Origin of the sequence: Cochlodiniinecator piscidefendens (assembly GCF_011326755.1) — a bacterium.
Lineage (GTDB): Bacteria > Pseudomonadota > Alphaproteobacteria > Rhodobacterales > Rhodobacteraceae > Cochlodiniinecator > Cochlodiniinecator piscidefendens.
In genome coordinates this window covers 574,248-803,477 of the sequence record NZ_JAAOIE010000002.1, presented here as the reverse complement: position 1 = coordinate 803,477, position 229,230 = coordinate 574,248, and the positions used below count along the sequence as shown (strand labels likewise).

Annotated in this window: 225 protein-coding genes, 1 other RNA gene and 1 riboswitch (2 of these 227 running past the window's edge); of the genes, 124 read left to right on the top strand and 102 right to left on the bottom strand. The window is 50.9% G+C overall.

Features of this window, described 5'->3' with window-relative positions:
- The 9 genes from lpdA to sucC all read right to left on the bottom strand — a co-directional run.
- Window positions 1–1,271: the 5' portion of a dihydrolipoyl dehydrogenase gene (gene lpdA, locus G9C99_RS08655; protein WP_166417053.1), read on the bottom strand. The gene continues 118 nt to the left of window position 1, outside the view; 1,271 of the gene's 1,389 nt are visible here — the first part of the coding sequence; it begins with the start codon at window positions 1,269–1,271; its stop codon lies beyond the left edge, outside the window.
- A gap of 82 nt (window positions 1,272–1,353) precedes the next feature.
- Window positions 1,354–1,857: a hypothetical protein gene (locus G9C99_RS08650; RefSeq protein ID WP_166417052.1), complete on the bottom strand. Its 504-nt coding sequence runs from the start codon at window positions 1,855–1,857 to the stop codon at window positions 1,354–1,356.
- 79 nt (window positions 1,858–1,936) lie between these two features.
- Complete coding sequence (odhB, locus tag G9C99_RS08645) at window positions 1,937–3,463, bottom strand: 2-oxoglutarate dehydrogenase complex dihydrolipoyllysine-residue succinyltransferase (protein WP_166417051.1); 1,527 nt, start codon at window positions 3,461–3,463, stop codon at window positions 1,937–1,939.
- A 5-nt stretch (window positions 3,464–3,468) separates the two neighbouring features.
- Complete coding sequence (locus G9C99_RS08640; RefSeq protein ID WP_166417050.1) at window positions 3,469–6,426, bottom strand: 2-oxoglutarate dehydrogenase E1 component; 2,958 nt, start codon at window positions 6,424–6,426, stop codon at window positions 3,469–3,471.
- 29 nt (window positions 6,427–6,455) lie between these two features.
- A complete protein-coding gene (locus tag G9C99_RS08635) occupies window positions 6,456–7,076 on the bottom strand; it encodes a hypothetical protein (protein ID WP_166417048.1) in 621 nt (206 codons plus the stop codon).
- A complete protein-coding gene (locus tag G9C99_RS08630) occupies window positions 7,076–7,831 on the bottom strand; it encodes a hypothetical protein (RefSeq protein ID WP_166417047.1) in 756 nt (251 codons plus the stop codon). The genes G9C99_RS08635 and G9C99_RS08630 overlap by 1 nt, the downstream gene beginning before the upstream one ends.
- Before the next feature lie 5 nt (window positions 7,832–7,836).
- Window positions 7,837–8,718, bottom strand: coding sequence for a succinate--CoA ligase subunit alpha (sucD, locus tag G9C99_RS08625; RefSeq protein WP_166417046.1), 882 nt, complete (start codon window positions 8,716–8,718; stop codon window positions 7,837–7,839).
- 56 nt (window positions 8,719–8,774) lie between these two features.
- Window positions 8,775–9,314, bottom strand: coding sequence for a hypothetical protein (locus G9C99_RS08620; protein WP_166417045.1), 540 nt, complete (start codon window positions 9,312–9,314; stop codon window positions 8,775–8,777).
- A complete protein-coding gene (gene sucC / locus G9C99_RS08615) occupies window positions 9,311–10,504 on the bottom strand; it encodes an ADP-forming succinate--CoA ligase subunit beta (RefSeq protein ID WP_166417043.1) in 1,194 nt (397 codons plus the stop codon). Before sucC ends, G9C99_RS08620 begins: the two co-directional genes overlap by 4 nt.
- Window positions 10,505–10,725: 221 nt before the next feature.
- Between sucC and G9C99_RS08610 the strand changes: the two genes are divergently transcribed.
- The gene (locus G9C99_RS08610; protein ID WP_166417042.1) at window positions 10,726–11,760 is read left to right on the top strand and encodes a glycosyltransferase family 2 protein; all 1,035 of its coding nucleotides are present in this window, start codon (window positions 10,726–10,728) and stop codon (window positions 11,758–11,760) included.
- A gap of 48 nt (window positions 11,761–11,808) precedes the next feature.
- On the opposite strand, the gene mdh is transcribed toward G9C99_RS08610, so the two are convergent.
- On the bottom strand, window positions 11,809–12,771 hold the full coding sequence (gene mdh / locus G9C99_RS08605; RefSeq protein WP_166417131.1) for a malate dehydrogenase: 963 nt from the start codon (window positions 12,769–12,771) through the stop codon (window positions 11,809–11,811).
- A 155-nt stretch (window positions 12,772–12,926) separates the two neighbouring features.
- Here mdh and G9C99_RS08600 point away from each other — a divergent pair, with 155 nt between their 5' ends.
- On the top strand, window positions 12,927–13,682 hold the full coding sequence (locus tag G9C99_RS08600) for a sulfite exporter TauE/SafE family protein (protein WP_166417040.1): 756 nt from the start codon (window positions 12,927–12,929) through the stop codon (window positions 13,680–13,682).
- Here G9C99_RS08600 and G9C99_RS08595 read toward each other — a convergent pair.
- Window positions 13,679–13,996, bottom strand: a complete 318-nt coding sequence (locus G9C99_RS08595) for a hypothetical protein (protein ID WP_166417038.1) — start codon at window positions 13,994–13,996, stop codon at window positions 13,679–13,681. The two genes, G9C99_RS08600 and G9C99_RS08595, sit on opposite strands and share 4 nt — an antisense overlap.
- Window positions 13,997–14,188: 192 nt before the next feature.
- On the opposite strand from G9C99_RS08595, the gene G9C99_RS08590 reads away from it, so the two are divergent.
- From G9C99_RS08590 to G9C99_RS08550, 9 genes are all read left to right on the top strand, one after another.
- On the top strand, window positions 14,189–15,046 hold the full coding sequence (locus tag G9C99_RS08590; protein ID WP_166417037.1) for an HpcH/HpaI aldolase/citrate lyase family protein: 858 nt from the start codon (window positions 14,189–14,191) through the stop codon (window positions 15,044–15,046).
- 7 nt (window positions 15,047–15,053) lie between these two features.
- On the top strand, window positions 15,054–15,611 hold the full coding sequence (locus G9C99_RS08585; RefSeq protein ID WP_166417036.1) for an NnrU family protein: 558 nt from the start codon (window positions 15,054–15,056) through the stop codon (window positions 15,609–15,611).
- Complete coding sequence (locus G9C99_RS08580) at window positions 15,608–15,811, top strand: DUF1737 domain-containing protein (protein ID WP_166417034.1); 204 nt, start codon at window positions 15,608–15,610, stop codon at window positions 15,809–15,811. The genes G9C99_RS08585 and G9C99_RS08580 overlap by 4 nt, the downstream gene beginning before the upstream one ends.
- Window positions 15,811–16,839 carry a MaoC family dehydratase gene (locus G9C99_RS08575; RefSeq protein ID WP_166417033.1) on the top strand — a complete coding sequence of 343 codons (1,029 nt, stop codon included), beginning with the start codon at window positions 15,811–15,813 and terminating at the stop codon, window positions 16,837–16,839. The genes G9C99_RS08580 and G9C99_RS08575 overlap by 1 nt, the downstream gene beginning before the upstream one ends.
- A gap of 230 nt (window positions 16,840–17,069) precedes the next feature.
- On the top strand, window positions 17,070–17,453 hold the full coding sequence (gene sdhC, locus G9C99_RS08570; RefSeq protein ID WP_166417032.1) for a succinate dehydrogenase, cytochrome b556 subunit: 384 nt from the start codon (window positions 17,070–17,072) through the stop codon (window positions 17,451–17,453).
- Window positions 17,454–17,463: 10 nt separating this feature from the next.
- Window positions 17,464–17,835 (top strand): succinate dehydrogenase, hydrophobic membrane anchor protein, encoded by a 372-nt coding sequence (gene sdhD, locus G9C99_RS08565; protein WP_166417031.1) that lies wholly within the window; start codon window positions 17,464–17,466, stop codon window positions 17,833–17,835.
- 12 nt (window positions 17,836–17,847) lie between these two features.
- A complete protein-coding gene (gene sdhA / locus G9C99_RS08560) occupies window positions 17,848–19,653 on the top strand; it encodes a succinate dehydrogenase flavoprotein subunit (RefSeq protein WP_166417030.1) in 1,806 nt (601 codons plus the stop codon).
- Window positions 19,653–19,973 (top strand): hypothetical protein, encoded by a 321-nt coding sequence (locus G9C99_RS08555; RefSeq protein ID WP_166417029.1) that lies wholly within the window; start codon window positions 19,653–19,655, stop codon window positions 19,971–19,973. Before sdhA ends, G9C99_RS08555 begins: the two co-directional genes overlap by 1 nt.
- Before the next feature lie 9 nt (window positions 19,974–19,982).
- A complete protein-coding gene (locus tag G9C99_RS08550; RefSeq protein ID WP_166417028.1) occupies window positions 19,983–20,762 on the top strand; it encodes a succinate dehydrogenase iron-sulfur subunit in 780 nt (259 codons plus the stop codon).
- A 283-nt stretch (window positions 20,763–21,045) separates the two neighbouring features.
- On the opposite strand, the gene deoD is transcribed toward G9C99_RS08550, so the two are convergent.
- Both deoD and G9C99_RS08540 read right to left on the bottom strand, forming a co-directional pair.
- Complete coding sequence (deoD, locus tag G9C99_RS08545) at window positions 21,046–21,750, bottom strand: purine-nucleoside phosphorylase (protein ID WP_166417026.1); 705 nt, start codon at window positions 21,748–21,750, stop codon at window positions 21,046–21,048.
- 74 nt (window positions 21,751–21,824) lie between these two features.
- A complete protein-coding gene (locus G9C99_RS08540; protein WP_166417024.1) occupies window positions 21,825–23,804 on the bottom strand; it encodes a protein meaA in 1,980 nt (659 codons plus the stop codon).
- 191 nt (window positions 23,805–23,995) lie between these two features.
- Between G9C99_RS08540 and G9C99_RS08535 the strand changes: the two genes are divergently transcribed.
- The 6 genes from G9C99_RS08535 to G9C99_RS08510 all read left to right on the top strand — a co-directional run bounded on the left by G9C99_RS08535 (window position 23,996) and on the right by G9C99_RS08510 (window position 30,193).
- Window positions 23,996–25,375 (top strand): 1-acyl-sn-glycerol-3-phosphate acyltransferase, encoded by a 1,380-nt coding sequence (locus tag G9C99_RS08535; protein WP_166417022.1) that lies wholly within the window; start codon window positions 23,996–23,998, stop codon window positions 25,373–25,375.
- A gap of 130 nt (window positions 25,376–25,505) precedes the next feature.
- Window positions 25,506–26,798 carry a crotonyl-CoA carboxylase/reductase gene (gene ccrA, locus G9C99_RS08530; RefSeq protein WP_166417020.1) on the top strand — a complete coding sequence of 431 codons (1,293 nt, stop codon included), beginning with the start codon at window positions 25,506–25,508 and terminating at the stop codon, window positions 26,796–26,798.
- Window positions 26,799–27,013: 215 nt separating this feature from the next.
- Window positions 27,014–27,232: a hypothetical protein gene (locus G9C99_RS08525; protein ID WP_166416315.1), complete on the top strand. Its 219-nt coding sequence runs from the start codon at window positions 27,014–27,016 to the stop codon at window positions 27,230–27,232.
- Window positions 27,174–27,887: a helix-turn-helix transcriptional regulator gene (locus tag G9C99_RS08520; RefSeq protein WP_166417019.1), complete on the top strand. Its 714-nt coding sequence runs from the start codon at window positions 27,174–27,176 to the stop codon at window positions 27,885–27,887. The genes G9C99_RS08525 and G9C99_RS08520 overlap by 59 nt, the downstream gene beginning before the upstream one ends.
- A gap of 93 nt (window positions 27,888–27,980) precedes the next feature.
- Window positions 27,981–28,613: an acyl-homoserine-lactone synthase gene (locus G9C99_RS08515; RefSeq protein WP_166417017.1), complete on the top strand. Its 633-nt coding sequence runs from the start codon at window positions 27,981–27,983 to the stop codon at window positions 28,611–28,613.
- Window positions 28,614–28,654: 41 nt separating this feature from the next.
- On the top strand, window positions 28,655–30,193 hold the full coding sequence (locus G9C99_RS08510; protein ID WP_166417016.1) for an ATP-dependent DNA helicase: 1,539 nt from the start codon (window positions 28,655–28,657) through the stop codon (window positions 30,191–30,193).
- Between the two features lie 35 nt (window positions 30,194–30,228).
- Here the strand turns inward: G9C99_RS08510 and G9C99_RS08505 are convergent, their stop codons facing one another.
- The 11 genes from G9C99_RS08505 to G9C99_RS08455 form a co-directional block, all read right to left on the bottom strand.
- Entirely contained in the window at window positions 30,229–30,993 is a 765-nt protein-coding gene (locus G9C99_RS08505) for a TIGR02186 family protein (RefSeq protein ID WP_166417014.1), read from the bottom strand.
- Complete coding sequence (locus G9C99_RS08500; protein WP_166417130.1) at window positions 30,993–31,910, bottom strand: sulfite exporter TauE/SafE family protein; 918 nt, start codon at window positions 31,908–31,910, stop codon at window positions 30,993–30,995. The genes G9C99_RS08505 and G9C99_RS08500 overlap by 1 nt, the downstream gene beginning before the upstream one ends.
- Window positions 31,911–31,997: 87 nt before the next feature.
- Window positions 31,998–32,966, bottom strand: a complete 969-nt coding sequence (locus G9C99_RS08495; RefSeq protein WP_166417012.1) for an ABC transporter permease — start codon at window positions 32,964–32,966, stop codon at window positions 31,998–32,000.
- A 2-nt stretch (window positions 32,967–32,968) separates the two neighbouring features.
- Complete coding sequence (locus tag G9C99_RS08490) at window positions 32,969–34,057, bottom strand: ABC transporter permease (RefSeq protein WP_166417011.1); 1,089 nt, start codon at window positions 34,055–34,057, stop codon at window positions 32,969–32,971.
- Window positions 34,057–35,622: an ABC transporter ATP-binding protein gene (locus G9C99_RS08485; protein ID WP_166417009.1), complete on the bottom strand. Its 1,566-nt coding sequence runs from the start codon at window positions 35,620–35,622 to the stop codon at window positions 34,057–34,059. Before G9C99_RS08485 ends, G9C99_RS08490 begins: the two co-directional genes overlap by 1 nt.
- A 9-nt stretch (window positions 35,623–35,631) precedes the next feature.
- Window positions 35,632–36,621, bottom strand: coding sequence for a BMP family lipoprotein (locus G9C99_RS08480; protein ID WP_166417008.1), 990 nt, complete (start codon window positions 36,619–36,621; stop codon window positions 35,632–35,634).
- A gap of 154 nt (window positions 36,622–36,775) precedes the next feature.
- Window positions 36,776–37,189: a GNAT family N-acetyltransferase gene (locus G9C99_RS08475; RefSeq protein WP_166417007.1), complete on the bottom strand. Its 414-nt coding sequence runs from the start codon at window positions 37,187–37,189 to the stop codon at window positions 36,776–36,778.
- Window positions 37,186–37,794 (bottom strand): tRNA (adenosine(37)-N6)-threonylcarbamoyltransferase complex dimerization subunit type 1 TsaB, encoded by a 609-nt coding sequence (tsaB, locus tag G9C99_RS08470; protein ID WP_407926012.1) that lies wholly within the window; start codon window positions 37,792–37,794, stop codon window positions 37,186–37,188. Before tsaB ends, G9C99_RS08475 begins: the two co-directional genes overlap by 4 nt.
- A gap of 4 nt (window positions 37,795–37,798) precedes the next feature.
- Window positions 37,799–38,362 (bottom strand): NifU family protein, encoded by a 564-nt coding sequence (locus tag G9C99_RS08465; RefSeq protein ID WP_166417005.1) that lies wholly within the window; start codon window positions 38,360–38,362, stop codon window positions 37,799–37,801.
- 69 nt (window positions 38,363–38,431) lie between these two features.
- Complete coding sequence (locus G9C99_RS08460; protein WP_166417004.1) at window positions 38,432–38,977, bottom strand: TetR/AcrR family transcriptional regulator; 546 nt, start codon at window positions 38,975–38,977, stop codon at window positions 38,432–38,434.
- Window positions 38,978–39,075: 98 nt separating this feature from the next.
- Complete coding sequence (locus G9C99_RS08455) at window positions 39,076–39,531, bottom strand: universal stress protein (RefSeq protein WP_166417003.1); 456 nt, start codon at window positions 39,529–39,531, stop codon at window positions 39,076–39,078.
- A 249-nt stretch (window positions 39,532–39,780) separates the two neighbouring features.
- Here G9C99_RS08455 and G9C99_RS08450 point away from each other — a divergent pair, with 249 nt between their 5' ends.
- Window positions 39,781–40,818, top strand: coding sequence for a fatty acid desaturase (locus G9C99_RS08450; protein WP_166417002.1), 1,038 nt, complete (start codon window positions 39,781–39,783; stop codon window positions 40,816–40,818).
- 95 nt (window positions 40,819–40,913) lie between these two features.
- Here the strand turns inward: G9C99_RS08450 and trpS are convergent, their stop codons facing one another.
- Window positions 40,914–41,936, bottom strand: coding sequence for a tryptophan--tRNA ligase (trpS, locus tag G9C99_RS08445; RefSeq protein ID WP_166417001.1), 1,023 nt, complete (start codon window positions 41,934–41,936; stop codon window positions 40,914–40,916).
- Window positions 41,937–42,015: 79 nt separating this feature from the next.
- Between trpS and G9C99_RS08440 the strand changes: the two genes are divergently transcribed.
- Window positions 42,016–42,699 (top strand): rhomboid family intramembrane serine protease, encoded by a 684-nt coding sequence (locus G9C99_RS08440; protein WP_166417000.1) that lies wholly within the window; start codon window positions 42,016–42,018, stop codon window positions 42,697–42,699.
- Window positions 42,700–42,712: 13 nt separating this feature from the next.
- Here G9C99_RS08440 and murJ read toward each other — a convergent pair whose 3' ends face one another.
- Genes murJ through G9C99_RS08425 form a run of 3 tightly spaced genes read right to left on the bottom strand, consistent with a single transcriptional unit; the run spans window position 42,713 to window position 48,193 of the window.
- A complete protein-coding gene (murJ, locus tag G9C99_RS08435; RefSeq protein ID WP_166416999.1) occupies window positions 42,713–44,245 on the bottom strand; it encodes a murein biosynthesis integral membrane protein MurJ in 1,533 nt (510 codons plus the stop codon).
- Window positions 44,242–46,977 carry a [protein-PII] uridylyltransferase gene (locus G9C99_RS08430; RefSeq protein WP_407926011.1) on the bottom strand — a complete coding sequence of 912 codons (2,736 nt, stop codon included), beginning with the start codon at window positions 46,975–46,977 and terminating at the stop codon, window positions 44,242–44,244. The genes murJ and G9C99_RS08430 overlap by 4 nt, the downstream gene beginning before the upstream one ends.
- A 40-nt stretch (window positions 46,978–47,017) precedes the next feature.
- Window positions 47,018–48,193, bottom strand: a complete 1,176-nt coding sequence (locus G9C99_RS08425; protein WP_166416998.1) for a penicillin-binding protein activator — start codon at window positions 48,191–48,193, stop codon at window positions 47,018–47,020.
- A 108-nt stretch (window positions 48,194–48,301) separates the two neighbouring features.
- Between G9C99_RS08425 and rsmI the strand changes: the two genes are divergently transcribed.
- From rsmI to G9C99_RS08405, 4 genes are all read left to right on the top strand, one after another.
- Window positions 48,302–49,156 (top strand): 16S rRNA (cytidine(1402)-2'-O)-methyltransferase, encoded by an 855-nt coding sequence (gene rsmI / locus G9C99_RS08420; RefSeq protein ID WP_166416997.1) that lies wholly within the window; start codon window positions 48,302–48,304, stop codon window positions 49,154–49,156.
- Entirely contained in the window at window positions 49,153–49,509 is a 357-nt protein-coding gene (locus tag G9C99_RS08415; RefSeq protein WP_166416996.1) for a YraN family protein, read from the top strand. Before rsmI ends, G9C99_RS08415 begins: the two co-directional genes overlap by 4 nt.
- A 64-nt stretch (window positions 49,510–49,573) precedes the next feature.
- Window positions 49,574–50,521 (top strand): glutathione synthase, encoded by a 948-nt coding sequence (gshB, locus tag G9C99_RS08410; RefSeq protein WP_166417128.1) that lies wholly within the window; start codon window positions 49,574–49,576, stop codon window positions 50,519–50,521.
- Entirely contained in the window at window positions 50,518–51,417 is a 900-nt protein-coding gene (locus G9C99_RS08405) for an alpha/beta hydrolase (protein WP_166416995.1), read from the top strand. Before gshB ends, G9C99_RS08405 begins: the two co-directional genes overlap by 4 nt.
- Here the strand turns inward: G9C99_RS08405 and G9C99_RS08400 are convergent.
- Genes G9C99_RS08400 through cobU form a run of 4 tightly spaced genes read right to left on the bottom strand, consistent with a single transcriptional unit; the run spans window position 51,383 to window position 54,961 of the window.
- The gene (locus tag G9C99_RS08400; RefSeq protein ID WP_166416994.1) at window positions 51,383–52,897 is read right to left on the bottom strand and encodes a YifB family Mg chelatase-like AAA ATPase; all 1,515 of its coding nucleotides are present in this window, start codon (window positions 52,895–52,897) and stop codon (window positions 51,383–51,385) included. The genes G9C99_RS08405 and G9C99_RS08400 overlap by 35 nt on opposite strands.
- A gap of 48 nt (window positions 52,898–52,945) precedes the next feature.
- A complete protein-coding gene (locus tag G9C99_RS08395) occupies window positions 52,946–53,815 on the bottom strand; it encodes a glutathione S-transferase (protein WP_166416993.1) in 870 nt (289 codons plus the stop codon).
- Window positions 53,816–53,873: 58 nt separating this feature from the next.
- Window positions 53,874–54,443, bottom strand: coding sequence for a histidine phosphatase family protein (locus tag G9C99_RS08390; protein ID WP_166416992.1), 570 nt, complete (start codon window positions 54,441–54,443; stop codon window positions 53,874–53,876).
- Complete coding sequence (cobU, locus tag G9C99_RS08385; protein WP_166416991.1) at window positions 54,440–54,961, bottom strand: bifunctional adenosylcobinamide kinase/adenosylcobinamide-phosphate guanylyltransferase; 522 nt, start codon at window positions 54,959–54,961, stop codon at window positions 54,440–54,442. Before cobU ends, G9C99_RS08390 begins: the two co-directional genes overlap by 4 nt.
- A gap of 124 nt (window positions 54,962–55,085) precedes the next feature.
- On the opposite strand from cobU, the gene coaBC reads away from it, so the two are divergent.
- The 6 genes from coaBC to G9C99_RS08355 are packed head-to-tail and all read left to right on the top strand — an operon-like array spanning window position 55,086 to window position 61,575.
- Window positions 55,086–56,282 carry a bifunctional phosphopantothenoylcysteine decarboxylase/phosphopantothenate--cysteine ligase CoaBC gene (gene coaBC, locus G9C99_RS08380; RefSeq protein WP_166416990.1) on the top strand — a complete coding sequence of 399 codons (1,197 nt, stop codon included), beginning with the start codon at window positions 55,086–55,088 and terminating at the stop codon, window positions 56,280–56,282.
- Window positions 56,279–56,743, top strand: a complete 465-nt coding sequence (gene dut, locus G9C99_RS08375; protein WP_166416989.1) for a dUTP diphosphatase — start codon at window positions 56,279–56,281, stop codon at window positions 56,741–56,743. The genes coaBC and dut overlap by 4 nt, the downstream gene beginning before the upstream one ends.
- Entirely contained in the window at window positions 56,743–57,807 is a 1,065-nt protein-coding gene (locus tag G9C99_RS08370) for a HesA/MoeB/ThiF family protein (RefSeq protein WP_166416988.1), read from the top strand. Before dut ends, G9C99_RS08370 begins: the two co-directional genes overlap by 1 nt.
- A gap of 36 nt (window positions 57,808–57,843) precedes the next feature.
- Complete coding sequence (locus G9C99_RS08365; RefSeq protein WP_166416987.1) at window positions 57,844–58,638, top strand: transporter substrate-binding domain-containing protein; 795 nt, start codon at window positions 57,844–57,846, stop codon at window positions 58,636–58,638.
- A gap of 60 nt (window positions 58,639–58,698) precedes the next feature.
- Window positions 58,699–59,493, top strand: a complete 795-nt coding sequence (locus G9C99_RS08360) for an amino acid ABC transporter permease (protein ID WP_166416986.1) — start codon at window positions 58,699–58,701, stop codon at window positions 59,491–59,493.
- Window positions 59,494–59,547: 54 nt separating this feature from the next.
- Window positions 59,548–61,575 (top strand): M3 family metallopeptidase, encoded by a 2,028-nt coding sequence (locus G9C99_RS08355; RefSeq protein ID WP_166416985.1) that lies wholly within the window; start codon window positions 59,548–59,550, stop codon window positions 61,573–61,575.
- Between the two features lie 69 nt (window positions 61,576–61,644).
- Here the strand turns inward: G9C99_RS08355 and G9C99_RS08350 are convergent, their stop codons facing one another.
- Window positions 61,645–62,139, bottom strand: coding sequence for an SH3 domain-containing protein (locus G9C99_RS08350; RefSeq protein WP_166416984.1), 495 nt, complete (start codon window positions 62,137–62,139; stop codon window positions 61,645–61,647).
- A gap of 140 nt (window positions 62,140–62,279) precedes the next feature.
- On the opposite strand from G9C99_RS08350, the gene G9C99_RS08345 reads away from it, so the two are divergent.
- The gene (locus G9C99_RS08345; RefSeq protein WP_166416983.1) at window positions 62,280–63,266 is read left to right on the top strand and encodes a 2-hydroxyacid dehydrogenase; all 987 of its coding nucleotides are present in this window, start codon (window positions 62,280–62,282) and stop codon (window positions 63,264–63,266) included.
- On the opposite strand, the gene G9C99_RS08340 is transcribed toward G9C99_RS08345, so the two are convergent.
- The 3 genes from G9C99_RS08340 to panC form a co-directional block, all read right to left on the bottom strand.
- Window positions 63,261–63,911 (bottom strand): lipase family protein, encoded by a 651-nt coding sequence (locus G9C99_RS08340; protein ID WP_166416982.1) that lies wholly within the window; start codon window positions 63,909–63,911, stop codon window positions 63,261–63,263. The two genes, G9C99_RS08345 and G9C99_RS08340, sit on opposite strands and share 6 nt — an antisense overlap.
- Window positions 63,912–64,062: 151 nt before the next feature.
- Window positions 64,063–64,872 (bottom strand): 3-methyl-2-oxobutanoate hydroxymethyltransferase, encoded by an 810-nt coding sequence (gene panB, locus G9C99_RS08335; protein WP_166416981.1) that lies wholly within the window; start codon window positions 64,870–64,872, stop codon window positions 64,063–64,065.
- On the bottom strand, window positions 64,869–65,714 hold the full coding sequence (panC, locus tag G9C99_RS08330; protein WP_166416980.1) for a pantoate--beta-alanine ligase: 846 nt from the start codon (window positions 65,712–65,714) through the stop codon (window positions 64,869–64,871). The genes panB and panC overlap by 4 nt, the downstream gene beginning before the upstream one ends.
- Window positions 65,715–65,911: 197 nt before the next feature.
- On the opposite strand from panC, the gene G9C99_RS08325 reads away from it, so the two are divergent.
- Window positions 65,912–68,419, top strand: coding sequence for a GcvT family protein (locus tag G9C99_RS08325; protein WP_166416979.1), 2,508 nt, complete (start codon window positions 65,912–65,914; stop codon window positions 68,417–68,419).
- Between the two features lie 119 nt (window positions 68,420–68,538).
- Here the strand turns inward: G9C99_RS08325 and G9C99_RS08320 are convergent, their stop codons facing one another.
- The 3 genes from G9C99_RS08320 to G9C99_RS08310 form a co-directional block, all read right to left on the bottom strand.
- On the bottom strand, window positions 68,539–69,156 hold the full coding sequence (locus G9C99_RS08320; protein WP_166416978.1) for a DUF937 domain-containing protein: 618 nt from the start codon (window positions 69,154–69,156) through the stop codon (window positions 68,539–68,541).
- A gap of 116 nt (window positions 69,157–69,272) precedes the next feature.
- Window positions 69,273–70,349 (bottom strand): NAD(P)/FAD-dependent oxidoreductase, encoded by a 1,077-nt coding sequence (locus G9C99_RS08315; RefSeq protein ID WP_166416977.1) that lies wholly within the window; start codon window positions 70,347–70,349, stop codon window positions 69,273–69,275.
- Window positions 70,349–71,281 carry an aldo/keto reductase gene (locus G9C99_RS08310; RefSeq protein WP_166416976.1) on the bottom strand — a complete coding sequence of 311 codons (933 nt, stop codon included), beginning with the start codon at window positions 71,279–71,281 and terminating at the stop codon, window positions 70,349–70,351. Before G9C99_RS08310 ends, G9C99_RS08315 begins: the two co-directional genes overlap by 1 nt.
- A 217-nt stretch (window positions 71,282–71,498) precedes the next feature.
- Between G9C99_RS08310 and G9C99_RS08305 the strand changes: the two genes are divergently transcribed.
- On the top strand, window positions 71,499–71,819 hold the full coding sequence (locus tag G9C99_RS08305; RefSeq protein ID WP_166416975.1) for a hypothetical protein: 321 nt from the start codon (window positions 71,499–71,501) through the stop codon (window positions 71,817–71,819).
- Window positions 71,820–72,122: 303 nt separating this feature from the next.
- On the top strand, window positions 72,123–72,440 hold the full coding sequence (locus tag G9C99_RS08300; protein WP_166416974.1) for a hypothetical protein: 318 nt from the start codon (window positions 72,123–72,125) through the stop codon (window positions 72,438–72,440).
- A 72-nt stretch (window positions 72,441–72,512) separates the two neighbouring features.
- Here G9C99_RS08300 and G9C99_RS08295 read toward each other — a convergent pair whose 3' ends face one another.
- From G9C99_RS08295 to xdhA, 8 genes are read right to left on the bottom strand one after another with little or no spacing between them, the layout of a single operon-like run.
- Window positions 72,513–73,589, bottom strand: a complete 1,077-nt coding sequence (locus G9C99_RS08295; protein ID WP_166416973.1) for a BMP family ABC transporter substrate-binding protein — start codon at window positions 73,587–73,589, stop codon at window positions 72,513–72,515.
- A gap of 1 nt (window position 73,590) precedes the next feature.
- Entirely contained in the window at window positions 73,591–74,346 is a 756-nt protein-coding gene (locus tag G9C99_RS08290; protein ID WP_166416972.1) for an ion transporter, read from the bottom strand.
- A 9-nt stretch (window positions 74,347–74,355) separates the two neighbouring features.
- Window positions 74,356–75,288: an ABC transporter permease gene (locus G9C99_RS08285; RefSeq protein ID WP_166416971.1), complete on the bottom strand. Its 933-nt coding sequence runs from the start codon at window positions 75,286–75,288 to the stop codon at window positions 74,356–74,358.
- On the bottom strand, window positions 75,288–76,370 hold the full coding sequence (locus G9C99_RS08280) for an ABC transporter permease (protein WP_166416970.1): 1,083 nt from the start codon (window positions 76,368–76,370) through the stop codon (window positions 75,288–75,290). Before G9C99_RS08280 ends, G9C99_RS08285 begins: the two co-directional genes overlap by 1 nt.
- Complete coding sequence (locus G9C99_RS08275; protein ID WP_166416969.1) at window positions 76,357–77,889, bottom strand: ABC transporter ATP-binding protein; 1,533 nt, start codon at window positions 77,887–77,889, stop codon at window positions 76,357–76,359. The genes G9C99_RS08280 and G9C99_RS08275 overlap by 14 nt, the downstream gene beginning before the upstream one ends.
- A complete protein-coding gene (xdhC, locus tag G9C99_RS08270; protein ID WP_166416968.1) occupies window positions 77,886–78,830 on the bottom strand; it encodes a xanthine dehydrogenase accessory protein XdhC in 945 nt (314 codons plus the stop codon). The genes G9C99_RS08275 and xdhC overlap by 4 nt, the downstream gene beginning before the upstream one ends.
- Window positions 78,827–81,127, bottom strand: coding sequence for a xanthine dehydrogenase molybdopterin binding subunit (gene xdhB, locus G9C99_RS08265; RefSeq protein ID WP_166416967.1), 2,301 nt, complete (start codon window positions 81,125–81,127; stop codon window positions 78,827–78,829). Before xdhB ends, xdhC begins: the two co-directional genes overlap by 4 nt.
- A complete protein-coding gene (xdhA, locus tag G9C99_RS08260; protein WP_166416966.1) occupies window positions 81,124–82,503 on the bottom strand; it encodes a xanthine dehydrogenase small subunit in 1,380 nt (459 codons plus the stop codon). The genes xdhB and xdhA overlap by 4 nt, the downstream gene beginning before the upstream one ends.
- A 267-nt stretch (window positions 82,504–82,770) precedes the next feature.
- Here xdhA and G9C99_RS08255 point away from each other — a divergent pair, with 267 nt between their 5' ends.
- The 3 genes from G9C99_RS08255 to G9C99_RS08245 all read left to right on the top strand — a co-directional run bounded on the left by G9C99_RS08255 (window position 82,771) and on the right by G9C99_RS08245 (window position 87,918).
- Window positions 82,771–83,265: a hypothetical protein gene (locus tag G9C99_RS08255; RefSeq protein WP_166416965.1), complete on the top strand. Its 495-nt coding sequence runs from the start codon at window positions 82,771–82,773 to the stop codon at window positions 83,263–83,265.
- Between the two features lie 105 nt (window positions 83,266–83,370).
- Window positions 83,371–86,889 (top strand): DNA polymerase III subunit alpha, encoded by a 3,519-nt coding sequence (gene dnaE, locus G9C99_RS08250; RefSeq protein ID WP_166416964.1) that lies wholly within the window; start codon window positions 83,371–83,373, stop codon window positions 86,887–86,889.
- The gene (locus G9C99_RS08245; RefSeq protein WP_166416963.1) at window positions 86,890–87,918 is read left to right on the top strand and encodes a hypothetical protein; all 1,029 of its coding nucleotides are present in this window, start codon (window positions 86,890–86,892) and stop codon (window positions 87,916–87,918) included.
- Between the two features lie 2 nt (window positions 87,919–87,920).
- On the opposite strand, the gene G9C99_RS08240 is transcribed toward G9C99_RS08245, so the two are convergent.
- On the bottom strand, window positions 87,921–88,127 hold the full coding sequence (locus G9C99_RS08240; protein WP_166416962.1) for a SlyX family protein: 207 nt from the start codon (window positions 88,125–88,127) through the stop codon (window positions 87,921–87,923).
- A gap of 160 nt (window positions 88,128–88,287) precedes the next feature.
- On the opposite strand from G9C99_RS08240, the gene hisS reads away from it, so the two are divergent.
- From hisS to G9C99_RS08215, 5 genes are all read left to right on the top strand, one after another.
- Window positions 88,288–89,781 carry a histidine--tRNA ligase gene (hisS, locus tag G9C99_RS08235; RefSeq protein ID WP_166416961.1) on the top strand — a complete coding sequence of 498 codons (1,494 nt, stop codon included), beginning with the start codon at window positions 88,288–88,290 and terminating at the stop codon, window positions 89,779–89,781.
- Window positions 89,782–89,784: 3 nt separating this feature from the next.
- Window positions 89,785–90,891 (top strand): ATP phosphoribosyltransferase regulatory subunit, encoded by a 1,107-nt coding sequence (locus tag G9C99_RS08230; RefSeq protein ID WP_166416960.1) that lies wholly within the window; start codon window positions 89,785–89,787, stop codon window positions 90,889–90,891.
- Window positions 90,888–91,586, top strand: coding sequence for an ATP phosphoribosyltransferase (gene hisG, locus G9C99_RS08225; RefSeq protein ID WP_166416959.1), 699 nt, complete (start codon window positions 90,888–90,890; stop codon window positions 91,584–91,586). The genes G9C99_RS08230 and hisG overlap by 4 nt, the downstream gene beginning before the upstream one ends.
- A gap of 198 nt (window positions 91,587–91,784) precedes the next feature.
- Entirely contained in the window at window positions 91,785–93,842 is a 2,058-nt protein-coding gene (locus G9C99_RS08220) for a calcium-binding protein (RefSeq protein WP_166416958.1), read from the top strand.
- A 268-nt stretch (window positions 93,843–94,110) separates the two neighbouring features.
- Complete coding sequence (locus G9C99_RS08215) at window positions 94,111–95,070, top strand: DUF2806 domain-containing protein (RefSeq protein WP_166416957.1); 960 nt, start codon at window positions 94,111–94,113, stop codon at window positions 95,068–95,070.
- 16 nt (window positions 95,071–95,086) lie between these two features.
- On the opposite strand, the gene G9C99_RS08210 is transcribed toward G9C99_RS08215, so the two are convergent.
- On the bottom strand, window positions 95,087–95,518 hold the full coding sequence (locus tag G9C99_RS08210) for a DUF1489 family protein (RefSeq protein WP_166416956.1): 432 nt from the start codon (window positions 95,516–95,518) through the stop codon (window positions 95,087–95,089).
- 126 nt (window positions 95,519–95,644) lie between these two features.
- Between G9C99_RS08210 and G9C99_RS08205 the strand changes: the two genes are divergently transcribed.
- The 8 genes from G9C99_RS08205 to G9C99_RS08170 all read left to right on the top strand — a co-directional run bounded on the left by G9C99_RS08205 (window position 95,645) and on the right by G9C99_RS08170 (window position 106,057).
- Window positions 95,645–97,909, top strand: coding sequence for an adenosylcobalamin-dependent ribonucleoside-diphosphate reductase (locus G9C99_RS08205; RefSeq protein WP_166416955.1), 2,265 nt, complete (start codon window positions 95,645–95,647; stop codon window positions 97,907–97,909).
- A gap of 313 nt (window positions 97,910–98,222) precedes the next feature.
- Window positions 98,223–99,323 (top strand): AAA family ATPase, encoded by a 1,101-nt coding sequence (locus G9C99_RS08200; protein WP_166416954.1) that lies wholly within the window; start codon window positions 98,223–98,225, stop codon window positions 99,321–99,323.
- Between the two features lie 9 nt (window positions 99,324–99,332).
- Entirely contained in the window at window positions 99,333–100,223 is an 891-nt protein-coding gene (locus G9C99_RS08195; RefSeq protein WP_166416953.1) for a metallophosphoesterase, read from the top strand.
- A 28-nt stretch (window positions 100,224–100,251) separates the two neighbouring features.
- Window positions 100,252–100,617 carry an antitoxin Xre/MbcA/ParS toxin-binding domain-containing protein gene (locus G9C99_RS08190; protein ID WP_166416952.1) on the top strand — a complete coding sequence of 122 codons (366 nt, stop codon included), beginning with the start codon at window positions 100,252–100,254 and terminating at the stop codon, window positions 100,615–100,617.
- A gap of 337 nt (window positions 100,618–100,954) precedes the next feature.
- Entirely contained in the window at window positions 100,955–101,719 is a 765-nt protein-coding gene (locus G9C99_RS08185) for a hypothetical protein (RefSeq protein ID WP_166416951.1), read from the top strand.
- Window positions 101,719–102,198: a Panacea domain-containing protein gene (locus G9C99_RS08180; protein WP_166416950.1), complete on the top strand. Its 480-nt coding sequence runs from the start codon at window positions 101,719–101,721 to the stop codon at window positions 102,196–102,198. The genes G9C99_RS08185 and G9C99_RS08180 overlap by 1 nt, the downstream gene beginning before the upstream one ends.
- A gap of 423 nt (window positions 102,199–102,621) precedes the next feature.
- Window positions 102,622–103,014 carry a hypothetical protein gene (locus G9C99_RS08175; protein ID WP_166416949.1) on the top strand — a complete coding sequence of 131 codons (393 nt, stop codon included), beginning with the start codon at window positions 102,622–102,624 and terminating at the stop codon, window positions 103,012–103,014.
- Between the two features lie 94 nt (window positions 103,015–103,108).
- Window positions 103,109–106,057, top strand: coding sequence for an AAA domain-containing protein (locus G9C99_RS08170; RefSeq protein ID WP_166416948.1), 2,949 nt, complete (start codon window positions 103,109–103,111; stop codon window positions 106,055–106,057).
- 137 nt (window positions 106,058–106,194) lie between these two features.
- Here G9C99_RS08170 and G9C99_RS08165 read toward each other — a convergent pair whose 3' ends face one another.
- The gene (locus tag G9C99_RS08165; protein WP_166416947.1) at window positions 106,195–107,322 is read right to left on the bottom strand and encodes a GIY-YIG nuclease family protein; all 1,128 of its coding nucleotides are present in this window, start codon (window positions 107,320–107,322) and stop codon (window positions 106,195–106,197) included.
- A gap of 120 nt (window positions 107,323–107,442) precedes the next feature.
- Here G9C99_RS08165 and G9C99_RS18695 point away from each other — a divergent pair, with 120 nt between their 5' ends.
- A complete protein-coding gene (locus G9C99_RS18695; RefSeq protein WP_166416946.1) occupies window positions 107,443–107,760 on the top strand; it encodes a hypothetical protein in 318 nt (105 codons plus the stop codon).
- 210 nt (window positions 107,761–107,970) lie between these two features.
- On the opposite strand, the gene G9C99_RS08155 is transcribed toward G9C99_RS18695, so the two are convergent.
- Entirely contained in the window at window positions 107,971–108,885 is a 915-nt protein-coding gene (locus G9C99_RS08155; protein WP_166416945.1) for a LysR family transcriptional regulator, read from the bottom strand.
- 107 nt (window positions 108,886–108,992) lie between these two features.
- Between G9C99_RS08155 and G9C99_RS08150 the strand changes: the two genes are divergently transcribed.
- The 3 genes from G9C99_RS08150 to G9C99_RS08140 are packed head-to-tail and all read left to right on the top strand — an operon-like array spanning window position 108,993 to window position 111,471.
- The gene (locus tag G9C99_RS08150) at window positions 108,993–109,616 is read left to right on the top strand and encodes an HD domain-containing protein (protein ID WP_166416944.1); all 624 of its coding nucleotides are present in this window, start codon (window positions 108,993–108,995) and stop codon (window positions 109,614–109,616) included.
- 17 nt (window positions 109,617–109,633) lie between these two features.
- A complete protein-coding gene (locus G9C99_RS08145) occupies window positions 109,634–110,635 on the top strand; it encodes a sterol desaturase family protein (RefSeq protein ID WP_166416943.1) in 1,002 nt (333 codons plus the stop codon).
- Window positions 110,636–110,646: 11 nt separating this feature from the next.
- The gene (locus tag G9C99_RS08140) at window positions 110,647–111,471 is read left to right on the top strand and encodes a 3-methyl-2-oxobutanoate hydroxymethyltransferase (RefSeq protein WP_166416942.1); all 825 of its coding nucleotides are present in this window, start codon (window positions 110,647–110,649) and stop codon (window positions 111,469–111,471) included.
- Between the two features lie 73 nt (window positions 111,472–111,544).
- On the opposite strand, the gene G9C99_RS08135 is transcribed toward G9C99_RS08140, so the two are convergent.
- The 3 genes from G9C99_RS08135 to G9C99_RS08125 form a co-directional block, all read right to left on the bottom strand.
- Window positions 111,545–111,988, bottom strand: a complete 444-nt coding sequence (locus tag G9C99_RS08135; RefSeq protein ID WP_166416941.1) for an NUDIX hydrolase — start codon at window positions 111,986–111,988, stop codon at window positions 111,545–111,547.
- Complete coding sequence (locus tag G9C99_RS08130; protein ID WP_166416940.1) at window positions 111,985–113,181, bottom strand: multidrug effflux MFS transporter; 1,197 nt, start codon at window positions 113,179–113,181, stop codon at window positions 111,985–111,987. The genes G9C99_RS08135 and G9C99_RS08130 overlap by 4 nt, the downstream gene beginning before the upstream one ends.
- Window positions 113,182–113,419: 238 nt before the next feature.
- Window positions 113,420–114,754, bottom strand: coding sequence for an aminotransferase-like domain-containing protein (locus G9C99_RS08125; RefSeq protein ID WP_166416939.1), 1,335 nt, complete (start codon window positions 114,752–114,754; stop codon window positions 113,420–113,422).
- An 88-nt stretch (window positions 114,755–114,842) separates the two neighbouring features.
- Here G9C99_RS08125 and G9C99_RS08120 point away from each other — a divergent pair, with 88 nt between their 5' ends.
- The 7 genes from G9C99_RS08120 (at window position 114,843) to G9C99_RS08090 (ending at window position 122,213) form a co-directional block, all read left to right on the top strand.
- The gene (locus G9C99_RS08120; protein ID WP_166416938.1) at window positions 114,843–115,982 is read left to right on the top strand and encodes an MFS transporter; all 1,140 of its coding nucleotides are present in this window, start codon (window positions 114,843–114,845) and stop codon (window positions 115,980–115,982) included.
- 41 nt (window positions 115,983–116,023) lie between these two features.
- A riboswitch (cobalamin riboswitch) is annotated at window positions 116,024–116,243 on the top strand.
- 103 nt (window positions 116,244–116,346) lie between these two features.
- Window positions 116,347–116,751: a DUF1636 family protein gene (locus tag G9C99_RS08115; RefSeq protein WP_166416937.1), complete on the top strand. Its 405-nt coding sequence runs from the start codon at window positions 116,347–116,349 to the stop codon at window positions 116,749–116,751.
- Complete coding sequence (locus tag G9C99_RS08110) at window positions 116,748–117,530, top strand: ABC transporter ATP-binding protein (RefSeq protein WP_166416936.1); 783 nt, start codon at window positions 116,748–116,750, stop codon at window positions 117,528–117,530. The genes G9C99_RS08115 and G9C99_RS08110 overlap by 4 nt, the downstream gene beginning before the upstream one ends.
- Before the next feature lie 12 nt (window positions 117,531–117,542).
- Window positions 117,543–118,490 (top strand): ABC transporter substrate-binding protein, encoded by a 948-nt coding sequence (locus G9C99_RS08105; RefSeq protein ID WP_166416935.1) that lies wholly within the window; start codon window positions 117,543–117,545, stop codon window positions 118,488–118,490.
- 1 nt (window position 118,491) lies between these two features.
- Window positions 118,492–119,532, top strand: coding sequence for a FecCD family ABC transporter permease (locus G9C99_RS08100; RefSeq protein ID WP_166416934.1), 1,041 nt, complete (start codon window positions 118,492–118,494; stop codon window positions 119,530–119,532).
- A 97-nt stretch (window positions 119,533–119,629) separates the two neighbouring features.
- Complete coding sequence (locus G9C99_RS08095) at window positions 119,630–121,258, top strand: FumA C-terminus/TtdB family hydratase beta subunit (RefSeq protein WP_166416933.1); 1,629 nt, start codon at window positions 119,630–119,632, stop codon at window positions 121,256–121,258.
- Window positions 121,259–121,274: 16 nt separating this feature from the next.
- Window positions 121,275–122,213: a LysR family transcriptional regulator gene (locus G9C99_RS08090; protein WP_166416932.1), complete on the top strand. Its 939-nt coding sequence runs from the start codon at window positions 121,275–121,277 to the stop codon at window positions 122,211–122,213.
- Window positions 122,214–122,215: 2 nt separating this feature from the next.
- Here the strand turns inward: G9C99_RS08090 and G9C99_RS08085 are convergent, their stop codons facing one another.
- The 7 genes from G9C99_RS08085 to G9C99_RS08055 all read right to left on the bottom strand — a co-directional run bounded on the left by G9C99_RS08085 (window position 122,216) and on the right by G9C99_RS08055 (window position 129,958).
- A complete protein-coding gene (locus G9C99_RS08085; RefSeq protein WP_166416931.1) occupies window positions 122,216–123,061 on the bottom strand; it encodes an HpcH/HpaI aldolase/citrate lyase family protein in 846 nt (281 codons plus the stop codon).
- Window positions 123,058–124,224 (bottom strand): CaiB/BaiF CoA transferase family protein, encoded by a 1,167-nt coding sequence (locus G9C99_RS08080; protein ID WP_166416930.1) that lies wholly within the window; start codon window positions 124,222–124,224, stop codon window positions 123,058–123,060. The genes G9C99_RS08085 and G9C99_RS08080 overlap by 4 nt, the downstream gene beginning before the upstream one ends.
- On the bottom strand, window positions 124,217–125,473 hold the full coding sequence (locus G9C99_RS08075) for a methylaspartate ammonia-lyase (RefSeq protein ID WP_166416929.1): 1,257 nt from the start codon (window positions 125,471–125,473) through the stop codon (window positions 124,217–124,219). The genes G9C99_RS08080 and G9C99_RS08075 overlap by 8 nt, the downstream gene beginning before the upstream one ends.
- Before the next feature lie 12 nt (window positions 125,474–125,485).
- Window positions 125,486–126,949 carry a methylaspartate mutase subunit E gene (locus tag G9C99_RS08070; protein WP_166416928.1) on the bottom strand — a complete coding sequence of 488 codons (1,464 nt, stop codon included), beginning with the start codon at window positions 126,947–126,949 and terminating at the stop codon, window positions 125,486–125,488.
- A gap of 75 nt (window positions 126,950–127,024) precedes the next feature.
- Window positions 127,025–127,519, bottom strand: coding sequence for a methylaspartate mutase subunit S (gene glmS / locus G9C99_RS08065; protein WP_166416927.1), 495 nt, complete (start codon window positions 127,517–127,519; stop codon window positions 127,025–127,027).
- Window positions 127,520–127,696: 177 nt separating this feature from the next.
- The gene (locus tag G9C99_RS08060) at window positions 127,697–128,956 is read right to left on the bottom strand and encodes a glycerate kinase type-2 family protein (protein ID WP_166416926.1); all 1,260 of its coding nucleotides are present in this window, start codon (window positions 128,954–128,956) and stop codon (window positions 127,697–127,699) included.
- Window positions 128,957–129,070: 114 nt separating this feature from the next.
- Window positions 129,071–129,958 carry a LysR substrate-binding domain-containing protein gene (locus tag G9C99_RS08055; protein WP_166416925.1) on the bottom strand — a complete coding sequence of 296 codons (888 nt, stop codon included), beginning with the start codon at window positions 129,956–129,958 and terminating at the stop codon, window positions 129,071–129,073.
- Between the two features lie 108 nt (window positions 129,959–130,066).
- Here G9C99_RS08055 and G9C99_RS08050 point away from each other — a divergent pair, with 108 nt between their 5' ends.
- Genes G9C99_RS08050 through tcuB form a run of 9 tightly spaced genes read left to right on the top strand, consistent with a single transcriptional unit; the run spans window position 130,067 to window position 144,730 of the window.
- Entirely contained in the window at window positions 130,067–131,611 is a 1,545-nt protein-coding gene (locus G9C99_RS08050) for a trimethylamine methyltransferase family protein (protein WP_166416924.1), read from the top strand.
- On the top strand, window positions 131,611–133,086 hold the full coding sequence (locus G9C99_RS08045) for an aldehyde dehydrogenase family protein (protein WP_166416923.1): 1,476 nt from the start codon (window positions 131,611–131,613) through the stop codon (window positions 133,084–133,086). The genes G9C99_RS08050 and G9C99_RS08045 overlap by 1 nt, the downstream gene beginning before the upstream one ends.
- Window positions 133,083–134,378, top strand: coding sequence for an aspartate aminotransferase family protein (locus G9C99_RS08040; protein WP_166416922.1), 1,296 nt, complete (start codon window positions 133,083–133,085; stop codon window positions 134,376–134,378). The genes G9C99_RS08045 and G9C99_RS08040 overlap by 4 nt, the downstream gene beginning before the upstream one ends.
- Window positions 134,375–136,795, top strand: a complete 2,421-nt coding sequence (locus G9C99_RS08035; protein ID WP_166416921.1) for a GcvT family protein — start codon at window positions 134,375–134,377, stop codon at window positions 136,793–136,795. Before G9C99_RS08040 ends, G9C99_RS08035 begins: the two co-directional genes overlap by 4 nt.
- Window positions 136,796–136,798: 3 nt before the next feature.
- Window positions 136,799–139,204, top strand: coding sequence for an FAD-dependent oxidoreductase (locus G9C99_RS08030; RefSeq protein WP_166416920.1), 2,406 nt, complete (start codon window positions 136,799–136,801; stop codon window positions 139,202–139,204).
- A gap of 38 nt (window positions 139,205–139,242) precedes the next feature.
- Window positions 139,243–140,601 (top strand): amidase, encoded by a 1,359-nt coding sequence (locus tag G9C99_RS08025; protein WP_166416919.1) that lies wholly within the window; start codon window positions 139,243–139,245, stop codon window positions 140,599–140,601.
- A gap of 2 nt (window positions 140,602–140,603) precedes the next feature.
- Window positions 140,604–142,274 carry a thiamine pyrophosphate-binding protein gene (locus G9C99_RS08020; protein ID WP_166416918.1) on the top strand — a complete coding sequence of 557 codons (1,671 nt, stop codon included), beginning with the start codon at window positions 140,604–140,606 and terminating at the stop codon, window positions 142,272–142,274.
- Window positions 142,267–143,646, top strand: coding sequence for an FAD-dependent tricarballylate dehydrogenase TcuA (gene tcuA, locus G9C99_RS08015; RefSeq protein ID WP_166416917.1), 1,380 nt, complete (start codon window positions 142,267–142,269; stop codon window positions 143,644–143,646). The genes G9C99_RS08020 and tcuA overlap by 8 nt, the downstream gene beginning before the upstream one ends.
- Window positions 143,636–144,730 carry a tricarballylate utilization 4Fe-4S protein TcuB gene (gene tcuB, locus G9C99_RS08010; RefSeq protein ID WP_166416916.1) on the top strand — a complete coding sequence of 365 codons (1,095 nt, stop codon included), beginning with the start codon at window positions 143,636–143,638 and terminating at the stop codon, window positions 144,728–144,730. The genes tcuA and tcuB overlap by 11 nt, the downstream gene beginning before the upstream one ends.
- A gap of 1 nt (window position 144,731) precedes the next feature.
- Here tcuB and G9C99_RS08005 read toward each other — a convergent pair whose 3' ends face one another.
- The 6 genes from G9C99_RS08005 to G9C99_RS07980 are packed head-to-tail and all read right to left on the bottom strand — an operon-like array spanning window position 144,732 to window position 149,530.
- Window positions 144,732–145,577 carry a cell envelope integrity protein TolA gene (locus G9C99_RS08005; RefSeq protein ID WP_166416915.1) on the bottom strand — a complete coding sequence of 282 codons (846 nt, stop codon included), beginning with the start codon at window positions 145,575–145,577 and terminating at the stop codon, window positions 144,732–144,734.
- Window positions 145,574–145,951 (bottom strand): ExbD/TolR family protein, encoded by a 378-nt coding sequence (locus G9C99_RS08000; protein WP_166416914.1) that lies wholly within the window; start codon window positions 145,949–145,951, stop codon window positions 145,574–145,576. Before G9C99_RS08000 ends, G9C99_RS08005 begins: the two co-directional genes overlap by 4 nt.
- On the bottom strand, window positions 145,948–146,331 hold the full coding sequence (locus G9C99_RS07995) for a biopolymer transporter ExbD (RefSeq protein WP_166416913.1): 384 nt from the start codon (window positions 146,329–146,331) through the stop codon (window positions 145,948–145,950). The genes G9C99_RS08000 and G9C99_RS07995 overlap by 4 nt, the downstream gene beginning before the upstream one ends.
- Window positions 146,321–146,962 carry a MotA/TolQ/ExbB proton channel family protein gene (locus G9C99_RS07990; protein ID WP_166416912.1) on the bottom strand — a complete coding sequence of 214 codons (642 nt, stop codon included), beginning with the start codon at window positions 146,960–146,962 and terminating at the stop codon, window positions 146,321–146,323. Before G9C99_RS07990 ends, G9C99_RS07995 begins: the two co-directional genes overlap by 11 nt.
- Complete coding sequence (locus G9C99_RS07985; RefSeq protein WP_231704009.1) at window positions 146,962–147,417, bottom strand: hypothetical protein; 456 nt, start codon at window positions 147,415–147,417, stop codon at window positions 146,962–146,964. Before G9C99_RS07985 ends, G9C99_RS07990 begins: the two co-directional genes overlap by 1 nt.
- A gap of 13 nt (window positions 147,418–147,430) precedes the next feature.
- The gene (locus G9C99_RS07980) at window positions 147,431–149,530 is read right to left on the bottom strand and encodes a TonB-dependent receptor domain-containing protein (protein WP_166416911.1); all 2,100 of its coding nucleotides are present in this window, start codon (window positions 149,528–149,530) and stop codon (window positions 147,431–147,433) included.
- Between the two features lie 208 nt (window positions 149,531–149,738).
- Here G9C99_RS07980 and G9C99_RS07975 point away from each other — a divergent pair, with 208 nt between their 5' ends.
- Genes G9C99_RS07975 through G9C99_RS07960 form a run of 4 tightly spaced genes read left to right on the top strand, consistent with a single transcriptional unit; the run spans window position 149,739 to window position 153,526 of the window.
- Window positions 149,739–150,788, top strand: coding sequence for a hemin-degrading factor (locus G9C99_RS07975; RefSeq protein ID WP_166416910.1), 1,050 nt, complete (start codon window positions 149,739–149,741; stop codon window positions 150,786–150,788).
- Window positions 150,785–151,651, top strand: coding sequence for a heme/hemin ABC transporter substrate-binding protein (locus G9C99_RS07970; protein WP_166416909.1), 867 nt, complete (start codon window positions 150,785–150,787; stop codon window positions 151,649–151,651). Before G9C99_RS07975 ends, G9C99_RS07970 begins: the two co-directional genes overlap by 4 nt.
- A 3-nt stretch (window positions 151,652–151,654) precedes the next feature.
- Window positions 151,655–152,737: a FecCD family ABC transporter permease gene (locus G9C99_RS07965; protein WP_166416908.1), complete on the top strand. Its 1,083-nt coding sequence runs from the start codon at window positions 151,655–151,657 to the stop codon at window positions 152,735–152,737.
- A 6-nt stretch (window positions 152,738–152,743) separates the two neighbouring features.
- Window positions 152,744–153,526: a heme ABC transporter ATP-binding protein gene (locus G9C99_RS07960; protein WP_166416907.1), complete on the top strand. Its 783-nt coding sequence runs from the start codon at window positions 152,744–152,746 to the stop codon at window positions 153,524–153,526.
- A 46-nt stretch (window positions 153,527–153,572) separates the two neighbouring features.
- Here the strand turns inward: G9C99_RS07960 and G9C99_RS07955 are convergent, their stop codons facing one another.
- On the bottom strand, window positions 153,573–154,193 hold the full coding sequence (locus G9C99_RS07955; RefSeq protein ID WP_166416906.1) for a TIGR02466 family protein: 621 nt from the start codon (window positions 154,191–154,193) through the stop codon (window positions 153,573–153,575).
- Window positions 154,194–154,261: 68 nt separating this feature from the next.
- Window positions 154,262–155,722, bottom strand: a complete 1,461-nt coding sequence (locus tag G9C99_RS07950) for a DEAD/DEAH box helicase (RefSeq protein WP_231704008.1) — start codon at window positions 155,720–155,722, stop codon at window positions 154,262–154,264.
- Between the two features lie 251 nt (window positions 155,723–155,973).
- Between G9C99_RS07950 and G9C99_RS07945 the strand changes: the two genes are divergently transcribed.
- The gene (locus tag G9C99_RS07945) at window positions 155,974–156,996 is read left to right on the top strand and encodes an aspartate-semialdehyde dehydrogenase (protein ID WP_166416905.1); all 1,023 of its coding nucleotides are present in this window, start codon (window positions 155,974–155,976) and stop codon (window positions 156,994–156,996) included.
- A 295-nt stretch (window positions 156,997–157,291) separates the two neighbouring features.
- Here the strand turns inward: G9C99_RS07945 and G9C99_RS07940 are convergent, their stop codons facing one another.
- Both G9C99_RS07940 and G9C99_RS07935 read right to left on the bottom strand, forming a co-directional pair.
- The gene (locus tag G9C99_RS07940; RefSeq protein ID WP_166416904.1) at window positions 157,292–158,587 is read right to left on the bottom strand and encodes an NAD(P)/FAD-dependent oxidoreductase; all 1,296 of its coding nucleotides are present in this window, start codon (window positions 158,585–158,587) and stop codon (window positions 157,292–157,294) included.
- Between the two features lie 9 nt (window positions 158,588–158,596).
- On the bottom strand, window positions 158,597–159,247 hold the full coding sequence (locus G9C99_RS07935) for a carbonic anhydrase (RefSeq protein WP_166416903.1): 651 nt from the start codon (window positions 159,245–159,247) through the stop codon (window positions 158,597–158,599).
- Window positions 159,248–159,392: 145 nt separating this feature from the next.
- Here G9C99_RS07935 and G9C99_RS07930 point away from each other — a divergent pair, with 145 nt between their 5' ends.
- The 3 genes from G9C99_RS07930 (at window position 159,393) to G9C99_RS07920 (ending at window position 162,065) form a co-directional block, all read left to right on the top strand.
- Entirely contained in the window at window positions 159,393–159,770 is a 378-nt protein-coding gene (locus G9C99_RS07930; RefSeq protein ID WP_166416902.1) for a hypothetical protein, read from the top strand.
- A gap of 67 nt (window positions 159,771–159,837) precedes the next feature.
- Window positions 159,838–161,223, top strand: coding sequence for a leucyl aminopeptidase family protein (locus G9C99_RS07925; RefSeq protein ID WP_166417125.1), 1,386 nt, complete (start codon window positions 159,838–159,840; stop codon window positions 161,221–161,223).
- Window positions 161,220–162,065, top strand: coding sequence for a C40 family peptidase (locus tag G9C99_RS07920; RefSeq protein WP_166416901.1), 846 nt, complete (start codon window positions 161,220–161,222; stop codon window positions 162,063–162,065). The genes G9C99_RS07925 and G9C99_RS07920 overlap by 4 nt, the downstream gene beginning before the upstream one ends.
- Here G9C99_RS07920 and G9C99_RS07915 read toward each other — a convergent pair whose 3' ends face one another.
- From G9C99_RS07915 to G9C99_RS07900, 4 genes are all read right to left on the bottom strand, one after another.
- Entirely contained in the window at window positions 162,066–162,413 is a 348-nt protein-coding gene (locus G9C99_RS07915) for a DUF2794 domain-containing protein (protein WP_166416900.1), read from the bottom strand.
- Between the two features lie 225 nt (window positions 162,414–162,638).
- Window positions 162,639–162,959, bottom strand: a complete 321-nt coding sequence (locus G9C99_RS07910; RefSeq protein ID WP_166416899.1) for an I78 family peptidase inhibitor — start codon at window positions 162,957–162,959, stop codon at window positions 162,639–162,641.
- A 61-nt stretch (window positions 162,960–163,020) separates the two neighbouring features.
- Complete coding sequence (locus G9C99_RS07905) at window positions 163,021–163,665, bottom strand: TetR/AcrR family transcriptional regulator (protein ID WP_166416898.1); 645 nt, start codon at window positions 163,663–163,665, stop codon at window positions 163,021–163,023.
- 108 nt (window positions 163,666–163,773) lie between these two features.
- Complete coding sequence (locus tag G9C99_RS07900) at window positions 163,774–163,947, bottom strand: hypothetical protein (protein WP_166416897.1); 174 nt, start codon at window positions 163,945–163,947, stop codon at window positions 163,774–163,776.
- Between the two features lie 145 nt (window positions 163,948–164,092).
- Here G9C99_RS07900 and mbfA point away from each other — a divergent pair, with 145 nt between their 5' ends.
- From mbfA to G9C99_RS07845, 11 genes are all read left to right on the top strand, one after another.
- Window positions 164,093–165,067 (top strand): iron exporter MbfA, encoded by a 975-nt coding sequence (mbfA, locus tag G9C99_RS07895; protein ID WP_166416896.1) that lies wholly within the window; start codon window positions 164,093–164,095, stop codon window positions 165,065–165,067.
- Between the two features lie 32 nt (window positions 165,068–165,099).
- The gene (locus G9C99_RS07890) at window positions 165,100–166,026 is read left to right on the top strand and encodes an AEC family transporter (RefSeq protein ID WP_166416895.1); all 927 of its coding nucleotides are present in this window, start codon (window positions 165,100–165,102) and stop codon (window positions 166,024–166,026) included.
- Between the two features lie 4 nt (window positions 166,027–166,030).
- On the top strand, window positions 166,031–166,732 hold the full coding sequence (locus G9C99_RS07885) for a nitroreductase family protein (RefSeq protein WP_166416894.1): 702 nt from the start codon (window positions 166,031–166,033) through the stop codon (window positions 166,730–166,732).
- Window positions 166,733–166,852: 120 nt separating this feature from the next.
- Window positions 166,853–167,341: an acyloxyacyl hydrolase gene (locus G9C99_RS07880; protein ID WP_166416893.1), complete on the top strand. Its 489-nt coding sequence runs from the start codon at window positions 166,853–166,855 to the stop codon at window positions 167,339–167,341.
- A 190-nt stretch (window positions 167,342–167,531) separates the two neighbouring features.
- Window positions 167,532–168,365 carry an S-formylglutathione hydrolase gene (gene fghA / locus G9C99_RS07875; RefSeq protein ID WP_166416892.1) on the top strand — a complete coding sequence of 278 codons (834 nt, stop codon included), beginning with the start codon at window positions 167,532–167,534 and terminating at the stop codon, window positions 168,363–168,365.
- A 3-nt stretch (window positions 168,366–168,368) separates the two neighbouring features.
- Window positions 168,369–169,820, top strand: coding sequence for a Si-specific NAD(P)(+) transhydrogenase (sthA, locus tag G9C99_RS07870; RefSeq protein ID WP_166416891.1), 1,452 nt, complete (start codon window positions 168,369–168,371; stop codon window positions 169,818–169,820).
- Window positions 169,817–170,272, top strand: a complete 456-nt coding sequence (locus tag G9C99_RS07865) for a YaiI/YqxD family protein (RefSeq protein ID WP_166416890.1) — start codon at window positions 169,817–169,819, stop codon at window positions 170,270–170,272. The genes sthA and G9C99_RS07865 overlap by 4 nt, the downstream gene beginning before the upstream one ends.
- 65 nt (window positions 170,273–170,337) lie before the next feature.
- Window positions 170,338–171,306, top strand: a complete 969-nt coding sequence (locus tag G9C99_RS07860; RefSeq protein ID WP_166416889.1) for a DMT family transporter — start codon at window positions 170,338–170,340, stop codon at window positions 171,304–171,306.
- A 7-nt stretch (window positions 171,307–171,313) separates the two neighbouring features.
- Window positions 171,314–171,940, top strand: a complete 627-nt coding sequence (locus G9C99_RS07855) for an HAD family hydrolase (protein ID WP_166416888.1) — start codon at window positions 171,314–171,316, stop codon at window positions 171,938–171,940.
- Window positions 171,937–172,860, top strand: a complete 924-nt coding sequence (locus G9C99_RS07850; protein ID WP_166416887.1) for an ornithine cyclodeaminase family protein — start codon at window positions 171,937–171,939, stop codon at window positions 172,858–172,860. Before G9C99_RS07855 ends, G9C99_RS07850 begins: the two co-directional genes overlap by 4 nt.
- Before the next feature lie 4 nt (window positions 172,861–172,864).
- Window positions 172,865–173,806 carry an alpha/beta fold hydrolase gene (locus tag G9C99_RS07845; protein WP_205859835.1) on the top strand — a complete coding sequence of 314 codons (942 nt, stop codon included), beginning with the start codon at window positions 172,865–172,867 and terminating at the stop codon, window positions 173,804–173,806.
- A gap of 73 nt (window positions 173,807–173,879) precedes the next feature.
- Here G9C99_RS07845 and G9C99_RS07840 read toward each other — a convergent pair whose 3' ends face one another.
- Entirely contained in the window at window positions 173,880–174,251 is a 372-nt protein-coding gene (locus G9C99_RS07840; protein WP_166416885.1) for a VOC family protein, read from the bottom strand.
- Window positions 174,252–174,301: 50 nt separating this feature from the next.
- On the opposite strand from G9C99_RS07840, the gene G9C99_RS07835 reads away from it, so the two are divergent.
- A complete protein-coding gene (locus G9C99_RS07835; RefSeq protein ID WP_331459982.1) occupies window positions 174,302–174,832 on the top strand; it encodes a winged helix-turn-helix transcriptional regulator in 531 nt (176 codons plus the stop codon).
- Window positions 174,833–174,882: 50 nt separating this feature from the next.
- On the opposite strand, the gene G9C99_RS07830 is transcribed toward G9C99_RS07835, so the two are convergent.
- Both G9C99_RS07830 and G9C99_RS07825 read right to left on the bottom strand, forming a co-directional pair.
- On the bottom strand, window positions 174,883–175,521 hold the full coding sequence (locus tag G9C99_RS07830) for a MarC family protein (protein ID WP_166416883.1): 639 nt from the start codon (window positions 175,519–175,521) through the stop codon (window positions 174,883–174,885).
- Between the two features lie 117 nt (window positions 175,522–175,638).
- On the bottom strand, window positions 175,639–176,892 hold the full coding sequence (locus G9C99_RS07825; RefSeq protein WP_166416882.1) for an MFS transporter: 1,254 nt from the start codon (window positions 176,890–176,892) through the stop codon (window positions 175,639–175,641).
- 114 nt (window positions 176,893–177,006) lie between these two features.
- Between G9C99_RS07825 and zapE the strand changes: the two genes are divergently transcribed.
- The 3 genes from zapE (at window position 177,007) to G9C99_RS18580 (ending at window position 180,683) form a co-directional block, all read left to right on the top strand.
- On the top strand, window positions 177,007–178,083 hold the full coding sequence (zapE, locus tag G9C99_RS07820; protein WP_166416881.1) for a cell division protein ZapE: 1,077 nt from the start codon (window positions 177,007–177,009) through the stop codon (window positions 178,081–178,083).
- 13 nt (window positions 178,084–178,096) lie between these two features.
- Entirely contained in the window at window positions 178,097–179,107 is a 1,011-nt protein-coding gene (locus tag G9C99_RS07815; RefSeq protein ID WP_166416880.1) for a P1 family peptidase, read from the top strand.
- A gap of 526 nt (window positions 179,108–179,633) precedes the next feature.
- Window positions 179,634–180,683: a Hint domain-containing protein gene (locus G9C99_RS18580; protein WP_166416879.1), complete on the top strand. Its 1,050-nt coding sequence runs from the start codon at window positions 179,634–179,636 to the stop codon at window positions 180,681–180,683.
- 56 nt (window positions 180,684–180,739) lie between these two features.
- Here the strand turns inward: G9C99_RS18580 and G9C99_RS07805 are convergent, their stop codons facing one another.
- On the bottom strand, window positions 180,740–181,558 hold the full coding sequence (locus tag G9C99_RS07805) for a protein-disulfide reductase DsbD domain-containing protein (RefSeq protein ID WP_166416878.1): 819 nt from the start codon (window positions 181,556–181,558) through the stop codon (window positions 180,740–180,742).
- Between the two features lie 112 nt (window positions 181,559–181,670).
- Here G9C99_RS07805 and G9C99_RS07800 point away from each other — a divergent pair, with 112 nt between their 5' ends.
- Window positions 181,671–182,246, top strand: coding sequence for a YqgE/AlgH family protein (locus G9C99_RS07800; RefSeq protein ID WP_166416877.1), 576 nt, complete (start codon window positions 181,671–181,673; stop codon window positions 182,244–182,246).
- A gap of 1 nt (window position 182,247) precedes the next feature.
- Here G9C99_RS07800 and G9C99_RS07795 read toward each other — a convergent pair whose 3' ends face one another.
- Complete coding sequence (locus G9C99_RS07795) at window positions 182,248–182,712, bottom strand: Lrp/AsnC family transcriptional regulator (RefSeq protein ID WP_166416876.1); 465 nt, start codon at window positions 182,710–182,712, stop codon at window positions 182,248–182,250.
- 120 nt (window positions 182,713–182,832) lie between these two features.
- Here G9C99_RS07795 and phhA point away from each other — a divergent pair, with 120 nt between their 5' ends.
- Together phhA and G9C99_RS07785 are read left to right on the top strand one after the other, a co-directional pair.
- Window positions 182,833–183,627 carry a phenylalanine 4-monooxygenase gene (phhA, locus tag G9C99_RS07790; RefSeq protein ID WP_166416875.1) on the top strand — a complete coding sequence of 265 codons (795 nt, stop codon included), beginning with the start codon at window positions 182,833–182,835 and terminating at the stop codon, window positions 183,625–183,627.
- On the top strand, window positions 183,627–183,935 hold the full coding sequence (locus G9C99_RS07785) for a 4a-hydroxytetrahydrobiopterin dehydratase (protein ID WP_166416874.1): 309 nt from the start codon (window positions 183,627–183,629) through the stop codon (window positions 183,933–183,935). The genes phhA and G9C99_RS07785 overlap by 1 nt, the downstream gene beginning before the upstream one ends.
- 93 nt (window positions 183,936–184,028) lie before the next feature.
- Here G9C99_RS07785 and G9C99_RS07780 read toward each other — a convergent pair whose 3' ends face one another.
- Window positions 184,029–185,489 (bottom strand): aldehyde dehydrogenase family protein, encoded by a 1,461-nt coding sequence (locus tag G9C99_RS07780; RefSeq protein WP_166416873.1) that lies wholly within the window; start codon window positions 185,487–185,489, stop codon window positions 184,029–184,031.
- A 195-nt stretch (window positions 185,490–185,684) separates the two neighbouring features.
- On the opposite strand from G9C99_RS07780, the gene G9C99_RS07775 reads away from it, so the two are divergent.
- The 4 genes from G9C99_RS07775 (at window position 185,685) to G9C99_RS07760 (ending at window position 188,891) form a co-directional block, all read left to right on the top strand.
- A complete protein-coding gene (locus tag G9C99_RS07775; RefSeq protein ID WP_166416872.1) occupies window positions 185,685–186,278 on the top strand; it encodes a dimethylsulfonioproprionate lyase family protein in 594 nt (197 codons plus the stop codon).
- Window positions 186,275–186,853 carry a dimethylsulfonioproprionate lyase family protein gene (locus G9C99_RS07770; RefSeq protein ID WP_166416871.1) on the top strand — a complete coding sequence of 193 codons (579 nt, stop codon included), beginning with the start codon at window positions 186,275–186,277 and terminating at the stop codon, window positions 186,851–186,853. The genes G9C99_RS07775 and G9C99_RS07770 overlap by 4 nt, the downstream gene beginning before the upstream one ends.
- Window positions 186,854–186,943: 90 nt before the next feature.
- Window positions 186,944–187,903: a transaldolase gene (gene tal, locus G9C99_RS07765; protein WP_166416870.1), complete on the top strand. Its 960-nt coding sequence runs from the start codon at window positions 186,944–186,946 to the stop codon at window positions 187,901–187,903.
- 163 nt (window positions 187,904–188,066) lie between these two features.
- On the top strand, window positions 188,067–188,891 hold the full coding sequence (locus G9C99_RS07760) for a bifunctional allantoicase/(S)-ureidoglycine aminohydrolase (protein ID WP_166416869.1): 825 nt from the start codon (window positions 188,067–188,069) through the stop codon (window positions 188,889–188,891).
- A gap of 16 nt (window positions 188,892–188,907) precedes the next feature.
- Here the strand turns inward: G9C99_RS07760 and G9C99_RS07755 are convergent, their stop codons facing one another.
- On the bottom strand, window positions 188,908–189,720 hold the full coding sequence (locus G9C99_RS07755) for a zinc-ribbon domain-containing protein (RefSeq protein WP_166416868.1): 813 nt from the start codon (window positions 189,718–189,720) through the stop codon (window positions 188,908–188,910).
- A gap of 163 nt (window positions 189,721–189,883) precedes the next feature.
- On the opposite strand from G9C99_RS07755, the gene G9C99_RS07750 reads away from it, so the two are divergent.
- From G9C99_RS07750 to G9C99_RS07735, 4 genes are read left to right on the top strand one after another with little or no spacing between them, the layout of a single operon-like run.
- Window positions 189,884–190,561, top strand: coding sequence for a cell division ATP-binding protein FtsE (locus G9C99_RS07750; RefSeq protein WP_166416867.1), 678 nt, complete (start codon window positions 189,884–189,886; stop codon window positions 190,559–190,561).
- 2 nt (window positions 190,562–190,563) lie between these two features.
- Window positions 190,564–191,472 carry a cell division protein FtsX gene (locus tag G9C99_RS07745; RefSeq protein ID WP_166417124.1) on the top strand — a complete coding sequence of 303 codons (909 nt, stop codon included), beginning with the start codon at window positions 190,564–190,566 and terminating at the stop codon, window positions 191,470–191,472.
- Window positions 191,472–192,209 (top strand): lysophospholipid acyltransferase family protein, encoded by a 738-nt coding sequence (locus G9C99_RS07740; RefSeq protein WP_166416866.1) that lies wholly within the window; start codon window positions 191,472–191,474, stop codon window positions 192,207–192,209. Before G9C99_RS07745 ends, G9C99_RS07740 begins: the two co-directional genes overlap by 1 nt.
- Before the next feature lie 19 nt (window positions 192,210–192,228).
- Complete coding sequence (locus G9C99_RS07735; RefSeq protein ID WP_166416865.1) at window positions 192,229–192,834, top strand: pyridoxamine 5'-phosphate oxidase family protein; 606 nt, start codon at window positions 192,229–192,231, stop codon at window positions 192,832–192,834.
- 63 nt (window positions 192,835–192,897) lie between these two features.
- Here the strand turns inward: G9C99_RS07735 and G9C99_RS07730 are convergent, their stop codons facing one another.
- Window positions 192,898–193,860: an acetyl-CoA carboxylase carboxyltransferase subunit alpha gene (locus G9C99_RS07730; RefSeq protein WP_166416864.1), complete on the bottom strand. Its 963-nt coding sequence runs from the start codon at window positions 193,858–193,860 to the stop codon at window positions 192,898–192,900.
- Window positions 193,861–194,021: 161 nt separating this feature from the next.
- On the opposite strand from G9C99_RS07730, the gene G9C99_RS07725 reads away from it, so the two are divergent.
- Window positions 194,022–194,855: an AraC family transcriptional regulator gene (locus tag G9C99_RS07725; protein ID WP_166416863.1), complete on the top strand. Its 834-nt coding sequence runs from the start codon at window positions 194,022–194,024 to the stop codon at window positions 194,853–194,855.
- Between the two features lie 93 nt (window positions 194,856–194,948).
- Here G9C99_RS07725 and G9C99_RS07720 read toward each other — a convergent pair whose 3' ends face one another.
- Together G9C99_RS07720 and G9C99_RS07715 are read right to left on the bottom strand one after the other, a co-directional pair.
- Window positions 194,949–195,566: a hypothetical protein gene (locus G9C99_RS07720; protein WP_166416862.1), complete on the bottom strand. Its 618-nt coding sequence runs from the start codon at window positions 195,564–195,566 to the stop codon at window positions 194,949–194,951.
- A gap of 99 nt (window positions 195,567–195,665) precedes the next feature.
- A complete protein-coding gene (locus G9C99_RS07715) occupies window positions 195,666–196,622 on the bottom strand; it encodes an L-malyl-CoA/beta-methylmalyl-CoA lyase (protein ID WP_166416861.1) in 957 nt (318 codons plus the stop codon).
- A 335-nt stretch (window positions 196,623–196,957) separates the two neighbouring features.
- Here G9C99_RS07715 and dgcN point away from each other — a divergent pair, with 335 nt between their 5' ends.
- The 4 genes from dgcN to G9C99_RS07695 all read left to right on the top strand — a co-directional run bounded on the left by dgcN (window position 196,958) and on the right by G9C99_RS07695 (window position 201,223).
- Window positions 196,958–197,959 (top strand): N-acetyltransferase DgcN, encoded by a 1,002-nt coding sequence (gene dgcN, locus G9C99_RS07710; protein WP_166416860.1) that lies wholly within the window; start codon window positions 196,958–196,960, stop codon window positions 197,957–197,959.
- 88 nt (window positions 197,960–198,047) lie between these two features.
- The gene (gene dgcA / locus G9C99_RS07705; RefSeq protein WP_166416859.1) at window positions 198,048–199,013 is read left to right on the top strand and encodes an N-acetyl-D-Glu racemase DgcA; all 966 of its coding nucleotides are present in this window, start codon (window positions 198,048–198,050) and stop codon (window positions 199,011–199,013) included.
- A gap of 10 nt (window positions 199,014–199,023) precedes the next feature.
- Window positions 199,024–199,875 (top strand): D-amino-acid transaminase, encoded by an 852-nt coding sequence (locus G9C99_RS07700; protein ID WP_166416858.1) that lies wholly within the window; start codon window positions 199,024–199,026, stop codon window positions 199,873–199,875.
- A gap of 157 nt (window positions 199,876–200,032) precedes the next feature.
- Window positions 200,033–201,223 (top strand): CaiB/BaiF CoA transferase family protein, encoded by a 1,191-nt coding sequence (locus tag G9C99_RS07695; protein WP_166416857.1) that lies wholly within the window; start codon window positions 200,033–200,035, stop codon window positions 201,221–201,223.
- Between the two features lie 40 nt (window positions 201,224–201,263).
- Here the strand turns inward: G9C99_RS07695 and G9C99_RS07690 are convergent, their stop codons facing one another.
- The 3 genes from G9C99_RS07690 to G9C99_RS07680 are packed head-to-tail and all read right to left on the bottom strand — an operon-like array spanning window position 201,264 to window position 202,708.
- Window positions 201,264–201,575, bottom strand: coding sequence for a DUF1244 domain-containing protein (locus G9C99_RS07690; protein WP_166416856.1), 312 nt, complete (start codon window positions 201,573–201,575; stop codon window positions 201,264–201,266).
- A gap of 12 nt (window positions 201,576–201,587) precedes the next feature.
- The gene (locus G9C99_RS07685) at window positions 201,588–201,932 is read right to left on the bottom strand and encodes a 5-carboxymethyl-2-hydroxymuconate Delta-isomerase (protein ID WP_166416855.1); all 345 of its coding nucleotides are present in this window, start codon (window positions 201,930–201,932) and stop codon (window positions 201,588–201,590) included.
- Window positions 201,933–201,943: 11 nt separating this feature from the next.
- A complete protein-coding gene (locus tag G9C99_RS07680; protein WP_166416854.1) occupies window positions 201,944–202,708 on the bottom strand; it encodes an N-formylglutamate amidohydrolase in 765 nt (254 codons plus the stop codon).
- A gap of 134 nt (window positions 202,709–202,842) precedes the next feature.
- Between G9C99_RS07680 and pyk the strand changes: the two genes are divergently transcribed.
- The 8 genes from pyk to G9C99_RS07640 all read left to right on the top strand — a co-directional run bounded on the left by pyk (window position 202,843) and on the right by G9C99_RS07640 (window position 209,878).
- Entirely contained in the window at window positions 202,843–204,288 is a 1,446-nt protein-coding gene (gene pyk, locus G9C99_RS07675) for a pyruvate kinase (RefSeq protein ID WP_166416853.1), read from the top strand.
- 29 nt (window positions 204,289–204,317) lie between these two features.
- Window positions 204,318–204,542, top strand: a complete 225-nt coding sequence (locus G9C99_RS07670; protein WP_166416852.1) for a hypothetical protein — start codon at window positions 204,318–204,320, stop codon at window positions 204,540–204,542.
- A 112-nt stretch (window positions 204,543–204,654) separates the two neighbouring features.
- Entirely contained in the window at window positions 204,655–204,855 is a 201-nt protein-coding gene (gene rpmI / locus G9C99_RS07665) for a 50S ribosomal protein L35 (RefSeq protein WP_166416851.1), read from the top strand.
- A gap of 12 nt (window positions 204,856–204,867) precedes the next feature.
- Complete coding sequence (rplT, locus tag G9C99_RS07660; RefSeq protein ID WP_166416850.1) at window positions 204,868–205,230, top strand: 50S ribosomal protein L20; 363 nt, start codon at window positions 204,868–204,870, stop codon at window positions 205,228–205,230.
- A gap of 195 nt (window positions 205,231–205,425) precedes the next feature.
- Entirely contained in the window at window positions 205,426–206,499 is a 1,074-nt protein-coding gene (gene pheS, locus G9C99_RS07655) for a phenylalanine--tRNA ligase subunit alpha (protein ID WP_166416849.1), read from the top strand.
- A complete protein-coding gene (locus tag G9C99_RS07650; protein WP_166416848.1) occupies window positions 206,496–206,942 on the top strand; it encodes an ASCH domain-containing protein in 447 nt (148 codons plus the stop codon). Before pheS ends, G9C99_RS07650 begins: the two co-directional genes overlap by 4 nt.
- Window positions 206,942–209,341 carry a phenylalanine--tRNA ligase subunit beta gene (pheT, locus tag G9C99_RS07645; RefSeq protein WP_166416847.1) on the top strand — a complete coding sequence of 800 codons (2,400 nt, stop codon included), beginning with the start codon at window positions 206,942–206,944 and terminating at the stop codon, window positions 209,339–209,341. Before G9C99_RS07650 ends, pheT begins: the two co-directional genes overlap by 1 nt.
- Before the next feature lie 90 nt (window positions 209,342–209,431).
- Window positions 209,432–209,878 carry a YtoQ family protein gene (locus G9C99_RS07640; RefSeq protein ID WP_166416846.1) on the top strand — a complete coding sequence of 149 codons (447 nt, stop codon included), beginning with the start codon at window positions 209,432–209,434 and terminating at the stop codon, window positions 209,876–209,878.
- Here G9C99_RS07640 and G9C99_RS07635 read toward each other — a convergent pair.
- Together G9C99_RS07635 and G9C99_RS07630 are read right to left on the bottom strand one after the other, a co-directional pair.
- Window positions 209,871–210,905: a Hint domain-containing protein gene (locus G9C99_RS07635; RefSeq protein WP_166416845.1), complete on the bottom strand. Its 1,035-nt coding sequence runs from the start codon at window positions 210,903–210,905 to the stop codon at window positions 209,871–209,873. The genes G9C99_RS07640 and G9C99_RS07635 overlap by 8 nt on opposite strands.
- Before the next feature lie 124 nt (window positions 210,906–211,029).
- Entirely contained in the window at window positions 211,030–211,731 is a 702-nt protein-coding gene (locus G9C99_RS07630; protein ID WP_166416844.1) for a glutathione S-transferase N-terminal domain-containing protein, read from the bottom strand.
- 137 nt (window positions 211,732–211,868) lie between these two features.
- Between G9C99_RS07630 and mscL the strand changes: the two genes are divergently transcribed.
- Window positions 211,869–212,303, top strand: coding sequence for a large conductance mechanosensitive channel protein MscL (mscL, locus tag G9C99_RS07625; protein ID WP_166416843.1), 435 nt, complete (start codon window positions 211,869–211,871; stop codon window positions 212,301–212,303).
- Between the two features lie 53 nt (window positions 212,304–212,356).
- Here the strand turns inward: mscL and ald are convergent, their stop codons facing one another.
- Window positions 212,357–213,475, bottom strand: coding sequence for an alanine dehydrogenase (ald, locus tag G9C99_RS07620; RefSeq protein WP_166416842.1), 1,119 nt, complete (start codon window positions 213,473–213,475; stop codon window positions 212,357–212,359).
- A 136-nt stretch (window positions 213,476–213,611) separates the two neighbouring features.
- Here ald and G9C99_RS07615 point away from each other — a divergent pair, with 136 nt between their 5' ends.
- On the top strand, window positions 213,612–214,070 hold the full coding sequence (locus G9C99_RS07615) for an Lrp/AsnC family transcriptional regulator (RefSeq protein ID WP_166417123.1): 459 nt from the start codon (window positions 213,612–213,614) through the stop codon (window positions 214,068–214,070).
- Here the strand turns inward: G9C99_RS07615 and G9C99_RS07610 are convergent.
- On the bottom strand, window positions 214,067–214,906 hold the full coding sequence (locus G9C99_RS07610) for a DMT family transporter (RefSeq protein ID WP_166416841.1): 840 nt from the start codon (window positions 214,904–214,906) through the stop codon (window positions 214,067–214,069). The two genes, G9C99_RS07615 and G9C99_RS07610, sit on opposite strands and share 4 nt — an antisense overlap.
- Window positions 214,907–215,043: 137 nt before the next feature.
- Window positions 215,044–215,250, bottom strand: coding sequence for a 30S ribosomal protein S21 (gene rpsU / locus G9C99_RS07605; protein ID WP_166416840.1), 207 nt, complete (start codon window positions 215,248–215,250; stop codon window positions 215,044–215,046).
- Between the two features lie 111 nt (window positions 215,251–215,361).
- On the opposite strand from rpsU, the gene G9C99_RS07600 reads away from it, so the two are divergent.
- The 3 genes from G9C99_RS07600 to G9C99_RS07590 all read left to right on the top strand — a co-directional run bounded on the left by G9C99_RS07600 (window position 215,362) and on the right by G9C99_RS07590 (window position 219,145).
- Window positions 215,362–216,054 (top strand): COQ9 family protein, encoded by a 693-nt coding sequence (locus G9C99_RS07600; RefSeq protein WP_166416839.1) that lies wholly within the window; start codon window positions 215,362–215,364, stop codon window positions 216,052–216,054.
- Window positions 216,055–216,059: 5 nt separating this feature from the next.
- Entirely contained in the window at window positions 216,060–217,040 is a 981-nt protein-coding gene (locus tag G9C99_RS07595) for an NAD(P)H-quinone oxidoreductase (protein ID WP_166417122.1), read from the top strand.
- 95 nt (window positions 217,041–217,135) lie between these two features.
- Window positions 217,136–219,145 carry a hydantoinase/oxoprolinase N-terminal domain-containing protein gene (locus G9C99_RS07590; RefSeq protein ID WP_166416838.1) on the top strand — a complete coding sequence of 670 codons (2,010 nt, stop codon included), beginning with the start codon at window positions 217,136–217,138 and terminating at the stop codon, window positions 219,143–219,145.
- A gap of 132 nt (window positions 219,146–219,277) precedes the next feature.
- On the opposite strand, the gene G9C99_RS07585 is transcribed toward G9C99_RS07590, so the two are convergent.
- Window positions 219,278–219,931 carry a ribonuclease T2 family protein gene (locus G9C99_RS07585; RefSeq protein ID WP_166416837.1) on the bottom strand — a complete coding sequence of 218 codons (654 nt, stop codon included), beginning with the start codon at window positions 219,929–219,931 and terminating at the stop codon, window positions 219,278–219,280.
- Window positions 219,932–220,052: 121 nt separating this feature from the next.
- On the opposite strand from G9C99_RS07585, the gene G9C99_RS07580 reads away from it, so the two are divergent.
- The gene (locus G9C99_RS07580) at window positions 220,053–220,796 is read left to right on the top strand and encodes a DUF1013 domain-containing protein (RefSeq protein ID WP_166416836.1); all 744 of its coding nucleotides are present in this window, start codon (window positions 220,053–220,055) and stop codon (window positions 220,794–220,796) included.
- A 71-nt stretch (window positions 220,797–220,867) separates the two neighbouring features.
- Here the strand turns inward: G9C99_RS07580 and recR are convergent, their stop codons facing one another.
- From recR to G9C99_RS07560, 4 genes are all read right to left on the bottom strand, one after another.
- Window positions 220,868–221,467 (bottom strand): recombination mediator RecR, encoded by a 600-nt coding sequence (recR, locus tag G9C99_RS07575; protein ID WP_166416835.1) that lies wholly within the window; start codon window positions 221,465–221,467, stop codon window positions 220,868–220,870.
- Window positions 221,468–221,470: 3 nt separating this feature from the next.
- Window positions 221,471–221,815 carry a YbaB/EbfC family nucleoid-associated protein gene (locus G9C99_RS07570; protein WP_166416834.1) on the bottom strand — a complete coding sequence of 115 codons (345 nt, stop codon included), beginning with the start codon at window positions 221,813–221,815 and terminating at the stop codon, window positions 221,471–221,473.
- 62 nt (window positions 221,816–221,877) lie between these two features.
- Complete coding sequence (locus tag G9C99_RS07565) at window positions 221,878–222,402, bottom strand: GNAT family N-acetyltransferase (RefSeq protein WP_166416833.1); 525 nt, start codon at window positions 222,400–222,402, stop codon at window positions 221,878–221,880.
- The gene (locus tag G9C99_RS07560) at window positions 222,389–224,155 is read right to left on the bottom strand and encodes a DNA polymerase III subunit gamma/tau (protein ID WP_166416832.1); all 1,767 of its coding nucleotides are present in this window, start codon (window positions 224,153–224,155) and stop codon (window positions 222,389–222,391) included. The genes G9C99_RS07565 and G9C99_RS07560 overlap by 14 nt, the downstream gene beginning before the upstream one ends.
- Window positions 224,156–224,360: 205 nt before the next feature.
- On the opposite strand from G9C99_RS07560, the gene G9C99_RS07555 reads away from it, so the two are divergent.
- On the top strand, window positions 224,361–225,878 hold the full coding sequence (locus G9C99_RS07555; protein WP_168713264.1) for an ankyrin repeat domain-containing protein: 1,518 nt from the start codon (window positions 224,361–224,363) through the stop codon (window positions 225,876–225,878).
- A complete protein-coding gene (locus tag G9C99_RS07550; RefSeq protein WP_166416831.1) occupies window positions 225,875–226,360 on the top strand; it encodes a phosphatase domain-containing putative toxin in 486 nt (161 codons plus the stop codon). Before G9C99_RS07555 ends, G9C99_RS07550 begins: the two co-directional genes overlap by 4 nt.
- A gap of 139 nt (window positions 226,361–226,499) precedes the next feature.
- Here the strand turns inward: G9C99_RS07550 and G9C99_RS07545 are convergent, their stop codons facing one another.
- The 4 genes from G9C99_RS07545 to G9C99_RS07530 all read right to left on the bottom strand — a co-directional run.
- Window positions 226,500–227,078 carry a hypothetical protein gene (locus G9C99_RS07545; protein ID WP_166416830.1) on the bottom strand — a complete coding sequence of 193 codons (579 nt, stop codon included), beginning with the start codon at window positions 227,076–227,078 and terminating at the stop codon, window positions 226,500–226,502.
- A 221-nt stretch (window positions 227,079–227,299) separates the two neighbouring features.
- Window positions 227,300–227,398: signal recognition particle sRNA small type (gene ffs, locus G9C99_RS07540), an RNA gene on the bottom strand.
- Between the two features lie 50 nt (window positions 227,399–227,448).
- Complete coding sequence (locus tag G9C99_RS07535; protein ID WP_166416829.1) at window positions 227,449–227,787, bottom strand: hypothetical protein; 339 nt, start codon at window positions 227,785–227,787, stop codon at window positions 227,449–227,451.
- 79 nt (window positions 227,788–227,866) lie between these two features.
- Window positions 227,867–229,230 carry the 3' portion of a bifunctional 2',3'-cyclic-nucleotide 2'-phosphodiesterase/3'-nucleotidase gene (locus tag G9C99_RS07530; RefSeq protein ID WP_166416828.1) on the bottom strand. The gene runs 541 nt beyond the window's last position, so 1,364 of the gene's 1,905 nt are visible here — the last part of the coding sequence; the start codon falls outside the window, past its right edge — the gene reads right to left on this strand; its stop codon occupies window positions 227,867–227,869.

Genomic DNA, 229,230 nt, shown 5'->3' with positions numbered 1-229,230 from the left:
GCGACGCAGATTTCGTGGATCATTTCACCTGCTTGCGGGCCTAAGATATGCGCGCCAAGAATGCGATCCGTTTCCGCATCAACCAATATTTTCACAAAGCCTTCGCCCGCGAACATCGCTTTTGCACGGCCATTACCCATAAAGGAAAATTTGCCAACCTTGTAGGCGTGACCCGCATCTTTCAGTTGCTCTTCGGTTTGACCTACCGCAGCAACTTCGGGGTTTGTGTAAACGACACCAGGAATAACATTGTAATTCACATGGCCTTTTTTGCCTGCGATGACTTCGGCAACTGCCATGCCTTCGTCTTCTGCTTTGTGAGCGAGCATGGGGCCATCAATCGCGTCGCCAATCGCGTAGATACCATCAATATTTGTTGCCCAATGGTCATTGGTTGCCACCTGACCCCGCGGCGAGAGTGTGACACCCAATGCATCTAGACCCAGCCCATCGGTGAATGGACGACGGCCCGTCGCGACAAGAACAACATCGGCTTCGATCATGTCCTCTTTGTCGTTTTTTCGTAGCTTGTAGTGCACCTTGGCTTTGGTTTTCAATTTCTCAACAGATTGCACTGCGGCACCCATCACGAATTTTAGCCCCTGCTTTTTCAATGTGCGTTGGAACGTTTTGGCGATTTCACCGTCCATACCGGGCGTCACCTGATCCAGGAACTCAACCACTGTCACTTCTGATCCGAGACGCGCGTATACTGACCCCATTTCAAGGCCGATTACACCGGCGCCAATCACCACCATTTTGCGTGGCACTTTTGGTAGATCAAGTGCACCGGTCGAGGTCATGATCATTTCCTCATCCACCTCTATGCCCGGAAGAGAAGAAGCCTCAGAGCCGGTGGCAATCACGATGTTTTTGGCAGTGTGAACCTCATCGCCTACCTTTACTTGGCCAGCAGCAGGGATGGAGCCCCAGCCTTTGATCCAATCGACTTTGTTCTTCTTAAACAGAAATTCAATGCCTTTGGTGTTTTGGCCAATCACATCTTCTTTGTAGGCCTTCATCTGATCCCAGTCGACGGAGGGTGATTTACCTTTTAGGCCCATTTTTGCAAAATTGTGTTCGGCTTCGTGAAGCGAATGTGAAGCATGAAGCAGGGCTTTCGACGGAATACACCCAACATTCAAGCAGGTCCCACCGAGCGCGTCACGTCCTTCGACACATGCTGTTTTAAGCCCAAGCTGCGCGCAGCGAATGGCGCAAACATAGCCACCTGGTCCACCGCCGATGATGATGACGTCATAGTCTGCCATGGGTATCTCCTTGATTAGGGTTGTGTATGGGCAGTGGAAAGTTGTTAGTTTCCTCGCCCATACAAATTTTAGGTCGTTGTGTTCATTCTATTTCAAACTGAACTGCGACGTTCTGATATCCATATATATCGAGATTGGCGTCGCGGCGGCTCATTTGAGTTGAGGCAGAAATACCGGATACGATCACCCCGATCAGCCCAGCACCTGCGCCTGCAGCATTTGCATTTGCTTGAATTTCTGCGGTGGTTTGGTTGATGGCTCTCATTACCACGAGTTTTTCTTGCCCTTGGTAGGTACAAGTGATTGACCCTGATGGCGTACGTCCGCCCATGTCTGGGGTCATAACAACAGCTGGTGTTGTGAAAGATGCGCTAAAGCCCGGCGCAGAAAAACGACATGGAATTCCAGAAACCTCCCGACGCTGCCCTTCCTCTCTTACATAAGTGCGCGCTGTGAAATCAGTGATGCCCTTTTCGTTCAATGCTTGGGTTGCGCTAAATTGAACAGGGGCTTGTGTAATTTCTGTGCCTGCGCAGCCTGCAAGTATTAATATTGAGGCCAGCAAAGTGGTGAAGGTAGGTTTCATTGGTAGTTCCTTGAAACTGAATTTGTACATATACTTTTACCCGCTCACAAAAGAGTGATTGAGCGGGAGAAGTATTCGATTACAAATCCATAAGCAACCTACGCGGGTCTTCTAGGGCTTCTTTTACCCGCACAAGGAAGGTAACAGCCCCTTTGCCGTCAACGATACGGTGGTCATATGACAATGCGAGATACATCATCGGGCGGATCACCACTTGGCCATTGATCGCCATTGGGCGGTCTTGGATTTTGTGCATGCCCAGAATACCCGATTGTGGTGGGTTCAAGATGGGCGAAGACATCAATGATCCGTAAACGCCGCCATTGGAAATGGTGAAGGATCCACCTTGCATCTCTTCCATGCTGAGTTTACCGTCGCGCGCGCGCGCGCCTTTTTCCGCAATGGCTTTCTCAATACCAGCAAAAGACATCGCATCTGCATCACGAATGACAGGAACAACTAGGCCTGTTGGTGTGCCCGCAGCAATACCCATGTGGACGTAGTTTTTGTAAACAACATCGGTGCCGTCGATTTCGGCGTTCACCTCAGGGACCTCTTTCAAGGCGTGGATACAGGCTTTGGTAAAGAACGACATAAAGCCGAGCTTCACGCCATGCTTTTTCAAAAATAGATCTTTGTACTCGTTTCGCAGGGCCATCACTTCGGTCATGTCGACCTCATTGTAGGTGGTCAACATGGCCGCGGTGTTTTGGCTCTCTTTTAAACGACGGGCAATCGTCTGACGCAGACGCGTCATCTTTACGCGTTCTTCACGACTTGCGTCTCCGGCAGCGACCGGCGCACGTGGGGCGGCGGCGGCAGGTGCTGGGGTTGAGGCGCCGCTTGTCGTAACGGCAGCTGTGCCTGCGGCGATTGCTTTTTGTACGTCTTCTTTCATCACGCGACCATCACGACCAGTGCCGGCTACAGAACCAGCAGTCAGACCGGCTTCAGCCATCAATTTGTTGGCTGAGGGGGCGTTTTCAACGTCTTTTCCGTCTTGGAAAATAACAACGTCTGAGTTGTTCGAGTCGTTGCTATTAGGAACTGCAACGCTCGCGCCCCCACTAGAGGAAATAACAGCCAATTTGGCAGCCGCTTCAACGGTTGCACCCTCAGCTGCGATAATTTCTGTCAACACACCCGCCGCTGGAGCGGGAACTTCGACAGAAACCTTATCGGTTTCCAATTCACACAACATCTCGTCTTGGGCAACGGTGTCACCGACGGCCTTGAACCAACTGGCGACGGTGGCCTCAGTTACGGATTCACCCAAGGTCGGAACCATAACATCGACCGATCCGCCTGTTTCGGCGGGTGTTTCAGCTACAGGGGATGCAGCGGCGGCAGGTGCCGTCGCACTTGCTGCGCCTTCGGCTATGGTGGCCAAAAGGGCTGAAACACCAACAGTGTCGCCCTCAGATGCGACGATTTCGCCTAAGGTCCCCGCAACAGGGGAAGGGACTTCTACCGTTACTTTGTCAGTTTCGAGTTCGCACAGCATTTCATCCACAGCGACGGCGTCGCCCGGCTTTTTGAACCATGTTGCGACGGTGGCTTCTGTGACGCTCTCGCCCAGCGTTGGGACACGTACTTCGGTGCTCATGATAATTACCCTTTGATGGTCAGCGCGTCATCAACGAGCGCTTTTTGTTGTGCTTTGTGTTGGGAAGCGAGGCCCGTAGCGGGCGACGCAGAGGCAGGACGCCCGGCATAAATTGGTCGACTGGAGGCATGTCCCGAAATGCGCGACAAGACCCATTCGATATTGGGTTCGATAAAGGTCCAGGCCCCTTGGTTTTTTGGTTCTTCTTGGCACCAAACGATTTCAGCATTTTTGAAGCGGCTAAGCTCGTTCACCAAGGACATGGCAGGAACCGGATAGTATTGTTCCACGCGCATCAGATAGACATCATCGATGCCCCGATTGTCGCGTTCTTCAAGCAAATCGTAGTACACTTTGCCAGAACACATAACGACACGTTTGATTTTGTCATCGCCCTGCAATGAGGTATCTGAATTCCCCTTTTGTGCGTCATCCCACAAAATGCGGTGGAACGATGAACCATCGGTGAAGTCTTCTTTCGTAGATACCGCCATTTTATGACGCAGCAGTGATTTTGGTGTCATCATGATCAGCGGTTTACGGAAAGACCGATGCAGCTGGCGACGTAGAATGTGGAAATAGTTGGCTGGTGTCGTGCAGTTCGCAACAATCCAGTTGTCGCCGCCGCACATTTGCAAGAACCGTTCTAGTCGCGCAGATGAGTGTTCTGGCCCTTGGCCTTCGAACCCATGAGGCAGCAATACAGTCAGGCCTGACATCCGCAGCCATTTGCTTTCGCCAGAGCTGATGAATTGGTCAAACATGATTTGCGCACCATTTGCGAAGTCGCCAAACTGCGCTTCCCACAAGGTCAGTGCATTCGGTTCAGCCAAGGTGTAGCCATATTCAAAACCCAAAACTGCATATTCCGACAGCATTGAATCGATCACTTCGTATTTGGATTGACCCGCCTTGATGTGGTTTAGCGGGTAATACCGTTCTTCGGTGTCTTGGTTTACAAGGCCAGAATGGCGATGCGAAAACGTCCCGCGTGTGGCGTCTTGGCCTGATAGGCGTACTGGAAACCCTTCGGTTAAGAGCGAGCCAAAAGCCAAGGCTTCGCCGGTTGCCCAATCAATGCCACTGCCTTCGCCCAGTGCTTTTTGCTTAGCGTCAAGCATACGGCCGACGGTTTTATGCAGTGGATATCCGTCTGGAACATGCGTGAGCGCACTTGCAACCTGATCGAAGGTGTCGGGTGAAATGGCGGTTTGACCACGTTGATAATCTTCGTCCTTGCGATCAAGGTGGGACCACCGACCATCAAGCCAATCGGCTTTGTTTGGCTTATAGTCTTTTCCAGCTTCGAACTCTTCGTTCATACGTGCTTGGAAAGCCGCTTTCATATCCTCGATTTCGCCTTCGGGGATCAGGCCATCGCGCACCAAACGCTCTGTATAAAGCTGCAGTGTGGTTTTTTGCTTTTTGATGGTTTTATACATGAGCGGGTTGGTGAACATCGGTTCATCCCCCTCATTGTGCCCAAAGCGGCGATAGCAGAAGATATCCAAAACCACATCTTTGTGGAATTTCTGACGGAATTCCGTCGCCACACGGGCGGCGTGAACCACGGCCTCAGGATCATCGCCATTCACATGGAAAATAGGGGCTTCAACCATCAAGGCAATGTCAGTGGGGTAGGGGGACGATCGGCTGAAGTGGGGCGCTGTGGTAAACCCGATTTGGTTGTTCACAACGATATGCATCGTGCCACCGGTTTTATGACCCACGAGACCTGATAGACCAAAACATTCTGCAACGACGCCCTGGCCAGCAAAGGCCGCATCCCCATGCAGCAAAATTGGCATCACTTGCGTGCGCTCTGTGTCACCCAATTGTTCTTGCTTGGCGCGTACTTTACCAATCACAACAGGATTAACCGCCTCTAGGTGCGACGGGTTCGCGGTAAGCGACAAGTGAACGGAGTTCCCTGCAAATTCGCGATCTGATGACGCGCCAAGGTGATACTTTACATCTCCGGAACCATCGACATCTTCGGGCTTAAAGCTGCCGCCTTGGAATTCGTTGAAAATTGCGCGGTAGGGTTTTTGCATCACGTTCGCCAGTACAGACAAACGGCCCCGGTGTGGCATGCCAATAATGATATCGCGCACACCAAGCGCACCACCGCGTTTGATGATTTGTTCCATTGCTGGGATCAGGCTTTCGCCACCATCAAGACCAAAGCGTTTGGTGCCCATGTATTTAACATGCAGGAATTTCTCGAACCCTTCAGCCTCAACCAGCCTATTTAAAATCGCTTTACGTCCTTCGCGGGTAAATGCGATCTCTTTGCCGTATCCTTCGATCCGTTCTTTGAGCCATGATGATTCAGCTGGATTGGAAATATGCATGTACTGAAGCGCGAACGTACCGCAGTAGGTGCGGTTCACGATGTCGACGATTTGGCGCATTGACGCAACCTGAAGACCAAGCACGTTATCAATGAAAATTGGGCGATCCATGTCTGCTTCGGCAAAGCCGTAGGTTTTTGGATCAAGCTCAGGCCGAATGGTTTCATCACGCATTTTGAGCGGATCAAGATCAGCGGCGAGGTGGCCGCGAATCCGATAAGCGCGGATCAACATTAGTGCGCGAATACTGTCTAACACGGCGCGTTTGATTTGCTCATCCGAAACTTCGACGCCTTTTTCAGCGGCTTTGGCTTTGATTTTGTCGCCCGCGCCTTTCGCCTCTTCCGGGGCCCATTGACCATCGAGCGCTTGGGTCAAATCATCGTTGGGTTCAGGGGGCCAGTCCATCCGTGCCCAAGAGGGGCCAGCGGCTTCGCGTTTTACGTCAATTTCGCCATCGCCGAGGGACGCAAAAAAGACCTGCCAAGCCTCGTCAACTGCGTTGGGGTCATTGGCGTATCGCGCGTAAAGCTGTTCCAAATATTCAGCGTTATGACCTTGCATAAAGCTGGAGGCGTGGAGTTGGTCGTTGTTATGTTGGTCGGTCATGGCGATCCCTTTGGTGGGCGAAGCAATGGTTATTGAACAGGTGAGCGATCAAGGCGGGCAGCAAATGGCAAAGGACCTGCACGTTCATCAGCGGCGATAAAGGCATAGGTTTCGATGCGGGTATAATCGGAGCCACCTGCTTCGACAGTTTGGGTCCGGGCCGCAGTCACGGTACCGTCTGCAGCAGGGAAGTCCCCAACCGCATTGATACGATCGGTAAGAGCGTCATCTTCGGGTCCGGCCCATATACAGGAAATGTTGGCGTCATCGGCAAGCACCATAGCAACCTGATCGTCAAACGTGAAAATTGGGCCAAGTGTTGAATTTCCCAATGACGCGTAAAAGGCATTTACATAGTCGCTGGTCAGGCTGAGGCGCTGCTGGGGTGTTGATGCGGATTCCAAAAACCACATCTGAGAAGCAACAAGATTTCTGAGCGGTTCGGCGGCATCTACTTTGTCAATTTTGGTCCATCCCGCTTCTGGCAAACCGGCACGTATCGACGCGCCGGTCGCTGAAATGGGTATGCAGAGGTCCATCAAACTGTCTATTCCAGCAACGTCTTGCGCAGAAACGGGCAGCGTGAAAATGCTACACAGGATGGCTGAAGATATCGAAAACAATTGGCCGCATGAGCTTTGATCGGTCATTAAAAGCCTCGCGTTGTTATAACGATTTGAAGTGGAAGGATATCTTGTTCATCGGCGAATTCTGGGTGCAATCTGATGACAATAAGTTCGGTATGAGGGGTGAGTGGATTACCAAACTGGGTTGCATATATATCCCTTTGATCAAGAGATACCCAAGGTGTTTCAGGTGTGATTGTAAGGGCGTCGTAAACGGCACTGTGATTAGGGGCGGTGAGGTTGCATGCATGCAATTCGGAGCCAATGATGGAGAAGGACGTTAGGGTGACCGGTACTCTGTGTGCAGCCCAGTAGGCAGGCGCGGGTCTCCACACATCTAGAACATTGTCACGCTCTTTGTGCTCATTTGAAAAGTTGAGCTCGTGCTCAAGGTCTTCCAACGCATACTGACGAAGTCTAGATAATTGGGTAGCATTATACATGTCTTGAGCACGCACCAAATATCGGGTCGGAGCCCAAAATGGGCTGCGCCCGCTCAAGAACATTGCATTGCTGAATTCAGAAAACTCTGCGGGCTCTATCGCTTCGATTCCTAAACCTTCCATAGTCCTTTGTAACTCAAAGGGATCATATTCATTTGTACCAAATATTAGCGATGCCAATGTTTTGGTTGTCTCAAAGAAAGACGGCGGACGCATTTCTTCAAAACAAGTTTCGATGATGGCCGCTGCGGCCTCGGCTTGTTCTGTTTCGACCTCAGAAGCGTGAACTTCTGAGGTGAACAGGAAGATAAGACAAAGGCAGTTTCGTAAGCGCATTTGGTTTAACCGATTGCTTTCAACACAGCTTCGCCGAGGCTTGCAGGGGATTCCGCAACTACGATGCCGGCTGATTTCATGGCTTCGATTTTGTCTTCTGCGCCGCCTTTGCCACCAGCAACAATCGCGCCAGCGTGGCCCATGCGGCGTCCCGGAGGGGCGGTGCGGCCAGCGATAAAGCCTGCAACAGGTTTCCAGCGACCTTTTTTCTTTTCATCGGCGAGGAACTGCGCGGCTTCTTCTTCGGCGGAACCACCGATTTCACCAATCATGATGATGCTTTCGGTTTCATCGTCAGCCAAGAACCACTCCAGCACGTCGATATGTTCAGTGCCTTTGATCGGGTCGCCGCCGATGCCAACGCAGGTAGATTGCCCAAGACCAACATCCGTTGTTTGTTTCACTGCCTCATAGGTTAGCGTACCGGAACGAGAGACAACACCCACGGTGCCGCGTTTGTGAATGTGACCGGGCATAATGCCGATTTTGCAGGCGTCAGGGGTGATCACGCCGGGGCAGTTGGGGCCGATCAATTTGGATTTTGAACCGTCCAAGGCGCGCTGCACACGCATCATGTCGAGCACCGGAATACCCTCAGTGATACAAACGATCAGTTCCATTTCGGCATCGATTGCCTCTAGGATAGAATCCGCTGCAAAGGGCGGCGGGACATAGATGACAGACGCGTTGGCCTCGGTCACGTGTTTGGCTTCGTGAACGGAGTTGAACACAGGCAGGTTCAGATGGGACATCCCACCTTTGCCCGGTGTGACACCGCCAACCATTTTAGTGCCATACGCGATGGCTTGTTCAGAGTGAAAGGTACCCTGTGAGCCCGTAAAGCCCTGACAGATTACCTTGGTGTTTTCGTCGATGAGGACCGCCATTTGGAGTTCTCCATGTGAATTGGGTGAATGGGTTCGCGAATTAAACAGCGCGCTCCCTAATATCGTTCTATGACTACTGTGCTGCTTGTTCCTGTGGCGCTGGACGTCTCAATGCGCCCCGTGAGCCGCACATTTGTCGTTCCATTTGACCAGCGGGATGAACCGATTGGGCTATAGCCAAGCTCTATCAAGGACGCTTCAGCACCTTGCATAAACTCTCGACCTGTGTATCCAAACAACGACACGTTGCATGGATCATCTTGGTCCATTTTGGGAGAGGCAAAGAGGTTGAAAGCGCTCCGCTTTCCCCAAGATGTGTTGAAAAGGTCGCGGATTTCGACGTAGCCAGCAGCAACCAGCATTTGCCCGACAACTTCATCGTTTCCTTCGTGCGCTGCACAAATTCTTGCAACTGTCCGGCCTTCGTCACGAAAAAAGTTTACGGCATTGAGGCCGCCGCCAATTGCAGGTTCGCTATCTACAATCCGGACCGATCCGTCTGCTTGCTGCGATAAAGTCACTTCATTTGTGTTACATGCCGCCAAAGCCGCTGTGAGGCCGACAGCAGCGATGGATTTAACGATACCGCGCATCATCCTTTAACCGCCTTCACGATCTTTTCTGCACCGTCTTTGAGGTTGTCAGCGGCGATCACATCAAGCCCGGAAGTATTGATGATTTCTTTGCCTGCCTCAACATTGGTGCCTTCAAGGCGCACAACGAGCGGAACTTTTAGGCCGACCTCTTTCACGGCAGCGACGACGCCCTCTGCGATCACATCACAACGCATGATACCGCCGAAGATGTTCACGAGGATGCCTTTGACTTTGGCATCTGAGGTGATAATTTTGAACGCTTCGGTTACTTTTTCTTTGGTCGCACCGCCACCAACATCAAGGAAGTTCGCAGGCTCTGCACCGTAAAGTTTGATGATGTCCATCGTGGCCATCGCCAGACCTGCACCATTCACCATACATCCGATTTCGCCATCAAGTGTAATGTAGTTGAGGTCGTATTTGCTGGCTTCCAGCTCATTCGGGTCCTCTTCAGTTTCGTCGCGCAGTTCCGCAATATCTGCATGGCGATACAGCGCGTTGCCGTCAAAGCTGACCTTGGCATCCAGAACTTTGAGATCACCGCTGTCGGTTACGATCAGAGGGTTGATTTCCAGCATCTCCATGTCTTTTTCCATGAAGGCAGTGTAAAGCAGGCCCATCAGTTTAACGCATTGTTTGACCTGTTGACCTGTCAGCCCCAAAGCAAACGCAATACGGCGGCCGTGGAAGGCCTGATAGCCTGACGCCGGATCAACAGAGAAAGATAGGATTTTTTCAGGGGTGGCCGCAGCCACTTCTTCGATATCCATCCCGCCTTCGGTCGAGCAAACGAAAGACACGCGGCTTGTTTGGCGATCGACCAACAGCGCGAGGTACATTTCGGTTTCAATGCCTGAACCGTCTTCGATGTAGATGCGGTTTACTTGCTTACCAGCCGGGCCAGTCTGGTGCGTGACCAATGTGCGGCCGAGCATTTTCTTGGCTTCTTCGGCGGCTTCTTCCACAGATTTAGTGAGACGAACGCCGCCTTTGTCACCTGCATCTGCTTCTTTGAAAGATCCTTTGCCGCGTCCGCCTGCATGAATTTGGGCTTTGACAACCCACAATGGGCCATCCATCTCACCCGCAGCGGTTTTTGCGTCTTCTGCTTTCAATACGACGCGACCATCGGAAACTGGTGCGCCGTAGCTGCGAAGAAGTGCCTTCGCTTGGTATTCATGAATGTTCATGAAGCTGTCCCATGTTGCTACTGTTCTAGGGTAGTAAAGACGACAGGAATCGTTAAAGAAATGCTTTTTTCTGAAAAAAGGACGTTATTTTGTGAATTTTGCATATTTGTGATCACACGATTATTTGTTGTGATCACAAAATCCTTCGGTGACGCCAATAAATCCGCTTGGAAAAGATTCGCACCCTGTTACTTTACCCAGAATTTGAGAGGAAAAGATGAATGAAAGCTGAACGCTTGCGCTGGGGAATTGTTGCGACGATCAGCGAACCAAAGCCTTTGGTTTTGGCATTTATGGCCCATCATCTAGCTATGGGCGCGGAAGAAATTCATGTGTATTTGGATGATGTCGACGATCCGGTAGCGCCTATTTTGGAACGTGTCCCACAAATTAAGGTGACGGTGTGCGATGCGGCATATTGGGCAGAGGTCTTTGGAAAACGGCCGTCGCGTCAAACACGCAGGCAAACGATCAATGCGACTCGCGCTTACGAAAATTGTTCCGTGGATTGGCTGTTTCACTTGGATGCAGATGAATTTTTGCATTTGGAATGGTCTTTGGAAAAACAGGTGAAATCGCTTCAGAACCAACAATTGTGGATAAAGTTTTTAAATGTTGAGCGTGCTTTCGTAGCAAAGGATGACATCGGCAGTATTTTTGACGGCGTGTTTAAATTTCCTCCAGATCCTGAAAATCCTGACGTAGAATATGATACTTTGTTTGAACATCCACTGCGCGAAGGGGCGTTTTCCGGCCACAAAGCAGGAAAGGCGATGTGTAAGACCGGGCATGAAATGTCAGTGGGGTTGCACGCCCCTCGGATTGGTCCGATGACCAGTCGCAATATTCCACCGTTTCGCCATGCGGGGTGTGGCATTATCCTGCATTTTGACGGGTTGTCCCCGCTGCACTGGGCGGCCAAACTTTTGCGATACGCGGCAGCCGGAACAGCTGATGCTAAGCAAATGGTTGGTGGAAAACGCTTAGCGCAGGTCGCTTTGGTGGCGGATTTGTACGATGATTTGGATGCCCTGCGTGCGTTACATGATGAGGTGAATGCCATTTCGCAGGAAAATGTTGAGTTTTTACGGACGAGGGGGCATTTGGCCGATGTTCGCCTTAATCCTGCGTCGGCGATCGCAACATGGTTTCCAGATGAAGTTGTGGATTTGTCGGTCGAGGCATTCGACGCACTATTGATGCCACGCGTGAAAGAATATCAATATCTGATCAGTCAAATGGACGATTGGGTATAAAAAAAGGCCGGGAAACCCCGGCCTTCATGTGCTTTTGATGCAGTTCGCTTAGGCAAGCGTTGCGTCGATGCCTTTGCAAGCATCAACCAAACCTTTGACCGCATCAACCGATTTATCAAACATTTCTTGCTCTGCAGCATTTAGTTTGATGTCTACAATACGTTCAATGCCGCCGGCACCGATGATGGTCGGAACGCCAACATACATTCCTTCCAGACCCAGCGCGCCGTCAACATATGCTGCACATGGCAGTAGGCGTTTTTGATCTTTGAGGTATGCTTCAGCCATCTCGATTGCTGAGGTCGCAGGCGCGTAATACGCAGAACCTGTTTTCAGTAGACCAACGATTTCAGCGCCGCCATCACGGGTGCGTTGAATGATGGAATCCATTTTTTCTTGTGTTGTCCAACCCATTTCAACAAGGTCTGGCAGAGGAATGCCGCCAACGGTTGAATACCGCTCAAGCGGAACCATTGTGTCGCCGTGACCGCCCAAAACAAAGGCTGTTACGTCGCGCATGGAAACGTTGAATTCTTCGGACAAGAAATGACGGTAACGTGCCGAGTCGAGTACACCAGCCATGCCGCAAACTTTGTTGTGAGGTAGGCCAGAGAATTCGCGTAATGCCCATACCATTGCGTCAAGCGGGTTGGTGATGCAGATCACAAATGCGTCTGGTGCGTTGGCAGCGATGCCTTCGCCGACGGATTTCATGACTTTCAGGTTAATACCCAGCAAATCGTCACGGCTCATGCCGGGTTTACGTGGAACGCCGGCGGTTACGATGATAACATCTGATCCAGCGATATCGGCGTAATCTGTTGCGCCTGACATGGCTGCATCAAAACCCTCAGACGGGCCAGATTGGGCGATATCAAGTGCTTTACCTTGTGGTACGCCGTCTGCGATATCGAAAAGAACAACGTCGCCTAATTCCTTCATTGCAGCAAGATGAGCGAGCGTGCCGCCGATCTGCCCGGAACCGATAAGTGCGATTTTGGGTCTGGCCATGGTTAGGTCCTCATGCTTTAAATTCGCAACTGGGGTAGCCATTTGCGACGTATTGCGCAAGCCTGCCGCGATGCGGCAATCGGCCATATCGCGTAAAAATGACATGGGAACGGTTCGCTTCATGCTTGATTTATGTCGTTTTTAAGGGGTTTTCAGTGATTGAATTTAGCATAACCTTTTTTGCCTTAGCAGTCCCTGCCGTCATTTTTGCCGGGCTTTCCAAAGGTGGATTTGGCTCTGGGGCAGCCTTTGCTGCGACTCCACTGTTGGCGCTGATTCTCGATCCGGGCGCAGCAATCGGGCTCATGTTGCCTTTGCTGATGCTTATGGATGTCACGGCGTTGCGCCCGTATTGGCGGCAATGGGATAATGAAAGCGCATTGGCGCTTATTGTTGGCTCGGTGCCGGGCATTCTTATTGGAACGTTACTATATTCGTTCGCGGACCCGGACGTATTCCGTTTTTTGATCGGTGTAATCGCTGTGGGTTTTGTTGGGTTTCAGGGTGTTAAAGCGTTAGGGTGGATACGAAAATCTGAACGCTTGTTGCCGCGATCTGCAGGATGGATTGCAGGGGCTGTCGCTGGGTTTACCAGTTTTATCAGCCATGCTGGCGGGCCACCTGCTGCCGTTTATCTTTTGTCGCGTGGTTTAACAAAAACCGGATTTCAAGCGACAACGGTTATTGTTTTTTGGGCGATCAACCTTTTGAAATTTATACCTTATGCCGCACTTGGTATTTTTTCTTACCATACATTTTTGGCTGGCCTAATATTGGCTCCGGTTGCAGTGTTTGGCGTTTGGTTAGGCGTGAAGTGTCACCGCGCGTTACCTGAACGTTTATTCTTCGCCTTAACGTATGTATTTTTGATCATTACTGGAGCCAAGTTGATTTATGATTCGTTAACTTAAGCATCATGTGTTTCTTCGGGTAAAACCTCTGCCAATGTTTCAAAGGCTTGCCCAGCTGCGATCATACATGTCATGCCATTCGGCAGCGTCACAGTGATGGTCCAAGTTCCTGTCTCTGTAGAGGCAAATACCTCAATAACTGCGTTGTTTCGGCCCAATCCAATGGATTGACGGGTTTCACCATAGTTATCGGCAAGCCGTTCAAGAATCACATTGCGCGGCGCACAATTGCGTGGATCTTGGGCAAAGGCCTGTTGGGTGGCGATAAAGATTGCGCCAACTGCAAAGGTCAGCATGAGAATTTGTTTTTTCATCGATTTGCTCCTTTTGTTTAACGTTGCCCGAATTAATTTTGCATCGGTTTCTGTGGATAAGTTTGCGCCTTTGATGCAAAAAACCGGTTAATTGACCGTTCGACAGTGATTTTCGCTGCGTTGCGGCATTTTTTGACTTGCCATTTGGTGCGTTGATGTGCTCCCTTGCGCAACAATATTACGGAGACAAAAATGACATCTCATGCGCGCCCCTTTCGATCTGTGCTCTACATTCCGGCATCAAAAGAACGTGCGCTTGAAAAAGCAAAAGCCCTGCCGGTAGACGCGATCATTTTCGATCTTGAGGATGCAGTCGCGGTCGAAGAAAAGGAAAATGCCCGTAATCTTCTTAGCGCAACGCTGTTGTGCGGTAGTTATGGCGGGCGCGCACGTATTGTTCGGATAAATGGGCTGGATACGCCATGGGGTAAGGGCGACGCCGAGGCCGCAAGACAAATGAAACCTGATGCAGTTTTGCTTCCTAAGGTGAATTCGTCTGCGGATATTGATGCGTTGGTAGAAATTACCGGGAAATTAGATGTCTGGGCAATGATCGAAACCCCGATGGGAATTTTGAATGCCTCTGAAATAGCGGCACATCCGCGGGTTAAAGGTTTTGTAATCGGGACCAATGATTTAGCAAAGGAGCTGACCACACGGTATACGCCAGATCGCCAACCATTGTTGATGTCTCTGCAGTTATGCCTTTTGGCTGCACGGGCGCACGATGTGGTTGCGATTGACGGTGTCTATAATGCCTTCAAAGACGACGCAGGTTTATTGGCCGAGTGCGAGCAGGGTCGGGATATGGGGTTTGACGGCAAAACGCTTATCCATCCGGCACAACTGGCAACAGCGAATGCAGCATTCGCGCCTTCAGACGAAGAATTGGAGCTCGCTCGGAGGCAAATTGTGGCCTTTGAAACGGCACGCGCGAATGGAGAGGGTGTTGCGGTTGTGGATGGCAAAATCGTTGAGAATCTGCATATTGTGACCGCGCGGCAAACTTTGGCTAAGTCAGAGGCGATTGCCGCACTCGCAACCGAATGAGGCAGCAATGACATTTCTTATACTAGGTGTGATCCTGTGGATCAGCGCGCATTTCTTGAAACGCTTGGCGCCGAACGTACGTCATGGATTGGGGGACAAAGGGCGCAGCGTGATTGCAATAATCATTTTGCTCGGCTTGGCGTTGATGGTCATAGGCTATCGGGCCGCTGATTTCATTCCGGTGTATCAACCGTTGCCGGGTATGGGGCATGCTAACAACACTCTAATGATCGTGGCACTGTTCTTGATGGGGGCAGGGAGCACGAAGGGTATTACTGCCTCTAAGATACGGCATCCAATGCTGATGGCGGCCATCGTGTGGTCAATTGCTCACCTTCTAGTCAATGGAGACCTTGCTTCGTTGATCCTTTTTGGTGGCATTGGCGCTTGGGCATTTACGCAAATGCTGATGATCAATCGGGCCGAAGGACCTTGGCAGGCTCCCGCCGCGGGTCCCTTCAAGAAAGATATGAAAGCCGTCGTGATCGCCTTGGTGTTATATATCGTGATCGCCTTTGTTCACGTCTGGCTAGGACACAATCCGTTTTTGGGGACATATGGATGAAAGTTTACCGATTTCTAAGCGAAGATGACACATCGGCATTTTGCCACAAAGTCACTGAGGCTCTCAGCAAAGGTTGGGAACTGTATGGTGATCCAACTTACGCATTCGATGGTGCAAACGGTGTCATGCGCTGTGGGCAGGCTGTCGTGAAAGAAACAGATGCCGAGTATAGTTCGGATATGAAATTGGGGGCGCAGTAATGGCTAAAACCAATGCGGGGCATTTCTTTGAAGATTATTTCATTGGGCAAGTCATTCGTCACGCTGTGCCGCGCACAATTTCGGGGGGCGAGCGGGCGTTGTATCACGCGATGTATCCGGCCCGTCATGCGCTTTACTCATCAGATGAATTTGCACGCACATCTGGTCTATCGGCGTCCCCTATTGATGATTTGGCTGCGTTTCATGTTGTTTTCGGTAAAACTGTTCCCGACATTTCGTTGAATGCCGTGGCTAACCTTGGGTATGCCGAAGGACGCTGGCATTTGCCGGTTTATCCGGGCGATACTTTGCGTTCAGAATCCGAAGTGATTGGTCTGAAGCAAAACTCAAATGGCAAAACAGGTGTTGTTTGGGTTCGATCACGCGGCGTCAATCAGTGCGATGAAACAGTAATGGATTTTGTGCGCTGGGTTATGGTGCGCAAACGTGATCTAGAGGTATCTGCCCCTGAAACTGTTGTTCCTGAATTGTCCAAAGCTGTTGCCATTGAAGATTTGGTTATTCCGAATGGGTTGGATTTTACGAACTACGATTTCGAACTTGCCGGTGAGGCCCATCGGTGGGGGGACTACGAAGTTGGAGAACAAATTGATCACGTGGATGGTGTTACCATCGAACAAGCTGAGCATATGATCGCGACGAGGTTGTGGCAGAATACGGCTAAGGTGCATTTTGACGCGACCAATCGTCCAGATGGTAAGCGGCTGATTTATGGCGGGCATGTCATTTCGATGGCTCGTACCTTGTCGTTTAACGGGCTTGCGAATGCTCAGATGATCGTTGGGTTAAATGGTGGAGCGCACGCCAACCCCTGCTTTGCTGGGGACACCGTTCGGGCTTGGTCTGAGGTATTAGACAAAGCTGATACGAATGCCCCTGGAGTTGGCGCAATTCGATTACGTCTGGTTGCAACCAAAGGCTCTGCATTTGCCCTGAAAGGGGACGATGGGAAATATCTATCCGATGTTCTTTTGGATTTGGATTACTGGGCTTTGATGCCGAAATAGTCCCTCAGCGACTCATTTTCAGTATTTGACGTAATTCCGCGTCAAATATTTACAGCTCGTTAATTTGTGATCACGCACTTGTGCCATGTGATCACAAATTTGAAAAAATCGACATGCTGCGCCAAAAAAGCGCATTATCACATGGTTCTGGGTCGTGACTTATTAGGTTTTTTCAGTATTCATACTAAAAACGCGATCCAAAGGCAGACCTAATCGAAAAGGGGTACCCCATGGCTGACGTGAATCGGGGCAATCGTCCGCTGTCACCTCACCTAACAATCTACCGTAAACAATATACCTCCGTGACCTCTATTTTGGCACGGCTTACAGGTATCTCGCTCTTAGGGGCGGTGTTGTTGGTGGTGTGGTGGTTGCTGGCGGCGGCATCTGGTCCAGATTACTTTGACTGTGTGAATGGGTTGCTGACATCTTGGTTCGGCGATTTGGTTCTGACAGCTGCCCTGTGGGCCGTCTGGTATCACTTCTGTTCTGGTTTGCGTCACCTCTATTGGGACACTGGCCGCGGGTTCGAGTTGGAAACAGCGCAAAAACTCGCTTGGGGTGTTATTATTGGGTCTGTCGTTCTGACAGTCCTCACCGTGATCATTCTGTAAGGGGCATAACATGGCATTTCTCACAGATCGCAAACGCGCCGTTGGCTTAGGAGCCTCTAAAACTGGAACTGAGAGCTTTTGGAGACAAACCATCAGCGCTGTTGCCTTGGCGATATTGGTTCCTTTGTTTATCTTCACCTTTGGATGCATTCTGGGTTCATCTTATGAAGAAGTGCTCGCCTATTATGCGCGCCCATTTCCAGCAATCATTGCTGCGCTGACCCTCGTTGTGTCGATGGTTCATTTCCGTCATGGCATGCAAGTCGTCATCGAAGACTACGTGCATGGGCTTGCAAAAAAGATTTGCATCATTGCTTTCACCTGCATTGCCTACGGTCTGGCTGCGACCGGGCTTTTCGCTATCGCTCGTCTCGCGCTGTAAGGAGCTTCCAATATGGCTGCATATGAATATGAAACCCACGACTATGATGTTGTGGTTGTTGGTGCGGGCGGCGCAGGTCTGCGTGCAACGCTTGGCATGGCAGAGCAGGGGCTAAAAACAGCCTGTGTGACCAAAGTTTTCCCAACGCGTTCGCACACTGTAGCGGCGCAGGGTGGCATTGCCGCGTCTTTGTCGAATATGGGTCCAGACCATTGGCAGTGGCACATGTATGACACTGTTAAAGGTTCTGACTGGCTCGGGGATACAGATGCGATGGAATACCTCGCACGCGAAGCCCCCAAAGCGGTGTATGAACTGGAACATTACGGTGTGCCTTTCTCGCGCACCGAAGAAGGCAAAATTTATCAACGCCCGTTTGGTGGCCACACCACCGAATTTGGCGAAGGGCCTGCGGTTCAACGGACTTGTGCGGCGGCTGATAGAACCGGCCACGCGATTTTGCATACGCTTTATGGACAGTCCCTAAAGAACAACGCGGAATTCTATGTCGAATATTTCGCGATCGACCTGATCATGTCAGAGGATGGCCAGTGCCAGGGCGTTGTTTGCTGGAAGCTCGACGACGGCACGATGCATGTCTTTAACGCTAAGATGGTCGTTCTAGCCACCGGCGGATATGGTCGTGCGTATTTCTCTGCAACTTCTGCCCATACCTGTACAGGTGATGGTGGCGGCATGGTCGCTCGTGCTGGCTTGGCTCTGCAGGACATGGAATTCGTTCAGTTCCACCCCACCGGCATCTACGGTTCTGGTTGCTTGATTACCGAAGGTGCACGAGGCGAGGGCGGATATCTGACCAACTCCGAAGGTGAACGGTTCATGGAGCGTTATGCGCCTCAATATAAAGACCTGGCACCACGCGATTATGTGTCGCGTTCCATGACTATGGAAATTCGCGAGGGCCGCGGTGTTGGCGCGGAGGGGGATCATATCCACCTGAACCTAAGCCACCTGCCGGCCGAAGCCTTGGCAGAACGACTCCCGGGTATTTCAGAATCGGCAAAGATTTTTGCGGGCGTTGACGTGACCAAGGAGCCAATTCCGGTTATCCCAACTGTGCACTACAATATGGGCGGTATCCCGACGAATTATTGGGGTGAGGTGATGAACCCCACTGCTGAGGATTCAAACGCAGTCGTTCCGGGTTTGATGGCTGTGGGTGAGGCTGGTTGCGCTTCGGTGCATGGTGCAAACCGCCTTGGGTCGAATTCTTTGATCGACCTCGTTGTCTTTGGTCGAGCTGCCGCAATTCGTGCGGGTAAGGTGGTTGACGCTGACGCGGCGAACCCAGTGCTCAATCAGGCATCTGTAGACGCAGCCTTTGATAGGTTTGACAACTTGCGCCATGCTACGGGAGGCGTTCCAACTGCTGAACTGCGCTTGGAAATGCAAAAAACCATGCAAGCAGACGCTGCTGTGTTCCGGACAGGTAAAACCATGGCCGAAGGCGTCGAAAAGATGACGGACATCGCTGCGAAACTGGATGATCTCAAAGTGACGGATCGCACATTGATCTGGAATTCAGATTTGATGGAAACGCTTGAGCTGACCAATTTGATGCCCAATGCGCTCGCGACCATTCACGGTGCCGAAGCGCGCAAAGAAAGCCGTGGCGCACATGCGCACGAAGATTTCTCAGAGCGTGATGACAAAAACTGGCGTGTACACACGATTAGCCGTGTGGATGGCAATAAGGTTGAGCTGTCGCACCGTCCTGTTGTCGTTGACCCGCTAACGACCGAAGATGAAGGCGGGATCAGCCTGAAAAAAATCGCACCCAAAGCGAGGACATTCTGATGCTTTTCAGAAATGTTGCTTTCATGACAGGGATCGGCTTGCTTGCGGCGTGTACTTCGCAGCAGCAAGACGATCTCGCGCGCCGTGCCGCTAAATCTGCCGTTACACCGGTGGTGCAGGAGCAGCTTCCGGGTGTGCCTGTTGGGCCGGCTGTTGATTGCGTGATCGATAATGCCAATCGCAACGAACTTCGGGGCCTTGCGTCAAACAGCATCACCGGACCGACGGCTTCGACGGTTGAGATCGTTACAAATATCATTTCCAGACCCCAAGCACTGGAATGTTTAGCGGTGAGCGGCTTGCCCGCGCTGCTGGCATAGGAGAGAGACATGGTAGAACTGGCACTCCCAAAAAATTCCCGTATCACAACCGGGAAAACATGGCCGAAGCCATCAGGCGCCACAAATGTTCGCAAGTTTCAGATTTATCGCTGGAATGAAGAAGACGGTAAAAACCCTTCGGTCGATACCTATTTTCTGGACATGGATACCTGCGGCCCAATGGTTTTGGATGCGTTGATTAAGATCAAGAATGAAATTGATCCGACGCTGACGTTTCGACGTTCTTGCCGCGAAGGGATTTGTGGGTCTTGTGCGATGAATATCGACGGGATCAACACATTGGCCTGTATTTATGGCATGGATGAAATCAAAGGTGACGTTAAAATCTACCCGTTGCCCCACATGCCTGTGGTCAAAGACTTGATCCCAGATCTAACCCATTTTTACGCGCAACACGCCTCAATCATGCCGTGGCTAGAGACAAAAACAAACCGTCCTGCTAAGGAATGGAAACAGACGATTGAAGATCGTAAAAAGCTCGATGGTCTTTATGAATGCGTAATGTGTGCGTCCTGTTCAACGTCGTGCCCAAGCTATTGGTGGAATGGGGATCGTTACCTTGGACCGGCAGCGTTGCTACACGCATATCGCTGGATCATTGATAGTCGCGATGAAGCGACAGGTGAGCGTTTGGATGAACTTGAAGATCCTTTCAAGCTCTACCGTTGTCACACCATCATGAATTGTACTAAGACCTGCCCGAAAGGATTGAACCCAGCGAAAGCTATTGGCTCAATCAAAAAAATGATGGTCGAGCGTTCACTCTAAGTGGTTTTGAGAACTGGGGCGTGAATGCTCATATTTGCGCCTCTTTTGATAGTACTTCTCTTTGCCGGATTTTACTGGGCAAGAAGGGGGAGTACTTTATCTCGCGATTGTCGATGGCGTCGACACGGAAGCTCTTACCGTTGTGGCGCTTGCGGAGCTCAGACAACCACATACGACCAGCCAAAGCACTGTTTAAAAAACACTGACCTAAAATGAAAAAGCCCCCTGAGGGGCTTTTGCTGTATTCGCCTGGCCATATAGGCCAAGCTGCTGGTGTTTGTGGTTAGGTGAAGGCAGCTTCTAACGCGATTTCTACCATATCACCAAAGCTTTTTTCGCGCTCTTCCGACGGAAGCGAGTCGCCGGTAGCTAGATGGTCACTGATTGTAAGAACTGCAAGTGCCCGCCGATTGTAGCGCGCGGCCAGATTGTAAAGCTCCGCAGCTTCCATCTCGACACCTAGAATGCCGTGGCGCACCATTTGTTCATTTAAGTCTGGACGCTCATCGTAGAAGACATCCGCAGAATAAATCCCGCCAACATGGGGTGTCGTTCCCTTTTTAATGGCTGCAGCGTGAGCGCTTTGTAGAAGTCCGAAATCGGCGCATGGTGCGAAGTTGAACTCCTTAAATATTCCGAGGGAAGGTGTTGAAATTGATGATGCAGTTTGAGCTAAAACAATGTCTCTGAGGCCAACATGTGGCTGCATGCCGCCTGCAGAGCCAATTCGTATCAGTGTTTTGACGTCATAGTCGCGGATCAATTCATTTACGTAAATGGATAGACTGGGCATTCCCATACCTGATCCGTGAATGGTTACCGGATGGCCTTTGTATGTGCCCGTATAGCCGAGCATGCCGCGGACTTCATTCACGAGGCGTGCGTCTTGAAGGAAGGTCTGTGCGGCCCATTTTGCGCGATAAGGGTCGCCGGGCAGTAGAACGGTTTCAGCAATATCGCCGGGTTTCGCACCAATATGGATGGTCATTGAGGACTCCGTTTGATCATTTGGTCAAACATGTCCGGTTTGATGGCGGAGTGCAAGGTGACTCCGCCCTTGGACTATTCCGCTGCGATGTGCTGTGGGTCAACCAATGCGACGAGATCAAACATAATTTTGTTGAGTTCAAAATCCTTGGGTGTGTAAACTTTGGCAACGCCCAGGGCGCGTAGACGCGCTGCATCTTCTTCTGGAATGATGCCTCCGGCAACAACTGGCACATCGCTAAGCCCGGCTTCTTCCATGCGTTGCATAAGTTCTTCGAGCAAAGGAATATGTGAACCCGAAAGGATCGAAAGGCCAACAACGTGCGCTTTTTCTTCAATGGCGGCAGCGACGATTTCCTCCGGCGTCAGGCGGATGCCTTCATAGCTGATATCCATACCGCAATCACGTGCGCGGGCTGCGATTTGTTCGGCACCGTTTGAATGACCATCGAGCCCGGGTTTACCTACGAGAAATTTTAACTTGCGCCCCAATTTATCGCTTACGGCATCGACTTGTGCGCGGATTTCATCCAACCCTTCGGTGCGGTTTGATTGATTTTTGCTCACACCTGTTGGGGCACGATATTGACCGAAAACGGAGCGTACGACATCACCCCACTCTCCGGTCGTTGCACCAGCCTTTGCGGCGTTGATAGACGCGGGCATGAGGTTTTCACCAGAGCGTGCAGCCGCGCGAAGAGCATCAAGCGCAGATTGAACTGCGGTGTCATCGCGCGCTTCTTTCCAAGCATTTAATCTCGCGATTTGGTCAGCTTCGGCGTCTGGGTCTGCTTCCATAATTGCGCCATCACCTGCGGTTAGGGGGCTTGGGGCTGCTTCTGTCCAGCGGTTTACGCCAACAACAGTGGTTTCGCGGTCTTCGATGCGTCCGATACGGGCGGAATTCGAATCTACCAATCGGGATTTCATATATTCAATCGCAGCGACTGCGCCGCCCATGCTGTCGATAGTTGCCAATTCCGCGCGCGCGCCTTCTTTGAGCGCTTCTACCTTCCGATCAACGGCTGGATTACCATCGAACAAATCGTCATATTCCAACAGGTCTGTTTCATATGCCAAAATTTGCTGCATACGCAAAGACCATTGCTGATCCCAAGGGCGCGGCAGGCCAAGCGCTTCGTTCCACGCGGGCAACTGCACGGCGCGGGCGCGGGCGTTTTTGGACAGTGTGACTGCCAGCATTTCGATCAGGATGCGGTATACGTTATTTTCTGGCTGCTGTTCAGTGAGGCCAAGCGAGTTGACCTGAACACCATAACGGAAACGGCGGAATTTTGGATCCTCTACATTATAGCGTGTTCGGCAGATTTCATCCCAGAGCTCGACAAAAGCGCGCATTTTGCACATCTCAGTCACAAAGCGAATGCCGGCATTCACAAAGAACGAAATACGCCCAACCATTGCCGGGAAGTGTTCGGCGGGGACTTTATCTTTAAGATCGTCCAAAACTGCGGTGGCTGTTGCCAAGGCAAACGCCAACTCTTCCTCTGGTGTCGCGCCCGCCTCTTGCAGGTGATAGGAACAGACGTTCATCGGATTCCACTTTGGAAGGAATTCGCGAGTATAGGCCGCCACATCCGTAATCATTCGCAGCGACGGCTTTGGCGGGCATACATAAGTGCCGCGCGAGAGGTATTCTTTTATAATATCGTTCTGAACTGTCCCTTGCAGTTGGGACACATCGGCACCTTGCTCTTCCGCAGCTGCAATATACAAGGCAAGTAACCAAGGCGCAGTGGCATTGATTGTCATCGATGTGTTCATTTTTTCCAGTGGGATATCTGCAAAAAGCGCACGCATGTCGCCAAGGTGTGCAATAGGAACCCCAACTTTGCCGACTTCGCCGCGGGCCAGTTTATGATCGGAATCATACCCAGTTTGTGTCGGGAGGTCGAAGGCGACCGAAAGCCCAGTTTGCCCCTTTGATAGGTTATTTCTGTACAAAGCATTTGATGCCGAAGCGGTTGAATGTCCTGCATAGGTTCTAAAGAGCCAAGGCCGATCAGTTGTGCGTGTGTCTGGCGCATTGGTCATGGGGGCCTCGATTCTGTGCTTGAGCAATATTGTTCTGTCGATGAATTCGTATGCGAAATATAATAACCTTGTCAACGTGCTGCGTTGCAGCAATTTCAGAAAGTCCCGATTTGTTGTTCTGCTTGCTATAAATTCCTATTACAGGCCAGGCCAGCATTTACGTTCATTGGAAAAGCTGTAAGGGTTCCCGGATGTTTCGCATCGTTGAATTGCCACTCTGGGCGCTTGTGCTCATTCTGTTGTTTGCATCAGTCACAGCACTTAGCCATTTTTTGTTGCCTTCTGTACGTTGGTTCTTTCGTCGTCGGATGGAACGTGTTGTCGCAAAGTTGAACGAACGTTTGGAGCGCCCAATCCAACCGTTTAAACTGGCCCGTCGTCATGACATGATCCAGCGTTTGATTTACGACCCCAAAGTTGCCGAAGCTATTGCTGAATATGCCGCTCAAGAAGGCATTCCTGAAAATGTAGCGTTTCAAAAGGCGCAAAGCTATGCGCGTGAAATTGTTCCGTCTTTCAGTGCAACAGCATATTTTGGGTTTGCCATTAAAGTGGCGCGGCGGGTTTCTCAGATGATTTATCGCGTGCGAATTGGGTATTATGACGAAGCCGCGATGAAAAACATCGACAAAAATGCGACTGTTGTATTCGTCATGAACCATCGGTCCAATATGGACTATGTGTTGGTGACATACCTGGCCGCTGAACGGTCGGCACTTTCTTATGCAGTTGGGGAATGGGCGCGCGTTTGGCCGCTCAAGGGCTTTATCCGCTCTATGGGTGCTTATTTTATTCGTCGGCGCTCTCGTAATGTCTTATATCGGCGGGTGTTGTCTCGCTATGTGCAGATGGCCACTGCGGGTGGCGTGATGCAAGCGGTGTTCCCCGAAGGCGGGCTTAGTCTTGATGGACGAATGGCACAGGCTAAACTGGGATTGTTAAATTACATCATTGCTGATTATGACCCGCATTTGGGGCGCGATGTGGTATTTGTTCCCATCGCGATTAATTATGATCGCGTGCTCGAGGACCGGGTTTTAATCGAAGCGAGCGAGACTGGCACGCGTAAGTTTAAATTTCACATCTTTAGAATGCTTGGTTTTATTGGGCGCCAAATCCGTTTCAAATTGACAGGTCGCTATCATCGCTTTGGTTACGCTGCGGTGAGTTTCGGTGAACCGTTATCATTACGAAGTTTTATTGGGTATCAGCAAGGAGACCCGACAACGCGCGTTGCAAAAGAAATATCAAAACGGATTAAAGATGTTATTCCTGCACTGCCAGTGTCCTTAGTGGCAACGGTTTTGCAGCGTTCAACAATACCGCTCACGGCGCAAGATGTGGCTCAGCAGGTCGAAAAGATTGCCTCAGCTCTTGAGGAACAAGGGCGCCAAGTTCACCTCCCGCGCGACAACCCAGAATATGCGGCGCAAGTTGGATTACGTATACTCAAGTTGCGGCAGTTTATCGTTGAAGGTGAGGCAGGATATTCTGTTGTGCCTGAAGCAGCAGCAGCGGTGTCGTTTTATTCAGCGTCCATTGAGCACTTGGTGGATGCAAATGCGGCATGATTTTTTGAAAAGACATAAAGTTACAAAATTCACTTAATAATGGTTGCATAATTACCCTTGGAAACTTATTCCTGCCAGGGAAGCTGCATTGATTCTGCGATGCGGCATAAATGATCTTCAGGAGGCAATCATGGCGCTCGACAATAACACCGCTGGAGTAGACTACGACGCAGTCGAAAAGGACCTGTACGAAGTTGGTGAAATTCCTCCGATGGGATATGTGCCAAAGAAAATGTATGGCTGGGCCATTCGCCGCGAACGTCATGGCGAGCCAGACACGAGTTTTCAGGTTGAAGTCGTAGATACGCCAAGCATCGATAGCCACGAAGTGTTGGTATTAGTGATGGCAGCAGGCGTGAACTACAACGGCGTTTGGGCTGGCCTGGGTGTTCCGATCAGCCCATTTGATGGCCACGGCGAAGATTACCATATTGCAGGCTCTGATGCGTCAGGTATCGTGTGGGCTGTTGGTGACAAGGTCAAAAGCTGGAAAGTTGGAGACGAAGTCGTTATTCATTGTAACCAGGATGATGGCGATGATGAAGAATGCAATGGTGGCGATCCAATGTATTCACCAAGCCAACGTATCTGGGGTTATGAAACACCCGATGGGTCATTTGCGCAGTTCACTCGGGTGCAAGCTCAGCAGTTGTTACCGCGCCCACGTCATCTAACCTGGGAAGAAGCTGCGTGCTACACGCTTACATTGGCAACCGCGTACCGCATGTTGTTTGGTCATCACCCACATGAATTGAAGCCTGGCCAAAACGTTCTTGTTTGGGGCGCTTCAGGTGGTTTGGGGTCATTTGCTATTCAGTTGATCAACGCTGCTGGCGGAAACGCGATCGGTGTTATCTCGGACGAGGATAAGCGCGAATTCGTTATGAACCTAGGTGCAAAGGGCGTTCTGAATCGTAAAGATTTCAATTGCTGGGGTCAGTTACCGACTGTTAACACACCTGAATATGCTGCTTGGTTTAAGGAAGTCCGTAAATTTGGCAAAGCGATTTGGGACATCACTGGTAAAGGCAACAATGTTGATATCGTGTTTGAGCACCCGGGCGAGGCGACTTTCCCTGTATCAACTTTTGTATGTAAAAAGGGTGGTATGGTTGTAATCTGTGCGGGTACATCTGGGTTTAACTGTACCTTTGATGTTCGCTATTTGTGGATGCACCAGAAACGCGTGCAAGGTAGCCACTTTGCTCACCTTAAACAGGCGGCCTCTGCGAACAAATTGATGGTCGAACGCCGCATTGATCCATGTATGTCCGAAGTGTTCCCATGGGCAGAAATTCCTGACGCACACATCAAGATGATGCGCAATGAGCACAAGCCGGGCAATATGTCGGTATTGGTGCAAGCACCACAGACTGGGCTACGGACATTTGAAGATGTGCTAGACGTTAGCATTAAACCGTAAGCTAACTCCGAATTTCCGGACAAGGTATCCACCCGCGAGACGATTCTGTCTCGCGGGTTTTTTGTTGTTTCAGAAATGGATTTTGTCAGAACAATAAGTTGCAAAATTAACCCTCACTATTTTAGGGGAGGGTTTTTTTGCGAATTTATTTAAAAATAGAGCTCATGTTATAGTTGTGTTAATACTTTGTTAACCACTCAAACCGAGAGTTTATTATGACACATGACTGGATACTAGACGTTCTGGAAGACATGAAGACATTTGCCTCGCAAAATGGGCTTCCTGCACTTGCAGAGCAATTGGATGACACGCGTATCGTCGCAGCATCTGAACTGGTATCCCTTGGCATCAATGAACCGGGGTTAACCAAAGCGAATGAACGCAAAGCTGGAAGCCTTCATCAACTCTATCATGCAAGCGGCAACGCTGGCTGATCTTGAGCAAACAATTCTCAATTTGAGAGAGTTGTATGATGTCGAACATCTTATTTATCACTCGGTAAACAGTACAAATCAGCAATATGCTGTTTTGACATATAAAGACGAATGGGTCGAACGCTACCTTGAACAGGATTACGCGCGTGTCGACCCGGTTGTGCTTGGTTGTTACACAAGGTTTCACCCCGTTGATTGGAAGCAGCTAGACTGGTCAGGAAAGGCGTCTCGGAACTTTTTGGGCGAAGCCATAGACGAAGGTGTCGGCAATCAAGGATTGTCAGTGCCTATCCGTGGGCCTAATGGGCAGTTTGCCTTATTCACTGTGAACCATCGTGCTGACGATGTCGAATGGCAGAAATACAGTGAAAAGAATATGCAAGACCTGATCTTGGTGGCGCATTTTATTAATCAAAAAGCACTGGAGTTAGAGCGTGGCTCTGATGAATTACCTAGTGCTAGTCTTTCGCCGCGCGAGACGGATGCATTGACATTACTTGCCTTAGGTATGAACCGCGCGCAAGCTGCAGAGAACCTGTCCATTTCCGAACATACGCTTCGTGTTTACATTGAATCCGCCCGGTTTAAGCTTGGCGCATCAAACACAACACATGCAGTCGCACGTGCATTGGTTAAGGGATTGTTGGTGGTTTAGATGTTACCAAATCCTTCCGTGTACGTACGCAGGTCTTAGTGGAAATTCACTCCTGATCTTTAGGTCTTTGTCCATCAAATGGACGGAGACCACATGCTTAGATACATCCCTGCAAACCAGATGAACCTGCACCCAAAATTGCGTGATACTATGTTTCGTGATCGCGCTGATCAGTTTAAAACGCGCCTTGGTTGGGAGGTGTCGGTCGACACGATTGGAATGGAACGGGATGAATATGACGCAATGAACCCGCTCTACGTCATTTGGGAGCAAGAGGACGGGAGCCATGGCGGATCAATGCGGTTTATGCCCACGACGGGCCGTACAATGGTGAACGATCATTTTTCCTATCTAAACGGTGATCGTCTCATCCAGAGTGACGACATTTGGGAATGTACCCGGTTTTGTATCGCGCGAGGGATGTCGTCAAAAATATCGTCGGCTTTGATGTTGGGTGGCGCTGAAATAGGTATAGGATTTGGGCTGAGTCACTCCGTTGGCGTGTTTGACGACCGTATGGTGCGCATCTATGCGCGTCTTGGTTGGGGGCCAACGATATTAGGCGCTGAAGGTGAAGGGCGCGGACGCATTAGTGTAGGGCTTTGGGAGTTTTCCGATGAAGTGCGTAACCGTTTGTTGTTGAAAAGCGGTGTGAGTTCTGAGGCGTCATCGCTGTGGTTCCGCCGGGCGTTTGGTGAACAAGATCGCCTTGCAAAAATCGCTTAAGCGGGCTGGCATGTCAGGGGGGGGCGCTGTAGGCTCCGCCCATGACATTGCCCACTATTCAATTCTCCGAAGATCAAGCCGAAGCCTACGACCGCGTTGCAGATGTGTTGCGCGCATCTGGTGTTGATTTGAACGATTCACTGTTGATGCCAATGGCGGATGGAAAATCACATGTTATGGCCGTGATTGGTAAGGCGGGGTCAGGTAAAACTCTTTTATTGGCAAAGCTTTACGAAGCCCTGCAAGAAGCTGGCGTTGATCTCGTTTCCGGGGACTATGAGGGTAAAAAGAAAAAAGATGGCCGCACGTTGGCCATTCTTGCACCGACAAATAAGGCGGCAAGTGTCCTGCGAAACCGAGGGGTTCCTGCGACAACGATTCACCGCATTTTGTATACGCCAGTTTATGATCCTGAGTATGAAAAAATTGCGGATTGGCTTGCTGGGAATGGGGAACGGCCCGAAGTCGAAGGGTTGACCGATGTTGCGTTGGATCGTGCTCACGCGTTTTATCAAACGAACAAATCTATTCCGGGGGCGATGGCCGTTGCAGGTCTACGGGGATCAGATTTTATTACAGGGTGGAAACGACGAGACGATCCCCTTGATATTGGTTTCATCGACGAAAGTTCGATGTTGGATGCCAAACAGTTAACGGATCTAAAAGAGATATTTTCCACATTAATTCTGTTCGGAGACCCGGCCCAATTGGCCCCAGTCGGCCAGTCGGGTGAAATGGTTTTTGATAAACTACCAGAGGAAGGTAAGCTTGAATTGCGGCGCATTCACCGGCAGACGGCGGATAATCCTATTTTGGATCTCGCGCATTTACTCGCAGATGACAGTGTCGGGTTCGAGGACTTTGAACGTCGTGTCGAAGAGATTTCGCGCAATGACGATCGGGTGGTTTTGGCGCAGCGTGTTGAGAGCGATTTGATGGCGCGTTCACCCGTTTTGGTTTGGCGCAATGCGACGCGCATCCGTCTAATCCAAGCATTTCGCGGCGCGTACGGCGCACCGGGCGACGAGCTGTTACCGGGGGAGCCGTTGATCTGCGACGGCATCGAACTGCCGATGAAACACCGTAAAAAACGCATTGACCTTGAGGCGCGCGGGCTGATTAAGGGCGCGCAAGTTGTGTATCTTGGTACGGGACGTAAACCGGGCTTTTCTCGTTTGCACGTGATGGGTGCAGAAGACCCGCAAGTCAGTGCCGCCTCTATTGTCAAAATTGAATTTCCAGACGAAGAAGAACCGTTCATTCCATTTGCTGCGCGTATGGGGGCGACGTTTTTACATGGTGCCGCTGTCACTATTCACAAAGCCCAAGGCTCGCAGTGGGAAAATGTTCAGGTCTTTGCACCAGATTTGTTTGTCGCGGCCCGTATGGGGCGTGTAGAGGCGGGTCAGCCACTTTGGAAACGCTTAGCGTATGTTGCCATTACACGCGCTGAAAAACGTTTGTTTTGGGTGGTCAGAAACCGCTTGGCCCGACCATCCAGCGCTCTAGCTACCGATGACTTAAGGATTGCACCAGCAGAGTTGAAACTCAATATGGAAAGCGATGGTGAGACCGAGTAGCGACGCTGACAAAATTTATTTGTCAGCGTCGGAATTCAACCGCGTAAGTTTAGAAAGCGGAAGAACGCAGATGCACCCCAACCGGCTGCAATCGCAATAAAGAGGGACAGCAGACCATATATGAGAGGTTGTTCATGGGCGAGGTTATAGACCCAACGCTCCAGTCCAACTTTACGCACATCGATTGATGTTTCAAATACATCGATAACTTCGCCGCCACGGGTTAGGAAAATCCGGGTCGTGTAGTCACCTTCGGTGAGGTTTGCAGGTAAGGCAATAGATGTGTTGAACAATGTTTCTTCAGACACTTCTACAGTATTATCCAAAGTTTGATACAAACCGTTGTTCATCCGAATACGAATGATTGCGTCGGTAAAGGCTTCGCTATCCGAAATTTCTTCTGGGGCGCCAACCGACCTGATTGCGCGGTTTACAGAGATATGATGACGTAAATCTTCTGTTTCGAGCAATATTTCATCAAGCGGACCGGACGTTGCTACCGCGTAAAATGTCGGTGCTTCATCTACTTCGACAGCGTCGGTATTAACCCAAATACCATATTGGTGAGTTTTGCGGCGCACCGTCACTGCGTGGGAGGGGCCTGAGATGGCAACGATAACTTCGAGTGGTGCAAATGTTGGCGCGGGGGTTTCGCGTTGTACCGCGCCAAAGATCAGAATTTCGGAACCATCAAAATTCGCGGTGATTGCAACGCGGTTTTGGCTAAGGCCAGCAACAACCTGCTCCGCATGAGTGGGCAACGCAAAGGCGAGGCAAAAGAATAGAGCGCGCAACAACATCAGTGACCACCCCCAGCACCAAGGCTGTACAGCTCGGACGGTTGCAGTAGCAGCTCCAGCGCGATTTTCCCACAGACGGCTAAGACCATTAGCGCCAATAAAATGCGCAATTGCTCTGCTTTCAATTTAACGCCGATCCGTGCGCCAATTTGCGCACCGATCACGCCACCAACCAATAGCAACACTGCCAGCGCCATATCCACCGTGTAGTTGGTTGTCGCGTGGAGAAGTGTTGTAAATGCGGTAACAAAGATGATTTGAAATAGAGAAGTGCCTACAACAACTTTGGTTGGCATACCTAGCAGATAAATCATTGCTGGAACCATGATGAAACCACCGCCCACGCCCATGATAGCAGACAGTACACCCACAAACACACCAACAAGCGCCGGTGGAATGACTGAGATATACAGACCAGATGTGCGAAACTTCATCTTGATTGGAAGGTTGTGAATCCAATTGTGTTTTTTGCGCTTAGCAACAACACCCGGTTTATTTGCACGTCGAATAGCATTCAGGCTTTCGATGAACATGAGTCCACCAATAATACCTAAGAAAATCACGTAGCTGAGCTTTACAAGCAAATCGACCTGGCCGAGTGACTTTAGGTAGTTAAACAGTTGAACACCAAAAGCAGCCCCAATCAAGCCGCCTATCAGTAACACCGTTCCCATTCGGAAATCGACCGTTCGCCTTTTTACATGGGCAAGCACGCCGGAAAACGACGAAGCCACAATTTGATTAGCTTCGGTTGCAACGGCAACAGCAGGGGGAATGCCAATAAAGAACAGCAGCGGCGTCATTAGAAAACCGCCTCCGACTCCAAACATTCCGGACAAGATACCAACAAGTCCTCCTAGCCCTAATAGCAGGAAGGCGTTGACTGAGACTTCGGCGATGGGAAGGTAAATTTGCATGGGCATACATAGTACGCCTTAGGAGCAAAACTCAACGGGTGAGCGCGCAATAATCTTGCAAAATAGGGGCCAAAAGGCCCCTATTTATCATCTTTCTTTTACGTAAGCTTCTCCGCCAGCTTTCGGCGGGATTGCTTTGCCAACAAACCCAGCGAGAATCACTACAGTGAGGATATAGGGCAGGGCATCCATGAATTGGACGGGTACTGTAAACTCACCCAAGTTGATACTTTGATACCGAATGGCGACGGCTTGAAGTAAACCGAAGAGCATGCAGGTGCCGAGAGCTTGCCAAGGGCGCCATTTTGCAAAGATCAAAGCGGCAAGTGCAATAAAGCCACGCCCAGCCGTCATATCTTTACCAAATCCAGCTCCATGCCCAGTGGAGAGATAAGCGCCGGCAAGCCCGCATAAAACGCCACAGATGATAACTGCTGAAAACCGCAACTTTACAACCGAGATACCTGCAGTGTCGACAGCCCCTGGATTTTCGCCCACAGCGCGTAATCTTAGGCCAAACCGGGTGCGATAAAGAACGAACCAACTGGCCGGGACCGCCAGCAAGGCGATATAGGCTAGGAACGTGTGCCCGGACAAAAGGTCACTATAGATCGGGCCCAACAACGGAACGTCGCGCAGTGCATCAGCGAATGGCAGGTCGATTTGTCCGAATCTTCCTTCCCCAGATAAAGCAGGGGTGCGCCCGCCAAGGCGGAACCAACTTTGCCCAACGACAACAGTTAAGCCTGCGGCTAGAAAGTTAATTGCGACTCCGGATATCAATTGATCTCCGCGAAACGTGATCGACGCAAGTCCGTGGATCAAGGCTAAAATTAACGATATCCCGATGCCCGCGAACATACCCAGCCAGACATTTCCTGTAACAGCGGCGACTGATGCTGCCATGAATGCCGCAGCAAGCATTTTGCCTTCTAAACCGATATCGAACACTCCAGCGCGTTCAGAAAATAGCCCAGCAAGGCAGGCAAAAAGTAAAGGGGTGGCCAAGCGAATGGTGGAATCTAAAATCTGGATAATTGTATCGAGGTTTTCCATGATTATGCCCCCTTCCGCAGTTTCAGGAACATACGCTCAACTGGATTGCGTACCATGTTATCAAGGGCGCCAGTGAACAGGATGACCAAGGCTTGTATTACAATAACGAGTTCGCGTGGAATGCCCTCCCAAAGCGAAAGTTCAGCACCGCCTTGATAAAGAAATCCGAAGAGAAGTGCTGCCAGTACAACACCAACCGGGTGTGAACGCCCCATCAATGCAACTGCGATCCCTATAAAACCAGCGCCTTCTACGGAGTTTAGAACCAGCCGCTCCGCTTCGCCCATTGTAACGTTAACGGCCATCAATCCGGCGAGCCCCCCAGAAATCAACATTGAAACAATGATGATCTTGGTCGGCGAAATACCCGCATACTTTGCTGCAGTTTCACTACGCCCGTAAGATCTAATGGCGTAACCTAAGCGCGTGTGCCAAATCAAAATCCAAACAAGAAATGCACATAATAGCGCGACTAGAAAGCTAATATTGGCTGGCGCGTGTCGTGAGAACTCGATGCCAAGTGGGGCGAGCATGTCGTGGAATGTTGGTAAGGTAGCCCCTTCGGGAAATCCTGGAGATTCTGCCGCCATACCAGGAGCTTTGAGAGCGCCGTTTAGTAAAAAACCCAATAATGCAGCTGCGATAAAATTGAACATGATTGTCGTAATCACGATGTGGCTGCCGCGCTTGGCTTGCAAGTAAGCTGGGATAAAAGCCCAAGCTGCGCCAAACACTGCACCACCAACAATTGCCACAGGCAAAGCCAGCGCCCAATGAGGCCAATCGATCATGAGGCACATGAGAGCGACACCAAGCCCACCTATCGCTGCCTGACCTTCGCCACCGATGTTAAATTGCCGCGCCTGAAAGGCGACGGCAACCGCGAGGCCAGTAAAGATAAAGTTGGTGGTGTAATAGAGTGTATAGCCCCAGCCATTGGTTGATCCAAAAGCCCCTTCAATCATGGTATTAAGCGCGGCGAAGGGATCTTTGCCAATAGACCAGATCACAAAGCCGGATATAATGAATGCAAGAAATAGGTTGATCAGGGGGATCAACACAATGTCTGCCCATTTTGGCATCTTTTGCATTAATTTGCCTCCTCATTCATCCCAGCCATCAGAAGGCCAAGTTCTTTTTCGTTGGTTTCTGATGCTTGACGTTCACCCATGATATTGCCGTCGAACATGACGGCCACGCGATCAGACAGGGATAGAATTTCTTCTAACTCAACAGAAACAAGCAAAATTGCTTTGCCTTGATCTCTTAGCGCAACGATTTGTTGGTGAATAAATTCGATCGCGCCGATATCTACCCCACGTGTCGGTTGCCCGATCATGAGAAGATCCGGGTTGCGTTCGATTTCACGGGCCAAAACGATTTTTTGCTGATTGCCACCGGAAAAATTCTTTGCCGCAAGGCGTGGATTAGGCGGGCGCACGTCAAAGCGTTCCATCTTCGCTTCGGTGTCTGCTTTTATCGCCGCGTTATCCATCAGCAGCGCACCTTTGTTGTATTCTGGCGCGTTGTGATATCCGAGTGCGGTGTTTTCCCATGCGGAAAAATCCAATATCAAACCTTCGCGGTGGCGATCTTCTGGAACGTGTGCGATGCCGCGATTGCGTCTGGATTGCCCATCAGAAAACTTACCTGTAAGGTCGATTTCCTGCCCATTCACTGAGATCGTTCCAGTGGCCGTTTGATAGCCGCCCAAAACCTCTAACAACTCCGATTGGCCGTTTCCTGAAACACCTGCGATCCCAAGAATTTCGCCTGCGCGTACATTTAGAGAAATGCCTTTCACGCGTTGCACACCTTGGTCATCGATGACAGAGAGATTATTTATCTCGAGCACATTTTCACCAGGTGTGGCTGGTGCTTTATCCACTTGAAGCAATACTTTTCGACCAACCATACGTTCTGCGAGGTCTTCGGGGGACGTATCAACTGTTTTGATTGTGCCCTTCATTTCGCCGCGCCGCATGACTGAAACGGTATCCGTGACATCCATAATTTCCCGCAATTTGTGGGTGATCAGGATAACGGTTTTGCCTTCATTTTTTAGATTGCGCAAAATTCGAAAGAGGTGATCTGCCTCAGCAGGGGTTAAAACCCCGGTTGGTTCGTCTAAAATCAAAATATCAGCGTGCCGATATAATGCTTTCAGGATTTCGACGCGTTGCTGATGGCCCACAGAGAGATTTTCGACAATCTCATCCGGATCAACGTTCAATTCGTATTCTGCAGCGAGTTCAGTTAGAATTTTGCGAGCCTTGGTAAGGGAGGGGCGCAGCAAAGGCCCATCTTCCGCACCCAAGATCACGTTTTCCAAAACCGAAAAGTTTTCAACCAGCTTAAAGTGTTGATGGACCATCCCGATACCAGCGCGAATGGCGGCCTGGCTGTCAGGAATTGCGGTTTTTTGGCCGCTGATGTGAATTTCGCCTGCGTCTGCTTTGTAAAACCCATAAAGGATCGACATCAAAGTAGACTTGCCCGCGCCGTTTTCCCCGACGATGCCGTGGATCGCGCCTTTGGCAACGGAAATCGAAATATCTTTGTTCGCTTGGACTGGACCAAAGGCCTTGGAAATACCGCGAAGTTCAATGGCTGGGGCGGCAGTTTCCTGCCGCCCCGTATCAATTGCACTGTTCATAAGGAGACCTTAGTTTACAGGGCAGGATTCATCGGACATGTAGTCATGTACCGAAATGTCGCCTGCAATGATTTGCAAACGTGCTGCGTCAACCGCGGTCTGCATCTCAGCGGAAACCAATGAAGCGTTATTGTCATCAAGTGCATAGCCCACGCCTTCTTCTGCGAGGCCCATAACGGTGATACCGGATGGCAATGCGCCTTCTGCTGAGAAGACATTGTAAACTGCGACATCAACGCGTTTCAGCATAGAAGTCAAAACAGAACCCGGATGCATGAAGTTTTGGTTTGAATCTACGCCAATACCCAAAATGCCCTCATCCGCTGCAGCCTGAAGAACGCCAACACCAGTTCCACCCGCAGCGTGGAAAACCACATCAGCGCCTTGTGAAATCTGCGCACGTGTCAACTCTTGACCGCGTACCGGGTCATTCCACGCAGACGGGGTTGTGCCTGTCATGTTTTGAATGATTGTCGCGTCAGGGTTCACAGCGCGTACACCTTGGGCATAACCACATGCGAATTTTGAAATTAGCGGAATATCCATGCCACCAACAAAACCGACAGTACCGGATTCAGATGCCATCGCAGCGAGCATACCGACAAGGTAAGACCCTTCGTGTTCGTTAAACACGATGGATTGTACGTTCGGCTGATCGACAACCATATCAACGATAGCAAAGCTGGTATCAGGGAAGTCTGGTGCAACGGCTTCCAATGCTGATGCATACGCAAAACCGGTTACAACAATTGGGTTCGATCCAGATTCAGCAAAGCGGCGCAAAGCTTGTTCGCGCTGCGCTTCTGATTGGATTTCTACTTCGCGGTAGCTGCCGCCTGTTTCTTCCGCCCAACGTTCAGCGCCGTTGAAAGCCGCTTCGTTGAAGGATTTATCGAATTTGCCACCAAGGTCAAAAATCACTGCTGGATCGGCAACTGCCGCAACAGTCGATAATGCCATGGCTGCAGCAGCGCCAAGTAAACTCCGCATCATTGTCATGATACTCTCCCAAATTATTATTATAGCACGACGCAAGCGCAGTACTGAATTAAACGAGCAGGTCGTTTTTGATCGCCCAATTAAGGCCGTAGCAAGCGAGGAGCGTCAATAGCTTTTTATCAAATGCTCAAAATAGGCCGAGTCGCGCAACCGTTTAAATTAGGAATTTACGGAATAAAAGTGCGGTTTTTGCGGTTCCATCTGGAGCTTTGTAGTAATTTTGACGTGCTCCATTTTCCTTATAATTCGCCCTCTGATAGAGTGTAATAGCGGGGAAGTTATCGTCTGAAACCTCAAGAAATGCTTCTTGCGACTCACGTAAACGTGCTTTTGTTTCGAATGAAGTTAATAGGAAGCTGCCGATTCCAGTGTTGCGATATCGAGGGAGAACCGCGATCGTCAATAGCTCTGCTTCGCCTGCGACGGATCTTCCCAACGCAAAACCATGTTCCGATGGAACCAGAAAGGTAAATCTATTTTGTAATAGGTCATCAAACTCCTGTGCGGTCCAAGGACGGGGAGTCGTGAAGCACTTAGCATGGATATATGCGAGCTGCTGAGGCGTCATTGTAAAATTTTAGGTGCAGGGTCCCTGGGGGGAGCGGCATCAGCAGCGCGTAAATAGAGAGGTGCAGGTTTTTGAACAGGATCGCCAAGACGTGTGGCCGCGACGCGTGCGATCGCATTTGCAGTTGAAAAAAGAGGAGGTCGGTTTTGATCGCCGACTAAGGTCAGTAATTGACCCTTGGCGCGGCTTTCTGCTTCGCTGCCGTCAATGATTTCTGCCTGAAGAACTTCTGCAGTCGTGAACTGTTGCCAATAAACCTGATTGCGTCTCGCATCAATTGTCGCGGCAACTGGACGTTCAAGACCGTATACCAAGGCTTCAAATCCAGTCACTCCAATTGCTGGAATGCCAAGAGACAAAGAAAGGCCGCGCACTGCAGACACAGAAATTCGAACGCCTGTAAAATTACCGGGTCCGACCCCTACAGCGAGTGCGGTTAATTCTTCCCACCCTGTGTTTGCTTCAATCAAAATTTCTGAAAGCAAAACCATCAGACGTTCTGCTTGGCCTTTGGTCATCGGTTCAAAGCGCTCAGCAAGGACTTCATCGCCTGACAGCAAAGCGGCCGCACAATGCGCGGCCGATGTATCAAATGCTAAAATCATAGGTTTACGCAGCAACTGGGCGTACCTCTAACACCTCGGGGATATAGTGGCGTAGTAAATTTTCAATACCCATCTTCAAGGTTAAAGTTGAAGAGGGGCAGTTTGCACAAGCGCCTTGCATATGCAGATATACGATACCTTTATCAAAGCCATGGAACGTGATGTCACCACCGTCTTGAGCAACCGCCGGGCGTACCCGTGTATCGAGAAGTTCTTTGATTTGGTTTACAATTTCGCCATCTTCACCAGTATGTTCAGCGTGCCCACCTGAAGAGTCAGCTTCGCCTTGCAGAACGGGCTGCCCAGATTGGAAATGCTCCATTATGGCACCCAGAAGGGCGGGTTTTATATGGTTCCAGTCAATTGCATCCTCTTTAGTGACGGTAACGAAGTCGCTGCCAAAAAAGACGCCAGTAACGCCGCTTACCGCGAAAATGCGGGTTGCAAGAGGCGACGCGCCAGCTGCTTCCGCTGATGGAAAGTCCGCAGTTCCGGTAGCCAATACTGCTTGGCCAGGTAAGAATTTAAGCGTTGCCGGGTTAGGGGTAGATTCAGTCTGGATAAACATGTGTGCCTCCGTGTCGCGTCTGATATGCGCTTTGGAATGCTGAATGTCAATCTTTAGAAGTATTCTAAACTAGTGCTTTCGCATTATTTTAGGAAAGGCTGCGAGGATGCATCTTTCAAATCCAGCAGAGAAAATTTCTTTGGATTGACTGGTCATGAGCAAACCCTTTGCTGCCATTAGCAGAAGAAAAGCCTTTTCACGTGCAACGCCAATTCGACCGACGAGACCCAAGCTTAGTAAAAATTGCGCTAATTGCTCTGCGAATTCTACCGAAGGGTCGAAGCCGTCAGTTTGTGCTAGACTCATTGCCACGGCCATAACCTCTTCGCTTTCGGCCGTAGGGGCTGTGGATGGCATGGTTTCACCAACCCAAATATTGAATGCACCCTTTAGGCGTTCAAAAGGGGGATGGGTTTCGTCAAACAACGAAGCAATGGCAGATTGATACATTGCCTCAACTGAGGATTTCATCGCCCATTCAAGCAAGCTCTTTTTATCGCCGAATTCTTTTTCCAGCGTATGGGCATCAACCCCAATCACAGCACCTAGATCTTCAAACGAAGTGTTTTGGTACCCTGACCATTGAAATGCGGATAATACGGTTGTTGGGTTCATTTTGGCAGCACACACTTTAGTAACATGCTACCTATTAGCTGCCTCGCCAGCATTTTTGGCAAGGTGCAAAGTTAGAACAATTTAGTGCAATAACAGTATTAAGTTATAGCTTCTAAGCGTTCTTTGGAAAGATCCCCAGGCACAATTGTTATCGGGATTGGGAGCGAGCCCGAAGATCGGGTAAGCTGCGTTACAAGAGGGCCAGGTCCTGTTTTATCAGTGCCAGCTCCTAACACGAGAACCCCTACTTCAGGATCGTCGCTAATTTGAGCCAAGATTTCAACAATTGGCTCACCTTCGCGAATTACCAATTCGGGCTCTACGCCCTGACGGTCCCGCATCCATTTCGCAAAAACCTCAAAATGGGCCGTGATGCGTTCGCGCTCTTCTTCGCGCATGAGGTCGCCAACACCAATCCAATGGTTGAACTCATCTGGTGGAATGACAGATAGAATTTCAACGCCGCCCCCAGTATGGGCCGCGCGCATGGCCGCAAAACGCATTGCATTTAAGCATTCACGGCTGTCATCAAGAACCACCAGAAATTTACGCATTTATGTCTCCATTATCCATGTGCCAATGATGACCAATGGCGCGCTGTGACGCAAGCGCAGAATAGAGAGTGGCAATCGTTCCTCAGTGAGGTGTTAGGACCTGAATTCGGAGGTTCTTCAACAATTGGTCATCTTTTTGAGGGATGTGTGGCGTTTCTGAACTGTTTGCTGTAGGCAGGCGCGTAACTCGATCATTTCAGGCATTGGTGTGGTCGCGGAAAATGAACAAAATAAGAGCCCCGTGACCGAATGAGCGCTGCTGCACAGTTAAAGCCCGATGAAAATGTGGAAAAATCGTCTCGTGAATGGGTGCAAATTCTTGCCCGTTATCGCGAACCGATTCTTAAACGTAGTCTTTTTGAACTGACCATAAGTGCGATTCCTTTTGTCGCACTTTGGGCTGCCGCATGGTGGCTGATGTCTGTTAGCCTCTGGCTGAGCTTTGGGCTGGCGGTTGTGAATTCAATCTTTTTGCTGCGCCTCTTTCTGATTCAACATGATTGTGGACACGGCGCGTTTTTCAGCAATCGCGATGCAAATGATTGGACTGGACGTGTATTGGGTGTCCTTACGTTAACACCCTATGATGTCTGGCGTAGAACGCATTCAATGCATCATTCGAGCACGGGTAATCTGGATCGTCGCGGTATGGGTGACGTCATGACATTGACGGTCGAAGAGTATCGGGCAAAGTCATTCTTCGCGCGGAAAATGTACCAACTCTACCGTAATCCATTCGTCTTGTTTGGTCTCGGTCCGACGTATTTGTTCATGTTACAAAACCGTCTTCCAATTGGCCTGATGAAATCTGGTGCGAAATACTGGATTAGCGCAATGGGGACCAACGCGTTGCTTGCATTGTGGCTCTTTGCGATCGTTTATTTCGGGGGCTGGGCTGCTCTATTTGTGATCTTTGTGCCAACAACTCTAATTGCGGCTTCTATTGGAGTCTGGTTGTTTTATGTTCAGCACCAATTCGAAGAAACCTATTGGCAAGGCGACACTGACTGGCAACTGCATGATGCAGCTTTGCATGGCAGTTCTCATTATGATTTGCCTGTCGTCCTGCGTTGGATGACCGCAAACATTGGCATCCACCACGTGCATCACCTTTATAGTCGGATCCCGTTCTACCGTTTAAGCGAGGTTCTTAGAGATCACCAGCCACTGGCTGAAGCACAACGTCTGACATTGCTCGAAAGCTTTGCCTGTGTGCGGTTCCACCTGTGGGATGAGCGTCAAAAGCGTCTGCTGTCGTTCGCAGAGGCCCATCGCCAGATCGCGTAAACTGGGGCGCTGTGCGCCGCTCAGATGGGCGGAGAAACATCGATACGGATAAAAAACGCGCCCTGCTAAAGGGCGCGTTTTTTAATTTAAGTGCATCATTTTGAACGGATGAGACCTACGATATCATAGGTTTCTTCTAAAATGGGTTGGGCAATTGCATTAGCCTTACGGGCACCGTCACCCAGAATACGATCAATTTCGCTGGTGTCTTCCATGAGGCGCGCCATTTCGCCAGAAATTGGCGATAGCTTGGCAACCGCAAGATCTGAGAGCATTGGTTTAAATTCAGAGAATTGTTTGCCGCCGCATTCTGCCAGAACCTGCTCAACACTCATATCAGCCAAGGCTGCATAGATATTCACGAGGTTCTTGGCTTCGGCCCGATCCGTTAATCCTTCGATCTCTGAAGGCAGGCCATCCGGGTCTGTTTTGGCTTTGCGGATTTTCTTAGCGATGGTTTCAGCATCATCGGTCATATTGATGCGGCTGGCGTCTGATGGGTCAGATTTTGACATCTTTTTCGCACCATCACGCAGTGACATCACGCGGGTTGCGGCACCTTCGATTTTAGGTTCCGTAATCGGAAAGTGATCAACGCCGAAATCATTGTTGAACTTCGCAGCAATGTCGCGTGTGAGCTCAAGGTGCTGTTTCTGATCATCTCCGACTGGGACTTGCGTCGCTTTATAAATCAGGATGTCAGACGCCATGAGATTGGGATAAGAAAACAAACCAACAGAGGCGTTTTCCCTGTTTTTCCCGGCTTTGTCTTTGAACTGCGTCATACGGTTCAACCAGCCCATGCGGGCAACACAGTTGAAGACCCAAGCCAGTTCAGCGTGGGCCGAGACCTGCGATTGATTAAACAAAATGGATTTTTGTGGATCGAGACCAGAGGCAATAAACCCAGCAGCCAATTCACGTGTCGCATGACGCAGATCATCAGGGTTTTGCCAGACGGTGATCGCATGTAAATCGACCATGCAGTAGAGCGTTTCGATGCCGCTATTTTGCATCTCGACAAAGCGCTTTAACGCGCCAAGGTAGTTTCCTAAAGTCAGGCCGCCGGAAGGCTGAATGCCTGAAAAGACGCGGGGTGTGTGGACCACCTCTGTCATAATTGATCTCTCCATCTGGAATAAACTGTCTGGTTGGCTTACCCATAGGGGCAAGTGCCGTCAACTAAGTGAGCAAAAGATGAGCAATTCTGAAAATATATCCCCCGTAAACCCATTGCCGATTGTCGTTGTTGGTCTGGCGATGGTGATGTTCGCCGTTGAGGTTGTACTAGGGCTAGGGGCCAGTGGCATGGTTGGTGGGGCTGATGCTGTTGGCTGGCGTCTTGGGGCGTTGGAAACTTACGGTATGCCGGGAGAGCTGCAATCGTGGATTATTGCAAATGGCCAATACCGAGGGGAGTTTCTGCTCAGATATTTGACCTATCCGTTTATTCAGATCAGCTTTACCTCAATGTTGTTTGTTTGTGTGTTTTTGCTGGCATTGGGGAAAATGGTAGGCGAACTGTTTAGCCCAATTTCCGTTCTTATTATCTTTTTCACATCAGCCATAGTCGGGGCTATCGCATACGGGACACTTGGCGTGCGCGCGCCACTCATTGGTGGGTTTCCTGCGGTGTATGGACTGATCGGCGCATATACTTTTTTACTTTGGGTGAACCTGACTGTGCTGGGTGGCAATCGTGGGCAAGCTTTTACGCTGATTGGTTTTCTACTGGGGGTGCAACTGTTGTTTGGGCTGCTGTTTGGCGGCGGTTATGACTGGGTTGCTGACTTTGCAGGATTTGGCACCGGCTTTGTTTTATCATTTATTGTGAGCCCGGGCGGCTGGGGCAGGGTCGTCGCGCAGCTGCGTCGCCGTTGAGGTGAATGGGGCGCTATGCGCGCCCCTTTACCGCCGCTTTAAAATCACGGATGTTGAAAGCCCCAATCAGCTGGGCAAAAATCGCAAATGTGGCAATGCCAAATAGAATAAGTATCGTCATAGCTAGATAGCGCCAGCCATTCATGTCAAAAAATGCTGCCATTGGGTGTTTGACCGCTAAAATTGCCCCGCCCATGAGTAAAGATGCGATCAGGATGCGCCACCAGCGCGTGTGATACCGGGTGTCAAACCGTGCGACATCGCCCATGGAACGTGATCCAAACCATAGCAAAAGCACCATGATCCAGGCGGAGGTCGTCGTTGCAATTGCAGCTGCGATATAGCCAATAAAAGGTGATAACCCGATTGCAATCACCGCATTAAGGATCATCGCCACAATCGCATAGTGAAACGGCGTCTTTGTGTTTTCACGGGCAAAGAACAGGGGTTGCTGTACCTTTTGCATGACAAAGGCAGGTAGGCCTAAACCATAGATCATCACGGCAAACCCGGTGGCTTCGCTATCTTTTGAAGTGAATGCGCCCCGTTCGAACAAAACAGAGACCAATTCGACGGGCATGACAACCAGTGCTACAGCAGAGGGAAGCGTGAGGATTAATGCCATTTCCGCTGCACGACTTAGGGCTTCGCGCCCGCCGGTATGATCCGCCGCCTTAAGTCGCCGTGATAACTCTGGTAACAGGACAATACCAATAGCAATACCCACGACGCCCAACGGTAATTGATAAAGCCGATCTGCGTTGTAGAGCCAGCTGATTGCATTGTCGTAATAGCTGGCGACCTGGCGCCCTACAATTAGGTTGATTTGCACCACACCACCGGTCAGCACGGCGGGGCCTGCAATCAGGACCAAGCGTTTAAGTTCGGGTGTCCAACGGGGGCGTCTGGGAACTAAAGGAAAGCCCGCACGTTTTGCCGCGACCCAAACCAAAGCCATCTGTGCAACACCCGCAACTGGGACTGTCCAAATAATCGCGTAACCAATATCCCAACCCATCAATACCGCGAGGCCAATCGCGCCAATGAACAATAAGTTTAACAACACAGGGGCAGCAGCAGCAGCGGCAAACCGCCCGGCAGAATTAAGCACACCTGATAGCAAAGCAGCCAGAGAGATGAAGAAGATATAAGGGAAGGCAATTCTACCAAAGGCCACCGCGAGGTCAAATTTTTCCCCGTCAAAACCTGATACTTGTGCCCAGATAAGCCACGGCATGATCAATTGTGCAATCACAGTGAGAATGATCAGTATCGTACCCAATGCCGCAAAGGCATCTCGAGCAAACCCTAATGGGTCTTCGTCTGCTTCTAGTTTTTTTGAAAACATCGGCACGAAGGCCATGTTGAATGCGCCTTCGGCAAAAAACCGACGGAACAAATTGGGTAGGGTGAATGCAGCGACAAAGGCCTGATGCCCTACGCCAGTGCCAAGATAACCCGCAATCAGAACGTCACGAACAAACCCAAGGATGCGGCTGGCAAGGGTCCAAAATCCAACCGTAAACACACCACTGAGTAATTTCATGCCATAGCCCTTTCAACACCTTGCTGAATGGCTTCGCGCAGGCGGTTTTCGATGGTTTTTTGTTTGCCTTCGGAATAAAATTTCAGGCCAAACATATCTTTGACGTAAAAAGTATCCACGACTTGTTCGCCGTAGGTGGCGATGACGGCAGATGCAATATAAATATTGGATTGGGCAAAACTGCGGGCGAGATCATACAAAAGGCCGGGGCGATCCCGCGTGTCCACTTCGATGATAGTATAGATTTCTGACCCATCATTATCAAACGTAATAGAGGTTGGAACGCGGAATTCACGCTCGCGTTTCTTGATTTTATCACGTGATTTTAATGCGTCGCGCGCCACCACTTCACCGTTCAAAGTTTTATCAATCATCTGGCGCAGGCGTGGCAGGCGTTCTTGATCATAAGGGCTGCCGTCGCTGTCTTGCACCCAAAATACGGCGGTCGCATAGCCATCTTTTGACGTATAGGTTCGCGCATCAACGACGTTGGCACCTACCAACGCCAACGCGCCGGCCAATCGCGAAAACATGCCTGGGTGATCTGACATAACAAAGGCGGCCTGCGTTGCGTCACGATCCAAATCAGGTTTGACATCCATACGGATTTCGTCTGTGCCCAAATCGCGCAACATCTCTGCAAAAATCATGTGCTGGGATGTATGTAGCCCCTGCCAATAAGGATCATAATGGCGTGCGGTTTCGGTGCGCAGATCCTTTTTATCCCAGTTGGCCAGTGCATCACGTAATGATTTTCGTGCCTCTGTGCTGCGCGTTTTTGCGTTGAATGCTTCCATCCCATTTTCAAGAACTTCTGCGGTTTCCGCATACAGGCGACGGATGAGCATGGCTTTCCAGTTGTTCCACGTTCCGGGGCCTACGCCGCGAATATCGCAGACGGTCAATACTGTTAGCAAATCTAGCCGCGCTTTGCTTTTGACGGCTTTTGCGAAATCCCGCACAGTGCGAGGATCAGAAATATCACGCTTTTGGGCGACGTCAGACATAACCAAATGCATGCGCACCAGCCACTCAACCGTTTCGCATTCATTATTTTTCAGCCCGAGCCTTGGTGCGATTTTTTTGGCAATGCGCGCGCCTAAGATGGAATGGTCTTCGGGGCGGCCCTTGCCAATGTCGTGCAGCAATAGCGCGGTATAGAGAACCTTACGATTCAGTCCATCGGTCAGAATACCCGACGCGACAGGCAATTCTTCGACAAGCTCACTGCGTTCGATTTGCGCAAGTGTCGAAATACACTGAATCGTATGCTCATCCACGGTGTAGTGATGATACATGTTGAATTGCATCATCGCGACGATGGGTTCAAATTCTGGAATGAAAGCCGACAAAACGCCCAGTTCATTCATCCGACGCAGGGCGCGTTCAGGATTACCATGTTTTAGCAGAAGATCGTGAAAGATGCGTATCGCTTCTTTGTCTTGGCGCATTTCATCGTCAATCAAATGCAGATTTGCGGATACAAGCCGCATAGCATCTGGATGAATAAGATATCCGGTACGCAATCCTTCTTCAAAGACCCGCAGAAGATTTAGTTTTTCTTCCAGAAATGCGTCATTATCGACGATTGCTAGTCGATTTTGTATGAGCTTATATCCCTTTTTCAACCTTTTGCGTCGTTTGAAAAAGCCGAGAATTGAGGGTGCCTTTTTCACGTGGCTGGCCTCAAGGGAGGTTAAGAAAATGCGGGTAAGTTCGCCGACATGTGTGGCATGTCGAAAATAGTCCTGCATGAAAAATTCTACGCCACGCCGTCCAGCACTATCTGTGTAGTTCATGCGGTCTGCGACTTCGACTTGCATGTCGAAAGTCAGCTGATCAACAGGGCGGTTCGTCACAAAATGAAGGTGACTGCGCACAGCCCAGAGGAAGGTTTCAGCCAGATGGAATTGGTCGTATTCCTCTTGGCGGAACACACCAAGTGCGACCAGCTCTTCGATTTCCTGAACCTGATATAAATATTTCGCGATCCAAAAGAGCGACTGAAGATCGCGTAAGCCGCCTTTGCCCTCTTTGACGTTTGGCTCAACAACATAACGCTGGCCTCCTTGTTTTTCATGCCGAGCATCGCGTTCTTTTAGCTTTGCCTCGATAAAGTCAGAGGCGGTGTTTTTAAACAGGTGTTCGCGCAGCTGTTCCCCGAGATCGTGGGCGAGTGGGGTATATCCGGCTAGAAAACGATGCTCAAGCAACGCTGTGCGGATGGTATAATCTTCGCGACCCAATGTGAGGCAATCCGCGACAGTGCGGCTAGCATGACCGACCTTCAGCCTCAGATCCCAAAGCATATATAGCATGCTTTCGATGACGCTTTCGGCCCATGGGGTAATCTTATAAGGCGTTAGGAATAACAGGTCGACGTCGGAATGCGGGGCCATTTCTGCACGGCCATAACCGCCAACTGCCAAAAGTGCGATACGTTCACTTTCAGTTGGCACTGAAATCGGGTGTAAAACCTCGGTCGCGATAAAATGGATAACCCCAACGATGCTATCGGTTAGATAGGTTTGTGCGCGCGTTACACCTCTTGCGTTGTGCGGATCATTTGCAAACGCCGTTTTTATGGCCCTAAAACCTGATTTTTGCGCTGCTTTTAAAACCAATACAGTTTCTTGGCGGGCTGATTTATGGCCATCGACGCTATGCAGCTTTTCAAGCAGGTCGGCCATAACTGCATCATGGTCAAAAATATCTAGAGTCGGGCAGATCATTCCACCCGGCTCTAGAATTGGTTTTACGGTTTTTGCTGGATTAGAAGCCAGCGCCGCCAAAGCGTCGGGGAGCAGGGTCAAGTTGAACCACCTGATTATCGCGAATTGTTGCGACCGCGAGGCCACGTTCATTTGCACCATCTGTGCGCAGGCGGAAAATACCGCTGACACCGACAAAACCCGAACCTTGGGTTAGTGCAGTTGTTGTAAGGGCGTCTTGTTGACCAGCATTGATCAATGCACCAATGGCGGCAATCCCGTCATAGGCAAGTCCAGCAATTGGATGCGGAGCTTCTGCAAAGGCGGCTTCATAGCGTGACCGGAACAGGGCTGCCATTTGTGGGTCTGGGATAGCAAACAGGCCTTCTTGAATACCCGGAAGGGAAATCGCAGCAGCCGGGACGTCAAAACGACGCAAACCCACAAACTGGGCTGTTTCGGTGCTTACTCCGTTCTCGCTCAGCAATTGGGTCAGCAGCGGTAGTGCGCCATCTGTGCCTGAGGTAAAGAAAACTGTATCGGCGCCGGTAGAGCGTACTTCGCGTGCGATTGTAGGAATGGCTTGTACCAGTGCTGTTTGAGATAACTCAAATCCTGCAACACCTGCCAATGTTGCCCCAGAATTACGAACGGCCGTTGCAATGGCGTCACGGCCAATTTGCTCAGCGGTATCGTTGCCATGGACAATATAAATATTGCTGCGCCCTTGGCTGGTGCCATATTGAACGAGGCGGTTCGCAGTATTTTCAAAGGTGTTACCCAACACAAAAACGTTTCCACCAGCGATCTCAGTATTATTTGAAAAAGCGAGAACGTTGATGTTGCGATTTGCTACAGCAACACCGGCAGCGTTGGCAGCGTCTGCAAAAACTGGGCCAAGAATGATTTTTGCACCATCATTGACCGCTTGCATGGCAACGGCGGCAGCTTGATCCGCATTCCCCGCAGTTGAGTAAACACGAAGATCGATCTGTGCGCCGTCCAAATCAGAAATAGCCAAACGGGCTGCGTTTTCCAAACTTTGGGCAAGTGAGGTGTATCCCGCATTTCCGGAACCTGCTGGAACCAAAAGCGCGACTGGTACAGGGCGATCTGTGTTGATCGAAGGGCCGTTTTGACTGGTCGTCACGGGCTGGCAGGCCACGGCGAGCATGACAAACAAAAAGGCAAACAGATGACCCGGTATCTTGCGGGCGCGACTCAATACGTTAAACATGGGCTCGTGTGGCTCCTATTCGGGGGCAGACATTAAGGGCGCAGAATAGGCTTTCATCAGTGAAGTGTAAACGAGTCGCTGAGTCAAAGACGCAGGAAAGACAACGGGATGTATCAGAAAATCAACTTGGCCCCGGGTCTCTACTTTGTTGCGACCCCAATTGGAACCGCTCGCGACATCACATTACGTGCGCTGGATACATTGGCCTCTGCGGATGTTATCGCGGCAGAAGATACGCGTAGCTTGCGTCGTCTTCTGGACATTCATGGTGTTCCTCTCGGGGATCGCAATGTCATTTCATACCATGATCAAAATGGCCCTCAGGCCCGCCCCAAGTTGCTTCAGGCATTGGCTGAAGGAAAATCTGTGGCCTATGCATCAGAGGCGGGGACACCTTTGGTTGCTGACCCTGGCTATGCGTTGTCGCGGGCTGTGATCGATGCAGGTCATTCCGTCACCTCTGCACCGGGGCCATCCGCTGTGATCGCTGCACTGACAATTGGGGGGCTGGCGACAGATAAATTTATGTTTGCCGGTTTTTCCCCCAACGCGAAAAACGCCCGCGCTGTTTTTTTGGAAGAACTTAAAGAAGTCAACGCAACCTTGGTTCTTTATGAATCGCCAAAGCGGATCAAAGACACGTTAAAACAAGCGGCTGAAACATTTGGTCCGGCACGCGAAGCCGCGGTTTGCCGGGAAATTACCAAAAAATTTGAGGAAGTCGCACGGGGCTCTTTGGCAGACTTAGCCGAGCAATTCGAAGAACGCAGTGTCAAAGGTGAAATCGTTTTGCTGATTGACCGTGAACGCGGAGAGGTCGATCAAGCTGACGATATGGAAGGCGCGCTGCGCGAAGCATTGCAATCCATGTCGATGAAGGATGCGGTTGCTGCGGTGTCGGGTGCACTAAAAATTCCGCGCCGCAAAGTCTACCAGGCCGCCCTCGATCTGGAAAAGGAATGAGTGGCAAGACCTCATATCTTTCAGGGTTGGCGGCCGAAGAGGCCGTGACCCGGCTTTATGTTGATCAGGGATTTATGCTTAGGGCTGAACGGTGGCGCGGTGCAGGCGGTGAAATTGATCTCATCTTCCAGAAAGGCGATGAAATCGTATTTGTTGAGGTGAAAAAATCTAAAAGCTTTGAACAGGCTGCCGCCGCTTTGTCTGCGCATCAAATCGGGCGGATTTATGCCAGCGCAGAAGAATTTATCGGGTCCGAACCTTTGGGCTTGGCAACACCGATGCGCTTTGATGCTGCTTTGGTTGATGTTCATGGTCAGGTGCAAATTCTCGAAAACGCCTTTGGGTTGGGGTGAAACCCATTGACACTCTGGTCGTATCCTCCATTTAAAAGACAGCAGAACGAGGGGAATTATGCATATGCCGTTGAAAGTCGCCATCCAAATGGATCCAATTGGTCCGATAGATATCAACGCGGACAGTTCATTTCGCATCGCTGAAGAAGCCCAAGCACGCGGTCACGAACTGTTTTACTACACGCCTGATAAATTGGCCTATCAAACAGGTCGTATTACAGCGCGCGGCTGGCCTTTGACCGTACGCCGCGAAGAAGGCAATCATTTTACGTTAGGCGAAGAGATCGAAGTTGACCTTGCGGACTGGGATGTCGTTTGGATTCGCCAAGACCCGCCATTCGACATGGGGTATATCACGTATACTCATCTGCTGGATCGCATTCATCCTGAGACATTGGTTGTGAATGATCCGTTCTGGATTCGTAATTACCCGGAAAAACTCTTGGTGCTAGATTTCCCCGAACTTACGCCGCCAACGACAATCGCGCGTGACATTGATACGCTGAAGGCGTTTCAAGAGAAATACGGTGATATGATCCTGAAGCCGCTTTACGGTAACGGCGGCGCTGGTGTCTTTAAGTTGGCCAAAGGGGATCGCAATATTGCCTCCCTCCATGAGCTGTTTACAGGCATCAACAACGAGCCGTTGATCGCACAGCAATTCCTGCCTGATGTTTCCAAAGGTGATAAACGTATTATCCTTGTAGATGGTGAACCGGTAGGGGCAATTAATCGCGTGCCTGCCGCAGGTGAAACTCGGTCAAACATGCATGTTGGCGGCCGCCCTGAGAAAATTGGCTTAACCGAACGCGACAAAGAAATTTGTGCGGCCATCGGTTCACTGTTGCGAGAAAAGGGTCAGATTTTTGTTGGGATTGATGTCATTGGCGACTACCTGACCGAAATCAACGTGACGTCGCCAACAGGGATTCAAGAGCTTGAACGCTTTGATGGCACGAATATCGCTGAAAAAATCTGGCAGGCCATCGAGGCACGCAAAGCCACAGCATGAGCTGGCAACTTTCGCTGATTAATTCGGGGTTACGCTATTTGGTGAAGCCCCAGTTGAAACGTGAACATAATCCGCAACGATCCCGCAGGCTGTTTGAATGGTTTGCGGGACGTTTTGCCAAACCGCCGCCGTATAGTGTTTTGTCGCATTCCAGTAGTGGTTCTTGGGTGTCGTGCGGTCGCCCAACGCCACGTCGCGTTATTTTATATTTGCATGGTGGTGGGTATTTTGCGGGCTCTCCAAGAACCCACAGCGCGATGGTTGCACGGTTATGTAAGTTAACCAGAACGCGGGCATATCTGCCAACCTATCGACTTGCGCCTGAAAACCCACTTAGCGCTGGGCTCGACGATGCCAAGGCAGCTTTTGCGCGCTTACAAGGATTAGGGTACAAAGCCGAAGATATCATTCTATGCGGTGATAGTGCAGGTGGCGGGTTGGCGTTGCGCCTGTTGGCGGCATTAAGCTCGCAAAATATTACCCCAGCGGCTGTGGTCCTAATGTCCCCATGGACAGATCTCACATTGTCGGGCGCGACCTTGGCCGAAAATGCTAAGTCTGACGTGATTTTTCCACCGGATCGTAGCGAATTCCTTCGGGATTTGGTTTTGGGGGCAGGGGATGCAACTGTGCCTGAAGTATCACCTTTGTTTGCGGATTTTCCCAATGCTCCCCCTGTGTTTTTACAATGGTCCAGCAGTGAAATTCTGAGCAGTGACAGTCAAAGGATGACCGCCCGGCTACATGAGTTTGGTGTGCCAGTGACCGAGGATATTTGGCCGAATATGCCTCACGTCTGGCCACTATTTGATGGCTACCTTCCTGAGGCGCGGTGCGCTTTGCAGCGTATGGCCGATTTCATTAACTCTGTTGCGCCGACAAAATCCGATAGCTAACGGCCTCTGCGATGTGTGGTTTTTCGATGTGCTCGCTTCCCTCTAAATCGGCGATTGTGCGGGCAACTCTTAACACGCGGTGGTAACCGCGGGCCGAAAGGCCAAAGCGCTCAGCAACCGTTCTCAATAAGTTTTTTGCATCTGGTTGTGGCGTTGCAACCTCCTCCAACAATGATCCTTCGATATCCGCATTGACGCGGGCGTTTGGGTGATCGGCGTATCTATCTGTTTGGATATCTCGCGCTGCTTGCACCCGTTGCGCGACTGTTTCTGAGCTCTCGCCGCTTTCCTGTAAGTCTAGATCAGAATAGGCGACAGGTGGGACTTCGATCCGTAAATCAAACCGGTCCATTAGTGGCCCAGAAATACGCCCAAGGTAATCGTCCCCACATTGCGGAACACGTGCGCAAGCACGCGCAGGGTCTGCCATATAACCACATTTACAGGGATTGGCCGCTGCCACCAACATGAACCTGCTGGGGTAGCGCACATGGGCATTTGCGCGCGCTACAACAACATCGCCCGTTTCAATGGGCTGTCGTAGTGTTTCCAGTACAGACCGATTGTATTCGGGGAATTCGTCCATGAACAACACGCCATTGTGGGCCAGTGATATTTCGCCCGGTTTGGCGCCGCGTCCTCCGCCAACAATTGCAGGCATTGATGCGGTGTGATGTGGTTCTCGAAAGGGGCGCGTGCGTGAAATGCCGCTGTCATCAAGAAGGCCAGACAATGAATGCACCATCGAGGTTTCCAATGCCTCTGCTGCGGTCATTTGGGGTAATATGCCTGGCAACCGTGCCGCAAGCATAGATTTTCCCGAACCGGGGGATCCGATCATTAAGATATGATGCCGACCTGCTGCCGCAATTTCCAACGCGCGTTTGGCCCGCTCTTGCCCTTTTACTTCTCGCAAATCTTTGACGACGGGGGGGCGTTCAATTTCGCCGGGATCAGCCGCTATCAGGCGGTTTTGACCAGTGTAATGTTGCAGAACCTCGGTCAGTGTTCCCGCTGCCAACACTTGTGTTGCACCGACCCAAGCGGCTTCCGCGCCACAAGCCTTTGGGCACAACAGCGCGCGATCTTCTGCTGCAGCTGTCATCGCGGCAGGCAACGCGCCGACAACTTTAATCAGCTTTCCATCAAGGGAAAGTTCCCCCAAGGCGACAGTGCTTTCGATTTGATCTGCGGGAATAATGTCGATCGCAGCAAGCAAGGCCAGCGCGATGGGCAGATCAAAATGTGATCCCTCTTTGGGGAGATCCGCAGGCGATAGGTTGATTGTAATGCGTTTTGAGGGCAGAGCGATGGCCATTGAAGAAAGCGCCGCGCGCACCCGTTCTTTGGCTTCGGTTACAGCTTTGTCCGGTAAACCCACGACATTAAAGGCCGGCAGACCCGGTGCCACCGCGCATTGCACCTCGACCGTGCGGGCCTCTATTCCATCAAATGCGACTGTATAGGCGCGGGCGACCATAATGTTTCCTGCGTTAACCAATGTATTAATGGTTAACGCAGAAATAGTTTACGATTGGTAAATCTTCATAAACGCGGGCCAAGCAGCTGGATCGGCCATGGTCTTGTCGCGACAAAACGGATTGCAAAACCCAAAAACACGTCCCTCAATTGTTAGGAAATCAACTGATGGATCGCCCGAATAGGGGCAGGTGGCGTTTTCAGATGGGCCGTTTGCAATTTGCGCTGTCATCGGCTCTGGGCCGGGCCACGACCCTTTTGCAAAATCGCGGCGATACCATGGTAAATCTTCCCCGCGTACTAAACCCATAGCGCGCCAGCGTCTGAACGCAAGGTCTGACAAATGTGCATCAACATAGGCCTGTGCAGAAGGAGAGACCCGCAGCCCATACCCAGCAATGCGCGCCGCGACAGGGGCAAAAAATGCATCCGCCGCACTGTAATCCCCCAATAACCAAGGTCCGTCGCCGATCTTGGCCTGCCGGGCATGATCCCAAATTAAATCAAGCCGCCGCAAATCCGCAACCACCGCATCATTTGGGGTGAAATCCGTATATGCGACCCGCAAATTCATCGGGCACATTTCACGCAGCGCGCCAAAGCCTGCATGCATCTCAGCGGTCAGTGTACGCGCAACGGCGCGGGCTTTGGGATCAACGGGCCAGACGCCTGCTTCGGGATGGCGCGATGCCAACTCTTCCGCGATTGCGATGGATTCCGAAACAACTGCCCCCTCAGGGGTGATCAGGGTCGGAACAGTGCGCGCAGGGGCAAAACCCTTGACCTGTTCCCAACTTTTTTCATCGCTGAAATCAACCATCGTGGTCGAAACCGGGATGCCAAAGCGTTCAAACAACAACCAGCCGCGCAGCGACCAACTCGAATAGGCGCGATCGCCAATAAATAATTGATAAGTCATGTTCGCAACTTAGCGCGGCAAACTGGGTGTGAATAATGATAATTTTTGAAGAGCCTGATCAGGGATGATGATTGATCAACTCAGCGCGGGCAGTTGCGCCGTCCAATCTGAGCTTTGTGACCGAAAAATTTTCAATTTTTTGGCCAAGAGCGTCGTATGCACCAACACCACGCGCGCGTTGAACTTGCGTCAGGATAACCCCCATATGCGCGACGGCAATCACGTGTTTATGATGGGCCATCCTGTCAACAAACCCATTCACACGGCTGCATAGATCATCCCAGCTTTCGCCATTTGGGGCGCGCACGGCGCCCGGCGTTTCCCAAAACTGCCGGATCAACGCGCCGTCGGTTTGATCAATGTCCGCGAAATGCCGCGCTTCCCAATCCCCAAAGTGGATTTCGCGTAAATTCGGGGTATGGGGCAGGCGGTGCCGTGTTCCTTGAAATCCTGATGCTGTATCAACCGCGCGGATCAGGTCGGACGATACAACGGGCGCACCTGAAGGCAAAAACGTCTTTAGTGCCGATAGTCGATCTGTGTCTGTCAAATCCGCAGGGGCATCGGTCCAGCCAATCATATCTTTGCGATGCGTTGGCCCGTGGCGCACCCACCACCAGGTTGTCATTTCAATGCACCCTTTAACACCAAAGGAAGCCCAGCCATCACTGTCACAACCAAATCAGCCGTTGCAGCCAACCGTTGATTTAACCCGCCTTGCGCTTCGCGAAACCGGCGCGACAAAGCGTTTTCGGGCACAATCCCTGCACCAACTTCGTTGCTGACAATCACAACCGGGGCCGCGCAGGTCGTGAGGGCCGCCATCAGGTGGGCCTCTTGCGCCCTCAAGTCATGCTCCGCGAGCAAATGATTGGTGAGCCAAAGCGTTGCGCAATCTAACAGGACAACCTCGCGTGCGCTTGCACTTTGAAGCGCGTCGGTTAGATCAAAAGGGGCCTCAATCGTGCGCCAATCTGGGCCGCGTTGCACCAGATGTTTATCGACCTTCGCCTGCATTTCATCATCATAGACTTGCGCCGTGGCAATATAAACGCGCGGGCGTTCTGTCGCGATCACCAACTCTTCGGCGTAACGTGATTTTCCTGACGCGGCGCCGCCAATAACCAATGAAAGAGAAGGAAGCATGGGGTCGTCCTTTGGTATTTTGTTTTTGGTAGCAGGCGGGTCGCATTGGCGCACGTAAAAACTGATGCCTTGTATCAACCTGCGCGCGGCCCTAAACCTTGGGTATCTAACGAAAGGCAGGCTCATGCTGCAAGGCAAACGCATTCTTTTGATCATCGGCGGCGGGATCGCGGCGTTTAAGGCGCTCGATCTTATGCGACGTCTGCGTGAACGTGGCGCAAGCGTGACCCCGGTTTTGACAAAGGCCAGCGAAGAATTCGTCACACCCTTGTCTGTCTCGGCGCTCGCGGCGCAAAAGGTGTATCGTGATCTGTTTGATCTGACGGATGAGGCTGAAATGGGCCATATCGAATTGTCACGCGCGGCGGACCTTGTGGTGGTCGCCCCAGCAACGGCAGACCTCATGGCGAAAATGGTGCATGGCCACGCCAATGATTTGGCCTCAACACTGTTGATGGCAACAGACAAGCGGGTGTTGATTGCACCATCGATGAATGTACGGATGTGGGAACACCCCGCGACCCAACGCAACCTAAAAACCCTCACGGGTGACGGCGTGTTATGTGTCGGCCCGAACGAGGGTGACATGGCCTGCGGTGAATATGGGTTTGGTCGCATGGCGGAGCCTTTGGAGATTGTCGCGGCGATTGATGCGGCTTTTGTGGATGGTCCTTTGGCGGGAAAACACATTCTGGTGACGTCTGGCCCAACCCATGAACCGATTGATCCGGTGCGTTACATCGCCAATCGCTCTTCAGGGGCGCAGGGCAGTGCGATTGCGCGGGCGTTGTTGACGCTTGGGGCGCAAGTCACCTTTGTGACTGGCCCGGCTGATGTAGCCCCACCGGTTGGCGTTAAAGTGGTCAAAGTCCAAACCGCCCGCGAAATGTTATCAGCGGTTGAGACTGCCTTGCCCGCAGATGGCGCTGTGTTTGCAGCGGCTGTTGCGGATTGGCGTGTCGCAACCGAAGCGACAAGCAAAATGAAAAAGGATGGATCAGGCAGTTTGCCAAGCCTCACCTTTGCCGAAAACCCGGACATTTTGGCAACCGTGTCCCAAATGGCCAAAGGACGACCAGAGTTGGTTGTGGGCTTTGCGGCGGAAACCGATGATGTCATTGCTAACGCGACAGCCAAACGCGCGCGCAAAGGCTGTGATTGGATTGTCGCCAATGATGTGTCGCCAGAAACCGGAATTATGGGTGGTAGCGAAAATGATGTCACTGTCATTACCGCCAATGACGCCCAAAACTGGCCTCGTATGACGAAAGACCAAGTCGCGCAAAAACTGGCGCAGGCGATATCGGATGCTTTGGCATGACTGTGACCGTTTCTTTTGCATGGTTGGACGCCGCAGACAGATCGCTTGGCCTGCCGACCTACGAAACCCCCGGTGCGGCTGGCGCTGATCTTCGCGCAAATTTTGGCCCTGACGCGCGCGATGGTGTGACAATAGCCAGTGGTGGGCGTGCGCTCATCCCCACAGGGCTGCGGATTGAAATCCCCCATGGGTATGAGGTGCAAATCCGCCCGCGTTCTGGTCTTGCGCTAAAGCATGGCATCACGCTACCCAATGCTCCGGGGACAATTGACAGCGATTATCGCGGCCCGTTGGGGGTGATTATCCTGAATACGGGGGCCGAGTCGTTTCAAATCAACCACGGCGACCGGATTGCACAGATGGTTGTTGCACCCGTTCTTCAGGCGCGCTTCAACCTTACAGAAGATCTAAGTGACACCGATCGTGGCGCTGGTGGTTTTGGGTCAACAGGACGAAACTGATGGGCTTTTTTGTCTTTGCCTCAGCCATACTGTTTGGTGTTGGGATGATGACCGGTGCGCCGATGCGTATGCGGTTCTATATGATACTGATGCTGTATCTAGGTATCGTTCTCGCGCTTGTGGTTCTGCCAGAGGACAGCAGTCTGCGCCTGACCTTCGGCGGGACATTGGGCGAATGGGTTGTGGCCGGTGGTGTCGGTCTGGCGATAGCAGGTTATGTTGCTTTGCTCAAGCGCGTTAAGCGCCGCGTTGCCCCTGACGAAGCGCCAATATCTGAGCCAACCGATAAACTATCAGACGCAGAGGTCGAACGCTATGCGCGCCATATCATTCTGCGTGAAATAGGTGGGGCAGGGCAAAAACGCCTGAAACTGTCTCGCGTTCTGGTCGTCGGGGCTGGCGGGTTGGGATCACCTGCCTTGATGTATCTGGCCGCAGCTGGTGTTGGGACCATTGGTGTTGTTGATGATGATGTGGTCGATCACAGCAATCTGCAACGTCAGGTGATCCACGATGACACAACAATTGACCAGCCCAAAGTCCACTCTGCCGCCAACCGGATGCGTGCGCTGAACCCTTTTATCACCGTGAAGCCCTACCAAACGCGCCTGTCTGAGGATCAAGCCCTCGAATTGATTGCAGAATACGATCTGGTCTTGGATGGCACCGATAATTTTGACACCCGCTATTTGGTGAATAAGGTCTGTTCGCAGCTCAATAAACCTTTGATCGCCGCCGCTTTGACCCAGTGGGAAGGTCAGATCAGCCTGTATGACCCGGCCAACGGAACCCCTTGCTATCAATGTATTTTCCCCGAAGCGCCTGCCAGCCATCTCGCGCCGAGCTGCGCCGAAGCAGGGGTTCTGGGGCCGCTTCCGGGTGTGATCGGGTCCATGATGGCGGTTGAGGCCGTGAAATATATCGCGCCAGCTGGGTCATCATTGACAAACACCATGCTGATCTATGATGCGCTCTATAGCGAAACCCGCCAAATTCATCTAAAACCGCGTAAAGATTGCCCAATTTGTCAACAGCGCTTGCAACCTGTTACAGAGCCGTCATAGTTGCGCCATTCGTCTTTGTGACAGGGAGACTACACAATGAAAATGATTACACTTATGGCCGCGACATTCGCCGGTCTAACCGCCACCGCTGCTCTTGCTGATGGGCATTTGCCTGACCTTGAAGGCCGCGAAGTTGTGGTTGTTACTGAAAATGCATACCCGCCACTGCAATTTATTGACCCGGCTTCGAACGCTGCGATCGGCTGGGAATATGATGCGATGGTCGAAATCGCTGAGCGCCTGAATATCACTGTTGTTTATGAAAACATCAGCTGGGACGCGATGATTGCTGCGGTTTCTCAAGGTCAGTTTGACATGGGCATGACCGGGATCACCATCCGCGAAGACCGCGCCGAAGTTGTTGATTTTTCCGACGCTTACATGCGCTCCGAAATGGTGATGCTGGTACGTGGCGATGAAACACGCTTTGATGATGCGGCCAGTTTTGCGGCTGACGATGATTTGTTGATCGGCGCACAGCCGGGGACAACTCCTTTCTACGTTGGCATTTATGATGTGCTTGACGGGGATGAGGCCAATCCGCGTATGCGTTTGTTTGAAACCTTTGGTGCGGCGGTTCAGGCCTTGCGCACAGGCGATGTTGACCTCGCGCTTACGGATGGCACGGCCGGTAACGGTTATGTCGCCTCAAGCGATGGTGGTTTGAAAATCGTTGGTTCCCCACTTGGGACTGAGGATTTTGGGTTTATTTTCCCCAAAGGCTCTGACCTTGTTGACCCGTTTAACGAAGCCATTGCTGCAATGCAGGCAGATGGCACAATTGATGAGCTAAACACACGTTGGTTCCTCGAATACAATCTGGGCCAATAACGCCTCAGGTACGACTTTAACGCCCCGGCTTTGGCTGGGGCGCAATTGCGTGGACCGCATATGCATCCTTCTTCCCATACGAAAAAAGACTTTCCCTATTGGTTGGTGGCAATTGTTCTTCTGACAATCGCCATGTGGGGGCGTATTCTAACGGATGAGCTTTATACCGATGTGGCAGACAAACTTGTGCGCGGGGTAGGGGTGACGATCCTTGTGACGTTGATCGGATTTACCTTTGCGTCGCTGATTGGTTTGGCCTTGGCGGTAGCAACGCTGTCGCGGTTTATTGTTCTACGTCAACTCGCGCGATTATACATCGAAATTATGCGCGGCATTCCGATCCTTGTCTTGCTTTTGTATATCGCTTTCGTTGTCGCGCCGGGGCTGGTTTATGCGTGGAACTGGATTGCTGAATCCTTAGGGTTTGATCCCATCCGCACCCGCGATTTTCCTCTGTTGTGGCGCGCGGTTATGGCACTCACCTTGGCGTATTCAGCCTTCATTGCTGAGGTTTTCCGTGCAGGGCTTTTGTCCGTTGATCCGGGCCAAGTCGAAGCCGCCAAGGCATTAGGGCTGTCGGGCTGGTATCGCTTTCGTCACATTATTTTTCCGCAGGCAATCCGCACGATTATGCCCCCAATGGGCAATGATTTTGTGGCGATGATCAAAGACAGCTCGCTTGTTTCGGTTCTTGGTGTCTATGACATAACCCAAATCGGCAAAGTTACGGCGGCCGGCAATTTTCGGTATTTCGAAACCTACAATGTGGTTGCTCTTTACTATCTGATGATGACCGTCACGCTTTCGCTGCTTCTGGGTAAGGTTGAACAGAAAATGCGCGCCAAATATCCCTGATGTGACTGGAACATTCTGCCCTAAGCACATAGCTTTGTGCCAAAGGAGACCCGAATGACCAATCCGCTTTTGTCCGACTGGACCACGCCCTTTGAAATTGCGCCATTTGATTTGATCACAGACGCGGATTTTGCGCCCGCTTTTGAAACCGCTTTGGCCGAAGACCGTGAAAGCATTCAAGCCATCGCAAACAATCCCGACACTCCCACATTCGCGAACACGATTGAGGCATTGGAGTTATCCGGCGATGCCTTAGATAAGGTGCTGTCGGTGTTTTATACCTTAGCCGGAAGCGATAGTAATCCGGCTCGTGAACAGCTCCAGCGGGACTTTGCCCCAAAACTTTCGGCCTATAGTTCTGAGGTTTTCATGAACGCGGACCTGTTCCAACGTATTGAAACACTTTGGGAAAAACGTGAAACATTAAATCTAACAGATGAGCAACTGCGGGTGCTGACGTTACATCGTCGCGGGTTTGTACGGGCCGGAGCCAACCTGACAGGCACCGCGCGGGAACGGTTCAAAGAGGTTAAAAATCGCCTTGCCGTTTTGGGCACGGATTTCACACAAAACCTGCTGGCTGATGAACGGGAATGGTTTATGGAACTCGGCAAAGGCGATCTTGATGGCCTGCCCGATTTCGTTCTGGCCACCGCAGCCTCAGCGGCCAAAGAGCACGGGATTGAGGGTCATGTTGTAACCCTGTCGCGGTCGTTGATCGTGCCGTTTTTACAGTTCTCGACGCGTCGTGATCTGCGTGAAAAAGCCTACAACGCCTGGGCCGCGCGCGGCGCGAACGGCGGGAAAACCGATAACCAAGACATCACCGCTGAAACACTTGCCCTGCGTGAAGAACGCGCACATCTGCTGGGCTACGATAACTTTGCGCATTTCAAACTCGAAACCGAAATGGCGAAAACGCCGGAAAATGTGCGGGATTTGTTGATGCAGGTTTGGAAACCTGCGCGCGCGCAAGCCAACCTTGATGCCGAAATCTTAACACAGATGATGCAAGACGATGGCGTCAACGGCCCATTGGCCCCTTGGGATTGGCATCACTATTCGGAAAAACGCCGCAAGGCCGAACATGATCTGGATGAAGCCGAACTCAAACCGTATCTACAACTTGATCGGATGATTGAGGCCTCTTTTGATTGTGCATCACGGCTGTTCGATCTGCAATTTGCACCGCTTGATGTGCCGCTTTACCACCCTGATGCACGCGCATGGGAAGTGATGCGCAATGGTAAACACATAGCTGTGTTTGTTGGCGACTACTTTGCGCGTGGATCAAAACGGTCAGGCGCGTGGTGTTCCGCGATGCGCAGTCAGAAAAAGCTGGGCAAAGACACACAACCCATCGTGATGAATGTTTGCAATTTTGCCAAACCGGCTGAAGGGTCCGTTGCGCTTTTGTCTTATGACGATGCGCGCACGTTGTTCCATGAATTTGGCCATGCTCTGCACCAGATGCTATCAAACGTCACCTATGGGTCGATCTCTGGCACCTCAGTTGCACGCGATTTTGTGGAACTGCCAAGTCAGCTTTATGAACATTGGTTAGAAGTGCCTGAGGTGCTGGCGAAATACGCAACCCACGCCGAAACCGGCGAGGCTATGCCAAAGGCGCTGCTCGATCGTCTTTTGGCCGCGCAAACCTATGATATGGGATTTTCCACCGTCGAATATGTGGCGTCAGCGCTTGTTGATTTGGAATTTCATGATGGCCCGGCGCCCAAAGACCCAATGGCGAAACAGGCCGAAATTTTGGCTGAAATCGGCATGCCCGCGGCAATTGAAATGCGCCACCGTACCCCACAGTTTGCCCATGTGTTTGCAGGCGATGGATATTCCAGCGCCTACTACAGTTACATGTGGTCAGAGGTAATGGATGCAGACGCTTTTGCCGCGTTTGAAGAAGTGGGCGATGCGTTTGACGCTGATCTTGCCAAAAGCCTAGAGGCCAACATCCTGTCCACAGGCGGATCAAAGGAAGCCGATGTTCTATACAAAGGGTTCCGTGGCCGCATGCCGGGCGTTGAAGCTTTGCTTAAGGGGCGTGGCTTAGATCACGTGGCTTAACCATCTAAATTGTGACCCACTGCCATGCAGTGGGTCGCTGGTTTTTAGGATTTGGCGCAGATGTGAGCCCTATTCAAAAACCTCATCGGCGTTGACGCCCCAAAAGGCAGATTTTGGGGCCCAGCCGGAATATCCGTCTGCCTCCAGCTCGCACCAGTTAAGGGTACATTCTTCGAGTTCAGCAATAACGCCGAGTTCTAGGTTTGCGTTGATTTGTGCGTCTAAGCTCGGATTGCGATAAAGCGGCAGCATATCGGTTTCGACAATAACAGTCCGCACACCTGACAGTAGTGAATAGTGTATCCAACCGCCAACACCATCGCGATCACGCACACGGCGCCAATTGCCGTATTCTGCGGTGATCTGCAAAGGCATGTTTCGGTGTTGAAAAACCCAGTCGATGCGATGCGTTAGGCTGGGGCCGCGTCGAATGTTGCCCTCAGACGCTTTCATGGACACATAGCGAGGGATTGGCAAATTCGTGACGTCGCCCCGTGCCTGCGTGTGCCCCAATGTCGCGGATGTTGCCCAAATCGCGATGATAAGTGTGCCTAGTCGGGTCATGTTGTTCGCCCGTGCCCTTTACTGCCTATTTGATGTCGCAAATTAATATTGCCTTGCGATGAACGGGTTCTTGTATCCCGCTTCTCTATCCCGCACTCTGACAGTAATGGCGTATGTTGTGAAGAATAGGGAGAGCCAAGATGGCGTCTGAACGGCTGAGTGTTGTTGTAACGCGACGGTTGCCCGAGGTTGTGGAAACCCGGATGAGCGAACTCTTTGATGTTGAGTTACGCGAAACGGATACGCCGATGACCCGTGACGAACTGGTTAATGCGATGAAACGTGCGGACGTTCTGGTTCCGACGATCACCGAGACGATTGACGCCAATATGCTTGCTGCTGCAGGTGAACAGTTAAAGTTGATCGCGAACTTTGGAGCTGGCGTTGATAATATAGATGTATCGTCCGCCCGCCAGCGTGGTATTTTGGTTGCAAATACACCCGGAGTTGTGACCGATGACACGGCCGATATGACAATGGCGCTGATCCTTGGGGTGACTCGGCGCATTTCCGAAGGGGTCGCTTTGATGCGCTCCGGGAAATGGGAAGGTTGGGCACCGACCGCGTTGCTGGGTGGGCGTGTGAGCGGGCGTCGTTTGGGCATATTGGGCATGGGTCGCATTGGTCAGGCGGTTGCGCGGCGCGCACAGGCCTTTGGAATGCAGGTGCATTATCATAACCGCAAACGGCTTCATCCTGAGATAGAGGCAGAATTCGACGCGACCTATTGGGAAAGCCTTGACCAGATGGTGGCGCGGATGGATGTAATTTCGATCAATTGCCCGCACACGCCGTCAACCTTTCACCTAATCAACGCACGTCGCCTGAAATTGATGAAACCCAGCGCGGTTATCGTGAACACTTCCCGTGGCGAAGTCATCGACGAAAATGCGCTGACGCGTGGGTTGCGCTCTGGTGAAATCGCGGGTGCAGGGCTTGATGTGTACGAACATGGCCAAGGTATAAACCCTCGTTTGCGGGATTTGGACAATGTCCTGTTGTTGCCGCATATGGGCTCTGCAACGCATGAGGGTCGGATTGAAATGGGCGAAAAGGTCCTGATCAATATCAAAACCTTTGCTGACGGTCACCGCCCGCCTGATTTGGTTGTGCCCAGTATGCTATAAAGGCCAATGGTCAGGGACGCGAGGATCACCGGCTAATGTCTTAATCAACGGAATGTAGTGTTCCATTGAATGATCCATACCGGGATTGTTTACTTTGGTCCCAATCCCAATACTGCGCCCCAAATGCCGAAATCCCGGCGGCATATGTGGCACTGTATCGTCCACCCGCCACAAGGTCAGGGAATGCTCTTCGCCTTTGATTTTCGCAGATCGTTTGCGCTGCGTTCTTGGGGAGGCAAAGCCAATTGCCGGCACGCCGAAACTTTTGGCTAAAATTTGCGCGCTTGCCCCGCCGAGCGAATGCCCAATTATGAAATTTGGTTTAAACGGTTTTGCAAATTCATAAACGATGCGGGCGTGTTTCAGGAAACCTTGATGCCACATGGCACGACTGTGTCCGGCCTCAACTGTTTCATCTGAAAACCGGTATTTTTCCCCAAACAGATTAAAGACCTTGAGATTATAGTTGATGTAATCATCTACGCCGTTACTGCCAGTAATAAGCAAGGTGCGGTTGCTTAGAATATGGGCCTGAACACCTTTGTGGTCTAAAGATTTGACCAACTTATCTTTGGTACGTGCATTGAATTTGGGGTCGTAAGCGGCCTGCGCCAAATAGGCGGCGTCGAGCAAAGAATATTGCATATACAGTCCTGTCTAAAAGAAATTCTAAAAACAGGAAGAGGCGTAGCATATTTTCGGAAATGGCGCAAAATATACTCGATCAGACAATCGTATGAACCAGAGGCATACGATTGTCTTACACTGTTTCTGCAGATGCACTGCGGATTGAAACCTAGCGGTAAACTTGGTCTTCTGTTGGGAATGCGCGGGTTTTTACGTCCTCTGCATAGTCCGAAACGGCTTGTTCGATCATTGGACCGAGTTGACCGTAAACTTTGACAAATTTGGGCACCCATGGGTTAAGCCCAAGCATGTCTTCCAACACCAAAATCTGCCCGTCGCACTCAGCTGATGCGCCGATGCCGATCGTTGGGATATTAACTTGTTTGGTGATCCGTGCGGCCAATGGTTCGACCATGCCTTCCAGCACGATGGCAAAGGCGCCGGCCTCTGTTACGGCTTTGGCGTCGGCTTCATGCGCGGCCCAGCTCTCTTCTTCGCGGCCTTGGGTTTTGAATCCGCCCATGACGTGGCTGGATTGCGGTGTCAGGCCGATATGTGCCATGACCGGGATGCCGCGTTCTGTTAAGAATTTGATCGTTTCAGCCATGCGCGCGCCGCCTTCGATTTTCACCGCGCCGCAGCTTGTTTCCTTCATGATTTTCGCTGCATTGCGAAAGGCCATGTTGGGGCTTTCTTCATAGGTGCCAAAGGGCATGTCGACCACGATCAGCGCCTTTTGTGTGCCACGTACAACGGCTTTGCCGTGCATGATCATCAGGTCTAAAGGCACGCCAACGGTGCTTTCCATGCCATGCATCACCATACCTAAGCTATCGCCTACTAAGATGAAGTCGGCATATTTATCGACGATAGCAGCCGTGTGGGCGTGGTAACTTGTCAATGACACGATAGGATCGCCACTTTTGCGGGCGGAGATTTGCGGAACAGTTGTACGGCGGATCTGTTTTTGAGCACTCATGGATTTATAACCCTTTGATCAAGAAGAAGAACGCCGCCAAATTCTGCCGAAAGCATAATGGCGACCGGTGAAGTCAATACCCCGCTGATCGGGGCCAAGCTAGACGCATCAACCACATCTAGACCACGTAATGTGGCGCGTGGTTCAGCGGTAATAGTCGATTTTAGCACAGCGGCTATATCTTCGACAGTTGCGCCGTTTTTGGCCGCTGTTTCTGCCGCGGTTAAAGATTGTGATAGGACTAACGCCGCGACGCGGTCCTCTGGTGTCAGTCTTACATTGCGCGATGACATTGCCAACCCATCGGTTTCGCGCTCGGTTGTGACACCGACGATTTCGATAGGGAACCCCAGATCGCGTGTCATCCGTTTGATGACTTGCAACTGTTGGTAGTCTTTTTCGCCAAACACAGCGAAATCTGGTTGGCAAAAGTTAAAAAGCCGGGCGACAACAGTGGTGACTCCGCGAAAATGACCGGGCCGCACGAGGCCGTGCAAGACATTGGCCAACCCGGTGGTTTCGACGATGGTTTCATCGCCCTCAGGATAAACTTCGATGACGTCAGGCACAAAAACAACATCAACGCCTGCTGCCTCTAACATGGCAAAGTCGCGGGCCTCATTGCGGGGATATGCGTCCAAATCGGCGGTTTCGCCAAACTGACTAGGGTTAACAAAAATCGTGGCAACGCTGCGTTCGGCCAGAGCGTTTGCTTGGGCGACCAATGCCATGTGTCCATCATGTAAAAAGCCCATGGTGGGCACCAGTGCGATGTTTTCACCATCTTTTCGGAATTGTGCCGTGGCGTTGCGTAAGTCGGCTACGGTTCTGCAAATCTGCATTCACTGTGTCCTTCAGTTCACTTTGAAACAGTTCTATAGGTCTGTGCGCCATGGATCAACGAAAATTGCTGCAATGCGGCAACCGTCGTAATTCCCTCATTACGTCGGTTTCAGACGATGTACGGTCGGCCCCCCTTCGCATTTCTTGGGATTTTATTGCACATTCTTTCCAAATCAAGATGAGAAAGATTCGCCCCATGCAAACTCAAGTAAAAGCCCTTGTTGTTGGTGGCGGTGCCATTGGTACCTCCATTGCGTATCACCTTGCCAAAGCAGGTTGGGATGATGTGATGTTGATTGAACGGGACGAATTGACGTCCGGTTCAACCTGGCACGCTGCTGGCCTTTTGCCGTTGTTCAACATGTCATATGCGACAACGCACATCCATAAATACTCCGTTGATTTTTATAAATCACTTGAGGAAGAAACAGGCCTTAACGCTGGTTTCGCCGTCGTTGGGAATTTGCGCATGGCGCAGACTGACGAACGTATGGACGAATACATGTTGTATGCGTCAACTGCGGAAACCTGCGGTGTGCCTTACGAATTCTTGACACCTGATGAGATCAAAGTGCGTTGGCCGCTGATCAACACAGAAGACCTTAAGGGCGCGATTTATCATAACACTGACGGTTACATTAACCCCGCGGACGTGACACAGGCGATGGCCAAAGGTGCACGCCAACGTGGCGTCATGATTGAACGTAAATGGCAAGCAGATGCATTCAACTGGAATGGCACCCATTGGGAAGTCATCTGCACCAAAATGGTTGAAAAGGGTGGCAACCTTGTCCCAGGTGAAGAACAGATCGTTATCACGGCTGAGCACGTCGTAACCGCGTCTGGCAACCACGCACAGCGTACTGCGCAAATGCTGGGCATTAAGATGCCAGCGATCCCGGTTGAGCACCAATTCATTGTTATGGATCAAGACCCAGAACTGGTGAAATACCGCGAAGCTGGCAACCCAGAACATCCGGTCATTCGTGATGCAGATGCGCAATCTTACGTTCGCGAAGAGCGTGGCGGTTGGATTTTGGGTGTGTATGAGAAAAACGCACCAGCATGCTTTGAATACGGTGTGCCAGATTCATTCCGCGCAGACTTGTTCCCACTCGATCTAGAGCGGATCGAAGAACAATACATGGCGATGATCCATCGCATGCCGTCCTGCGAAGAAAGCGGTTTGAAAGACGATTTCAACGGCCCAATTTGCTACACACCTGACGGCAACCCATTGGTTGGCCCGGCACCCGGCATGCGCAATATGTGGTTGGCTGAAGGGTTCTCTTTCGGGATCACTGCGGCTGGTGGTACTGGCTACTACCTCGCGCAGATGATGGTTGAAGGCGAAGCAGAGATCGACATGGCGTCTCTTGACCCGAAACGCTATTCGCAAAACTGGATGACCACCGAATTTGCAGCGCGCAAAAACGAAGAATGCTACGATCACGTTTACATCGTACACCACCCTGATGAGGAACGCCCAGCAGCACGTCCGTTGCGTATGTCTCCGGCATATGACCGTCAGGCTGCACGTGGTGCGCAATTTGGTTGGGTGAACGGATGGGAACGTCCAAACTACTTTGGTCCACTTGATGCACCAGATAACTTTGACCACGACGCGCGTTCATTCCGTCGCGGTGGCTGGTGGCAGCACGCTGTAGACGAAGCAAAGGCAATCCGCGAAGGTGTTGGTCTTGTTGATGCGACAGCATTTACAAAACACGTTGTAAAAGGGCCGGGCGCGACACAGTTCCTTGATTGGTTCACATGTAACAAACTGCCAAAAATCGGCCGTATCAACCTGACTTATGCGTTGACATCCAAAGGTACAACACGCACCGAATACACCATCGTGCGCAACGGCGAAAACAACTATTACCTTGTTTCTGCCGGTGCTTGGACTGAATACGATGCTGACTTCTTGCGCAAAGCTGCCGAAGACAAAATGGAAGAATTCGGTTACATCGAAATCCAAGATGTTACCACACAATGGGGTGTGTTCGCGCTTGCTGGACCAAAGTCCCGCGATGTTCTCAAAGAGATCATCAAAGACGCTGATCCAGAAACCGCTCTGACAAACAAACGCTTCCCTTGGTTGTCTGCAAAACAGATCGAATTGGGCATGTGCCCGGTAAATGCGATCCGTGTCGCCTATACTGGTGAATTGGGTTGGGAATTGCATCACCCGATTGAAATGCAGAATTACCTCTTTGATCTGCTCGAAAAAGCTGGTGAAAAGCATGGCATGAAACTGGTTGGCGCGCGTGCGCAAAACTGGTTGCGTCAGGAAAAATCTTACCGTGCGTTTGGCAATGAGTTGGGCCGTGATGCGACCCCGGCTGAGGCTGATCTACCGCGCTTTATCGACCTTGGAAAAGAATTCCATGGTAAAGAAGCAATGGTCGAAACAGGTGTGCGCGTGAAATGCGTTACTATCTTGATCGATGGCCCATCAGATGCTGATCCATGGGGCCGTGAGGTTCTGTATACTGAGGATGGTACACATACCGGTCGTCTAACATCTGGCGGGTATTCAGTTCACTTCGAGAAATCCATTGGGATGGGCTATGTGAAACCAGAGCATTCTGAAGTTGGCACAAAGCTGAAGATCAAAATGCAGGACCAGTTGTGGGATGCGGTGATTGTCGAAGACAGCCCATATGATCCGACAAACGCAAACATCCGCGTAAACGGATAAATAAAAAGGCGGGGCATCGACCCCGCCTTTTCTTTGACCAACAGTGCCACAGGCAAATAAAAAACCCCAATGCACAAGGCATTGGGGCGAGTTGTTGCACCTTTGGACTTATCCCGTCCTTATCCCATGAATTTCCCGAGAATATCATCAAGTGGCGATCCATCGCCGTCAGCATCTAGCATGTTGGTGAGTGTGCTGAGATCCATTCCACCAGATTGTTGACCAGAAGAGCCACCTAAAAGACCGCCAACAATGCCCATCAATCCGCCGCCTTGGGACGCTCCAGCAGTCAGGCCTGACATCATTCCATCGATTGAGCTATCTGGCATGTTGCGCTGCATTCCGCCCTGAAGCATGGCTGCAAGTGCAGGCAAAAATTGCTGAATGGTGCCAAGATCAATTCCAGAACGGTTGGCTGCTTCTTCTGCTAATCCGCTGGTCGCTTCAGAACTGCCAAGAATTCCGTCAAGAAATGCCGCGCCTTGCGCACGACCAGCATCGCCCGCTGCTGCAGATGCATCATCAAACATTGCTGCTTGGTCTTCACCGCGAAGCGCCCCCAGAACAGAGGCGAGCCCACCAGAGGCTTCGGCTCTCTGGCGCGTTGCGGATCCGATCGCTGGTGCAAGCATCTCCGTGAGTGTGTTTGCTTGCCCTTCGTCCAGCGAAAACTGCTGTGCCAACGCCTGAAGGCCTTGGCCACCCTGTGCTTGTTGCAATAGCGAAAGTAATGACATCGATATCCCCTTAGATGTGTGTTGGGTAGAACCTACCGATATTCACGCTACGACCTAAGGGGAAAAATGCTATTTTTATGTCACACAAAATGGGTTTTGATTGGTTCACGGTTTAACTAGTCAAACCGTGCGGGGGAGAGTGCGGAAATCGCGCACTTGTCTATTTCAGGAACACGCCCAGCAATAAGGTCTGCAGCAAGTTGACTTGCAGCTGGGGATGTCTGCATCCCATAACCGCCTTGCCCAGCCAGCCAGAAAAAATCAGATACCTGTGTGTCATGCCCTATAACCAAACATCTATCGGGTGCAAACGTGCGTAACCCAGCCCAACTGCTTTCCAATCGCGTTACGGGTTCAGTGACCATTTCTTCGTATTTTGCCAAACCCTCGGCCAGAACCATATCATCTGCCCATGCGTCATGTGGCGTCACGAGTTCTTCATCGGCAGGGGAAACCAATAGTTTTCCTGCATCGGGTTTCGCATACCAACTTTCGCCTGTGCCAAACAACATCGGCCAACTGCGCGTATCATGCCCACCAGGGGCTGGAATTCGGGCCATTGAACGTTTTAGTGGGCTTAGGCCTAAGGGTCTCACACCTGCCATTGTGGCGATGTCATCAACCCAAGCGCCTGCCGCGTTTACGATCAGTTTTGCTTCAAAAGCACCAGCGTGTGTTGTGACACGCCAGCCGGGTTTAAGGTGATCGATGGATGTTACGCCGGCTTTTGTTGCGATTTGCGCCCCGTTCCGACGCGCTGTTCTAGCGAAGTTTTGCAGCAATAGATCTGTGTCGATATCCTGAGCGTCTTCATGGTAGGCGGCATAAGCGACGGTATCTGTGTTTAATACGGGTATTTTACTGCAGGCCTCTATAATCGAAATCGGGTGCATCGCCATGACGCCACAATCTGTCTCAAACGCCTCTTTTTCATCTTTGCGCCCGATCAACATCAATCCCCGTGGGGAAAGCACGCCACCGTTTTCATCTTTGTGATAGCTGTAGCTTGCTTTGTTCAGTTCAATCGTGCTGGGTTTGCCATAAGTCTCTTCAAATAGTGCAGCGGATCGGCCCGAAGCATGGTAGCCAAGGGCATCTTCGGTTTCACAGAGTTGCACAGACCCGACTGACGACAGACGCGCAGCGGCCGAAATTCCTGCGATCCCTCCACCGATAATTAAAAAATCAAACATTATGCTTCCTCCAAGCGGTCTGTCGCGGGTGCAGGCGCAACGGACAAAGCAGAGATTTCAGAATAGAGCGTATCGTCCATGTTAAAACGTAAGGCATCTAAAGAAGGTTGGAGCTGATCAGCATTACGTGCAGAAATAATTGGCGCTGTCACGGCGGGGTGCTTCATGGCCCAGGAAACGGCGAGCGTGGCCGCAGGAGTGTGAGCCTCGTCCGCAAGTGATTTTAGCTTTTCGCCTGTTTCGAACATCCAGTCTTTGCCGTAGCGGCTTTTGTATCGACTGTCTTGGGAGAGCCGCCCAGTTCCGCCAGACGCGTATTTGCCCGTCAAAACACCGGCCCCTAATGGTGAATATGGTGCAACTGCAATGCCTTCTGACTTTGCCATCGGAAGAATTTCAACCTCCGCTTGACGTTTCACCAGACTATACATGGGTTGGAGTATATCAATGCTTAAGTCGAATTTTTCAGCGACATGGGCGGCCTTCATGGCTTGCCAAGCTGCACAGTTTGACAACCCAATATAACGCAGAGCGCCCTGATCTTTGAGGTTGCATAGTGTTGCAAATGTTTCGTTAAGATCGGTGTCATTGTCCCAGCGGTGCAGATACAAAATATCTACCGTATCGAGGTTTAAACGCCTGCGGCTTTCGTCAAACTGAGCGGTGATATTTTTTTCACCTGATCCACCAGTATAGGCGCATTTGGTTGCAACCAATGCTGTATCTCGATCAGACTTGAGAAACTGTCCCAGCATCGTTTCCGACGCTCCATCGGTATAAACATACGCGGTGTCAAAGAAGTTTACACCAGCCTCTATACAGGCCTCAAACATTGCTTGGGATTGATAGATGTCAGCGGATCCACCGAATTGCATTGTGCCAAAGCAAAGAGAAGAGGCGGGAGCATGTGCTATGGTTTTTAGGTTTGTCATGCGTGGAACGTACATGAGAAAAATCGATGTGAAAGAGAGAAAATGAACACGCGTTCCAGATTTTTACAACGACTTCGGCGCGTCCTTTACTGAATGTTACGGTCTTGTCACGGATGTGTGCATTGTAGTTGAGGATGAGTGTTCCCAGATGGATTGTATCGGAAGGCAGCAGTCTTCCACCGCAATCACAGACACCAGACATCCGAAAGGTTACACCATGAAAAACGTTCTTCTCTCCGCCGCACTTGTTCTTGCTTCAGCACCAGCTTTCGCGGGTTCATCTGCTGATATCGCCCGCAACCATTTTGCAGCTGACAACATGGGCATCGAAAGCGTTGTCTTCACCGGCAGCACACAAGGTCTAAGCGCCGAGGCGGCAGCGATCTTCACTGCATTGGCTGCAGAAGACAATGGCGACGGTCGCCACGTGTTTGAGGCCAACGACGGCATGACACGCTCCACCCAAGGTGGGGTGAACCCGGCCGCTGCTGCGATTTTTGCTCAGCTTGCTGCGGCTGAGGATGGCCCAGACAAGTAAAGATCAGCTTAAGACATGATTTCTCCCCAAAGGGCCCTCGCGATTGCGGGGGTCTTTTTGGTTTTAGCACATTTGTTTTGCTGTGGAAGGCAGCCGCGCGCCCGTGAAACCGCCCGAAAATTTCAAGAGGGGGCGGGCTGTAATAAAGTGCACATTTATGTGTGCAAGAATGCACCAACATTTCATCATTCTCACGTTTATGTGCATTGAACATCAGCTTGGCGACCCCCAAATACCAATCATCGGAAGGCAAAAGACTTCCACCGAAATCAAAAGACACCAGACACCCGAAAGGCTAACACTATGAAAAACATCGTACTCTCAACCGCACTCGTTCTGATCTCAGCTCCAGCATTCGCAGGTGTTGCACTTGACGCACAGACACATTTCGCAGCGGACAACCGCGGCATCGAAAGCGTTGTCTTCACTGACAGCGCACAAGGCCTAAGCACCGAAGCAGCGGCTGTTTTCACCGCTCTAGCTGCCGAAGAAAACGGCAACGGTTCCTACGCGATTGAAGCCAACGACGGCTTCACTTTGTCCACCCAAGGCGGCGTGAACCCAGCCGCAGCCGCTATCTTTGCCCAACTCGCGGCAGCTGACAACGGCGCTGACAAATAAACACAAACTATAACCACTCACGAAAAGGCCACCTCAAAGGTGGCCTTTTTGGTTTTTAATTTAGATATTTTATTAATTCGGAATTTCGCCTTCGATACCTTCGACATAGAAATCCATTCCCGCCAAAGTACCGTCATCTGCAGTTTCACCTTCAGCCAACCAAACGGAACCGTCTTGGCGGTTCAGCGGGCCAGTGAAAGCGTGATATTCACCAGACTCGATAGATGCAGAGAGCGCTTCTGCTTCAGCGCGAACTTCGGCTGGTACACTGTCAGCGATCTCTCCGATTTCAACCATACCAGGTTCGATGCCGTCCCATGTATCCGTGGATTCCCAAGTGCCATCAAGCACGGCTTGTGTGCGTTCGATGTAGTAAGGGGACCAGTTGTCGATGATAGAAGATAGACGCGCTGTTGGGCCAAATTGCGCCATATCGGAGGCTTGACCAAAGGCAAAGATGCCTTGCTCTTCGGCGATAGTCATCGCTGCAGGGGAGTCTGTGTGCTGCATGATGACGTCTACGCCTTGTTCGATCAGAGCGGTCGCAGCGTCGGCTTCTTTGGCCGGGTCAAACCATGTGTAGACCCAAACAATTTTGAATTCGACGTCTGGATTGACACGCTGCGCATGAATATAGGCTGAGTTGATGCCACGGATCACTTCTGGAATTGGGAAAGAAGCGATATAACCAACTTTGTTTGTTTCGGTCATGTGACCTGCAATGGTCCCAATAACAGCGCGACCTTCATAAAAACGCGCGGAATAGGTCGAAACGTTGGAGTGATCACGACGATAGCCGGTCGCGTGTTCAAAGCGCACATTTGGGAAACGTGCTGCAACAGCGTTGGTTGGGTCCATGTAACCAAAGGATGTTGAGAAGATAAGATCGGCACCCTCAAGCGCCATTTGCGTCATGACGCGTTCAGCATCGGCGCCTTCTGGAACGCTTTCAACAAATGTCGTTTCGACAGCGTCGCCGAAATGCTCTTCCACAGCGAGGCGACCCTGGTTGTGCTCATAAGACCAGCCAAAGTCCCCAACAGGACCAACATAAATAAAGCCAACCTCAAGCGGATCATCCGCCTGTGCTGCACCTGTAAGACCCATTGCAAGCGCAGCGCCTGCAAGAATTGGTTTGATGGATTTCATATTATTCTCCCTTATTGGACGAGGTATTAGGTTTTTTGGTTTTGTTTGGTAGGCGTATGGTGGTTTGGGTTTCTAGCAGCGCTGCTGTGATAATTGCTGAAGGCACAGCAACAATTCCCAAACCTATAAATAAAACGATACTGGTAAAAATACGCCCCCCCATGGTGATCGGATATAGATCACCATAACCGACAGTTGTGAAAGAGGCGACAGCCCACCATAAACTTTCAGGAATAGAAGAAAATGCCTCAGGTTGGGCGGTATGCTCAAAGAGATAAATACCAACCGCGCTTACGTATAGCATAAGCCCGGATAAGATCCCGAAAATGATAAGCTCCCCTTTGACGAGCGAAAGAGCTGCGGACAAGCGATCAAGCGCGATGGAGGATCGGAACAGTTTTAACAGCCGCACCAGTCGAATAAGGCGAAGCGTACGAACGACCTGCCATTTTGGTTGCAGCAATGCGATCGCAGGAAGGCAGGATAAAAGATCAACAATTCCCCAAAAGCTAAAAATATATCGAACAGGATGCGCATTGCAGGTGACGCGCAGGATATATTCGATGACAAAAACTGCGAGGATAAAAATCTCTACGGCTATCAGCGATTTGTCGAGCCAAAGCGGTATGCCTTGGACAGTCTCAATCGCAATTGCTATTGCCGACAGGAGGATCAGGGCATTCAAAGAAAGCGCAACAGCTTGCCCCCATTTTGGGTGATGGCCATCAAGTAGGTCTATGATCTCCTGTCGGTTCAAGACATGCCCCTAGTTTGTCGCGTGGAACATTTTGCCCAAAGAGGCGGGGGCCGCTGTTCCTGCGTTTGATTTTCGAGCTGAGATTAGAACAAGCACGACGATGGTTACAATATAAGGTGACATTGAAAGATACTCGACCGGGATGTTCGCGCCTGCTGCCTGTAGGCGCAGTTGCAAGGCGCCAATGCCGCCGAACAAATAAGCACCAAGCAATACACGCTCTGGTCGCCAGCTGGCAAACACAACGATGGCGAGCGCGATCCATCCAGCGCCGGCTGTCATACCTTCGGTCCATTGGGGTACCCGAATAAGGCTAAGGTAGGCCCCGCCGAGACCCGCACAAGCACCACCAAACATAATGGCCAGTAGTCGGATTTTTACGACCTTGTAGCCCAACGCATGGGCTGCTTCGTGATTTTCGCCTACAGCCTTTATGATGAGGCCGGTTTTTGTGTGCTTTAGCACCCACCAAGTTGCAGTGACGAGGAATAAGGACAAGTAAACCATCGCATCGTGTTGAAACAATATTGGTCCTAACACTGGCAGGTCAGATAGAAGTGGCACATCCAACGTCGTGGACTGTGGCGGGCGAATACCAGCATAGGGTTGCCCAATGAGCGCGGATAACCCCAAGCCAAATAAGGTCAGTGCCAAACCTGCAGGAACTTGATTGGCTAAGAACACTTGGGTTAAAATACCAAAAACCAAAGATAGTATGGCACCGCCAACGGCTGCACCGACGAAGCCGATGATCACGCTCCCGCTTTCGACGGCAATAGCGAAGCCAGCAATGGCCCCTACGATCATCATGCCTTCGACGCCAAGATTTAAAACGCCAGCTTTTTCCACCACCATTTCACCGATTGCGGCAAACAAGAGCGGCGTTGAAACAACCATAATCGATGTGATCAACAGGATAGGATCGATTTGAGAAAGGTCCATTACACGGCCTCCGCTTGTTTTAGGCGCACTCGGAAATTGGTGAGCATATCCATCCCCAGGAGAAAGAATAGCAACATACCTTGGAACGCCTGAATGGCCGCTGCTGGCAAACCAAGGTTGGATTGGGCTATATCCCCGCCAACATATGTTAAAGCCATCAAAAGGCCGGCCAATAAAATTCCGAAGGGATGCAAACGCCCTAAAAATGCTACGATAATTGCGGTAAACCCATAGCCTGAATTAAAATCAATGCTGATTTGACCTGCGGGTCCGGCAACTTCGAACAGCCCGGCGAGACCTGCCAAAGCACCTGACGCCCCAAGACAGAAGGTAATCAGTAGATTTGGGCGCACCCCAGCAAACCGCGCGGCGCGGGGGGCTTGGCCTGTCAGGCGGATTTGATAGCCTAGGATGTGCCTGTTCAGTAGAATGTATGCACCGATAACGGCGATAAACGCGGTGATGACGCCCCAATGCATTCCGCTTCCGGCGATGATTTCAGGATTTGACGCAGCTTCATATTGTTGGAAATTGCGTGATCCGGGAAAACCATGCCCGTCTGGATTGCGCAACGCACCAAAGGAAACAGCGGAAAGAATGTGTTCTGCTACATAAACCAACATCAGGGACACGAGAATTTCATTGGTGCCGAATTTGGTTTTCAGCAGGGCTGGTATCATCGCCCAAAGTATCCCGCCTAAAGCCCCAGCAAGAACCATCAAGGGGAATATGAACCATAGATCAGCGGGATAAAACGCCAGCCCAACCCCGGCGCCAAATATCGCACCCATGATATACTGGCCTTCGGCGCCAATATTCCAAATGCCAGCGCGAAAACCTAACGATAGGCCAATCGCGATGAGGATCAGTGGCCCTGCCTTGATCAGGATTTGGGGGCGGTAGTAAAATGAAAACTCCCCGAATATCGGATCCCAGAATATAGTTCTAATGGCCTCCAGCGGGGCTTTCCCCAAAAGGGCAAACATGATCCCACCAGCAATCATGGTTAAAACAACAGCCAGGATAGGGGTCATCAAAGACCAGGCGCGCGATGGCTGCGCGCGTTTCTCAAGCGTCAACATGTGCGACCTCCATTCCGTGTGCTCCGCCCATCATCAGGCCAATTTCATCCACAGTTAACCCCTGTGCTGGTCTTGGGTCGCTTAATCGGCCTTCATTCAAAGCAGCAAAGCGATCCGAAATTTCCATTAATTCATCAAGGTCTTGGCTGATAACAATCACCGCAGCGCCTTTACTCGTAAGATCAAGTAGAGATTGCCGAATAGCAGCGGCAGCGGAGGCATCCACGCCCCATGTCGGTTGATTGACCACTAAGACATCAGGCCGTTGTAGGACTTCGCGCCCGACCACGAATTTCTGAAGATTGCCGCCTGACAAAGATCGCGCAGCGTTGCGTGCGCCAGGGGTTCTCACATCAAAGGATTCAATGACGCGATCCGCAAAGGCTTTGACAGCGTCCCATTTTAAAAATCCGCGGTGTGTTAGGTTTTCGCGGATAGCACCGGTGAGTAGGGCGTTTTCAATAAGGCTCATGTCAGGGGCGGCGGCATGGCCGAGCCGCTCTTCCGGGGCCGCTAATATCGCAAGACTGCGCCGCTCATTTGGGCCGAGGTCTCCAACTGGTTTTCCTTTAACATGGACGGCGCCTGCTTTGGCGCGGGTTTCACCGGAAAGGGCAGACAGCAGTTCGTCTTGACCATTCCCTGCGACACCGCCAATGCCTAATACTTCGCCAGCGCGAACTTCGAAGTTGATGTCTTTGAGCGACGTACCAAACGCATTTTCTGATGATACGGAAAGGTTCGATACTTTGACGATAACTTCGCCAAGGTCGCGGGCCTCACGGGTGGGAACATGGAGTGTCTCACCTACCATCATCTCAGCCATGTCACGTGCAGTCTGTTCACGCGGATTGCAGGTGTTTACAACTTTGCCCAATCTCAAGATTGTAGCGCTGTCACATAGGGTGCGAATTTCCTCAAGCTTATGAGAAATATATAAAATTGCGGTCCCTTCGGCAGATAACTTTTTGAGAGTTTCAAAAAGAATATCGACTTCCTGTGGGGTGAGAACCGAAGTGGGTTCATCCATGATCAGCAGTTTCGGGTCCTGCAATAGGCAACGGATAATTTCGACGCGCTGACGTTCGCCGGCGGATAGGTTTCCAACCATGCTTTCGGGATCAAGCGGAAGCCCGTATGTTTCGCTAACTTCGCGAATACGGCCTGCCAATTGGCGTTGGGGTGGGGGATTTTCCATCCCCAATGCGATGTTTTCGGCAACGTTGAGAGCATCAAACAACGAAAAATGTTGAAACACCATTGCCACGCCAGATGCGCGCGCCGCGCGTGGCTCAGAGGGCTCATAAGGCTGACCGCGCAATGTCATGCTGCCACTGTCGGGACGCACAAGGCCATAGATCATTTTGACCAGTGTGGATTTCCCAGCACCATTTTCCCCGAGTAACGCATGCACTTCGCCCTCTGCGATGGTGAACGAAACCTCGCTATTGGCCACAACGCCAGGATAGGCTTTGGTCAGGGCGTTGACCGTCAGTAGATTTGGGGCAGTGTCGCTCATGATGCGATCTCCTCAGCTAGGTGGCCGAAACGTTGTTCTGTAAGTAGAGAATGCGCAACACCAAGCGCGATTTCCTGCGGATGTTTTCCAAGGTGAGGATTACCGATTGGGCAGGTGATCCTGTTTATCTTTTGCTTTTTGTGGCCCAAGGCTTCTAATCGTTTTTGGAAACGTGCCCATTTGGTGGCTGAGCCAATTAAACCTAAGCTTTCAAACCTCTGACCTAATATCTGATGACAAAGATTAAGATCCAATGCGTGATCGTGCGTCAGGACCAGATGATGCGCGTGCGGTGGGGCATGTCTGACTGCTTGGGGCGGGTCCGTGGCCAAGAAGGGCGTGGTACCCTCCGGTAAACTGTCGGGCATTCTATCGGAACTGATGTCAACGAGCGTCACAGAAAATCCGGGGATTGGGCTGATTACCCTTGCGATCGCGCGCCCTACATGCCCTGCACCATAAATCCAAACAGGCGTTTTGGGATGTTGCATTGTCTCTGACAGCCATCCTTGAGTAAGGATTGGTGCATGATGACCGTGCTGTGCTTTCTGTTTCAATAAAGTTGGAATTTCGGGTGTGGCATCTGCGGCGATGGCGCGGGCAAAATACCCTTCGATTTCGCAATGGTTCTTCAATTTAATGGAAGTGAACACTTCGGTAAGTAACGTAACTGAGCCACCACAGCATTGCCCGAGTGCAGGGCCTAAGGGCACAGTGGTCAAGGTAGAGTTCTGCGTTCCCGTTAAGCAAGCACGCGCTTTTCGGGCGGCATCATATTCCAACGCTCCACCACCAATCGTGCCGCTTTGGCCGTTTTCCCAGACCAACATTGATGTGCCGGGATTGCGGGGAACAGATCCTTTGGCATCCACAATCAGGATACGGGCAATCGTTCCGTGCACTGTTGCGGCGCGTTGTATACTTTCGAGGTCAAAGCTCATGCGGATTGTTTCTGGCGGTTGACGGCATGCAAGATTGTCTCTGCCGTGGCCGGGGCATCTAAGGCGACGTATTCGTTACCATTCCCAACCGCTGCTATTGCATCAGACAACGCCAGCAAAACAGAGGCTCCATGTACGAATGGGGGTTCGCCAACGGCCTTTGATCGGTAAACTGTTGCAGCCGGGTTTTCGCCTTTCCAAAGCGCGACGTTGAAAACATCGGGCCGGTCTGAACAGGCCGGAATTTTATAGGTCGATGGCGCATGTGTGCGCAATTGTCCGCGGTTGTCCCAGACCAACTCTTCGGTCGTGAGCCAGCCCGCCCCTTGGACAAAGCCGCCTTCGATTTGACCAATATCCAAAGCAGGATTGAGAGACGCACCCGCATCGTGCAAAATGTCGGTACGCAATATCCGGTTTTCGCCGGTCAATGTGTCGATCACCACCTCTGACACGGCTGCACCATAGGCGAAGTAGAAAAAGGGCTGACCTTCGCCTTTGATCCGGTCCCATTTGATATCCGGTGTTTTGTAAAAACCAGTTGCCGACAGGCTAACGCGGTTTTCGTAAGCAAGCTTAGCGGCCTCAGCAAAGCTGTAAGTCGTTCCTGCGACAAAGACGTTCCCGTTTTCAAATAATACATCGAACGGAATAGTTTTATGTTTCTCGGCTAGAAATTCGGCGATGCGATCACGGATCGTATCACATGCATTTTGCACGGCCATGCCATTCAGATCACTGCCCGAAGAGGCGGCGGTTGCAGATGTATTGGGAACTTTGGCTGTATCCGTCGCCGTGATTTTAACCTGATCAATATCAACGCCAAATCGGCTGGCGGCCACTTGGGCCACTTTTTGAAAAAGCCCCTGACCCATTTCCGTCCCGCCATGATTAAGGTGGATTGATCCGTCTTGATACACATGCACCAAGGCGCCGGCTTGGTTAAGGTGTGTTAAGGTAAAGCTGATGCCAAATTTGACTGGGGTCAACGCAATCCCGCGTTTTAGGATTGGGTTTTCGGCATTCCAGGATTGAATTGCGCGACGGCGGGTGCGGTAATCAGATGTTTCACAAAGTTCATCAACAATGGAATTGATCACACAGTCCGTAATGGGCTGATGGTATGGGGTTGTTTGAACGTCTTCTGTTTCGTCAAAGTCTGTGTAAAAATTGGCGCGACGAACAGACAAAGGATCACGTTTGAGGTGGGTCGCGATATGATCAATCACGCGTTCAATCCCGATGATCCCTTGCGGTCCACCAAAGCCACGATAGGCTGTTGCGGATTGAATATTGGTTTTCAACCGATGGCTTTCGATCCGGGCATTGGGCAGATGATAGGCGTTGTCTGCATGCAACATGGCGCGATCGGCGACGGGTAGGGATAAATCTTGGGCCCAACCGCAACGCGTGTAATGGATAAAGTCGATCCCTTGAATGCGACCGGTATCATCAAAGCCCACGTCATAGGTGATCTGAAAATCGTGGCGCTTGCCTGTGATCATCATATCGTCATCACGGTCGTAACGCATTTTACAGGGCTTGCCAGTTGCGGATGCAATCATCGCTGTGGCAATCGCCAACGCATTACCTTGGCTTTCTTTACCGCCAAATCCACCGCCCATACGCCGGGTTTCGACGCGCACACCATGCATAGGAATATTTAAGGCATGTGCGACCTTATGTTGAATTTCGGTAGGGTGCTGGGTTGATGAATGTACAACTACTTCACCGCCTTCTTGGGGGATCGAAAGTGCGGCTTGTCCTTCGAGGTAAAAATGTTCCTGCCCCCCCATTTCGATCTGACCCTGAAGGCGATGGGGCGCATCGTCTAGAGCCTGCTTTGCATCCCCTTTAGAATAAATTCGCGGCCCGTCTTCAAACCGACTATCAGCCGATAGTGCCTCTTCTACGGTTTGAATAGATAGCTTTTTGCGATATGTAATTTCAGCTTTGCGTACGGCTTTGCGCGCCGCGAGATGGCTATCGGCCGCAACCACAAAAATAGGTTGCCCGACGTAATGGACTTCACCCGTCGAAAGCAAAGGTTCGTCATGTACCGAAGGGGAGGCATCCGGCATTGGCGACAAATCCGCTGCAGACCAGACAAGAACAACACCATCAGCACTGCGAACTGCACCTAAGTCCAAGCTGTCGATTGTTCCGCAGGCAATTTCGCTTAATCCAAAAGCCAAATGCAACGTGCCCGACGGTGTAGGTATGTCGTCGATATACCGGGCTTCGCCCGAAACATGCAAAGAACCGGAGTCGTGCGGTAAAGATTTTGCAACGCTCATGCTGACACCTCATGTATGTCCGTCGGTAGGCCCATGCTTTCGGAAAAATAGCGTTCCAGCATGTTTTGGGCCGACATTATCCGATACTCAGCTGAGGCACGCATATCACTTAGAGGGGTGTAATCTTTGGTAAAGGCTGCTTTGGCGGTCGCAATTGTTTCGGCATTCCATGGCTGATTCAATAGGGCGTTTTCGACGTGGGTTGCGCGACAAGGTGTTCCAGCCATGCCACCAAATGCAATACGGGCCGCAGATACACGCCCCTCTGCGATTAGGATGCTAAAGCAACCACAGATGGCAGAAATATCTTGGTCAAACCGCTTTGAAAGTTTGTAGCACCGCAAAGCATCGGGTTGGTGCGGGATGGTGATAGCTTCGACAAACTCTCCAGGCGCGCGGTCCTGTTTGCCGTATTCGAGGAAAAAATCCTCAAGTAAAATCGTGCGTCTTGTTTGGCCTTTGCGCAAATGTAAGCTAGCCCCCAAAGCGATTAAGGCAGGTGGGCTGTCACCGATAGGCGACCCGTTTGCAATATTCCCGCCAAGCGTGGCGGCATTGCGGATTTGCAAAGAGGCAAAGCGGCGCAACATCTCTGCGAAAGAAGGATAGAGTGGCTTTACGGCGTTTAACACGTCGGTCATCGTTGCGGCTGCGCCGATTTGCAGTCCGTTTTCGGTTTTATGAATTTCTTTGAGGTCAAGCGCACCGTTTAGAAACGCAATAGATCCTAAATCGCGTAGCTGTTTTGTCACCCACAGGCCAACATCGGTTGCCCCACCGATTAAGGTCGCTGTTGGGTGTTTTTCATACCAAGTGGCCAGAGCATCAGATGATTTTGGCCGCGCGACGGTGTCGCTTTCAATTGCGTTTTGTTGGAGAAGGCTGAGATCGTCAGCCATCCATGCTGGTGAAGGTGTTTGCCCAACGTCTTTGGCCGCGCGGATGATTGGTGCATATCCTGTGCATCGGCACAGGTTTCCGGCAAGCGTGTCGTCGTCTGCTTCTTGACCGCAGTGCTGTGCAGTCGCCATGGACATGACGAAGCCGGGTGTGCAAAATCCGCATTGTGATCCGTGATGCGCTACCATCGCGTCTTGTACTGGGTGAGTTTCGCCCTCAGGGCCCCTTAAACCTTCGACCGTGCGAACGGCCTTCCCATGAAGTTGCGGGAGAAACAGGATGCATGAATTTAGCGCGCGTGTACCATCGCGATCAGTCACCATAATCGTACAAGCGCCACAGTCGCCCTCGTTGCAGCCTTCTTTTGTTCCGGTTAAATTGCGTGTTTCGCGCAACCAATCGAGCAATGTACAATCTGGCGTGGGATTTTCCACACAGATGGGGTTTCCATTTAAGAGAAACTCTATCTGTTTCATGATGCGTCCAATGCCGCGGTCTGTTTTTGGGGATGGACCCCGCGCACACGCCCGATGCGACGTAAAGCTGTGTGCTGTTCACGTTGGAAATAGGAAAGCCCGAAAAAGATGTTCTGGCAAGTATGATTTTCTTGTTTCATGCGAAAGGTTTTTTAGCTTTTTTTAGAAAGTGGTTGATAGCCGAGTTTTGGTATTTGGTCTATAATATTGTTTTCATTGCACGCTTTGCTGTGTAGCTTCATCACAGACAAAGTTCAGGAGGTACCTATGAAACGATTTTTGACTACAATTACTGCTTTGGCAATGGTGTTTTCTGCGACAGCAGGTGTTGCACAAACGAAGGGTGGGGGCGGACAAGTTCCCGCAGCTACGGCAACGACAGATGCGCCGTCTGGTATAAACTTCGGTGATGACGCGGGCGCATTTGCCAATGATCATGAGTGCGACGACCCTCGATTTACAGGGTGGGGAACAGCATCAAGCACGAGTCAGGAAAATACGATGCATGATGCAAGCGATTGCCGTTGGTTACACAACTTAGGCGCAATTCGTCTAACTCGGGTCGCGGGTGAATCCAGCCCTCAGGAGTGCGCGATCATTAATTTCGGAGATGATCAATCCAATTGGGTTGGAAATGGCGAATGTGATGATCCACGTTTTGCAGGGCCAGCCGCCGCGCGCATTATGAACCTTGAAGATATAGGCCATGACGCGAGCGAATGTCGACAAATGTGTCAACAAGGATCGGTGTGGTTGCGTTAAATCCGTCGATAAATTTTGCAAAACCCCGCTTAACTTGGCGGGGTTTTTTGTTTGTGCTCTTAACAATGGTTTCGCTTTTGGCAGGGTGCAGATATTGTGCCGCTCATGACAACTGATCCTCGATTCATTCACCTGCGCGTTCACACCGAATATTCCCTTCTCGAAGGGGCTATGCGGATTAAAAAATTGGCTGGTCTTTGCGAAGCGGCTGAAATGCCTGCTGTTGCGATAACAGATACAAATTCGATGTTTGTCGCGCTTGAGGCATCGGTGACATTATCCGATGCGGGAATTCAACCGATTGTAGGGTGTCAGGTTGATCTGGCGTATGATCCGCCGGCGCCGGGCGAAAAGCCACGCTTTCCGGCCCCGGTTGTTCTATTGGCGCAAACTGAAGTAGGTTATGAAAACCTCATGAAGTTAAGCTCCTGCCTCTATGTGGATGCAGGGGGGGAATTGCCGCAGGTGACGCTTGGCGAGTTGGAGCAACATGCAAATGGATTGATTTGTCTGTCTGGTGGACCTGAAGGGCCTGTTGGGAAATTGCTGCAGGCGGGCCAAACGCCCAAAGCGCAGGCTTTGATGGATCGTCTAAAGGCAGCGTTTCAGGATCGGTTGTATGTTGAGCTGCAGCGTCATCCGGGCGAGGGTGGTCAATGTACAGAAGCCGAACGCGCCACGGAACGTGGTTTCGTGGAAATGGCCTATGCAATGGATTTGCCGTTGGTCGCCACCAATGACGTCTATTTCCCGAAATCTGACATGTACGAAGCCCACGATGCTTTGATTTGTATTTCTGAGGGGGCATATGTCGACCAACAAGATGATCGACGTAAGTTAACGGCGCAGCATTATTTTAAGTCGCAGCAAGAGATGATTACCTTGTTTGCTGATTTACCCGAAGCCATCGAAAACACCGTCGAAATTGCTAGACGTTGCGCGTTTCAAACCTATCGCCGCGATCCTATCCTGCCGAAATTCGCGGATAACGAAATCGAAGAACTGCGCCGACAGGCCAACGTAGGTTTGCAAAACCGTTTGGCTGTTATTCCACATGCTGTTTCGCTTGACGAGTATCAGGAACGTTTGGATTTTGAACTCGGGATTATCGAAGGCATGGGGTTCCCCGGTTACTTTCTGATTGTTGCCGACTTTATCATGTGGGGCAAAGATCAGGGTATCCCGGTGGGGCCGGGACGGGGGTCTGGCGCTGGGTCGTTGGTGGCCTATGCATTGACGATCACTGACCTTGATCCGTTGCGATATAGTTTGCTGTTTGAACGGTTCCTCAATCCAGAACGGGTTTCGATGCCTGACTTTGATATCGACTTTTGTATGGACCGTCGCGAGGAGGTAATCCGTTATGTGCAAGAGAAATACGGTCGCGATAAAGTTGGGCAAATCATCACTTTTGGTGCGCTGCTGTCAAAGGCGGCTGTGCGTGATATTGGGCGGGTTTTGCAGATGCCCTATGGGCAGGTTGATCGTCTATCAAAACTGATCCCGGTCGAGGGCGTGAAGCCTGTTTCGATTGCCCAGGCCTTAAAAGATGAACCCCGCTTGCGTGAAGAAGCGCGCAACGAAGAAGTGGTTGAGCGGCTTTTGAATTACGGTCAACAGGTCGAGGGCCTGTTGCGGAATGCATCAACTCACGCGGCTGGCGTGGTGATTGGGGATCGTCCGCTGGATGCGTTGGTTCCACTGTACCAAGATCCGCGCTCTGACATGCCGGCAACTCAGTTCAATATGAAATGGGTTGAACAGGCTGGTCTCGTTAAATTTGACTTTTTGGGGTTAAAAACCCTGACGGTTATTCAAAATGCGGTGGATCTGATCCACACGTCAGGGCGCGAAATTCATGTCGCGCCGGATGGCGTTGAATTGTTCGCACCGCCAAAAGGGGCCGAAGGGGACATAAACGCGATTCCGCTAGATGATCCGCTGTCTTACGAACTGTATTCCGATGCGCGTACGGTTGCTGTGTTTCAGGTGGAATCTACGGGCATGATGGATGCGCTTAAGCGCATGAAACCAACCTGCATTGAGGATATTGTTGCGCTCGTGGCGCTCTATCGTCCGGGTCCGATGGAAAATATCCCGACCTATTGCGAAGTCAAAAACGGGTTGCGCGAAATTGAATCCGTGCATCCTTTGATCGACCATATTCTGGCCGAAACGCAGGGCATTATTGTTTATCAGGAACAGGTGATGCAGATCGCGCAGGTTATGGCGGGATACAGCCTTGGCGGCGCGGATTTGCTGCGCCGTGCGATGGGTAAAAAAATCAAAGAAGCGATGGATGCTGAGCGTCCAAAATTTGAGAAGGGGGCCTCTGAAAACGGCGTTCCTAAGAAAAAAGCCTCTGAAGTTTTCGACCTTCTTGAAAAATTTGCGAACTACGGCTTCAACAAATCTCACGCGGCGGCTTATGCCGTTGTCTCTTATCAAACTGCTTGGCTAAAGGCGAACCATCCCGTCGAATTCATGGCGGGTGTGATGAACTGCGATATCCATTTGACGGATAAATTGGCAGTTTATTCCGATGAGGTGCGCAAACCTGTTGAACGCGATGGCTTGGGTATTGAAATTATCCCACCTTGCGTAAATCGGTCATTGGCGACGTTTAGCGTTTCTAAGGGGCGGGTTGTTTATGCCTTGGGCGCGTTGAAAAACGTAGGCGTTGAGGCGATGCGTCTTGTTACAGAAGGGCGCAAAGTTGATGGTGTCGATAAACCTTTTGCCACGCTTTTCGATATGGCACGTCGGGTCGATCTGAAGCGCGTTGGCAAACGGCCTATGGAAATGCTGGCACGGGCAGGCGGGTTTGACGAACTCGACCGTAATCGCCGTAAAGTGTTCGAAAGCCTTGACGCATTGGTTAGTTACTCTGCGGCCATTCATGAACAGCGCGCGTCTAATCAGGTGTCGCTCTTTGGCGAAGCTGGGGATGATTTACCAGAGCCGCGCCTGTCACCCGTGTCTGATTGGATGCCTGCAGAACGGTTGGCTGAGGAATTTAAGGCAGTTGGTTTTTATCTATCTGGCCACCCGTTGGATGATTATGTTCCGGCGCTTAAGCGTAAGAAAGTCGTTATGTTGGCTGAGTTGGAAAACAGTGCCAAAGGCGGTGCAATGATCGCAAAGCTGGCTGGTACGATTGCCGGATGTCAGGAACGTAAATCGGCGCGCGGCAACCGTTTTGCCTTTGCGCAGTTGTCGGATCCGACCGGTGGATATGAGATTACTATTTTTTCGGACACATTAGAAAAATGCAGGGATCATTTGGTTACGGGGAACAATGTTGTTGTGACCGTAGAGGCCACAGTTGAATCCGATCAGTTGAAATTGCTAGCGCGCTCTATTTCCCCCGTTGATACAATCGTTGCGGATGCAGGTTCTATGGGATTGAAGGTCTTCATTGACAGCGCAGAAGCCTTTCCTGCGGTGGCGTTTGTTTTGGAACAATCCGATGCGCGATCAAAAGGACCGGTTCGTTTTTGCCTAATGGATCAGGATTTACCAGGAGAGGTGGAAATGGTGTTGGAAAACGACTATCCCATTAACCTTCAGGTCAAGTCAGCTATCAAAAGCCTTGGCGGTGTTGTGATGGTTGAGGAAATATAAATGCGCTTGCGTGGGCTTGTTTTTGTAATGCTGCTGTCGGGTTGTTTTAACCGGGCCGCGGATTTGCCGCTACTGTCTGAAACCGATGTGGAGGTTGATGCGCCAACCGCAGAACTCGCAGCTTCGGAAACAGAGCCGCCCTCGCTCTTTGGTCGGTTGTTTGGCCGCGATGATGTTGCCGAAGAAGAGCAAGACCAACCAGTCCCGCAAAATGAACAGACTGAGGATAGTACTCCTGAAGAAAATGCGGATGTATCCGAGGCCGTTGAAGAGCCCGCCAGACGCGGTGGGTTGTTTGGATTTTTTCGTCGCAACGCTGCGCCGATCGCCATAGAGACAGAAGCCGAGGCGCAATCTGAAACCGTGACCGAGCCCGATGTGCCGGAGTTACAAGAAGAAGTTGTAACCGAAACTACCGAAGACTCTGAGCTTTCAATAGAGCCCGCTGAGCCAAGTGATGCAGAAGACGCTGCTGAAGTCGAAACGCCACGCCGTGGATTGGCTGCACTCTTTGCGCCTCGGGCTTCGATGGCGCCAAACCCCATGGATGAGCCCAATGCAGGACTGGAATTTGGCACAGTCGGGCGTGTGTGTGCTGTACGAGGGGCTGAATTGGGACAAGAAGTCGATCGTTACCCAGATGCGCGTCGGGGATATCGGTTGTTTGATACAAACCCCGGATCACTTGAGCCGCGTGTTTTTCACATCACAGGATTTGAAGATGGCTGCGCACGCCGGGTCACAGGCGCAATTGCATTGTTAGGTTCACCTGCCGTGCATGAAGCTGTCCGCTATTCACAGGCACAATCAACGGTGCCTTATTCCGTCGTCGACGAAGCCTATGAAAACGTAAGGCGTGCCACATGCCGGGCGCGGCGCGGTCTGCCGTGTCCTGATGCACGGATGGCGGGTTTACAACGCTCAACCGGCTTTCTGCATCTTTATGGTCATTTCGGACAAAGCGACAGATGGATGGAAGTGCTTCTCAGCGATGGCGATGTGGTCGCATACGGGGTTGTTACCCGTTAAAGCTACCAATGCGGAGGGGGCTGATCTGCCATCGGAATAGAGCCTCCGGTTTCCATTTCGCGAGAGGCTTCGCGCTCCATCAACATGCGGACGCGGTTGGTCAATAGCGTAATTTCTTTTTCCTGCCGGGCCACGACATCTGAAAGCTCTTCAACAGAACGAGTCAGGTGCGCAGTCAATTCTTGCAGTTTCATAAGATCATCAGACATAAGGCCGTGATAGAGCCTGCCTAATCCATAGGCAAGGGTGCCTTATGTGCGCGCATATTTATTTCCTTGGGTGAAATCGGTGCTTTCCGGGTCACTTGGCTTGCCCCGAGGGGCGCGACCGGATACACCGCCCGCGATGAGACCCAAAGGGACAGAACCCATGGCTAAGATAAAAAAACAACCCCGCCCTAAGGCCGAAGCGCCAAAAGGATTTCGCGATTACTTTGGTACCGAAGTAACCCAGCGCAAAGAGATGCTTGATGCGATTGCGGATGTTTATCATCATTATGGGTTCGAAGCGCTTGAAAGCTCTGCTGTGGAAACGGTCGAAGCTTTGGGGAAATTCCTTCCAGACGTTGATCGCCCGAATGAGGGTGTTTTCGCTTGGCAAGAGGCTGATGAGGAAGCCAAGGGCGATTGGATGGCTTTGCGGTATGACCTGACAGCGCCGTTGGCGCGGGTTTACGCGCAGTTTCGAAATGATCTGCCGACGCCGTATCGCCGGTACGCTATGGGCCCTGTTTGGCGCAATGAAAAGCCTGGCCCAGGCCGGTTCCGTCAGTTTTATCAATGTGACGCAGATACCATCGGTGCGCCAAGTGTTGCCGCGGATGCTGAGATTTGTTCAATGTTGTCTGATACGCTGGAAACCGTTGGAATTCCGCGTGGCGATTATTTGGTGCGTGTGAATAACCGTAAGGTTTTGAACGGCGTGCTGGAATCTATGGGGCTGTCAGAAGATGCCGGAGCGGACCGTGATGCCGTTTTGCGCACGATTGATAAATTTGACAAGGTCGGTGAAAACGGCGTGCGTGAACTTTTGACCAAAGGCCGTTTGGATGCCTCTGGAGCCTATATTGACGGGGTTGGTTTGTCCGCTGATCAAGCTGAACCAGTGATCGCGTTTTTGACGTCTAAAGCTGCTGACGCGGCTGGTACATTGGCCAATTTGCGCGCCGCGATTGGCGGTTCTGCGATCGGGGCCGAAGGTGTGAACGAACTTGAAACCATCGCTGAATTGGTTGGGGTTCAAGGATACGGGCCGGATCGGATCGACATTGATCCATCAGTCGTACGCGGCCTTGGCTATTACACTGGCCCGGTTTTTGAGGCTGAATTGACCTTTGAAATCCTCGATGAAAAAGGGCGGGCGCGTCAGTTTGGTTCTGTGTCTGGTGGGGGCCGTTATGATGATCTCGTGAAGCGGTTCACGGGACAATCTGTTCCGGCAACTGGTGTTTCTATCGGTGTTGACCGTTTGCTTGCTGCGCTTCGCATGAAAGGGCGTGTTGGTGGTACCTCACGCGGTCCAGTGGTTGTGACAGTTATGGACCGTGATCGTATGGGCGATTACCAAAGCATGGTCGCTGAATTGCGCAACGCTGGTATCCGGGCAGAGGTTTATCTGGGCAATCCGAAAAACTTTGGCAATCAACTTAAATATGCTGACAAACGCAACTCTCCGGTCGCTGTAATCCAAGGCGGTGACGAGGCTGAACGCGGTGTTGTTCAAATCAAGGATTTGTTTTTGGGCGCAAAAATCGCCGAAAGTGCAAGTTTGGAAGAATGGAAAGCGCAGCCCGCACAGTCCGAAGTTTCTCGTGGAGATATGGTTTCTGAAGTGCGCAGAATCCTCGCTGGATCAGAAAGCTAAGCAATGTCAACGAAAGCAGAGCTAAGGGCAGAGGCCCGGCGCCTGATGGGCTTTTTTGAAGCCGCAGGCGCAGAGGTTGTTGAGGCAGATATCCTGCAACCGGCTGAAACGTTGTTGGATTTGTATGGTGAAGATATCCGCGCCCGCGCGTATGTCACGTCAGATCCGCTACGCGGTGAACAAATGCTGCGGCCGGACTTTACCGTACCGGTCGTGCAAAAACATATGGCCGAAGGGGCTGAGCCTGCGCGCTATACCTATTCTGGTGAAGTTTTTCGTCGCCAAGAAGAAGAAATGGATCGACCCTTTGAGTACCTCCAAGTGGGATATGAGGTATTTGATCGCGAAAATCCGATGGCTGCTGATGCTGAGGTTTTTCAGCTGTTTTCAGAGGTTTTGTCGCCTTTGGGGCTGCGTGCAGCAACAGGTGATATTGGAATTTTGAAGGCCGCCGTAGAGGGGCTTTCAACAACAGATCGTCGCAAGCAAGCATTGTTGCGGCACATCTGGCGGCCACGTAGATTTCGGGCGTTGTTGGATCGATTTGGTGCCGGAGCAAAACCTGCGGCTAGCCGTGAAAAAATGTTAAATCTATTGGATAGCAATTCGGTCGAAGTGTTGATTGAAAATGGCGGCCCACAGGTTGGTCTTCGCAGTGAAAAAGAGGTGGCATTTCGTATGCGCGCCCTGAAAGCTGATGCGAAGGAAGCGCCTATTAACGCTTCAGAGGTTGAACTGCTTGAGATCATTTTGGGTCTGCGGGAAACAGCTCCAAATGCGCTCGAAAACCTGCGTGACATTGCTGTAGATATGCCTGTTATCGCGCCAGCTGTGCGTCAGGTTGCCAAACGGCTTGAGGCGCTGGATACACGCGGCATTGATGTTTCTACGCTTGATTTTGATGCAAGCCATGGTCGTAGCACGATGGAATACTATGACGGTTTTGTCTTTAGTTTCTCAGCACTTGGGCGGCCCGATTTACCACCAGTTGCGACAGGTGGCCGATATGACGCACTGACGCGCGTGTTGGGGAACGGACGTTCTATCCCGGCTGTTGGGGGGGTGATCCGTCCTGAATTGGTGCAGCTCCTGAAAGGGAAAACAGCATGACAATCAAACTCGGTGTTCCGTCCAAAGGACGGCTAATGGAAAAGACTTTTGATTGGTTTGGTGCGCGGGGTGTTGAGCTGCGGCGTACGGGGTCTGATCGCGAATATGCGGGCGCTGTTGGCGGTGTTGATGGGGTTGAACTTGTTTTGCTGTCCGCTGGCGAAATCCCGCGGGAACTGGCGGCGGGTCGTATTCATTTGGGCGTGACCGGAACTGACCTTGTGCGCGAAAAACTGGCGATCTGGGATCGACGGGTCAAAGAGCTTGCACCGATGGGGTTTGGACATGCGGATCTGATCATCGCGGTGCCTAAATTTTGGGCCGATGTTGATACGCTTGATGACCTTGATGCTGCAGCGGCGCAATTTCGCAAAGAGCACGGGTTTCGCTTAAGAATTGCGACGAAATATCATAGACTTATCCGTGAGTTTTTGCAGGCCAACGGCGTGGCGGATTATCAATTGGTTGACAGCCAAGGCGCGACCGAAGGTACGGTGAAAAACGAAACAGCTGAAGCGGTTGCTGACATCACATCAACCGGGGAAACGCTGCGGGCAAACCATCTGAAATTATTGTCTGATGGCGTCGTCCATAAGTCGCAAGCGACGCTGCTGAAATCTCGGGTTGCGAAGTGGACAACGGATGATCGAGCAGCGTTGAACGTGCTGACAAACCTGTTGGGATTAGACGGGTAGTTTTCCGGCCGTTGGGCATATGATATCTGTATACAAACTGTATGACAATCGCATTAGTTTTCGCATGCGATTGTCATAACTTATCTTAGTGTCGCCCAATCCACTCTAGTCTGTATTTTATAGAACATAGATTCTCATAAAGGGTTTTGTGTAGGGCGCAAACGGTGTAACTCCTAACCAAATTTTTGAGGTTTGGTTATGGTTATTACGCGATACGCAACAGTTCTTGGCACCCCAATTGACGTCTCTGGCGAAACAGCAGATCTTTGGGCCGCCGATGTTACTGCACTTGGGAACGGGCGCACTGCGGCCGTTTGGACTGAAGATCGTAACGAGGGTATTTGGCTCAGATTGTATGATGCTGAGGGGGCACCGGAAGGTGCTGCAATACAAGTATCTGCAGTAGACGAACGCGGAAATAGACCGGCTGTTGCGCTGTCGGAAAGCGGCAATATTATCGTAACTTATACATCACTTGAAAACGGTTTCCGAGCATCAATTCGCGCCCAAACATATACATCGGACGGAGCGCCTGTGGGGACGAACACGGTTCTTTATCAAAGTCAGGATTTTTCCGGTTTAGCACCAGAAACAATAGGTTTGGCCGGTGGTGGATCAGTTACTGTTTTTAGCAACTCGGGATTAGACGGAGATAATTCTGGTGTCTATGCGCAGATGGCTGATGCCAATGGGACTCCAGTGGGTGACGCATTTCTGGTAAATCAAACGACTGAAAGTGTGCAATCATCGGGCGTATCTGCTTTGTTGGCAGACGGTGGCTTTGTGATTACTTGGCATTCGCGTGATGTCGACGGAAGTTTCTATGCTGTCATGATGCGTACCTACAATGCCGATGGTACGCCGCGCAGCAATGAGGTTCGTGTAAATCAGTATAGTTCTGGAGCCCAGTTCAATCCTGATATTACGATTCTGGCAGATGGGCGCATTGTTCTGACATGGGTAAGCCAAAATCAAGATCGATCCGGTGACGGGATTTATGCCCGCGTTTATGTGGCCGATGGGACACCTGAGGGGCGTGAATTTCGGGTGAACAGCACGACGGTCGGTGATCAAAACAGCCCGACCATCGCGGCAACTCCTGATGGTGGATTTGTCGTCCTTTGGGCGAATGTTATTGTACGCGGAACCGTCGATATCCGATTGCAAAAATATGATGCGGAGGGAAATCGTGTTGGGGGCGAGGTATTGGTCGCCAATGGGCCAGAAGGCGTCACAACCGCCCCGGAAATCAGCATAGGCGATGACGGGATCATGCATCTGGTTTGGTTGAACACCGAGTTTAACAGCGGAATTGCGACTGTGTTCGTATCGGTGTCTGGATTGGAGATTGAGGGAACCGATGCCGACAACGCTATTTCGGGATCGCAGGCAGCGGATCGTTTGTTCGGCCTCGGCGGAGACGATGCCATTCTGGCCGGCGGGGGCAATGATTGGATTGCTGACGGCAATGGCGCGGATGCAATTGAGGCGGATGCCGGCAGTGACACAATCATTCTGACAGGCACGACCACCTATGCATCTGGACTCACTGCATATAATGTTAGCTCTGAAACCCAAGTGGGGACGGGCGTGTATTTGAGCCTAGAAGGCATGGTGCGCATTGAGGCTGTGATTGACGGTGGGACGGGAGTGGATGTTGTGGAATTGAGCGCGGGAAATGATGCTTTTTTCCTTCATGACGCTTTTTCTGGGTTCCATGACAGTATTGCTTTGACGACAGATGACACGGGGCGTCAGAGCGCTGCGCGGTTTGTGAATATCGAAGAAATTAGAGGCATGGGCGGCAATGACATCATAGATTTGACCAGCCCGGATTACAGCTTGGCCGGTGTTTCGATTTTGATTGATGGCGGGGCAGGCAATGATGTGGTTTGGGGATCAGACGCCAATGAAACCATAGTGGGTGGCGCGGGTGATGACACATTATTTGGGGGCGCTGGAACAGACGTGTTGACTGGGGGCGAGGGCGCGGATGTCTTTGAATTTACGCGTACTTCTACAAATACAGTTGTAACGGATTTTGATGTCTTAGAGGGCGATACCCTGCGGTTTTACAATACGGGTGACGCGGTATTTGATGAAACTAGCATCGTGCGCACCAATGGTGGTATTCGCATTTCTTACGAAGATACCAGTGATGGAACAACGCATGATCTGACGATTTCTCTGGAGGAAAGCGCGAATGCATTGTCGCTTTCGCTTGCGGATATTACGTCGGTGCTCGAAATAATCTGATTTATTTGAGCGGTAAAAGGCGACGTTTGCGGACCTTAGTGCGGCCAGGTTTTTCGGGATTTGGCAGCAAAGAAACCCCAAAAACGGTCGTATGGTTTCTATGCAGGAGTTATGCAGCTTTTATATGGTTTTTATGCATACGATTTGCGGTTTTGGCACAGCCGTTTATTTATAAAGCGGCTGTATTTCTTGTGTTAGCATATGTGATGTAAGGACAGGTCTGTATTGGGCGAGGTATTTGTATCAGTGGGTAATTGGTGAGGGTTAAATGACGAATTCTGAAAACTCAAACAGTGAAAATTGGCTATCAACAATCATTGAGGGTGGGCTTCCTCAATTGTTGGCCGGGCCTGCTGGTAAGGCAATTAGCCGTTTGGTCGGGGCCTTTGCCGAAATTCCCGCTGCTAAGTTGGAAGGGGTTGCTCAGGGGATAAGAGACAAAACGGATGCAAGATCGCAGCTATCGCAAGCGATAGCCAAACATGTATCGGAAAGGGCTGTTCATGATCCTGAGGTGATGGCGCGCGCAACACATAATATGTTGGATCGCGCGTATCGGGTGCAGAAAAATAAAGATGCAATTGCTGCGATCGCGATTGAAGAGTTGAACGATAATCCGCCCAATCCTGAATCTGAAGGGCCGTCTGACGATTGGCTGTCCAAGTTTGAACGATACGCTGAGGATACGTCTCGCGATGATCTGAGAACGATGTTCGGCAAAATTTTGGCAAGTGAGATCCGTAAGCCGGGGGCAATTTCGCCCGTGACCCTACATTTTGTTTCCATGTTGGATAGTGAAACGGCAGAGCTTATCGAACGGGTTCTGCCGTTCTGTTTGTACGGTGGGGCGGTTTTAAGCGAATGTGTTAAGCCTGCTTTGAGCGAAGCTGAAAAATCGTACATTGAACAATCAGGTTTTTGGACGGCTGACAAGTCTTACCAATTTGACCTTAACGATAAGGGCCGCTACTTGAGGATCGCCGCGAGCTTGGAATTTGGGTTTGTTGTGGTAGGACAGGCAGCTACTAACGTTAGATTCAAGGCGGCGGTTTTATCAAAAGCAGGTAGAGATCTTGTCGATGTGGTCGGGAGGCCGTTTGATTTTCAAGGGTTCGCAAATGTCGCTTTGGCCAAACCCGAGATCAGCAACGTTTTCTATGGACGGGTGGTTTTAGACGGAGAATTTTTTAGCATTCCCGATCTACATGAGCTTTTCAAAACTGACTAGACAGTGATTTACCGCACTAGCGCACCCCGATTTCGGCAAGGGCGGCGGTGAGGGCGTTGGGGAGGGTGTCTTCGTGTGTGCGGGATTGGCCGAGGTCGGCGGGGGCGTCTTCGGGCTTGAGGTAGCGCCAGCCTTGGAATGCGCGGCGGGGGGCGGCTTCGGTTCGGATGAGTTCATTGTCCATAACAATGGCGCAGCGTCTGATTCCATCTTGGCCGATGACTTCATCAAGGCTAAGAACACGTTGACGTGCCAGAATCACACCTTTGATGACCCAGTAGAGCGAGCCACCGTTTAAGAGTTCGGTTTCACGCTTGGGCCACATCCGCGTAACGTGTTGAATTGGCGTGGTATCGCCGGGTTTTCGCCGCGATGCACGCCAGGTTTCTAGGTGTTCTAGAGAATCTATACCAACGCAGAGTTTTACTAGATTTATGGTATTCGTCACGCGTCAACCCTATATGTTGTGGTATCCTTGCAAAATATAACGGGATTTCATCGGGAAATCAATTGACGGAAATGTGAAGGTTCCATATCTTCGGACTCCTAATCATTGCACTTAAGGATACGCCACATGAGCCGTTTCGCTGCCCCGATCGCTGAACAAATTTGGGATATGAAATACCGCCTGAAACACGCGGATGGTACCCCACAGGATGCGACGGTTGAAGACACTTGGCGCCGGATTGCGCGGTCTTTGGCAGATGTCGAAACAGACAAAACTGTGTGGGAAGAAAAATTCTACAACGCCTTGGAAGATTTCAAATATCTACCGGCGGGTCGTATCACTGCGGGGGCAGGGACCGGGCGCTCTGTAACACTGTTCAACTGTTTCGTTATGGGGACTGTGCCCGATAGCATGTCCGGAATTTTCGACATGTTGAAAGAGGCCGCGTTGACCATGCAGCAGGGCGGCGGCATCGGTTATGACTTTTCCACCATTCGTCCGCGTGGCGCGGATGTTTTGGGTGTGGCGGCGGATGCGTCTGGGCCTTTGTCCTTTATGGATGTGTGGGATGCAATGTGCCGCACGATTATGTCAGCGGGTTCGCGCCGGGGTGCGATGATGGCCACCATGCGGTGCGACCACCCCGATATCGAAGATTTCATCACGGCGAAAAAAGACCCGGCCCGTTTGCGGATGTTCAACGTGTCTGTTCTGATTTCTGATGCGTTCATGGAAGCGGTGAAAGCCGACGGAAGCTGGGATCTGCATTTCAACGATAAAGTCTATCACACGGTCAGCGCGCGTGATCTGTGGAATAAGATCATGCAGTCCACCTATGCGCAGGCAGAACCGGGTGTTATTTTCATCGACCGCATTAACGCGATGAACAACCTGAACTATTGCGAAGATATTGCAGCGACGAACCCCTGTGGCGAGCAGCCTTTGCCGCCGTATGGTGCGTGTTTGCTGGGGTCTATCAACCTTGCGCGTTTGGTGAAAAACCCGTTTGAGGACGCCGCCGAAATGGACGAGGCGGAAATGATCGAACTGGTCGCAACCGCTGTGCGCATGATGGACAACGTGGTGGATGCATCCCGTTTCCCGCTGGAGGCCCAAGCGCGAGAAGCCCAAGCCAAACGTCGGATTGGGCTTGGTGTGACCGGACTTGCCGATGCATTGCTGATGGTCGGGTCCCAATACGGAACCGAGGAAGCGGCGCGTCAAACGGAGCGCTGGATGAAAGCAATCGCCCGCGCCGCGTATCTGGCGTCGGTGGATTTGGCGAAGGAAAAAGGGGCGTTCCCGCTGTTTGACGCGGATAAATACCTCGCGTCGGGCAATATGATGCAGATGGATGATGATGTGCGCGATGCCATCAAGAAACACGGCATTCGCAACGCATTGCTCACGTCTATTGCTCCAACTGGGACGATCAGTCTTTATGCGGGGAACGTATCATCGGGTATCGAGCCGGTGTTTGCCTATGCCTACACCCGTAAGGTTTTGCAAAAAGACGGTTCGCGCACTGAAGAAGAAGTGGTGGATTATGCGGTTCAGCTGTGGCGTGAAAAATTTGGTGACAAAGCCCTGCCGGATTATTTTGTAAACGCCCAAACGCTTGAGCCACAAGCGCATGTTCGTATGCAGGCGGCGGCGCAAAAGTGGATTGATAGTTCAATCTCTAAAACCATCAACTGCCCAGAAGACATTGATTTTGATGCGTTCAAAGATGTCTATATGCAGGCATGGGATACGGGGTGCAAAGGCTGCACGACATATCGTCCGAATGATGTGACCGGGTCTGTTTTGTCTGTTTCTGAGGAATCTGAAAAAACACCCGAGATCGATACAGGCGCTGATGTTGTTTACATTTCTGAGCCGCTGAACCGTCCGCAAGCGCTTGAGGGTCATACCTACAAAGTAAAATGGCCTGACAGTGAGCACGCGATTTACATCACCATCAACGATGTGATCCTCAATGGTAATCGTCGTCCGTTTGAGGTGTTTATTAACTCCAAAAACATGGAGCATTTCGCTTGGACCGTTGCTTTGACACGGATGATCTCTGCTGTGTTCCGCCGTGGTGGTGATGTGAGCTTTGTTGTTGAAGAGCTGAAAGCGGTGTTTGATCCACGCGGTGGCGCATGGATGGAAGGTAAATACATCCCGTCTATTTTGGCTGCGATTGGTGGGGTTATCGAAACTCATCTGGTGCGCACCGGGTTCATCGAGGGTGAAGGTATGGGCCTGAAATCAGACCCTCAGGCTGAGGTGGTTGCCGTTGGCGAAGCCCCACGTGGGAAAGCGTGCCCCAGCTGCGGTCAATTTGACTTGCGTATGGTTGAAGGCTGTATGACCTGCGGTAGCTGCGGCCATTCTAAATGTGGTTAACGGCAGGTGGGTGTGATAGGCAGATAAGGGAGAAGCGTGCGCAAAAAAAACCATAAGCGTGCGCAAACCCATTTTATTTGCAACTGATCCGTTGTATTTCACTTAATATACAATGATTTATGCCTGTCCTGACCTGTTTGGAGGTTGGGGCAGGCAGTTCTTTTTGGGGCATTTTCCGTGGTATTGACGGATACCAAAGATGTCCTCATTAAATGTTCCACAGGTTCCGGAACCTTTCATACCCATCAGCCGCCCCCATCAGGGTCGTGGCCATGCGCCAGGCAGGCTTGCCTGGTTTTGAAAGGATTCTGTTTTGACTCGTTCCACCACTCTGATCCCCGTCAGCCCCATCAGGTTCATTGGTGAGATCCCAAGCGTTCACGTCATTGAAAATCGCCTGCAGATGTTCCTGCGGACACTGCGGGCGTTGAAGCAGGATAACAACCTGACGGCCGTGAAGCTCAATCCGCATAAAATCCCCAACTGGCGCGAGTTGATCGAAAAGCCTGACCGGCTCAAGATTGAGCGCCGGGCCCTGCGCTATCTGGAGCTGCTGGGAAACGAATCCGGCATGGCCCATCTGAACTCTGATGCGAAAGCCAAATTGGCCCCTTTGCGCGGTGGCTTGCCGGTGTCTCGGATTGAAACGGAACATGAGGCCGATGAGATCGCGGCTGCCCTGCACTCCGAGATGCCCTGGATGGCGCGCGCGACGGAAGAGGTCTGGCATGGCCTGCGCGCATCGGCCCGGGAGGGCCTGCCGGGATTGCGGTTCCATCCGCTGGTTCTGGTCGGTCCGCCTGGCATCGGCAAAAGCCATTGGGCCCGGCGCCTGGCACACCATCTGGCGGTGCCCACCACCACGCTTGAAGCCACGGGGGAGCCGGGATCCTTTGCCCTGGTCGGAACGCAGAAAGGCTGGGGCAGCGCTTCACCAGGAAAGCTGGTGCAGACGGTGTTGTCCGAGCAGCACGCCGGGCCACTTGTGATCATCGATGAGGTGGAAAAAGCAGGAGAGGTGACATCAACAAAAGGATCCCGCCACACGTTGACAGATGCGCTGTTGCCGCTGCTGGAACGCATGACGGCGCAGGCCTGGGAATGCCCGTATTTCCAGATCAGGTTTGACATGTCCTGGGTGAATTGGGTCATGACGGCGAACAGTCGAAACGGTTTGCCATCGCCGCTGCAAAGCCGATGTGTTGTGCTGGATCTGCATGGCTTGACCCCGGATCAGCTGCGCGACTTTGCAGAGATCGAAGGAAAACGCCGCAACCTGCCAGACCCTGCGCTGGGGGCACTGATGGATATTTTTGACTGTGGCGCGATCCGAAGTTCCGAGCTGAGCCTGCGCACCGTCAGTCGCATGCTGGACCGCGCGCAGACCCTTGCCAACCGCCCACCATTGAACTGAGGCCACATCATGAATTACCTTACAATTCCGTACCATAACGGTAAAATCGTGGTCCTTGGCGACCTGCATTATGACAGCTTCCGCCGCTTCGCCCTGTGCCCGATCAATATGTGTGCGCTGCAGGATATTATCTGGAACGCGGATGCCCTGATCCTCGCCGGTGATCTGACAAACGGGCCGGCCAAGAACTGGGCGCGTGTGTTCCACTATCTGTCCAAATTTATCAAACCGGAACGGATTTATGCGCTGCCGGGAAACCACGATTATTACGGTGGGCTTCTGAGCGACGATCCTGCTTTGAAGAACGCAGCCGAGAACGCCGGTGCGCATTTTGTGCAGAAACAAGCGCTGCTGCATGGCGACACGCGGATCTTCTGCTGCACATTGTGGACGGATTTTAATCTGTCCGGCGAGGCCTCCATTGCCATGCGTGAAGCTGACCGGGGCATGGCGGATTATGATTGGATTGGAGTACCGGTTGATCCCAGAGTAGCCTGGGAAGACCTCCCGATCATGTGGCAACAGCGCCGCTTGAAACCGAGAGAAATACTGCGTGTGCATCAGGATCATCGTGGCTGGCTGGATGATAGCCTGGCCAGCCCCCATCCAATCGGAAAGGGTGGCAAGACCGTGGTCGTAACGCATCATGGCCCGCATCCGACCGCTGCCGGAGAGACCGACACACTCTCCGCCGCCTTTCACTCAGACCTCGATAGCATGATCGAACAGCACCGCCCTGATGTTTGGTTCTTTGCCCATTCCCACCGCAGGATTTGCGCGAAGGTTCATGGGGTTGAAATCCGTAATATCTCCGTCGGCTATCTGGATGAAGTGATTGATCAGCGCCCCTCGTACCTGCGCGAAAAAAGCGTCTGGAAAAGTCAGCGTGCTGATGCGTGACAGGTCCAAACCTTATGGGGGCAAGCAAATGACCAACGATGAAAACCAGGATCCTGATATGACATCGGAGACCAGAAAGGTGGACATTTTTTCCGACGAAGCCCTTTGCAATGCCATAGCTGCGATCGTTTCGGAGGCCAGCTTTGAAAGCCAATACAAAGCTGGCACGCAACATAAACCTGAGATCGTAGACCGTCTTGAGGCGATTGAACTTATTCTGGAAAACGCCAGCGTTCTTTACGGCGGAGACAAAGACGCAGCCAGGCGCTTTATCCTGCGTAAGCACCCGCTCCTAAATAACCGTTCTCCACTGGAAACCATACTGAAAAACCCAGCGCGCGCAGATGAGGTGGTAACCTTGCTGCACCGCGCAGGAGCAGGGTTCGCGGTGTAATAACTCAGCGAACTTCGGCCCAAAGCGGACCTTGGCTAAGACACTCGATACTGCAGTACAGCCCGTCCAAGCTGCCAGCCTTGTGTGCAAAGCTGTCTCAGTCGGGCGGGCGCACTACCGTAAAACTAAGCGACAACCCAAATAATGCAATGAAGCCACTTGACGAGATCACACACCGCAATAGAGTCGTGCGACGCAGGCAAATGAGATTGTGTTGAGGTCATAGTTTAGATTGAGAATTTTTACGCGCTCGGTTTGGAAGGGCATTTATTCAAGCATTATTGAGAGAGCTGAGCATCTTTCAGTTCGGTTATTGTCACCAATATTAGGTGGTGTAGTGGCTTTCAGTGGCTTTGTTGTTACCTTTGATTTTTCAAAACAACGTATAGAATATCCAGATTTATCTTGGTTAATCGACATAGTCGAACAGCACTGGGTTTTTTGGGTATTTGTTGCCTGTGCCATTTCAGCGTTTTGCGTTAACCTATTTTTGGCGGTTACATCTCCTTCACGGTTGAGTTTGCAGTCCGCATTAAATAAGCAAAAGGCTGAAATTGAAGCAATTACAGACCATGTAGTTTTTTGTGTGGATGGCTTCATTTGGGAGCAGGCAAAACGCGCAGGTGTTTCTGTAACAGGTGCTTCTCGCATAAGCTTATACGTTCACGAACCCGCAGAATCTCGTTTCTTTTGCCTAGTAAGGAAATCCTATAATACCAAACTGGAGAAAAAGGGACGAACCTTTTTCGCAGACGACGAAGGATGTCTCGCCAAAGCTTGGGAGCAGGACTGGCATTTTGATAACGGATTTCCAGACGACGACAAAGCCAATGCTGAGTATCAAAAAAGTGAGTATGGAATTTCGAAAGGGACCTTCAGTCAACTTACCATGCCGTCCAAGCTAATTGCCGTAAAGAAAGTGGTTGACAGGAATGATCGACCAATCGCCTTGATTGTGGTAGAGTCAACCAAATCTAATGAGTTTGATGAAAATGATCTACAATGCGCGCTGACTATTGCTGCTACTGATTGCGCGCACTTACTTACGGTTTGGAAAGACCATTTGCCCACGCCGAGTGCAGCGCAAGATGAGGGTTTGTGATGGCCAACTTAAAAGATATTATCGCATATATTCTTCAAAATTACCCCAGTAATATGAAGCATGAACTTTCAAATGCTCGGGTAACCAAGATGGTTTACCTAGCAGATTGGCGCAATTGTCTGCGATCAAAGGGACAAGTTTCCGACATCAAGTGGTACTTCGATAATTTTGGCCCATTTGTTTGGGATGTCAAAACAAAGGCTGAAGAATTCCCAGAGATTTTTGAAGTTAGGTCAGAAAAAAACATGTATGGGTCACTCAAAACGATTTTTCGAATGAAGGATGATAGCTTCAAACCTAAGCTCACTAATTCGGAGAAAAAATCGATTGATCATATCATAGATGTGTCGAGCAAAAAGTATTGGGATGATTTTATCAAATTGGTGTATTCCACGCATCCAGTAGCAAGTTCTGACAGGTACAGCTATTTGGACCTCGAAAAAAATGCAAAAGAATATCGAAAGTTAAGGGACGCCTAATACCTACTCCTCCACCATACTGCCACGCACACTTTCTTCCCCTCGAGGCGTCACTCGGCGAAGCCGTAGGTTCGCTTAGTTGCTACGCGGCAGCATTATGATAAAGACCCGCGCAACGCGTTATCCATGCGGACGGGAATACGAGGATTTTTTGACTTTATCGGGATTGCACGGGTTCATCTAAACGTTCGTTTCTCGCTCTGATTTTAAGGTTGGTCGCAGGTACAGAGAATGACTGCAATCCGACCATTTTTATAAATTTATGTGTGGGGGAATTAAAGCGATCAAATAGTATATTTCGTCGGAAACATGGTGTCGGAGGAGTTGCGGCCTGTCGGGAATGCAAGCTACACTTAAGGTGTATTAGATAATTGACGCACTGGATAATAAAGTGCGTACAGGCTCAAAAGTTGGCAGATTGCGATGAATAGTAGGTTCCTTGGGGCTTTAAATTACTGGCGTACTTCGTTGGCAGACAGTGCATTGGGGCAAGGTTGCTTCAGCCAGAAGGATCGGAAGAAACTCATCGAGTTGTCGAAAGAGACGTTACGCGATGGTACGCTACCTAAGAGCCAAATCCGCAAAGTTTTTGAAAATCAAAAGCCGGACACTAAGGTGATGGCCGTGCAAATCTGGCCGATGGTCACGACCCGAATTTCTTCCCATGGCACAACTATTTTCAATGGTTTCCCAGAGATCGTTGCACCCGTGGTCACCGAGGCGACGATCGACAGAGATGGCATCATTCGTCCATCTCGAAATGTTATTGCGAGAGATGTGCTGAAACCACTCCCCAACGACGTTTTCGCTTGGTAAGATTGAGGATTTTGATGCCTTTCTTTCAGCATCGCCCTTTTTACCCGATGAACACTCCCCCGTTTGGGAGCAATACCTAAAGCACTGTCGAGCTATGCTCGATTCTGTGTCGCCAGGATGGCCAGTTGACGATGGGAATTATATCTCTGCTGGGGTGGGATTGCTGAAGGTCGCTGACAAGCCTGGCGGAGCTATCGCACAGGTTATTAAACTCTACGATGCGCTTCTTGGTGAAAACACCAATATGCCTCTCTTGGAAAATCTGGCTGGGTCGCCATCTCCGACAAAGGAACTTTCTCTTAAAACGGAAGCGGACTTCATAAATCGACTGGGACATGCCAGTGATGAATTTCCGCTAGCTGATCAGCAGCGTCAGGTTCTGTCATATCTCTCAACCGGAAAATCCGGTGATGTGCTCGCTGTCAATGGCCCGCCAGGAACTGGTAAGACGACTATGCTTTTGTCGGCCATTGCTGACGCTTGGGTTCGGGCCGCGCTGGATGAAAGTACGCCACCCGTGATTGTCGCAGCTTCTACCAATAATCAGGCCGTGACAAACATCATCGACGCATTTGGCAAAGACTTCTCCGAAGGCAGCGGGCCATTTGCAGGCCGGTGGCTGCCTGACATCAAAAGCTATGGTTTGTATCTTCCCGCAAAATCAAAAGAGGCCGATGCAGCTGGTCAATATCAAACTGAGCGGTTCTTCGTTGAATTAGAAAGCCACGAGTATGTTCCACGTGCAAAAGGCGCTTTTATGGAGGCAGGGAAAACAGCATTCCCTAACCTCAAAAGCCCAGATGTGCAGGGGGTCGTATCTTTCTTGCACAAGCGGATTACTGAAGAGGTTGCTAAGTTGTCCGATGCAGATAAGGCGCGGACATGGCTTAACAGTGCGACATCCAATGTTGCCAACCTGTTGGGCGATGATGTTGAATCGACCTTGCAACAGCTCGAAAGAAATAAGCAAGATGATGCAGCAGAGCTTGTGCGTTACAAAGCTTGGGAAGCTGGCTGGGCTAAACATCAGGCTGATGAATCTGTCTTTTTGGCGTTGTTCAGCTTCTTGCCATCTGTAGCTCGAAAAAGAATGATGAAAGGGCGTGTCGCACTTGAAAGCATTGGCTGCACGCTAATTTTCTCGGAAAGCGGTTCGATTGAACGCATTGGATTTGATCTGCAAAATGCGGTTCGAGATGCACACAAGGCTGCTCAATCCTCTGAAACCAAGTATGAGCTGGCCCGATCTGCGTTGGAAGATCTGAAGCAAGCGCAACGAGAATGGGGACGCGCCACAGGGAAATTGGAAGCGCCATCCGCTTCTGTGGTCGATGCGCTGGATGTCGACAAGTTTTCTGATTGTCACACACGTTTTCACCTTTTCCAACTTGCTTGCCATTATTGGGAAGGGCGATGGCTTCTGGAAATGGAACAAGACTTAGACAAGATCGTTAAGTCTCATAAGCAAAACGAAGACAATAAAGGAGGTTGGGGGAGAAAAACTATTGAACCGCGCTGGCACCGCCGCATGATGCTCACGCCTTGCGCTGTGGCTACCTTTGCAAGCTTGCCTGGAAAGATGCAGTTCAAGCATGGGTCTGCCGGTGGCTTTAATTGGGATTATTTCTACAACTTCATAGATTTGCTAATTGTTGATGAAGCTGGACAGGTTTTGCCAGAGGTTGCGGCAGCCTCTTTTGCCTTAGCGAAACGCGCCCTGGTTATTGGTGATACCCAACAGATTGAGCCAATCTCATCGGTGACCAAAGCTGTTGATATTGGCAACCTGCAAGGTGCTGACTTTCTACAGGAGACATTTGCAGATGAAGATCTTACGGCTCTGTCAGCTACCGGTATGCGCAGTGTTGGCGGAAGTGTAATGCGGCTCGCCCAGCAAGCTTGCGCCTACGAACCCTACCCAGAATTGGAGCGAGGTCTTTACTTGTTTGAGCATCGACGTTGCTATGATGAGATCATCAATTTCAGCAACAAGCTCTGCTACAAGGGATCGCTCAAACCTATGAGAGGTAGCGCTCCCGAGGGCCATATTTTACCATCGATGGGTTACCTACATATCGATGGTATGTCTCGAAGCTATGGCGGTAGTCATGCAAACGCGACCGAGGCTGCAACAATTGCAGACTGGCTTGCGGAAAATCGGCAGCGTCTTGAAAGTCAATACAGCCAGAAATTGGGAAATATCGTCGGTATCATAACACCCTTTGGGCGACAGGTCCAAGAAATTAAGCGTGCATGTGCTGACCGGGGTATTGACGCGAAGATGGTCATTGGGACGGTTGATTCACTTCAGGGCGCTGAACGACCAGTCATATTATTCTCGCCGGTCTATTCCAAACATGCTGACGGAAAATTCATCGACATGTCCCCAAGTAGGCTGAATGTGGCGGTATCACGTGCAAAAGACAGTTTTTTGGTGTTTGGTGACATGGACGTATTTTCGTCGGCTGGGAAAGGTACTCCTAGGTCGGTCTTGGCTGAGTGTTTGTTCTCTCAAGGCAACGGAGCACTTGAGTTTGCTACGCAGCCACGTGCTGACCTCGAGAAACGAAGTCACCCGCTTTCGACATTGAGAGACGCAGAGGAACATGATCGGTTCCTGAAAGATGCTCTGTCCACAGCTCACAAAATAACCATCGTCAGCCCATGGATCATTGCTTCAACAATGAGACGTTCTGGATTGCTGAATGCTTTCCAGAGCGCTGTGGCGCGGGGAGCAAGAATTGATGTGTTTGCAGATCCTCTGTTGAACCAGTTAAAATATTCTGACGGCCTAACACAGTTGGAGGCAGCCAAATCTGCGCTGCAAGATGTAGGAGTCCAAGTTCACGAGGTGCGCCAACTGCATAGCAAGATTGTTATTGTTGATGCCAATCGCCTTTGCATCGGATCTTACAATTGGTTGAGTGCTGATCGAAAAGGCCAATATGCGCGTCATGAAACATCCATTCTATACAAGGGTTCACATCTTCAAGACGAGATTGATGTTATCAAGCAAAGCTTGGGTGTGCGAGAAGCGCGCTAACGGTAGGGGATATTCAGGAGCACCAATCATATACAATGATGTTGGGTTGTATTTGCGTGGGGCGCCGCGCTTCCAGTAACTCAACAATGACCTTTATAACTTCCCACTTTCGTTAGAATGGTCATTGTCGAATTGGTTCAAACGCGCCCATTTGCGAAACCATCTTTGCGTGATATTTTTTGATGGATTGGATCATACTGATACTCGTGCAGGCGACCACTTTGTATTAATGCAGCCGCGCGACTTACATGTTCTGGTAAGATGAAGAACCATTCCTTTGGATGAACTTTTTCACCAAAACGGTCCAATACAAATAACTCTGCCGGACGTGCTGCCTCAAAAAAACGATGCAACAGGTTTTCTACTTTTTCGCGGGGAAGGTTTCCAAGTTGGTAGGTCGCGACCACCTTCACCGGAGCCAAAAGGAAAGTGGGGTCATTTTTTGCATCAGCAACGCGCCGCTTCACATTTTGGCTTGTAACCCCGATTTTGTATAAAATATCACGGTGCGGTTTAATGTTGGGATCTTCAGACATTGATTGGGCAACATATATGGTTCCGGTGATGGCCAACTGGTCAGCCTCCCATTCCGGGTCAAGTGGACCCAGGCCGACTTTCTGAACAGAACGGGCGGTTTTGTCATCGTTCAATGCTTTGCGAAATGAAGAGACCATAGGGTCGCTTTCTGTTCCATTGGACAGGACGATGCGCAGGCGGTCTTCCTGAGAAAGCCGGCCTGAGGATTTACGCATCCGCTCAACCACAAGGCACAACAATCCATTTCGGATGAATACATCTCCAGCAACAGGCTCAATAATGGCCCATTTTTCGACAACCTTTGTTTTCCGCTCACCCGCTTCGAGAGCGGCTTGAATCTGTATGAATTTCGCTTCGAATTGCTCGAAATCAGGGCAAGGAAAAAACTCCGCGCGATGTTCTGACTGATGCCTGTCCGCAGATGGTGTGACATGGCGGAGATCTGAGAATTCTGCAGGTACCTTGAGATCATCATCAGCGAAGATATCTTCCAGGCTGTCTGGGATGATATTTTCCGCAGGTTCGTCTCGCCAGTTTGCTTGTTCAGGTTCGGGGGCAGTCAATAGCCCCAGCCTGTCCGCCTCCAGCATGTCCTGGGGCGGGTCTTTCTTCAACTTATCCCAAATGGTTCCCAAGCGACCTGGCACATCCCGTTTATGCGCCAATGTCCGCAGCACGGGGTGCTTCTCAAGAGTTTTGAGCGTGTTGGCTATGCGGGTTCGGTTCATGATTTCACCAAACGGTGCCTTGAGCAAAGATGGGACATCTTGTGCGCCGCTGAGAATGCAAACGTCTCTACGCCATCTGGGCTTTCAAATTATATTGAGGCGCGATCGATGGGAGCGCCGGTGACCCGTTGGATTGATACGCTTGAATGCAATGCAGCCGCCTATTTCTGTGAACTTCTTGGTCTTTTGGTAGATCGCGGGGGCAGTGTTGGCATCAGCTCCTTGACGGAGGACGAACGGAGGCAGGCCGGTGACATTGGATACCAGATCACTTCTGGCGGCACCGAACTCGTCGTAGAAGCCCTCAGAGAGTTGCCTCGGCCTAAGGTGCCAGCCCCCAAAACTCTTTCGACCAGCTGTAGTAAAGACTCTCAGCGATGCCTGCGCGGTGGCATAGAACGGTGTTGTTCTCTTCACAGCGCAGGCCTGCCAATATAATGCGGGCCTTCTCTTGTTTTTGATCAAATCAATGCTGTGGAGTGAACCATAAAAACGATTTACGGATATGCGCGGAAGAAAGCTGTGTTGAAATGCAAAAACTCGCAATTTGCGCTCAGTCGAATGGTTGCTTCATCGCTGGTAAACTCAGCCATCTTGCTGGTTTTGAATGTATCGTTTCGCTTTGGAAAAATACAAATACCATCGAGATTAAGTGGTAAGATGCCCTAACTTGCTCTGTAAAAGGTAATCACGAAGTCGCCGAAAAGGACGTTTGGATTTTACTTCATTTCTGTAGACAAGGTAGTATCCATGCCCGTCGCGTTCGACTTGTGTTCCAATTCGGACAAGCTGGTCCGCTTCGATAAGGTGATCATCTAAGCCTCGATAACCGATTGTGACGCCTTCACCAGCAGCAACCATATCGAGCATGGTCGGGAAGCTAAGCACTTTTGTGAAACGTTCTGCGCCTGAGGTGGGTTTGCCAATATGTTGAAGATAGCGTTCCCATGTCATCCAGCCGTTGGCTCGTGGATCACCGTGGTCAAACAGGTGTTTTGGATCGATCGTTTGTAGGGGATCGTTGGGATCAAACTCTGGATGCATTTCCAAAAAAGTTGGGCTCGCTATAATTTGGCAATGTTCGCGAAAAAGAAGATCGTTGTTGTATGAACCAAGGTCACCATTCCCAAATCGAATAGAGCAATCGACAGATGGGTCGTCAAAGCTGCGGTAATCATCTGATGTTAAGAAATTCACTGTGGCATTGGCTGCCAACCGCATGCCGCTGATCCTCGGCATGAGCCATAGGTGCGCGACCCCGAAGGAGGCGCCAATCAGAATTTCATGATCATTGCTGGGTAAAACATCGCGAATACCCAACTCTAGCCGGTCAAACACTGTTGTAGAAAGCCCCGCTAAAATATGGCCCTCGGTTGTTAACTCAATGGTGCTGCCGCGACGTGTAAATAACGTATGGCCAAACCAATTCTCTAACTTTGCAATATGACGGGTAATCGCAGGTTGAGCGACGGATAATTCTTCGGCTGCGCGGGTAAAGCTGCCATGCCGTGCTGCGGCTTCAAAAGCGAATAGGGCATTTAAAGGGGGGAGATTACGCCGCATTTTCACCACGTTCAGTATAACAAATAGTTATTCTATTATTCCACTTTTAGCCGTCGTCGTAAAGCGATGTGTCAGGCACTGTTAAAAGAAATCTATGGAGGCGTGATATGGAACGAGTGAACTTCACCCAAATGAAAGATGGCACTAAGGAAGAATACGAATTCCTGACAGCACATGAAATCGAGTACACGAAAGGGACGGCCGATCGGTTGCTACATGCTTTAGAGCACTTAGATGAGAGCCTCTCAGGATATCAAATTACGCGCCTTGGGCATTCAGTGCAATCTGCGACCCGAGCGTGGCATGATGGTGCGGATATCGATTGGGTCGTGTCAGCATTGCTGCATGATATAGGTGATATTTTTGCCCCTTATAATCACGACGAATATGCTGCGACGATTTTGAAACCTTTTGTGCGTGAGCAATGTCGCTGGTGTATTGAAACACATGGTGACTTTCAGATGCTGTACTACGGTCATCATCTAGAGGGTTTTGATAAAGATAAGCGGGAACGTCATCGTGGTGCGAAGTACTTCGATGATTGCGCGCAATTTTGCGAGCGCTGGGATCAAGCTAGCTTTGATCCTGAGTATCCAACGCTTCCTCTTTCATTTTTTGCGCCGATGGTGCGCGAGGTTTTTGCACGCCCCCCTTATGACCCCGACGTCATGCAGGCGCCGGACCAACCATTGGTTATGCCTGAAGTTGCTGCCACGCGTGCGGCCATGTAAGAACGATTGGAAAAATCATGACAGATCAGTCTGAAACGCCAGCGCGTACGCCGCGCCGTATCTGGAACTTTACACCATCTTTGCCGATTCAAGTCGCCCCGTATTGGGATTGGCCGCTGAAGCCGCTGGCCTCAATTCTTTATTTGTTACGCAGCTGGAATCCCGTTGGCATGCGCTGTCTGTTCCTAATCGGGGCAATTATCACTTGGATGTTTTTTACACCTGAGTTGAGTCGCGCAGAAACCATCGCTTTTGATTGGGTTTCTGAAGTTTGGATCCGCAATTTCATTATCTTGTTTAGTGTTGCCGGAGGCCTGCATCTATTATTGTGGACGTTCGGTGTGCAGGGCGATGAGATGCGTTATGACATGCGCCCGATGATGAAAGGCGCGAAGGTCTTTACGTTTAAAAACCAGGTTTGGGACAACATGCTGTGGTCATTTGTAGCCATGCAGTTCTGGACGTTCTGGGAATGCTTTATGTGGTACGCTTACGCCAATGGTTGGGCGACGATGATCACATTTGAAAGCAATCCAATTTGGTTTGTGGCGTTGATCATAATCATCCCGATCTGGGCAGGTCTGTATTTTTATATGCATCACCGGATCTTACACATTGGGTTTATGTACCGTCATGTGCATTCGTGGCATCACCGTAATATCAACACTGGCCCATGGTCGGGTCTGGCTATGCATCCTGTCGAAAGCTTCATCCTGATGACGGATACTTTGATGTTCCTGTTGGTGCCGGGCCATCCTATCCACGTTATTTTTCTACTATTCCATCACGGTGTTGGTGCACCGACATCTCATACCGGGTTTGAAAAACTGAAAATCGGCAAGGTCGGGGGCGTCGAAGTTGGCGATTTTTTCCATCAGCTGCATCACCGTTTCTTCGACTGTAATTACGGAACGTATGAAACACCTTGGGACACTTGGTTAGGTACATTTCACGATGGTTCGACTGAAGGCAACGAGATTGTCAAAGAGCGTCGTCGCAAAATCTGGTCGAGCAAATAGGGACAATCCTGATGAAGAACATTTATACGTTTGGTCGAAAGCCCGGTATGCGCAACTATACGGTGAAAGATTTGCAAGACCTCAAAGGGTCAGGCAGACGTTTGACGATGTGCAACCCCGCAAATGAAGGTGAAATCCGGGCCTGTGTCGAAGCCGGAATTGATACACTGACAGTGTGGGATCGCGATATCGAACTTGCGCGTGAGCTCGCCCCGACACATTTCGTAGGAAGTGCGATGGGGTGGGGGCAGTTTGTAACTCATGATGAAATTCTCCGGCATGCGATGGGGCAAATGGAAGCCGGAGCAGACATGTATTTTACCAATCGATCATTGCCCGTTGTGGAGATGCTCGCGCGCGAAGGCATTCCTGTTCAAGTTCACATGGGGCTTGTGCCTACTTTTAGTCACTGGAAAGGTGGATTGAAGGCTGTAGGTCGAACTGCCGACGAAGCGATGGAGCTATATCGTACATTCAAACGTTACGAAGATGCGGGTGCCTTCGCCTGTGAGATAGAATGCGTTGCAGAAGAGACTTTGAACCTTCTGAACGATAAGACCTCAATTGTGACGATATCTTTGGGATCCGGGAACGCGGGGGACGTTATCTTTCTGTTTATGGCGGATATTTGCGGTGAAGATGAGAACGCTCCACGTCACGCACATGCGTTTCGCAATCTTGGTAAATTGCATCGCGAAATGTACGCGGAACGTGTTGCGGCACTACAGGAATTCACTGCTGAAGTGCACAAGAATGCGTTCCCGTATCAGGAGCAAGCTATCACAATGCGCGATGGTGAATTGGAGCAGCTGAAAGAGGCGCTTGATAAAACGTAACGCGCCCGTTTGTTAGGATAAGGAAAAATGGGTTGGGTCAAGCGCGGGGTCACTCGGGCTTGGGCAACCCATTTTATTTATTGCTGGATGCACCGTTTCTCATATGTTGAAGTGCGATCTGCAGGACAGTGTCAACATTCTTGCTCATAGGAAGTTCAGCATTCAATACGGTGTTAAAATCGAACCATTCAGCCTCAGCTACATCGTCTTGTGCAGTAGGCGTTCCTGATTGAAATTTACACAAAACTGCAGCCAAGAGAAAGTGATGATCAACACGGCCCGTTTCGTTTGAAATGATGACATCTACATTTGTCAGATAAGTTATCGGAGTTGCGATGATTGTTGTTTCTTCGCGTAGTTCACGCACCGCAGCCGCCAAAGCAGTCTCCCCTAAGTCTACGTGACCGCCGGGATATCCCCATAGCCCAGCGTCGGGCTCGTTTTTCCGACGAACCAATAGCAGCTTTCCTTTTTCCAGGACCACAGCAAGAGCGGCGAGTTTTGGGTGCTGTTTCATGATGCCAAACTTCTTTGTTTCGTGAGATAAACCGCCCAGACAGCAAAGCATAGGCCCATTCCAGAAGCCCCGAGCATAAGCATAAGCAATGTTTGGCTACCGTTTTCTTCTGGCATTATTATCCCGGTTAACGTTGTTAAAGCAGCCCCTCCTGCGACGATCAGAGCGCCGTTCAGCCCAGCCGCGCTTCCTGCAAGGTTGGGTCTAACTGACATTGCGCCAGTGTTGCTGCCTGGCATGGTAAGGCCATTTCCCAGCCCAACGAAAATGGTGCTGGCGAAGAAAAACTGAGGCGATTGAAACCCTTGAAAAATAAGCAGTGATCCCACCAAAAGGCCGAGACACGCAACAATGCGTCCGATTAACATCATAGTCGTTAATTCAAATTTGGAACCAAACCGTCCGGTAAGAAAACCACCTGCCATGAAACCCAGAGTGATAGTGCCGATGTATATGCCTAACTCCGCCGTTGTGACACCAAATTCTGATAGGGCCACGAGCGGGGCACCTGTTAAAAAAATATAAAACGCCCCGACAGAACTTGCCCCGCAGAGTGAAAAAGCCCAAAATTGTGGGTCCCGAAGAAGTACACCTATTTTCGAAGCCTGGGGCGTTGACTGCGATGGCGTGGTGTCCTGCGTTTCCCCCAAGTCAACCCAGCATAGGAAAAACAAAACAGCCCCAGACATCGCATAAAAGATAAAGATGGAGCGCCAACCAAAGAAGGTATCTAGTAATCCGCCGAACATAGGTCCCACCATGGGGGCGATAGCCATCGACATACCAATGTAGCCGATCAGACTAACAGCTTCTCGCTCAGAATGTGTATCCCTGACAATTGCCATAGATAAGGTATACCCAGCGACCATTCCCCCCTGTAGCATACGAAAAATGAGAAACGTCGTGATGTCCTGCGCCAACACGCAGCCTATCGATGCGATTGCGAATATCAAGACTGCCGATAGCAGAACAGGCCGCCGACCAATTTTATCTGAGAGCGGTCCAATAATAATTTGTACAACAGCTGTAAGAGCGAGATATCCGGAAACGGCTATACTTGCTGTTTTATAATTGGCGCCGAAATCAACGGCGATATTGGCAAGTGATGGCAAAAACATGTTGAGCGATAACGGAGAAAATCCAGTCAACAAAATGAGGGTGATTAAGTGAGGGGGCGTTTTTAGTTTACTCATCAACAGTTCTTTCAGAAAATAAAAAAGCCTCCGAAAATGTTCGGAGGCGCATGATAACAGTTATGGTACCTGTTATTGGACCACGCACCACATGCGTACGACGACGACAGTATTAGGTTTCATAATTTTCTCCTGTTGAGAGAAGCTTAGACAGAAAATATTTTACGCACAATATAGAGATGCACCATTCTTAGGTTATCTACCAAGTGGCACTTTCGTGTGAATGACGTTGCACGGGCTACTGGGGGCCGACCGCATGAATAGCCTCTCGAACCTTGCATAAGAGTGTAGGGAGTTCATCCAGAGGTATTCCGCCAAAGGCAAGCCTAAGAGCCTGCGGCGTCGCGATCGTTGTCGAGAACGCCTCTGCTCCGGAAATCGAAATATTTTGCCCTTGTAAGTAGGTGACTATGGGGTGGGCGCGCTGTCCGTTTTCCAGCGGAACCCAAGCAAAGCCTGCTTTGTCATGTGAAACAACTGGCATCTGCCCAAAAATATTTCTGCAAATTTCTTGGCGCTGGGCGCCGTCCTTTCTGCGGTCAGCTTCTGATTTGGCTAAGGATCCATCCTTGATCCAATTGGCAACCAAACCCGAAATAAGCGCGGGCGCATTCCAAGTTGTCGCGCGAATAGCTTCTTGCAACGGTTGGATTTTATCGGGAGGTGCGATGACATATCCTAATCTCAATCCCGTCGCGAGCGTTTTGGCAAACCCGCTGACATAGACCGTTCGTTCTGGGGTTAGAGAGAGGAAGCTTGCAGGTGGATTTTCTTCTAAGAATGCATAAACCGCATCTTCTATAATGGTCAGATTATGTTGTTCTGCGATCGTTAGAATTTTCCTACGTGTTTCTAAGTCCATAACGCTTCCCAAGGGGCTCTGCACTGTTGGCATCAGATAAACCGCACGAATATCGTTTTTTTGACATTTCCGCCCCAGATCCTCCGGGTCCATAACACCATTTTTGCTTTCTATGGGTATGAGTTTGATGCCACGCAATGCAGCTGCAGACTTGAAACCGGGATAGGTGAGGGTGTCGACGGCGATCGCGTCGCCATAGTCAAACAACCCTAAACAAATCATAGCCAATCCGTGTTGGCCACCCGACGTAATTAAGAGTTGTTCGGGATCAATATGACCTAGTAATGGGCGCAGGTATTTTGCAAAAGTCCGTCGTTCGTGCAGGCGTCCACCATGAGGCTGATAGCGCAGAATTGCATCGAGGTCTCCGGATAAGGCCAATTGCCGTAAGCCTGAGCGAAGCATGTCTGCATCATTTATCCCACTGGGCATGTTAAAGACTAGATCGGTTACGCCTTCTGTGTCTGATTGGTGAACCCCAAGAGTTGCGGGTTGTCCGGGGTCGCGTACGAAAGTGCCACGGCCGGCCTCACCAGTAATTAAGCCACGCTGTTCCAGCTCTTTGTAAACGCGGGTCGCAGTTGCTAGTGCAACCCCTGATTTTTCGGCAAAGGCACGATGTGTTGGCAGTCTTGATCCAGGGGCGAGTTTCCCAGATTTTATGGCTCGCGTGAGTATATCTGTTAGGCGTGCGTGCTTTTGTTTTTTCATCTGGATACTGTCATTAGTACAATTAAAAAATTGTCATACCAGAAGCCTCGTGACATCTCGATGGAATGTCAACGGCTGAGGTTACTTAATGCGACGTTTCATATCTGTTTTTTCTCTCGCTATGTGTTTGTTTACGGTGACTTTTGCAGTAAACCTTCAGGCTCCGCTTTATGATGTATACGCCGCAGAAAGTAATGTTGGTGCCACCGCGATTACGGTAGCTTTTGCAGCGTATGTTGCCGGTCTAATGCCAACGCTGTTGTTGCTTGGCGGCCTTTCAGATCGAATTGGTCGGCGTATACCGCTCATGATGGCGCTGCTCTTGGGGGCGGCTGCAACTGGAGTGTTGGTTTGCTTCCCGACTTGGGAAAGCCTCGTTTTCGCCAGAGTGTTGTTAGGCATAGGAACAGGTCTCGCGACGCCAGCGGGAACTGCATACATGACTGAGATTGTTGGCGTTGAACGTACAAGGACTGCTGCGCTTATCGTTACATCTGCGACATCTCTTGGATTTGGCGGTGGTGCGTTGGCGACGGGTATAAGTTTGGGGATGCAGGGTCCAACCCTTATGCCCATTAGCTATATTGCTTTGTTCATTGCTGTTCCATTGTTGTTCGTGGCGAGCTTTAGATTGCCAAAAGTAAATAACCTTAAAGACGTTTCGATGTTGCGGTTGCCGTTCTTTCCAAGCGGAACGTGGAAGTTCGGCGCGGCTATGGCGCTCGCTTGGTCCACAACCGGGATGACTATCGCGGTTGTGCCACTAGAGCTTGCAGCAAATAATCTTGAAGGGTGGACTGGGCTTGTTGTGTTTTTGGCTATTTTTGTTGGCTTTTTGTGCCAGCCTATCGCACGATGTCTGCAAAATGATCAATCACTAGCGTTAGGATTTGTATTGATCCCCTTGGGGTATTTTGTGCTGTTGGTGGGGGTAGGTTCGAGTACTTTAAATCTAGTGTTACTGGGAACCTGCATCACAAGTGCAGCGAGCTATGGATTTACTTATCTTGCTGCTTTGGCCGAAGTGTCAGAACGCGCGCCTCATGACCGAGCAAGGGCGACCTCGGGGTTGTTTGTGTATGCATATTTTGGGTTTTCTGTTCCGGTGGTTTTATGTGGCGTTTTGGCAGACCAGTTTGGATTGTGGAATGCTCTGCTGGCCTTTGCGGTGCTTCAAACCGTTGCAACAACGTTGATCGTCGCCATTAGTGCGCTCCGTCGTGTTTAAGTCGAATCATAATGCGGCGCCTTGACGTTTAGAAAGTTTTAACACAGAAACCCCGAGATGGTTTTCGGAAGACGAATGTGATTCCGAGATGAAATGGGAATACGGTGAGGAGTAGCCAGTAGGCGCCAAATCCGTAACTGCCCCCGCAACTGTATGTGGCGAGCGACCTCGATATAGACCACTGAACGCACAAGCGTTTGGGAAGGTTCGAGTAAGCGAAAACCCACGAGTCAGGAGACCTGCCATCATCGATGCAACTTCAACCCGGGCGGGGCGTCCGGACAGGAGGCCATGATGGCTTTACGGATGATTCCGTTTGGAAATACATGTCTAAACTTTGCCCCGCGATCTCGCGGAGGGCGACATGGGAACACCACAGCACAGAATTACGATATGTACATCCTGTAAGTCCAAAGGCACTGAGGATCGCCCAGGTTATAAGCTCATTACAAAATTGCGCGCTGCAATTGATGCTGCTGACAACGTTGCGTCTGAGGATTTTCAAGTTTCAGGCGTAGCCTGTATGGCCGGGTGTGATCGCCCCTGTACGGTAGCCTATCAGGGTGCGCATAAGGCGACTTATTTGTTCGGAGGCATAACGCCTGAGGATGATATCGATGATTTAATCGCGTTCGCGCGCCAATATGCAGTGCTAGGGGATGGATGGTGTTCGTCCGTTGATCGCCCGGGAAAGCTGCGAAAAAATACTTTGGCACGGGTTCCCGCGACATTGGTTGCGTTGGAAAGCACTGCGGGGTGCTTATCATGATTGCGGCTGATCTAATTGCTGAAAACATCAGTTGGGGACCTTATAAAAACCAACCCTTGTTGTTGCATCCAACCAGTTTTGAACTGAAAGCAGGGCAGGTCTTGGGTGTTGTTGGGCCCAATGGTGCAGGTAAATCGACGTTGCTCCGTATGATTTACAGGTATCAAAACCCGTTGACGGGCCGCATCTTCGTAGATGGCGATGACATTTGGTCCATTCCGCCGCGCGCGGCTGCACGTAAAGTGGCTGCGGTATTGCAAGAACAGCATACTTCGTTTGGTTTGACTGTCCGCGAAGTGGTGACACTTGGCCGAACACCGCATCGGTTGGGGTTTTCTACGCCCGGAGATCGGGATAGCGAAATTGTAGATGATGCAATGTCACAACTGGATCTTCACAAAATTGCCTATCGAGATGTGCAAACACTGTCGGGCGGGGAACGTCAGCGGGTGATGGTGGCCCGTGCGTTAGCCCAACAACCGCAGGTGCTGGTTCTGGACGAGCCAACCAATCATCTTGATATCCGGCATCAACTCGAAATCTTAGCGCTGATCCGCAATTTGGATCTGACCATTGTCGTCTCGCTTCATGATTTGAATATGGCGGCTGACGTTTGTGATGTTGTTTTGCTGCTTGAGGCAGGACACGCAAAAGGCTTCGGCGCACCAGATGAGGTGTTGACCGAAACACATGTATCAGAGGCGTTTCGTGTTCAGGCACGCAGCGAATATCTGAGCCCCAGTAATACCAAACATCTATCTTTCCATCTGCCCGAATAAAGGAGGCACCTCATGAAAAATACACCTAAGGCTCTAGCTACGGCTTTTGTTTTGTCATCAATCGCATCCGGCGCATTGGCCGAAACGACTGTGCAAAGTTGTGACCGCGAAGTTACATTCGACACGCCACCGCAGGCTGCGATTTCCAATGACGTTAATCTGACTGAGATGATGCTCGTTTTGGGTTTGGCAGATCGCATGGTGGGTTATACTGGTATTTCCGGTTGGAACAAACTCGACGCTGAGATGCGCGCTGGCGTTGATCAACTTCCTGAGCTTTCTGCCAGATACCCATCCAAAGAAGTTCTTATTGGTGCGGATGCGGATTTCTATTTTGCTGGTTGGAATTATGGCATGCGCGTTGGCGGGGAAGTTACGCCAGAGACGCTCGCACCATTTGGCATCGACGTATATGAACTGTCTGAAAGCTGCATCCACTTGGGTATGGATCAGGATGTTACGATGGACCTCATGTACAATGACCTTCGTAATCTGGGTCAGATTTTCGGAGTGGAAGAGCGCGCCGAAGAATTGATCTCAGGATACGAAGCGGAACTGGCAGAAATTACTGCTGGACTTGACGCAGCAGCTGACCCTGTGCGCGCCTTTGTGTTTGATTCCGGTGCAGATGCGCCGTTCACAGCAGGGCATTACGCGATCCCGACAGCCATGATCGAAGCCGCAGGCGGTGTAAACGTCATGGATGGTTTTCGTAAAAGCTGGGGTGTTGTGAGCTGGGAAGAGGTGGTCGATCAAGATCCCGAAGTTGTCGTCATTATCAACTACGGTGAATTGACTGCCGAAGACCGCATGAACATCATGCGCGATAACCCTGCTTTGGCCAACATCGATGCAGTTAGAAACGACCGTTTCGTTGTGTTGGAATATGTTGAAGCAACACCAGGACCGCGCAATATCGAAGCGATCCGTACATTAGCCGCTGCATTCCAGGGCGAATAAGATGACAGAGAAAGCTGCACAAATAACTCGCAACGCTTCTTTTCGCCTTGTGATGGGGGGCGGGCTAGTTTTGCTGCTTCTCTCTGTTTCCGTTGCTATTAGTGTAGGGGCCATTTCTGTGCCCCTACACACAGTCTGGGGTATTTTGATCAGCAAGGTTTCCCCAGATGCTATTACACCAAACTGGTCGTCTGGACGTGAGGCGATTGTTTGGGATATTCGTTTTCCCAGAGCACTTCTGGCCTGTCTCGTTGGCGCTGGACTTGCGATTGTTGGGGCAAGCCTTCAGGCCGTAACGCGCAATCCTTTGGCTGATCCTCATCTTCTCGGAATTTCGGCGGGTGGTGCGTTTGGTGCCATTCTGGCGCTGTTGCATACAGGTATGTTTCTGGGTCTTCTTACGGTTCCTGTATTGGCGTTCTTGGGCGCTTTGGGGGCGACTTTGCTGGTTCTTGGCGTATCTCAATTCGCGTCGGCCACAAGCGCAGATCGGCTGGTCCTCGCAGGTGTTGCTGTTTCGTTTATCGTGATGTCAGCTGCAAATATTCTGATTTTCCTCGGAGATCCACGCGCCACGCATACGGTGGTCTTTTGGATGTTGGGGGGGCTGGGCCTCGCGCAGTGGGGGCAATTGATCTACCCATTTGTAGTGTTGTGCCTGTGTAGTGCCTATCTCTGGCTCAATTCATCCAACTTAAACGCGATGACGATTGGAGATGAAACCGCATCTACACTGGGTATTCCTGTTGCTCGCTTTCGGTTAATGATTTTTGTAACGGGTGCTGTGATCACCGGGGTCATGGTGGCCTTTTCCGGGATCATCGGCTTTGTTGGCCTTATGATACCGCATATCGTGCGCTTGATTGTTGGTGGGGATTACACGCGCGTTTTGCCTGCGTCAGCTTTGCTGGGCGCGATATATCTGCTGTGGTGTGATATCATTGCTCGAACCATTATGGCCCCCGACGATATGCCGATCGGTATTGTTACCGGATTGATCGGCGGTGTATTCTTCGTCTGGCTCTTGCGGCGGCGGGGGTAGGTTGGCGTATTGGTTTGCTGCGGGGAGACCTAAGTTAGATTGACAGTTGGTAAAATTGATTTATCTATACTGGTGAATTGATAAGCTAGGCTAACTTATGAAATCCCTCCGTACACCTTTTCCCAAATTGTTCCAAACTTCAGAAACAGACACTAAATATCATAAGATCAGCGATCAGGGGGTGTGCGCATTCGACCTGAACGATGAGCAATTTCTACGAGTGTCTGGCGAAGCTGTTCGGAATTTAACCGCCGCGGCGTTTGAAGATGTGTCGCACTTGCTGCGTCCGTCCCATTTGGCGCAGCTAAAACATATCTTGGACGATGATGATGCAACGGCGAATGATAAATTTGTGGCGTTGGAACTGCTGAAGAACGCGGTGATTTCCGCCGAGCGGGAGTTTCCCAGTTGCCAAGATACCGGAACAGCAATTGTCACTGGCAAAAAAGGACAGAACATTCTGGTCGAAGGAAATCTTGAGGATGCGCTGAGCCAAGGTATTCTGGATACGTGGCAGACTCGTAATCTTCGGTTTTCGCAAATGGCACCACTCACCACATATGACGAGAAAAACACCGGTACAAATCTGCCAGCCCAGATTGATATTGCGGCGTCATCAGGCGAAAAACTAGAATTTCTGTTCATGGCCAAAGGCGGAGGTTCAGCGAATAAAACGTTCCTGTTTCAAGAAACCCGTCGCTTATTAGAGCCCGAGCGGCTGCTTGCATTCTTTGATGAGAAAATCCGAACACTTGGTACAACCGCTTGTCCTCCGTATCATTTGGCGATTGTGATTGGCGGATTGTCTGCGGAACAAACATTGAAGACCGTGAAAATGGCATCCGCCAAAGAATTAGATACTCTGCCGACAACGGGCGATGCCTCGGGGCGCGCATTTCGTGATGTTGCGTTGGAAGCCGAAATTCTGGAACTGACCCGCAATATGGGGTTGGGCGCGCAATTTGGCGGGCGGTATTTTTGTCACGACATACGCGTGATCCGACTGCCACGCCACGGTGGCAGCTTGCCGGTTGGTCTCGGTGTAAGCTGTTCGGCTGATCGGCAAATTAAGGGGTATATAGATAGGGAAGGGATATGGTTGGAAACACTAGAACGCCATCCTGAAACTTATTTGCCTGAGCAAGAGTTTGAGGCCAATGCAGCAGTTCGTGTAAACCTAGATCAATCCATGGACCAAATTTGTAAAGATCTGTCACAGTTTGAGGTTTCCACGCCTGTTTTGTTATCCGGCACGATGATTGTTGCGCGTGACCTTGTGCATGCAGAGCTTTCTAAAATGATGGAAGAAGGCAAACCTTTGCCAGATTATATTCGCGACCACCCTGTCTATTACGCTGGACCAGCTAAGACACCCGAAGGTTACGCATCTGGTTCCTTTGGTCCGACGACAGCGGCGCGAATGGATCCCTATGTACCTGAATTGCAGGCGATGGGTGCGTCGCGTGTCATGATTGCCAAGGGAAATAGATCCAGAGAAGTTGTTGCAAGTTGTAAGTCCAATGGTGGTTTTTTCCTAGGTTCCGTAGGCGGTGCAGCAGCTGTATTGGGTAAAGAGGTGATCAAAAGTATCGAAACATTAGATTTCGCTGAATTCGGCATGGAGGCCGTGTTCAAAATAGTCGTTGAAGACTTTCCCGCATTTGTGATTATTGATGACAAGGGCGGAGACTTCTTTACCCGTAAACCCACCCTGACCTCAGCCTAAGGAAATGACCTAAAAAGTGACAGAGCACGCGTCTTCCAAAATCACTCTGCGGCAATTGCAGATATTTCTCTCGGCGGTGGAGCATCGCAGTTTTGTGCAGGCTGCTGCCGAACTGGCCTTAACTCCGCCAGCTGTTTCTATGCAGATGAGTCGATTAAGCGAAGCTCTGGGCGCGCCGTTGTTTGAGAAGGAAGGGCGGTCAACGCGGGTAACTGCCGCGGCGACAGCGCTAGTTCCTTATGCAGAAAGGGTAACAGCAACCCTGCACGAAGCCATCGATGTCATTGATACCTTACAAGGTGAACTTGATAATCTAGTGCGTGTGGCAATGGTTTCCACGGCTCGTAATTTTGGGCCACACCTGTTGCAAGAATTTAAGAAACACCATCCAGATACGACGCTGGAAATCAATATCACCAACAGGCGGGGTGTTATTTCTCAACTCGAAGCGGGCGAAATTGACTTAGCTTTGATGGGCCGCACACCCAGACGGGTAGAGGTGGATGCCGTGGGATTTGCCAAACATCCATACGTTTTGATTGCGAGTCCTGACCACCCATTGACGAAATTTAGGCGCATCCATCGGGTGGATCTAAAGGGGCATCGGTTTTTGGTGCGCGAAACCGGGTCAGGTACACGCATGGTGCACGATCATTTTTTTGAAGAAGCTGGACTACCGGTACCGACCGCGCAAGTCATGGATAGCAACGCCAACATAAAGAACGCCGTAATGGCCGGAATGGGCATGGCGTTTATTTCGGAACATACAATCTCATTAGAACGCATGGCGGGTCGGTTGAAGGTTTTGGATGTCACGGGGATGCCCGAATTGCGCGATTGGTACGTTCTTCATCTTAAGGGAAAAACACTGTCGCCTGCTGCGGCGAAATTGCGCCGATTTGTAAAAGAGCAAGGGCCGCAGTTCATGCAGGAGTTTTTTCCCGAAACGCAGTGAGTTCAGGTAGATGCCAATAACGCCTGAGCACGAGCGACGATTGGGGGATCAATCATCTTCCCGTCTAGTAAAACTGCGCCACGCTTTTCATGCAAAGCAGCCTCATAGGCCGCGATGATACGCTCGGCCTCTGCACGTTCATTGGCGTTTGTTTTAAATGTCTCGTTTACGACGGTTACTTGCTTTGGATGAATGCACAAGACTGCATCAAATCCGATGCGCCGTGCCGCTTTGGCGGTTTCGGAAAAACGTTCCATGTTTTGCACTTCTGCGATCGAACCGGGTAATCCGACCGCCGCTAAACCTGCTGCGCGTGCGGCAAAAATTACCTGTTGGCTGGGCGCAAGTAGTGTTTCGAAGCTTGGCGAAAATCCGCATTCAGTTGATAAATCTTCCGTACCCAATGCCAGTGCTGATAGACGCGGGCTCGCTGTCGCAATTTCCGGTAACTTTAGAAGAGCAGTAGGTGTTTCGATCAGTGCAATCAATTTTATTTGGCCGTCTGGCAATCCAGCTTCACGTTCGCATTGACTTAAAAACTCGTCGAGCAGCTTAATATGATCCGCCCCGGAAACCTTTGGGATCATTACCGCAGAAACGCCGGGCACACATGCAGCTCTAAGATCGGCGGCACAGATGGCGAGTGCACGATTTACCCGGATGGCGACGTGCCTTTTGTTGGCACGCAAATGTGTGACATGTGCAAACAACGCCTGTCGGGCGGCTGATTTTTGTTCTAGGGGAACACTGTCTTCGAGATCTAAAAGTACAACATCGGCGCCGCGTGTTTGGGCGCGGCGAACCAATGCCTCCTGATGTGCGGGTGTGAATAGATAAGAACGGATCATCCATCAGCACCGTATAGTTGCTGAGAAAATTCTTCTCTTATAGCTGCTGAATGTTCTCCTAATGCGGGCACTCTGCCAAACTTGGGTGTTGAGGGTTCAAAGCTATGTTGTACTGGTGCGGCTACCAGATGGGCCGTTTCCCCATTCTCTAATGTCACGGGCGTTCGGCGCAATTGCGGGTGCTGGGCAAAGGTTTCAACCGAATTCACCGCGCCGTAAGCAATAGCTGCAGAGCGTAGTAGCGTTTCCAACTCTGCACGGGTTTTGGTCAGGAAAAACCCCGCTACAATGGCATCGAGAGCCGTGCGATTTTGGATGCGACTTGCGGCGTCACAAAATCTGGAATCCGTCGCGAGTTCGGTTTGCCCAAACACATTCGAACAGAGGCGAACCCATTCGCGTTCGTTTTGGATGGAAATTGCGAGAGTTTCGTTATCCGCCGTGTCAAATCCGCCATAAGGTGCGATGGATGGGTGGTGTAGCCCCACAGGCTTTGGCGCTTTGCCTGCATAAACAGTGTGCATCAGTGGGACGGTCATCCAGTCAGCCGCCGTATCGAACAGGGAAACTTTGACTGCGCTGCCTTTGCCCGTTTTTGCCCGTGCAAGTAGCGCCTTTTGAATACCGATAATTGCGTTCATGCTTGCGCCGATGTCACAGACCGAAACACCAATACGACCTGGTGCGCCCGGGGCACCGTTCACGGCGACCAATCCGCTTTCACATTGTACAAGGAAATCATAGGCCTTCATGTCCTGATATTCGCCTTCCTCGCCGTACCCGGAAATATCGCAGGTAATGAGCCGCGGGTTACGTGCGCGCAACGGGACTTCGCCAAACCCGGCACGGCCGATTGCGCCGGGGGCCAAATTTTGGATAAACACATCGGCCTTGTCCAAAATGTTCTGAAGCACGTTGGCATCATCGGGATTCTTGATATCAAGGCACAGGCTTTCTTTGCCGTGATTGGCCCAAACAAAATACGAAGCGGAGCCTTTTACCGCGCCGTCATATTTCCGCGCGAAATCACCACTGTCGCGTTCGATTTTGATGACACGCGCACCACCCTGGGCAAAGTGGCAAGAGGCCAAAGGCGCTGCAACAGCCTGTTCTAAAGAAACAACCAATAAGCCTTCGTAGGGTTTTACATGAGGTTCAGACATCTTGGGCTACCTTTCGGGCCGAGAGAATTGCGATGTTGCGATGCATTTCATTGGCGACAATTGTCATACCTTCATCAAAACCCATGCCAGGTTTAACCAACACGCGCTCTGGTCGGGTCGCTTGGGCAATGTTAACGCAGGCACGTGCTGAAATATCGGTCTCGTTACAAGTGCCGCCTTGATAGGCCTCGACATTTCGTTCTTTGCAATACAACACCGCGTCGATCGTATTGTGTAGGCTGCCCAGATCTGGCGTTTTAATCTGAACCATGTGGCAGCACTCAGCATCGACAAAATCAACCACGTCCTGATAGGTGTTACACCACTCATCGGCCACAATGCGAACAGTGCTGCCGCGTGAAGTGAGGGCTGCTTTGATGTCGGCAAGAAGGGCGATCTGCCCTTCTTTTGAACCTGCGTCTGCCGGTCCTTCAATATACAATTGAAACGGCGCGGCGCGCTTTCCAAGTACGCATAAATAGTCTGCTATTTTAACTGCATCATTATTGAAAATTTGCCCGATTGTTCCATACACATCGATATGTAGCTGCGGATGATAGGATGCATCACTGCGGAGGTTTTGTATGCGCCGCGTAAGCCAAGTCACGTATTCAGCAAGTTTCCCGCCGTTTTCACCGAGCTTACTTTGAACATGGTTTATTAAACCGTGTGGGAGTGCATCTACCCGCTTAAGGACCATTTTATCAACGGCGCCATACCGATCATCGCCGCTTTGCCCAAACAAAGCGAGAGGCTCATTGACAAGTGGTAGACCGTATTCGGCACAAATCACTTCTACCTTTAAACGCCCCGTCGCTTTCGCTGTGGCATCCAATATCGCTTGGCTTAATCCATAGCGGATCGCCGTGTGCAATGCATTTCCGTCAATTTCGAGCGTGTCAAAAAACTGGGCAGTTTCGCGAAAGTTACTGACGTCGCGACCGTTCAGTAAAGGGGCGATATGTTCACGCAGAAACGGGATAAAACGTTCTGCTGTAAACAATGGGTCACGCCCTGCAGCACCTGAGTATTGCACCGCTGCGCAGTCCCCTTCTGCGATTTGACCATTCTCAAGTTCTAGCAGGATTGAAATGCTTTCGCCGCGCTGACGGATACGTTCAAATCCCTTTGTAATACTGTGTCCAAGATAGGTGAAACCGTCTTGTTTTGCTCCGGCTTTGATGGCGGATTGATCGTCAAAGTAAAATGCGGAAAAGCCGGGTGCGAAGTGTACGTTCGTGATCTTCATGGTTTGTCTTCTTTAGCTGGCCGTCGGGCGCCCGATGAGTTTAGAGGAAGAGATTGCATTTACGTCATCTACAACCATGCTGAACGATGCCTCCCGGCCTTCGGCCTTGGAGCGTTCGCGGATTTTTTCTTGATGAAAGGCTACGACGTCTTTCGGTAGGGGCACTTCGCCCTGATCAAAAACACGGATCGCGCCATAATTGTCGCGTACTGGCGTTAGCTTTCCAGCATTTGCAGCAGCGGGGGCAAAGGGAACATCCATAACGCCGCTTTCAAATGCGAGAACGGCACCGCGCGCAATGTCGCCGTTTCCTAGTTTCAGTATTTTGCGCATGACAGCATGAACTTCGGCCTCAATGATTTCGACCTCTTCGGCGATTTCAGGCGTTTCCATCCGGTTTTGATCAGAAATCATATTCACCATTTGCCGGGTGGCCTGAAGGCCGGCTTGATTGGCCTCAAGCGTAGGAATTCCGCTGGCTTCGTGGGGGGTTTTTACGATGATCTTTGTTGCTCGGGCGAATTTCGCGGTCATTGCGCCAAGGCAGATGACGGCTGTGGCCTTTGCTTCGTCCTCGGGAAAACCACCCATCCACTGATGGAAAACAGTGGTTAACACGTAGTCTTCGTATCCTGCTGCGAGGAAGTAGTGATGCGCGAGTTTTCTGAGACTGCGCAACGCTGCAATGTCTTGGGCCATGTTGCCTGCCTGACCGTAGCCGAGGGTGATGCATTTCACACCTTGCTCAAGTGCCAGCAGACCTTCGAGGATCGCTACGACATGTGACACGAAAGGCGGAACCAATGTTCCGGTCAAAGGACCAAAGGGTTCGCGGTTAATGCGAATACCCTCTTCTTCATAGAGGCCAACCAGACGATCGCAATATTGCCAGTGGCGAATAGATTGTGCGAGAGGCACCTTTTTTGCATAGGGAATGTTGTAAGAAATTCCGCCGCCTTCATAACTGGTGAAACCTGCGGCAAGGGTGATCTCGGCCATCAATCTTGCATCTGGTGTTCCGTGGCGTACTTGAACGGGCTTAGATAGATCTTCCACCAGTTGCCGACAGCCATCAATACCGTGATTTACGGGCGGAAAACCGTTTAACAGAGACGTGCCAGCAGCGCGGGATTTGTCGATACCCTTTTGGGCCTCTTCATAGCGATTATGCCGCGTGTAGGCGTCCACTGTGGTTGGTAATACATCGCAATAAGGTGATAACCCGTTCAGCAGATCGGTATGTTCGCGTAGTAAAGCAACCCCAGCGCGAGGTTGCAGTAAGCTGCGCCCTTCAGCGTCGGCATTGGCCAAAGAAACGGAAAATCGTTTTTCTTCGGGTAGGGCGGATTGCAATGCAACTCCGGCTTTAAAATCTACGTTTTGTCCGGTGCTCCAGGTCCCCAACACCGTTTCACGTTCGGTTTCATATGTTGCGCGATCTAATTTAGTATTGGTCAGGTCGGTCGTATCAAGCATAGCTGTTCCAGCTGTGTTGCAGAGTAAACGGCACACATTTCTTGCTTAAGGGCCAAAGCCCATATGGGTTACGGATTATTGGGCTAGGGTGTAATGCAGCGAAGGCACCCAAGCGGCCGATGAGTTATGTCCATAGGATGCGGGGCGCTTGGCGCGAATATCATCTTTTAGCAACGTGGCCACTTCGTCCAGCGACACGCTTGGCTTAAACACCCGGTCAAACCCCATCTCTTTGAACTGGGCTTCTACCGATGCAAAATCTCGTTTACCAATCACAAGATTACCGCCGACGTATAAAATGATGTCACCGATGCCGCGTTGAATGCAGCGGGTGCGAAAGTCCTGACAGTCGATTTCACCATGACCGTAAATGGATGAAACCAAAATTGCATCAGCACCATTCTCAATTGCAGCGGTGATAAATTCATCTTGGCTGACCATGACGCCCAGGTTTTCGACTTCTATTCCTTTTGGGCCGAGCACGCTGGCGATGATTTTGTTACCAACCGCATGACAATCTGCGCCGATTACACCAAGCACTACTTTGAATTCCGCAAGTTCGTTGAGCATCTCGCCATACCTTCTGAAGCGATTCATTTACTCAATCCGTTTTATTGCGTCTCATAATTAGATCAATAGTTATTAGTTGTAATCTTATACAGGTAATTTATTCTTATCTGTCGCGTAAATACATGATCGGCCCAAGTGTAGCGGGTTGTACGATGTCAGCAAGATTTGACCATCTGTTCACTCAGATGTTTCGATCAATATCGCCCTGAAGTCATTTACATTTGTGTGGGTCGGCCCTGTCATGATCAACGCATCATGGCTTTCAAAAAATGAAAAAGCATCATGGCGATACAGGTGATCTAGCGCGTCATCGCGATCAGCGTTGGCACGATGTTGAGGGAGCCAAATTGCCCCAGCATTGTGTTCTGATCCGTCGCGCCCATCCGTGTCGCAGGCTAGGGCGGCGATGTTTGCTTCTTTCCAACAGGCCAACGCGAACCCTAGTAAAAACTCGCTGCATCGACCACCTTTACCGCCTGCACCGGTTACTGTTACGGTTGCTTCCCCTCCGGAAATCAACGCAATTTTCCCTTTGGCAGGCTGGCCATGTCGTATGATTTGTTTGGCGATGCCTGCCATGACTTTGCCCATTTCACGGGCCTCGCCTTCCAACGCGTCTCCTAGAATGATTGGAATGTATCCAGCGTTCTGCGCAACAGTTGCTGCTGCTTCAAGCGAGGACTGAGGTGCCGCAATAATGCGTGTTTGTGTTCTGTCAAAACTAGGGTTGTCACGGGTCGGTGTTTCGGCATTTGGGGAGTCTAGTATCGCTAAAACATGATTGGGCAAATCCAATTCAAACCGTTCAATAATAGCGCGCGCTTGTTGGGCGGTTGAGGCGTCAGGCACAGTTGGGCCCGATGCGATATCAGCGGGATTGTCGCCGGGCACATCGCTAATGACCAATGTTAAGACCTGCGCAGGGGCCGCAGCCAAAGCCAGTCTGCCGCCTTTGATGGCTGAAAAATGTTTACGTACCACATTCATTTCGTCAATGGCGGCACCACTCTTGAGCAAGGCTTTGTTCAGCAATTGTTTTTCTTCAAGCGACATCCCATCAGCTGGAACTGATAGCAACGAAGACCCACCACCTGAAATAAGGCACAAGACCAAATCATTCGCCGAAGCGGACTGCACAAGGGAAAGGATATCGCGTGCGGCTTGGCTCCCTTTCTCATCAGGAACAGGATGGCGGCCCTCGACAATTTTGATGCCTTCACATGCCAGTGATGTTCCATGCGGTACAATGATGAGCCCTTCGCAGGGCCCCCAGCTTGCCTCTACAGCCTGCGCCATTCGCGCCGTTGCTTTACCTGCGCCGACAACAATAACGCGCGATTCCGGCTTTTTGGGTAAATGTTTGGCTACTGCGACCATAGGATCCGCCGCCTCGAGGGCTGCATCAAACATAGATCTTAAGAGTTCATCTTGGGTCATCTCTACTCCGAGGGATCGGTCTGGCTAGCTGTAAGCGGACAGGACAAGAACAATTGACGTGATACAACGAATAACTTTGGGGTGTTTGAAATGATTTTGCAATCATAACAAAGGCTATTGAGACTCCTTGGCTTGCGCAGTGAGCCATAGGCAGATTGCTTCGACTTCGCTTTCGTTTTGGTTCATTTTGTTGCGAACCAAGAAATAGGCCCGTCTTTCGCTTAAGGTTGCGTCGAATAACTGAACCAATGCGCCGCTTTCAAGTTCGCTATTGACGAGTGGTAGCCATCCCATAACCACTCCTTGGCCCGAGATAGCGGCTTGTAAAACGACGTTCGTATCTTCGATAACGGGTCCCGTCAGCACGGAGTCTGTTGGCACCCCGGCAGCGGCCAACCATGCTTCCCACCCCAAGATGTCGCGTTGATGGATCAGAGGGTACTTCAGTAAATCGCCCGGTATTTTTGGTAGGCCAAGTTGCTTTAGAAGCGCGGGGCTGGCAACGGGGGCGCTTAGCACATTTACTAAGGGTTCTGATATCATCCCGGGAAAATCCCCATCTCCCCAAGTGATAAAGATATCTGCATCCACGTTTTGCGGCGAAACTAACAATGGTGTTTGCACGAGTTCGAGTTCGACGTTCGGGAATTGCGCGCAAAAGGCTGCAAATCTGGGCAACAACCAACGGGTGGCAAAACTGGGGCCTAAAGCGATCCGAATTTTGGGTTTTTGCTGGTGTTGCAATACGGAGTTGACGGACGTCTCTAGAATTCGAAAGGCTTCGCTCACACCAGAGGCAAGCCGTTCACCTTCGTCGGTCAGGAACACTTGGCGTGTGCGACGGGTGAATAGCTGTATTTTTAAATGCGCTTCCAGCCCCCGAATATGATGACTGATTGCGGTGGCAGATACGCCTATATCTTTTGCCGCCTCCTGAAAACTGCCAAGCCGTGCGGCGGCTTCAAAGGCGCGAAGAGCGGGAAGAGAAGGAAGACTTGCCATGAAGTGATATAAATGAGTTTTTCTCATCATTAGCAAGAGAAACTTGTTTTTGCCGCCGCTGTGTTTCCTGCCTACGACTATAGGTGAAAAAATTGGGTAGGATTTATCATGACCGGTAGAACGGGACGTAGAGGCAGGCAAGCACGCCTTGAGATCAGCGAAAATCCCGTTGATGAGCAACCACCCGTTCAACCTGGTATGACTGGGGGCACATTTCGCCCTCTAAGTGACGCCAATCTTAGCGACGTCAACGAAGCAGTTCTATCTTTGCTTGAGACATTGGGCCTTAGCCAAGCTTCACCTTCGATGATTGAAAAAGTCTGCGCTGAAGGTGGTAGTTACACAGATGACAAAAGATTGTTGTTTCCGCGCGCTTTGGTTTTGAAAACAGTGAAGGAAGCGCGGCGAGATGTCGTGCTGTATGGCCAAAAGGAAGAACACAATCTCGATCTTTCGGGTGCGCGTGTTCACATGAGTTCTGGTGGTGGTGCCCCTGGTGTTTTTGATCTCGAAGATGGTCATTATCGTGATGGCACGCTGAATGACCTATATAATGCGGCCCGAATTGTGGATGCTATGGAAAACATCCACCACTTCAGCCGTTCTATTGTGGCACGTGATATTGAAAACGTTGCGGACATGGATCTCAATACCGCATACGCCTGTCTAATGGGGACCTCGAAACACGTTTCTGTTTCAGTGTCTGAGCCCGAAAATCTACAGCAACTTGCAGAGCTATGTTATACTCTCGCGGGAAGTGAAGAGGCATTTCGCGCGCGTCCCTTTTTGACGGTGATGGTATGCCATGTGGTCCCGCCAATGCGCTTTGCTGAAGATGCGCTTGAAACACTGGAGGCCGCCGTTCTGGCAGGTTTCCCAGTCCAGCTTATTTCGGCGGGGCAGGCTGGCGCGACCAGTCCTGCAACAATAGCAGGTTCGCTTGTTCAGGCTGTTGCAGAAACTTTGGCAGGTTTGGTGTTCGCGAGATTGGTTGACCCAAATGTTGCAGCAATCTTTGGACCAAAGCCGTTGGTTGCGGATCTCAGAACAGGGTCAATGTGTGCAGGTGGTGGCGAACAAGCCATCTTGATGGCCGCGTCCGCGCAAATGGGGCGGTATTACGATCTGCCAACAACCTCGATTGCGGGTATTACAGATTCAAAGACATTGGACGCGCAATTTGGCAGTGAAAAGAATTTAGCGGTTTCATCTGCGGCACATGCAGGGTCGAACCTGATCACGCAATCCTGTGGTATGCAAGCCAGCCTTCTTGGGGTGTCGCTCGAAGCATATGTTGTCGATAACGATATGCTGGGAAATATCTTGCGTACCGTGCGCGGGGTCGAGGTGAACACAGAGAACATTGGCGCCGATGTCATCGCGGAAGTATGCCGCGGCGAAGGTCATTACCTTGGTCATCGGCATACGTTTAGCCGCATGAAATCGGATTATTTTTACCCTCATTTCGGGGATCGCCAGACGCCTCGCGAATGGGAGGAAGCTGGTTCACGTCCGATAGGTGACGTCGCCAAAGACAAAGCGCGTGAACTGCTGGATACCCATTTCCCAGATCATATTTCTGATGAAAATGACACTAAGCTGAGGGAAAAGTTTAATATCCGCCTAAGTCGTGCGCAGATCGGTCGCGCGTGATGGTGCTGGCCGTTCGGTATCCTGAGCAATTAGGTACCATTCCACACGCCTTTATTAATGGTGCGGGGTGTTCTGGGGTGGGGGCGGTGCGTCCCTTAACTGACCCTGCGACAGGCCGTGTGTTTTTAGAAACAAATGAGTCGTCGCCGGAACAAGCTCAGAATGCTGTGCAAGCGGCCAAAGCTGCGTTGCCAGCATGGTCTGATACTGCGCCGGGAAAGCGAGCAGATGTATTATTCCGGCTTGCGGGTTTGATTGAAGCACAGGCAGATGAGTTGGCTGTGGTTGAGGCTTTGAACGTTGGGAAACCCTTAAGTCAGGCAAAGCGGGATGTCGGACGAGCGGCGGATTACTTTCGGTTTTACGCAGGGTGTTGTGATAAACTGAATGGCGACACGATCCCGCTGGGGCCGGATAAAACTGCTTTGACAGTGATGGAACCTGTTGGGGTCACCGTTCATATTTTACCATGGAATTATCCGATTTCGACGCTTGCACGTGGAGTTGCGCCGGCTTTGGCCGCAGGGGCGACTGTCGTGGCAAAGCCGTCTGAATTGACGCCACTCAGCGCTATTATGGTTGCCCAGTTGGCGATAGAGGCGGGGTTGCTTGATGGGGTGCTCAATGTTGTATGCGGGGCCGGAAGTGTCGGTGAAACGCTATGTACGCACCCTGATACGGCCCATGTCACGTTTACCGGATCAACACAGACCGGTAGATCCGTCATGCAATCTGCGTCTGCGCCTATTGCAGGTGTGACATTAGAATTGGGCGGTAAATCCCCTGTTGTCGTGCTTGCTGATGCAGATTTGGATGCCGCCGCTGATGGGATCGCAAAGGGAATATTCTTTAATGCGGGTCAGGTTTGTGCTGCGGGCGCGCGTCTGATTTGTGATCGATCAGTTCATGACGATTTACTGGAAAAGCTAATTCAGGCGGCTCAAAAACTCACAATAGGCCACCCTTTGGACGATCCTGATCTGGGGCCGTTGGTGTCTTCAGATCAATTGAGCCGTGTTGAAGGTTTCGTTGTGCGGGCCAAAGAGGCAGGCTTTCGGTGTGTTACCGGTGGACAGCGTGCGCGGCCAAAGGGGTTGGAGGGTGGGTTGTTCTATGAACCCACAATATTTGCGGATGTGCCTGCCAATTCTGAAATCGCGCAGTCTGAAATTTTTGGTCCAGTTCTGATTACGCAGCTTTGTGATACTTTTGATGAGGCGCTGACACTTTCCAACAATTCACCGTTTGGATTGGTTGCCGGGATTTACACGGCAAATGTCACCAAAGCGATGCGTTACGCGCGCCAAGTGGAAGCGGGGCAAGTCTTCATCAATGGCTTTTTACAAGGGGGCGATACCGTCCCTTTTGGTGGCGTCAAACAAAGCGGCATTGGCCGTGAAAAGGGCCTAGCCGGATTGGCCGCCTACACCGTTGAAAAATCAATCGTCCTAAATCATGCCGAGGGGCAGCTATGAGCAACCAATCACTCGCGGAACGTGCAAAAAAAGTCATGCCCGGCGGGGTAAGTCACGAGTTACGGTATCGCGCGCCTTATCCAAGCTATATTGACCGCGCGGTTGGCGCTGAAAAGTGGGATGTTGAGGGCAAGCGCTACATCGATTTTAAATTGGGTGCAGCGAGTCAACTGTTGGGGAATTCCTGCCCTGAAGTGATGGAAGCCGTCGCACAGCAATTGACCAAAACACCCTATACTGGTGATTGTCACCCGCTTGAAATTGAATGGGCGGAGTGGATTGCAAAACTGTTACCATCTGCAGATTTGGTCCGCTTTACCGGTTCAGGAACCGAAAGCACGATGCTGGCGCTCAGATTGGGGCGGGCTTGGTCCGGTAAAGACAAAGTCCTGCGGATCGACGGGCACTTTCATGGGTGGCATGATATGCTCTTGAAAGGGGCAAAGCCGGGCACGAATTTACCGCCATCCTTGGGTGTGCCCAATGCTATTTCTGACCTCACAGTTGTCGCACCTCCGTCACTTGATAGCATCCGCGACTTGTTGGCCCAAGACGATGAAATTGGCACCATATTTGTCGAAGCCTCTGGCGCGAACTACGGCTCAGTCCCGCTGCCAGATGGATTTTTACAAGGCATCCGCGCGATAGCCGATGCAGAACAAAAGGTTCTGATTTTTGACGAGGTGATCACCGGATTTCGTTGGTCCCCAGGTGGACGCCAAGCCAGAGATGGCGTGATCCCCGATATCACGACCTTGGCCAAAGTTGCGACGGGTGGTTTACCCGGCGGTGCAATTTGTGGGCGACGCGACATTATGGAGCTGTTGGACCCTGGAAAACCGCGCGACGGATTGGCCCCCCCTGTCAGCCACAAAGGCACTTTTAACGCTGCACCTCTGGTTGCTGCAGGCGCAATTGCGGCGATGAAGCTGCTTTCAACCGGTGACGTGCAGCGCAAAGCTGATGCAATGGCCACGCAGTTGCGAGACGGGTTTAACAGCTGCTTCCAGAAACAGGATGTGTCCGCTGTGGCTTATGGCGAAAGTTCAACCTGCCATCTTTATTTCGGAGCCCGCTCTGTTGATGGGCTAAGCGCCGCGCAAATCCGCACTGTTTCACCGGATCTGGTGAACGGTCTGCGCAATGGATTGTTGGCAGCTGGTGTAGATTTTATGTCGTTTACCTCCTGTGTGACGTCTTGTGCGCATACCCCGGAATTGATCGATGAAACCCTTGAAATATTTGACAACGTCCTAGGCGATTTGATCAAAACCGGAGTGATATCTTCATGACGACTTTGCCCACCCAAGCCCGCACCGTGATTATCGGCGGTGGCGTCATTGGCTGTTCCATTGCCTACCACCTCGCCCGTGAAGGGCGCAAAGACGTGGTCGTGATCGAACGATCAAAACTGACGTCAGGCACCACATGGCATGCTGCGGGGTTGGTGCGCCGTTTGCGTCCTTCTGCGACGTTGACCAAACTGATCAACTACTCGATTGATCTATATAAAGAACTGGAAACAGAAACCGGCCAGCAAACTGGTTGGGCTCAAACCGGCAGCCTTTCGATTGCGACCAACGAAGATCGCCTGACGACCTTGAAACGGCAGGTGTCGCTTGGCCGGGCCTTTGGGTTAGAGGCCGAAGTCGTTGGACGTGACAAAGTAGAAGAACTTTGGCCGCTTTTACGCACGGATGATGTGATAGGGGCCGTTTGGTCGCCTGTAGATGGGCGTGTGAACCCGTCAGATGTGGCGCTTGCCCTATCAAAGGGGGCAAAGGCACGCGGTGTTCAGTTCTTTGAAGATACACGTGTTACGGGTTTGCAAAAGAAAGCTGGACGGATCAGTGGTGTTGAAATTGGCGATCATGTGATTGAAGCGGATGAAGTCGTTATCGCGTGCGGTCTCTGGTCCCAAGAAGTCGCAGCAATGGCTGGCGCGAACATGCCGCTGTATGCCTGCGAACACTTTTATATGCTGACCAAACCATTGCCGGAAATCCAAGCCATGGGCCGGGGCGCGCATTTGCCCACATTGAACGATCAAGACGGATTCCTCTATGGGCGCGATGATGTCGAGGGCCTGCTGGTTGGTTCGTTTGAACCCGGTGCCAAAGGTCTGCCAATGGACCGATTGCCTGCGGATTTCAGTTTTGATCTTCTGGATGAAGATTGGGACCACTTTATGCCGATGATGGAAAATGCGTTGTACCGTATTCCCGCGTTGGAAAAGGCCGAAGTGCGAATGCTGTTGAATGGGCCGGAAAGCTTTACCCTAGACAGCCAGTTTATGCTTGGCGAAAGTCCAGAGGTACCGGGCTTGTTCTTGATGGGTGGGATGAACTCTACCGGTATCGCACTGGCTGGCGGAGCTGGTAAGGCGATGGCCGAATGGATCATTCAGGGTGAACCAACGATGGAGTTGAACGAGGCCGACATTCGCCGCTTTGGCCCTGAAATGAACGTGATTGGGGCTCTGTCAGAACGTATCCCAGAGGTTCTGGGCAAACATTACGAAATTGCCTATCCGGGCCGCAGTATGGAATCCGCACGGGGACAAAGGCGTTCTGCAATCCATTATGGAACCAAAGACGCAGGCGCAAAGTTTTTGGCACGGGGCGGTTGGGAACGCCCGGAATACTATAATGCTGAACAGGTGACCGGGGCTTTAACCTTTGGTGCACCGCCATGGCGCGATCAAGTCGCTCAAGAAGTAGCAGCCTGTCGCAACGGCGCCGCAATATTAGATCAATCAGCCTTTGGCAAAATTTGGGTGCAAGGCCCGGATGCGGAGGCGTTTTTGAACAAAGTATGCGCCAATGAAATGCGCGTGCCCGCCGGGCGGATTGTCTACACGCCAATCCTAAACACCCGGGGTGGTGTCGAAAGTGACATCACCGTTCAACGTCATGACGATGAAACATTTATGTTGATTGTCGGAGCGGGCGAAGTTGTGCGCGATTTGATGCACCTGCGCCGTGAAAAAGGCGACATGCGAGTTGAAATCACCGATGTGACGTCGGGCTATGCGATCATCGGTTTAGCTGGTGCAAACGCCAAAGAGGTCTTGCAAAAAGCCTCCGGTGCGAAGCTGCCAGAGATTGGACGTTTTCGATTTGCTCCGATTGAAATCGGATTGGCGCGCGCATGGGCAGGTCGCCTTAGCTATACCGGTGAAGAAGGTTACGAACTTTATGTTCCCGCTGATATGGCGATGGCCGCGCACGAAGCCTTGGTCGCCGCCGGGGCGAGCCATGCTGGGTTAACAGCGAGCGGGTCACTGCGTATCGAAAGCGGGTTTCGTGCTTGGGGGCATGAGCTTTCCCCTTGGACAACACCATTTGAGGCTGGAACCGCTGGTTTTTTAGGCTGGGACAGTGATTTTATCGGGAAAGAGGCCTTGGCCGCCCTAAAAGATAAAACCCCCAGCCGTCAGATCGTTTCGTTGCTGTTTGACACACCTGACGCGGTGCCGATCCATGATGAACCAATTTGGTATCAAGGCGAAGTCGTGGGGCAAGTGACCTCAGCAGGTTGGAGCTATCGTTTCGGCCGCTCTGTCGCCTTGGCGATGATCACAAGTGAAACTGTGCTTGCTCAATTGCGCGATGGGCAGATTTGCGACGGGCTCGAAGTTGAAATTGCCTGCACGCGCTACACTGCCAAAGCGTCCCTAAAACCTGCCAAAACTGCATTTGAGGAATAAATCATGACCAGAACAACGCAAGTTGCCATCATTGGCGGCGGTATCATGGGTGTCGCAGCGCAGTTCCAATTGGCGGAAAACGGTTGGACAGACACCATTTTGTTTGAAAAGGCCGAACTGACCTCTGGGTCCACTTGGCACGCGGCGGGGCAGATTGCCCATGCGGTTGGTTCTCGCGTTGCGGGGTGGATCAACAAAACATCGCTCGAGACCTATAAGCGTGTTGAAAAAGAAACCGGTCAAAGCATTGGTTGGCACGAAGTTGGAGGCTTGCGCATCGCGACAACGGATGACGAAGTGGACTGGATGAAATCCATCATGGGGGTCGGGCGGTTGCTTGATTTGCCGATGGATTTGGTCGGGCCTGAAGAGGTCGCAAAGGTCAATCCGTTTTATAAAATCGACAATGTAAAAGCAGCGGTTCGCACCTATGAAGATGGGCATATTGATCCGTCTTCTGTGACCATGGCGCTGGCCCAAGCCACACGAGCGCGCGGTGCAAAAATTGAACGTCATAATCAGGTGACCGGTGCGGCCCGCAAGGGTGACATGTGGTTGCTGCAGACGGAAAAAGGCGAAATATTGGCCGAACACGTAGTGATTGCTGCGGGATCTTATGCAAACCAGGTTGGCGAATGGTTTGGTTTGAAAATCCCGTCGGTATCTTGCTTGCACCATTATTTGGTGACGGACACAGTTCCTGAATTTCAAGGCCGCCCAGAACTACCCGTCATGCGTGATAACAGTTTTGGCGGGTATATCCGGCAGGAACAGAAATCCGGCCTGATCGGTATTTATGAGGGACATGTTTGCCCAACGGTTTGGACAATGCCCAAAGGTGCGCCTTGGGCCGCTGAAAATGAGCTGTTCGAAGCCGACTATGACAGCATCGGGGATTTCCTGATGGTGGCGTTTGATAAGATGCCAATTCTTGCGGAACTTGGGATTAAACGGGTTGTGCGCGGCGCGATTACCCACACCCCAGATGGGGGTATGTTGGTTGGCCCATCAGGTGCGCCAAATGTGTGGCTGTCTTGCGGATCATCCATTGGCCTCGCGTGGGGTGGTGGTGCTGGGAAGGTGCTTGCGGATTGGATGGTTCATGGTGAAACCAATATCAACACGCGCAGCATGGATCCGCGCCGTTACGGGAATTTCACGACCGATAACTTCATCGTGGAACGCACCAAAGATGAGTTTATGCGCCGTCATGATACACCCGTTCCCGGCAAACAGTTTCACAGCTTGCGCCCCCTCAACCGTCATCCGCTTTATGATCGCTTAGCGGACAAAGGTGCGGTTATGGGCGAAGTGACCGGATGGGAACGCCCACGGTATTTCGCAGATCAACCTGGTGAAATAGAACCGATTGGTTGGGGGCATCAGGCTTGGCATCAAAACGCTATGGCCGAAGCTAAGGCGACGCGCGAAACGGCTGGCATAATTGACCTTTGCGCGTTTGCGCAGTTTGAAATTACTGGGCGCGATGCCGGGCACGTATTGGATCGAATTTCTGCCAATAAGATACCTGCACGTGACGGGCGTTTGAGTCTAAACCACCTTTTGACACCCAAAGGTAAATTCGAAAGCGAAATTACGATTTGGCGAATAGCAGAGGATCGGTATTTTACCGGGTCTGCGATCGCACGTTCTAATCCTGACTTTGATTGGATCAAATCGCATATTCGTGACGGCGAAGACGTTCAAATGGTCAATCGCTCGCAGGATTGGGGCATGTTGGCACTGTCCGGGCCAAATTCACGTAAAATCATGGCTGAACTGACGGATGTCGATCTGTCGAACAAGGCGTTTCCTTGGTTGTCTGGCCAAGAGATCATGGTCGCGGGTATACCGTGTTACGCCCTGCGTGTTTCATTTGTGGGGGAACTTGGCTGGGAACTCCACGCGCCTTTGGACCGGATTACAGAACTTTATGATGCCTTGTTCAATGCTGGTGAAAAGCATGGTCTAACCGACATCGGGAGTTATGCGTTTAATGGTATGCGTATGGAAAAAGCCTACCGTGCGTCTGGTGAACTGACCACTGATATTGGCCCATTTGATGTCGGGCTAGAACGGTTTGTTCGCAGCGAAGGGCGAGACTTTACCGGTCGCGACGCTGTACTTGCACGTACCCCGGAATGGGAACTGTTCTATGGTGAACTTCATGCCGACAACATTGATATTCATGGCGGCGAACCAGTTGTCCAAAACGGCAAAATTGTTGGGTTAACTACATCTGGCGGCTACGGGTACACCGTTGGTAAAAGCTTAGGTTGGCTTTTTGTTCGCAAAGGAACATCCAAGGAAGGACTGAAAGTTCAAATTTTAAATACCGAATACGAAGTGACCATTCACGACGATGCCGTTTTTGACCCAGAAAACCTGCGCCCAAGGAGTGAAGACTAAGATCAGAAGGTGTTCAAAAACAAAAAGGGTCACATGATATGAACGAAATCATTTCACTGAGCGCGGTTGAACTGGCGCAAAAACTAAGAGGTGCTGAACTAAGCGCTACAGAAGTTTTGGCTGCATTTCGCGCTCAAACAGAGAAACGAAATGGTGAGGTGAATGCATTTGTGACCTTTGATTGGGATCGGGCAGAATTGCGTGCGGCGGAATTGGATGTATTGGCTGTTACTGGTACATATGCAGGTCCGTTGCATGGTGTTCCCATTGCGATCAAAGATTGTTTTGAAACCAAAGGTTTGCGGACCACTTGGGGGTCAAAGTCTTTTGAGGACTTTGTACCAGATTATGACGTTTTGCATGTGGAGCGTTTGCGCGAAGCTGGGGCAGTGATTGTTGGGAAAACCAATACGCCTGAATTCACGTTTTCGGGCCAAACAACCAATGCTGTGGTCGGTGTCACCCGTAATCCGCATGATTTGCGAAAAACCGTTGCGGGTAGTTCAGGCGGCGCGGCAGCCGCTTTGGCGGCGAAAATGGTGCCCTTGGCGGACGGTTCTGATCTAGGCGGAAGCACACGGACCCCGGCCGCTTGGTGTGGGATTGTAGGTTTTCGACCCACGTCTGGCTTGGTTCCATATCATCCTAATCCGGCAAGTTTTGACGGACTTTCCGTGCCCGGACCTATGGCGCGCTCTGTACAGGATTTGACGCTGATGTTGTCGGTGATGCAGGGCAATACCACGCTCCAACCTTTGGGATATTGGAACGAGCTTCCTTCGCTTGAAACCTTAGAAACGCCGCTGGATCCGGGCCGCATCGCGATGTCATTCGCACCGTTTGGCGCAAATGTTGAGGCATCTATCATTTCAGCACTTTCGCCGATAACGCAGCTGTGTCGGGAATTGGGTTGGGATGTAGATGAAGATACTGCACCCAAACTGGACCCATTGATGGCCTTTGGCGATGTCATTCGGGGGCAATGTGCCTTACAGGTGCGCGCCGCTTTGAACCCAGATATGGAGCTGGCCAACGATAGCTTCAAAAGCGCTTGTGCTTCGGGTGAGGCGCAAACATTGAATGATTTGGCACTCTATCAGGCGCAACGCTCTCGTGTTTGGAATGACGTCATGGATTTCTTTAGCACCTATGACTTTGCGCTTTGGCCTACCACAACCGGGTTGGCCTTTGACGCCGATCTAAAAGACCACGAACTTCCCGAGGATTGGCGCACCGTCACACTTACTCCGACACTCGAACTCCCCTCAATTACGATTCCCTTTGGCACCTCATCAGATGGTTTGCCGGTTGGGCTACATATTACCGGCCCTAAAGGGTCAGACGCAAAACTTCTGCGCTTTGCTCGAATGATAGAGCGCGCTAATTCAGGAACCTAAACATGACTAAGATCAACGGCGGCACCGCAGTTTACAACGTTCTTAAGGCCAACGGCATCGATACCGTATTCGGGCTTTTGGGCGGATCGATGCTCGAGCTATATGACGCGATGTATAAAGATGGCGCCATCAAATATGTGGGCGCACGCGATGAACGTGCTGCGGGACATATGGCAGATGCATGGGCACGCATGACTGGTAAGCCCGGCGTTGTTCTTGGTGCGCAGGCGGGGCCGGGGGTGGTCAATATTGTCACCGCCGTTGCTGAGGCGCAGCTGGCCTATTCGCCGCTTGTTGTTATTGCGGGCGCCATTAGCCGCTGCGACCATGCCAAAGACACATTCCAAGAGGTTGATCAGGTAGCATTGTTTGCTCCAATCTCTAAAAAATCAGTTTTGGTCAGCGATGCGGCGCGCCTTCCTGCAATGTTAGAAGACGCTATTCGTCTGGCAAATTCTGGTCGCCGTGGGCCGGTTGTGCTGCATGTCCCGCGTGATTTGTTTGCTGAAATGATTCTGGCCAATGATCCTGCGCCGGTTAATATTGCGCGCCCCGGGCCTGCTGCTGCGGATGATCTCGCTGCGATTGCTGAAATGTTGTCGGGGGCCGAACGCCCGGTGATTTTTGCTGGTGGCGGTTTTAAATGGGGTAAAGGTCGTGAGGCGCTGACGGCGCTTGCGGAAAAATTAGAAGTGCCTGTTGTCGCTTCTACGGGTCATGCGGATGTCATGCGCCACGGGCATCCTTGGTTTGCCGGGCAGGCTGGGCCGCGCGGCAACAGGGTCGCGTCACGCCTAACCAAAGAAGCAGACGTCATGGTTGTTTTGGGCGCACGGCTTGGGTTTAACTCAACCTTCCATAGCAATGATTATGTTGGGGCCGACATTCGAATTGCCCATGTTGATATTGATGGCTCTGCTGTTGGTCGGTATTTCCCGGCGGAAATTGCGGTACAGGCAGATGCGCGACTGACTGCTGAGGCGCTGACCGAGGCTGCCACATCGCCCAATGCAGATGTTTGGCGCAAAGCGTTCCAAGACGATTGGGCAAGTCTGATGTCAGAACGCGAGGAAGAAGCACAAATTGCCACACTTCCAATGCATCCCCGCCGCGCGTTGGCGGAACTGCGCGACGCCCTGCCAACGGATGCAATCGTGACACTAGATACAGGAAACACCTGTCTGCAGGGCGCGGATCGTTTGGCGCATTATGAACCGCTGTCGTTGATCACACCGCTTGACTTTGGGCTGGTTGGGTTTGGCCTTGCGGCTGCGATCGGTGCCAAAGCGGCGACACCTGATCGCCCGGTTGTTGCGATTATGGGCGATGGCGCGATGGGTTACACGATGATTGAAATCCAATCCGCGATCCAAAACAAACTGCCCATCGTTGCGGTGATTTTGGACAATGAAGCATGGGGTGCCGAAAAAGCGTATCAAGAAGAATTCTATGGTGGACGGTTGTTGGGTGCAGAAATCCAGTCGCCTCGTTACGATGAATTTGCGAAACTCTGTGGTGGAAATGGCATATGGGTGAATGGGCCGGGTGAATTGGGCGCAGCTCTGACTGATGCAATCAACTCAGGCCAAACCACGGTCATTCAGGCAAAGATTGATCCCAAAGCATTGATGACCCTGCGCAAAGATTTATTCAAAGCGCAAGATGATGAATGATCCCGATATTGTAATTGTAGGGGGCGGCAATGCTGCCCTCTGCGCGGCGATCACGGCTGCGGAAACGGGCGCGCGCGTGCTTATTTTAGAAGCTGCGCCAAAAGATTATCGCGGTGGCAATTCGCGCCATACGCGGAATTTTCGGTGCATGCATGATGGGCCGCTTTCCGTTTTAACGGGGTCATATGACGAAGAAGAATACTTCAATGACCTGCTTTTGGTAACCAAAGGCAAAACCGACGAACACCTTGCACGGATTGCAATCCGAGGCAGCCAAGACAGTCAGCCATGGATGGAAGCCCACGGCATACGGTTTCAACCCTCACTCTCTGGAACCCTGAGTTTAAGCCGTACCAATGCGTTTTTCCTTGGTGGCGGGAAGGCTTTGGTCAACGCGTATTACCGCACGGCTGAGGCGCTTGGTGTTGAGGTTCTTTATGATGCGCATGTTGATCACCTTGAGCTAAACGGCGACGAGATAACGCGCGTTGACTACAGCTATCAGGGCCAAAACCATAGCCTGTCACCTAAGGGCGTCGTTGTCGCGTCGGGCGGGTTTCAGGGCAACATAGAATGGTTAACCCGTGCGTGGGGGCCTGCTGCTGCGAATTTTTTGATCCGGGGCACGCCCTATAACCGCGGCGCGGTTTTAAAGGATTTGTTGGATCAAGGGGTACAATCTGTTGGCGATCCAACCCAATGTCATGCGGTTGCGATTGACGGGCGTGCACCAAAATTTGACGGCGGTATCGTCACCCGGTTGGATTGCGTACCGTTTTCCGTTGTTGTGAATAAGCACGCGAAAAGGTTTTACAATGAGGGCGAAGATGTTTGGCCCAAGCGGTATGCGATTTGGGGTCGACTTGTGGCCGCGCAGGATGATCAGGTCGCCTTTTCGATCATTGACTCAAAATCAAAAGATTTGTTTATGCCCTCGGTCTTTCCCCCGGTCACGGCTGACAGCATTGCGGAACTCGCTGAGAAATTGGGGTTGGATCCAGACACGTTGACGGCAACCGTTGACGAATTTAATGCGTCGTGTCGCGACGGTGAGTTTAAGCCAACCGAATTGGATAATCTCGCCACTGAGGGCTTAGAACCCTCCAAAACCAATTGGGCACGCCCCATCGTTGATCCGCCGTTTTTGGGATATTCTTTGCGGCCCGGTGTGACGTTTACCTATCTGGGGTTCAAGGTTGATGAAACAGCCCAAGTACAGGGGCCAAATGGTGCTGTTAAAAATCTTTGGGCTGCGGGTGAAACTATGGCTGGATCCATTTTAGGGCAGGGGTATCTTGCGGGTTTTGGAATGACCATTGGCACTGTTTTTGGCCGCATCGCCGGCAAGGAGGCCGCAGAATATGTCAACTGAATCTACTACGGCGCTCGCCGATGGGCTCACCCCGACGGAAGAGGCCCGCCGCCAGATCGAAATTTGTAATGCTTGTCGCTATTGCGAAGGCTATTGCGCAGTCTTTCCGGCGATAACGAAACAAAAGGCCTTTGCTGATGGCGACATCACGCAGCTCGCCAATCTTTGTCATAATTGCCGTGGGTGCTATTATGCGTGCCAATACACGGAACCGCATGAATTCGCGTTAAACCTGCCCAAAGTTCTGGCCGAAGTACGGCAAGAAAGCTGGCAAGATCATGCGTGGCCGCAAGGGGTTGCACGGGCATTTCACCGATCAGGCGTGGCGATTGCCGCATTTGTGATACTCGGCTTTGCGTTGATGTTCGCCGCAGCACGTTGGTTGGGGTCCTCGGGCGGTGAAGGCTTTTATGCGGTACTCAGTCATAACATGATGGTGGCAATCTTTTTGCCTGCTTTTGTGCTTCCCTTACTTTCGATTACGATAAGCATGCGAAAGTTCTGGCATCATATTGGGGGAAAACCAATCGGGGTGAGGGCGTCCTTGGCGGCGTTAAAGGATGCGGCCCGAATGAAAAACCTATCCGGTGGCCACGGGGAAGGCTGCAATTTCGAAGACGAAGACCACTTTACTCAATTGCGGCGTGTTGGGCATCAATTGACGATGTGGGGCTTTTTGCTGTGCTTTGCAGCAACGAGTTCGGGAACCGTTATGCACTATCTGTTTGATATGCCAGCGCCCTATACATTTTTCTCATTGCCCAAACTCTTGGGTGTTTCGGGTGGTATTATGTTGGCTTTGGGCACGGCTAAATTGGCGTGGCTGAAACCTAAAGGAAACAAAAACCTTGGCGATACAAGAGTTTGGGGAGGGGAAATGGCCTTTGTTCTGCTGCTGTTTGTCGTCGCCGTGACCGGGCTTGCCCTATACTGGGCCGGAGGAACAGGGCTGATGCCATCTCTATTGGCATTACATCTTGGGGCTGTGTTGGCCTTTTTCTTACTCATGCCATTTTCCAAAATGGTGCATGGATTTTATCGACTGGCGTCATTGGTTCGGGATGCCCAACAAAAGGAAGGCTAGCCTAGCGCTGGCCTTCAAACACATAGCCAAAAGTTCGCCGGGCGCCTGTAGGAGGCGGAGCAAAAGGTGCCGCGCGCCGCACGTGGTCGATGCCTGATTGATCCAAGCGATCATTTCCTGATGAACGCTGTATGCGAACAAAGTCCAATGCGCCGTTTGCAGCGATACGAAATTGCACCACGCCTTCGCCCGAAACGTTTGGAGTGCGCACACGCGTACGTCTTAGCCTGTTCCAGACGATGCCATCATAGTTTGAAGCGGCTGCATTTCCGGCCCGTTCGTTTTGTGTTTGGGTGGGCGTTTCGGAAGCATCCGCAGCAGTTGCCTCGCGGCGCCCATCGCTTTGACCGCGGCGTGTATCAATGTTGTTTGATCCACGGGGGCGTTGTGCCGCTTGTTGCTGAACCTGAGGGTCAGGGCGTGTGGTTGGGCGTCTGGTTCGTTCTGTAGGCATTTGGATTTGCACATTAGGTGTCGCAGTGACACGGCTGCTTACATCGGTTTGGGGTGTTTGGTGTACCTGTGGTGACACGACAACGGGGCTTTGGATCGGAGCGGTCGCTTGAACATTGGGATCAGCGGTTTGCGCTTGTGTGCTGGGCGATGGCGGTGCGATAGTCGCCTCTGGTTCTGCTGTATCGGTGACGTCTTCTGTCATGGGCTCAACAGGGCGTTGGGCGCCGGCAACGTGATCCTCAAAGCTATTTCCCAGCGACGCAAACTGGGCTGTAGCTCCTCCGGCAATTTCGGCGCGTGGCGGGTTATATGTTAGCCCAAACCCAGCAGCATGAAGCGCTGCGGACATGATCAAAGTTGAGACGAAAACAAATGTTGTCTTGTGCTTCATCTTAGGCCTCGTTCGGTTACGACGTAGATCTCTGACGCTCCGCGAGACCGAAAAACGCTGCTTGCTTCTAAAAGAGCGGCTGCTGTTGACTGGCGATCTGGAATGATGCGCAGTGCTGTGTTCGCTTCTATGGGGTATACTGCAGGATCAATTACAGACCCCTGAAACGTCAACCGTCCATCGGCATGTAGTACGATGGCATCCGGTGGTTGACGCCCTTCCAGTTGGTCGGTGGAAATCAGTTTTAATTCGCCATCAAGTGGCGGCGCGACCGTACCTGCAATAAGGAAAAACACCAACATCAGAAAAACAACATTGATGAGCGTAATAGTGGGTTCCGCAGGTTTGCGCGGTTCAGGTCTGCGGCGAGTCATCGGATGACTGACACGCGAAAATTTGGGAGGGTCGAAATATCTGCCAAGGTTCTAACGAACAGTTCGGACGATACTTGAGTCCCGATTGAGAGAAGAACATCCGATTGGGCCGCACCGGTTTGAACCCTGCTCAGCGCGGGCTTCAGATTTGCGAAATCATGAGGCGCGCCGTTGATTGTCAGCCCGTCCCGTGTAAGTCGCACAAAAATACGCTGAGGTGCGTCAGTGCTGGTTATTCCTTGTGTTCCCGCTTGGATCAGTGGAACTTCAGCAAACCGGGTGAAGGTCGATGTGAGCATAAAGAAAAGCAGCAATAGAAAGATGATGTCGATCAACGGCGTCATTGATAAACGGCGACGTTGAAACCCTTTACTGGCCATGTTGGGGCTCATGTGCCAAGGGGTGCAAAACAGATTGCAACGCCTTTTCAGAAAATACCCGTTCCCGAGCAACGCGGCTTTCTAACCAGGTTAGCAAAAGTGATGTTGGCATGGCGACCGCTAGACCAACCGCAGTTGTCATCAAAGCGACCCAAATCCCACCAGCGAGCAAGCTCGGGTCAACAGAGGTCCCTGCATCTTGCAGGCTTTGGAACGCTTCGATCATTCCAAGAACTGTGCCAAATAGGCCCAACAAGGGCGCGAGCTGGGCAATGCTATCCAGTAGTCGAAACGCAGTTTCAAGCCGCGCCATTTGTTCGTCAAGTTGGGTTTCGTATCGGTCTGATGCTTCGGTTGATTTGTCAGATAAAATAGCGCCAAGGAGAATAGTTTTTATATGGTTTTTACTCTGGTTCAATGCGTCGACCGCAACGGGTTTGTTTGCGGAATCCCATTGATTTAATGCATGTTCAAGGTCACGAAATCGGCCAACCCCAGCGTTGTGAAATTGCCAGATTTTCGCTGTGACAACAGCTACAGATACAACGGACATGAGAAGCAAGAGTGCTACAACTGGGCCACCTAAAGCGATAAATCCTGTAACGGCATCAACAATGTTTTGAATGAACATCAGCCTAAAACCTCATGGTTTGTATTGCTGTTAAGTTTCAAATTCTGAGAACACGCGTTTTGATCGATATTTTCGCCATCACATTGGTTGACGCCATTGATCAAGACATCTCCTAGGGTTGGGCATTGCACGCCTGTCAGATCAAATTGGCGCACACGTGGGCGACCTTGGGGCAGATCTTGGAAGTCGAATAATGTCAGACGCTCTACGTTTCCGTCACTTGTAAATAAAACGGTTTCCAGAACGAGAGCGTCTAAATCACTGCCAAGTGTATTTTGAGCTAGAAAAGCGAGCCGGCACCCGTTTTCAATTTCGCTCACTGTATTGAGTTCAATGAAAAGTTCGGGCCCCGGCGCTGGCGATTGTGCCTGCGCCGGAGCTATCAAGGCAACGCATCCGGCGATCACGCCAATTGCACCATTAAACATGAAAGAAAAGCCGCCTTGATATTTCATAGTGTCACCTTGTTTAGAATGTTTTGGAAAGGGTCAGGGTAACTGTGCGCCCGGCTCTGCGGGTACCAGTTGACTGCAAGTGCGACCGATAATCTTCGTCAAACAGATTGGAGACACCAAACCGGATTTTACTGCCTTCGAAGAGGCCAGTATCAGGCTGCCATGCTGCGTACACATCATGCACAAAGTAACTTGGGGAATTGATAGCCGCGCCTTGCGAATAACGAACCGCGCTATCGGCGTAAGTTCCAGTCCAGCCGAGTTCGATGTTTTGTTCAACAAAACGATAACCAAGTGACATTGAGACGCTGTCTGCTGGGATCTGATCCTCTAGGTTCGCATTTGCAGCAGCAGGGTTTCCAATGTTTTCGCCTTCAAGATGGGTGTAGGCAAGCGATCCAAAAACGCGCTCAGAATTATACGCAAGCTCAAGTTCAACACCTTCGATGCGTGTGCGATCCAAGTTGATGTAGGTTGGCGTGATTGCGCCCACCGCTGTACCTGCATTGTTACGCGCAATCTGGTCTTCCATATTGTTGCGGAAAACTACACCTTTGAAAGAGAGCTGATCGGAGCTGTTGAAAATGGAGTTTGCTGTATAAGCAGCCCCAATTTCAAAATTCTGGCTGGTTTCAGGGTTCAAAGTGTCGAGAGCTGGATCAGATGCGCCACCGCTTGTGGCACGGGTATCGTAGGCTTCGTCAATGGTGGGCAGACGTTCTGTGTATGACGCAGAACCAAACACCGAAAGATTGTCATTGATCTGATAATGAAGCGCTAGATTAGCCGCATGCGCCGTCGTCGTCGTGTCATTGGTTACGCCGGTGATCAGCCCACTAGGGGACTGTGTTTGGCGATCTGCGCGCAAGCCTGTGATGATGGTAAAACGATCATCAAAAACAAGTTCGTTTTGCGCATATAAACCAAGAGTTTGGGTCTCGCCAGCTGGGTGATAACTAATGCCGCCACCGCCTACAGATGGATCGATTTCCGCTCTACGCGTTTGGTCCGCGTATGATAGGCCAACGGTTAGATAGTTATCAAAGTTTTCGCCAGACCATTCGGCGCGGTTTTCGATTTTCAGAGATGTGGTTTCATATGAATAATCAGCAAGCGGCAAGAATATTGCCTGTGGATCGCTCATATCAACTGCTGTTTCTGAATACGAAAGCTGGACGTCGAGATCGAGAAGGCTGTTGCCAGCAGGATTAAAATTGTAGCGCGCATAGGCTGTGGTGTCTGTGAAATCCCGATCAACAGTCCCCCACGTCGTTGTGGCATCGACGAGGTTATAAATTTGGTCGTTCACAAAGGATTCATTGCGGATGTAGGCAAATTCAAAGCTTTGATCGAGGTCGTTGCCAAATCTATATGTGGCCTTTGCAATTCCTGAGCGGGAGGTGCCTTCGGACCCAAACAATTCTGTGCCTGCGCCGCTTTCGACATTGTCACTGCTGCGATAGTTAAAGCCGAGCAATGCCTCAAAACGGTCATCAGGGGCGAAGGCAAGGATGGTTGAGCTGAGCTGACCGTTGCCATTGTCCCCGAATTGCAATCTTTGGCGCACAGCAAAGGTGTCGCCGTCTTCTAAGAAATCAGAGGCGTCGCGGGTTTCCATGGCGATCACGCCACCCAGCGCACCTGAACCGTAGAGAGTGGATGAACTTGGCCCACGCAATACTTCGATACGTTTAAAAAACTCAGGTTCGGTGAACAATGAACCAAGGCGGTATTGTTCATAGTATTTACCGACCCCATCAATCAGCATAACAATGCGTGATTCATCGGCCGCCCCACCTGTGCCGATCCCACGGATGTTAAAGCTTTCGCCGTAGGGCGATTCAGACCCAACAGTTGAAACACCGGGCAGTTGTTCCAAAATGTCGCCGACTGTAGACGCCTGTTCGCGGTCAATGTCGTCTTCGTTCAAGACAGAAACCGCCTGCGGAACGTCAATTGCAACACGCTCTGAACCAACGCCAAAAACAATGCGTCCAAGCATTGTAAATAGGCCGTCGGGTGCTTCCTGCGCAAATGTTGGAGTTGCCATAAATGCTGCCACAGCGGCAGACATCATTAGCGCGCCGTGGCGCGATATCGTAGTTTTTCTCATATCCCTCATTCCAGTCCTTCCGCAGATAAGGCTGGCCATGGGGCTTGCAATGCGATGTGAATAAACGTCGTTTAGAAAGCTTGACTAAAAATGTCAACTAATAGAAAAGCAGATTCAGAAATTCTTAATTTTTAGCGCTCCAGCAACATACGATGTATATTACTATCGTATCCGCAAGGCAAAGCCGACCATCTACGAAGGTTTATAGATGCTGGATACTGATACAAAATCCCCCGAATCCATTCGCGTTGCATGTGTTGAAAACCCCAAAATGCGCGAACGTGATCTTGCCCATAAATTGGGCATCTCCGAAGCTGAACTTGTTGCAGCTCATGTTGGTCACGGGGCAATCCGTATCAATGCACATCCAGATGCGATTATGAAGCAGGCCGAAAAACTCGGCGAAGTTTTAGCATTAACTCGCAACGAAAGCTGTGTGATTGAACGTGTCGGGGTTTACGACAACTACCACAGTGGCGCTCACGCTGCGATGATCCTGAACTCAGAAATTGACTTACGTATTTTCGCGAAGTTCTGGGTTAGTGCCTTTGCGGTAGAGAAGAAAACCGAAAGTGGCGTTCGTCGTAGTCTGCAGGTGTTCAGCGGTACAGGTATGGCAATGCACAAGATCCATTTGCGCGATGACAGCAATCATGCGGTTTGGGAAGATGTCGTTTCGGCGCTGCGCTTGGATGATCAAAGCGATTCCTTAGAGGTGAAGCCGCGCGGTGCCCCCGAAGAACCCAAAGCAGATCCTGCAAAGGCGGATCAGCTTAGGGCAGGGTGGGATGACATGACTGACACCCACCAATTTATGCGCTTGACCAGCCGGTTGAAAATGAACCGGCTTGGCGCTTACCGCATTGTTGGGGCACCTTATGTCAAACTGATGGAAAACGAAGCGGTCGAGCGCGCGCTTGAAAAGATTTCCGAGCGTAAATCAGGCGTGATGGTTTTTGTCGGCAATCGCGGTTGCATTCAAATCCACGGTGGCTTGGTCGAAACCTTGCGTCCAATGGGGCCTTGGATCAACGTGATGGACGAGCGGTTTAATTTGCACCTTCGCGGTGATCATATCGCCGAAACCTATGTTGTGACCAAGCCGACACAACAGGGCGATGCCGTTTCATTGGAAGCGTTTGATGCAGAAGGACGGATTATCCTGCAAATCTTTCCAGATCGCCGAAGCGATGAAAATAACGCAAAAATCTGGGATGAAATCGTAGCTGAGCTTCCTCAAAAAGGGGCAGACGCATGATCCGCACAAAAAGCAAAGGCGTGCTGTTTAGCGCGTTCTTAGGCGTGGTTTCGTTTTCTGCATCTGCGCAGGAAAGCTACCCGGATGCAGAAAACATCGTTTCCATCGGAGGGGCGGTTACGGAAATCGTCTATGCATTGGGCCAAGAACATAGATTGACCGCGCGCGATACAACCTCTGTTTTTCCGCCTGAGGTGCTTGAGTTGCCTGACGTTGGATACATGAGGCGCTTGTCCCCTGAGGGAATTTTATCTGTGTCCCCAGATTTGATCCTAACCGAACCCGGGTCAGGTCCGCAGGAAACGATCGAGCTGTTAGCCAATGCAGATATCCCATTTGTGGATGTGCCGGGCGATTACAGCAGTGAAGGTATCCTTCAGCGAATAACCACAGTTTCAGCAGTGCTTGGTGTTGAAGAACGCGGTGCGGAACTGGCGGCTGAAGTTGGTGCGGCGCTGAGTGCAGCCGAGCAAACAGCACAAGCCCACGATGAAAAGCCAAGAGTGTTATTCATTCTTTCGATGCCAGGCGGGAAATTGAATGTTTCAGGCACGGGCACGCGCGCGGATGGAATCATTCGGATGGCAGGGGGCATAAATGCGATTGATGAATTTGACCAGTATCGCATTTTAACGGACGAAGCGGTGATTGAGGCCGCGCCAGACATCATTCTTATGATGACTGCACGCGGAGGCGATCACGGTGTGGAAAACGATCAGGTTTGGGATGTTCCTTCTATTCAATTGACCCCCGCAGGTGAAAACCACGCGATGGTGCGTATGGATGGTTCTTTGATGTTGGGTTTTGGTCCGCGTACGGCTGAAGCTATCACCATTCTTAGCGCTGCGTTCTACGGTGAATAGGTCATGACAACAGTTGCAGACATAGATATTTCTGTTGCGCCGCCCGTTGTAATTGATCGCAGTCAGAAGGCCCGAAGGTTAATGGGTGTTTTATGTGTCGGTCTAATTCTGATGGGCGCATTTAGTTTGACACAAGGCGCGGCGGGCACTTCTGCTTTGCGCGTTTTGGGTCAAATGATCAATGGCCAGGACGTCGCGCTACGAGATCAGGTTGTGTTGTTTGATATACGTCTACCGCGGCTGATGATGGGCATACTTGTTGGCGGTTCTCTTGCTGTCACGGGGGCCTTGATGCAAGGTTTGTTTCGCAATCCTTTGGCGGATCCCGGGCTTGTCGGGGTAAGTGCCGGCGCAGGGCTGGGCGCAATTTCTGCAATTGTTCTTGTCGGAGCATTGCCTTTAGGTGTGGCAGAGTTTTTCGGGTATTACCTCGTCCCGTTTGCTGCATTTTTTGGCGGGTGGATTTCCACCTACGTGCTTTATCGTGTGGCAACGCGGCGGGGGCAGACTTCTGTCGCGACAATGCTTCTGGCAGGCATTGCTCTTGGCGCATTGGCTGCGGCTGTCTCGGGTGTGTTGATTTACCAAGCGGATGATACGCAACTGCGCGACTTAACGTTTTGGGGTATGGGATCACTCGCGGGGGCGACTTGGACCAAAGTCTTTAGCGCGGCACCCATCATTCTACTAGCCCTTGCAGGAGCGCCGTTTCTGGCCAAAGGATTAAATGGTTTGGCCTTGGGCGAAGCCGCAGCTGGTCATATGGGGATCAATGTTCAACGGGTGAAAAACCTAACTGTTGTCAGCGTTGCAGCTGCGACAGGGGCTGCTGTTGCTGTTTCAGGTGGTATTGGGTTCATCGGTATTGTTGTTCCGCACCTACTGCGTTTGGCTGTGGGGCCAGATCACAGATATCTGCTACCCAATGCCGCCTTGTTGGGCGGTATTTTGTTGGTGGGTGCAGATATGATCAGTCGTACCATCATTGCTCCGGCTGAGTTGCCAATCGGGATCATTACGGCCGTTTTAGGCGCCCCGGTGTTTCTTTGGATCCTTTTGCAGCGCCGCAGCGTTGTGGATATGTGAGGCGAAATGCTAAAAGCAGAAGAAATCAGTGTAACGTTCGGAAAGAAACCTGTGCTGTCGGGTGTGGAGTTTCAGGCCGTTCCGGGTCAGATCACATCAATTGTCGGGCATAATGGGTCGGGCAAGACCACTCTGTTACGTGCTTTGACCGGTGATATTTCCTTTGAAGGGCGTGTTTTTCTGAATGATGAAAACATCACGAAAAAGCCTGCTTGGGAATTGGCCAGTTTACGTGCGGTTTTACCTCAGGCCACGCCGCTTGCTTTCCCATTTACCGTAATTGAAGTGGTGCGTTTGGGTTTGATGGCGGGTGTAAATGCGGAAAACGCAAACCTCGCCGTACGTGCGCTGAAACAGGTTGGCCTGTTGGGGTATGAAAACAGGTTTTACCAAGAACTTTCGGGCGGGGAACAACAACGTGTGCAGCTCGCGCGGGTTCTATGCCAAGTGTGGGAACCTGTTTTGGATGGCGTTCCACGCTGGTTGTTTTTAGATGAACCTGTGGCCAGTTTGGATATTTTGCACCAGTTGATGGTCATGCAGATCGCGAAATCCTTTGCCTCCAAAGGCGGTGGCGTGATCATGGTTATGCATGATCTGAATCTGACAGCGCAGTTTTCTGATCGGGTCTATATGATGAAATCGGGCACTGTTGTTGGGGCAGGATCACCAGAAGAGGTGTTTACCGATTCACAGCTTTCGTTGGCGTATAGCTGTCAGATTGATCGGTCCGGTCCATCGGTTTCCACAATTTTGCATCCTGCGCATATTGTGGTGAATGCGATGTAACTCATGTGCCCAAGCTCATTTTGGGTTTGGGCACATGATAACGTGATCAGTTCCAGCTGTAGTTGAAGCTCACGCTGATGCGTTCTTCTTCCGCCATGTTTAATGGCACCTCATGGCGCAGCCAGCTTTCCCAAAGTAGAACCTCACCAACTTCTGGGGTTGCGTAGATGAAGTTGCGCAATTCTGGGCGCGCGTCTTTTTTGCGAACTGGTGCAGCCATCATCATTGCAGAGCGCGGATCTTCGAATTTAATCGCGCTGGTGCCTTCGGGCATGGTCACATAGGTTGTCCCGCTGATGACGCTATGGGGATGCAGATGCGATGTGTGTACGCCGCCCGGGGATAGGATATTGATCCAAAGGGAATCGAGCGTGATCTTCTTGTCCCCAAGATCGAAATCCAAATCTTCGACAAAGGCCGCGACATGTTTGTCGAGTGCCTCAACCAGATCATTAAAAATCGAAAAGCGCCAGCCGAGGTCGGTCAAAGAGGCGTAGCTTGTGTAGCCGGGGTAGTTGTTTTCTTCGCACCAGTCTTGGCCTGCCTCGTCATCGTCTGCAATTGACAGGCAGGACGCTTCGAGTTCGGCGGTATCAATGGATTTCCCGTGCTCAGCAAGGGCGGCGCGGTAGAGGCGGGTAACGAAGAGAGATTCAATCTGTGACATGGTGTTTTCTAAATACAGCAAGTTAGAGACAAAAGAACGGCCCGTAATGAACACGGGCCGTTGATTTATTAGGCTTGGCGACGTGGTGCGTCTGTGCCGCCTTGGCGCGGTTTACGGTTTGGGCGGCGCGCTGGACGTTTTTTGCCTTGGGTGTCGCGCGCAGGTTTGTGGGCGCTTACCGCTGGTTTCTTAGGCCGGTCTTTGCGTTGCTGACGCTGCTGGGGAACGCGTTTTGGGCGATCCTCAGCGGCTGGTTCAATGCCTGATGCAACCGGAATGGTGACCTTCATGATCTTTTGAATCTGACGGAGAAGTTTGATTTCAACAGATGACACAAATGCAATGGCTTCGCCGTCTTTACCCGCACGGGCAGTACGGCCAATTCGGTGCACGTAGTTTTCTGGCACGTCCGGTAGATCAAAGTTGTAAACATGGGTGACATTCGGAATGTCGATCCCGCGTGCGGCCACATCCGTCGCGACCAGAACTTTGACCAAACCTTCGCGGAAGGCTTTGATCGCGCGTTCGCGTTGGCCTTGGCTTTTGTTGCCGTGGATCGAGTCCGCTTTGTAACCACAGCTGACGAGATGCTTCATCAGCTTCTCGGCGCCATGCTTGGTCCGAGAGAAAACGATTGCCTGACCATTTGGATGCTCGTTCAAGCATTCTTTTAACAATTCGCCTTTTTCGCTTTGCGGAACAAAATGCAAGGATTGGCGAATTTTATCGGCAGCTTTGCCCGGAGGTGAAACTTGAACCCGTTTTGGGTTTGTCAAATAAGCCGAAGACAACTCAGCCATCTGTTTTGGCATCGTTGCTGAAAACAACATGGTTTGGCGTGGCGTTGCGAGCAGTGGCGCAATTTGGCGGAGCGCATGGATAAAGCCAAGATCAAGCATTTGGTCAGCTTCGTCGAGGACCAGAAAACGTGCTTTGTTCAAAGTCAGTGCGCGACGATCCAAAAGGTCAATCAAACGACCCGGTGTCGCGACGAGAATATCGAGACCATTTTCGAGGGCTTTGATCTGTTTGTTGATTGAGGCACCGCCAACAACAACATGCAATTTCAAATGCGTGCCGCGAATATAGGTTTTCAGGTTGTCGGCAATTTGGTTCACCAATTCACGTGTCGGCGCAAGGATCAGAGACTTTACAGTTTTGCGATCGGGTTTGCCGTGCTCATTCATCAGATGGTTGATCAAGGGCAGACCAAAAGCAGCCGTTTTACCAGTGCCGGTCTGGGCAAGACCCATAACATCGTGACCCTTAAGAACGAGCGGAATCGCTTGTTCTTGGATAGGGGTAGGGGTTTCGTAACCGGCGTTTAAAACGGCCTTTAACAACACTGGGTGTAGGTTGAGGTCACGAAATGTCACCGCATCGGATTCGGTCGTGATGTTTTCGGTAGATGGTGTTTCTGTTACTGTTTCAGTGGTCACGGAGGACCCTTTCTTCATCACGCAGCAAAAGCTGCAAACCACAACAATGCCCCCGGATAATCCGGCAGGACGTGCGGTCTTGCGCGACATGCTCATTCCCGGACCGTATTGTCCGTGGGACCGAATGCGCGCCAGAACCCCGCGTGATGGGAACTGTTGGAATATTGGCCTGACGGGGCAATTCGCCCGTTTGCTCACGCGGCAAAGGTCAGGAATGCGGCCTATGTACCCATTTTTGCCATAAGTCAATGAAAATTGATAACTCGGTGCTTCCCCCCATGCATATCTTGGGGTATGACGCCCCCGTCCAATCCCGGACATATTCTAAGGAGGCCCTTCTGATGGGTTATAAAATCGTCGTCGTTGGCGCTACAGGTAATGTAGGTCGCGAGATGCTGAACATTCTGGCGGAACGCCAGTTTCCTATTGATGAGATTGTAGCACTTGCGAGCCGTAAATCTCTCGGAACCGAAATCAGCTTTGGCGACACGACCCTGAAGACCAAGGACCTTGATACCTTTGATTTTAAAGGTTGGGATATTGCATTGTTTGCGATCGGTTCTGACGCGACAAAAAAATACGCGCCAGTTGCGGCTGCCGCTGATTGTCTCGTGATCGATAACTCTTCGCTTTATCGCTATGATCCACAGGTGCCTTTGATTGTACCTGAGGTGAACCCTGAGGCGATCGAGGGTTATTATAAAAAGATGATCATCGCGAACCCGAACTGCTCAACCGCGCAGATGGTTGTGGCGCTTAAGCCTTTGCATGATCGTGCCCGGATCAAGCGGGTTGTTGTTAGCACCTATCAGTCTGTGTCTGGCTCTGGCAAAGACGCGATTGACGAGTTGTGGAACCAAACCAAAGGTATGTATGTACCGGGTCAAGAAGTTGAACCTTCTGTTTACCCTAAACAAATTGCGTTTAACGTCATTCCGCATATTGATGTGTTCCTTGATGATGGCTCCACCAAGGAAGAGTGGAAAATGGTCGCTGAAACCAAAAAGATCATCGATACATCCATCAAAGTGACCGCGACTTGTGTGCGCGTTCCGGTGTTCATCGGCCACTCTGAGGCTGTGAACATCGAATTCGAAGACTTTCTTGATGAAGACGAAGCCCGCGACATCCTACGCGAAGCGCCGGGCATTATGGTCATCGATAAACGTGAAAACGGTGGGTATGTTACTCCTGTTGAATGTGTTGGTGATTTTGCAACGTTTATCAGCCGCATCCGTCAGGATAGCACAATCGAAAACGGGATTAATCTGTGGTGTGTGTCTGACAACTTGCGTAAAGGCGCTGCATTGAACGCGGTTCAGATTGCAGAGCTTTACGGTCGCGAGGTTCTGAAAAAGGGCTAAGCACTTTTTCAAACAATTTTTTGAGGCCCGGTCAGCTATTCCTGACCGGGCCTTTTTTGATAGGGCGGAGGAAAAACGAGGCGCGCGCATATATGGGCAAATTTTTCGCCACACCTACGCGCGGCCTCGTGTTGAGTACAGAGGGCGATTCTCCCCTGTAAAGTGATGGTCGGCATTTTGCCCAACGCATCTTGCTTACGGTATCTCCGTAAGAATTATCGAAGTTCTTTCGACAATTTATGTGAAATCTTTTTCTTTCACATCTTAGTAATCGCTTAGGATGGTTAAATTTGAATTAACGCCCAAAGCGATCCATAACAGAATTCCACCTTAATATCGCAGGTAAAAACCATGGTGTTCCGGTATAGAATGGCTTTGTCGGAAAACTGAGGCCATCAAGAGCGGTTTTGCCTTTGGGGTCGCCCAACATTTGCAGTGCAATTTTATGACCGAAATAGCTTGCCCGGCCGATACCAGAACCACAATATCCCATCGCGTGAAACAACCCTTTGTGCTGACCGACAGCGGGGGCATGATTAAAGGTATAGGCGACGGTGCCCGACCAAGTATGGGAAAGTTTTACACCTTCGAGCTGCGGAAAAATACGCAGCATTTGCCATAGTAAATCTGGCGTATAATTTTCGGGTTTGTCACGCAGATTAAAGGCACGTCCACCAAACACCATGCGTTTCCCATCAGGGGAGGGGCGATAATAAAGCACCAATCGTGATCCATCACCAAACCCACGATTTTTGGGAGAGAGGCTTTGCATCATTTCAGGTGACAATTCTTCGGTGCAAATAATTGCAGATCGAATTGGCATGACGCGTCGGCGATACCAAGGAAGTTCCGGCCCGGTGTATCCGTTGGTCGCGATCAGAACCTGATCCGCGACAATGGTTTGATCCTTTATGTGAACTGCGTGTTTTGTGCCATCTGTTTGGATGCCGGAAACTCGCGCAGGTGCTATGATCGTTGCGCCTGCGTCGATCACCATTTCAGCTAAGCTTGCGGCGTATTTACCGGGATGCAAATGCCCGTCGTCTGGATAAACGACACCGCCATTATAATAGTCTGTTCCGATTTCTGCATGTTGTTCGGATTTAGGGATCATATGAAATGCTTGACCGACCGTTTTGGCAAACATTTCACAGTCGCGCGCGATTGTTTCATAGTGCTCGGGGCGCGGTGCACCGCGAAAGCGACCCGTCAAATGGAGACCTGTATCTAAATCTTCATTCGAAATAAAATCTTTTAAATACTGCAGGCTATCCATAGATTCTTGCAGTATTTCGGTGGCTTTTTGGGTTCCGAAGGCCGCGTTTAAACCAGCCACACCCAATTTATGAAACGACGGTCCGATTAAGCCGCCGTTACGGGCAGAACATCCAAAACCCGGATGCTCGGCATCAACCACAATTACATCGCGACCAGAGCGTGCGAGCGTTAGCGCCGCGTGTAATCCGGTATACCCGGCCCCAACAATAAGCGTTCCAACCTTCGTCGGAAGTGTCTCAGGCAGAGTTGCGAGAGATTTCAATTTGGGGCCAGCTGCGTCCCACCAATAAGGAGTGTTTAGAGGGTTGGACATATAGCGCCTCTAAAGCTGATGGAAATCGCCGGTCGCGCTGTCATAGGCTTCTAACCCACCTTCGCCGATTTCCGTCCAAAGACCGTGCAAGCTTAGATCGTTGCTTTCGACGGCATCGCGTACGAAGGGGAACGTCATGAGGTTTTCAATCGAAATCAGTACGGCTTGCTTTTCCATCGCTTTACGACGATCAGCCTCGTTTTCGATATCGCGAACCCGTTCGAACCCTGGTTTGAGAATATCCAACCAACGCCCAACAAAGGAAAGCGGCTCGGCAAGTTCAGGTGCATTGCCACAGCACATATCGTGGTAGCCGTTTACGCCGCCACAGTTGGAATGGCCCAGCACAATTACGTGTGCAACCTTCAGAGATTTGACCGCATATTCCACCGCAGCGGATGTACCATGATGATCTCCATCTGGTGCGTAGGGCGGTACGAGATTGGCGATGTTGCGGTGAATGAAAAATTCACCCTGGTCAGCGCCGAAGATTGCGGTCACGTGAACCCGTGAGTCGCAACAAGAAATGACCATTGCCCGTGGATGTTGTCCCTCGGAAGCGAGGCGGCGGTACCATACTTTGTTTTCTTCCCAACCTGTGGCTTTCCAGCCGTGGTATCGTTGAACCAAGTACTTGGGGAGCGGGCTTGCATTTGTCATCTCTTGCCTTTCGCGAAAGTGCTTCGGGACTATGTATGGAAAGTTTCAACAAAATTCGAGAGGTTTTTATATTCGAAGTCAACTCTTTCTAAGGGCTGCATTCATACTCTGACCAGAATTGGGTGAACTATGAGGGTGGATTGTGATGAGTATCACAAAACTCAGACGTGAGGAAACGGTTGTGATGGACCAAGAGTGCCTCACAAAGCTGTATGTTGAAATGGGCGATGTGGATGCAGAGGAATATCTTTGCAATGCATTAGAAGAGCTGGCTGTGCTGATATTTGGATTTCAGCGGTTGTATCGAGAAAAGACACTAGGTGAGGTGAGTGACAGCGCGCGTGAGATCGCTAAGTACTCGGCCAAAGTGGGCATGCTGAGCGTAGAAAAGGTGGCGTATGACGTTATCGAATGCTTACATGGCGGTGATACTCCGGCAATGGCAGCAACGATAGATCGGCTGGTGCGTGTGGGTGATAAATCGCTCTTAGGTGTTTGGGATCAACAGGATTTGTCAGTCTAATCCTCTTGCGGCAACTGGCAAAGCGCGTAGTGTGGCAGGGTAATTGATTGATAAGGACCTTGCCGCGATGACGCAAAGCTTTGCCGCAGAAAAAACCACCTCAATTCCGGTACATGTGATTGGCGTAGACGAAGTTGTTTCGTGGATAGAAACACAATCCGATTTTGTGCAGGGGTGGGTGAAGGCGAATTCGTTTCGTGCGAGCATCGGTGAGATGATCATGATTCCAAATGCTGATGGAACACCCATGTGTGCGTTGATCGGGTATGGAAACACTCGAACACGGGCGCGCGGACGGTTTCACGTTGCGGCAGGAGCTGCGAAATTGCCTGCAGGTGTGTTTCATATCGAAAGTGGGTTATCTCCCGATACCTTTGAAGAAGAGGTATTGGGTTGGGTTTTGGCAGGCTATCGTTTTGATCGTTATAAAGATCAACCTGAGATGAAAGCTTTGCTAAAAGCCCCTGAAACCGTTGATGTCGCGCGGATCGAGGCGATCGCTGTTGGTGAAATGTTGACGCGGGACCTGATAAATACACCCGCCTCAGATATGGGACCTGACGAGCTGGAAGCCGCATTCGTGACCTTGGCGCAGTTGCATGGGGCAGATACCAAGGTTATTCGCGGTGAAGATTTACTGACGCAAAATTTTCCAATGATACATGCTGTTGGCCGTGCATCGGATCGCGCTCCTAGATTGCTGGATATGCGTTGGGGGAGCTGCGGCCCGACCCTGACTTTAGTCGGCAAAGGCGTGTGTTTTGATACAGGGGGTCTTAATCTAAAGCCCGGATCGTCTATGGGATTGATGAAAAAGGACATGGGGGGAGCAGCCCACGTTCTAGGACTTGCGCATATGATCATGGCGTTGGGCCTGAAAATTCAGCTTAGGGTGTTGGTGCCTGCGGTTGAGAATAGTGTATCTGGGAATGCCTTTCGCCCGCAGGATGTTCTGACATCCCGAAAGGGGTTAACGGTAGAAATTAACAATACAGATGCCGAAGGGCGACTTGTCTTGGCGGATGCCTTGGCGCTTGCAGATGAAGAAAAGCCTGATGTTCTTATTTCCATGGCGACATTGACCGGTGCCGCTCGTGTGGCGGTGGGGCCGGATCTGGCACCTTATTTTACGGATGACCCCAAAATTTCGGCTGCGTTGGAGGGAGGTGCTGTTGCGGCCGCCGACCCGATTTGGCGCATGCCATTTTGGACTCCGTATGAGGGGATGATTGAACCAGAGATCGCTGATTTGGATAATGCACCTAGTGGCGGTTTTGCAGGGTGTATCACGGCGGCACTATTCCTAAAGCGCTTTGCAGAAGATAGCCCAAGCTATACGCATTTTGACGTTTATGGCTGGCAACCCTCCCCCGCGCCGGCGCGCCCAAAAGGCGGGGTTGGTCAAGGAACGCGCGCGATTTTGGCTGCATTGCCTGAGATGCTAGATTTATGAACGATCCGCGTCTGACGCCAGCCAATGCGTATGTTGCAGCAGCCTATTTAAAGGGACATGTTGTCGCCGAGCGTTATGTCGAGGGGGCGGCGCGTCAACTGACGTCGCCCGTTGCCGATCTTTTACGCGCGCCGCAGGGCAAGCGGGATCGCCAGTTGCTGCTGGGGGATGTTGTTGATGTATTTGATGAACGCGATGGGTATGCATTTGTTCAATCACGTAAAGATAAATATGTCGGGTATATTGAGGTTGGGCAATTAAGCCCCGTTGTTCCAGCCACCCATCAGGTTAATGTGCCCGCGACACATGTTTACAATGCTGCCGACTTTAAATCACAAGAAACGATGATGTTGTCGTTTGGTGCGCGGTTAAACATCATCGCGGAACACGAGCGATTCTGGGAAACCGCTGACGGAGGTTTCATTCCTAAAAGACATTTGGCGCCGATCGAACAATACCGCGACGACCCAGTTGAAGTCGCTGAGATGTTTTTAGGGACGCCTTATCTTTGGGGGGGGAACAGTCGCAGCGGAATTGATTGTTCGGGATTGATTCAGGCTGCGTTTTTGAGCTGTGGGCAGGCTTGCGATGGTGATAGTGACTTACAGTCAAAATTCTTGGGCCAAGAGTTGGGTTCTGAGGCACAGTATTTGCGCGGCGATCTTTTGTTTTGGTGTGGGCATGTGGCGATGGTTGTTGATGATCAGCGTTTGATACACGCGAATGCGCATCACATGATGGTTGCATGCGAACCTATTGAGGAGGCGGTTGAGCGTATTCAGTCCCAAGGCGATGGACCCGTTACGGGGCATCGGAGAGTTAAGATTGTGACCGGAGAATAGTCATTCTATTGAGCGAATGAGTTTGCGTTCAAGCACACGTAGAACAGTACGTAAGTCTTTTCCGCGCTTTAAAATTTGGCCATCCATCCCAACAACACTGTATTCGCCCTGTTTAAGGCGCAGTTTTGGGTGTTTTTCGATTCTATAGACCGGATGTTCTGCCGTTCGCCTGAAAATAGAGAAAATGGCTACATCTTTTAGGCCTGAAATTCCGTAGTCACGCCATTCACCCGCCGCGACCATCATGCCATAGAGACGTAAAATGACCCCGAGTTCCTGTTTGTTGAAGTAAACTTGAGGCATCTCGTTTTGTGCCCCAGTGAATGGAATGGGTGTGTTGATCGTCATAGCTTTAGCGTGGCGCAGAATTTTACCAAAATCAAGCTATGCCTGTTTTCGGACACAATTTTACCTTAGCATTTTCACACCGATTTCTTGCTGAGGGCACGAAGTTTGCAGAAAACAGAAGGGTAGCAACAGAGTACCTTCGAAATCATAAGTACTTGCCCCCACCTGTTCTTGATTTCGAAGAGTTAAGCCCCTCGCCAATGGCGGGGGGCTTTAATATTTGAATTAGCCACACCAAACTTGTGCGACAACATCATTACGATCAAGACCGATGTTGATCCTGTTAGGGCGGTAATCTTCGGTGAATAGATCGTTTGGACGTAAGATTCTAATACCGTCCGGCGAGGAAATACCAAGTTCGCTTACAACCGAAACGGATTGCCCGACAAGGCCGCGCTCAGTGTCATCAAGACAACTTTGATCTGGTTGATCAAAAACCGATGCGGTTGGAGCGGTCTCTTCGGAAATTTCTGTGCCGATAGGGGCAGGTTCGGGGGTGCATGCAACAAGCGGAATGCAGAGAAGGGGTAATAATAAGCGTGACATTCACTATCTCCATTTTGGGTGAAGATAGCGGTATTTGTATTTGATTTGCAATAAAATGCGACTAAGCAGATTCCGTCACTTCGGCAGCCTTCACTCCGTAGCGCGCCAAAAACATTTGCACTGTGCTTTGGACAATACGTTCGATCTGCGCATCATCCGGAACATCAATAATCTTGTAGTGCACTTGCGCCCACAACTCAGATTTGCACAACACTAGAAATTGATGAGCTGCAAGGCCGATATCATCAATCACTAATCGCCGCCGTAAAACAGCTTCTGACAGAATGTCGACCAACCGGTCATGGGCAAGACCTGGGCCAGATTTATAAAATTCGCGTGCAAACTCTGGAAAACGATCAGCCTCAGCAATCGCAATGCGTGTTATATTTTGGGCAAATGGCGAAACAATAAACCCAACCAATGTGCGTGCAGCGATCAACAGAATCTCTTCGATCGTCATGTCGCAATTGCTTAAATCCAGAGCAGCCTCAGCCTGTTCCGCACATTGTTGACGGCAGACTTCTAAAAAGAGAATCTGCTTGTCAGGAAAGTAACTATAGAGCGTTGCCTTCGATACGTTTGCAGCTTTAGCGATGTCATCAACGCTGGCGCCTTCAAAACCATCTTTTAGAAAAACCTCACGCGCTCCGTTAACGACTTGGTCGAATTTACGACCCTTTCTGATGGCGTCAGGTTTGGTTGGCATCGGGCTCTCCTGTTATGGAAGTTCATCGTAAGCCAAAGCGATAAGCCGCAGCAAGAGAAACAAGGAGTTTTCCTTTGTTTTTGGTCAATGTCCTGTTCAAATTTGGTATTACTTTTGCGTTTGGGTGATTGGAAGTGTTGCAGGAGTGGTGTCAGCTTGTGTTGCTGTGTCGGTCGTGGGGAAGGTTAGATGAGGTAAGCTGAAGAAGCTGCCACCAGCCATAGCAGGAAGGGCTGAGAGCGAGAGCGCGGTTGCTACAGAAGCGATGCGAAGGTATTGCATTTCATGGTCCTTTTGAACTGTTTCGTTTAGATAAGTAAACTATTTAGTTTAGATTTCAAGTGGGGTGAACGAACTTGTTCACTTTTTCGTATTGCATTTGTAAGAAATGAGCTTAATTTAGAATCATTCTAAATATGGTGATGAAATGTGGTTTTCTGGGAATAGGCAACGTTTTGGCGATCTGAGCGAACAGGAAGTGCTGGCCCTTGCAATTTCTTCGGAGGAAGATGATGCCAGGATCTATCGGCAATACGCACTTCAATTACACTCCGAGTTTCCTGCGTCAGCTAAGGTTTTCGAGGGTATGTCGGAAGAGGAAGATCGGCATCGCTCGGCGTTGATTGCCCTGCACAAAAAGCGATTTGGTGATGTGATCCCATTGATACGCCGCGAACATGTCGCAGGTTTCTATGCGCGAGATCCGGTTTGGTTGATTGAAAACCTAGGATTAGAGCGCATTAGGGCTGAGGCATTGAATATGGAGGCGAACGCTGAGAGTTTTTATCAAAAGGCAGCCGCATATAGTAAAGATGCCGATACCCGAAAATTGCTTGGGGATTTGGCGGCTGCTGAGGGGCATCACGGGACAAAGGCCCAAGCCCTAACAGATCATCACATATCCTCCGAAAGTCGAAGCGAAGAAGATGAGTTGGCGCGTAAGAAGTTTGTTCTAACTTGGGTTCAACCTGGGCTGGCTGGGTTGATGGATGGCTCCGTTTCTACTTTGGCACCTATATTCGCCACCGCTTTTGCAACGCAGGACACACACACAACGTTTCTCGTGGGACTGGCCGCTTCGGTTGGTGCAGGGATTTCTATGGGCTTTACAGAGGCGGCATCAGATGATGGTGAATTGTCTGGCCGTGGCTCCCCCGTAAAGCGCGGTTTAGCCGCCGGAGTCATGACAACGATAGGTGGCTTAGGACATGCATTACCCTACCTGATACACGACTTTTGGATTGCAACTTTTCTCGCGATAGCAGTGGTCTTTGTCGAGTTGTGGGCCATCGTTTGGTTGCAGAACAGATATATGCAAACCCCGTTTTTACGAGCGACTTTTCAAGTCGTTTTAGGGGGCGCATTGGTTTTTGCAGCCGGGGTGTTGATTGGCGGGGGATAGGCATATTGGTTTGACCGTGCTAAGCCACGGACATGCTAGATATCTTCCTTAAAACCCTACCATTTTTTGGTTTGATTGGCCTTGGGTACTTTGCGTGCCGAACGCGCTTCTTTACTGAGGAGGCAGCGGCTTATTTAACTAAATTCGTGTTCTATTTCGCGCTTAGCGCGATGCTATTTCGCTTCGCAGCAACTTTGCCTGTGTCAGAGATTTTTGATGCGCAATTCGTTTACGCATATTTGTCTGCGTCTTTGGCCGTCTATGTGCTGGCGATTGCACTTTCGCTGTTGCGGGGTAAATCGGTAGAAGAGGCCGCAGTTGAAGCTCAATGCGCAGTCAGTGGGAACACAGGATTTATGGGTATACCCATGTTTTTCTTGTTGTTGGGAGAGGCATCAACAGGCCCGATGTTGATGGTTCTAACGATTGATATGCTGGTTTTTTCCAGCTTGATTGTGATTTTGATTACAGGGTCACGAGATGGCCGTATGTCGCTTGGCATTCTTGGTACTGTGATTAAGGGTCTTTTTAAGAACCCGATGATCGTTTCGATTTTGCTTGGACTGATTTGGTCACAGACGGAAATAGGGCTGATTGGACCGGCAGATGAATTTTTGACTATCCTCGGTGGGGCCGCAACGCCTGGCGCTTTGTTCGCTATAGGTGCTTCCCTTGCAGCGAAATCAGCCGAGCGCGTGTCAGTGGCGAGTTGGTTGTCATTCCTTAAGCTGATCGTACACCCTGCGGCGGTGGCATTAGCGGCCTTTTGGGTCTTCTCAGTTGAACCCTTTGCAGCCTTGGTTATGGTGGCGGGTGCATCGTTGCCCGTTGCTGGAAATGTTTACATTCTGGCGCAACAATATGGTGTTGCACCACAGCGTGTTTCCTCCACAATATTGATCTCAACAGCGGTGAGCATCTTTACCATCACGGGCATAATCGCCCTTCTACAAGGATAATTTGATGTATAGTGAAGACGACGTGCGATATGAGCCTCTTCCCCTTCCTGACCGTCTAGAGTTGAGCGATGAAGACATGGAAGATGCCGTCGAGGGTTTCTACGAGATGATGAAAGCGCGTCATACCGTGCGCGATTATTCTGATCGCCCCGTCGATGAAGACGTGATTGCTGGTTGTATTCGTATTGCGGGGACGGCTCCATCAGGGGCCAATCACCAGCCTTGGCATTTTGTTGCTATTTCTGATCCAGAGATGAAATCTCGTATTAGAAAGGCGTCAGAAGACGAGGAAGAAAAGTTTTACGCTGGTGGGGCGGGCGACGAATGGCTAAAAGCGTTAGAGCCTATCGGAACCGGTGTCTCTAAACCACATTTGGACAAAGCTCCGTGGCTCATTGTTATTTTTGCTCAACGATATGGCACGACAAACAATGGAACGCGTTATAAGAATTACTACGTTCCAGAGAGCGTCGGAATAGCGTCAGGTTTCTTATTGACCGCGTTACATATGGCGGGGTTGGTTAGCCTCACCCACACGCCCAATCCGATGAAGTTTTTGAATGAGATGTGCGGACGCCCTGCATCGGAAAAACCGATTATGATTGTTGCTGTTGGACATCCAGCTGAGGATGCTGTTGTACCCAGTGTCGCCAAAATCAAAAAACCTTTGTCTGAGATTTTAACCACGTTCCGGAAAGACGATTGAAGCGCGGGTTAAACACGATCTAAGTGTTCGGTTTGGCATTTTTGCACAGCTTATGTGCATAGATAGTGCATCACCAAATTGGGATTTGAATGTGAGGGAAAGCATACCTTTTTCAAGGGTATGAAACACTTACTCTCAGCCGTGTTCGCGGCCGCCCTCACTGTTCAAACTGCTTCGGCCTCAGAGTTTATTTTGGGGTTAGGGTACGATGACATCACCAACAACACAGATTCCGGTGCGCAGGCACTTGTCTTTGAGCTTCATGCAGATCCATTCGTTGATCAAGACGGGTGGCAATTTGGTGTTGGAGCTGCTGCACAGATTGATACCGATTCCGACGTTTTTGTTGGTCTCGGGTTCTACGCAAACTACGACATAAATGACCGCTGGTTTGCCGAAGCAAGTTTCATGCCTGGTCTATATAAAGCGGGATCCGGAGGGAGCGATCTAGGGGGGGATATCCTGTTTCGTTCCCTGATTGGTGTTGGGTATAGGCTGTCCGAAACCCGAAGCCTGTCGCTTGCCCTTGATCACAAATCGAACAACAGTTTTAACTCCGTAAATCCCGGAAGTGAAACTCTGACTCTTAGAATTCATCAAAGTTTTTGAAAACTTAGGAACCTGTTAAAACCAAATGCCGATTTTACCGGTGTTTGGTTTTATGACTCATGTCATGGCATCATGGCTGGAATCCTGCGATACAATCCGAATAAGCGCGTCTGAAAATGGATTCGTCGCATTCAAAATGGAAAAACCTGCAAATGTTGTTATGCAGGGCTAATCAACAATTGAGGTTCCCATGGAAGTGATTTCAGAAAACAAATGTTTTGGTGGTGTTCAGGGCGTGTATCGTCACTCCTCCGAGGCATGCGGTTGTGACATGACGTTTGGTCTGTTCTTGCCAGAAGAAGCTAAAGACGGACCGGTCCCAGTTCTCTGGTATCTCTCTGGCTTAACCTGTAACCACGAGAACGCTATGACCAAAGCTGGCGCGCAGGCTTGGGCGGCAGAGCAGGGTATCGCAGTTATTTTCCCTGACACATCTCCGCGTGGTGACGATATCGCAAACGACGAAGCTTATGACCTTGGGCAAGGTGCAGGGTTCTACGTTGACGCGACACAAACGCCGTGGGCGCCGCATTTCAATATGTGGACCTATATTGCAGATGAATTGCCTGCGTTGGTATTTGAAAAATTCGCTTTGGATCAGTCTCGTCAGGGCATTACCGGTCATTCTATGGGGGGGCACGGCGCGTTGACAATCGCGATGGCCTATCCAGATCGGTATCGTTCTGTTTCGGCGTTTGCACCGATTGCAAATCCGACCGCCTCCGATTGGGGACGTAAGCAACTTTCGGCGTATTTGGGAGACGACGAAAGCAAATGGGCAGCACATGACGCTTCGCTTTTGATGGCGCAAAAAGGTTTCGCTGGTCCTGTGTTGATTGACCAAGGCGCGGATGATCAGTTTTTTGATCTTCTGAAACCCGCAGCATTGGCCGAAGCGATTTCCGCGAACCGCCAAGATGCGGTTTATCGGATGCAAAAAGGCTATGACCACAGCTATTTCTTTGTGTCAACGTTTATGGAAGACCACATCAGTTTCCACGCTGAAGCAATGTATGCGGAGTAATTGATGAGCCATTATGATCTTATTGTCATCGGGTCAGGCCCCGCGGGTCGATCTGCCGCCATTCAGGCGGGGAAATTGCAACGCAAGGTTCTTGTTATTGAGCGGTCAGGCCGTTTAGGGGGCGTTTCGGTACACACCGGAACGATCCCATCAAAGACCCTGCGTGAAACAGTTTTGAACCTCTCAGGTTGGCGTGAACGCAGTTTCTATGGGCGCTCCTATCGTGTAAAAGAGGGGATCAATGCTGGCGATTTGAAAGATCGTCTACACCAGACATTAGATCACGAAGTTGATGTGTTGGAACATCAGTTTAATCGTAATCATGTCGATACGATCACGGGCGAAGCCAGTTTTATCGGAAAGAATGAGATCGAAGTGGTTTCAGATACCGGTGAAATAAACCATATGACCGGTGATAAATTCCTGATCGCAACAGGCACCCGGACGTATCGGCCTGATTATGTTCCGTTCAATGGAACTACTGTACTGGACGGTGATGAATTTCTTGATATGGCGACAATCCCGCGTAGCCTAATTGTCATTGGGGCTGGGGTGATTGGTGTTGAATACGCCACGATGTTTGCGGCACTAGATGTACGCGTAACGCTGGTTGAGCCGCGCGACACATTTCTAGATTTCATCGACCGGACTTTGATCGGGGAGTTTACCCATCAAATTCGCGAAAATGGTGTTGATTTGCGTCTTGGGTCTGAGGTTGAAAAGATCGAAGACAAAGGAAGCTTTGTCGAGATTGCAATGAGCAATGGACGCCATGTCCGGGCAGATATGTTACTGTTTGCTGCTGGACGGATGGGCGCGACGCAAAAGCTGAACTTGGATGCCGTTGGCCTGAAAACTGATCGGCGCGGGCGGCTTGAGGTAGATCGCAAAAACTACCAAACTAAAGTGCCGCATATCTACGCAGCAGGTGACGTCATCGGGCACCCAAGCCTTGCATCAACGTCGTTACAACAAGGGCGGGTTGCTGCATGTCACGCTCTGGACACGCCGACCTTGCGCGAAAGCCCGTGGTTTCCATATGGGATCTATTCCGTACCCGAGATGTCAACTGTTGGCATGTCAGAGGAAGAGGCCATTGAACGCGAGGTCCCTTACGAAGTTGGCGTTGCGCGTTTTCGGGAAACCTCGCGCGGGCATATTATGGGTCTTGAGCATGGTATGCTGAAAATGCTGGTCAGTTTGAAAACTCGGCGTTTGCTCGGGGTTCAAATTGTAGGCGAAGGGGCAACTGAACTTATCCATATTGCGCAGGCGGTTCTGAACCTGAAGGGCACGGTTGATTATTTTGTTGAGAATACTTTCAACTATCCAACTTTGGCTGAGGCATATAAAATTGCAGGGTTGGATGCCTTTAACCGCATGCCGATCCCTGATGAATTTCGGGTGAAGAAAGAGAAGGCTGAGAAAGACGACGACAAGGCTAAATCCAAGTGACAAGTCTTTTTATTGATGCTGACGCTTGCCCAGTGAAAGCCGAAGCGGAAAAAGTAGCAACGCGCCATAAAGTCCAAATGTTTTTGGTTTGTAATGGCGGGTTGCGCCCATCGCCCAATCCTTTGGTTGAAACGGTGTTTGTACCTGATGGCCCTGATGTCGCTGATATGTGGATTGCGGAGCGGGCAAAGGCAGGCGATGTTGTTGTAACCAGCGATATTCCCCTTGCCGCAAAATGTGTCGAAGCCGGTGCAAAAGTCCTGAAGCACAATGGCGAAGCGTTGACACAAGCAAACATCGGAAATGTGTTAGCAACACGTGATCTTATGACAGATTTACGAGCTGCCGATCCGTTTCGCCAGGGGGGTGGTCCGAGTTTTTCAAAGGCTGATAGATCGCGGTTTCTGGAGGCTCTAGATCGAGAGCTAAACGCTGCCAAACGCATTCGGTGAATATCGTTGCAAACCTTGTTGTGATGCGCCAATGCTTGCATGAGCGCGATCGCAACGGGGTTTGAATGTCATCTCTACATGATAATAAATTCAATGTTTTAGGTGTGCTAGCCGCGCTGGGCGCAGGTTTTTGTTTCTCTGTTGTTGATGTTCTGTTCAAATTTCTTTCAGATGGTTATCCGCTTTATGAAGTTGTTTTGATCCGGTCTGTGATCGGAATGGCATTTCTGTTTGCTGTGATCGTTCCACTAGAAGGGGGATTTCAGGTTCTTCGGTCACAAAAGCTTGGCCTGCATGCCCTACGCGGTTTGGCTGTTGTGTTTGCTAATTTGATGTTTTTTTCGGGATTAACGTTATTGCCGTTGGCCGATGCTGTTGCGATTTCATTTGTGACCCCCGCAATCGTTACAATGTTTTCCGTTATTTTCCTGAAGGAAGCAGTCGGTGTGTTTCGGTGGACAGCGGTCCTGATTGGTTTTCTTGGCGTGATGGTAATCGTTCAACCTGGTGGTCACAGTTTTCAGGTCGCTGGGTTGTTACCTTTAGCTGCGGCATTTGGTTATGCAACTTTGCATATTTTAACCCGCGCAGCTGGAGGGACCGAACGCGGTGCCGCGCTGTCATTCTATCCGCAAATTGCCTTTATTCTGGTAAGTTGTACCGTTGGATTATCTTTCGGTGACGGGCGTTATTCAGAACAAGACAATGCGGCGCTTGCCTTTGTGTTTCGAGGATGGATATGGCCAGAAACATCGGACTATGGAATATTCTTATTGCTAGGCCTTGTTGGCTCGACCGGGGGATATCTGGTTGGCCAGGCGTATCGTTTGTGTGAGGCAGGGCTCGTCGCGCCTTTTGAATATATTGCGTTGCCTCTTGCTATCGTTTGGGGCGTATTGGTGTTTTCAGAATGGCCTGCGCTTTCAGTCTGGATTGGGAGCGCGATGATCATTGCATCAGGATTGTTTTCAGCATGGCGGGAAACAAGAAAAAAGGGCGCACCAACACGGCCCAGACCGCGGGCAACAGGGTAGGGACAAAATGACAAAGATTGAAGCAGTGGTATTTGACATTGGGAATGTCCTGATCGGATGGCAACCGGAACCGTTTTACGACAAACACATCGGCGAAGACCGACGCCGGGAAATGTTCGCAACCGTTGATTTGCACGGCGCAAATGATCGGTTGGATCGGGGCGAAGGGTTTCGCGATATATTTTATGACTTGGCCGAAGAATACCCAAAGTTTAAGGACGAAATCCGTCTTTGGCATGATCGTTGGATCGATTTGACCGGGCCTGTGATTGATCACTCAGTGGCGTTGTTACGCGCTTTGAAAACCAAAGGTATCCCGGTTTTTGCTTTGACAAATTTTGGCGTTGAAACCTTTGCTATGTCAGAGGGTGTTTATCCTTTTTTGCGGGAATTTGATCGCCGTTATATTTCGGGGCATATGAAGCGGATAAAGCCAGAGCCGGAAATCTATCAGATGTTAGAGGCTGATTGCGGTATTGCGCCGGATGCATTGTTGTTCACCGATGATCGGTTAGACAATATAAACGCGGCGAAGGCGAGGGGATGGCAGACGCACCAGTTTGTCACAGCGACTGATTGGGCTGATACTTTGATTGCTCACGGGTTATTATCCTTTGAGGAGGCGAAACCATGAAGATTGAAACGATTTCCTTCAAGGATGGAGACAGCGTTGCGAGTTGGGGCGATTTATGTGACGCATTCGTCGCAGGTCATGAAGCGCCTAAAGCATCGATTGGTGACACGTTCCTCTATCGGGGTGACGATACGCTACTGAACCGCTCAGCAATGATTGATGGGTTGGGGGTCGCGGTAAAGGCGGCAACGGTTTTTCCGGGTAACACCGTGCAGGGAAAACCTATGATCAATGGTGTGGTCAATCTTTTCTCCGATAAAGACGGGGCGTTGGAAGCTCTGCTTGATTTCCATTTGGTTACCAAATGGAAAACGGCTGGCGATAGTCTTTTGGCTGCTAAGCTTCTTGCGCGACCAGATAGCCGTAAAATTCTGATCATTGGGGCAGGGACAGTCGGGCGAAATTTACGCAATGCTTATGGCAGTCTTTTTCCTGATGCGGAATTTTTCGTCTGGAACCGCTCCGCGGCCAGGGCTGACGCCTTCGCAGCTGAGTTTCCCGACACGCAGGCTGTGACTGATTTAGAATGTGCTGTTAAGCTCGCGGATATTGTTACCAGCGCAACAATGTCGACAGATCCCTTTATCAAGGGTGAGTGGTTCCAGCCCGGGCAACATATTGATTTAATCGGGGCTTATAGACCGGATATGCGTGAAACCGATGACGTTGCGCTTCAGCGTTCTCGCATATTTGTTGATAGCCGCGGTACGACGCTGGAGCATATCGGAGAATTGAAAATCCCCTTGAAAGAGGGTGTCATTGCTCCGGCCGACATTTGCGCGGATTATTATGATGTGGCTGAAGGTACGTTTGCCCGGCAATCGGATCAAGAGATAACGCTTTTCAAAAACGGTGGCGGCGCCCATCTCGATTTGATGACAAGTCGTTATATTTTGAATGCGTGGAAAAACAGGGGATAACACATTGGTTTATGTATATTTACTAGCATTCGTGGTATTGATTGTATTGCTTCCGGTATTGGTTGAGTTATCACGCAAACCAATGAACGACGCAGCGCGCGCAGGTGCAGAAGGACATTTTGCCAAACTGCCTTCGGGCACCACGTACTATGAATGGCATGGTCCGGCAAATGGCCCGGTTGCTGTTTTGGTTCATGGCTTATCGACACCTTCCTTCGTTTGGAAAGCTATTACACCTAGGTTGGTGAAAATGGGCTTTCGGGTGCTTTCTTATGACCATTATGGACGCGGGTTTTCTGATCGAACAAAAAACCAGCAAAGTGCTGAGTTTTTTTGCAATGTGTTGAATGAACTGTTGGAGGATCAGGGTGTTAAGGAACGCTTTTCGCTGTTTGGGTATTCGATGGGGGGCGGTGTTGTAACCGCATATGCAGCCCGGTTCCCTGAAAGGCTAAATCACCTGACTTTGATTGCACCAGCTGGGCTGAAACACGATCTGGGTGGCTTTACCGCATGGGTTGTAGGGATGCCTGTGCTGGGGGATTGGATGTATACCGTGCTTGGTGGCAGGCAGTTTCGCAAGGGTATTGAAGCTGAAGCAGCCGGGTTGCCGGTTGAAATAAAAGATGTGCACGCTCTGCAACTGCGAGAGTTGGAATACCGCGGATACCTTCCTTCTATGCTGTCCAGCATGCGACATCTATTAGATGGGCCGCTCGAGCGGGAACATAAGGCAATAGAGAAGTCAGGTGTTCCAACGCTTGCCATTTGGGGTGAAACTGATGAAGTCATCCCAATCTCAGGCAAAGATAGTATGGCTGCCTTGAACCCTTCGGCTATGCAAGTTTCAGTTGAAGGTGCTCCGCACTCTCTTCCGTATACGCATTCACAATCCGTCGAAGATGCCTTCAAACGATTACTCGAGAAAACAAACAGCGACAATTAATACATGTTTGTTTTGAGGGTATAGGATTGGGAAGTGCGACTGGTATAGTAGATGCCAGTCGCATCATTTTCTGTTATTGGCTTAGGTCCTCTGCCAGCATTAAGGCATTACGGTCAGGATCGTAAAAAGTTGCGGTTTTCACCATGCCATCAATAACATCGGTGGGGCCATCAAAGGAAACACCCGCCTGTTCAAGCGCATTTCGTGCAGTATCAAGGTCTGATAGGCCGAACACAGGAACACAGTTTCCTGGCATAGGTTGAGTGTGCTCACCTAATCCAAGCGTCACACCCTTTGTGTTGGTTTGAATCTCGGACCATCCAGCCTCATCCGCATGATAAATCAGTTCAAATCCAAGTGTTTTTACGTACCACTCCGCGCTGGCATGTCGATCTGAGACCGACAAGGCAATTGTGATGGTTTCATTTAATGAGATGAGCGACATGGGCTTCCCTTTTTTATAAAATATAGCTACTATACTTTATGGACATAAAAATGTTTGTCAATATTACCTCACGTGCGTGGTCTTTACCGATCTTGGCCAACCTTCATCTGGGTGTGCCGGGGCGACAGGCCGCTCTGATTTCTGCAACCGGAGCGAATAGAACGGCCTTTGCAAAAAGCATGACGCATCTTATGGATCTTGAATTGCTTGAGCGTAACCCGGGCTACGGACACCCGTTGCGACCTGAGTTTCGGTTAACTCAGCTTGGAGCTGTCATGGCAAAAGCTGCGGCCGAAATAACTTCTTTATCCGACGCCGAAGGGCAAAGATTGATCCGTCGGAATTGGACAGTTCCAGTTCTGACAACGCTTCTTAGACCAAATCAGTTTAGTGTAATAAAGAAAGATTTGGCGACGATTTCCGATCGCGCTTTATCTGAAACGCTGCGGTCAATGGAAGATAAAAACTGGGTCCATCGCAGTGTGGATCATGAGGCCCGCCCGCCGCGTCCGTTGTATCAGGCGGTTAACTCTGGGGCGTTGATTAGTTCTGCCGCCTGCCAAGTTATTAGCCCCGTCTAAGCAGGGGGCTAATTGTACATCACGTAAAGAGCGAGCAGCACAGCCGTCGCTTAAGATTGTGCAGAAGCCAAGATCGGGAAAATACCCTTTAAGCCTGATGCGAGCATCCCAATAGCAATTGCCATCAAAATCATCCCCATAACGCGGGAAACAACGGCCATTCCGCTTTCGCCCAATTTGTTGGAGACAGGTTGTGAAAAGGCAAAAAGAATACCGGTGAAAATACAAATCCCAATAGCGGCAAGAGACAGTTCAATTTTCGCAAATGTGCCGGCGTTGTGTTGCGCGGCAACCAAAACGGCTGCCATTGTGCCGGGACCCGCAAGAAGAGGAATAGCCAACGGAACAACTGCAATTGAATCATTGTTGTTTGCGTCCGCAGTTTCGGCTTCACTTGTTTTGTGTTCTGATTTGTTGAAAAGCATATGCAAACCAATCAACAGAACAATTAACCCACCAGCGGTGCGGATTTCATCGACGGTAATGCCGAACAATTTTAGGATCGCGCCACCCGCCCAAATTACGACGAGTAAAGTAATAGCAGCAGCAATTGCTGTTTTACGCGCGATAGCCCGCACTGCGGCGGGAGGCTTGTTTCCGGTCATACCGGCAAAAATGCCAACATTTCCGATGGGGTTCATCATTGAAAACAGCGCAGCCAAAAAGCCAATGAGTTCCGTTGTTGTCATGTCGCATTCCTTGCTTAGTGGTGTTTAAAATGCGTTCTATCAGGGCAAGCTTCTGATTGCACCAAATGGATATGATTTGGTGTAGTTAACACAGGATAAGCGCAGCTGTACCGGGCTTTACGCTGCCGCCTGAATGGTATCCGGGTGCCTGCGTTCACGGACGGGAAGGTGAACAATCGCCGAAAAGGCACCAATGCCAACGCCGATCCACCAAACCGTTGTGTAGTCGCCATAGGCATCGTACATACGTCCGCCCAGCCAAACGCCCATAAAGCTGCCGAGCTGGTGAGAGAAAAACACAATACCATAAAGGGTGCCCATATAGCGCAGCCCGTAGATATACGCGACGAGACCAGAGGTGAGCGGCACCGTTGCCAGCCACAGAGACCCCATGCCCACGGAAAACAGAATAACTGTAGTTGGCGTGATAGGGAACATGATGAACAAAGCCGCAATAATGGTACGCCCAGTATAGATCGCCGCCAGTAGGTATTTCTTTGAATATCGTTTTCCGAGCCAACCCGCCGTGATCGTCCCAACGATATTTGACAATCCGATCAGAGAAATCGCGACAGCCCCAAGGGCGGAGGTTGAGGAAATTCCAACAGATGCGAGTGTGCCTGAAGGGTCAATCGCGCCACACATTTCGGTCACGAAGGCTGGGAAATGGGCCGTGATAAAGGCCAACTGATACCCGCAGGAAAAGAACCCAACGAAAATCAGCGTGAAAGATGGATCTTTGAACGCCATTTTTAGCGCGCTGCCCATGCTTTGATCGAGTTCGGTTTTTGACGCGATAGGTTTTGGGCTGCGCATCATCGGAAGGGCAAAAAGGGCCATGAGGATCGCAGCAGCAAAGATCATGAAGACAGACTGCCACGGCATAAACGAAAGCAAAGCTTCGGCAATTGGTGCGCCAATGACTTGGCCCGCTGAACCGGCAGCCGTCACAATGCCAAGTGTAAGAGAGCGGTTTTCGTCGCTGGCGGCACGGCCGACAACCGCTAAGATGACGCCAAACCCTGTGCCTGCGATGCCAAAGCCCACGAGGATTTCCAGCCATTGGTGGGCGCCAGGTGTGATGGCATATGACGATAGGATAAGGCCAACCGCATAGAAAAGCGCGCCAAGAATGATGGCTTTGCGGTCGCCAAATTTTTCTCCAATGGCCCCAAAGATTGGTTGACCGATGCCCCAGGCCAGGTTTTGAATAGCGATCGCAAAGGAAAACTCAGACCGTAGCCAGCCGAATTCTTCGGCGATCGGAATTTGAAAGACGCCAAAGCTCGCGCGGATCGCAAAGCCCATCATAATAATGATGCAACCCCCGACTAAAACGGGGTTCATGAGCGGCGTCTGAGATTGGGTCATCTGTGGTCTCCTTGGTCACCGATATGTCAGACGTTTTGAATGTTGCGTCAATTCAATTATTGTGCGGGTACAGATCATCTTTTCTTATGGGATTGGGCGCAGTATGCATCTGTCATGACTGAGAGTTTGATTGAGTATTACCACGCGAAAGCGGCCGAGGGTGTGATCCGGGTTGATGAGGCCCAGTTGGCTGCTTTGCCGATCCTTGATGATATCCGCGTATATTTAGAAACAACAAAGCCCAAACGTGGTTTTTTAAGTGGGCTGTTTCAGAAAAGGGAAGCCGGTCCCGGTGGCGCATACCTGTGGGGCGGCGTTGGGCGTGGGAAATCCATGCTGATGGATTTGTTTATCGAACATCTCGATATTCCAGAAAAACGGCGCGTACATTTCCACAGCTTTATGCAAGAAATTCACGCGGCGATGCACGAAGCTCGTCAATCCGGGGTAGAGGATGCGTTGGCCCCAGTGGCAGAGCGCGTCGCGAAAGAAGCACGTGTGTTGGCATTTGATGAAATGCAGATCACCGATATTACGGATGCGATGATCGTGGGGCGGTTGTTTGAAAAACTGTTCGACGCCGGTGTCGTGGTGGTGACCACATCGAACCGTGTACCTGATGACCTTTATAAAAACGGATTAAACAGGCAGTTGTTTTTGCCGTTCATCGCTTTGCTGAATGAGAGAATGGTTGTGCATGAATTGGTTAGCCCAACAGATTACCGCCAAGATCGACTAACTGGATCTAAGGTCTATTTTTCGCCCTTGAATGAGGCAAGCCGGCAAATGGTGCGTGACATCTGGACTGATTTATCTGGTGGCACTGCTGAACCTTTGATTTTGGATGTAAACAGGCGTCCGGTGGAACTCCCTGCGTTTCGTAACGGAGTAGCACGAGCTAGCTTTTTTGATCTATGTGGACGCATGTTGGGACCAGCAGATTATCTGGCCATTGCTGAGGCGGTAAAGGCACTTGTGCTCGAGGACATCCCACAGTTGAGCCGCTCAAACTTTAATGAAGCGAAGCGGTTCGTGACATTGATTGATGCGCTTTATGAGGCGAAGGTGAAATTAATTTGTTCCGCTGCGGCGGAGCCAGAAATGCTATACATTGAAGGTGAAGGCATTTTTGAATTCGAACGTACGGCATCTAGGTTGCGAGAAATGCAAGATGCTGACTGGGGCGCTTAGGAAAGACTATTAAATGACACTCATACCAGGCCTGCGCAATTTGATTACAGACGTTGCTGGGCTTTCTGTTGGGCATGCCGAAGATCATGCTTTGAAGTCTGGTACAACTGTGTTGGTTGGTGAGCGTCCATTTGTGGCCGCAGTCGATGTCATGGGCGGAGCGCCGGGAACGCGTGAAACTGATTTGTTAGCGCCCGATAAAACAACATCTGAGGTCGACGCCTTGTTTTTGTCAGGTGGTTCGGCCTTTGGGTTGGATGCTGGTTCTGGGATCGTTGATGGTTTGTACGCCGATGGGCGCGGATTCGCTGTGGGTTCAGCAAAGGTACCGCTGGTACCTGGCGCGATCTTATTTGATCTGTTGAACGGTGGGGATAAGGCGTGGGATGTAAACCCTTACCGAGACCTGGGGCGGGCGGCTTATGAAGCGCGTAACATTGATTTTGAACTGGGAACAATTGGCGCGGGCGTCGGTGCATTAACGGGCGCGCACAAGGGGGGGCTTGGGTCTGCATCCTTTGTGCTGGAAAATGGGATAACTGTTGGCGCACTGGTAGCGGTGAATCCTTTCGGTAGCGTCACGACGCCCAATAGTCCCCATTTTTGGGCTGCTCCTTTTGAGATAAACGATGAATTTGGCGGAATGGGGCCAGACCCGAGACCGAATTTATGTGGGCAGAAAATGAATCTGAAATCTGATGGGTTTAACGCGCGTGGGAATACAACCATTGCTATCGTAGCCACAGACGCTGTTTTGACAAAGTCGCAGGCAAAGCGCATGGCAATCGCAGCCCAAGATGGGATCGGGCGGGCAATTGTGCCGTCTCATACACCATTTGATGGGGATCTTATTTTCGCCGTTTCGACAGGGATAGGTGAGAGGGAGGTTTCCTCCCCCACGGATCTAATGGAAATCGGGTCAGCGGCTGCACATTGCTTAGCACGCGCTATTGCCCGAGGCGTTTACCATGCGCGCTCAACGGATGATGACCTTTTGCAGTGCTGGTCGGCTATTTCCGGGTGATTTTTATTCGAATTTTGCAAAGAATCGATTCGGAACAACATGTTGTAAAGCACTGTTCTGGAAACGATCAGGCCAAATTACGGTTGTTTCCTCTCGCGTTTTAATGGTTAACGCGATGAATTTGGTGAAACTATAAGGTGAAAAGGTCTATATTTTTAGAAATTTGGAAACAAAAAGGGAAATATCTGCCCTAAAATTAACTATCACATTTTTTTTTACCTGCTGTCCTGAGCCGGTTTTTCAGTTGACGTTAGGAGAGGTGTTGAATTTTATCATAAATTTTATGAAGTATTTTCAATAAGTTGATGTGTTGTGCAGCGCCATTGATAGGGTTCTGTTTGCACCTTTTTGCTTATGGTTGAGTACTGTTCGCGTGTTTTGGGCCCCAGACAATCGGGGTGAGAATTGTGCTATGGTGTCTGTGGGGGTTCGCCTGAGCGGCTGTTAATACGGTTCAAGCGATTTGATGAATATTTAGCTCAGGAAGCGGTTACAAGTGACGGCTTTCTCATCGCGGGGAATAGTTATGTCTGAGAAGAATAACGACGGAGATATTTGGGACGGCACTGCAGAAGGTGAAGAGATCACCATTCTTGATGTGGATCGCGATGGAGACATCGTTGACGGTTCCGATGGCTTAGATGATCACATCAAAGGCTATGAAGGCGATGACACGATCACCGCGGGTGAGGGTGAAGATACTGTCGAAGGTGGTGAAGGCGACGACGTCATTATTGCCGGGCAAAGCCCACGCACAGATGAATCCGATGGCGATATTTTATATGGCGATGCGGGTAATGACACGTTCTACGCCGGATCAGGCGACGTTGTTGATGGCGGCGATACCGATGATGACGAAGCTGGCGATACCTTGAATGTACAAGGTGACGTGCGCGAAATCATTTATGATCCTGGTACTGGAGATGAAAACGGCACCGTTATTTTTGAAGACGGTTCGACGCTCACCTTTACTGAAATTGAAAATATCAATGTCATTTGTTTCACGCCTGGCACAGGTATTTTGACCAATAAAGGCATGATTGCTGTTGAGGACCTTTGTGTTGGCGATCGGGTGTTGACCCGTGACAATGGGATGCAAACTCTGCGCTGGGTCGGTGCCAAAACGCTGAACCAACAAAGTCTGCTGCAGCGTCCTAATTTGCGCCCAATTCTAATCAAGAAGGGTTCTCTGGGTGATGATCTGCCAGAGCGAGATATGTATGTTTCGCCAAACCACCGGATGCTGATGAAAGATCCTGATAACAGCTTGTTGTTGGGCGATACTGAGGTGCTGGTTGCTGCGAAACATTTGCGCGCACGTAAAGGTGTCGAGCAGGTTGCAACTGCTGGCGTGACCTACATTCACATGCTGTTTGACCGCCACGAATTGGTTGTTGCAGACGGATATTGGACAGAAAGTTTCCATCCTGGGCATCATGCAATGTCTGAAATGGAAAGTGCACAGCGCGCGGAAATCTTCGAAATTTTCCCGGAACTGGAAATGGATACGTCTCTGACTTCTATGGAAACTGCGCGTAAGGTTCTTAAGGCGCATGAAGCAAAATTGATTGCCTGAATCACCTGAAGAGTGAAGCAGAAAAGGCGTACCTTTCGGGGTGCGCCTTTTTTCGTTTAGCGACCGCGACAACCTTCGATATTGATTGCGCGATCATCGCCGATAATAGTGATGCGAACTTCTGACCGATCTAGTGCAAAGGGCTGCGCGTTTGGTGGAACCATTTCAACCTCGGCTGTCAACATCCGCCCTGACCGTTGCGTGGTGGCCTCGCTAATCCAGATTGATTGATCCGGTAATTCGACGACGGCGACTTCATTGTGTGAAAGCCGAGGCGCGTCAATGTCTGCGGATAGACGTAAACCATCGCGGATAGGGGCAATTTCGCAAATCACATTTGCAACGCCCGCTTGGTCGGCAGATTGCGGTTGCTGTGCTAGTGCTGTCGAAATAACAGAATCTGTCTGGCTTGCTGTAGCTGACAAAGTTGCTGAGACCGAAAATTCAAACGGTATGCAAATGTTTTCGCACACTCCGATATTGACCTGTGCATTCAATTGGATTTCGCCATCGGCCCGTATTGGTTGAAATGCGATCGGCAAAATGAGTTGATCATGATAGCCGACGGTGGTGATGCCCGCGGTGTCGAAGATATCGGGGCGTGGCCAGAAAATTTCTATCGCGTTTAGATTTCGTGAGCGAGACCAGTCAAATCGTGGCGGAATGCCTGCGTCCCCAGGTGCGCGCCAATAGGTTTTCCAACCTGGTGCGAGGTCGATTTGAATGGCCGCAATATGCGTACCGCTATCTGTCCTCCACCCCTGCAAAACTTGGGTTTCTACGATATTGTCGAGTGATTGGGCATACCCGGAAGTCGCGTAAGAAAACGTCAAAGCGATCACAAGGTGGGGCAGATTTTCAGTGCTAAATTTCATGTGGGAACAATAGCCTGTTGAATAGGAATGAAAAGTAACAAACCTGAGAACCAGGCGAATGAGATTGGCGCTGAGGCTTGCCAATCGGCGATAAAACGCGCATGTATTAACTATGACTGAGGTGCAGGGCGCAGAATATTTAAGCGGCAAGTTTCTTATTGCCATGCCAGGGATGGGTGATACCCGGTTTGAAAAATCCGTGGTGTTTCTATGCGCGCATTCTGAGGACGGCGCGATGGGGCTTATTGTGAATAAGCCCTCTGCAGACCTCCAATTTTCCGAAATGCTAGATCAACTTTCAATTGATGTAAAAGACGGTGTGGATACTCCGGATATCCATTTTGGTGGACCTGTTGAAATTGGTAGAGGTTTTGTGCTGCATACCACAGATTACGGAACACTAGAGTCCACTTTGCAGGTGGATGAACGGTTTTCGATGACGGCGACGCGTGATGTGCTTGAGGATATCGCACAAGGTCAAGGGCCAAATAAAGCGCTGTTGGCTTTGGGGTATTCTGGCTGGGGGGCCGGACAGCTTGAGACCGAGATCTCTTCGAACGGCTGGCTGATCTGCGACGCCTTGAGTGAAATCGTTTTTGATGAGCGTAACAGTTCAAAGTGGGAGGCGGCGCTGCGCTCAATGGGGGTAAACCCATTGCTTTTGGCTGCGTCTGCAGGGCACGCTTAGCTTAAACCAGCGGAAGCTCTGTCGTGAATTTTTTCTGACGAAGTACGAAATTTGTCACTGACGAACGGACGATTCCGAGGGCCAGTAAATCTTTCATCAGAAACTCTTCTAAGCCCTCAGCATCTGGCGCAACCACCTTTAACATGTAGTCATTGCTACCGGTGATCGAACAACATTCAATGATTTCATCAGTACGCGCGACAAAGCTGTCGAAAGCTTTGATCGTTTCTTCAGTATGTTCAAGCAATGAAACATGAACGTAGGCCATTGCATTTAATCCCAATGCACGGCGGTCGAGTAAGGCAACGTATTTGTCAATGACACCAGCTTCTTCGAGCTTGCGGATTCTTCGCCAGCAAGGAGAGGTCGACAGAGATGTTTGTGCAGCGAGATCTTGGATGCCAAGTTTTCCGTTCTTTTGTAAAAGGGCAAGTAATTGTCGGTCGAAATCATCTATGCTGGGCATCGCATACCTATTATATCTAGTTTTGAGGCATTTTTTACCCAATAATCGCAGCATGTACATGTAAAGGGAAGAATTTTTCTCTGATATCGGAAGATACTGCCTCTGGAAAAGGGGAAGTGGATGGCAAAAGAAACGCTTTATACGGCCAAACGGCCAGATGCATTGGGCAAGATCAGTTATTCGCAGAGCGAAAATGCCGTCTGGGCAGACTTGTATTCACAGCAAATGCCGATGGTGCGCAAACATGCTGCGCAGGTGTTCTTGGATGGACTGGGGCGCTTGGACATTCCACATGATCGGGTGCCTCAATGTTCTGAGGTGTCTAAAACATTGATGGAATTGACTGGATGGCGTGTTTCACCCGTTCCTGCGCTCATCGGGTTTGAGACATTTTTTAACATGCTTGCTGAAAAGATATTTCCTGCGGCGTCCTTTATTAGAAGTCGTGCGGATTTTGATTACATCGAAGAACCCGATATTTTTCATGAGATTTTTGGCCACACACCATTGCTAACAGATGCACGGTTCGCAGAGTTTTCACAGGCAATTGGTCGGGCAGGGCAACAGTGCGAAAAACAGGATTACAGTTGGTTGATCCGTCTCTATTGGTTCACAATTGAATTTGGGGTTACCCGTGAAAAAGGCGTGTTAAAGGCCTTGGGGTCTGGATTGGCATCGTCACCGAGCGAAATGGAGTGGAGTATGTCGAGCGACAGCCCAGAGTTTCGTCCATTTGACGTGTTGGATATTTTGCGTACCCCCTACCGTATTGATATTGCACAGCCGGTGTATTTTGTAATCGATGACTATGACCAACTATTTTCGGCGGCTAAGAGAAATTTGATCGCAGATATTGCACAGGCCCGAAAAATGGGTTTGCATGCCCCTAAATATCCGGAAAAGAAAGTATCTTAATGGCGGATCGAACGTTGCCTGCGGCACTCACCGTGGCCCAAGTTAAGGAAAATTTGCACGGTCTACATCCAGACTGGGAATTGGTTGCTGATGGCACTGCGATCGCGCGGAGGTTTGGCTATAAAGGGTTTGCAAAGGCTGTACAGATGGCAAACCTAGCGGCTTGGCTCGGAGACAAAATGGCTCATCACCCGGATATTTCATTCGGCTGGGGCTATTGTGTTGTGCGCTATACCACGCATGACATTGAGGGTCTTGCTCAGGCCGATTTTACCTGTGCTCAGCGCTTGGACGAACTCGTGGGGTGATCCAATTGTGTCCGCTTGCGCGGACGCGTGTTACCGGGAAAACCCCCAACCTGTCCTTCCCCCTAAAAAGGGGAAGGAACCCATCCTGACAGGTTATGCAGATGGGAGTTTTATGGCGATGTTTTTTGTTTGGACATAGTTCCACAGGGCTTCGCGGCCTTTTTCGCGACCATACCCAGATTTACCATATCCGCCAAACGGTGTCTCAACGCCGCCCGCATACCATTCGTTGACAAACACCTGGCCTGCTTTGATCTGGCGAGCAGCTGTTGTAGCGCGATCCAGGTCGCGAGTGAACACGCCACCCACAAGCCCGAAATTGGAATTGTTGGCGATTTTTACGGCTTCTGCATCTTCACGGAATTTGAGAACGGAAATAACCGGACCGAAGACTTCTTCCTGAGCGATGGTGTTGTCGGGGGCGACATCGGCAAACACCGTTGGAGCTAGATAAGCGCCGGGTAGATTAAGTTTGTGGCCGCCGGTGGCAGCTTTTGCGCCTTCTGAAATAGCGGTTTCACAAAGCCCCGCCGCCCGGTCGCGTTGCGAGACGGAGACCATGGAACCCATATTGGCGCCAACTTCAAGACGATCCAACCCCGGCCCGACGGAAAGTGATGTGGCGACAGATGTCATGCGCTCGACGAGCTCATCATGAATGCTTTCGTGGGCGATGACCCGGCTCATTGCAGAGCAAACCTGACCCGCGTTGAAAAATATGCCCCAACGCACGTCGTTCAGAAAGGCATCAATGTCAGCATCATTATGGACGATAGCAGCGGATTTTCCACCGAGTTCTAGTACACATGGCACCACATTTTGTGCTGCTGCGGTGGCAATACGAATGCCGGTGCCAACAGAGCCGGTGAATACGATATGATCCACGCCGGGATGGGCGGATAAAGCTGTGCCTGCTTCATGGCCATAGCCGCAGATGATATTTAGCGCGCCGGCGGGAAACCCTGCATATTCGGCGGCGTTGGCGAAATAAGTCGAAGCAAGCGGGGTAAGCTCAGGCGTTTTGACCACACAGGTGTTGCCTGTCGCAAACGCGGCGGAAATGCCTCGCGCGATCATTTCCAGCGGGAAATTCCACGGTATGATTTGGGCGGAAACACCACGAGGTTCATGTGTGGTGAAGTCAAAATACCCATCGCCAAGCGGGATTGATCGACCTTCAACGGTTTCAGCTTGATTGCCATAATATTCGAAATAACGTGCCGCACCTTCGATTTCGATTTTGCTTTCCCAGATAGGTTTGCCAGCCTCATGGGTGAGAGCGAGCGCAATTTCGTCGATGTGAGCAAGAAGGTAGTCACCGATTTTTCGCACCATGCGACCACGCAAGACCGGGCGCATTGCAGAGAGTTCACCACTTTCATGCACACGGCGCGCGGCCATGACAGCACGATCAACATCGCCAGCATCCGCAAGGGCAACTTCGGCGGCGACGCCTCCGGTTCCAGGATTATCCACGGTCAGACGTCCAGCGGCGCCATCGACCCATGCACCGTCAATGTAGTTCTTCCAATATGGTTTGATTGAAGATGTCATGTTGGGACCTTTACATATGTGTCGAGTTTCGATGAACTTTCTAGGAAAAGTGTCTTGAAAACTGATCTGTTCGCGACAAACGCAGGTCAATGCGCGCCTTTTGTGCGGTCAAAATCAGCACATTGACAGGGGCAAAATTGCGCATATCGTTCAGATGAAAATGTAAGAGAATGAACCTATTTGTAAAGGGATAACATGCAGGAACAAGGGTTAAGAGACGTGCTAAGAGCAGCTGAACAAGTGGCACGTGCGGTACCTGAATTAGATGCGTTCATTCGGTGGCCATCTTCTATGGCTTATAATCCGCGAGACCGTAATTTGATCGCAGGAGTTGAGGAACTACGCGCCCATCCCGGATGCGCTAGTGCTTTGACGATGCCTTTGCAGCGCGCGCTAATCGCGGCGGCGGAAGATGTGGAATGGCGCCTTACCTATTCAGAAGAAGAGGTAGGGGCGGATTTTCTCAGTCGGTTTGGTTGGTTTGAGCTCGCGGGACCACATGAAGGCCACTTCATCACCGATGAGACACGGATGACCGTCGGATATTGGGGGCCAAACCTGCATTATCCTTGGCATCTTCATGAGCCTGAAGAGCTGTATTTTATTGTTTCGGGGGAGGCCATGTTTGAAGTGGAAGGCCAGGCGCCCAAACTTTTGAGGGCAGGCGATACTGCGTTTCATGGGGCCAATCAGCCGCACGCGATGACGACCCACGATAGTGGGTTATTGGCATTTGTACTTTGGCGCGGCGCAGGGTTGGCGGATCCGCCACGTATGGGGAACGAATGATGGAGGGGTTGAGGCGTTCTTTATGTGAACTCGCCCGTTCCAGTGGTGAAGATCTTGCTTGGTTTGCGGATCAAATCGAAGATGCCCCGCTAAAGAACGTGCAATCGCGAAACTTACCCATGTGCGATTTACTTCCTGAGATACTGGTTCACTCAGGCAAAGCGACATCTAACGTAGTTTCTGAATTGCTTGGTGTGCGAAGGGGTCTTCGATGGCAGCAAAGTTATTCGGAAGAAGATGGTTTTACGCGGGAGTATCTTGATGCTTATGGCTGGGTGAATTTTGCTTCACCGGAAGGCATTTATCTCTCTGAAACCGTTCGTGTAACAATCGGGTACTGGGGGGCAGGGCTGCAGTATCGTGAACACAATCACGTACCGGAAGAGTTTTATGTTGTTCTCGCTGGTAACGCGATTTTTCACAGTGAAGGAAGGTCGCCGCGTGCGTGTGGCCCTGGCGATGTCGTGCACCACAAGCCTTATCAAAATCATAGTATTGATATGTCTCCAGGGCCGTTATTAGCAGCGGCATTTTGGCGAGGGGATGATTTGCTCGCAAAATCTGATTTGGGTTAGCGGCGTTGGGTGCAACGGCTATACATTCTGATCCATGCAGGTTAAAAGCGGCGTAATCTCATTGCTTTTCATGCTCACAGGAATAAACCGATGTGCTCTGCCTCTGTTCTTGATCAACTGCGCGATATGACCACTGTTGTGGCAGATACCGGCGATATTGCCGCTATTCAGCGCCTGAACCCTATTGACGCGACAACGAATCCATCACTGATTTTGAAAGCGGCGCAAATGCCGGAATACGCCGATTTGATTGCGGCGGCCATCGCACGGGTTGAACGTGGCGACAAATCCGAAGCTGAAGTTATCAGTGAAGCCATCGATCAGATCGGTGTGGGCTTTGGATCCGAAATTGTGAAACTGGTGCCAGGTCGCGTTTCAATCGAAGTTGATGCACGTCTGTCATTTGATACGGATGCCACAATCGCAAAAGCCCGCAATATCATTTCATTGTTCAAAGAGGCTGGTGTTGAGAAAGATCGTTTGCTGATCAAAATCGCAGCGACATGGGAAGGTATCCGTGCCGCAGAGGTGTTGGAAGCCGAGGGTATCAATTGTAACCTAACCTTGATCTTTGGTTTTGCCCAAGCACGCGCCTCAGCCGAAGCTGGCGCATATTTGATTTCGCCTTTTGTTGGTCGCATTTTGGATTGGTTCAAAAAGGCCAACCCGGGTACAGAGTATACCGCAGAAACCGATCCTGGTGTGGTGTCCGTTACCAGCATCTATAACTACTTCAAAACCCATGGATTTAATACCATCGTGATGGGTGCTAGCTTTAGAAATACTGGCGAGATCAAAGCGTTGGCAGGCTGTGATAACCTCACTATCGGCCCGGCATTGCTGGATGAGCTAGAGGCTGAAATCGCAGAATTGCCCCGCGCATTGACAGACAATGGCGCAACGTCAGAACAAGAGCCAAAGCTGGATGAAAAAGCATTCCGTTGGGCGATGAACGATGATGCTATGGCGACCGAAAAGCTTGCAGAAGGTATTCGAGGATTTGCAGCGGATTCCGAAAAACTTGAGGTAATTCTGCGCGGTATGATTTAAGTCCGACTACGGGCTAAAGCCGCGCTCTTCATTCGAAGGGCGCGGCTTTTTTGTGGATTATCAAAAAATACCAGCAGATGTTTTTGTGGGAAATCATGAAAATACAGGTTGGGTTTTGGGGGACTTGCGGTTTTGATAGCAGTAAGTTGTTGAAGGATTTAGAATGACATCCCGCACGTATTATGCCCCTGAGGGTGGTTTGCCGGCACAATCAGAAATGTTGACTGGGCAGGCAGTTTTTAAAGACGCCTATGCTGTTTTGCCCGCAGGGACGATGCGCGATATCACCACCAGTTTTCTACCATTTTGGGATAATACCCGTTTGTGGGTCATTGCACGTCCGATGTCGGGGTTTTCAGAAACCTTTTCACATTACATCATGGAAGTCGGACCAGAGGGCGGGAGTGATCGACCTGAATTGAATGTTGAGGCTCAAGGTGCGATCTTCGTTGTGGATGGTCAGGTTGCGATCACCTGTAGTGGCCAAACCCATACATTGACAGCAGGTGGGTTTGCGTATGTACCCGCTGGCGCAGAGTGGGGCTTGCGTAATCTCAGTGATACCAAAGCGACATTCCACTGGATTCGCAAAGCCTATGAGGCTGTAGATGGCCTAGAATATCCAGAGTTTTATGTGACTTCGGATCATGATGTGACCCCAAACGCGATGCCCGACACCAATGGGGCATGGGCGACGTCACGGTTTATGGATCCAAATGATATGCGGTTTGACATGCATATTACCATTGTGACGTTTGAACCGGGCGGCGTTATCCCTTTTATGGAAACACACGTCATGGAGCATGGGTTATACGTGTTGGAAGGCAAAGCCGCGTATAAGCTGAACCAAGACTGGGTGGAGGTCGAAGCAGGTGATTATATGTGGCTGCGCGCCTTTTGCCCACAGGCGTGTTACACGGGTGGTCCAGGGCGTTTTCGTTACCTGCTATATAAAGACGTCAATCGGCATATGAAGCTGCCGTTCTAATCGGTAGAGAAGGGGATTACCCTTCTTCACTACCGTTAGAATAGCTCGAGATCAGTTCGAGCCCCTTGCCAACCATCTGATCCAAACCGCTTCGTAAACCATCAACCCAGGCGACATAACCTGTAATTTGGCTTTCAAATTGCGGGAACTGGGCAATAATTTCAGGGGCTTTTGCATAAACGAAATATGCGAGAATAAATAAGATAATCGTCAAGGCAAACCCAATGCGAAACCCGCCGCGCGAAGCTTTTTCCGCTGTCTCAGTTATTTCGCCGTCGCCTTCAAAATCATCACGATCCTCAGATGCGCGCAAAGTTGAATTAATATCTTCGATATCGGGTAGTAGTTCACGCCGACGCGCGGGTTCGCTAGAATTTGTCGTGACAGCCGCTCCGCCACGCAAACGTGCGGTGCGGGCTTCTATCGCTTCGCGTCTCCGATCCTCTTCCGTTGGGGTGGCGTTTTCTAACCCCAGATCAGGCTGCGTTTCTATTGCACTCGGGGCATCGCCGCTACGGGCACGCGCTTCAAACTCGGCTTCTTCGCGCAATACGTTCAACACGCTTTCATCAACGGAACGTCGCGAAGCAGGCGGAGGCGTCATTGCCGATTCGTCTTCTTCAGAATCCGAAAAATCGTCATGAACGTGTTGCTCTGCTTCTGGCGCGACTTCGGCTGATAGAACCAAATCGTCTTCAGGGGCCTCACCAAAAGGGTTTTCGAACCATGTATGGCCGCAGTTTGAACACTGCACATCCCGGCCATGATCAGGGATGACGCCGTTTGCGACTTCGTATTGGGCATCGCAATTTGGACATGTCAGACGCATATTTCCCGCCCCCTGCGGTACATTTGCTAGTATTGTCTTGTATATTAAGCATATTTAACAACATAGGCGCAATCTTCCAAGCAAATGCGCGCCTGATCATTGAAACTTCCGTCAAGCTTAGGCAAAACAGACACAATTATTCCGTTTGGATTGGGGCGCACACGTGATTGAGCTTGAAAATGTGGCGTATAGCTATAGCGGGGGCGAATTGCTCTCGGGGATTTCGCTCAAACTGGCACCGGGGTCGTTTCATTTTCTGACGGGTCCGTCAGGGGCAGGAAAATCAACGTTCCTAAAGCTGTGTTACCTTGAGTTATCCGCAACAGCAGGCCAAACGCGCGTTTTTGGTGAAAACACTCGAAATATGACACGCGACGATATTGCGCGTCATCGTCGTCGTATTGGTGTCGTCCACCAAGATTGTCAATTTCTAGATCACCTTTCGATTGCTGAAAACGTGGCGCTGCCGCTGACCGTCGCGGGGCGTGATGTCGGGGCGGAGGCACAAAACCTACATGAGCTTCTAAGTTGGGTCGGATTGGAACATCAAGCCGATGCATTGCCACCAGAACTGTCCGGCGGTGAACGTCAGCGTGCGGCTTTGGCACGGGCTGTTATCATGTCGCCAGATGTTATACTGGCGGATGAACCGACCGGTAATGTGGATTGGGAAATGTCACAAAGGTTGTTACAGCTTTTGGTCGAACTTAACCGGATGGGTAAAACCGTCATGATCGCTACGCATGATTTATCTTTGATCCGGGCTGCAAAATCTCAGGTCAACGCGCGTGTTCTGCGCATAGCAAATCGCCGGTTGCAATTGGCGGGGGCGGTCCTGTGAAGATGCTGCAAGATTTTATCGCTGGGATACGGGACTTTTCAAAAGGCGATTCCCAAGCAGATCGCGTCGTCCCGCCGACCGGATTTACGGCGCGATTGACTGTTTTTGCGGCGGCAGCAATGGCGTTTCTTGCTGTATTTGCCTTGGCGCTTTCGCTTGCTTCGGGGCGACTTGCACAGCGTTGGGGGGATGAATTGGCTCGCAGTTCGACCATTCGTATTTCTGCACCAGCCGGACAAATGGATGCTCAAACTTCTGCGACTTTAGAAGTACTAAGAACAACGCCGGGCGTTGCCTCTGCGCGCGCGCTTGATCGTGAGGAACAAACCGCATTGCTTGAGCCTTGGTTCGGGCCGGATCTTCCGCTTGATGCGCTGCCCGTACCGCAACTGATCGAGGTGATCGAAGAGGGTGACGGTTTTGATTCCGATGGATTGCGGCTGAGGTTGGCGGGCGAAGTACCGGGGGCCGTGTTGGATGATCACACCAGATGGCGCGCACCACTTGTTCGGGCGGCAAGTCGTTTGCGTACGCTTGGCTGGATCTCAATTTTATTGATTGGGGCGACTATGGCGGCAATGATTACTTTGGCCGCAAATGCCGCTTTGGCTGCGAATTTGCAGGTGATCCGCGTATTGCGGCTCGTCGGGGCGTTGGATGTTTATATTGCGCGCGCGTTTGTACGCCGCTTTACAACGCGCGGATTTATTGGCGCAGCTGCGGGAACTGGGGTTGGAATGGTCTTGTTATTACTTCTACCGAGTGCGCAAACCAATGGCGGTTTTTTGACTGGCCTCGGATTTCAAGGGTGGCACTGGGTTCTACCGTTGCTCATTCCACCATTTGCCGCACTTGTTTCATTTTGGGCGACACGCGCTGCAGCGCTGCGCACCCTCGGAGGATTGACCTGATGTGGAAAGCTGTTCAATGGGTGCGAAGCCTTATTTTTATTGTGCAGATGTATGTCATGCTCGCGATTGTGGGGTTTGGTGGTATTCCATTGGTTTGGATCAATCGGCGTTGGGTTTACGGGATCATTCGGTTCTACTGTAACTATGTGCGTTGGTCGGCGTCTTGGATGGTTGGTCTGAAAAGCGAAATTCGCGGGGAGGTGCCCCAAGATGGTGTTCTCGTTGCGGCTAAACACCAGAGCTTTTTTGATATTTTGTTGATTGCCGCTGCGGTGCCTCGATTGCGGTTTATCATGAAAAAAGAACTTAAGTGGGCACCAGTGATTGGGACTTATGCGAAATTCACCGACACGATCCCCGTGGATCGAGGAAAACGGGGCCAAGCGATTAAAGATATGATCCGCGCGGTGAAAAAGGGGGCAGGCACCCCAAGCCAATTGGTGATTTACCCCCAAGGTACGCGTGTCGCAGCCGGTGTGAAAAAGCCTTACAAAGTTGGTGCAGGCGTGCTGTATGCCGCAACAAAGCAGGATGTTGTTCCAGTAGCGACCAACGTAGGTGTGTTCTGGAAGCGCCACGGCATTATGCGCTATCCCGGTGTGGCTGTGGTAGAATTCCTGCCACGTATCCCCGCAGGGAAGAGCGCGGACGAAATCACCAAGGAGTTGGAGGATGTGATCGAAACGGCATCCGATACCCTTATGGAAGAGGCGGGTTTTACCCTGCCTAAACAATAGCGCAAAAAAGGAGCGCCCCATGACACCAATCCAAAGTATTGAAGATCTTGAGGCGCTGTACGGAACACCGGGCGAAGCGTCTTTGGTCAAAGTTGCGCATCATTTGACACCAACCTATCGGGCTTGGATCGCGCAGAGCAGGTTTTGTGTTGTTTCAACCGTTGGAGTTGAGGGAACTGATGGATCGCCACGCGGAGATAACGGCCCCGTGGTTCAGGAGTTAGACGAAAAAACGCTACTGATGCCGGATTGGCGCGGAAATCAGCGCCTGGATACTCTGCGGAATATTGTATCAGATGGCCGCGTTTCATTGATGTTTTTTGTGCCTGGTTCTAACACCGTTATTCGGGTGAATGGCACGGCTGTATTAACAGCGGATAGTGAGGTTTGTTCGCAATTTGAACAGGCAGGGAAACATCCCGTGACCGTCATGGTGATCACTATTTCTGAGGTGTATTCGCAATGCGCCCGTGCATTGTTGCGGGCCAAAACTTGGACGTCAGGTGACCAAAGCGATGGTTTGCCGACAGTCGGGGATATGCTTAAGGAAATGACATCAGGGGCGATTGATGGCGCGGCCTACGATTCAGAATGGGCTGGACGCGCTGCAAAGACGATGTGGTGATTTGACGAGAGAAAAGAACGACGGATGCTGCTTTTTACAGTCAGTATCCGTCGTATTTTAAAACTAAGCCGCGAGGCCTTTAGAACCCAAATCAAGATATTTTTGACGACGATCTTTGACGAGATCTGATTTGTCTAAGTCTTTGAGCTCAGATACTGCAGCCCTAAGGGCGTCACCAACCGCTTCGATCACGGCATGACGGTCACGCTGCGCACCACCAACTGGTTCAGAGATGATCCCATCAGCCACACCAAGTTTGCGCAAATCTTGGGCGGTAAGGCGAAGCGCTTCGGCGGCTTCGCGCATTTTTTCGGCATCTTTCCATAGGATAGACGCGCAACCCTCTGGTGAAATGACCGAATAAACAGAATGTTCAAGCATGAGGATGCGATTGCCGGTGGCAAAAGCAACGGCACCGCCTGATCCACCTTCGCCGATAATGACGGAAATAAGTGGGACTTTAACCTGAAGGCATTTTTCAGTTGAGCGCGCGATGGCCTCTGATTGACCACGCTCTTCTGCACCGCGACCCGGATACGCGCCGGGTGTGTCTACCAAAGTGATAATGGGCAGGCCAAATTTATCGGCCATTTCCATCAGTCTGATAGCTTTGCGGTAACCCTCAGGGCGGGCCATGCCGAAGTTACGGGAAATGCGGGATTTCGTGTCGTTGCCTTTTTCATGGCCGATGACCATGACCGGCACATCGCCAAGGCGTGCCAACCCACCCATAACAGCATGGTCATCCGCAAAATTGCGATCACCGGCGAGGGGAGTGTATTCCGTGAATAAAGCTTCGATATAGTCTTTGCAGTGTGGACGGTCAGGATGGCGGGCAACCTGACATTTGCGCCAAGGCGTGAGGTCCTTGTACAAATCAACCAATAAATCCGCAGCTTTCTTATCGAGTGCGGCGGCCTCTTCTTCGACATCCATCTCTTCATTGGACCTTGCGAGCGCACGCAGTTCTTCTGCTTTGCCTTCGATTTCCGCAAGAGGTTTTTCAAATTCGAGATAGTGGTTCATGGATCGCCCCGTCAAAGATATCTGCGATATATGGAGGAGCTCTTGCCAAATTGCAACTCATCGACTGAGGGGAAAAGTTTCTCGTAAACTCCAAGTCGGCAAGATTTGTGAATTCTGAGTGTGCCATCTATCAATTGGGAACAAACCAAAGAGACAACCACATGACCTTATACGAAAAACGCATTTTACGGGTGCTTGAGTATATACACGATAATCCAGCGGGCGATTTATCGCTGGATCAATTGGCTGACGTGGCGGCGATGTCGCGGTTCCATTGGCATCGTGTGTTTCACGGGATGACCGGCGAAACTTGCGCACAAGCGGTGCGCCGGGTGCGCCTTCACCGGGCGGCCTGTTGGCTGGTGCAAAAAGATTGGTCCATTGGCGAAATTGCTAAAAAAGTGGGGTATCCAAATGTGCAAAGCTTTACGCGTGCTTTTCGTGACGGGTTTGGGGTGTCTCCGGGGGTGTTCCGAAAGCGTGGTGTGATTGGTGCACCGCCAAAACTTACCCCATTGGAGAGAGAAAAGATGTTTGAAGTAAATGTTGAACAGGTCGAAGCACGTCGGTTGGCTGCGACGCCACACAAAGGTCCCTACATAGAGATAGGTGGCGCTTTTGAAAAAATTTCCGCGATCGCAGGGCTACGTGGGCTATGGCCACAAGTCGAAGGTATGGTTGGGGTTTACTATGACGATCCCAATGCTGTCGCTGAAGCAGATTTGAGATCCCACGCCGGATTGCAAATCTCAGCAGCAGCGGCAATGCCGGAAGGATTGGAAGAGGTTCAATTGCCCGCAGGCAAACATGCTGTTCTTTTGTTTAAGGGGCCATATGCTGGATTAAGGTCAGCTTATGATTACATGTTTGGTGAATGGGTGCCAAAGGCTGCGCATGAATTAGCGCATAGCCCAAGCTATGAGGTCTATTTGAACTCTCCTGCGGATACGGCACCAGAAGAACTGCTGACACAAATCTGCGTTCCGTTGGTGTAAAAGAGTCAAATAGAACGCCGTTGGCGTGCTTAGTATCTCAGGGCTTTCCCTTTGGGAGAGTCCTTCGGATGTCGCTTGGCGCATATGTAGCGTTTAGATGAATTGACGAAGCGCTGTTTCTGGAGATGTTAAAATCGCCGCCGTGCAATCTGCTAAGAGTGGTGCTGCCCCAGCCATGGACGCTTGGGCAATGACAACGCAGTTTGTATCAGGATGGTCTGCCAAATAGGCACGAATAGCCCCTGCAACACATGCTGTGAATGCTTCAGTTTCACCCGCCTCGAAGAGTGGCCAAAATTCCGTAAGGGGTTTGGATATAATTTCAGCGTCTGTTTCGGCTGCTGTAATGCAAGCCTCAAGCAACAATGTACTTGGTGCGCGGGTGCTGTCGAGTGCGTAAACCATCAAGATTTTGCCGCCTAATGCAGCGGCTTTTTCCATCATTGGGCGATCAATGCGGATTGCACCTAATGTCTCTGCGAGTGGCCCTAACGTAGTGCAGGTGCACAAAACAGGGGCGTCAGATGCTTCTATGAGTATTTTCATTTCAGTGGCTAGATCATCCGTGATGCCGTCGCTGATAGCACGCGACAGCCAGTCTGAGTGAACATGTTGCGTTAGGGACAGATTTGTTCCCAGCGCGGCATTCAATGTGACAAATGTTTCGCTGTGAACCGGAGAGGTGTGCAGCAAGGTCAAGGCGCGGGTCATCAAAGTGTTTCTTTCGTTGGGCAGGTTGGCCCCGACCCACAATCGGATGCACAGGGCAAGAGCCCCGTGCATCGCGCTGTTTTTTCAATTTTGCAAGTCTTATCCGTTAATCATCTCAGATTGACGCACGATGACTTCGGCCTGTTTGATAGATGCAATGTCAACAAGGCGGCCCTTGTAAACGGTTGCGCCTTCGCCGTTTGCTTTGGCTTGTTCCATGGCTGCCAGAATTTCACGCGCCTCTGTGACTTGGGCTTCGGAGGGGGTGAACACTTCGTTTGCGATTGCGATTTGTTTTGGATGGATCGCCCATTTTCCGACCATGCCAAGCGTAGCTGAGCGGCGCGCTTGTGCGCGAAAGCCTTCATCATCTGAGAAATCGCCAAACGGACCATCAACTGGCAAAACACCGTGGGTGCGGCAGGCCGCAACAATAGCTGCGTGTGCCCAATGCCATGGATCTGACCAATGTTTTTGGCCGTCTTGGATCATGTAGTAATTTTCCTGAGTGCCACCAATGCCAGTTGTCTGCATGCCCATTGAGGCTGCAAAATCGGCTGCACCAAGAGACATGGCTTGAAGGCGCGGGGATGAAGCGGCTATTTCTTCAACATGCGCAATGCCAGCAGCGGATTCGATAATAACCTCAAACGAGATTGGTGTTTTACGACCCGTAGCGGCCTCAATTGCAGTGACGAGTGCATCAACCGCATAGACATCAGCAGCACAGCCAACTTTGGGGATCATGATTTGATCGAGTCGTTCACCGCATTGCTCTAGCAGAGCAACAACGTCGCGATACCAAAAAGGTGTATCCAGCCCGTTTATGCGAACGGACATGTATTTATTGCCCCAATCTACGGTATTGATTGCCTCAATGACATTGGCGCGGGCGCTATCTTTGTCAGTGGGCGCAACGGAATCTTCGAGGTCGAGATTGATAACGTCTGCTGCGCTGGATGCCATTTTTTCGAAAATTGCAGGGCGGGATCCTGGGCCAAACAATTGGCAACGGTTCGGGCGTGCAGGTGCGGTAGGCTGAAGGCGGAAGCTCATGTTGCGGGCCTTTGTAATTAAGTTTCGTTTTTTGCTGCTGATTGGATATGTTGTTGCTCTTCGGCTTGCAAGAACTTTTGCGGTTGCAGCAGAATATTCTGCGCTGCGGAATTTCGCATAAGTCGAATTCTACTTTAGGTAATGGGCGACGAAAGATTCGAGTATCGTTACGTGGAAACGTGCGTGTTTGTTTCGATTGATGGAATAATCTACGGAAAATTGCGCAAATTTGGATTGTTCCGTTGCAAATAATTCGCTATCAGCGCGAAATCTTGCAAAAAACTTCGTGTTGATTTGTTGGATACTGGCATTCAAATTTTTCTGGGGATACCGTCATGATCGAAACACCATACCTCTTGTTCCTCGGCGATGCGCCGGATCAACTGGCCGCGAAAGTTGCCATTGGCATTAAAGATTGGCGTCCTGACAACGCTTTGGGGCAAATTCGTCTTGAAGGCTGCGGTGCAGACCTTGGTTTGACGGATATGACATTGGCTGAGGCCAAAGAAGCTGGTGCAAAAACACTGGTGATTGGTGTGGCCAATCGTGGTGGCGTCATTTCCGACGCTTGGAAAGCGGTTCTGATCGAAGCTCTCGAAATGGGTTACGATCTGGCGTCTGGCTTGCACAATCTTTTGCGCGACGAAGGCGATCTGATTGCAGCGGCCCAAACACATGGCGGCACCTTGCATGACGTGCGCGTTCCAACAGTTGGCTATCCGATTGCGAATGGCAAAAAACGCTCTGGTAAGCGTTGTCTTGCGGTTGGGACAGATTGTTCCGTCGGTAAAATGTACACAGCATTGTCTGTGGATGCAGAGATGCAAAAACGTGGCCAGAAATCAACGTTCCGTGCGACGGGCCAAACTGGTATCTTGATCACCGGTCATGGTGTGCCGTTGGATGCAGTCATTGCTGACTTTATGGCGGGATCCGTTGAATATTTGACACCTGACAACGATGACGATCACTGGGATCATATCGAGGGGCAGGGCTCTTTGTTCCACGTGTCCTATTCTGGTGTGACAATGGCGTTGATCCACGGTGGCCAACCAGACGCATTGATCCTTTGTCATGAACCAACACGTAGCCATATGCGTGGTTTGCCTGAGTATGACCTGCCAACATTGCAGCAATTACGCGACACAGCATTGCCAATCGCACGTGTTGCAAACCCTGCCTGCCAAGTTGTCGGCATCTCTGTGAACACACAGCACTTGTCCGAAGACGAAGCTGTGGCGTACTTGGCGAAAGTCGAAGAAGAAATGGGTCTGCCAGCCGTTGATCCATTCCGCCACGGCGCAGGTCGCCTTGTTGATGCGCTTGACGCAGTTTAATTAATGTTCGGGCGCGGTTGATCCGCGCCCGAATTGCGTTCAAACAGGCCCAAATGGGTTTGTTTCCCAATCTAGCTATAGGCGCATCATGAAAATTTCTGTTTCACCTGACACTTTTAAGCTCGCGCAGGTTTTTACCATTTCGCGTGGATCACGCACCGAGGCCAAAGTTCTTACGGTTAAAGTGGAAAAAAATGGTGTCGTTGGATGGGGGGAATGTGTTCCCTATGCGCGCTATGACGAAACACTTGAAAGTGTGACTGCGGAAATTGAGGCCCTGTCTGGGGATATTACCCGACAAGCGCTTTATGATTTGCTCCCTGCAGGTGCTGCGCGTAATGCTGTCGATTGTGCGCTGTGGGATCTAGAGGCGAAAACAGCAGGTAAACGCGTGTGGGAATTACTTGGATTGCCTGCGCCCAAGCCTGAAATTACGGCTTATACGTTATCGCTGGATACGCCTGAGAAAATGCAAATCCAGGCGGCTGAAAACGCTTTCCGTCCGCTGTTAAAGATCAAACTTGGTACGCCTGACGACATGCCCCGGCTCGAAGCCGTGCGTGCTGGCGCGCCGAAATCTAAGATCATTGTTGACGCGAATGAAGGCTGGAGTGCTGAGGTTTATTCTGAGCTAGCACCGCATATGGTGCGCTTAGGCGTGCAATTGGTTGAACAACCAATGCCTGCGGGCCAAGATCAGATGCTTGCGGAAATTGAACGCCCGCTGCCTGTTTGCGCGGATGAAAGCTGCCATGATCGCAGCAGCCTTCCTGATCTGAAGGGCAAATATGATGTTATCAACATCAAACTGGATAAAACCGGTGGCCTGACCGAAGCTTTGGCCTTGCGTGAGGCAGGGATCGAGCAAGGGTATGGTGTGATGGTTGGGTGTATGGTCGGATCCTCACTCGCTATGGCGCCGGCGACGCTTGTTGCGCAAGGTGCGGCAGTGACAGACCTTGACGGGCCGCTTTTGTTGGCCGAAGACCGTGATGAACCTTTGAAATTTGATGCCGAAGGCGTGCACGCGCCCGAAGCTGCACTTTGGGGCTGAGGAGACACCAATGAGCCGCACAGTTTATGTGAATGGGCAGTATCTGCCAGAAGAAGACGCAACTGTTTCCATCTTTGACCGTGGGTTTTTGATGGCTGACGGTGTTTATGAAGTCACCAGCGTGCTGGATGGAAAACTGTTGGAATTCGACGGCCATCTAAAGCGCCTTGAACGGTCTTTGAATGAACTCGGTATGGATAAGCCTGAAGCGTTTGATGGCCTGTTGGAAATCCACCGCGAATTGGTTGCGCGTAACAATGTTGACCAAGGCGGAGTGTATCTTCAGATCACTCGAGGTGCTGCGGATCGGGATTTTGTTTTCCCTAAGGATGCGAAACCAACTTTGGTAATGTTCACGCAGTCAAAACCATTGCTGGATACTGCCGCGTCTGAAAACGGCCTAAAAGTCATTTTCCTAGAAGATATTCGTTGGGGACGCCGGGATATCAAAACTGTGCAGTTGTTATACCCATCTATGGGTAAAATGATGGCGAAAGCCGAAGGCTGCGATGATGCTTGGCTGGTTGAAGATGGCTTTGTGACTGAAGGTACGTCTAACAACGCCTATATTGTTAAAGATGGCAAAATCATCACCCGCGATTTGTCGACGGACATTTTGCACGGGATCACCCGCGCGTCCATTTTGAAATACGCTGAAGAAGCGCAGATGGTCTTTGAGGAGCGTCCCTTTACCCCTGAAGAAGCGAAAGAGGCGGATGAGGCCTTTATTTCCTCAGCCTCTACTTTTGTAATGCCGATTGTTGAAATTGATGGATCAACTATTGGCGACGGTAAGCCAGGGGCAACGACCCAACGCTTGCGCGAAATCTACATTGAGGAAAGTCGTAAACGGGCGATCTAAGCGCCCCTTTCACGTCCCACCCACCCGCCCTGACGTTCGAGGGGCGCTGGCCACCCAATAGGGTGGCCTTTTCTTTGTGCAATCGCGACATTCCTGACGGATTTGACCGGTTTTCATCCTCTTTGCTCCATAAGCTGTGAAAAAGAGAGGAAGCGATATGAAGCCTTTGGATGGAATCCGGGTGCTTGATCTGACCCATGTGTTTGCAGGCCCATTTTGTACGTACCAATTGGGGGTTCTCGGTGCGGATGTTATCAAGATTGAACCAGCGGATCAGCCCGATATGTCGCGGATTGAGGGGGCTGACACGGAATTGAATCGTCAACAGATGGGGCTGTCTTTTCAGGGGCAATCTGCTGGTAAACGTGCCATGGCCGTTGATCTTAAATCTGAAGCTGGCAGAACCATTTTTCATAAACTGGTTCAGACCGCCGATGTTGTGGTGCAAAATTACACAACCGATTGTCTTATATCGTTGGGGTTGGATTATGACACACTGAGCACTGTAAATCCAAAGCTGATCTATTGTTCTATCAGTGGATTTGGGCGCAGTGGGGATAAGGCAAGTGACCCAGCCTATGATATTGTGGTGCAGGCCTTTGTAGGTGCTATGGCATCGAATGGAGAAATCGGCGCGCCGCCACTTCGTATTGGACCGCCTGTTGTTGATTACGGAACTGGGGCGCAGGCGGCGATGGCGGTATTGGCTGCTTTATTCGGGCGCGAACGTACCGGGGATGGGCGTTACATTGACGTGTCGATGGCTGACAGTGCCTTGATGCTGATGAATGCCAATGCAATGACGGCAGAGGCGACGGGAAGGTCGGTAAAACCGCATGGAAATCGGGATCCATCGCTTGCGGGATACGGTGCATATGAAACGGCAGATGGGATGCTGATGATTGGTGCCTATACAAATGCGCAATATGCAAATTTAATGTTGGCGCTTGGGAATTCTGATGCAGCGGAGGAGATACGCTTAACTGATCGCGCGGTTATTTCCCAGCGTTACGATGTCGATGTGGCGTTTCTAGAGGGGGTGTTAAAAGAAAAAACTGCTGATGCGTGGGAGGTATTGTTAAATAAACACCACGTTCCCGCTGCCCGTGTTCGAACGATGAATGAGGCGTTAAATCACCCCCAGCTTTCTGATCGTTCGGTATTGCAGCGTGTGGAAGGTGCCAGCCACCGCTACACAGTTGCTGGATTTACATTCGATCGAGGCGGGCCAAGTGTCGAGGCATTACCGCCGAGATTTGGGCAGCACAGTCTGGAAATACTGGAGGAACTTGGTATCGACCGCGTAACTCAAGAAAAGTTGCTGAAAGAGGGTGTCGTTGCGACGTAAGGGCTTGCGCTGGCCGGAACAACGCCGACCAGCAGAGAGATTAGATTTTACCCACGTTTTCCTCAAAAGCCTTTTTAAACGCTTCTTGTTTTTCCGGACTCGCGTCTGTTTGGTAATTTTTTTTCCACTCCGTCATTGTCATGCCGTAGTAAATTTCGCGAGCTTCGTTTTTATCCATTTCGATGCCACGCTCGTTTGCGGCCTCTTGATACCAACGGCTTAGGCAGTTGCGGCAAAACCCCGTTAAATTCATCATGTCGATGTTTTGTACGTCGGTGCGTTTTTCCATCAAGTGTTCACGAAGCGTACGGAATGCTGCGGCTTCGATTTCGATTTGAGTCTGCTTGTCCATTTATCTGCCTTTCTAGAGGGTGCGTTTCGCATAAGTCGCGCGAACGATGTCATGGATGTCGACAGAAAGGCTACCCACATCTGTAAGCGTTTCAGCCAATCGGGCGAGTAAGGTTGTGGTGAGTTCAGATTTAGTCTCTAAAGATCGACCATCCAGAAGAGAAATATTTGCGTGCAGGAACGCCTGATTATCTGTGCCAATCTTGGCGTGGGTATATGGTATAGCGCGTACTTTAATTGCGCTTGCATCAGGAAACACACCCGAAGTTTCAGCCCAGTGAAATACAACTTCACATAGAGTGTCTATGTCGTGACTACTTTGAATTTCTGCAGAGTACTCGAGAACGATGTGAGGCATGGCTTTCCTGATTATTTGAATGACAACGTATCGGACAGAGCAGCCTGCAATATAGGAGCAAGCCGGTCGGCCCATGCGATTTGTTGGGGTTCTGTTTCGATGAGGTCATTGCGCAGCTCAATCAAAATATTCAAGTGCCCATTGTCCAAGGCATGACGCGCAATGGAATCCCCTTCCAGATGCCCGCCGTATGGCTCATTTTCGCCAACGCAAAGATCGGTTTCGGCTGAGAGGCGTTGCAACAGCGGGCGGGCTAAGCGATCATCGTCCGCAAACAGTAGGCCAATATGCCAAGGCCGAGGGCTACGGCCCTTTAACTGCGGCGTGAAGCTATGAATGGATAGAACCACAGGATTTTCACGAGCGGTCAGCAAGTTTTCAAGCGCTGTGTGATAAGGGCGGTGGTAGGCATTTAACCGACGTTCGATTTCTTCTGCGTCGGCAAAACGGTTGGCAGGGATAATTGTGCCATCATAAAGTTTCATAAGGAGAGTCGGGTCATCTTCTCCGCGATTAGGGTCAATGACCAACCTTGAAAAATTTGAGAGCGCACAAGGGGCATTTAGGCGTTTTGCCAAGGCAAGGCTTAGTCCCGCAGCGCCTACGTCATAGGCTATATGACGGGCCATATCCTCGGCAGGCAGGCCAAGGTCACCATTATTCACCTCAGGAGGGACGCGGTTGGTTGCGTGGTCGCAGGTTACGACCCATGAAGAGGGACGTTCTTCACCAAAAATATGAAATGGTTGGTCGCTTTGTGGGAATTGGAATGTCATCTTGAAGTCACCATTGTCTGCGATACACCCATACGCAAGAAACCAGCTGGACGCCAGTTGTCTGTTCGATACAAATCCGCCATACAGGGGCGCGAAATGAATATGTTAACGCTAACACTTAAGGAATGCCGCCCATGATACGCCAACGGAATGTTAAAATCGTCGCGACATTGGGCCCGGCGTCCAATGACTACGAAATGATCCGAGGGCTGTTTGAGGCAGGGGCTGACGTTTTTCGTTTGAACATGAGCCACGGTGACCATGATGAGATTCGTGTCCGTCATGAAATCATTCGTCAGGTTGAAAAAGACCTTGAGCGTCCGATTGCGATTCTGGCGGATTTGCAAGGTCCGAAGCTTCGGTGTGGGGTTTTCGCAAATGAAGCTGAGGAATTGGTGGCGGGTCAGTCTTTCCGCTTTGATCTGGATGATGCTCCTGGTGACATCAATCGTGTTCAGCTGCCCCATAAAGAAATATTTGAGGCGCTTGAGCCCGGATCGAGTTTGTTGATCAACGATGGTAAAATTAAAGTACGTGTGAAAACATGTGGTGTTGATTTTGCTGATTGTGAGGTCGAAGTCCCCGGCGTGATCTCTAACCGTAAGGGTGTGAATGTGCCGGATGTGGTGCTTCCATTAGCGGCTTTGTCTGAAAAGGATCGCAAGGATTTAGAGTTTGTGTGTGAGTTGGGTGTTGATTGGCTTGCGCTCTCATTTGTTCAACGCGCGGCGGATGTGGAAGAGGCACGTGTTTTAGCAAAAGGCCGGGCTGCGGTTCTGTCGAAAATTGAGAAACCGGCGGCGGTTTCAGCGTTTGATGAAATTCTTGCAGTTTCTGATGGGATCATGGTGGCGCGTGGTGATCTTGGAGTTGAACTTCCGGTGCAAAATGTTCCGCCAATCCAAAAACGCCTGATCCGTGGATGTCGTCGTGCGGCCAAACCTGTGATTGTTGCAACGCAAATGTTGGAAAGCATGATCGAAAGCCCGGTGCCTACACGCGCAGAGGTGTCTGATGTGGCGACCGCAATTTACGAGGGGACGGATGCCATTATGTTGTCGGCTGAATCGGCAGCGGGCAACTATCCAATCGAAGCCGTCACAACGATGAATAATGTGGCGATGGAAGTCGAAAACGACCAGACCTATCGTCAGGTCATTGAGGCAAGCCGTAAAGCGGACCGCATGACCGTTGCAGATGGGATCGTCGCCGCAGCCCGTGAAATCGCTGAAACAACCGACATCAAGGCCATCTGTTGCTTCACGCAATCAGGCACAACCGCGCTGTTGGTGGCACGAGAAAGACCGCGCGTTCGAATTCTCGCGTTGACGCCTTTGACGCGAACGGCGCGTCGCCTTTGCCTGTCTTGGGGGGCTGTTTGTGTTCTCACGGAAGAGGTGGAACGCTTCAAAGGGGCGGTTGTGGGGGCGGTGCGCGCCGCGTTGAATACCGAGGTTGCAAGTGAGGATGACCAAATCGTGGTAACAGCAGGTGTGCCATTTAATAAACCGGGTACAACCAATATTTTGCGTGTTGCGCCATGTGTGGAGCGGTTGATTTATAGTTCTGATCCCGAGTAGGCTGAAGTCACGCTACGTAAGGCTTCGTTATGGATACCGATTTATTATTTGTTCTTGGTGTTGTGATTGGTGGATTTTCGGTTCCCTCAATCATCAGCGCATTTTCTGAGAGTAGGCCGCCTCGGATGGCGATGGTGCTTATTGTAATGGCGGGGGCGTTGATTGCCTACGCGACAAGCACCCATCCGGGTGGATATTCATTCGAACAGATCCCGGATGTGTTTATCAGGGTTATCGGGCGATATATCGGGTAGATCATTTTACACTTGCCCCTAATTCAGAGTCGTCCTATACGACTGCTTCCTTGTGCGACCGGCCCATAGTGGCATGCCGAGTCGCGCGTCCACCGCTTCTGAGGAGACGGAAATGCCCAAGATGAAGACCAAATCGAGCTGCAAAAAGCGGTTCAAAGTGACGGCCTCTGGTCGCGTTGTATCTGCGCAAGCAGGCAAGCGCCACGGCATGATCAAACGCACAAACAAATTCCTGCGTAATGCACGCGGCACAACCACGCTGTCGGCGCCTGATGAGAAAATCATCAAGTCGATGATGCCGTACGCTCGTTAAGGAGAAGCTGATATGTCACGCGTTAAAGGTGGTACCGTAACCCACGCCCGTCACAAAAAGATCATCAAAGCCGCTAAAGGTTATTATGGTCGTCGTTCAACAGCTTTCCGCACTGCGACACAGGCTGTAGACAAAGCAAATCAATACGCAACACGCGACCGTAAAAACCGCAAGCGCAATTTCCGCGCTTTGTGGATCCAGCGGATCAACGCTGCTGTGCGTTCACACGACGAAGCTTTGACTTACTCACGTTTCATCAACGGTCTGGCACTTGCTGGTATCGAAGTGGACCGTAAAGTTTTGGCTGACCTTGCTGTGCATGAGCCAGAAGCATTTGGTGCGATCGTTGAAAAGGCGCAAGCCGCGCTCGCGTAAGCCCATCCGCTTTAGGATTACATTAAACCGCGAGCCTTATGGGTCTCGCGGTTTTTTCTTGTTTGATGGTTGTTAAATTGTGAACGCCTGTGGCGTTCGCTGAATACGCTCGGATCAGATGATCCAAGCTGTTGGTGCCCTTGAAATTATGTGGGGCTGTGATAGCAGGGGCGGGACGAATTAAAGGGGTCGATCATGGACGCTTTGCGGCAGAAATATCTAGATGCGATTGCTGCGGTTTCTGAAGAAGCTGGGCTAGAAGACTTGCGGGTGCAGGCAGTTGGCAAAAAGGGCGAAGTGAGCCTAAAGATGCGTGAATTGGGGAAAATGACCCCGGATGAGCGCCAAGTTGCCGGGCCGAAACTGAACGCGCTCAAGGATGAGATCAACTCTGCGCTCGCGGCAAAGAAAGCGGCACTCGCAGATGCAGCTTTGGACGAACGTTTGCGCACCGAATGGTTGGACGTGAGTTTGCCCGGACGGGAAGCGCGCCAAGGTACGATTCATCCAATCAGTCAAGTGACCGAGGAAATCATCGCGATTTTTGCTGACATGGGATTTGCAGTAGCTGAAGGGCCGCAGATCGAAAATGATTGGTACAACTTTGATTCACTTAATATTCCGCCGCATCACCCTGCGCGGCAGGAATTTGACACGTTTTATATGCACCGCGATGCAGAAGATGATCGTGCGCCTCACGTATTGCGCACCCACACCAGCCCGGTTCAAATCCGTGCAATGGAAAAAACCGGAGCGCCGATCCGTGTGATTGCGCCGGGACGCGTTTACCGTTCTGACTATGATCAAACTCATACGCCGATGTTTCACCAGATTGAAGGCATGGCGATTGGCGAAGATATCTCTATGGCCAACCTTAAGTGGGTGCTGGAAGAGTTCTTTGCGGCCTTTTTTGAAATTGATGGGATTAAGACCCGTTTTCGCGCGTCACATTTTCCGTTCACGGAGCCATCTGCAGAAGTCGATATCCAGTGTTCTTGGGTTGATGGGCAGTTGCGCATCGGTGAAGGCGACGGTTGGATGGAAGTCCTTGGTTCCGGTATGATGCATCCAAAGGTGCTTCAGGCTGGTGGTGTTGATCCTGAAAAATGGCAAGGTTTCGCATTTGGGATTGGGATTGATCGCTTGGCGATGCTGAAATACGGCATTCCAGATTTACGTGCGTTCTTTGACAGTGACCTACGGTGGTTGCGCCATTATGGATTTGCGAGCCTCGATCAGCCAAATTTGGCGCGGGGGTTAAGTCGGTGAACGACGAAATCGAAGATCTAAATGACACATATCCCGGTGCTGGTACGTTCAAGTTTGGCGATAGTGAAAAACGTTGTAATCGTCTGATCAGTTTGGTGCGCGAAGGTAAGAAAACCGCGAATTGTGATGCGCTTTCTGTTTTTGGGGATGACGAAGCGGCGCTGCCGCAGGTTGGGCGTTGCGACATCGCGACCACATGGGATGATGTGCCAGCACTCGTGTTGAAAACGACGGGTGTTAAGCAAATTCGCTTTTGTGATGTTACCGAAGATATGGCGTTGGCCGATGGTGAAAACGACAGTCTTGCGGGATGGCAACAGACGCACAAAGCGTATTTTGAACGCAACGGCGGGTTTGATCCTGAAATGATATTGGTGTTCGAACATTTCGAACTCATTGAGAATTTGGCGGGCCGCGAAATTGGCCCTGAGGGGAAAAAGTAATGAAATTCACACTCTCTTGGCTAAAAGACCACCTCGATACTGATGCGTCAGTGGATGAGATTACTTATGCGTTGACCGACCTTGGACTAGAAGTCGAAGAGGTTGTTAATCCATATGATACGCTGGCGAATTTTACGCTTGGTTATGTGGAAACAGCAGAAAAGCATCCTGATGCGGATCGCCTGAATGTATGTCAGGTGAAAACGGATGAGGGCATGAAGCAGATCATTTGTGGCGCACCTAATGCGCGTGCAGGGATCACCGTTGTTGTGGCCAAACCAGGCACGTATGTTCCGGGTATCGATACGACGATCCAAATCGGTAAAATCCGCGGCGTCGAAAGCCACGGCATGATGGCCTCAGAGCGTGAGATGGAGCTGTCGGACGAACACGATGGTATTATCGAATTACCGTCTGGTGAGGTTGGTCAGAGGTTTGTTGACTGGTTGGCAGAAAACGACCCTGTCAAAGTCGATGTGATGATCGATATTGCGATTACACCAAACCGCCCAGATGCGCTTGGTGTGCGGGGCATTGCGCGTGATTTAGCGGCGCGTGGCATTGGTGTTTTAAAGCCTGCGCCGAGTGCGGCGGTTGAAGGCAGCTTTGACAGTCCGATCAATGTGTCGATTGACGCAGATACCCGTGAAAATGGCTGTGAAGTCTTTATGGGGCGCTTGATCAAAGGTGTGAAAAACAGCCCAAGCCCAGCATGGTTGCAACAACGCCTTAAGGCGATTGGCTTGCGTCCGATTTCTGCGTTGGTCGATATTACGAACTTCTTTACCTATGACCAAAATCGGCCGCTGCACGTATTCGATGCTGACAAAGTTACTGGCGATTTGCGTGTTCACCGTACTTCTGACGAGGAAACTCTGGTTGGATTGGACGAGAAAGAATATCGCTTCTCTGCTGGTCAAGTTGTGATCTCGGATGACAGTGGTGTCGAAAGCATCGCAGGGATCATGGGCGGGCTGCACACTGGCTGTACCGATGGCACAGAGAATGTGTTTCTTGAAGCCGCTGTCTGGGATACTATTCAAATTGCGAAAACAGGTCGTGCGCTGAAAATCAACTCTGATGCACGGTATCGCAATGAACGTGGCATCGACCCGGCGTTTAACTCGTTGGCAATTGAATTAGCGACGCAAATGATCCTCGATCTTTGCGGTGGTGAGGCATCCCGTGTGGTCACCGCTGGTGAGGTGCCAGATGTATCGCGCTCTTATCGTTTGGATACAGACCGTGTGCAGCGCTTGGTCGGGATGGAGATTGCGCCCGATACGCAGCGTGCGACATTGACTGCGCTTGGGTTCACAATGGATGGCGACATGGCACAAGTGCCAAGTTGGCGGCCTGATGTTCAGGGTGAGGCCGATTTGATCGAAGAGGTGGCGCGCGTTGCCTCATTGACCAAACTCGAAGGCAAACCAATGGCACGTGCGCAAATCGGTGTGCCAAAGCCGATTTTGACTCCGATGCAAAAACGCGAAGGCATGTCGCGTCGTACCGCAGCTGCGCTCGGGTATAACGAGTGTGTGACATACAGCTTTATTGATCAGCCGTCCGCGGCTGTTTTTGGCGGTGGTAGCGACGCAGCAAAGCTGGAAAACCCTATTTCCAACGAAATGAGCCACATGCGCCCATCTTTGTTGCCGGGGTTGCTACAAGCGGCTGCACGGAACCAGGCGCGTGGTTTCATGGATCTGGCGTTGTTTGAAGTCGGACCAGTGTTCCATGGCGGTGAACCGGGTGAGCAGGAAACTCTGATTACCGGGATTTTGGTCGGTCACACTGGCCCCAAAGATCGTTTTGGCGCACGCCGCCCCGTTGATGCGTTTGATGCTAAAGCAGACGCAGAGGCGATTTTAGCTTCGATCGGTGCCCCGACGAAATTGCAGTATAACCGCGAGATGAATGCTTGGTGGCATCCGGGACGTTCATCAAAGTTGTGCTTGGGCCCCAAAAATGTGCTGGGCGCGTTTGGTGAACTACATCCAAAAGCAATTGAAGCGATGGATGTCAAAGGTCCGGTTGTGGCGTTTGCGATTCACATTGCAAATGTACCGTTCCCGAAGTCCAAAGGCGCGACACGTGCAGCTTTGAAATCTAGTGATCTGCAATCCGTAGAGCGCGATTTTGCTTTCGTTGTCGATACGGATGTTGAAGCCATCAAGGTGATCAATGCAGCCCAAGGTGCGGATAAAGCACTTATCGAAAACGTGCGCGTTTTTGATGAATTCATCGGTGGGTCATTGGGCGACGGTAAGAAATCATTGGCGATTTCTGTGCGATTGCAGCCAGCAGACAAGACCCTGACAGAAAAAGAAATCGAAGCTGTGGCCGAAAAAATCATCACGAAGGTGACAAAGGCAACAGGCGGCACCTTGCGCGGGTAAACCATGTGTATCTGAATTTTAGAAAGGGGCGTTGGCGATGTTCAACGCCCCTTTTTTCATGATATGCAGCACCAAGCATAGGAGACTAAAATGACATTAAAGATTTATCTATCTGGTGAAATTCACACGGACTGGCGGCAACAGATTATAGATGGAGCGCAAGGCTTGGATGTGAGCTTTGATGCCCCGGTAACGGATCATGACGCGAGCGATGATTGTGGTGTTTCAATTTTAGGCGCTGAACCAGATAAGTTTTGGCATGATCACAAAGGGGCAAAGATCAATGCAATTCGTACACGTAAAGGAATTGCTGACGCCGATGTTGTTGTAGTTCGTTTCGGTGAGAAATACAAACAGTGGAACGCAGCGTTTGATGCAGGATACGCAGCCGCGCTTGGTAAATCAGTGATTGTGATGCATGGAGCAGATCATCAGCATGCCTTGAAAGAGGTGGACGCTGCGGCACTGGCTGTCGTTGAAACGCCACAGCAAGTTGCTGACATACTAAAGTATGTTTTAACCGGTGTCCTTAGCTAAGTAACATTTGCCCGACTGGGCCACGGGCTACAATACGTGCAGTCTCTCCGAAATGTGCCGCGTTTAGGCGCAATTCGGGGAATAACGTATAAATCTCTTCGCGCGCATCATTGTGAACCCCTTGTAGAGACGTCTCACTTGGGAAAAAGCTTTCCGACCATGCGCCGTTTGCTTTGACGATTTGATGGCGATCAAACATGAAATGCACATAGGTGACAGTTTCATCTGTTGAGGCAGGGCGAATGGTGCTGTCGTTGGTCAGGCGGTGCGCAGCGACTAAGACTTCTGAATCTCCAAGGAGCAATTCAGCGCGCCATCCAGTGATGAGCATGCGATGTTGGGGGGAGACCTTGAGCGGATGGCTTGGCATATTTTCACCCAACGCGCCGGGCTGGAAAACGATTGGGCGCAACTTAGGATCAGCATTTAGCATTGGTGCAGAAATTGTCCGGCTTTGACACCATTTAACAGACTGGAAGCCATCGTCGAGGGTTAAAACTCTATCGCCAAGCCTGATCATTGAAACATCTTTTGGACCTTGATCCGTGTCGACTAGCGTACCAGCAGTAAAGCAAACAAGCATCGATATGTTGTCAACGATTGCGCCAAGGCTGTTATCGGGGCCCAATTCCGTAAAGCGCAAAGTGTAGGTTCCACCACTCGGAAATGAAACGTCTAGCGAACGCCCGGTCAGCGAGTTTTGCGATGGAAAGTAAGATTGGCTTGCCAATGCCGAACCCGAAGAATCCAAAATATCCACACGGAAACCTTCGCTTCCGGATTGGCCGTTTGAAGCATTGCGCAATGCTGTGTCGAAATTCAGTGTTGTGTCCACACTGTTATTGATCGTGAAAGACTGTTCAAGAACTGTGGTTTGCCCGGAGTGACCGTCTATCTCGGAAACAATGTTTGACGATCCATTTCCTAGATAAGCTCTCTCTGGATAGGTTGCTTCTATATCAGTCCCCGACCAGTTGGCGGCGAAATTGGAAAAGTCTCCGTTTAAGATGATGTCATACTGGGGCATTCGTCACACTCTTGGCTGTTGAGAGTTCCGAAATAAGCAAGGATTAAATACAAATTAAGGGAGAATTTTTTAAAAAACGCGTCATCGGGCCAAGTACCATGGCCCGATGATCAGTTGTTCTGGCTTAATCACGAGGGGGCTGCACGAGCCCTTTTTGCACGGCGTCACGCGCGAGGAAACGATCCAAGTATGCTATGACATTCTTGTGCTTTTCCCACTCAAGGACTTCGCCTGCTTTGTAGAAAAGATCAACACCTCGTAGCCAGGGTGCAATTGCAATGTCGGCTATCGAATATTCACCAGCAATCCAATCGCGGTTCTCAAGCTGTTTATCTAAAACCGCTAGCAATCGTTTCGCTTCGTTGATGTAGCGTTCACGTGGACGAGGGTCTTCGATTTCTTTACCTGCGAAGGCGTAAAAGTACCCAAGCTGACCAAACATGGGACCAAGGCCACCCATCTGGAACATGAGCCACTGGATGGTCTCATATCGCTTTGCTGGATCTTTAGAAAGCAGTTGCCCCGATTTTTCAGCGAGATAAATCAGAATAGCGCCACTTTCAAACAAACCGATAGGGGCGCCATCAGGGCCATCCGGGTCTATGATTGCCGGGATCTTATTATTTGGGTTCAGAGATAAAAATTCGGGGCTTTTTACGTCAGCATCGGAAAGGGTGACTTTATGTGCCTCATAAGGGATGCCCATTTCCTCTAGGGCGATGGATACTTTAACGCCGTTCGGGGTGGGAAATGAATATAGCTGCAAAATGTCTGCGTTTTGCGCGGGCCAGCGCTTTGTGATTTCAAATTGGCTTAGATCGGTCATTGGGCTCTCCTGTCCGTATGGGGGACAAATAAGCACGAATTCCCCTAAGCAAAGGGGCTTTTCCTGTGTGAATTCGTGCTATGGTATGTGCGTTAATGCGCACAATAAAAACGCGAACGGGAAAAGGGACAATAGAAATGTTGAAAGAATTTAAGGATTTCATCGCCAAGGGCAATGTCATGGACATGGCCGTTGGGATCATTATTGGTGCGGCCTTTACTGCGATTGTAAAATCGTTGGTGGCTGATCTGATCAATCCAATTGTCGGGCTGTTTACGGGCGGTGCAGACTTTACCAATAACTTTGTTATCTTGGGTGGTGATGGAACGGTATATGCATCTCTCGAAGCTGCAAGAGAAGCCGGTGCTGCGGCGTTTGCATATGGTGCGTTCCTGATGGCGGTCTTGAATTTCCTGATTATCGCTTGGGTCGTGTTTATGTTGGTTAAAACTGTTAACAAAGCCAAAGAAGCAGCTGAAAAAGAAAAGGCTGCAGCTGAAGAAGAGGCGGCACCAGCAGGTCCATCAGAGCTGGATATTCTTGTTGAAATTCGGGACTCTCTGAAAAAGTAATTTTTTGAGAACTTCAAAGCAAAGGCCCGCAAAACTGCGGGCCTTTTTGTATCTTAAATGTTTAGGGCATCTTCACCGCTGATGTAGTCAAGCCCAAGTGCTTCACCCACAGCTGCATATGTGAGTTTGCCTGCATGCACATTCAAACCATTCAGCAGATGCTTGTCGTCAGCACAGGCTTTCTTCCAGCCTTTGTTCGCAAGCGCGAGCATGAACGGCATGGTTGCGTTGCCCAAAGCGATGGTTGAGGTGCGTGCAACCGCACCTGGCATGTTGGCAACGCAATAGTGCATGATGCCATCAACGTCATAGATTGGGTCTTGGTGCGTTGTTGCTTTTGATGTTTCAAAGCAGCCGCCTTGGTCAATCGCAACGTCGACAATAACTGCGCCCGGTTTCATTTCGGACAGTTGCGCACGTGAGATCAGTTTAGGGGCGGCAGCACCCGGGATCAGAACAGCGCCAATCACCATATCAGCCTGACGCACGAGGTCGATTGTTGCACCCGCTGTTGCGTATTGGTTTTTGAATGTTCCACCAAATACGTCGTCGAGATATTTTAGGCGGTTCAATGAACGATCAAGAACAGTAACATCTGCACCCATACCCGCAGCGATCTTTGCTGCATGTGTGCCGACAACACCGCCGCCAATAACAACGACTTTCGCAGGGGCAACGCCCGGTACGCCGCCCATTAGAACGCCACGACCGCCGTTGGCTTTTTGCAAAGTCCAGGAACCGACCTGAGGCGCAAGACGACCTGCAACTTCAGACATTGGCGCAAGAAGTGGCAGACCACCACGATCGTCAGTTACAGTTTCATAAGCGATACATGTCGCGCCTGATGCGATCAAATCGTGTGTTTGTTCGGGATCGGGTGCAAGGTGCAAATATGTGAATAGCAGTTGCCCTTCGCGTAGCATTTTACGCTCACCTGCTTGGGGTTCTTTTACTTTGACGATCATATCGGCTTGGGCAAAAACATCCGCAGCAGTCGCGAGAATCTCTGCACCAGCAGCGGTATAGTCTTCGTCAGAAAAACCAGCACCAAGACCAGCACCTGTTTCAATCACGACAGAATGGCCGTTTGTAATCGCTTCAAGTGCGGCAGCGGGGGTCATGCCGACGCGGAATTCTTGTGGTTTAATCTCTTTAGGGCAACCTAGTTTCATATTTGCTCCTCCTTTTCCTGCGACAATCTTGCACGGTTATTGACGCAATTGCCTTGAAAAGATCGGTGGTTCGTGTATGGTTTTATCGAAGTTTGTTGCGCATATTATGTGCTTATTGAAAGGATCGTGTGAGCTTTTGGCATTAGACAGTATAGACCGTCGAATTTTGAATCAGCTTCAGAAAGCTGGCCGCATGTCGAATGCGGACCTTGCGGATAAGGTTAACCTTTCCGCTTCGGCATGTCATCGGCGTGTGCAAAGGTTGGAAGTTGACGGGTATATCAAAGACTATGTCGCGCTTTTGGACCCGCGCAAAGTTGGACGGTCTTCGACTATCTTTGTTGAAATTGCGCTTTCTGGGCAAGCCGATGAAGTATTAGACGCCTTTGAGCGAGAGGTCGCAAAAATTCCGGATGTGCTCGAGTGTCATTTGATGGCCGGAAAATCAGATTACCTTCTTAAGGTTGTGGCGCATGATACTGAAGATTTCGCGCAAATTCACCGGAGATACCTTGCGCGGTTACCGGGTGTCGCTCAGATGCATTCCAGTTTTGCGCTTCGGACAGTGTGCAAAACAACAGCGCTGCCCGTTTAACGTCGTAACAGCAGCGTTGCGAACCCGGAGGTGAGCAATAGCAATATCCCAAACAGCGCGAATAAGTCGGGCCAGTTGCCAAATATAAGGACGCCAAAGATGGCCGCCGCGATTAACTGAACATAGTGGAATGGCGCAAGCTTTGATGCGTCGCTGCGTCGGTAAGCGAGAATGAGGCACAGGTTACCAACAGCTGAGCCTAATGCGCTAATAATGGTCAGCACGGCGATGCTTTGCGACATGTCGGGAATTTCGGAGAAACCAAGTGGTGTGAGAAGCACAGAGCCAATGATCAATTGGCTGAGTAACATCAATCTTGGGCGCGCAACATGCGCAATCCAACGACTTGCGACCAGAAAACTACCGTAAAATATCCCGGCGAGTAAGGCAAATCCAGCGCCAACCCCCATGTCTGAGCCGGGTTTGACCACGAATAATACACCTACAAAGCCCAATAGAAGCAATGCGGAGCGGGCAAGTGTCACCCGTTCACCTAACAAAATTGCCGATGCAAAATATGAAATGATAGGACCGACGAAGAAAATTGCAAAAACGTTGGCAATTGGTTCGGTTTTGAGTGCGGTTAAAATCGACGTAATTGCACAAACGATAAACAGCGCGCGTAACCAAATGCGCCAATCTAGAAAAATTCGACCATCAAAACCGCCGGCAAATGGCAAGAATGCGAGAGCACCAATTAGAAAACGGCTCCAGGCGACATAGAAGGGCGAAGCCCCATGGTCGGCTCCCAGAAGTTTTCCCGCAGTGTCACCCGCGGTGATCAAAGTCATCGCGATGATGATAAGTGCAATAGCTTGGAGATAATCGCGCGTCATAATCTGCCCTAAAATGCTCTCGCGCACCCTGTCGGCCAAATAAGGTAAACACAACCCGGAAAACGAAAAACCCCCGCGCCGAAGCACGGGGGTAATTCTTTGCAGTAAAATACTGCTTGGTTCGAAAAAGCGTGCGCTTAGAGCATACCCTCGCGCTGTGCTTTCTTCCGAGCCAGCTTACGGGAACGGCGAATTGCTTCTGCCTTCTCGCGTGCTTTTTTCTCGGACGGTTTTTCGTAAGCCTGACGAAGTTTCATCTCGCGAAATACACCTTCGCGTTGCAGTTTCTTCTTTAGGGCACGAAGCGCCTGATCGACGTTATTGTCGCGAACACTGACCTGCATGTGGTTGTCACCACCTTCCTAGGTTAAAGTTTGCAAAAGTTGCAGGAAGCTGCCCTATAGCAAAGCGCGATTGGTTTGTCTACTACTGGGCTGAATGTGAAAGGTTTGCTTATGTCTGAAGATTTAGCACTGAAAACACGATTGTTAAATGCATCGCTCCCTCATGTGGTTTTTGATGGTTGGGGGGATGAACCCCTGAATTTCGCAGCACAAGAATGTGGCGTGGCGGTTGAGGTGGCACGAGCACTTTTTCCACGTGGCGGGATTGATCTGGCAATGGCGTATCACCGGGCTGGTGATGCTGAAATGCTCGCCCGTTTTGAGGTTGAACCCCTTGAGGATATGCGGTTTCGGGACAAAATCGCAGCTTTGGTGAAGTTGCGATTAAAGCTTATCGAAGACAAAGAATTGGTCCGTCGAGGGTCGTCTTTGTTTTCACTGCCACAGAATTCTGCAGACGGTGCCAAGCTCATTTGGGGAACGTGTGACGCTATTTGGAACGCGTTGGGGGACACGTCCGAAGATGCCAATTGGTACACGAAACGCGCAACACTCTCTGGCGTTTACGGTGCGACTGTTCTGTACTGGTTGGGGGACGATAGCGAAGGCCATGTAGAAACATGGGCTTTTCTGGATCGGCGAATCGACAACGTAATGCAGTTTGAAAAAGTGAAAGCCGCTGTTGCTAAAACACCAGTATTGGGTCGTTTGATCTCTGAAATGGTCGGTCGTATTCAACCGCCTAACACCTCTCCACGCGATGATGTCCCCGGTACCTGGACCGATAAAACGAAAGAAGCCTAATGACTTTGCCTACAACAATGCGCGCGATCGAAATATCCACTCCGGGCGGTCCCGAAGTTTTAATGCCAGTAACACGCCCGGTCCCAACGCCTGCGTATGGCGAAATTCTGATTCAGTTGGCTTATGCTGGCGTGAATCGTCCGGATGCGCTGCAACGCGCCGGCAGCTATGCGCCCCCCCCGACAGCGAGTGATCTACCGGGGCTTGAGGGTGCGGGAACAATCGTAGCGGTTGGCGAAGGTGTAAGCGCTTGGTCCGTTGGGGATGAGGTTTGTGCGCTGTTGCCCGGTGGTGGATACGCTGAATACGTAACAGCGCCAGCCATGCATGCTTTGCCAATTCCAAAGGGTATGGATCTGAAACAGGCAGCTTGTTTACCCGAGACGTTTTTCACCGTGTGGTCAAATGTGTTCATGCGCGGGGGCCTTCAGGCGGGTGAGCGGTTTTTGGTGCATGGTGGATCATCTGGCATCGGTACAACGGCTATTCAGCTTGCAAATGCTTTTGGTGCGCGTGTTTTCACCACGGCTGGTTCTGACGAAAAATGTCAGGCATGCCTTGATCTCGGTGCGGAACGCGCGATCAATTACCGCAATGAGGATTTTGTTGTTGTGCTTAAGGGTGAAGGCTACGCCCATCTGATCCTTGATATGGTTGGTGGTGACTATATCGGTCGCAATATCAGGGCTTTGGCTATTGAAGGCCGTATGGTTCACATCGCATTTCTATCCGGTCCAAAGGCTGAAATTAACTTTGCTCAAATCATGGCAAAGCGTCTTACGGTGACAGGTTCTACTCTGCGTCCCCAATCGGATCTCGCTAAAGCGAAAATTGCGGAGCAATTGTTGTCGCAGGTCTGGCCGTTGTTGGTAGCGGGCAAAATCGGCCCGGTTATGGATTCGGAATTTTCGTTAGAAGACGCTGCGAAAGCCCATAGCAGAATGGAAAGTTCAGGCCACATCGGTAAGATTGTCTTGAAAATCTGAAAATGGTCGGTTTTTGCGCACCTCTGTCGGGTTCTGATCGGACGCGGCAGGCTGTGCTATGGCCAATAGGCCAAGAGAAGAGGGAGCAATTGGCCATGGCATTAATGTTGGGAATAGATACGGGTGGGACCTATACGGATGCCGTCCTATTGCGTGATGAAAAAGACGTTATTGCTAAGGCCAAGTCCCTAACAACCCGCCATAACTTGGCTGAAGGTGTTGGCGCAGCCATTGCAAAGGTAATGGATGATAGCGGTGCACAACCTGCTGAAATTGCCTTAGTTTCTCTTTCGACTACACTTGCGACGAATGCGCTGGTCGAAGGGCAGGGCGGCCGAGTTGCATTGATTTTTATCGGTTTTGATGAAAAAGATCTGATGCGTCAGGGGCTATTTGAGTCCCTTAAAGGGGATCCCGTTATTCAGCTCTCCGGCGGTCATAACCACAGTGGTACTGAAGCTGCGACTTTCGATCTTGAAGGATTGCGAGATTGGCTTTCTCAGCACGGTAATCAGATTTCGGGTTTCGCCGTCGCCAGCGCGTTTGCAACGCGAAATCCCGCGCATGAATTGGCGGCACAGGCGTTAATCAAGGAAATGACGGGTAAACCGGTGTCTTGTTCTCATCATTTGTCCTCAAAGCTGAACGGTCCAAAACGCGCAATGACAGGTGTTCTGAATGCGCGGCTCATTGGTATGATTGATCACCTTATTTCCGCAACCGAAGGTCTGCTACAAACGCGCGGTGTTGATGCTCCTCTGATGGTTGTGCGGGGTGATGGCGCGTTGATTTCATCGGATATGGCGCGGGAACGTCCGATTGAAACCATTCTTTCCGGCCCTGCTGCGTCAATCGTTGGAGCAAGTTGGTTGACGGGTGAGCCAAACGCGCTTGTTTCGGATATTGGCGGTACCACAACGGATGTAGCTTTGCTCCGGGATGGGATGCCGATGATTGATCCGGCTGGCGCAAGGGTTGGCGAATTCAGAACGATGGTCGAAGCAGTCGCAATGCGCACTACTGGGCTTGGTGGCGATAGCGAAGTCCATCTTGTAAATGAAGGATTAAAAGGTGGGATTTTTCTAGGCCCTCAACGTGTTATCCCGATCTCTCTTACAGCGCAGAATTGGCCTGACTTGGTGCACGATACCCTAGACCGCCAATTGAATTCTGACGCAAATACCGAAACAGATGGCCGATTCGTCGTGCCTGTTTTGCGGGCGGATATGTCTGTTGCAGGGTTGTCTGAACGTGAAGCAGGCCTTTTGGCACGCATTGGCGAAGAAGCGCATGCTTTGACAGGGTTGCTGCAAAACCGGATGGAGGCCGCATCGCTCAAACGCTTGGTCGAACGAGGGCATGTTCAGTTCTCCGCCCTTACGCCGTCTGACTCGAGCCATGTGCTGAAACGCATGAATGTGTGGGATCAAAAAGCTGCAGATAAAGCGGCGGAACTTTTCGCACGGCGTCGTGTTAATACGGGGGATCGTATTGCGTCTTCTGCTCAGCAGTTGGCGCAGATGGTTATTGACCAGTTGACGGAACAGACCGCGCTGACACTCCTTGAATCCGCGTTCGAAGAGGATACCGGATTTAAAGGGGAAAACACGGCTCTGGCCCGACATGAACTGACGCAAAACGGTCTTGTCTTGCACCAAGGTTTGGTTTCGGTCGATGTGCGGCTAAACGTTCCTGTTATTGGATTGGGCGCCTCTGCGCATTCTTATTATCCAGCAGTGGGGGAAAGACTGCGCGCGCCTATGGTCCTGCCAGAACATGCAGAAATTGCCAATGCTTTGGGGGCTGTTGTTGGCCAGATCAGCATTCGTGAAACCGGTGTAGTGACCTCGCCTTCAAAAGGCGCGTACAGAGTGCATTTTCCGAATGAAAACAAGGATTTTCCCTCGGAAAGTGAAGCGCTTGAGGCGTTGAAATCCTATCTCACAGAAACAGCTGTAGCCGCTGCCAAATCTGCGGGGGCAGAAGATTTAAGAACCTCTGTGGAAGAGGAGATAAACAGAACTGGAGAGGACAATGCCGATGATTTCCTGGATGCGGAGATTACGGTCATTGCGTCCGGCCGACCGCGTATTGCGGTTGGATGATTGGTGTGCCGTACCTGGGTACAAACCGTATGATTCTCGTGTATGCAAGTGTCGGTATGTGCGCAGTACATCCGAAGGGGTTTCCATTGGAAACCCCTGAGATATAGAGTACGCCGTAGGCCTCCCTTTAGGCTACCGCAAGGGATGCATCGTTGCGCTGGAGAGGCTGCAATCGCGAATGGTATCTTGACCACATGTGCGGAATTCCAAATCAGGTGTTAAACAGATTCGCACCTCTTGGATAAAGTTTTCGCGGCAGGTCACGGTTAACCCATCTTCGGTCATGCCACCATTTTCTGCTAAAAACGCACCTTGCACCACTGAGGCCGGTAGGCGGATATCGTCTTGCAGCCGTCGAAATGCAGTAGGGCGGGTGACCAATTCATAGGCTTCGCGTGATAACGCATAATAGGCGTCAGACGATAGGCCTGAACAGCGCCCGTGTTTGTTCCATTGGTGCCAGGCCAATCCACCACTTCCCATAATATCAGCCATTTCCGCTGTATCTGAGCGAGACGGGTTGCGTTCGACAGTGTTGCAATAGCTAGGCCATCCTTGCTCATACTGAGGCCATAAACCATGCATGATCCAACCCAATTCAGCGCCTTCCTCGCATTCTGGTGCATTGCGCCCATCCCCTTCGAGCGCACACCAATTGGGCGACCAGCTTAGGGATAGAACATAATAGTCAAAATCCCCGGCAGGTTCGCCGTCGGCGCGCAATGGATTCGTATGGATCAGAGGTAGCAGAAAGCTCATCATGACCCAAAAAAACAGTTTACGCATTTTCTCTTTCCTCTTTTGGTTTGGCGTACTATATACGGGCCAAATCCCCCGAAAACGTTAAAACGCGGCAGCGCCGCACCGTTTTCCCCCGACGGGAGAGATGTATCTGAAGGAGAGACCAATGGCCAAACCAATTATGGCAAAAGCAACCGCTGTATGGCTGGTGGACAACACAACGATCAGCTTTAAGCAGATCGCTGATTTCGTCGGCATGCATGAGTTGGAAATTCAGGGTATTGCAGATGGCGATGTGGCACAAGGTGTCAAAGGTTTTGACCCGATCAGCAATAATCAACTGACCCAAGAAGAAATTGATGCGGCGCAAAATAGCCCACTGCACAAGCTTCGTTTGAAGTTCAATGCAGCAGCGGCAGGCGAAGAAAAACGCCGTGGTCCACGTTACACTCCTCTTTCTAAACGTCAGGATCGCCCGGCGTCTATTCTGTGGTTGGTGAAGTTTCACCCTGAATTGTCTGATGGTCAGGTGTCAAAACTGATCGGGACTACGAAACCCACTATTCAGGCCATTCGTGAACGCACCCATTGGAATATCGCGAACATTCAGCCTATCGATCCCGTCGCATTGGGTTTGTGTAAGCAGTCTGAGTTGGACCAAGCGGTGCAAAAAGCCAACGCAAAGAAAGCTGCAGACGGCATCATGAGCGACGAAGAGCGTCGTAAGTTGGTTTCGACTGAGCAATCTTTGGGCATGGAAGCCGAACCAAAAATCCCAACTGCGATTGCTGGGCTTGAAACCTTTAGCCTGAGCGGCGCAACAGAAAAAGACGATGAAAACGAAGAGGCCGTGCCAGATGCGGATAGCTTCTTTAATCTGCCATCAGGAAACGATAGCGACGACGAATAAGTTACGTCTACGAACTAAATCAGAAAAGCCTCGGTTTAGACCGGGGCTTTTTTATGTTCTATTTCTGAAGATTAAAGTGATTTACGGGCCTTTAGGGCGGCGGAAATGGTGCCGTCGTCTAGATAATCTAGTTCCCCGCCGATGGGCACACCTTGGGCAAGAGAGGTCATGCGCACGCCTGAGTTTTCAAGTTGATCAGCGATGTAATGGACTGTGGTTTGCCCATCAATCGTAGCATTTAAGGCAAGGATCACTTCGGAAATACCATCGGAAGCGATGCGCGACATCAGCTTTGGAATGCGCAGCTCATCCGGCCCCACGGCATCAAGCGCGGATAGCGTGCCGCCGAGAACGTGATAACGTCCTTGAAACACCTGTGCGCGCTCCATCGCCCAGAGATCAGCAACGTCTTCGACCACGCAGATTTCGCCATTGGCGCGTTTTGGGTCACTGCAAATGGCACAAGTGTCGGCAGTGCCGATATTGCCGCATTCCACGCATTCACGTGCCGTCGCGGCGACGGTTTGCATTGCATCGGCCATTGGCGATAGCAAGGCACCGCGCTTTTTCACCAGATGCAATACCGCGCGACGGGCAGAGCGCGGGCCAAGGCCCGGCAGTTTTGCCATGAGGTCAATCAGGACTTCGATATCGCGCGGCGCTTGGGTCATGGATTAGAACGGCAGATTCATATCAGCCGGCAGACCCATGCTTTCGGTGAGGCTTTGCATCTCACGTTGACTGCGATCTGCTGCCTTTGCTTGGGCATCTTTCACTGCAGCAAGGATCAAATCTTCGACCACTTCTTTCTCGTCTGCATGAAAAATGGATGGGTCGATATCAAGGGCTGTCAATTCGCCTTTGGCGGTTGCTGTCGCTTTGACGAGGCCGGCACCGCTTTCACCGATGACGGTGATGCTGTTTAGGCTGTCTTGCATTTCGGCCATCTTGCCTTGCAGTTCTTGCGCTTGTTTCATCATCTTGGCCATGTCGCCAAGCTGTCCCAGTCCTTTGAGCATTGGGGTCTCCTTTAAAATCTGTTGTGTCTTAGATACGGGCGCAAGGGCCGCGCTACAAGAGGTCAGAGTGGCATTTGCCAGAACTGGCAACGTTCATATTGATCACGGGCTGGGGCGTAGACGTCGGCCTCATGGCTAGGTGCAAACCCCAGTTTTTCAAGCAAAGCGTGGGAGGCGTTGTTTTTCAGCTGTGCCCCTGCGATCAGAAGTTTGAGGTCGGGATCGTCACGCATCACATCAATGACGGCTGTTGCTGCCTCAGACAGGTAACCTTTGCGCTGAAATGCGTTGCCGATCCAATAGCCGATTTCAGCAGCGCGGCCTGAGCGTTCTGTTTTTATACAGCCGATGACAGTGTCACTGTCCGCAAGCGTGATCACCGCGTAAAACGTATAAGGATTGATGGACTTTTCGATCATCTCAGCAGCGGCGGCTGCGGTGATTGGAAAGGGCCAGCTGGCCACCCATTTGCTGATGTCTTCGGACATGAGATCAGACAAGGCGCCAGCGTCAGCCGGTGAAATTGGGCGTAGGCGCAGGCGTTCAGTTGTCAGGTGTTCGTGCGGGAAGGGGTTAGTCTTGTTCAAAGGGGTCCCATTCATCTTCGACTTCCGGCAGCGCTTCTATCGCGGCTTCGGTTTGGATTTCTTCGTTCGAGCGAATATCGCTGATCCGCGCTGATGGAAAGGCGGCCAATGCGGCCTGAACCAAAGGGTGCGCGCGGGCTTGTTCTTTGAGCGCTTCGCCGGCAGCATCGCGGGTTTGGGCGATGGTATCGGCGCCCCCTTCGGCCACGATGGAAATGGCCCACCGTGCACCTGTCCAGCTTTGCAAACGTGCGCCAAGGCGCTGCGCAAGGTCTCGGGGTGCAGAGGAGGAGGGTTCAAATTCAATGCGACCGGGGCTGTAGCTGACAAGTTTGATGCCAGTTTCAACGTCGATCAATAGTTTTGCGTCGCGATAAGATCGGATGAGTTCAACCACGTGGTCAAACCGGGCGTACCGGGCGAGGGCATCTTCGCGCTGAACAGCGAGTGCCATGGTCGCGCCACTACCGGATGGCGCGGTGGACTGGGGCGTGCTGATAGCGTTGCCAGCCATGGGGGCATTATTGTTTTGTCCAGCATATCCACCGCTTGGACCAGATGGGCCATTATTTGGTGGGGGCGGTGGTGGTGTGTCTTTGAGTTTACGAACCAATTCTTCAGGTGAGGGGAGGTCAGCAACATGGGTGAGGCGGATCACAGCCATTTCAGCCGCCATCATCGCATTGGGGGCCATTGCGACCTCTTCCAACGCTTTCAATAGCATCTGCCACATACGCGTCATGACGCGCATCGGCAGTTTTTCAGCCATGGCCTGACCGCGAGCGCGTTCATCGGGGGAAACGGTGGGGTCTTCGGCGGCTTCTGGGGTGATTTTAACAACAGATACCCAATGAGTGATTTCCGCCAAATCCCGCAATACGGCCATCGGATCAGCGCCATCAGCGTATTGGCCCGACAATTCAGTCAGGGCCGCAGCGGCATCGCCACGCATGATCATGTCAAACAGATCAAGCACCCGTCCGCGATCAGCAAGGCCGAGCATCGCGCGCACTTGGTCCACCGTGGTTTCGCCCGCGCCATGCGAAATGGCCTGATCCAGCAAAGAGGTCGCATCGCGCGCCGACCCTTCGGCGGCACGAGTGATCAGCGCGAGCGCGTCATCGGTGATTTCAGCGTTTTCCGAGCCAGCAATTTTTTGCAACAGAGCAATCATCACTTCGGGTTCAATGCGACGCAGGTCAAAGCGTTGGCACCGCGACAGCACGGTTACCGGGACTTTGCGAATTTCGGTGGTGGCAAAGATGAATTTGACATGGGCTGGGGGTTCTTCCAGCGTTTTGAGCAGCGCATTGAACGCACTGGTCGACAGCATGTGAACCTCATCGATGATGTAAATCTTATAACGGGCTGAGGCAGCGCGATAATGAACAGAATCAATGATTTCGCGAATGTCACCCACACCTGTGCGCGATGCGGCATCCATTTCCATCACGTCAACGTGGCGGCCTTCCATGATGCCCACACAATGTTCACAGGTGCCGCAAGGGTCTGTCGTTGGTCCGCCTTGGCCGTCTGCACCGATACAGTTCATGCCCTTTGCAATAATGCGCGCGGTGGTGGTTTTGCCGGTGCCGCGAATACCAGTCATGACAAATGCTTGCGCAATGCGGTCAGCTTCAAACGCATTTTTCAGGGTGCGCACCATCGCATCCTGACCCACCAGATCGGCAAAGGTTTCCGGGCGGTATTTGCGGGCGAGAACCTGATAGCCGGAATCGTTTGTGTCAGTCATGAATGCCTCTGAGCTGTCTGTCAGCGCCAGAGTAAGGGGAGAGTTGCCTAACGTCCAGCGATGGGTTAGCATTTTCTGGAAGGGCCATTGGGGTGGCCTCCTGGTCTGCGGAAAATCGCATCGATCCCCATCATCAAATAGGCCGTGATTTCCGGTTTTTCTTGCGCCCGATAGCAGACCAAGGGCAAATCTCAGGAGAAACCCCATGTCCCAGTTGGTGACTTTATCCCTAGAACATTTGCGCCGCGATGCGAAAAAACTCCGCAAAGATTATAAACTTCAGGATGATCGTGCGCTGTATCGCGTTCGGATGCATCCGCCGCGGGCCGACGGCGAACCGCTTAAATACGCGGATTTTTTGCACGTGGTGGCGCAGGAAAACAGTTTTGGCAGTTGGCCGCAGTTGAAGTTTGCAGTCGAAAGCCAAGGGATGGACCGCGCATCCAAGCAGCAACGCCTAAAAATTGCATTGTTTCATGGTCAAAACAGCATCGTTGAGCGCCTGCTCGCTGATACGCCCGATCTGGCCCAAGGTGTTTTGGGGTTGGAAATCGCACTTTATGATGTTGCAGCTGTGAGGGGTGCCTTAGCGCAAGACCCAACCGCAGCGGTGCGGTTGTTGGGGCCACGTCGCCCAATGCTGCATCTGGCGTTTTCGCGCTACATTCATCTGCGTCCTGATTTGGCCGATGATATGTTGGAAATTGCGGAGCTGCTTGTGGCGCATGGGGCAGATGTGGACGATGTCATGGTGCAGCCGGGGCCGTCTGACGAACACGGATTGTCTGCGCTTTATGGGGCGTTGGGGCACGCCAACAATATGATTTTAGCCCAGTGGTTATTGGATCAGGGGGCCAACCCTAACGACAATGAATCCTTGTATCATTCGACAGAGCTTGGGCATCACGATGGCTTAAAGATGTTATTAAAGCATGGCGCAAAACCTGCGGGAACAAATGCGCTACTGCGGGCGATGGATTTTCACGATTTGGGCGCGGTGCAGCTTTTGCTTGAGGCGGGGGCGGACCCAAATGAATTTGCGGCTGATCCGGTTGGGGGGGAATTGCCGTGGGTTATTCCGGCGCTACATCAGGCTGCGCGCCGTATGTGTGACGGTGATATGGTGACATTGCTGATGAACAATGAGGCCGATCCGAACCGTCGCTATCAGGGTGTCACGGCCTATGCTTATGCTCGGGTGTTTGGGAATATTGCTGTGGCTGAAGCGATCAGGGCCAACGGTGTGGATTGTGATCTGTCGGAAGTCGAGCAGCATTTAGTATCTGCTGTGGATGAATCGGTTGAGGTAAATGCCTTACGTGATGTTGCCCTTCCTGATGCGTTCAAAGATATTTTGCGCCAAATGGCAGGAATGCCGGGGCGCGTGGATCGGGTAAAACATCTGGTTGCGCTGGGGTTGGATTTCGATGCTCCCGATACAGAGGGATTAACGCCCGTGCAGGTCGCTGGTTGGGAAGGGTTGCCAGAAATGATGGGCTACCTTTTGTCTTTGGACCCTGACTTGGCCCATGTGAATAACTTTGGCGGTGATCTATTGTCTACGATTGTGCATGGGTCCGAAAATTGCCCGTCACGCCAAGATCGGAAACATGTGGCATGTGCCGAATTGGCGCTACGTGCTGGGGCAATGATGATGCCACGATTGGCTGAGATGGCGGGTGACGACGAAATGGCAGAATTTTTGGGAAGTTGGACGGGATGAGCTTTGAGATAACGACACTTTCGGCGGGCGGGGGCGCATTAGGTATTTGCCCCTGCCCGGGGAAATTTGGCCAGTATGCGCAGGACTTTGATCAGATTCGGGAATGGCAACCGAGTCTGGTTTTGAGCATGACCGAAACTCAGGAGTTTACCCGAGTAGGGGCCGATACGTTCCCACAAGATTTAAGCAATGCTGGAATTGATTGGCGGCATTTGCCCATCGTTGATTTTGGTGCACCGAATGCTGCGATCGTCGCTAAATGGCTGGAGGTTTCACCCTATGCAAAGAAAACATTGTCGGATGGAGGACGTGTCCTAGTCCACTGCATGGGGGGATGTGGGCGCTCGGGGATGGTGCTTTTGCGGTTGATGGTCGAATTGGGGGAATCCCCAGAGATTGCATTGAAGCGCCTGCGCGCGGTCCGACCGTGCGCGGTTGAAACAGAAGGTCAATATGCCTGGGCCTCTGAGGTATGGGGTTGAAGGAGAAGGAGCTTCCTGAAAGCCGAAAGAGAAAGGAGGCTGAGAAATGTTTGTGGAGGGTCAGGAGTGGCAAGCAAGACCTATGGATGCTGCCTAATTTTTCAATGAACAATCGACTGTGAAATATGTTGTACTGAGATTAGTTGCATATTTTCATATTTGCCGATGTGATAGCTGTAAAATCGAACGGCAAAGATTGATGCGATAATTCTAGGGCGAAGATTGCTTCGCTCGCTTGGGCCATTTGCAAACACTCAAATAGGTCGAAGGGTTCAAATAAGACTGCGTGAATATCAGTATCAGCTTCGTCGAATTCTGTTCGCGCCAAATCGACGATTAAGTTCCGTTCCGTTTCCGTTAGGGTAAGGCAAATTGCCAAGTCGTATTGCGCGCGTGCCAGAGCTATATATGAGGGAGTATGATTTTCTTCGTCATAGAAGCCTACGAAGGACGTTGTATAGTCTCCAAATGCAATTGTTGCCGTAGCGAACTTATTATATGCTTCGGTGGTGACGGGATCAATCTCTGGGACAATTTCGAGCAAATCGTACGCAGCCCAAGCGTCTGGGGTTAATTCTTCAATTCTAGCCCATTCTGCGTTGCAGTGGTGTGCGGCGATTGCGGGGAACGAAGCATTTCTGGGCAGTTCAGCTGCGGACGGGGTGTTAAATACAAAAGTAAGTAGCACCGCTGTGAATAAAATTTGTGCCAATGTCATCTTTTAGTGCCATTTGGGGTGAGAAACTTTTCTGTTATACACATTCCCGGTCCCATTCACATGTCTTCGATGTAGTCGCAGATGCTTGTCATGTACAGCAGCCTGCGTTCTCGTCTTCGGGCAGCGATACATAAAAAAATTGCGTAAATTTCAACCAAGGCGTTGGCCTGATTTGGGAACCGCCCATCGATATTGCGTTAGCAACCGATTGCAGGGCGTAAGGGTGAGAGGCTGGACATCGACCCAAGCGGGGCTCGTTGTGGCTGCTTCCTTCCGGATCTGACCAGGTTGGCGAGGCGCTCGCCCGCGCCAACCTCTCAAGCTCTATTTAGGGGAGCCGTTGATGTATTGCAAGGGTGAGTCTGCCCCGTTATGGCGCGGTGCACCACATTTTAAATCGTGTGCTCAGGCAGTTCATACCACCACCAAAGCCAGACACCTGAACACGCTTTGCAATGTATAGGTCACTGAAAGCAAACCGCAGACCAAGTTGAACAGCGTCATAGCATTGATCCGGTGTGGCGCGGCACAAAGCAAGCAAAGCGGTTTCACCCGCATTTAGATCATCTGGTGTCCGTGAGAGAACGACGTCTTCGACAAATACATCGCGAAACTGTTCTTGGGCTACAGTGTCCGATGGGTTTGTAAGGTACAGCAGGCCCGCCCCACCAATGAGGCTTGAGAAAATGATTTTGCGAAAAAAGCCCATGGCGCGTTCCCTTTTGATTTCAGAATAGGCCTAAACCAATCTGACAAACAAGAATGAGGGGAAATTCCGATGGGAAAGATCACAATTTGATCTTAAATCGCGCAAAGCCGTCTTCGGTGTTCCCATCAGGTGTGATGTTCATATGATCGATGTCCCCGAGGAAGGTATGTGCCGCCGGACTGGTATCAAAGAGTACGGTCGTGTCCGGCATCGGTGCAAAAGACCAATTGCGATCGGTATTTGGATGAATGACGTCATGTTCTAAGATGTAACGTGCAATCACGTCGCGATTGGTATCCGGGCCTTCAAAGACAGTGTTATCAGTAAATGCCCCAGGGAAGTCACCACCGCCGCTCGCGCGGTAGCTGTTTGTAGCAATGATAAATTTTTGATCTGTGCGAACATCAACACCTTGATATTGCAATTGCGTAATGCGTCGGGCCTTTGGGTTCACCAAAACGCCTCTGGAGTCGAGACGAGAGGGCTGACTAAGGTCGATGGTGTAAGTTACACCCGACACCACATCAAAGTTATAGCTAGGAAAGTCAGGGTTCAGCAAAATCTGGTTTTGCTGTCCCGGATGGATTTGATTGAACTGCCCCGCAGATCGCTCTAGCCATTCTGTTAGCTCTAAACCGGTGATGCATAGTGCCCGAAATGTATTTGGGTAAAGATAGAGGTCGGCGATATTACGAATGGCCAAATCGCCCGCAGGAACATCCGTGTAATTGGTGGGGCCACCTCGGCCACCTGCTTTAAACGGAGCTGAAGCTGATAGAAGGGGGAGTTGATCGTACTCGCTATCCTCAAGCATCATCTTCAGATACCATAATTGTGCCGAAGAAACGAGTTGCTCAGAGGCATCGGGAGCTATCAGCGAAAAATAACTGTGCAGTGGTGTGGAGGTTTTTCCAACCCCCCGTCTGACATACTGAAGGGTTTCGGCATGCGCTTTCTGAACCGCAGAAAGAACAGGGCGCGAGCAATCAGAGAACTTTTCAGCCTTTTCTCGGTGAGGCGGCATTGGGCAGGTTTTGCTTTCATGAGCTATAACGCGCCATTGCCCGCCGCTTTGTTCAATCATCAGATCAATGAGGCCCAAGTGTGATCCCCAGAATCCACCCATTACGGCTGGCTTTCCCATCAAAGTGCCCTTTTGGGTGTCGACACCGATAAGACCGTCAAACGCTGGACCTGGGAAAAGCAAATGTTGGTGACCCGAAAGGATTGCATCGATTCCGTCAATGGCGGCTAGGGCGACCGAAGTGTTTTCTTGTCCCTCAAAAGTGTTAGCTTCGGCGATGCCAGAATGGTTCAGCGCGATAATTAGTTCTGCGCCACGCTCTTTCATTTCTGGAATATATGCCTGAGCGGCTTCTATAATGTCTCGGGTTTGAACATTGCCTTCTAAATGACGCCGATCCCAATTCATCACCAATGGCG

Coding starts and splice junctions, on each gene's coding strand:
- G9C99_RS08650 (WP_166417052.1), bottom strand. CDS start 1,857: ATGAAACCTACCTTCACCACTTTGCTGGCCTCAATATTAATACTTGCA.
- odhB (WP_166417051.1), bottom strand. CDS start 3,463: ATGAGCACCGAAGTACGTGTCCCAACGCTGGGCGAGAGCGTCACAGAA.
- G9C99_RS08640 (WP_166417050.1), bottom strand. CDS start 6,426: ATGACCGACCAACATAACAACGACCAACTCCACGCCTCCAGCTTTATG.
- G9C99_RS08635 (WP_166417048.1), bottom strand. CDS start 7,076: ATGACCGATCAAAGCTCATGCGGCCAATTGTTTTCGATATCTTCAGCC.
- G9C99_RS08630 (WP_166417047.1), bottom strand. CDS start 7,831: ATGCGCTTACGAAACTGCCTTTGTCTTATCTTCCTGTTCACCTCAGAA.
- sucD (WP_166417046.1), bottom strand. CDS start 8,718: ATGGCGGTCCTCATCGACGAAAACACCAAGGTAATCTGTCAGGGCTTT.
- G9C99_RS08620 (WP_166417045.1), bottom strand. CDS start 9,314: ATGATGCGCGGTATCGTTAAATCCATCGCTGCTGTCGGCCTCACAGCG.
- sucC (WP_166417043.1), bottom strand. CDS start 10,504: ATGAACATTCATGAATACCAAGCGAAGGCACTTCTTCGCAGCTACGGC.
- G9C99_RS08610 (WP_166417042.1), top strand. CDS start 10,726: ATGAAAGCTGAACGCTTGCGCTGGGGAATTGTTGCGACGATCAGCGAA.
- mdh (WP_166417131.1), bottom strand. CDS start 12,771: ATGGCCAGACCCAAAATCGCACTTATCGGTTCCGGGCAGATCGGCGGC.
- G9C99_RS08595 (WP_166417038.1), bottom strand. CDS start 13,996: ATGAAAAAACAAATTCTCATGCTGACCTTTGCAGTTGGCGCAATCTTT.
- G9C99_RS08590 (WP_166417037.1), top strand. CDS start 14,189: ATGACATCTCATGCGCGCCCCTTTCGATCTGTGCTCTACATTCCGGCA.
- G9C99_RS08585 (WP_166417036.1), top strand. CDS start 15,054: ATGACATTTCTTATACTAGGTGTGATCCTGTGGATCAGCGCGCATTTC.
- G9C99_RS08580 (WP_166417034.1), top strand. CDS start 15,608: ATGAAAGTTTACCGATTTCTAAGCGAAGATGACACATCGGCATTTTGC.
- G9C99_RS08575 (WP_166417033.1), top strand. CDS start 15,811: ATGGCTAAAACCAATGCGGGGCATTTCTTTGAAGATTATTTCATTGGG.
- sdhC (WP_166417032.1), top strand. CDS start 17,070: ATGGCTGACGTGAATCGGGGCAATCGTCCGCTGTCACCTCACCTAACA.
- sdhD (WP_166417031.1), top strand. CDS start 17,464: ATGGCATTTCTCACAGATCGCAAACGCGCCGTTGGCTTAGGAGCCTCT.
- sdhA (WP_166417030.1), top strand. CDS start 17,848: ATGGCTGCATATGAATATGAAACCCACGACTATGATGTTGTGGTTGTT.
- G9C99_RS08555 (WP_166417029.1), top strand. CDS start 19,653: ATGCTTTTCAGAAATGTTGCTTTCATGACAGGGATCGGCTTGCTTGCG.
- G9C99_RS08550 (WP_166417028.1), top strand. CDS start 19,983: ATGGTAGAACTGGCACTCCCAAAAAATTCCCGTATCACAACCGGGAAA.
- deoD (WP_166417026.1), bottom strand. CDS start 21,750: ATGACCATCCATATTGGTGCGAAACCCGGCGATATTGCTGAAACCGTT.
- G9C99_RS08540 (WP_166417024.1), bottom strand. CDS start 23,804: ATGACCAATGCGCCAGACACACGCACAACTGATCGGCCTTGGCTCTTT.
- G9C99_RS08535 (WP_166417022.1), top strand. CDS start 23,996: ATGTTTCGCATCGTTGAATTGCCACTCTGGGCGCTTGTGCTCATTCTG.
- ccrA (WP_166417020.1), top strand. CDS start 25,506: ATGGCGCTCGACAATAACACCGCTGGAGTAGACTACGACGCAGTCGAA.
- G9C99_RS08525 (WP_166416315.1), top strand. CDS start 27,014: ATGACACATGACTGGATACTAGACGTTCTGGAAGACATGAAGACATTT.
- G9C99_RS08520 (WP_166417019.1), top strand. CDS start 27,174: ATGAACGCAAAGCTGGAAGCCTTCATCAACTCTATCATGCAAGCGGCA.
- G9C99_RS08515 (WP_166417017.1), top strand. CDS start 27,981: ATGCTTAGATACATCCCTGCAAACCAGATGAACCTGCACCCAAAATTG.
- G9C99_RS08510 (WP_166417016.1), top strand. CDS start 28,655: ATGACATTGCCCACTATTCAATTCTCCGAAGATCAAGCCGAAGCCTAC.
- G9C99_RS08505 (WP_166417014.1), bottom strand. CDS start 30,993: ATGTTGTTGCGCGCTCTATTCTTTTGCCTCGCCTTTGCGTTGCCCACT.
- G9C99_RS08500 (WP_166417130.1), bottom strand. CDS start 31,910: ATGCAAATTTACCTTCCCATCGCCGAAGTCTCAGTCAACGCCTTCCTG.
- G9C99_RS08495 (WP_166417012.1), bottom strand. CDS start 32,966: ATGGAAAACCTCGATACAATTATCCAGATTTTAGATTCCACCATTCGC.
- G9C99_RS08490 (WP_166417011.1), bottom strand. CDS start 34,057: ATGCAAAAGATGCCAAAATGGGCAGACATTGTGTTGATCCCCCTGATC.
- G9C99_RS08485 (WP_166417009.1), bottom strand. CDS start 35,622: ATGAACAGTGCAATTGATACGGGGCGGCAGGAAACTGCCGCCCCAGCC.
- G9C99_RS08480 (WP_166417008.1), bottom strand. CDS start 36,621: ATGACAATGATGCGGAGTTTACTTGGCGCTGCTGCAGCCATGGCATTA.
- G9C99_RS08475 (WP_166417007.1), bottom strand. CDS start 37,189: ATGACGCCTCAGCAGCTCGCATATATCCATGCTAAGTGCTTCACGACT.
- tsaB (WP_407926012.1), bottom strand. CDS start 37,794: ATGATTTTAGCATTTGATACATCGGCCGCGCATTGTGCGGCCGCTTTG.
- G9C99_RS08465 (WP_166417005.1), bottom strand. CDS start 38,362: ATGTTTATCCAGACTGAATCTACCCCTAACCCGGCAACGCTTAAATTC.
- G9C99_RS08460 (WP_166417004.1), bottom strand. CDS start 38,977: ATGAACCCAACAACCGTATTATCCGCATTTCAATGGTCAGGGTACCAA.
- G9C99_RS08455 (WP_166417003.1), bottom strand. CDS start 39,531: ATGCGTAAATTTCTGGTGGTTCTTGATGACAGCCGTGAATGCTTAAAT.
- G9C99_RS08450 (WP_166417002.1), top strand. CDS start 39,781: ATGAGCGCTGCTGCACAGTTAAAGCCCGATGAAAATGTGGAAAAATCG.
- trpS (WP_166417001.1), bottom strand. CDS start 41,936: ATGACAGAGGTGGTCCACACACCCCGCGTCTTTTCAGGCATTCAGCCT.
- G9C99_RS08440 (WP_166417000.1), top strand. CDS start 42,016: ATGAGCAATTCTGAAAATATATCCCCCGTAAACCCATTGCCGATTGTC.
- murJ (WP_166416999.1), bottom strand. CDS start 44,245: ATGAAATTACTCAGTGGTGTGTTTACGGTTGGATTTTGGACCCTTGCC.
- G9C99_RS08430 (WP_407926011.1), bottom strand. CDS start 46,977: ATGATCTGCCCGACTCTAGATATTTTTGACCATGATGCAGTTATGGCC.
- G9C99_RS08425 (WP_166416998.1), bottom strand. CDS start 48,193: ATGTTTAACGTATTGAGTCGCGCCCGCAAGATACCGGGTCATCTGTTT.
- rsmI (WP_166416997.1), top strand. CDS start 48,302: ATGTATCAGAAAATCAACTTGGCCCCGGGTCTCTACTTTGTTGCGACC.
- G9C99_RS08415 (WP_166416996.1), top strand. CDS start 49,153: ATGAGTGGCAAGACCTCATATCTTTCAGGGTTGGCGGCCGAAGAGGCC.
- gshB (WP_166417128.1), top strand. CDS start 49,574: ATGCCGTTGAAAGTCGCCATCCAAATGGATCCAATTGGTCCGATAGAT.
- G9C99_RS08405 (WP_166416995.1), top strand. CDS start 50,518: ATGAGCTGGCAACTTTCGCTGATTAATTCGGGGTTACGCTATTTGGTG.
- G9C99_RS08400 (WP_166416994.1), bottom strand. CDS start 52,897: ATGGTCGCCCGCGCCTATACAGTCGCATTTGATGGAATAGAGGCCCGC.
- G9C99_RS08395 (WP_166416993.1), bottom strand. CDS start 53,815: ATGACTTATCAATTATTTATTGGCGATCGCGCCTATTCGAGTTGGTCG.
- G9C99_RS08390 (WP_166416992.1), bottom strand. CDS start 54,443: ATGACAACCTGGTGGTGGGTGCGCCACGGGCCAACGCATCGCAAAGAT.
- cobU (WP_166416991.1), bottom strand. CDS start 54,961: ATGCTTCCTTCTCTTTCATTGGTTATTGGCGGCGCCGCGTCAGGAAAA.
- coaBC (WP_166416990.1), top strand. CDS start 55,086: ATGCTGCAAGGCAAACGCATTCTTTTGATCATCGGCGGCGGGATCGCG.
- dut (WP_166416989.1), top strand. CDS start 56,279: ATGACTGTGACCGTTTCTTTTGCATGGTTGGACGCCGCAGACAGATCG.
- G9C99_RS08370 (WP_166416988.1), top strand. CDS start 56,743: ATGGGCTTTTTTGTCTTTGCCTCAGCCATACTGTTTGGTGTTGGGATG.
- G9C99_RS08365 (WP_166416987.1), top strand. CDS start 57,844: ATGAAAATGATTACACTTATGGCCGCGACATTCGCCGGTCTAACCGCC.
- G9C99_RS08360 (WP_166416986.1), top strand. CDS start 58,699: ATGCATCCTTCTTCCCATACGAAAAAAGACTTTCCCTATTGGTTGGTG.
- G9C99_RS08355 (WP_166416985.1), top strand. CDS start 59,548: ATGACCAATCCGCTTTTGTCCGACTGGACCACGCCCTTTGAAATTGCG.
- G9C99_RS08350 (WP_166416984.1), bottom strand. CDS start 62,139: ATGACCCGACTAGGCACACTTATCATCGCGATTTGGGCAACATCCGCG.
- G9C99_RS08345 (WP_166416983.1), top strand. CDS start 62,280: ATGGCGTCTGAACGGCTGAGTGTTGTTGTAACGCGACGGTTGCCCGAG.
- G9C99_RS08340 (WP_166416982.1), bottom strand. CDS start 63,911: ATGCAATATTCTTTGCTCGACGCCGCCTATTTGGCGCAGGCCGCTTAC.
- panB (WP_166416981.1), bottom strand. CDS start 64,872: ATGAGTGCTCAAAAACAGATCCGCCGTACAACTGTTCCGCAAATCTCC.
- panC (WP_166416980.1), bottom strand. CDS start 65,714: ATGCAGATTTGCAGAACCGTAGCCGACTTACGCAACGCCACGGCACAA.
- G9C99_RS08325 (WP_166416979.1), top strand. CDS start 65,912: ATGCAAACTCAAGTAAAAGCCCTTGTTGTTGGTGGCGGTGCCATTGGT.
- G9C99_RS08320 (WP_166416978.1), bottom strand. CDS start 69,156: ATGTCATTACTTTCGCTATTGCAACAAGCACAGGGTGGCCAAGGCCTT.
- G9C99_RS08315 (WP_166416977.1), bottom strand. CDS start 70,349: ATGTTTGATTTTTTAATTATCGGTGGAGGGATCGCAGGAATTTCGGCC.
- G9C99_RS08310 (WP_166416976.1), bottom strand. CDS start 71,281: ATGACAAACCTAAAAACCATAGCACATGCTCCCGCCTCTTCTCTTTGC.
- G9C99_RS08305 (WP_166416975.1), top strand. CDS start 71,499: ATGAAAAACGTTCTTCTCTCCGCCGCACTTGTTCTTGCTTCAGCACCA.
- G9C99_RS08300 (WP_166416974.1), top strand. CDS start 72,123: ATGAAAAACATCGTACTCTCAACCGCACTCGTTCTGATCTCAGCTCCA.
- G9C99_RS08295 (WP_166416973.1), bottom strand. CDS start 73,589: ATGAAATCCATCAAACCAATTCTTGCAGGCGCTGCGCTTGCAATGGGT.
- G9C99_RS08285 (WP_166416971.1), bottom strand. CDS start 75,288: ATGGACCTTTCTCAAATCGATCCTATCCTGTTGATCACATCGATTATG.
- G9C99_RS08280 (WP_166416970.1), bottom strand. CDS start 76,370: ATGTTGACGCTTGAGAAACGCGCGCAGCCATCGCGCGCCTGGTCTTTG.
- G9C99_RS08275 (WP_166416969.1), bottom strand. CDS start 77,889: ATGAGCGACACTGCCCCAAATCTACTGACGGTCAACGCCCTGACCAAA.
- xdhC (WP_166416968.1), bottom strand. CDS start 78,830: ATGAGCTTTGACCTCGAAAGTATACAACGCGCCGCAACAGTGCACGGA.
- xdhB (WP_166416967.1), bottom strand. CDS start 81,127: ATGAGCGTTGCAAAATCTTTACCGCACGACTCCGGTTCTTTGCATGTT.
- xdhA (WP_166416966.1), bottom strand. CDS start 82,503: ATGAAACAGATAGAGTTTCTCTTAAATGGAAACCCCATCTGTGTGGAA.
- G9C99_RS08255 (WP_166416965.1), top strand. CDS start 82,771: ATGAAACGATTTTTGACTACAATTACTGCTTTGGCAATGGTGTTTTCT.
- dnaE (WP_166416964.1), top strand. CDS start 83,371: ATGACAACTGATCCTCGATTCATTCACCTGCGCGTTCACACCGAATAT.
- G9C99_RS08245 (WP_166416963.1), top strand. CDS start 86,890: ATGCGCTTGCGTGGGCTTGTTTTTGTAATGCTGCTGTCGGGTTGTTTT.
- G9C99_RS08240 (WP_166416962.1), bottom strand. CDS start 88,127: ATGTCTGATGATCTTATGAAACTGCAAGAATTGACTGCGCACCTGACT.
- hisS (WP_166416961.1), top strand. CDS start 88,288: ATGGCTAAGATAAAAAAACAACCCCGCCCTAAGGCCGAAGCGCCAAAA.
- G9C99_RS08230 (WP_166416960.1), top strand. CDS start 89,785: ATGTCAACGAAAGCAGAGCTAAGGGCAGAGGCCCGGCGCCTGATGGGC.
- hisG (WP_166416959.1), top strand. CDS start 90,888: ATGACAATCAAACTCGGTGTTCCGTCCAAAGGACGGCTAATGGAAAAG.
- G9C99_RS08220 (WP_166416958.1), top strand. CDS start 91,785: ATGGTTATTACGCGATACGCAACAGTTCTTGGCACCCCAATTGACGTC.
- G9C99_RS08215 (WP_166416957.1), top strand. CDS start 94,111: ATGACGAATTCTGAAAACTCAAACAGTGAAAATTGGCTATCAACAATC.
- G9C99_RS08205 (WP_166416955.1), top strand. CDS start 95,645: ATGAGCCGTTTCGCTGCCCCGATCGCTGAACAAATTTGGGATATGAAA.
- G9C99_RS08195 (WP_166416953.1), top strand. CDS start 99,333: ATGAATTACCTTACAATTCCGTACCATAACGGTAAAATCGTGGTCCTT.
- G9C99_RS08190 (WP_166416952.1), top strand. CDS start 100,252: ATGACCAACGATGAAAACCAGGATCCTGATATGACATCGGAGACCAGA.
- G9C99_RS08180 (WP_166416950.1), top strand. CDS start 101,719: ATGGCCAACTTAAAAGATATTATCGCATATATTCTTCAAAATTACCCC.
- G9C99_RS08175 (WP_166416949.1), top strand. CDS start 102,622: ATGAATAGTAGGTTCCTTGGGGCTTTAAATTACTGGCGTACTTCGTTG.
- G9C99_RS08170 (WP_166416948.1), top strand. CDS start 103,109: ATGCTCGATTCTGTGTCGCCAGGATGGCCAGTTGACGATGGGAATTAT.
- G9C99_RS08165 (WP_166416947.1), bottom strand. CDS start 107,322: ATGAACCGAACCCGCATAGCCAACACGCTCAAAACTCTTGAGAAGCAC.
- G9C99_RS08155 (WP_166416945.1), bottom strand. CDS start 108,885: ATGCGGCGTAATCTCCCCCCTTTAAATGCCCTATTCGCTTTTGAAGCC.
- G9C99_RS08150 (WP_166416944.1), top strand. CDS start 108,993: ATGGAACGAGTGAACTTCACCCAAATGAAAGATGGCACTAAGGAAGAA.
- G9C99_RS08145 (WP_166416943.1), top strand. CDS start 109,634: ATGACAGATCAGTCTGAAACGCCAGCGCGTACGCCGCGCCGTATCTGG.
- G9C99_RS08140 (WP_166416942.1), top strand. CDS start 110,647: ATGAAGAACATTTATACGTTTGGTCGAAAGCCCGGTATGCGCAACTAT.
- G9C99_RS08135 (WP_166416941.1), bottom strand. CDS start 111,988: ATGAAACAGCACCCAAAACTCGCCGCTCTTGCTGTGGTCCTGGAAAAA.
- G9C99_RS08130 (WP_166416940.1), bottom strand. CDS start 113,181: ATGAGTAAACTAAAAACGCCCCCTCACTTAATCACCCTCATTTTGTTG.
- G9C99_RS08125 (WP_166416939.1), bottom strand. CDS start 114,754: ATGAAAAAACAAAAGCACGCACGCCTAACAGATATACTCACGCGAGCC.
- G9C99_RS08120 (WP_166416938.1), top strand. CDS start 114,843: ATGCGACGTTTCATATCTGTTTTTTCTCTCGCTATGTGTTTGTTTACG.
- G9C99_RS08115 (WP_166416937.1), top strand. CDS start 116,347: ATGGGAACACCACAGCACAGAATTACGATATGTACATCCTGTAAGTCC.
- G9C99_RS08110 (WP_166416936.1), top strand. CDS start 116,748: ATGATTGCGGCTGATCTAATTGCTGAAAACATCAGTTGGGGACCTTAT.
- G9C99_RS08105 (WP_166416935.1), top strand. CDS start 117,543: ATGAAAAATACACCTAAGGCTCTAGCTACGGCTTTTGTTTTGTCATCA.
- G9C99_RS08100 (WP_166416934.1), top strand. CDS start 118,492: ATGACAGAGAAAGCTGCACAAATAACTCGCAACGCTTCTTTTCGCCTT.
- G9C99_RS08095 (WP_166416933.1), top strand. CDS start 119,630: ATGAAATCCCTCCGTACACCTTTTCCCAAATTGTTCCAAACTTCAGAA.
- G9C99_RS08085 (WP_166416931.1), bottom strand. CDS start 123,061: ATGATCCGTTCTTATCTATTCACACCCGCACATCAGGAGGCATTGGTT.
- G9C99_RS08080 (WP_166416930.1), bottom strand. CDS start 124,224: ATGTCTGAACCTCATGTAAAACCCTACGAAGGCTTATTGGTTGTTTCT.
- G9C99_RS08075 (WP_166416929.1), bottom strand. CDS start 125,473: ATGAAGATCACGAACGTACACTTCGCACCCGGCTTTTCCGCATTTTAC.
- G9C99_RS08070 (WP_166416928.1), bottom strand. CDS start 126,949: ATGCTTGATACGACCGACCTGACCAATACTAAATTAGATCGCGCAACA.
- glmS (WP_166416927.1), bottom strand. CDS start 127,519: ATGCTCAACGAACTTGCGGAATTCAAAGTAGTGCTTGGTGTAATCGGC.
- G9C99_RS08060 (WP_166416926.1), bottom strand. CDS start 128,956: ATGACCCAAGATGAACTCTTAAGATCTATGTTTGATGCAGCCCTCGAG.
- G9C99_RS08055 (WP_166416925.1), bottom strand. CDS start 129,958: ATGGCAAGTCTTCCTTCTCTTCCCGCTCTTCGCGCCTTTGAAGCCGCC.
- G9C99_RS08050 (WP_166416924.1), top strand. CDS start 130,067: ATGACCGGTAGAACGGGACGTAGAGGCAGGCAAGCACGCCTTGAGATC.
- G9C99_RS08045 (WP_166416923.1), top strand. CDS start 131,611: ATGGTGCTGGCCGTTCGGTATCCTGAGCAATTAGGTACCATTCCACAC.
- G9C99_RS08040 (WP_166416922.1), top strand. CDS start 133,083: ATGAGCAACCAATCACTCGCGGAACGTGCAAAAAAAGTCATGCCCGGC.
- G9C99_RS08035 (WP_166416921.1), top strand. CDS start 134,375: ATGACGACTTTGCCCACCCAAGCCCGCACCGTGATTATCGGCGGTGGC.
- G9C99_RS08030 (WP_166416920.1), top strand. CDS start 136,799: ATGACCAGAACAACGCAAGTTGCCATCATTGGCGGCGGTATCATGGGT.
- G9C99_RS08025 (WP_166416919.1), top strand. CDS start 139,243: ATGAACGAAATCATTTCACTGAGCGCGGTTGAACTGGCGCAAAAACTA.
- G9C99_RS08020 (WP_166416918.1), top strand. CDS start 140,604: ATGACTAAGATCAACGGCGGCACCGCAGTTTACAACGTTCTTAAGGCC.
- tcuA (WP_166416917.1), top strand. CDS start 142,267: ATGAATGATCCCGATATTGTAATTGTAGGGGGCGGCAATGCTGCCCTC.
- tcuB (WP_166416916.1), top strand. CDS start 143,636: ATGTCAACTGAATCTACTACGGCGCTCGCCGATGGGCTCACCCCGACG.
- G9C99_RS08005 (WP_166416915.1), bottom strand. CDS start 145,577: ATGAAGCACAAGACAACATTTGTTTTCGTCTCAACTTTGATCATGTCC.
- G9C99_RS08000 (WP_166416914.1), bottom strand. CDS start 145,951: ATGACTCGCCGCAGACCTGAACCGCGCAAACCTGCGGAACCCACTATT.
- G9C99_RS07995 (WP_166416913.1), bottom strand. CDS start 146,331: ATGGCCAGTAAAGGGTTTCAACGTCGCCGTTTATCAATGACGCCGTTG.
- G9C99_RS07990 (WP_166416912.1), bottom strand. CDS start 146,962: ATGTTCATTCAAAACATTGTTGATGCCGTTACAGGATTTATCGCTTTA.
- G9C99_RS07985 (WP_231704009.1), bottom strand. CDS start 147,417: ATGAAATATCAAGGCGGCTTTTCTTTCATGTTTAATGGTGCAATTGGC.
- G9C99_RS07980 (WP_166416911.1), bottom strand. CDS start 149,530: ATGAGAAAAACTACGATATCGCGCCACGGCGCGCTAATGATGTCTGCC.
- G9C99_RS07975 (WP_166416910.1), top strand. CDS start 149,739: ATGCTGGATACTGATACAAAATCCCCCGAATCCATTCGCGTTGCATGT.
- G9C99_RS07970 (WP_166416909.1), top strand. CDS start 150,785: ATGATCCGCACAAAAAGCAAAGGCGTGCTGTTTAGCGCGTTCTTAGGC.
- G9C99_RS07965 (WP_166416908.1), top strand. CDS start 151,655: ATGACAACAGTTGCAGACATAGATATTTCTGTTGCGCCGCCCGTTGTA.
- G9C99_RS07960 (WP_166416907.1), top strand. CDS start 152,744: ATGCTAAAAGCAGAAGAAATCAGTGTAACGTTCGGAAAGAAACCTGTG.
- G9C99_RS07955 (WP_166416906.1), bottom strand. CDS start 154,193: ATGTCACAGATTGAATCTCTCTTCGTTACCCGCCTCTACCGCGCCGCC.
- G9C99_RS07950 (WP_231704008.1), bottom strand. CDS start 155,722: ATGTCGCGCAAGACCGCACGTCCTGCCGGATTATCCGGGGGCATTGTT.
- G9C99_RS07945 (WP_166416905.1), top strand. CDS start 155,974: ATGGGTTATAAAATCGTCGTCGTTGGCGCTACAGGTAATGTAGGTCGC.
- G9C99_RS07940 (WP_166416904.1), bottom strand. CDS start 158,587: ATGTCCAACCCTCTAAACACTCCTTATTGGTGGGACGCAGCTGGCCCC.
- G9C99_RS07935 (WP_166416903.1), bottom strand. CDS start 159,247: ATGACAAATGCAAGCCCGCTCCCCAAGTACTTGGTTCAACGATACCAC.
- G9C99_RS07930 (WP_166416902.1), top strand. CDS start 159,393: ATGAGTATCACAAAACTCAGACGTGAGGAAACGGTTGTGATGGACCAA.
- G9C99_RS07925 (WP_166417125.1), top strand. CDS start 159,838: ATGACGCAAAGCTTTGCCGCAGAAAAAACCACCTCAATTCCGGTACAT.
- G9C99_RS07920 (WP_166416901.1), top strand. CDS start 161,220: ATGAACGATCCGCGTCTGACGCCAGCCAATGCGTATGTTGCAGCAGCC.
- G9C99_RS07915 (WP_166416900.1), bottom strand. CDS start 162,413: ATGACGATCAACACACCCATTCCATTCACTGGGGCACAAAACGAGATG.
- G9C99_RS07910 (WP_166416899.1), bottom strand. CDS start 162,959: ATGTCACGCTTATTATTACCCCTTCTCTGCATTCCGCTTGTTGCATGC.
- G9C99_RS07905 (WP_166416898.1), bottom strand. CDS start 163,665: ATGCCAACCAAACCTGACGCCATCAGAAAGGGTCGTAAATTCGACCAA.
- G9C99_RS07900 (WP_166416897.1), bottom strand. CDS start 163,947: ATGCAATACCTTCGCATCGCTTCTGTAGCAACCGCGCTCTCGCTCTCA.
- mbfA (WP_166416896.1), top strand. CDS start 164,093: ATGTGGTTTTCTGGGAATAGGCAACGTTTTGGCGATCTGAGCGAACAG.
- G9C99_RS07890 (WP_166416895.1), top strand. CDS start 165,100: ATGCTAGATATCTTCCTTAAAACCCTACCATTTTTTGGTTTGATTGGC.
- G9C99_RS07885 (WP_166416894.1), top strand. CDS start 166,031: ATGTATAGTGAAGACGACGTGCGATATGAGCCTCTTCCCCTTCCTGAC.
- G9C99_RS07880 (WP_166416893.1), top strand. CDS start 166,853: ATGAAACACTTACTCTCAGCCGTGTTCGCGGCCGCCCTCACTGTTCAA.
- fghA (WP_166416892.1), top strand. CDS start 167,532: ATGGAAGTGATTTCAGAAAACAAATGTTTTGGTGGTGTTCAGGGCGTG.
- sthA (WP_166416891.1), top strand. CDS start 168,369: ATGAGCCATTATGATCTTATTGTCATCGGGTCAGGCCCCGCGGGTCGA.
- G9C99_RS07860 (WP_166416889.1), top strand. CDS start 170,338: ATGTCATCTCTACATGATAATAAATTCAATGTTTTAGGTGTGCTAGCC.
- G9C99_RS07855 (WP_166416888.1), top strand. CDS start 171,314: ATGACAAAGATTGAAGCAGTGGTATTTGACATTGGGAATGTCCTGATC.
- G9C99_RS07850 (WP_166416887.1), top strand. CDS start 171,937: ATGAAGATTGAAACGATTTCCTTCAAGGATGGAGACAGCGTTGCGAGT.
- G9C99_RS07840 (WP_166416885.1), bottom strand. CDS start 174,251: ATGTCGCTCATCTCATTAAATGAAACCATCACAATTGCCTTGTCGGTC.
- G9C99_RS07835 (WP_331459982.1), top strand. CDS start 174,302: ATGTTTGTCAATATTACCTCACGTGCGTGGTCTTTACCGATCTTGGCC.
- G9C99_RS07830 (WP_166416883.1), bottom strand. CDS start 175,521: ATGACAACAACGGAACTCATTGGCTTTTTGGCTGCGCTGTTTTCAATG.
- G9C99_RS07825 (WP_166416882.1), bottom strand. CDS start 176,892: ATGACCCAATCTCAGACGCCGCTCATGAACCCCGTTTTAGTCGGGGGT.
- zapE (WP_166416881.1), top strand. CDS start 177,007: ATGACTGAGAGTTTGATTGAGTATTACCACGCGAAAGCGGCCGAGGGT.
- G9C99_RS07815 (WP_166416880.1), top strand. CDS start 178,097: ATGACACTCATACCAGGCCTGCGCAATTTGATTACAGACGTTGCTGGG.
- G9C99_RS18580 (WP_166416879.1), top strand. CDS start 179,634: ATGTCTGAGAAGAATAACGACGGAGATATTTGGGACGGCACTGCAGAA.
- G9C99_RS07805 (WP_166416878.1), bottom strand. CDS start 181,558: ATGAAATTTAGCACTGAAAATCTGCCCCACCTTGTGATCGCTTTGACG.
- G9C99_RS07800 (WP_166416877.1), top strand. CDS start 181,671: ATGACTGAGGTGCAGGGCGCAGAATATTTAAGCGGCAAGTTTCTTATT.
- G9C99_RS07795 (WP_166416876.1), bottom strand. CDS start 182,712: ATGCCCAGCATAGATGATTTCGACCGACAATTACTTGCCCTTTTACAA.
- phhA (WP_166416875.1), top strand. CDS start 182,833: ATGGCAAAAGAAACGCTTTATACGGCCAAACGGCCAGATGCATTGGGC.
- G9C99_RS07785 (WP_166416874.1), top strand. CDS start 183,627: ATGGCGGATCGAACGTTGCCTGCGGCACTCACCGTGGCCCAAGTTAAG.
- G9C99_RS07780 (WP_166416873.1), bottom strand. CDS start 185,489: ATGACATCTTCAATCAAACCATATTGGAAGAACTACATTGACGGTGCA.
- G9C99_RS07775 (WP_166416872.1), top strand. CDS start 185,685: ATGCAGGAACAAGGGTTAAGAGACGTGCTAAGAGCAGCTGAACAAGTG.
- G9C99_RS07770 (WP_166416871.1), top strand. CDS start 186,275: ATGATGGAGGGGTTGAGGCGTTCTTTATGTGAACTCGCCCGTTCCAGT.
- tal (WP_166416870.1), top strand. CDS start 186,944: ATGTGCTCTGCCTCTGTTCTTGATCAACTGCGCGATATGACCACTGTT.
- G9C99_RS07760 (WP_166416869.1), top strand. CDS start 188,067: ATGACATCCCGCACGTATTATGCCCCTGAGGGTGGTTTGCCGGCACAA.
- G9C99_RS07755 (WP_166416868.1), bottom strand. CDS start 189,720: ATGCGTCTGACATGTCCAAATTGCGATGCCCAATACGAAGTCGCAAAC.
- G9C99_RS07745 (WP_166417124.1), top strand. CDS start 190,564: ATGCTGCAAGATTTTATCGCTGGGATACGGGACTTTTCAAAAGGCGAT.
- G9C99_RS07740 (WP_166416866.1), top strand. CDS start 191,472: ATGTGGAAAGCTGTTCAATGGGTGCGAAGCCTTATTTTTATTGTGCAG.
- G9C99_RS07735 (WP_166416865.1), top strand. CDS start 192,229: ATGACACCAATCCAAAGTATTGAAGATCTTGAGGCGCTGTACGGAACA.
- G9C99_RS07730 (WP_166416864.1), bottom strand. CDS start 193,860: ATGAACCACTATCTCGAATTTGAAAAACCTCTTGCGGAAATCGAAGGC.
- G9C99_RS07725 (WP_166416863.1), top strand. CDS start 194,022: ATGACCTTATACGAAAAACGCATTTTACGGGTGCTTGAGTATATACAC.
- G9C99_RS07720 (WP_166416862.1), bottom strand. CDS start 195,566: ATGACCCGCGCCTTGACCTTGCTGCACACCTCTCCGGTTCACAGCGAA.
- G9C99_RS07715 (WP_166416861.1), bottom strand. CDS start 196,622: ATGAGCTTCCGCCTTCAGCCTACCGCACCTGCACGCCCGAACCGTTGC.
- dgcN (WP_166416860.1), top strand. CDS start 196,958: ATGATCGAAACACCATACCTCTTGTTCCTCGGCGATGCGCCGGATCAA.
- dgcA (WP_166416859.1), top strand. CDS start 198,048: ATGAAAATTTCTGTTTCACCTGACACTTTTAAGCTCGCGCAGGTTTTT.
- G9C99_RS07700 (WP_166416858.1), top strand. CDS start 199,024: ATGAGCCGCACAGTTTATGTGAATGGGCAGTATCTGCCAGAAGAAGAC.
- G9C99_RS07695 (WP_166416857.1), top strand. CDS start 200,033: ATGAAGCCTTTGGATGGAATCCGGGTGCTTGATCTGACCCATGTGTTT.
- G9C99_RS07690 (WP_166416856.1), bottom strand. CDS start 201,575: ATGGACAAGCAGACTCAAATCGAAATCGAAGCCGCAGCATTCCGTACG.
- G9C99_RS07685 (WP_166416855.1), bottom strand. CDS start 201,932: ATGCCTCACATCGTTCTCGAGTACTCTGCAGAAATTCAAAGTAGTCAC.
- G9C99_RS07680 (WP_166416854.1), bottom strand. CDS start 202,708: ATGACATTCCAATTCCCACAAAGCGACCAACCATTTCATATTTTTGGT.
- pyk (WP_166416853.1), top strand. CDS start 202,843: ATGATACGCCAACGGAATGTTAAAATCGTCGCGACATTGGGCCCGGCG.
- G9C99_RS07670 (WP_166416852.1), top strand. CDS start 204,318: ATGGATACCGATTTATTATTTGTTCTTGGTGTTGTGATTGGTGGATTT.
- rpmI (WP_166416851.1), top strand. CDS start 204,655: ATGCCCAAGATGAAGACCAAATCGAGCTGCAAAAAGCGGTTCAAAGTG.
- rplT (WP_166416850.1), top strand. CDS start 204,868: ATGTCACGCGTTAAAGGTGGTACCGTAACCCACGCCCGTCACAAAAAG.
- pheS (WP_166416849.1), top strand. CDS start 205,426: ATGGACGCTTTGCGGCAGAAATATCTAGATGCGATTGCTGCGGTTTCT.
- pheT (WP_166416847.1), top strand. CDS start 206,942: ATGAAATTCACACTCTCTTGGCTAAAAGACCACCTCGATACTGATGCG.
- G9C99_RS07640 (WP_166416846.1), top strand. CDS start 209,432: ATGACATTAAAGATTTATCTATCTGGTGAAATTCACACGGACTGGCGG.
- G9C99_RS07635 (WP_166416845.1), bottom strand. CDS start 210,905: ATGCCCCAGTATGACATCATCTTAAACGGAGACTTTTCCAATTTCGCC.
- G9C99_RS07630 (WP_166416844.1), bottom strand. CDS start 211,731: ATGACCGATCTAAGCCAATTTGAAATCACAAAGCGCTGGCCCGCGCAA.
- mscL (WP_166416843.1), top strand. CDS start 211,869: ATGTTGAAAGAATTTAAGGATTTCATCGCCAAGGGCAATGTCATGGAC.
- ald (WP_166416842.1), bottom strand. CDS start 213,475: ATGAAACTAGGTTGCCCTAAAGAGATTAAACCACAAGAATTCCGCGTC.
- G9C99_RS07610 (WP_166416841.1), bottom strand. CDS start 214,906: ATGACGCGCGATTATCTCCAAGCTATTGCACTTATCATCATCGCGATG.
- rpsU (WP_166416840.1), bottom strand. CDS start 215,250: ATGCAGGTCAGTGTTCGCGACAATAACGTCGATCAGGCGCTTCGTGCC.
- G9C99_RS07600 (WP_166416839.1), top strand. CDS start 215,362: ATGTCTGAAGATTTAGCACTGAAAACACGATTGTTAAATGCATCGCTC.
- G9C99_RS07590 (WP_166416838.1), top strand. CDS start 217,136: ATGGCATTAATGTTGGGAATAGATACGGGTGGGACCTATACGGATGCC.
- G9C99_RS07585 (WP_166416837.1), bottom strand. CDS start 219,931: ATGCGTAAACTGTTTTTTTGGGTCATGATGAGCTTTCTGCTACCTCTG.
- G9C99_RS07580 (WP_166416836.1), top strand. CDS start 220,053: ATGGCCAAACCAATTATGGCAAAAGCAACCGCTGTATGGCTGGTGGAC.
- recR (WP_166416835.1), bottom strand. CDS start 221,467: ATGACCCAAGCGCCGCGCGATATCGAAGTCCTGATTGACCTCATGGCA.
- G9C99_RS07570 (WP_166416834.1), bottom strand. CDS start 221,815: ATGCTCAAAGGACTGGGACAGCTTGGCGACATGGCCAAGATGATGAAA.
- G9C99_RS07560 (WP_166416832.1), bottom strand. CDS start 224,155: ATGACTGACACAAACGATTCCGGCTATCAGGTTCTCGCCCGCAAATAC.
- G9C99_RS07555 (WP_168713264.1), top strand. CDS start 224,361: ATGTCCCAGTTGGTGACTTTATCCCTAGAACATTTGCGCCGCGATGCG.
- G9C99_RS07550 (WP_166416831.1), top strand. CDS start 225,875: ATGAGCTTTGAGATAACGACACTTTCGGCGGGCGGGGGCGCATTAGGT.
- G9C99_RS07545 (WP_166416830.1), bottom strand. CDS start 227,078: ATGACATTGGCACAAATTTTATTCACAGCGGTGCTACTTACTTTTGTA.
- G9C99_RS07535 (WP_166416829.1), bottom strand. CDS start 227,787: ATGGGCTTTTTTCGCAAAATCATTTTCTCAAGCCTCATTGGTGGGGCG.